Origin of the sequence: Cognatundibacterium curvum (genome assembly GCF_014284235.1) — a bacterium.
In the GTDB taxonomy this organism is placed as follows: domain Bacteria; phylum Pseudomonadota; class Gammaproteobacteria; order Burkholderiales; family Burkholderiaceae_D; genus Undibacterium; species Undibacterium curvum.
Genome location: NZ_JACOGD010000004.1, coordinates 1 through 230686, shown reverse-complemented (window position 1 = coordinate 230686; position 230686 = coordinate 1). Strand labels below are relative to the sequence as shown.

General features: G+C 51.7%; 203 protein-coding genes, 2 tRNA genes, 1 rRNA gene and 1 riboswitch (1 of these 207 cut by a window edge). Of the genes, 118 read left to right on the top strand and 88 right to left on the bottom strand.

Annotated features, from left to right (window positions below):
• Together H8K43_RS09220 and H8K43_RS09215 are read left to right on the top strand one after the other, a co-directional pair.
• Positions 1–201, top strand: the 3' portion of a protein-coding gene (locus H8K43_RS09220; RefSeq protein ID WP_186903560.1) for an ABC transporter ATP-binding protein. 951 nt of this gene lie to the left of the window's left edge; the window shows 201 of its 1152 coding nt (coding positions 952–1152); its start codon lies off the left edge, out of view; it ends in the stop codon at positions 199–201.
• Positions 201–1376, top strand: coding sequence for a heparan-alpha-glucosaminide N-acetyltransferase domain-containing protein (locus tag H8K43_RS09215; protein ID WP_186903559.1), 1176 nt, complete (start codon positions 201–203; stop codon positions 1374–1376). Before H8K43_RS09220 ends, H8K43_RS09215 begins: the two co-directional genes overlap by 1 nt.
• Positions 1377–1444: 68 nt before the next feature.
• On the opposite strand, the gene H8K43_RS09210 is transcribed toward H8K43_RS09215, so the two are convergent.
• Positions 1445–2755: an MFS transporter gene (locus H8K43_RS09210; RefSeq protein WP_186903558.1), complete on the bottom strand. Its 1311-nt coding sequence runs from the start codon at positions 2753–2755 to the stop codon at positions 1445–1447.
• A gap of 455 nt (positions 2756–3210) precedes the next feature.
• On the opposite strand from H8K43_RS09210, the gene H8K43_RS09205 reads away from it, so the two are divergent.
• Positions 3211–4287 carry an acyltransferase family protein gene (locus H8K43_RS09205; protein ID WP_186903557.1) on the top strand — a complete coding sequence of 359 codons (1077 nt, stop codon included), beginning with the start codon at positions 3211–3213 and terminating at the stop codon, positions 4285–4287.
• 26 nt (positions 4288–4313) lie between these two features.
• Here the strand turns inward: H8K43_RS09205 and H8K43_RS09200 are convergent, their stop codons facing one another.
• From H8K43_RS09200 to H8K43_RS09190, 3 genes are all read right to left on the bottom strand, one after another.
• Positions 4314–5150 (bottom strand): HDOD domain-containing protein, encoded by an 837-nt coding sequence (locus tag H8K43_RS09200; RefSeq protein WP_186903556.1) that lies wholly within the window; start codon positions 5148–5150, stop codon positions 4314–4316.
• Between the two features lie 142 nt (positions 5151–5292).
• Complete coding sequence (locus H8K43_RS09195) at positions 5293–5613, bottom strand: hypothetical protein (RefSeq protein ID WP_186903555.1); 321 nt, start codon at positions 5611–5613, stop codon at positions 5293–5295.
• A 251-nt stretch (positions 5614–5864) separates the two neighbouring features.
• Entirely contained in the window at positions 5865–8510 is a 2646-nt protein-coding gene (locus H8K43_RS09190; RefSeq protein ID WP_186903554.1) for a S9 family peptidase, read from the bottom strand.
• Between the two features lie 387 nt (positions 8511–8897).
• On the opposite strand from H8K43_RS09190, the gene H8K43_RS09185 reads away from it, so the two are divergent.
• From H8K43_RS09185 to H8K43_RS09170, 4 genes are read left to right on the top strand one after another with little or no spacing between them, the layout of a single operon-like run.
• The gene (locus tag H8K43_RS09185; protein ID WP_186903553.1) at positions 8898–9314 is read left to right on the top strand and encodes a GntR family transcriptional regulator; all 417 of its coding nucleotides are present in this window, start codon (positions 8898–8900) and stop codon (positions 9312–9314) included.
• Between the two features lie 2 nt (positions 9315–9316).
• Positions 9317–10174, top strand: coding sequence for an ABC transporter ATP-binding protein (locus H8K43_RS09180; RefSeq protein WP_186903552.1), 858 nt, complete (start codon positions 9317–9319; stop codon positions 10172–10174).
• Positions 10171–11127 carry a hypothetical protein gene (locus H8K43_RS09175; protein WP_186903551.1) on the top strand — a complete coding sequence of 319 codons (957 nt, stop codon included), beginning with the start codon at positions 10171–10173 and terminating at the stop codon, positions 11125–11127. The genes H8K43_RS09180 and H8K43_RS09175 overlap by 4 nt, the downstream gene beginning before the upstream one ends.
• Before the next feature lie 10 nt (positions 11128–11137).
• Positions 11138–12070, top strand: coding sequence for an ABC-2 transporter permease (locus H8K43_RS09170; RefSeq protein WP_186903550.1), 933 nt, complete (start codon positions 11138–11140; stop codon positions 12068–12070).
• Between the two features lie 69 nt (positions 12071–12139).
• Here H8K43_RS09170 and H8K43_RS09165 read toward each other — a convergent pair whose 3' ends face one another.
• The 3 genes from H8K43_RS09165 to xseA all read right to left on the bottom strand — a co-directional run bounded on the left by H8K43_RS09165 (position 12140) and on the right by xseA (position 15289).
• Positions 12140–13012: a DMT family transporter gene (locus tag H8K43_RS09165; RefSeq protein ID WP_186903549.1), complete on the bottom strand. Its 873-nt coding sequence runs from the start codon at positions 13010–13012 to the stop codon at positions 12140–12142.
• A gap of 155 nt (positions 13013–13167) precedes the next feature.
• Entirely contained in the window at positions 13168–13746 is a 579-nt protein-coding gene (gene sodB / locus H8K43_RS09160; protein ID WP_162021258.1) for a superoxide dismutase [Fe], read from the bottom strand.
• A gap of 175 nt (positions 13747–13921) precedes the next feature.
• A complete protein-coding gene (gene xseA / locus H8K43_RS09155; protein ID WP_186903548.1) occupies positions 13922–15289 on the bottom strand; it encodes an exodeoxyribonuclease VII large subunit in 1368 nt (455 codons plus the stop codon).
• A 1282-nt stretch (positions 15290–16571) separates the two neighbouring features.
• Here xseA and H8K43_RS09150 point away from each other — a divergent pair.
• The 14 genes from H8K43_RS09150 to H8K43_RS09085 all read left to right on the top strand — a co-directional run bounded on the left by H8K43_RS09150 (position 16572) and on the right by H8K43_RS09085 (position 28664).
• Positions 16572–17177, top strand: coding sequence for a MotA/TolQ/ExbB proton channel family protein (locus H8K43_RS09150; protein ID WP_162021256.1), 606 nt, complete (start codon positions 16572–16574; stop codon positions 17175–17177).
• Positions 17178–17179: 2 nt separating this feature from the next.
• Positions 17180–17629 (top strand): ExbD/TolR family protein, encoded by a 450-nt coding sequence (locus H8K43_RS09145; protein WP_162021287.1) that lies wholly within the window; start codon positions 17180–17182, stop codon positions 17627–17629.
• A gap of 147 nt (positions 17630–17776) precedes the next feature.
• Positions 17777–18820: a tetraacyldisaccharide 4'-kinase gene (gene lpxK, locus H8K43_RS09140; protein ID WP_186903547.1), complete on the top strand. Its 1044-nt coding sequence runs from the start codon at positions 17777–17779 to the stop codon at positions 18818–18820.
• Positions 18801–18986, top strand: a complete 186-nt coding sequence (locus H8K43_RS09135) for a Trm112 family protein (RefSeq protein WP_162021254.1) — start codon at positions 18801–18803, stop codon at positions 18984–18986. The genes lpxK and H8K43_RS09135 overlap by 20 nt, the downstream gene beginning before the upstream one ends.
• 10 nt (positions 18987–18996) lie before the next feature.
• On the top strand, positions 18997–19749 hold the full coding sequence (gene kdsB / locus H8K43_RS09130) for a 3-deoxy-manno-octulosonate cytidylyltransferase (RefSeq protein ID WP_186903546.1): 753 nt from the start codon (positions 18997–18999) through the stop codon (positions 19747–19749).
• 255 nt (positions 19750–20004) lie between these two features.
• Complete coding sequence (gene adk / locus H8K43_RS09125; RefSeq protein ID WP_162021252.1) at positions 20005–20661, top strand: adenylate kinase; 657 nt, start codon at positions 20005–20007, stop codon at positions 20659–20661.
• A 222-nt stretch (positions 20662–20883) separates the two neighbouring features.
• Positions 20884–21642, top strand: a complete 759-nt coding sequence (locus H8K43_RS09120) for a 3-hydroxyacyl-CoA dehydrogenase (protein WP_186903545.1) — start codon at positions 20884–20886, stop codon at positions 21640–21642.
• Positions 21643–21834: 192 nt separating this feature from the next.
• Positions 21835–23001: a patatin-like phospholipase family protein gene (locus tag H8K43_RS09115; RefSeq protein ID WP_186903544.1), complete on the top strand. Its 1167-nt coding sequence runs from the start codon at positions 21835–21837 to the stop codon at positions 22999–23001.
• Positions 23002–23095: 94 nt separating this feature from the next.
• Entirely contained in the window at positions 23096–23467 is a 372-nt protein-coding gene (locus H8K43_RS09110; protein ID WP_186903543.1) for a guanyl-specific ribonuclease, read from the top strand.
• A gap of 23 nt (positions 23468–23490) precedes the next feature.
• On the top strand, positions 23491–23898 hold the full coding sequence (locus H8K43_RS09105) for a barstar family protein (RefSeq protein ID WP_186903542.1): 408 nt from the start codon (positions 23491–23493) through the stop codon (positions 23896–23898).
• 95 nt (positions 23899–23993) lie between these two features.
• Positions 23994–24602: a phosphoribosylglycinamide formyltransferase gene (gene purN / locus H8K43_RS09100; RefSeq protein ID WP_186903541.1), complete on the top strand. Its 609-nt coding sequence runs from the start codon at positions 23994–23996 to the stop codon at positions 24600–24602.
• Positions 24603–24699: 97 nt separating this feature from the next.
• Entirely contained in the window at positions 24700–25959 is a 1260-nt protein-coding gene (locus H8K43_RS09095; RefSeq protein ID WP_186903540.1) for an RsmB/NOP family class I SAM-dependent RNA methyltransferase, read from the top strand.
• Positions 25960–26019: 60 nt separating this feature from the next.
• Positions 26020–27339, top strand: coding sequence for a mechanosensitive ion channel family protein (locus tag H8K43_RS09090; RefSeq protein ID WP_186903539.1), 1320 nt, complete (start codon positions 26020–26022; stop codon positions 27337–27339).
• 122 nt (positions 27340–27461) lie between these two features.
• Positions 27462–28664: a DesA family fatty acid desaturase gene (locus tag H8K43_RS09085; RefSeq protein WP_186903538.1), complete on the top strand. Its 1203-nt coding sequence runs from the start codon at positions 27462–27464 to the stop codon at positions 28662–28664.
• Positions 28665–28966: 302 nt separating this feature from the next.
• Here H8K43_RS09085 and rpmG read toward each other — a convergent pair whose 3' ends face one another.
• The 3 genes from rpmG to radC form a co-directional block, all read right to left on the bottom strand.
• Positions 28967–29134, bottom strand: coding sequence for a 50S ribosomal protein L33 (gene rpmG / locus H8K43_RS09080; RefSeq protein ID WP_110257750.1), 168 nt, complete (start codon positions 29132–29134; stop codon positions 28967–28969).
• A gap of 25 nt (positions 29135–29159) precedes the next feature.
• A complete protein-coding gene (rpmB, locus tag H8K43_RS09075; protein ID WP_162021243.1) occupies positions 29160–29396 on the bottom strand; it encodes a 50S ribosomal protein L28 in 237 nt (78 codons plus the stop codon).
• 126 nt (positions 29397–29522) lie between these two features.
• On the bottom strand, positions 29523–30197 hold the full coding sequence (gene radC / locus H8K43_RS09070) for a RadC family protein (RefSeq protein WP_186903537.1): 675 nt from the start codon (positions 30195–30197) through the stop codon (positions 29523–29525).
• An 87-nt stretch (positions 30198–30284) separates the two neighbouring features.
• Between radC and H8K43_RS09065 the strand changes: the two genes are divergently transcribed.
• From H8K43_RS09065 to H8K43_RS09040, 6 genes are all read left to right on the top strand, one after another.
• Positions 30285–30740, top strand: a complete 456-nt coding sequence (locus H8K43_RS09065; protein ID WP_186903536.1) for an FKBP-type peptidyl-prolyl cis-trans isomerase — start codon at positions 30285–30287, stop codon at positions 30738–30740.
• 1 nt (position 30741) lies between these two features.
• Entirely contained in the window at positions 30742–31683 is a 942-nt protein-coding gene (gene ispH / locus H8K43_RS09060; RefSeq protein WP_186903535.1) for a 4-hydroxy-3-methylbut-2-enyl diphosphate reductase, read from the top strand.
• A 505-nt stretch (positions 31684–32188) separates the two neighbouring features.
• Positions 32189–33118: a branched-chain amino acid ABC transporter permease gene (locus H8K43_RS09055; protein WP_162021239.1), complete on the top strand. Its 930-nt coding sequence runs from the start codon at positions 32189–32191 to the stop codon at positions 33116–33118.
• 11 nt (positions 33119–33129) lie between these two features.
• Positions 33130–34311, top strand: a complete 1182-nt coding sequence (locus H8K43_RS09050) for an ABC transporter permease subunit (protein ID WP_186903534.1) — start codon at positions 33130–33132, stop codon at positions 34309–34311.
• Between the two features lie 11 nt (positions 34312–34322).
• Complete coding sequence (locus H8K43_RS09045) at positions 34323–35093, top strand: ABC transporter ATP-binding protein (RefSeq protein ID WP_162021237.1); 771 nt, start codon at positions 34323–34325, stop codon at positions 35091–35093.
• Positions 35093–35818: an ABC transporter ATP-binding protein gene (locus H8K43_RS09040; protein ID WP_186903533.1), complete on the top strand. Its 726-nt coding sequence runs from the start codon at positions 35093–35095 to the stop codon at positions 35816–35818. The genes H8K43_RS09045 and H8K43_RS09040 overlap by 1 nt, the downstream gene beginning before the upstream one ends.
• Positions 35819–35888: 70 nt before the next feature.
• Here the strand turns inward: H8K43_RS09040 and H8K43_RS09035 are convergent, their stop codons facing one another.
• Positions 35889–36461: a phasin family protein gene (locus H8K43_RS09035; protein ID WP_186903532.1), complete on the bottom strand. Its 573-nt coding sequence runs from the start codon at positions 36459–36461 to the stop codon at positions 35889–35891.
• 264 nt (positions 36462–36725) lie between these two features.
• Between H8K43_RS09035 and H8K43_RS09030 the strand changes: the two genes are divergently transcribed.
• The 3 genes from H8K43_RS09030 (at position 36726) to pbpG (ending at position 39081) form a co-directional block, all read left to right on the top strand.
• Complete coding sequence (locus H8K43_RS09030) at positions 36726–37220, top strand: acyl-CoA thioesterase (RefSeq protein ID WP_186903531.1); 495 nt, start codon at positions 36726–36728, stop codon at positions 37218–37220.
• The gene (locus H8K43_RS09025; RefSeq protein ID WP_186903530.1) at positions 37207–37902 is read left to right on the top strand and encodes a nitroreductase; all 696 of its coding nucleotides are present in this window, start codon (positions 37207–37209) and stop codon (positions 37900–37902) included. Before H8K43_RS09030 ends, H8K43_RS09025 begins: the two co-directional genes overlap by 14 nt.
• Before the next feature lie 156 nt (positions 37903–38058).
• Positions 38059–39081, top strand: coding sequence for a D-alanyl-D-alanine endopeptidase (pbpG, locus tag H8K43_RS09020; RefSeq protein ID WP_186903730.1), 1023 nt, complete (start codon positions 38059–38061; stop codon positions 39079–39081).
• Between the two features lie 80 nt (positions 39082–39161).
• Here pbpG and glnE read toward each other — a convergent pair whose 3' ends face one another.
• Positions 39162–41888, bottom strand: coding sequence for a bifunctional [glutamate--ammonia ligase]-adenylyl-L-tyrosine phosphorylase/[glutamate--ammonia-ligase] adenylyltransferase (glnE, locus tag H8K43_RS09015; protein WP_186903529.1), 2727 nt, complete (start codon positions 41886–41888; stop codon positions 39162–39164).
• Positions 41889–42118: 230 nt separating this feature from the next.
• On the opposite strand from glnE, the gene H8K43_RS09010 reads away from it, so the two are divergent.
• The 11 genes from H8K43_RS09010 (at position 42119) to aroG (ending at position 62597) form a co-directional block, all read left to right on the top strand.
• Positions 42119–46309 (top strand): YhdP family protein, encoded by a 4191-nt coding sequence (locus tag H8K43_RS09010; RefSeq protein WP_186903528.1) that lies wholly within the window; start codon positions 42119–42121, stop codon positions 46307–46309.
• On the top strand, positions 46306–47103 hold the full coding sequence (locus tag H8K43_RS09005) for a carbon-nitrogen hydrolase family protein (protein ID WP_186903527.1): 798 nt from the start codon (positions 46306–46308) through the stop codon (positions 47101–47103). The genes H8K43_RS09010 and H8K43_RS09005 overlap by 4 nt, the downstream gene beginning before the upstream one ends.
• A 106-nt stretch (positions 47104–47209) precedes the next feature.
• Positions 47210–48670: a metalloprotease TldD gene (tldD, locus tag H8K43_RS09000; protein WP_186903526.1), complete on the top strand. Its 1461-nt coding sequence runs from the start codon at positions 47210–47212 to the stop codon at positions 48668–48670.
• 19 nt (positions 48671–48689) lie between these two features.
• On the top strand, positions 48690–49451 hold the full coding sequence (gene bcsQ, locus H8K43_RS08995; protein WP_186903525.1) for a cellulose biosynthesis protein BcsQ: 762 nt from the start codon (positions 48690–48692) through the stop codon (positions 49449–49451).
• 414 nt (positions 49452–49865) lie between these two features.
• A complete protein-coding gene (gene bcsD, locus H8K43_RS08990; RefSeq protein ID WP_186903524.1) occupies positions 49866–50357 on the top strand; it encodes a cellulose biosynthesis protein BcsD in 492 nt (163 codons plus the stop codon).
• Between the two features lie 24 nt (positions 50358–50381).
• Entirely contained in the window at positions 50382–50951 is a 570-nt protein-coding gene (gene bcsP, locus H8K43_RS08985; RefSeq protein WP_186903523.1) for a cellulose biosynthesis protein BcsP, read from the top strand.
• Entirely contained in the window at positions 50948–51715 is a 768-nt protein-coding gene (gene bcsQ, locus H8K43_RS08980; protein WP_186903522.1) for a cellulose biosynthesis protein BcsQ, read from the top strand. Before bcsP ends, bcsQ (H8K43_RS08980) begins: the two co-directional genes overlap by 4 nt.
• Positions 51715–56247 (top strand): UDP-forming cellulose synthase catalytic subunit, encoded by a 4533-nt coding sequence (gene bcsA / locus H8K43_RS19170; protein ID WP_186903521.1) that lies wholly within the window; start codon positions 51715–51717, stop codon positions 56245–56247. The genes bcsQ (H8K43_RS08980) and bcsA overlap by 1 nt, the downstream gene beginning before the upstream one ends.
• 109 nt (positions 56248–56356) lie before the next feature.
• On the top strand, positions 56357–60685 hold the full coding sequence (locus tag H8K43_RS08970) for a cellulose biosynthesis protein BcsC (RefSeq protein WP_186903520.1): 4329 nt from the start codon (positions 56357–56359) through the stop codon (positions 60683–60685).
• Position 60686: 1 nt separating this feature from the next.
• The gene (locus H8K43_RS08965) at positions 60687–61097 is read left to right on the top strand and encodes a tetratricopeptide repeat protein (protein ID WP_186903519.1); all 411 of its coding nucleotides are present in this window, start codon (positions 60687–60689) and stop codon (positions 61095–61097) included.
• A 438-nt stretch (positions 61098–61535) separates the two neighbouring features.
• Positions 61536–62597 (top strand): 3-deoxy-7-phosphoheptulonate synthase AroG, encoded by a 1062-nt coding sequence (gene aroG / locus H8K43_RS08960; RefSeq protein ID WP_186903518.1) that lies wholly within the window; start codon positions 61536–61538, stop codon positions 62595–62597.
• A 212-nt stretch (positions 62598–62809) separates the two neighbouring features.
• On the opposite strand, the gene H8K43_RS08955 is transcribed toward aroG, so the two are convergent.
• Together H8K43_RS08955 and H8K43_RS08950 are read right to left on the bottom strand one after the other, a co-directional pair.
• Positions 62810–63451 (bottom strand): retropepsin-like aspartic protease family protein, encoded by a 642-nt coding sequence (locus H8K43_RS08955; RefSeq protein WP_186903517.1) that lies wholly within the window; start codon positions 63449–63451, stop codon positions 62810–62812.
• A gap of 58 nt (positions 63452–63509) precedes the next feature.
• On the bottom strand, positions 63510–64001 hold the full coding sequence (locus H8K43_RS08950; RefSeq protein WP_162021219.1) for a YajQ family cyclic di-GMP-binding protein: 492 nt from the start codon (positions 63999–64001) through the stop codon (positions 63510–63512).
• A gap of 84 nt (positions 64002–64085) precedes the next feature.
• On the opposite strand from H8K43_RS08950, the gene murB reads away from it, so the two are divergent.
• The 3 genes from murB (at position 64086) to H8K43_RS08935 (ending at position 68503) form a co-directional block, all read left to right on the top strand.
• Positions 64086–65150: a UDP-N-acetylmuramate dehydrogenase gene (murB, locus tag H8K43_RS08945; protein ID WP_186903516.1), complete on the top strand. Its 1065-nt coding sequence runs from the start codon at positions 64086–64088 to the stop codon at positions 65148–65150.
• Between the two features lie 354 nt (positions 65151–65504).
• Complete coding sequence (locus H8K43_RS08940) at positions 65505–67205, top strand: HD-GYP domain-containing protein (RefSeq protein WP_186903515.1); 1701 nt, start codon at positions 65505–65507, stop codon at positions 67203–67205.
• Positions 67202–68503, top strand: coding sequence for a putative bifunctional diguanylate cyclase/phosphodiesterase (locus tag H8K43_RS08935; protein WP_186903514.1), 1302 nt, complete (start codon positions 67202–67204; stop codon positions 68501–68503). Before H8K43_RS08940 ends, H8K43_RS08935 begins: the two co-directional genes overlap by 4 nt.
• Before the next feature lie 29 nt (positions 68504–68532).
• Here the strand turns inward: H8K43_RS08935 and H8K43_RS08930 are convergent, their stop codons facing one another.
• Together H8K43_RS08930 and H8K43_RS08925 are read right to left on the bottom strand one after the other, a co-directional pair.
• A complete protein-coding gene (locus H8K43_RS08930; protein WP_186903513.1) occupies positions 68533–69153 on the bottom strand; it encodes a DUF4124 domain-containing protein in 621 nt (206 codons plus the stop codon).
• A 101-nt stretch (positions 69154–69254) separates the two neighbouring features.
• Complete coding sequence (locus H8K43_RS08925) at positions 69255–71168, bottom strand: ATP-binding cassette domain-containing protein (RefSeq protein ID WP_186903512.1); 1914 nt, start codon at positions 71166–71168, stop codon at positions 69255–69257.
• A gap of 188 nt (positions 71169–71356) precedes the next feature.
• Between H8K43_RS08925 and H8K43_RS08920 the strand changes: the two genes are divergently transcribed.
• Positions 71357–71431: transfer RNA gene (locus H8K43_RS08920), tRNA-Arg, on the top strand.
• 561 nt (positions 71432–71992) lie between these two features.
• Here the strand turns inward: H8K43_RS08920 and map are convergent.
• Together map and H8K43_RS08910 are read right to left on the bottom strand one after the other, a co-directional pair.
• On the bottom strand, positions 71993–72796 hold the full coding sequence (gene map / locus H8K43_RS08915; RefSeq protein ID WP_408058506.1) for a type I methionyl aminopeptidase: 804 nt from the start codon (positions 72794–72796) through the stop codon (positions 71993–71995).
• 94 nt (positions 72797–72890) lie between these two features.
• Positions 72891–73499: a fumarylacetoacetate hydrolase family protein gene (locus H8K43_RS08910; RefSeq protein WP_186903511.1), complete on the bottom strand. Its 609-nt coding sequence runs from the start codon at positions 73497–73499 to the stop codon at positions 72891–72893.
• Positions 73500–73760: 261 nt separating this feature from the next.
• On the opposite strand from H8K43_RS08910, the gene H8K43_RS08905 reads away from it, so the two are divergent.
• Complete coding sequence (locus H8K43_RS08905) at positions 73761–75503, top strand: amidohydrolase (protein ID WP_186903510.1); 1743 nt, start codon at positions 73761–73763, stop codon at positions 75501–75503.
• Positions 75504–75682: 179 nt separating this feature from the next.
• Here the strand turns inward: H8K43_RS08905 and H8K43_RS08900 are convergent, their stop codons facing one another.
• From H8K43_RS08900 to kynB, 4 genes are all read right to left on the bottom strand, one after another.
• Positions 75683–76309 (bottom strand): LysE family translocator, encoded by a 627-nt coding sequence (locus H8K43_RS08900; protein ID WP_186903509.1) that lies wholly within the window; start codon positions 76307–76309, stop codon positions 75683–75685.
• 96 nt (positions 76310–76405) lie between these two features.
• A complete protein-coding gene (gene kynA / locus H8K43_RS08895; protein ID WP_162021211.1) occupies positions 76406–77260 on the bottom strand; it encodes a tryptophan 2,3-dioxygenase in 855 nt (284 codons plus the stop codon).
• A 92-nt stretch (positions 77261–77352) separates the two neighbouring features.
• Entirely contained in the window at positions 77353–78615 is a 1263-nt protein-coding gene (kynU, locus tag H8K43_RS08890; RefSeq protein WP_186903508.1) for a kynureninase, read from the bottom strand.
• A 77-nt stretch (positions 78616–78692) separates the two neighbouring features.
• Positions 78693–79331 carry an arylformamidase gene (gene kynB / locus H8K43_RS08885; protein WP_186903507.1) on the bottom strand — a complete coding sequence of 213 codons (639 nt, stop codon included), beginning with the start codon at positions 79329–79331 and terminating at the stop codon, positions 78693–78695.
• A gap of 191 nt (positions 79332–79522) precedes the next feature.
• On the opposite strand from kynB, the gene H8K43_RS08880 reads away from it, so the two are divergent.
• Positions 79523–80002, top strand: a complete 480-nt coding sequence (locus H8K43_RS08880) for an Lrp/AsnC family transcriptional regulator (RefSeq protein ID WP_162021283.1) — start codon at positions 79523–79525, stop codon at positions 80000–80002.
• 126 nt (positions 80003–80128) lie between these two features.
• Positions 80129–80431 carry a cupin domain-containing protein gene (locus tag H8K43_RS08875; RefSeq protein ID WP_186903506.1) on the top strand — a complete coding sequence of 101 codons (303 nt, stop codon included), beginning with the start codon at positions 80129–80131 and terminating at the stop codon, positions 80429–80431.
• A gap of 38 nt (positions 80432–80469) precedes the next feature.
• Here H8K43_RS08875 and H8K43_RS08870 read toward each other — a convergent pair whose 3' ends face one another.
• Complete coding sequence (locus H8K43_RS08870) at positions 80470–81558, bottom strand: serine hydrolase domain-containing protein (RefSeq protein WP_186903505.1); 1089 nt, start codon at positions 81556–81558, stop codon at positions 80470–80472.
• 114 nt (positions 81559–81672) lie between these two features.
• On the opposite strand from H8K43_RS08870, the gene murJ reads away from it, so the two are divergent.
• The gene (gene murJ, locus H8K43_RS08865) at positions 81673–83226 is read left to right on the top strand and encodes a murein biosynthesis integral membrane protein MurJ (protein ID WP_186903504.1); all 1554 of its coding nucleotides are present in this window, start codon (positions 81673–81675) and stop codon (positions 83224–83226) included.
• Between the two features lie 178 nt (positions 83227–83404).
• Entirely contained in the window at positions 83405–83911 is a 507-nt protein-coding gene (locus tag H8K43_RS08860) for a hypothetical protein (protein ID WP_186903503.1), read from the top strand.
• A 91-nt stretch (positions 83912–84002) separates the two neighbouring features.
• On the opposite strand, the gene ppnP is transcribed toward H8K43_RS08860, so the two are convergent.
• The 3 genes from ppnP to argF form a co-directional block, all read right to left on the bottom strand.
• Complete coding sequence (ppnP, locus tag H8K43_RS08855) at positions 84003–84317, bottom strand: pyrimidine/purine nucleoside phosphorylase (RefSeq protein ID WP_162021204.1); 315 nt, start codon at positions 84315–84317, stop codon at positions 84003–84005.
• Positions 84318–84444: 127 nt separating this feature from the next.
• The gene (locus H8K43_RS08850) at positions 84445–85677 is read right to left on the bottom strand and encodes an argininosuccinate synthase (RefSeq protein ID WP_186903502.1); all 1233 of its coding nucleotides are present in this window, start codon (positions 85675–85677) and stop codon (positions 84445–84447) included.
• 175 nt (positions 85678–85852) lie between these two features.
• Positions 85853–86770 carry an ornithine carbamoyltransferase gene (gene argF / locus H8K43_RS08845; RefSeq protein WP_186903728.1) on the bottom strand — a complete coding sequence of 306 codons (918 nt, stop codon included), beginning with the start codon at positions 86768–86770 and terminating at the stop codon, positions 85853–85855.
• A gap of 436 nt (positions 86771–87206) precedes the next feature.
• On the opposite strand from argF, the gene H8K43_RS08840 reads away from it, so the two are divergent.
• The 4 genes from H8K43_RS08840 (at position 87207) to H8K43_RS08825 (ending at position 91232) form a co-directional block, all read left to right on the top strand.
• Positions 87207–87866 carry an SGNH/GDSL hydrolase family protein gene (locus H8K43_RS08840; RefSeq protein ID WP_162021202.1) on the top strand — a complete coding sequence of 220 codons (660 nt, stop codon included), beginning with the start codon at positions 87207–87209 and terminating at the stop codon, positions 87864–87866.
• A 136-nt stretch (positions 87867–88002) separates the two neighbouring features.
• The gene (locus H8K43_RS08835; protein WP_186903501.1) at positions 88003–88659 is read left to right on the top strand and encodes a DUF4397 domain-containing protein; all 657 of its coding nucleotides are present in this window, start codon (positions 88003–88005) and stop codon (positions 88657–88659) included.
• A 20-nt stretch (positions 88660–88679) separates the two neighbouring features.
• Complete coding sequence (locus tag H8K43_RS08830) at positions 88680–90077, top strand: MBOAT family O-acyltransferase (RefSeq protein ID WP_186903500.1); 1398 nt, start codon at positions 88680–88682, stop codon at positions 90075–90077.
• A gap of 9 nt (positions 90078–90086) precedes the next feature.
• Complete coding sequence (locus H8K43_RS08825; RefSeq protein WP_186903499.1) at positions 90087–91232, top strand: alginate O-acetyltransferase AlgX-related protein; 1146 nt, start codon at positions 90087–90089, stop codon at positions 91230–91232.
• Between the two features lie 114 nt (positions 91233–91346).
• On the opposite strand, the gene rsgA is transcribed toward H8K43_RS08825, so the two are convergent.
• From rsgA to H8K43_RS08810, 3 genes are read right to left on the bottom strand one after another with little or no spacing between them, the layout of a single operon-like run.
• The gene (rsgA, locus tag H8K43_RS08820; RefSeq protein ID WP_186903498.1) at positions 91347–92252 is read right to left on the bottom strand and encodes a ribosome small subunit-dependent GTPase A; all 906 of its coding nucleotides are present in this window, start codon (positions 92250–92252) and stop codon (positions 91347–91349) included.
• Positions 92252–92605, bottom strand: coding sequence for a 4a-hydroxytetrahydrobiopterin dehydratase (locus H8K43_RS08815; protein WP_408058505.1), 354 nt, complete (start codon positions 92603–92605; stop codon positions 92252–92254). Before H8K43_RS08815 ends, rsgA begins: the two co-directional genes overlap by 1 nt.
• A 28-nt stretch (positions 92606–92633) precedes the next feature.
• Positions 92634–93893 (bottom strand): M48 family metallopeptidase, encoded by a 1260-nt coding sequence (locus H8K43_RS08810; protein WP_186903497.1) that lies wholly within the window; start codon positions 93891–93893, stop codon positions 92634–92636.
• Between the two features lie 39 nt (positions 93894–93932).
• Here H8K43_RS08810 and orn point away from each other — a divergent pair, with 39 nt between their 5' ends.
• The gene (gene orn, locus H8K43_RS08805) at positions 93933–94520 is read left to right on the top strand and encodes an oligoribonuclease (protein WP_162021196.1); all 588 of its coding nucleotides are present in this window, start codon (positions 93933–93935) and stop codon (positions 94518–94520) included.
• Positions 94521–94948: 428 nt separating this feature from the next.
• Here the strand turns inward: orn and H8K43_RS08800 are convergent, their stop codons facing one another.
• Both H8K43_RS08800 and H8K43_RS08795 read right to left on the bottom strand, forming a co-directional pair.
• Entirely contained in the window at positions 94949–95578 is a 630-nt protein-coding gene (locus H8K43_RS08800; protein ID WP_186903496.1) for a hypothetical protein, read from the bottom strand.
• Between the two features lie 598 nt (positions 95579–96176).
• Positions 96177–96533: an FKBP-type peptidyl-prolyl cis-trans isomerase gene (locus H8K43_RS08795; RefSeq protein WP_162021193.1), complete on the bottom strand. Its 357-nt coding sequence runs from the start codon at positions 96531–96533 to the stop codon at positions 96177–96179.
• 269 nt (positions 96534–96802) lie between these two features.
• Here H8K43_RS08795 and H8K43_RS08790 point away from each other — a divergent pair, with 269 nt between their 5' ends.
• The 6 genes from H8K43_RS08790 to H8K43_RS08765 all read left to right on the top strand — a co-directional run bounded on the left by H8K43_RS08790 (position 96803) and on the right by H8K43_RS08765 (position 102735).
• The gene (locus H8K43_RS08790; protein WP_186903495.1) at positions 96803–97777 is read left to right on the top strand and encodes a YVTN family beta-propeller repeat protein; all 975 of its coding nucleotides are present in this window, start codon (positions 96803–96805) and stop codon (positions 97775–97777) included.
• Positions 97778–97817: 40 nt separating this feature from the next.
• On the top strand, positions 97818–98603 hold the full coding sequence (locus H8K43_RS08785) for a polysaccharide deacetylase family protein (RefSeq protein WP_230403793.1): 786 nt from the start codon (positions 97818–97820) through the stop codon (positions 98601–98603).
• Positions 98603–99583, top strand: a complete 981-nt coding sequence (locus tag H8K43_RS08780) for a sterol desaturase family protein (protein ID WP_186903493.1) — start codon at positions 98603–98605, stop codon at positions 99581–99583. Before H8K43_RS08785 ends, H8K43_RS08780 begins: the two co-directional genes overlap by 1 nt.
• Positions 99580–100485 carry an EI24 domain-containing protein gene (locus H8K43_RS08775; RefSeq protein WP_186903492.1) on the top strand — a complete coding sequence of 302 codons (906 nt, stop codon included), beginning with the start codon at positions 99580–99582 and terminating at the stop codon, positions 100483–100485. The genes H8K43_RS08780 and H8K43_RS08775 overlap by 4 nt, the downstream gene beginning before the upstream one ends.
• A 63-nt stretch (positions 100486–100548) precedes the next feature.
• On the top strand, positions 100549–101352 hold the full coding sequence (locus H8K43_RS08770; protein ID WP_186903491.1) for a competence/damage-inducible protein A: 804 nt from the start codon (positions 100549–100551) through the stop codon (positions 101350–101352).
• Between the two features lie 45 nt (positions 101353–101397).
• On the top strand, positions 101398–102735 hold the full coding sequence (locus H8K43_RS08765) for a TAXI family TRAP transporter solute-binding subunit (protein ID WP_186903490.1): 1338 nt from the start codon (positions 101398–101400) through the stop codon (positions 102733–102735).
• Positions 102736–102772: 37 nt separating this feature from the next.
• Here the strand turns inward: H8K43_RS08765 and H8K43_RS08760 are convergent, their stop codons facing one another.
• Positions 102773–103861 (bottom strand): threonine aldolase family protein, encoded by a 1089-nt coding sequence (locus H8K43_RS08760; RefSeq protein WP_186903489.1) that lies wholly within the window; start codon positions 103859–103861, stop codon positions 102773–102775.
• A gap of 144 nt (positions 103862–104005) precedes the next feature.
• Here H8K43_RS08760 and H8K43_RS08755 point away from each other — a divergent pair, with 144 nt between their 5' ends.
• On the top strand, positions 104006–105712 hold the full coding sequence (locus H8K43_RS08755) for a M14 family zinc carboxypeptidase (RefSeq protein ID WP_186903488.1): 1707 nt from the start codon (positions 104006–104008) through the stop codon (positions 105710–105712).
• Between the two features lie 86 nt (positions 105713–105798).
• Here the strand turns inward: H8K43_RS08755 and H8K43_RS08750 are convergent, their stop codons facing one another.
• Positions 105799–106368, bottom strand: a complete 570-nt coding sequence (locus H8K43_RS08750; protein WP_186903487.1) for a hypothetical protein — start codon at positions 106366–106368, stop codon at positions 105799–105801.
• 237 nt (positions 106369–106605) lie between these two features.
• Here H8K43_RS08750 and H8K43_RS08745 point away from each other — a divergent pair, with 237 nt between their 5' ends.
• Complete coding sequence (locus H8K43_RS08745) at positions 106606–106998, top strand: hypothetical protein (RefSeq protein ID WP_186903486.1); 393 nt, start codon at positions 106606–106608, stop codon at positions 106996–106998.
• Positions 106999–107165: 167 nt separating this feature from the next.
• Here H8K43_RS08745 and H8K43_RS08740 read toward each other — a convergent pair whose 3' ends face one another.
• The 4 genes from H8K43_RS08740 to hutC all read right to left on the bottom strand — a co-directional run bounded on the left by H8K43_RS08740 (position 107166) and on the right by hutC (position 109269).
• Entirely contained in the window at positions 107166–107408 is a 243-nt protein-coding gene (locus H8K43_RS08740) for a DUF3820 family protein (RefSeq protein ID WP_186903485.1), read from the bottom strand.
• Positions 107401–108048 carry a DUF2242 domain-containing protein gene (locus H8K43_RS08735; protein ID WP_186903484.1) on the bottom strand — a complete coding sequence of 216 codons (648 nt, stop codon included), beginning with the start codon at positions 108046–108048 and terminating at the stop codon, positions 107401–107403. The genes H8K43_RS08740 and H8K43_RS08735 overlap by 8 nt, the downstream gene beginning before the upstream one ends.
• Positions 108049–108161: 113 nt before the next feature.
• Positions 108162–108359: a hypothetical protein gene (locus H8K43_RS08730; protein WP_162021181.1), complete on the bottom strand. Its 198-nt coding sequence runs from the start codon at positions 108357–108359 to the stop codon at positions 108162–108164.
• A gap of 199 nt (positions 108360–108558) precedes the next feature.
• Complete coding sequence (gene hutC / locus H8K43_RS08725; protein WP_329604497.1) at positions 108559–109269, bottom strand: histidine utilization repressor; 711 nt, start codon at positions 109267–109269, stop codon at positions 108559–108561.
• Positions 109270–109505: 236 nt separating this feature from the next.
• Between hutC and hutU the strand changes: the two genes are divergently transcribed.
• From hutU to H8K43_RS08690, 7 genes are all read left to right on the top strand, one after another.
• Entirely contained in the window at positions 109506–111209 is a 1704-nt protein-coding gene (gene hutU / locus H8K43_RS08720; RefSeq protein ID WP_186903482.1) for a urocanate hydratase, read from the top strand.
• Positions 111210–111366: 157 nt separating this feature from the next.
• A complete protein-coding gene (hutH, locus tag H8K43_RS08715; protein WP_186903481.1) occupies positions 111367–112908 on the top strand; it encodes a histidine ammonia-lyase in 1542 nt (513 codons plus the stop codon).
• A gap of 94 nt (positions 112909–113002) precedes the next feature.
• Complete coding sequence (locus H8K43_RS08710; protein ID WP_186903480.1) at positions 113003–113614, top strand: HutD/Ves family protein; 612 nt, start codon at positions 113003–113005, stop codon at positions 113612–113614.
• Complete coding sequence (gene hutI, locus H8K43_RS08705; protein ID WP_222610998.1) at positions 113614–114819, top strand: imidazolonepropionase; 1206 nt, start codon at positions 113614–113616, stop codon at positions 114817–114819. The genes H8K43_RS08710 and hutI overlap by 1 nt, the downstream gene beginning before the upstream one ends.
• Before the next feature lie 320 nt (positions 114820–115139).
• The gene (locus H8K43_RS08700; RefSeq protein ID WP_186903479.1) at positions 115140–118802 is read left to right on the top strand and encodes a DUF748 domain-containing protein; all 3663 of its coding nucleotides are present in this window, start codon (positions 115140–115142) and stop codon (positions 118800–118802) included.
• A gap of 311 nt (positions 118803–119113) precedes the next feature.
• The gene (locus tag H8K43_RS08695; protein ID WP_186903478.1) at positions 119114–119506 is read left to right on the top strand and encodes a response regulator; all 393 of its coding nucleotides are present in this window, start codon (positions 119114–119116) and stop codon (positions 119504–119506) included.
• Positions 119507–121159: a GGDEF domain-containing response regulator gene (locus H8K43_RS08690; RefSeq protein WP_186903477.1), complete on the top strand. Its 1653-nt coding sequence runs from the start codon at positions 119507–119509 to the stop codon at positions 121157–121159.
• 83 nt (positions 121160–121242) lie between these two features.
• Here the strand turns inward: H8K43_RS08690 and parC are convergent, their stop codons facing one another.
• Both parC and H8K43_RS08680 read right to left on the bottom strand, forming a co-directional pair.
• Entirely contained in the window at positions 121243–123558 is a 2316-nt protein-coding gene (parC, locus tag H8K43_RS08685) for a DNA topoisomerase IV subunit A (RefSeq protein WP_186903476.1), read from the bottom strand.
• Positions 123559–123663: 105 nt separating this feature from the next.
• Entirely contained in the window at positions 123664–125655 is a 1992-nt protein-coding gene (locus tag H8K43_RS08680; protein ID WP_186903475.1) for a DNA topoisomerase IV subunit B, read from the bottom strand.
• Positions 125656–125789: 134 nt separating this feature from the next.
• On the opposite strand from H8K43_RS08680, the gene H8K43_RS08675 reads away from it, so the two are divergent.
• Entirely contained in the window at positions 125790–126617 is an 828-nt protein-coding gene (locus H8K43_RS08675) for a PleD family two-component system response regulator (protein ID WP_186903474.1), read from the top strand.
• A 113-nt stretch (positions 126618–126730) separates the two neighbouring features.
• Here H8K43_RS08675 and H8K43_RS08670 read toward each other — a convergent pair whose 3' ends face one another.
• Both H8K43_RS08670 and H8K43_RS08665 read right to left on the bottom strand, forming a co-directional pair.
• On the bottom strand, positions 126731–127900 hold the full coding sequence (locus tag H8K43_RS08670) for a vWA domain-containing protein (protein ID WP_186903473.1): 1170 nt from the start codon (positions 127898–127900) through the stop codon (positions 126731–126733).
• A 3-nt stretch (positions 127901–127903) separates the two neighbouring features.
• Positions 127904–128497, bottom strand: a complete 594-nt coding sequence (locus H8K43_RS08665) for a GNAT family N-acetyltransferase (RefSeq protein ID WP_186903472.1) — start codon at positions 128495–128497, stop codon at positions 127904–127906.
• On the opposite strand from H8K43_RS08665, the gene H8K43_RS08660 reads away from it, so the two are divergent.
• Both H8K43_RS08660 and rpsT read left to right on the top strand, forming a co-directional pair.
• A complete protein-coding gene (locus tag H8K43_RS08660) occupies positions 128496–128723 on the top strand; it encodes a hypothetical protein (protein ID WP_186903471.1) in 228 nt (75 codons plus the stop codon). The two genes, H8K43_RS08665 and H8K43_RS08660, sit on opposite strands and share 2 nt — an antisense overlap.
• A gap of 46 nt (positions 128724–128769) precedes the next feature.
• Entirely contained in the window at positions 128770–129033 is a 264-nt protein-coding gene (gene rpsT, locus H8K43_RS08655; protein WP_162021168.1) for a 30S ribosomal protein S20, read from the top strand.
• A gap of 169 nt (positions 129034–129202) precedes the next feature.
• On the opposite strand, the gene H8K43_RS08650 is transcribed toward rpsT, so the two are convergent.
• Both H8K43_RS08650 and H8K43_RS08645 read right to left on the bottom strand, forming a co-directional pair.
• A complete protein-coding gene (locus H8K43_RS08650) occupies positions 129203–129655 on the bottom strand; it encodes a DUF192 domain-containing protein (protein WP_329604496.1) in 453 nt (150 codons plus the stop codon).
• Between the two features lie 114 nt (positions 129656–129769).
• On the bottom strand, positions 129770–130318 hold the full coding sequence (locus H8K43_RS08645; RefSeq protein WP_186903469.1) for a pseudouridine synthase: 549 nt from the start codon (positions 130316–130318) through the stop codon (positions 129770–129772).
• Between the two features lie 182 nt (positions 130319–130500).
• On the opposite strand from H8K43_RS08645, the gene icd reads away from it, so the two are divergent.
• Entirely contained in the window at positions 130501–131754 is a 1254-nt protein-coding gene (gene icd / locus H8K43_RS08640) for an NADP-dependent isocitrate dehydrogenase (RefSeq protein WP_162021165.1), read from the top strand.
• Positions 131755–131866: 112 nt separating this feature from the next.
• Here icd and H8K43_RS08635 read toward each other — a convergent pair whose 3' ends face one another.
• The 3 genes from H8K43_RS08635 to H8K43_RS08625 all read right to left on the bottom strand — a co-directional run bounded on the left by H8K43_RS08635 (position 131867) and on the right by H8K43_RS08625 (position 134158).
• Positions 131867–132484 carry a response regulator gene (locus tag H8K43_RS08635; protein ID WP_186903468.1) on the bottom strand — a complete coding sequence of 206 codons (618 nt, stop codon included), beginning with the start codon at positions 132482–132484 and terminating at the stop codon, positions 131867–131869.
• Positions 132484–133842, bottom strand: coding sequence for a cache domain-containing protein (locus H8K43_RS08630; protein ID WP_186903467.1), 1359 nt, complete (start codon positions 133840–133842; stop codon positions 132484–132486). The genes H8K43_RS08635 and H8K43_RS08630 overlap by 1 nt, the downstream gene beginning before the upstream one ends.
• Before the next feature lie 112 nt (positions 133843–133954).
• Positions 133955–134158 carry a cold-shock protein gene (locus H8K43_RS08625; protein WP_162021162.1) on the bottom strand — a complete coding sequence of 68 codons (204 nt, stop codon included), beginning with the start codon at positions 134156–134158 and terminating at the stop codon, positions 133955–133957.
• Positions 134159–134551: 393 nt separating this feature from the next.
• On the opposite strand from H8K43_RS08625, the gene clpS reads away from it, so the two are divergent.
• The 3 genes from clpS (at position 134552) to H8K43_RS08610 (ending at position 137513) form a co-directional block, all read left to right on the top strand.
• Entirely contained in the window at positions 134552–134860 is a 309-nt protein-coding gene (gene clpS, locus H8K43_RS08620) for an ATP-dependent Clp protease adapter ClpS (protein WP_162021161.1), read from the top strand.
• Positions 134857–137157 (top strand): ATP-dependent Clp protease ATP-binding subunit ClpA, encoded by a 2301-nt coding sequence (gene clpA / locus H8K43_RS08615; RefSeq protein WP_186903466.1) that lies wholly within the window; start codon positions 134857–134859, stop codon positions 137155–137157. Before clpS ends, clpA begins: the two co-directional genes overlap by 4 nt.
• A gap of 77 nt (positions 137158–137234) precedes the next feature.
• The gene (locus tag H8K43_RS08610; protein ID WP_186903465.1) at positions 137235–137513 is read left to right on the top strand and encodes a hypothetical protein; all 279 of its coding nucleotides are present in this window, start codon (positions 137235–137237) and stop codon (positions 137511–137513) included.
• 148 nt (positions 137514–137661) lie between these two features.
• Here the strand turns inward: H8K43_RS08610 and H8K43_RS08605 are convergent, their stop codons facing one another.
• The 8 genes from H8K43_RS08605 to H8K43_RS08570 all read right to left on the bottom strand — a co-directional run bounded on the left by H8K43_RS08605 (position 137662) and on the right by H8K43_RS08570 (position 146356).
• Positions 137662–138318 (bottom strand): hypothetical protein, encoded by a 657-nt coding sequence (locus H8K43_RS08605; RefSeq protein ID WP_186903464.1) that lies wholly within the window; start codon positions 138316–138318, stop codon positions 137662–137664.
• Positions 138319–138402: 84 nt separating this feature from the next.
• On the bottom strand, positions 138403–138852 hold the full coding sequence (gene dut, locus H8K43_RS08600; protein ID WP_186903463.1) for a dUTP diphosphatase: 450 nt from the start codon (positions 138850–138852) through the stop codon (positions 138403–138405).
• A 72-nt stretch (positions 138853–138924) separates the two neighbouring features.
• Positions 138925–140127: a bifunctional phosphopantothenoylcysteine decarboxylase/phosphopantothenate--cysteine ligase CoaBC gene (gene coaBC / locus H8K43_RS08595; RefSeq protein WP_186903462.1), complete on the bottom strand. Its 1203-nt coding sequence runs from the start codon at positions 140125–140127 to the stop codon at positions 138925–138927.
• A 9-nt stretch (positions 140128–140136) separates the two neighbouring features.
• Positions 140137–140655, bottom strand: a complete 519-nt coding sequence (gene lspA / locus H8K43_RS08590; protein ID WP_186903461.1) for a signal peptidase II — start codon at positions 140653–140655, stop codon at positions 140137–140139.
• A gap of 123 nt (positions 140656–140778) precedes the next feature.
• Entirely contained in the window at positions 140779–143643 is a 2865-nt protein-coding gene (gene ileS / locus H8K43_RS08585) for an isoleucine--tRNA ligase (RefSeq protein WP_186903460.1), read from the bottom strand.
• Between the two features lie 115 nt (positions 143644–143758).
• Complete coding sequence (locus tag H8K43_RS08580; protein ID WP_186903459.1) at positions 143759–144739, bottom strand: bifunctional riboflavin kinase/FAD synthetase; 981 nt, start codon at positions 144737–144739, stop codon at positions 143759–143761.
• Between the two features lie 147 nt (positions 144740–144886).
• Positions 144887–145126 carry a hypothetical protein gene (locus H8K43_RS08575; protein ID WP_230403791.1) on the bottom strand — a complete coding sequence of 80 codons (240 nt, stop codon included), beginning with the start codon at positions 145124–145126 and terminating at the stop codon, positions 144887–144889.
• 69 nt (positions 145127–145195) lie between these two features.
• Positions 145196–146356 (bottom strand): methyltransferase, encoded by a 1161-nt coding sequence (locus tag H8K43_RS08570; protein ID WP_186903458.1) that lies wholly within the window; start codon positions 146354–146356, stop codon positions 145196–145198.
• 238 nt (positions 146357–146594) lie between these two features.
• Between H8K43_RS08570 and H8K43_RS08565 the strand changes: the two genes are divergently transcribed.
• A complete protein-coding gene (locus tag H8K43_RS08565) occupies positions 146595–148436 on the top strand; it encodes a DUF885 domain-containing protein (protein ID WP_186903457.1) in 1842 nt (613 codons plus the stop codon).
• Between the two features lie 7 nt (positions 148437–148443).
• Here H8K43_RS08565 and H8K43_RS08560 read toward each other — a convergent pair whose 3' ends face one another.
• On the bottom strand, positions 148444–149112 hold the full coding sequence (locus H8K43_RS08560; protein WP_186903456.1) for a hypothetical protein: 669 nt from the start codon (positions 149110–149112) through the stop codon (positions 148444–148446).
• Between the two features lie 771 nt (positions 149113–149883).
• Between H8K43_RS08560 and H8K43_RS08555 the strand changes: the two genes are divergently transcribed.
• Positions 149884–152679: an Ig-like domain-containing protein gene (locus H8K43_RS08555; RefSeq protein WP_186903455.1), complete on the top strand. Its 2796-nt coding sequence runs from the start codon at positions 149884–149886 to the stop codon at positions 152677–152679.
• Between the two features lie 94 nt (positions 152680–152773).
• Here H8K43_RS08555 and H8K43_RS08550 read toward each other — a convergent pair whose 3' ends face one another.
• From H8K43_RS08550 to speE, 7 genes are all read right to left on the bottom strand, one after another.
• The gene (locus tag H8K43_RS08550) at positions 152774–153175 is read right to left on the bottom strand and encodes a YidB family protein (RefSeq protein WP_230403789.1); all 402 of its coding nucleotides are present in this window, start codon (positions 153173–153175) and stop codon (positions 152774–152776) included.
• A 149-nt stretch (positions 153176–153324) separates the two neighbouring features.
• Positions 153325–154050, bottom strand: coding sequence for a 16S rRNA (uracil(1498)-N(3))-methyltransferase (locus tag H8K43_RS08545; protein WP_186903453.1), 726 nt, complete (start codon positions 154048–154050; stop codon positions 153325–153327).
• Between the two features lie 85 nt (positions 154051–154135).
• Positions 154136–156082 carry an alpha/beta hydrolase family protein gene (locus tag H8K43_RS08540; protein ID WP_186903452.1) on the bottom strand — a complete coding sequence of 649 codons (1947 nt, stop codon included), beginning with the start codon at positions 156080–156082 and terminating at the stop codon, positions 154136–154138.
• 279 nt (positions 156083–156361) lie between these two features.
• Complete coding sequence (locus tag H8K43_RS08535) at positions 156362–156769, bottom strand: DUF350 domain-containing protein (RefSeq protein WP_186903451.1); 408 nt, start codon at positions 156767–156769, stop codon at positions 156362–156364.
• 12 nt (positions 156770–156781) lie between these two features.
• Positions 156782–157912: a glutathionylspermidine synthase family protein gene (locus tag H8K43_RS08530; protein ID WP_186903450.1), complete on the bottom strand. Its 1131-nt coding sequence runs from the start codon at positions 157910–157912 to the stop codon at positions 156782–156784.
• Complete coding sequence (locus H8K43_RS08525) at positions 157912–158406, bottom strand: hypothetical protein (RefSeq protein ID WP_186903449.1); 495 nt, start codon at positions 158404–158406, stop codon at positions 157912–157914. Before H8K43_RS08525 ends, H8K43_RS08530 begins: the two co-directional genes overlap by 1 nt.
• Before the next feature lie 8 nt (positions 158407–158414).
• Positions 158415–159662 (bottom strand): polyamine aminopropyltransferase, encoded by a 1248-nt coding sequence (gene speE, locus H8K43_RS08520; RefSeq protein WP_268970742.1) that lies wholly within the window; start codon positions 159660–159662, stop codon positions 158415–158417.
• Positions 159663–159860: 198 nt separating this feature from the next.
• Here speE and tkt point away from each other — a divergent pair, with 198 nt between their 5' ends.
• From tkt to H8K43_RS08490, 6 genes are all read left to right on the top strand, one after another.
• On the top strand, positions 159861–161864 hold the full coding sequence (tkt, locus tag H8K43_RS08515) for a transketolase (RefSeq protein ID WP_186903447.1): 2004 nt from the start codon (positions 159861–159863) through the stop codon (positions 161862–161864).
• Positions 161865–161881: 17 nt separating this feature from the next.
• Positions 161882–162478, top strand: a complete 597-nt coding sequence (locus tag H8K43_RS08510; protein ID WP_230403787.1) for a GNAT family N-acetyltransferase — start codon at positions 161882–161884, stop codon at positions 162476–162478.
• A gap of 182 nt (positions 162479–162660) precedes the next feature.
• On the top strand, positions 162661–163674 hold the full coding sequence (gap, locus tag H8K43_RS08505) for a type I glyceraldehyde-3-phosphate dehydrogenase (RefSeq protein WP_162021140.1): 1014 nt from the start codon (positions 162661–162663) through the stop codon (positions 163672–163674).
• A gap of 146 nt (positions 163675–163820) precedes the next feature.
• Positions 163821–164504 (top strand): signal peptidase I, encoded by a 684-nt coding sequence (gene lepB / locus H8K43_RS08500; RefSeq protein WP_186903446.1) that lies wholly within the window; start codon positions 163821–163823, stop codon positions 164502–164504.
• Between the two features lie 45 nt (positions 164505–164549).
• Complete coding sequence (locus H8K43_RS08495; protein ID WP_186903445.1) at positions 164550–165038, top strand: hypothetical protein; 489 nt, start codon at positions 164550–164552, stop codon at positions 165036–165038.
• A 77-nt stretch (positions 165039–165115) separates the two neighbouring features.
• Complete coding sequence (locus tag H8K43_RS08490; RefSeq protein ID WP_186903444.1) at positions 165116–165652, top strand: DUF924 family protein; 537 nt, start codon at positions 165116–165118, stop codon at positions 165650–165652.
• Positions 165653–165927: 275 nt separating this feature from the next.
• Here the strand turns inward: H8K43_RS08490 and H8K43_RS08485 are convergent, their stop codons facing one another.
• The 7 genes from H8K43_RS08485 to H8K43_RS08455 form a co-directional block, all read right to left on the bottom strand.
• A complete protein-coding gene (locus H8K43_RS08485; RefSeq protein ID WP_186903443.1) occupies positions 165928–166473 on the bottom strand; it encodes a hypothetical protein in 546 nt (181 codons plus the stop codon).
• A 63-nt stretch (positions 166474–166536) separates the two neighbouring features.
• Positions 166537–167082, bottom strand: coding sequence for a hypothetical protein (locus H8K43_RS08480; protein WP_186903442.1), 546 nt, complete (start codon positions 167080–167082; stop codon positions 166537–166539).
• A 307-nt stretch (positions 167083–167389) separates the two neighbouring features.
• Positions 167390–167710 carry a hypothetical protein gene (locus tag H8K43_RS08475; protein ID WP_186903441.1) on the bottom strand — a complete coding sequence of 107 codons (321 nt, stop codon included), beginning with the start codon at positions 167708–167710 and terminating at the stop codon, positions 167390–167392.
• Positions 167711–168137: 427 nt separating this feature from the next.
• Positions 168138–168920, bottom strand: a complete 783-nt coding sequence (locus H8K43_RS08470; protein WP_186903440.1) for a hypothetical protein — start codon at positions 168918–168920, stop codon at positions 168138–168140.
• 412 nt (positions 168921–169332) lie between these two features.
• The gene (locus H8K43_RS08465; RefSeq protein ID WP_186903439.1) at positions 169333–169554 is read right to left on the bottom strand and encodes a hypothetical protein; all 222 of its coding nucleotides are present in this window, start codon (positions 169552–169554) and stop codon (positions 169333–169335) included.
• Positions 169555–169990: 436 nt separating this feature from the next.
• Complete coding sequence (locus tag H8K43_RS08460; RefSeq protein ID WP_186903438.1) at positions 169991–170752, bottom strand: hypothetical protein; 762 nt, start codon at positions 170750–170752, stop codon at positions 169991–169993.
• A gap of 180 nt (positions 170753–170932) precedes the next feature.
• A complete protein-coding gene (locus H8K43_RS08455) occupies positions 170933–172105 on the bottom strand; it encodes a DUF4062 domain-containing protein (protein WP_186903437.1) in 1173 nt (390 codons plus the stop codon).
• A gap of 267 nt (positions 172106–172372) precedes the next feature.
• Between H8K43_RS08455 and H8K43_RS08450 the strand changes: the two genes are divergently transcribed.
• A complete protein-coding gene (locus H8K43_RS08450; RefSeq protein WP_186903436.1) occupies positions 172373–172966 on the top strand; it encodes a hypothetical protein in 594 nt (197 codons plus the stop codon).
• A gap of 287 nt (positions 172967–173253) precedes the next feature.
• Complete coding sequence (locus H8K43_RS08445) at positions 173254–173637, top strand: TipAS antibiotic-recognition domain-containing protein (RefSeq protein ID WP_186903435.1); 384 nt, start codon at positions 173254–173256, stop codon at positions 173635–173637.
• A gap of 156 nt (positions 173638–173793) precedes the next feature.
• Here the strand turns inward: H8K43_RS08445 and H8K43_RS08440 are convergent, their stop codons facing one another.
• Positions 173794–174567 (bottom strand): IclR family transcriptional regulator, encoded by a 774-nt coding sequence (locus H8K43_RS08440; protein ID WP_162021130.1) that lies wholly within the window; start codon positions 174565–174567, stop codon positions 173794–173796.
• Positions 174568–174892: 325 nt separating this feature from the next.
• Between H8K43_RS08440 and H8K43_RS08435 the strand changes: the two genes are divergently transcribed.
• The 19 genes from H8K43_RS08435 to H8K43_RS08345 all read left to right on the top strand — a co-directional run bounded on the left by H8K43_RS08435 (position 174893) and on the right by H8K43_RS08345 (position 197627).
• Positions 174893–175291 carry a diacylglycerol kinase gene (locus H8K43_RS08435; RefSeq protein WP_186903434.1) on the top strand — a complete coding sequence of 133 codons (399 nt, stop codon included), beginning with the start codon at positions 174893–174895 and terminating at the stop codon, positions 175289–175291.
• Positions 175292–175293: 2 nt separating this feature from the next.
• Positions 175294–176322, top strand: coding sequence for a nicotinate-nucleotide--dimethylbenzimidazole phosphoribosyltransferase (cobT, locus tag H8K43_RS08430; protein WP_186903433.1), 1029 nt, complete (start codon positions 175294–175296; stop codon positions 176320–176322).
• Between the two features lie 3 nt (positions 176323–176325).
• Positions 176326–177129: an adenosylcobinamide-GDP ribazoletransferase gene (locus tag H8K43_RS08425; protein ID WP_186903432.1), complete on the top strand. Its 804-nt coding sequence runs from the start codon at positions 176326–176328 to the stop codon at positions 177127–177129.
• Complete coding sequence (locus tag H8K43_RS08420; RefSeq protein WP_186903431.1) at positions 177126–177668, top strand: histidine phosphatase family protein; 543 nt, start codon at positions 177126–177128, stop codon at positions 177666–177668. The genes H8K43_RS08425 and H8K43_RS08420 overlap by 4 nt, the downstream gene beginning before the upstream one ends.
• Positions 177669–177742: 74 nt before the next feature.
• Positions 177743–178096 carry a PilZ domain-containing protein gene (locus tag H8K43_RS08415; RefSeq protein WP_186903430.1) on the top strand — a complete coding sequence of 118 codons (354 nt, stop codon included), beginning with the start codon at positions 177743–177745 and terminating at the stop codon, positions 178094–178096.
• A gap of 88 nt (positions 178097–178184) precedes the next feature.
• A riboswitch (cobalamin riboswitch) is annotated at positions 178185–178422 on the top strand.
• 251 nt (positions 178423–178673) lie between these two features.
• Positions 178674–180443, top strand: a complete 1770-nt coding sequence (locus H8K43_RS08410) for a TonB-dependent receptor domain-containing protein (RefSeq protein ID WP_230403786.1) — start codon at positions 178674–178676, stop codon at positions 180441–180443.
• 222 nt (positions 180444–180665) lie between these two features.
• Positions 180666–181724: a FecCD family ABC transporter permease gene (locus H8K43_RS08405; protein WP_186903428.1), complete on the top strand. Its 1059-nt coding sequence runs from the start codon at positions 180666–180668 to the stop codon at positions 181722–181724.
• Positions 181724–182488, top strand: a complete 765-nt coding sequence (locus H8K43_RS08400; protein WP_186903427.1) for an ABC transporter ATP-binding protein — start codon at positions 181724–181726, stop codon at positions 182486–182488. Before H8K43_RS08405 ends, H8K43_RS08400 begins: the two co-directional genes overlap by 1 nt.
• Positions 182489–182492: 4 nt before the next feature.
• The gene (gene cobO / locus H8K43_RS08395) at positions 182493–183125 is read left to right on the top strand and encodes a cob(I)yrinic acid a,c-diamide adenosyltransferase (protein ID WP_186903426.1); all 633 of its coding nucleotides are present in this window, start codon (positions 182493–182495) and stop codon (positions 183123–183125) included.
• Positions 183119–184420, top strand: coding sequence for a cobyrinate a,c-diamide synthase (locus tag H8K43_RS08390; RefSeq protein WP_186903425.1), 1302 nt, complete (start codon positions 183119–183121; stop codon positions 184418–184420). Before cobO ends, H8K43_RS08390 begins: the two co-directional genes overlap by 7 nt.
• A complete protein-coding gene (gene cobU, locus H8K43_RS08385; RefSeq protein ID WP_186903424.1) occupies positions 184417–184995 on the top strand; it encodes a bifunctional adenosylcobinamide kinase/adenosylcobinamide-phosphate guanylyltransferase in 579 nt (192 codons plus the stop codon). Before H8K43_RS08390 ends, cobU begins: the two co-directional genes overlap by 4 nt.
• Entirely contained in the window at positions 184995–185948 is a 954-nt protein-coding gene (gene cbiB / locus H8K43_RS08380; RefSeq protein WP_186903724.1) for an adenosylcobinamide-phosphate synthase CbiB, read from the top strand. The genes cobU and cbiB overlap by 1 nt, the downstream gene beginning before the upstream one ends.
• Positions 185941–186960 carry a threonine-phosphate decarboxylase CobD gene (cobD, locus tag H8K43_RS08375; RefSeq protein ID WP_186903423.1) on the top strand — a complete coding sequence of 340 codons (1020 nt, stop codon included), beginning with the start codon at positions 185941–185943 and terminating at the stop codon, positions 186958–186960. Before cbiB ends, cobD begins: the two co-directional genes overlap by 8 nt.
• A complete protein-coding gene (locus H8K43_RS08370) occupies positions 186957–187943 on the top strand; it encodes a cobalamin-binding protein (RefSeq protein WP_186903422.1) in 987 nt (328 codons plus the stop codon). Before cobD ends, H8K43_RS08370 begins: the two co-directional genes overlap by 4 nt.
• Positions 187940–188743 (top strand): cobalamin-binding protein, encoded by an 804-nt coding sequence (locus H8K43_RS08365; RefSeq protein WP_186903421.1) that lies wholly within the window; start codon positions 187940–187942, stop codon positions 188741–188743. The genes H8K43_RS08370 and H8K43_RS08365 overlap by 4 nt, the downstream gene beginning before the upstream one ends.
• Before the next feature lie 24 nt (positions 188744–188767).
• Positions 188768–190219, top strand: coding sequence for a cobyric acid synthase (locus tag H8K43_RS08360; RefSeq protein WP_230403778.1), 1452 nt, complete (start codon positions 188768–188770; stop codon positions 190217–190219).
• Positions 190220–190837: 618 nt separating this feature from the next.
• Positions 190838–196576, top strand: coding sequence for a discoidin domain-containing protein (locus H8K43_RS08355; protein ID WP_186903420.1), 5739 nt, complete (start codon positions 190838–190840; stop codon positions 196574–196576).
• On the top strand, positions 196573–197052 hold the full coding sequence (locus H8K43_RS08350; RefSeq protein WP_230403776.1) for a hypothetical protein: 480 nt from the start codon (positions 196573–196575) through the stop codon (positions 197050–197052). Before H8K43_RS08355 ends, H8K43_RS08350 begins: the two co-directional genes overlap by 4 nt.
• Positions 197025–197627, top strand: coding sequence for an SCO family protein (locus H8K43_RS08345; RefSeq protein ID WP_186903419.1), 603 nt, complete (start codon positions 197025–197027; stop codon positions 197625–197627). The genes H8K43_RS08350 and H8K43_RS08345 overlap by 28 nt, the downstream gene beginning before the upstream one ends.
• 3 nt (positions 197628–197630) lie before the next feature.
• Here H8K43_RS08345 and H8K43_RS08340 read toward each other — a convergent pair whose 3' ends face one another.
• A complete protein-coding gene (locus H8K43_RS08340; protein WP_186903418.1) occupies positions 197631–198341 on the bottom strand; it encodes a tetratricopeptide repeat protein in 711 nt (236 codons plus the stop codon).
• Between the two features lie 316 nt (positions 198342–198657).
• Here H8K43_RS08340 and H8K43_RS08335 point away from each other — a divergent pair, with 316 nt between their 5' ends.
• Positions 198658–200283 (top strand): mechanosensitive ion channel family protein, encoded by a 1626-nt coding sequence (locus H8K43_RS08335; protein ID WP_186903417.1) that lies wholly within the window; start codon positions 198658–198660, stop codon positions 200281–200283.
• On the opposite strand, the gene H8K43_RS08330 is transcribed toward H8K43_RS08335, so the two are convergent.
• From H8K43_RS08330 to H8K43_RS08320, 3 genes are all read right to left on the bottom strand, one after another.
• Entirely contained in the window at positions 200275–200937 is a 663-nt protein-coding gene (locus tag H8K43_RS08330) for an SOS response-associated peptidase (protein WP_186903416.1), read from the bottom strand. The genes H8K43_RS08335 and H8K43_RS08330 overlap by 9 nt on opposite strands.
• A gap of 2 nt (positions 200938–200939) precedes the next feature.
• The gene (locus H8K43_RS08325; RefSeq protein ID WP_186903415.1) at positions 200940–201602 is read right to left on the bottom strand and encodes a DUF4272 domain-containing protein; all 663 of its coding nucleotides are present in this window, start codon (positions 201600–201602) and stop codon (positions 200940–200942) included.
• A gap of 152 nt (positions 201603–201754) precedes the next feature.
• Positions 201755–202102: a hypothetical protein gene (locus H8K43_RS08320; protein WP_186903414.1), complete on the bottom strand. Its 348-nt coding sequence runs from the start codon at positions 202100–202102 to the stop codon at positions 201755–201757.
• 229 nt (positions 202103–202331) lie between these two features.
• Between H8K43_RS08320 and H8K43_RS08315 the strand changes: the two genes are divergently transcribed.
• The 5 genes from H8K43_RS08315 (at position 202332) to H8K43_RS08295 (ending at position 208737) form a co-directional block, all read left to right on the top strand.
• Complete coding sequence (locus H8K43_RS08315) at positions 202332–202901, top strand: hypothetical protein (RefSeq protein WP_186903413.1); 570 nt, start codon at positions 202332–202334, stop codon at positions 202899–202901.
• Positions 202902–203476: 575 nt separating this feature from the next.
• The gene (locus H8K43_RS08310) at positions 203477–204031 is read left to right on the top strand and encodes a fimbrial protein (RefSeq protein WP_186903412.1); all 555 of its coding nucleotides are present in this window, start codon (positions 203477–203479) and stop codon (positions 204029–204031) included.
• A 188-nt stretch (positions 204032–204219) separates the two neighbouring features.
• Entirely contained in the window at positions 204220–204978 is a 759-nt protein-coding gene (locus tag H8K43_RS08305) for a fimbrial biogenesis chaperone (protein ID WP_230403775.1), read from the top strand.
• On the top strand, positions 204971–207661 hold the full coding sequence (locus tag H8K43_RS08300; RefSeq protein WP_186903411.1) for a fimbria/pilus outer membrane usher protein: 2691 nt from the start codon (positions 204971–204973) through the stop codon (positions 207659–207661). Before H8K43_RS08305 ends, H8K43_RS08300 begins: the two co-directional genes overlap by 8 nt.
• A 194-nt stretch (positions 207662–207855) precedes the next feature.
• Entirely contained in the window at positions 207856–208737 is an 882-nt protein-coding gene (locus H8K43_RS08295) for a fimbrial protein (protein WP_186903410.1), read from the top strand.
• 1161 nt (positions 208738–209898) lie between these two features.
• Here the strand turns inward: H8K43_RS08295 and H8K43_RS08290 are convergent.
• From H8K43_RS08290 to H8K43_RS08230, 13 genes are all read right to left on the bottom strand, one after another.
• Complete coding sequence (locus H8K43_RS08290; protein ID WP_186903409.1) at positions 209899–212844, bottom strand: DUF927 domain-containing protein; 2946 nt, start codon at positions 212842–212844, stop codon at positions 209899–209901.
• 142 nt (positions 212845–212986) lie between these two features.
• A complete protein-coding gene (locus H8K43_RS08285) occupies positions 212987–213355 on the bottom strand; it encodes a hypothetical protein (protein ID WP_186903408.1) in 369 nt (122 codons plus the stop codon).
• Positions 213352–213579 (bottom strand): hypothetical protein, encoded by a 228-nt coding sequence (locus H8K43_RS08280; RefSeq protein WP_186903407.1) that lies wholly within the window; start codon positions 213577–213579, stop codon positions 213352–213354. Before H8K43_RS08280 ends, H8K43_RS08285 begins: the two co-directional genes overlap by 4 nt.
• A complete protein-coding gene (locus tag H8K43_RS08275; RefSeq protein ID WP_186903406.1) occupies positions 213572–213808 on the bottom strand; it encodes a hypothetical protein in 237 nt (78 codons plus the stop codon). The genes H8K43_RS08280 and H8K43_RS08275 overlap by 8 nt, the downstream gene beginning before the upstream one ends.
• 279 nt (positions 213809–214087) lie before the next feature.
• Positions 214088–214762, bottom strand: a complete 675-nt coding sequence (locus H8K43_RS08270) for a hypothetical protein (protein WP_186903405.1) — start codon at positions 214760–214762, stop codon at positions 214088–214090.
• The gene (locus tag H8K43_RS08265) at positions 214759–214959 is read right to left on the bottom strand and encodes a helix-turn-helix transcriptional regulator (protein ID WP_186903404.1); all 201 of its coding nucleotides are present in this window, start codon (positions 214957–214959) and stop codon (positions 214759–214761) included. The genes H8K43_RS08270 and H8K43_RS08265 overlap by 4 nt, the downstream gene beginning before the upstream one ends.
• Positions 214960–215094: 135 nt before the next feature.
• The gene (locus H8K43_RS08260) at positions 215095–216069 is read right to left on the bottom strand and encodes a hypothetical protein (protein WP_186903403.1); all 975 of its coding nucleotides are present in this window, start codon (positions 216067–216069) and stop codon (positions 215095–215097) included.
• Between the two features lie 5 nt (positions 216070–216074).
• Positions 216075–216341 carry a Txe/YoeB family addiction module toxin gene (locus H8K43_RS08255; protein WP_186903402.1) on the bottom strand — a complete coding sequence of 89 codons (267 nt, stop codon included), beginning with the start codon at positions 216339–216341 and terminating at the stop codon, positions 216075–216077.
• Positions 216338–216595 carry a type II toxin-antitoxin system Phd/YefM family antitoxin gene (locus H8K43_RS08250; RefSeq protein ID WP_186903401.1) on the bottom strand — a complete coding sequence of 86 codons (258 nt, stop codon included), beginning with the start codon at positions 216593–216595 and terminating at the stop codon, positions 216338–216340. Before H8K43_RS08250 ends, H8K43_RS08255 begins: the two co-directional genes overlap by 4 nt.
• 452 nt (positions 216596–217047) lie before the next feature.
• Complete coding sequence (locus H8K43_RS08245) at positions 217048–218313, bottom strand: tyrosine-type recombinase/integrase (RefSeq protein ID WP_186903400.1); 1266 nt, start codon at positions 218311–218313, stop codon at positions 217048–217050.
• Between the two features lie 166 nt (positions 218314–218479).
• Positions 218480–218569: transfer RNA gene (locus H8K43_RS08240), tRNA-Ser, on the bottom strand.
• Between the two features lie 90 nt (positions 218570–218659).
• Positions 218660–219124 (bottom strand): rhodanese-like domain-containing protein, encoded by a 465-nt coding sequence (locus tag H8K43_RS08235; RefSeq protein WP_186903720.1) that lies wholly within the window; start codon positions 219122–219124, stop codon positions 218660–218662.
• 80 nt (positions 219125–219204) lie between these two features.
• Positions 219205–222090 carry a bifunctional diguanylate cyclase/phosphodiesterase gene (locus H8K43_RS08230; protein WP_186903399.1) on the bottom strand — a complete coding sequence of 962 codons (2886 nt, stop codon included), beginning with the start codon at positions 222088–222090 and terminating at the stop codon, positions 219205–219207.
• 629 nt (positions 222091–222719) lie between these two features.
• Here H8K43_RS08230 and glnA point away from each other — a divergent pair.
• From glnA to H8K43_RS08205, 5 genes are all read left to right on the top strand, one after another.
• Positions 222720–224135, top strand: a complete 1416-nt coding sequence (gene glnA, locus H8K43_RS08225) for a type I glutamate--ammonia ligase (RefSeq protein WP_162021101.1) — start codon at positions 222720–222722, stop codon at positions 224133–224135.
• Between the two features lie 133 nt (positions 224136–224268).
• Positions 224269–224757 carry a DUF4124 domain-containing protein gene (locus tag H8K43_RS08220; RefSeq protein ID WP_186903398.1) on the top strand — a complete coding sequence of 163 codons (489 nt, stop codon included), beginning with the start codon at positions 224269–224271 and terminating at the stop codon, positions 224755–224757.
• Positions 224758–224843: 86 nt separating this feature from the next.
• A complete protein-coding gene (gene glnL / locus H8K43_RS08215; RefSeq protein ID WP_408058502.1) occupies positions 224844–225911 on the top strand; it encodes a nitrogen regulation protein NR(II) in 1068 nt (355 codons plus the stop codon).
• Between the two features lie 56 nt (positions 225912–225967).
• A complete protein-coding gene (gene ntrC / locus H8K43_RS08210; protein ID WP_186903396.1) occupies positions 225968–227446 on the top strand; it encodes a nitrogen regulation protein NR(I) in 1479 nt (492 codons plus the stop codon).
• Positions 227447–227633: 187 nt separating this feature from the next.
• Positions 227634–228461 (top strand): HDOD domain-containing protein, encoded by an 828-nt coding sequence (locus tag H8K43_RS08205; protein WP_186903395.1) that lies wholly within the window; start codon positions 227634–227636, stop codon positions 228459–228461.
• Positions 228462–228537: 76 nt separating this feature from the next.
• Here the strand turns inward: H8K43_RS08205 and H8K43_RS08200 are convergent, their stop codons facing one another.
• The gene (locus tag H8K43_RS08200) at positions 228538–230142 is read right to left on the bottom strand and encodes an NAD(P)/FAD-dependent oxidoreductase (protein ID WP_186903394.1); all 1605 of its coding nucleotides are present in this window, start codon (positions 230140–230142) and stop codon (positions 228538–228540) included.
• 471 nt (positions 230143–230613) lie between these two features.
• On the opposite strand from H8K43_RS08200, the gene H8K43_RS08195 reads away from it, so the two are divergent.
• Positions 230614–230686, top strand: a 16S ribosomal RNA gene (locus tag H8K43_RS08195); the annotation flags it as partial.

Genomic DNA, 230686 nt, shown 5'->3' with positions numbered 1-230686 from the left:
GAGCAGCTGGGGGACAGCAATGTCTTATATCTGTCCGCTGCCGGCCAGGACGGTATGTTTGCGATGCGTGTATCCGCGGCTGCAGCCTTACCCACACCGGGCCAGAGCGTACAGGTCAGCCTGAATCTCGCACATTGCCATTTGTTTGATGCAGATGGACAGGCTGTACAGCGCAGCCAGTCAGTGCAGCCAGCCTGCTGATGGCGCAGTTAGCTATGCAGCGTCAGCAGACGGTTGACGTATTTCGCGCACTGACTATCGTGCTCATGATAGTGGTCAATGACCTGGCCGGAGTGACTGGTATACCGGGCTGGATGCAGCATGCTGCGGCAGATGCTGGCTACATGACTTTAGCGGATCTGGTGTTCCCGGCTTTCTTATACATCGTCGGTATGTCGGCTTATCTGAGCCAGTCAGTCAGTGCAGCGAAAAGCTCGCGCTGGCGGCGCACAGTGCAAACCACACGGCGTTCTGCGGTGCTGGTGCTGCTCGGCGTTTTAATGGTGAATGCCGACAGTGGCTACGATGCGAGTCTGATGTGGCTGCCCATCCATTTGTGGAACGTATTGCTGTATCTGGCGATCGCGGGTATCTGGCTGGACTGGCCAGCGCTGAGTGGCAGACCGCGTGTGCTCATGCGCAGCGCAGCCGTTTTACTGTTGCTGCTATTGTGTGCCAGCTATGTGGGGCAGGGCGGCAGCACGATCTTAAGGCCACAATGGTGGGGCATACTTGGGCTGATAGGATGGGCTGCGTGGCTCGCGAATCTGGCGCTGATCTGGCTGAGCCGGCGTGGACTTTATCTGGCACTGTTGGCGCTTATTTGCAGTGTGCTGTGGGCTATGCTCACAAGCTGGCTGCCGCTTGGATCTGCCGTACTGGAACAGGCGAACCTGCTCACGCATACCCAAATCGTGTTGATGGGCGCGGCCAGCGCAGCCTGGCTGATACGCTTGCCTGCAGCTGCAGCTGCAACTGCGCGTACGAAGGGTGCATTGACGTTGCAGGCAATCGCGCTTGTTTTGATGGTGATTATCACCTGCCACTATTTCCCGGTTTCTAAAATTCATGCCACGCCATCCTGGGGCTGGATATCGGTTGCAGCTTGCTGGCTGGCTTATCTGGGTCTGGAGCGCGCCATCAAGCTCGACTGGCTGGCCCGTCCTGTTGCTTTGCTTCTGCCTGCAGCGCGGCATTCGCTATTGCTGTATTTACTGCCTTACTTAGGCTTCCATTTGTTGCGTGCATTGGGTGGCGGCTGGCCGCAGTGGTGCCTGCAAGGCGAAGTGGCCATGCTGATCACGCTGGGATATATGACGCTGTTATTTGTGATCGTGGCACAGCTGGATAAACGTGGCTGGCAATTGCGGATCTGAATGGCACTTTGCCAGAACGCTGCTCAGCCTGTGTTAGCAAGCTGAGCAGGGTAGGAGGAAATGCAGGCTTATGCGGTGACTTGTTCAGCCGCGGCAGGTGCAGCTGGCTGTTCTTTTTCCTGCTCGGGAATACGTACAAAGCGGGTCAGTATCAGGACCGGGATAGCGGAGATCAGTACCCAGATAAAGAAGCTCTTATAGCCCAGCGCCATTTGTATGTCACCGCTGATCATCTTGAAAAATACCGCACCCAGCTGCATCACGCCGGTACCCAGCGCGTAATGCGCAGTCTGGTATTTGCCTACCGCCACCACTTGCATGATGAACAGGATCAGGCCGACAAAGCCAAAGCCATAACCAAACATTTCGAAACTCAGCGCCGTTGCGATCACCGCCATATTGTCCGGCATTTGCGAACTCAAAAAGAAAAACACCAGATTCGGCACATTCATAGCAATGATCAGCCACGGCAGCGCACGACGCAAGCCCAGCCAGGATGTGAAGTAGCCTCCCAATATGCTACCTGCCAAAAATGCGATGGTACCTGCGCTGCCATAGACCAGACCGACCTGATCGGTAGTCAGTCCCAGTCCACCCAGCTCTTTGCTGTCGCGCAGGAACAGCGGGCCTATGGTCTGTATCTGACCTTCACCGGCACGGAACAGAATAATGAAAGTGATGGCCAGCCAGATGCCAGGTTTTTTGAAAAAATCGATGATCACATCCACCAGTGTGCTGAATACGGTTTGCATGGATTCGCCAGTCTGTACATTGCGCGTGCCTGGCAAGGCCCAGCTGTGATAAATCCCGAGTGCAATCAGCATCACGCCGAGTATGCCAAAGATGATCATCCAGGCATTATGCGCACTCATTTGTTTTTCCAGATGCCCGGCCAGGATCACCAGACCACCGAGCGAGATGAATTTGGCTGCATTGAAAAAAGCACCTTGCCAGCCGGCGTAGGCGGCCTGTTGTTTGTGGCTCAGGGTTGAGATATACAGCCCGTCAGCCGCAATATCATGGGTGGCAGAGGCGATTGCGACGATCGCCAGCAAGGCGATACTGACCGCGAAATACATAGGTAACTGCAGCGATAAGGCCACCAGCACCAGACTGACGCCACCAATGCATTGAAACAGCACCACGATCAGCTTCTTGCTACTGGCGGCTTCCAGGAAGGGGCTCCATAAGCACTTAAAGACCCAGGCAAAACCGATCAGGCCAGTCCAGCGTGCAATCTGGTCATTCGGTACGCCCAGACTTTTATACATCAGGCCTGCGACCAGCGCCACCGCGTAATAGGGCAGACCTTCTGCCAGATAAAGCGTGGGCACCCAACGCATGGGATGGATAGATTTTGTCTCTGCTGTTGTTGTCATGGAGCTGTCTCTAAAAATAATCGGAACTCACGCTGCCCGGCGTCATGTCTGCTGGTCCGCTCATCTCAGTGAGCGTGGAATGAGGATGGAAATGCAGAACATACTAGTCAGTGCTGGACTGGTCAACTGGTTTTATATTTGCAATGCCACTTAAGTGCCAGTAGAATATTCCGCATCTCTTGATGCTGATCCCGAATTGTTGTCAGTGCCCCGAATTAATGCGTTATTGAGCGCACCGCCGGTTTTTTTGCGATCTTCTGCGGCGTGTTGCTAAGCTGCGAAAATCTGGGCGAAAACAGTAACTGGTATTAGCTGACATTATCCATTTTTTGCTCTTGTATTTTCGTTTTTTACTCTATTCGCCTGAAACATAATGGCAGGCCCTGTGTGCTGCCTGTGATGCCAGTGGCCCGATCCTAAGTGGTCTGCCTGTGAAATTAAGGATGTGAACCCAAATGACGCAACAATCTGTACGCTATTCTTCTATCGATGCACTGCGTGGCTGGACCGTCGCCGGGATGCTGCTGGTGAATAATGCGGGTGACTGGAATCATGTCTTGCCGTGGCTGGAGCATGCGCAGTGGAATGGATGTACACCGGCCGACCTGATTTTCCCGTTTTTTCTGTTCATTGTCGGCTTGTCACTGGAACTGGCATTCGCGCCGCAACTGGCTAAGGGTGTGATGCCTGAAGCCTTGCGCAGTCAGGCCTTACGCCGCGGAGTGCGCATGATACTGCTGGGTGTCGCCTTGCATGCATTCGCGTGCCTGACTATTGATGGACGTGCATTCCGGCTGATGGGGGTGCTGCAACGCATAGGCATCGTCTTTGTGCTGGCTGCCTTCATCATGCTGTATCTGCGCACCCAAAGCAGCCGCTGGATCGCTTTACTGGCGCTGATGGCGCTACACAGCTTGCTGTTGCTGAGTGGTGGCTCCTTGCTACCGCATGCTAATCTGTCGGACCGTATCGACAGCGTATTGCTGGGCCCGCTCGCGTATCAGTACGACGCACTGGCCCATATGGCGCAGGAGCCGGAAGGCATATTGTCCACGCTGGGCGCATTAAGCAGTGTGCTGTTTGGTATTCAGGCTGGCAGCTTGTTACGCAATCGCCAAATCAGGCAGCTGGTATGGCTGGCGCTGGCTTGCTTATGTGCTGGTCTGATCAGTGGCCTGGAACTGCCCTGGAATAAGCAAATGTGGACCGCGTCCTTTGTGCTATGGACCAGTGGCTGGGCGACTGCCTTGCTGTTGTTGGTGCATCAGCTGATCGATGTGCGCGGATATCCGGCCATAGGTCGCAGCTTCGGCATTAATGCGATTGCTGCTTATGCGGGTTCCTGGATCGCTACCTGTCTGCTGGCCTACACCGGTGCCGGCGACTGGATTTATCTGCACTGGTTTGCACCATATCTGCCTGCGCTGATTGGCGAAGCCTGGAGTTCTGCTGCCTTTGCACTTGCGTTTACCGCCGTGTTTGCTGCACTGACCTATGCAATGGCGCGTCGGAACTGGCGCATCGTGATCTGAGCGTGTTATCGTCCTGCGCTGCCGCTCTAGGCGAGCAGCGCATGACTCAGCGAGTGTATTTCCTCGTCTTTTTCCTGCAGAATTTCCTGTAAAGTCGAATCTTCAACTTCAAAATTCAGATGTGCAGTGTGCAACTGCATGGCCGGGCTCAGATGTTGATGCAGTGGCGAAGAAACGGGTGCAATGTCGTTCGCCAGAATCAGGGTATCGCCCAGACTTTCAGGCGGATAAGCGGCTAAACCCTTCCACATGAATTCGACGGCATCGATCACATGTTGTGGAATCTCGAGCTGCTGCAATACGCCGCGACCGATCAGCTTTTCTCCATATTCACTCCAGGCCTCATTTTCGCTGTCGAGTATGCCCGGATACTGTCCAGCACAAGAAATCATATAAAAGCCGCCAACCTCATGAATCAGACCGGCAAACGTTGCCGTATCCGGGTCGACCCGGGTGATATGTCTCGCAATCACCTGAGCCAGCGCCGCGACATGCGCCGTGTGCTCCCATAACTGACGCGCCTTGGCGATCAAAACCGGATCGCGCAATTGCTGGTTTAATTGCCGCACTATCAATGCCGTGACCAGGATCTTGGTTTGACTAAAGCCCAGCCGGCTGACAGCGGTGCGGATATTGCTGATGGAATTGCCGGAGCGGTTATAGGCTGATGAGTTAGCGACCGCCACGATGCGCGCTGAGAGTAGCGGATCGGTACTGATCAGTTTGCTGGCTGTCTCAGCATGGCAATCCGGATCATCCAGCATCTGCTTCAGTTTCAGCGTTTGTTCCAGATGCGTGGGGAAGACCAGCTGACCTTGTCTGGCCTGGTCAGCAATCATTTTGAACATGCTCAGCCCGTCCATGATGCCACTCCTTTAACGCACACCACATTGCAAAATAATGTTAAGCAGCGTTGCAAGTTCATCTTAGAGGCTGAGCAATAAAAAGCAAGAATTAATTTCTGTGTGGAAATTAATTCTTGCTGCCTTTCAGTCTTTTCAATGCTTACTGATCTTGTCGCGGCAAATAGCGCACAGTTACGGGCTCCTTTGCGGGCTCTGCCGAACCATAGCTGTTCGCGTTTGCTGGTTTGCGCTGCGCCGGACTGAGCAACCCCAAAAAAACGCGGAACACGAAGAAGGCAATAAACAGCGCGAGGATGAAAGGAATCAGGCTCAGCAATACCAGGATTGCCATCAGCACCAGCGCGATGCGGGGCAAGGGGGTACGCAGAGAAGCTTGTGCGCCGCGGGTAGCGAATTGCCGGAATTCCTGGCTGAGCTGGCGCAGAACAGAGTACAGATACTGGGTAAATGGCGTTTTCATAATTTGGGCCTGTTAAGTTTTAAATTACGTGTGCGAAAGGGGTAAAACAGTTGCAGGCCCTGGTCCTTAGGCATCAAGTTGCCTGACTGAATTTGTTTCCACGGAGGCAGGCGTTATTGTGGCGTAAGCGCAGGCCTCAGGCTACGGTAAAAATCAGCCGGAAATGCCGAAATGCAGAGATGCTCAACAAAAAGCCCCGCCGCGTATCACGGCAGGGCTCAAGTTAAGAATGACTGATACTGATATACGGCTTATTTCGCTGGCGTTGCTGCGCTTCCCAAATGTTGCAGGAAGAAGCTTTCGTATTTCTTATGCCAGGCCTTGGTCTTGACCGCACCACCCATGCTATGTTCGCCATCCGGATCGAGGAACAGATCGACTAACTGCTCCTTGCCGTTTTCCAGCAAAGCGCGATACACATTCACCGTGTCCTGATACAGCACATTCGGATCTTGCATGCCATGCACCAGCATCAGTGGTTTTTTCAGGCCTGCCGTCAGCGGCAATAAGGAATATTTACGCAGATTCGGTTTGCTGCGCTCAGTCTTACCGATAGTGCGGCCGCTATACCAGCTGTTATAGTTTTCCCACTCAGTCGGACCGGCACCGGCGATACCAGCTGCAAACGTATCCGGACTGGTGTACAGCGTGTATTGTGTCTGGAAGCCACCAAAGCTCCAGCCCGTCAGGCCGATACGCTGGCCATTGACGCCCAGATTTTGTTGCATGTATTTCGCCAGATCTTCCAGATCTTCAGTTTGTGGTTTGCCCACCTGTTCCCAGTTGGCATCGCTGAATTTGCGGCCATAGTTGGAATGGCCACGAGGATCAACGGCCACCGTCACATAACCATGTTTGGCTGCCATATACATACCAAACATATAGGCGGTAGGCTGGAAACTGTCTGTCTCAACAATGTGACGGTCATTCAACGGGCCACCATAGGTGTACACCACAGCAGGGCGCTGATCGGCCGCTTGCCAGCCAGCTGGTTTGAATACATAAGCCTGAATCGCATCGCCGTGGCGGTTGGTGAAGGCAAAGCGTTCCGGACGCAGTACCGCAATCGCATCCCATTGCTTGTCATGGCTCTGCGTCAGGGTATTCACCTTGCTGGATTTCACATCAATCACTTTCAGTTCAGGGCGGCTGGACCACTGACCGGCTACGCTGGCGATCTTCTCACCATTTTCGGCCGCATCGCTGGCACGATGGAAATCACCTGGCTGGCCGAGTGCCTTCATGTCGCCACTGGCGAGATCGGCTTTGAATACATTCATTGCCGCGAAATCGCCTTTGTTTGCCAACACAAACATGGCCTTACTGTCGGGCGTGAAACCGAGAATATTGTGCGCTTCAAAATCGCCTTTCAGGATCGCTTTCGCGCTGCCGTTGTCAGTATTGATCAGGTAGGGCTGACGATAGCCTTGTTCATCCAGGATCGCGATCAGTTGTTTGCTGTCCGGTGTGAATTGTGGATCGATAGCATTAACCACTTCATGACCAACATTGCCACGGCGTTCGAATACAATCTTCGGTTTCGCAGCTTCGTCTGCCTTGCCGACATAAATGCGCAGTAATTCCTTTTCACGTTCCCAGGTTGAGAAGGTGTAGCGGCTGCCATCTTTAGCCCAGCTGACTTTACTCATTTCAAACCAGACATCGCCCCCCTTATTGGTGAACACAGGTTCTGGCTGACGGGTATTGGCATCTGACACCCGGCGGATATACAAGGCAGTGGCAGATACTTTGCGCTTGTCATCTGAGACTTCGCGCGGTACTTTTTTTGCGCTTGCAAAACGTTCGCTGTAATCCATGATTTCGACCTGACGTCCCGAATTTGGATAAGGTTTGTCAGTCTCGGGATTTACTTCGTTCGCGTATCCGCGGATCGCCATCCAGGTTTTATCTTCACTTAATACAGTTTCGAAGATACTGTATTTTTTATCGGCGTCATCCGGGTGGATCAGTTCACGGTTTAACTGGCGGATTGCGCTGGAATCAAAGCTGGCGCTGTACAGGCACTTGTCATCCATGTAGATATAGCCCTTGTCATTGGCCTGATAAGCGACGATGCGTTCGGCTTTATCGGTCTGGGTCAGACGTTCGATTTTGCCGGAGCTGGCTTGAAGGCGGAACAGATCACCACGGTATTGGAAAATCAATTCGTTTTTCTTATTGGCCCAAACCAGCTGATCCACGCCAGGATATAAATCGCCCGCCTTGAGTTTATTCTTGTTGATTTTCTTTTTCAGCTCATCGCGCAATTCCCATAATTCTTTGGCTTTCTCGCTGTCGGCCTTATTGTCTTTCTTGTCGCTGCTGGCTTTGGCATCAGCTTTTCCGGACGCGGCTTTTTCCTGTGCTGCTTCAGCGTCTGCCTCTGCTTTTTTAGCGGCTTCTTTGGCTTTTTTATCAGCCAGATCTTTTTTCAATTCTTCCAGCGCGGCATTTTCCCATTGGAATAAATCGACTTTTTCACCACGCAGATAGGCTGCCTGTGCTTCTGCTTTGGCCTGGCGTTCTGCTTCTTCTTTCTCACGTTGCTGGAATTTTTTATCGAACTTATCCCAGACTTCCGGCGCATCGTAAACCTTCATGATGGCTGGTGAAGTGATGCGCTTAGTCTCGCCGGTTTGTGTGTCATGTACATACAAATCCGAACCCACTTCACCAAACGGATTCCAGACATAAGCCAGATAGCGCGCATCGTGGCTGAAGTGGATCAGACGTGCTGACTGTCCTGCATATGACTTACTACGGAAAACTTGTTCCAGTGTCAGATCAGCCGCCTTCACTTGAGGAATGGCAGGTGTATCGGCATGCACGGTCGCGGGATTGAGGCTGACCAGTGAACAGGCAAGCGCGACGCTCAGGGTAAGGAATTTAGGTGTCATGTTCATTTTCATTTATTCAGGATAAGAGGAAGACCGCTGGGGTACCGCATGGACTTATCCGCGTTTTCTAGGAATAGGCAGAACCAGGCTGAGATAGACAGAGATTGCGTGTTGCAGTTCCGCGTCAGGCACAGGAATGCGCTATAACGCGAGATTATTTGCTGAAAGCAATCAATGACCGATTTTAATTGCTGTTCATCGTCAGGCAGACGCCAACTTCCGGGCTGGAGGCTTGTTTTTGTCTGATTGCAGCTTAGATAAATGAATGAAATAAAAAAATAACTCTTTTGGAAATTTGGTGTTATAGTTAACTACAACACTAACTTATTGTTATTGCATCAAACGCTTTTGCCTACGCAAACAGCAACCGAGGATGAAGGAGCAAAAATGGGAACGGACTGGAATGACCAGACACCGATTTACCGGCAATTGAGAGAGCGGGTACAGACCATGATGCTGGACGGCTTATTGAACGAAGGGGACGCCCTTCCTTCAGTCAGACAGATAGCAGCGGATTATCAGATTAATCCGATCACGGTTTCAAAAGCTTATCAGGAGCTGGTGGATGCTGGCCTGGTGGAAAAACGCAGGGGATTAGGTATGTATGTCATGCAAGGTGCGCAGCAACGCCTGCTGCAAAGTGAAAAACAACGTTTTTTGTCCGAGGAATGGCCACGTATACGACAACGCATACAGCGCCTGGGACTGAGTCTGGACGAGTTAGACAGGGCGGCGTCGACAACAATGCGCACACCTGACACAGCTCAGACCGACGCAAATGCAGACAATCAGACGGGAGAATAAACATGACGAGTTGTATCAGTGTCAGAAATCTGCGCAAACAATATGGCCGCAAGCAGGTCTTGAAAGGCATGACTTTTGATATCGACAGCGGCCGCGTGCTTGGCCTGATCGGCCCTAACGGTGCTGGCAAAACCACGCTGATAAAAGCCTTGCTTGGGCTGACCCGCTGTGAGGGTGAGCTGACTGTCAGTGGCCTTGATCCCTGGCGCCAACGCGATCAACTGATGCAGGAAATTTCGTTTATCGCCGACGTAGCGATACTGCCGGGCTGGCTCAGCGTGCGCAATGCCATCAGTTTTGTTGAAGGGGTACACCCGCGTTTTCAGCGCGATAAGGCAGAGCGCTATCTGGCGAAAACAAAATTAGCACCGGAGTTGCTGGTCAGTGAAATGTCCAAAGGCATGGTGGCGCAGTTGCATCTGGCCCTGGTGATGGCTATCGATGCGAAATTGCTGGTGCTGGACGAGCCTACGCTGGGTCTGGATATCCTGTACCGCAAGCAGTTTTATCAGGATTTGCTGGAAGAATATTTTGATCAGCAAAAAACGATACTCATTTCCACTCATCAGGTCGAGGAAATTGAGCAAATTCTGACTGATGTGATGCTGATCCGTGATGGTCAGCTGGTCTTACAACAAGACCTGGAAGGCCTGCATGGACGCTTTGTTGAAGTGACGGTGAATCCAGACAGTATTGCGCAGGCGCGCCTGCTCAAGCCAGTTGCTGAGCGCAGTCTGTTTGGTCAGCAGCGCATGATGTTTGACAGCGTACCCACTACCGAACTGGCACAGCTCGGCACTTTGCACCGCGCTACGCTGAGTGATATTTACGTCGCTCTGATGCAGGGAGATCAGCCATGAAAGCCTGCTGGTGGTTATTGAAGCGTGAATTCTGGGAGCATCGCAGGGCCTTGTTGATCACGCTGGGTACGCTGCTGCTGGTTTGTATCGTGTTCAATGCCTGGGCGTTGAATGTGGATTTGCTTACCACACACATACAATCACGCGTACTTCCCCGCTTAGGTATAGATAAAACGACTGAAGAGTTTGTGGCTTATGCAGTTTTGCAGACTTGGTTGTACGCACAGCGTTTATTGTTTGAGGTAACGGGATTTATTTTCTGCTTTCGCTATTTTTTACTAACACTGGGCGCTGAACGAACAGAAAAAAATGTGATGTTCTGGCGGTCCTTGCCCGTGACTGATATGCAAACTGTTTTCGTTAAATTAGTTTTTGGCACTACAGTCATTCCTTTATTTTTTTTGCTCGCTAATTTATGCGCTACCTTGGTTTCCGTATTGCTGCATGCCGCATATTTTTCGAGGCAATTTAATTTAGAAATTTCAACCGCAGATTTTCTTGAATCTGGCATGACGCTCTATTCATCGTCGATGATTTCTTTTCCTGTCTTCATATTATGGGGTGGCTTGACCGGTGGATGGTTAATGCTCTGGTCTGCGCTCACTCCACGACTCGGAGGGCTGTTTGCAATCTTGATTCCTTTACTGGGCCTGGTAGTGGTGACACAAACGCATTTATCTTATCCTGATGCGGAATTCTGGCTGAAGCCGGTTGCGACTTTTCTGACTTCGCTTGATCTTAGTTTGCTGCCCGGCTCTTTGAATGCCAAGCTGCTCTGGTTTGAAGGCGGTTGGGATTGGGATAATTACCTGAGAGGCGTGATGATTCACCATGTACACCAACAGCCGGATTTGATCAAACAATTCATCAACCGGAACTTGTGGATCAGTGTCGTTGTGGGAAGCATATTCACGATTTGTGCCGCCCACTTGCGGCGCTTCAAAAGCGAATGAGGAGAGTGAAATGATTACTTTATTCTGGTTGATCAAGCGCGAATATTGGGAATACAAAAAGATGCTATCCCGTTTGCTGGCTGTCTTGATGGCGATCAGCATAGGGCTGAGCTGCATCGTAGCGTTCAAACATATCGCCAATCATATGGCAACTGCAAACTTCTTTTTCAGTACCGGCACTTATCAGCAAAGCCGGCGTGAATGGATTTTTTTCTTTTACTCGGGTAATAGGGCAGCGTTTTTTATCGCGCTGTTAGTCGTGCTCTGGATTTATTTTTCCCACACGCTGAGCAATGAGCGTGCCAATAAATCCTGCTATCTGTGGAAGTCACTGCCCGTCAGTGATGTGCAGACAGTGACGGCCAAATTACTGTTTGGTTTGCTGGTGATTCCTGTTTTTGCGCTAATCGCATTGGCGTTGACGCAGGCGATGGGTATGCTGGTCATGGCAGGTGCTGACTGGTGGACCGGTGCTTCTGGTTATGCAGAGTTTTTGAACAGTGATTTACACATGATTTTTGTGCAAACCATGCTGCAGGCATTTCCTGTTTATCTGCTGTGGGCGATGCCATCGGCTGGCTGGCTGTTATTGAATTCAGCACTGGCTAAACAAAGGGCGGGTTTGCATGCCTTATTGTTTCCATTGCTGATTGCGCTCGCTGGTCACTATACAGCCAGCGCTTATGGCAGCAGCCTAGGTTGGGCTGAACAGGTGCTGCATTGCGCATTCCGCCTGGTAGGCAGTCTGTTACCGACCTCATGGGCGCCTATGTTGGTCACGAATGAAAACGTACCCAAACTCGCCGTGATGATCACGCCGAATCGTAGTCTGATGAGTCTGGATATTTCCTCGCTGTATGTCACGCCTGATTTGTGGTGGGGCGTCGTGGCAGGTATCAGCATGATCTGGCTGGCAGCGTTTGTACGGCGCTGGCAGGAGTAGCGGCATGCACTCAGCCCGCAAATTCGGCGGGCTGAGTGCAGTTTGAGTGAAGCGCTGCGACCTGGTCTGTCAGCGTGCAGGGCGTACCACCAGTGCGACACCAGCCAGTGCGATGGCCATGCCGATGGCGGCAGTCAGGGTGAATTTTTCGTCGAACATCAGCCAGGCCATCACTGCAGTGACAGCAGGGACCAGGTACATATAGCTGGTGACTTTAGTCGCTTCGCCATGTCGTATCATGATGAACAGCACAGAAATACCCACTCCCGACAACACGAATACTGACCAGGCCAGTGCTGCAAAAAATTGTGGCGTCGGCTGTATGTGCTGCGTTTCCAGCAGCAGCGCAAACGGCAGGGTGATGAATAGCGAGGCAGCAAACTGTATCACCTGACCGGTGCGCACATCAAAGCTGGGGCAGGCTTTTTTTTGGTACAAGGTGCCAGTAGTCATCGTCAGTAAAGCCATCACCGCCAGCGCGACGCTGGACAGCGACAGCCCGACCGCAGAAATTTTATTGGCCACCACCAGTGCCACACCGGCTATGCCGAAAGCCAGGCCCAGCCATTGTTTTCCACGTATGCGCTCACCAATCAGCGGGCCCGCAACGGCGGTCAAGATGGGCTGGATATTCGCGATCAGTGCCGCCACGCCGGCAGGCATACCCAGTTTGACCGCACACCAGATCCCACCCAGATAACCGGCCTGCATCAGGATGCCGGCAATCGCAATCGGGCCCCAGTCCTTGCGTTGCGGCCACGGAGCGCGCATCGCTACCGCGAGTACCAGCATGAAGGCGACTACGCCCAGATAGCGCAGACACAGGAAGGTTAGCGGTTCTGCATACGGCAGACCATATTTGGCGACGACATAACCGGAGGCCCAGATGAAGATAAAGATGCCGGGCAGCGAGCGCAATAACAGAGAGGGAGAATTCGACATGCTCAAAGGTAGGGGGAGTCAATCAAGATGCTATGCATCTTCGCATAAAGCATGGCTGCTACAGATGAAAAAAAACCTGCGTATATTGGATATCGCAGGTTTTTTTCACGTGTATCGGTCAGCCGACCGGCACAGACGCAGCGTGTGCGCGTTGCTTAAGCCAGATTGGCTGCGGCAAAATTCCAGTTCACTAAGGACCAGAATGCTTCCATGTATTTAGGACGTACATTGCGGTAGTCGATGTAGTAAGCGTGTTCCCACAGGTCGCAAGTCAGCAGAGGCGTGTCTGTCGTGGTCAGTGGTGTGGCTGCGTTGGATGTGTTGACGATATCCAGTGTGCCGTCTGCTTTTTTAACCAGCCAGGTCCAGGAAGAACCGAAGTTACCAACAGCAGATTTAGTGAAGGCTTCTTTGAATGCATCGAAAGAACCCCACTTGGCGTTGATCGCATCAGCCAGAGCACCGGCAGGCGCGCCGCCACCGTTTGGTGTCAGGCTGTTCCAGTAGAAAGTATGGTTCCAGATCTGAGCAGCATTGTTGAATACGCCGCCGGAGGATTTTTTAACGATCTCTTCCAGAGTCAGTGTTTCAAACTCTGTACCTTTGATCAGGTTGTTGAGATTGGTGACATAAGTCTGGTGATGTTTACCGTAGTGGAATTCCAGTGTTTCTTGAGAGATGTGTGGCGCCAGAGCGTCCAGTGCATAGGGCAATGCCGGTAAGGTATGTTCCATGTCGCGTCCTTTAATTGACTGAGGTTTCCGTCGGTGAAACGGGATTAAGCTACGGTGAAAGTCAGCATTGTAAGCGTTTGCGCGCAAGCTTGCAGCCAGTGACGGCTAATTCCCTGCGTGATACAGGGTTTTTTTCAGGCTGAGCTGGCCAGCTGCGCACTCTACGCCGAGCACATCACTGCTCATCCAGGCTGGCTTGTACGCTGGCGATACCCAGTTGTGCACTGCCTTGTGCCAGTTGCACGCGCATTGAGCTGCCCGGTTGCAATTGTGAAGGTGAGCGCAGCGCGCGTCCTTTGCCATCGCTCAGGATGGCGTAGCCGCGTTCCAGCGTGCGCTGAGGATTCAGTAATTCCAGCTGGGCTTGCAGATGTGTCAGTGCCTGATGCTGTTGCTGCAGTCTGGACTGACTGGCATGGCTGAGACGTTGCTGCCATTGCTGAAGTTGCGCATGACGGCCAGCGGTATCGGGTGTCTGGTTGTGCAGGGCTTGCGCTAACTGACTGAGCGCATGACGCGAATGTTGCCATTGCTGGCGGGCCGCAAAGCGCAGGCTCTGGCTGGCTTGCTGCAATTGCTGGCGTCTGGCGGCAAATGCGGCGGCCGGGCTTTGCAGGCGCCTTGCCAGCCAGTCCAGGGTTTGTTGTTGCTCGTTGAGCAGACGGCTTTGCGCACGTTGCAGCTGTTGTGCCTGGCGCGCCAGTAAATCCAGCCATTCTGCGCGCGGCGTGGCGGCCAGTTCGGCGGCTGCGGTTGGGGTGGCTGCGCGCAGGTCGGCTGCGAAATCAGTGATGGTGAAGTCGGTTTCATGGCCTATGCCAGCGATCACCGGTATCTGACTATGTGCCACGGTGCGGGCCACAATTTCTTCATTAAACGCCCATAAGTCTTCCATGCTGCCGCCACCGCGACACACCAGCAGCAGATCACATTCTTCACGTGCATTGGCGGTGGCAATTGCTTGTGCAATTTTGGCGGCCGCGCCTTCACCTTGTACCGGTGTGGGATAGAGGGTGACCGCGATATGCGGTGCGCGCCGTTTGAGCGCTGTCAGGATATCGCGCAGCGCCGCTGCCTGCGGGCTGGTGATGATGCCGATACGGCGTACGAAGGGCGGAATGGGACGTTTTCTGGACGGGTCAAACAAGCCTTCCTGTTCCAGCTGCGCCTTCAGCCGCAGAAAAGCCTCATACAGATTGCCAACACCAGCGCGTCGTATCGCTTCCACACTCAGCTGGTAATCGCCACGCGGTGCATACAGGGTTACCAGCGCACGGACTTCCACTTTATCGCCTTCTCTGGGCTGGAAGTCGGCATATTGGGCGCGTCCACGGAACATCACGGCTCTGACCTGAGCCGCCTGATCCTTGAGTGTGAAATACCAATGTCCAGATGCGGCGCGGGTGAAATTGGAAATCTCGCCGGAAACCCAGGTCAGTGGCAGATTACGTTCCAATAACTGAGCAACCGCGTTGTTGAGCGCAGCAACACTGATCACGGATGGCTTGCTGACGGGGTTTGAAAATCTAGGTTCTGTATTCATGGGGCTGACAGCAGAAAAAGCTTTCCACAGAAGCGTGGTAAGCGCGTCAGCATGTCATTGTGCATTGCACTTGTCAAAGCAAATGAAAACGCCGAGTCTAAGTGATTGATTCTTCGGGAGTTTCTTTGTGCAAATTGTTTAGGCAAAATGAAAAATACCTTACAAATCAAGGACTTTGCTTGCCCTTACTATGCTTGTGCACATGCTTATCCACAGAAAAAGTGAATAAGCTGTGGGTATCTTTGCTTGAGCCTGGGAATATGTACATTTGCCTATTTCTTAAGCGACATACGTAAATTTATATAAATCAATGAGTTACCTTGCTTTTAGGCCGTTTTTCACACACTTATTCACAAAAAATGTGAAAAAGTAGCAGGTTTTCCACACCACCTTAGCCCAAACAAAACATTTCATCCGGTTCGGTCAAACCCTTGATTTCTGCTTAAAAAATGGGCATTGAAGAAATATTCAATTAAATCAAAGCGTTATCTGGATATCGCCATCTTTTTCACATGGTTGTCCACAAAATTTGTGTGAAAGGTCCGAATTGTTAAGCGAGTTGTGGATTTTTATTTACTACATGCGAAAAAAACATCTGATTTTCAAGTAAATAGCGGTGCTGCTTAAAATTTAAGCGCAATAATAAAATTGATGTAAATCAAAGACTTAAGACCTTGTCACGGGCTTCTGCACAAGCTTGTCCACAAATTATGTGCAGAAATTTCAGGAGTGATGGAAGTTACTGAATCTGCCTTAAAAGCAGGCAGAGTTTGCTTCTTTTTCTTGCTTTGCTTAAAAAATAAGCGGAATGGTAAAAATGATTAAAATCAATCGCTTAGATAAGATTTCAGGCATTGTGCACATACTTTTCCACAAAAAGTGTGCAGAAAAGCAGGGTTTTGTGGATGTGCTTTTGCAGCTTATACGGGGTTTTGACGCTGCTTAAAACTTAGGCATGGAAATAATTTTGTTTAAAATCAATGGCTTAATGTGATTGTATTATCTTGTCCACAGGCTTGCGCACAAAATTTGTGTAAAACACCTACAGGTTTACTGGGGCTGATGTTCACTGTCGCCGATGAGAGTGATGCTGTATCTGGCAGTTGCAGTCACTTAATGGATTAGATTTTGTTCTGAATTGCATTATTTGCACATTTTCAGAGGGGAAAGGGGCTCAGCAAAAAATGATGTACGAGGCAGGAAATTGGCAAATGGACTTGCCCGCCAGCACGCAACGCGCTACATTGCGGGCTTAGATTTCAGAACCTTCAAGGAGTCACTTTTGTTCGCTATTTTTCAAGCCGCTGGCTGGCCCATGTATTTGTTGCTTATTGCTTCTGTGATTGCAATGACACTCATCATAGAACGCACTTTCTCACTGCGCAGTAAAAAGATATTACCGCCTACATTGCTGGATGAAGTAGTGCGTGTTTATCAGTCGGGCAAAATCACGCCGGAAGTCGTGACTCAGCTTGCTGGCAATTCCCCTTTGGGTAAAGTGCTGGCAGCCGGTTTGCGCAATGTGCACGCACCGCGAGACATCATGAAAGAATCGATTGAAGAAGCCGGTAGTGGCGTGGCGCATGAGCTCGAACGCTTCCTGACCACGCTGGGCACTATCGCCTCGTTGGCGCCACTGATGGGCTTGTTCGGCACTATCGTGGGTATGATAGAAATTTTCGGTTCGCAAACTGCGACTGGCGCCAATCCGGCGCAGCTCGCGCATGGTATTTCTGTGGCTTTGTATAACACCGGTTTTGGTTTGTTAATCGCCATGCCTACCCTGGTGGCTTATCGTCATTTCCGTGCTTTGGTAGATGGCTTAGTGGTGGAAATGGAACAACAGGCGGTGAAGTTTGTTGATGTCGTTCACAGCGCCAGGAAGTAATGATGAATTTCCGTAAAGGCAAGGGCAGGGAAGAGCCGGAAATCAACCTGATTCCTTTCATTGACGTATTGCTGGTCATCCTGATTTTTCTGATGGTCACCACGACATACAGCCGCTTTACTGAATTGCAGATCACCTTACCGACTGCAGATGCAGAAAAAGCGCAGGACAAGCCACAGCAAATCGAGATCGGTATCGATGCGCAGGGTCGCTATAAGATCAACGAACAGCCTGTGTCATTTCTCGATACAGCAACGCTGGCCGAGGATTTAAAACGTGCCTCAGCCGCGATTGCAGAAGCCAGACCTGGTGCAGCAGTCGACCCGGTGGTGATTATCAATGCGGATCGTGCCGCGACACATCAGTCTGTGATTGATGTGCTGGAAGCAGCGCGTATTGCTGGTCTGGCGAAAGTCACATTTGCGGCGCAAACTGGCAGCCGTAGTAAATAAGGCTGTGGCTCAGGTCATTGCCAGAAGCGCTGCATCGTAAAATAGCAAGGCACCCGGCTGCTTAGCCTGAATCGCTAAGCAGCGGGTAGCTCAGCAAATAAAAAAGGGGAGTCAGTCGACTCCCCGAATTTTTTAATGGAGTAGAACATGCGTGCCTGGCTGGAAAAGCAAGTGATGGCAGCGTGGCAGCAACGCGGCTGGCTGGCGTATCTGTGCTGGCCGCTCGCGCAATTGTTTCGCGTGCTGATACAGTTCCGCATGGGTTTGTTTGTGATGGGTTACAAGGCGCAAACCCATTTGACCATCCCGGTGATCGTGGTCGGGAATATTTTTGTTGGTGGTACCGGTAAAACGCCCTTGGTGATCTGGCTGGTACAGCAATTGCAGGCGGCTGGCCTGCATCCAGCCGTGGTGTCACGCGGTTATGGTGCCGCTGCGCAGCAAGTGCTGGCGGTCGATGACAAGGCACAGGCGACACAAGTCGGCGACGAACCTCTGCTGATACGGCAACGTTGTGGCTGTCCCGTGATGGTAGGGCGCGACCGGGTCGCTGCGGCAAAGCAGCTATTGCTGAATCATCCCGAAGTTGATGTGCTGATTTCGGACGATGGCCTGCAGCATTACTATCTGGCACGTGATCTGGAAATTGTGTTGTTTGATCAGCGCGGTGCTGGCAATGGCTGGCTGATGCCGGCCGGGCCTTTGCGCGAACCGGTGTCCCGGCGTCGCGATTTCACCATTCTGAATGCGCCTGCTGCTGTACTGAGCAGCGAGGTACCTGGCATTCCTGCTGATGCAGTGCGTATGCAACTGCTTACACAACACGCGTGGCAACTAAGCGCACCGGAACAGCGCCGTGAGTTGACTTCTTTTGCCGGTCAGCGTGTTTGTGCGGCTGCCGGTATCGGACATCCCGAGCGTTTTTTTCAGACGCTGACTGCTGCCGGATGCAGCTTCGAACGTCTGCCCTTAGCTGACCATCAGGTGTTTGATGCATTCACTTTTAGTCAGACTCAGGCGGATTACATACTGATCACGGAAAAGGATGCAGTAAAATGTAGCCAAATTCCAGCGTTGCAAAACGATACCCGCATCTGGGTGCTGCCGGTTGAGGCGCAGCTCAGTGCCGGTTTTGCCGCTGACTTACTATCGATGATTCTGGAGAAAAAGCGTGGAAGCTCGCCTGCTTGATGTATTGATTTGCCCTGTATGCAAAGGTCCCCTGACCTATAAAAAAGAGAGTCAGGAACTGATCTGTTATGGCGATAAACTGGCTTTCCCGGTACGTGACGATATTCCCATTATGTGGGTAGAGGAAGCGCGCACACTCAGTGCCGAAGAAGTCGACGCGCGCTGAGGGCCAGCTGATGAGTTTTATTGCGATTATCCCGGCACGTCTGGCGTCGACCCGGTTACCGAATAAGCCCTTAGCAGATATCGGCGGCAAGCCCATGATAGTGCGGACTGCCGAACAGGCCCTGGCCTCCGGTGCCAGCCGCATCATGGTCGCTACCGATCACGCAGATATCGTCGCGGCCTGTGAGGCGTACCAGATTCCGGTTTGTATGACCCGTGCCGATCATCCGTCTGGCACAGATCGCATTGCCGAAGTCGCGGCCAGCATGGATTTGCCAGATGATGCAGTGATCGTCAATGTACAGGGCGATGAACCCCTGATCGCCCCGGAACTGATCGCAGCCACTGCCGCGCTGGTGAATGCGGCAGTACCGATGGCAACGGCGGCGCATCCTCTGCATTTGCCGGAAGAAGTATTCAATCCGAATGTGGTGAAAGTTGTACTCGATAAACAGGGCAAAGCCTTATATTTTTCGCGCGCCACCATCCCATGGCATCGCGATGGATTTGCGCAAGACCGTAACCAGTTGCCTGAGGGCTATCAGCCATTGCGGCATATCGGCCTGTATGCGTATCGCAACGATTTTTTGCAGAATTATCCTAAGCTTGCGATCTCACCACTGGAACAAATTGAAGCGCTGGAACAATTACGCGTGCTGTGGCATGGCTATGCGATTGCGGTTCATGTGACGGCCAGCAGCCCAGCCGCCGGTGTGGATACGGCGGAGGACTTGGAACGGGTTCGCGCCTTTTTCCGGAAATAAGCAAATTACGCAAAAAAAGCACTAAGTTTGCGCTGTTTTCATGGCAAAGCATCAAGAGTGCGGCAAATTGTGGTAAGTTTCGTGAAAAGATACTGTGTTATTACTGGTAAAAGAAAAAAATGAACAGAATTCATTTCCTCGCACAGAGTGAGATGCTTTCCAGGTAAAACACAAAAAAACAAAAGTAATTCGCGGAGCAGCATGCTGCTCTGTCCTCAAAAATTTCAATAAACTCAAACTCGTCTAGGAAATACTATGCGTCTTATTTTGTTGGGTGCGCCAGGAGCCGGTAAAGGTACTCAGGCCAATTACATCAAAGAAAAATTCAATATTCCTCAAATTTCAACCGGCGATATGCTGCGTGCAGCGATTGCAGCTGGAACTGAAATGGGCCTGGCTGCCAAGAAAGTGATGGACGCCGGTGGTCTGGTTTCTGATGACATCATCATTGGCCTGGTCAAAGACCGTCTGAAGCAGGCTGATTGCGCTAACGGCTATTTGTTTGATGGTTTTCCACGCACCATCCCTCAGGCTGACGCAATGAAAGAAGCGGGTGTCAGCATCGATTACGTACTGGAAATCGATGTGCCGGATGAGGCGATTGTGGATCGTATGAGCGGTCGTCGTGTGCATACCGCATCTGGCCGTACTTATCATGTGAAATTCAATCCACCTAAAACCGAAGGTAAAGATGATGTGACAGGTGAAGACCTGGTGCAGCGTCCGGATGATGCGGAAGAAACCGTTAAAAAACGTCTGCAGGTCTACCATGATCAGACCGAAGTTTTGCTCGGCTACTACGGTAATTGGGCCAAGACCGGTGAGCCGGGCGCGCCTAAGTATCGCAAGATTGCAGGTGTAGGCGCAGTTGAAGCGATCCGTGACAGCGCATTTGCTGCGCTGAGCGAGTAATTCGCAGTCAATAAATAAAAAAGCGGACTTTGGTCCGCTTTTTTTATGTCTGTTCGCAGAAACGGGTTTGGCTTTTCCGTGCCATTTTTTCTGTATTCGTGGCTGTTTTTAGTTACAATGTGCGGATATGACGTTTACGTAAACGTCAATGTTGAGGTGCCTGACCGTGCAGCTAGCCGGGTTAGGCTGACTGATTGAACCATAACGCAGAAAGAGACAACAATGCAAATTCAACATAATGTATTCATTATTACTGGCGGTGCTTCTGGTCTGGGTGCGGCAACCGCAAAAATGATCGTGGCGAACGGCGGTAAAGTCGTGTTGGCTGACGTGCAGGTCGAAGCAGGTGAAAAACTGGCGACTGAACTCGGCGGTCAATTTGTCAAATGTGATGTGACGTCGGAAGCGGACGGTCAGGCGGTGGTGGCTGCTGCCGTTGCAATGGGTACGCTGCGTGGCCTGATCAACTGCGCGGGTGTTGCTCCTGCAGTGAAAACGGTAGGCAAAGATGGCCCGCATCCGCTCGAGTTATTCCAGCGTGTGGTGAACATCAATCTGGTCGGCACCTTCAATATGTGTCGCCTGGCAGCGGATGCAATGGCTAAGACAGAAGCGGCTGAACATGGTGAGCGCGGCGTGATGATTAATACCGCTTCGGTCGCTGCGTTTGATGGCCAGATTGGTCAGGCGGCCTATGCGTCGTCTAAGGCTGCTGTTGCCGGTCTGACTTTGCCTATGGCACGTGATCTGTCGCGTAACGGTATCCGTGTCATGACTATCGCACCAGGTATCTTTGAAACACCGATGCTGCTGGGTATGCCTCAGGAAGTCCAGGATGCACTGGGCAAAATGGTACCGTTCCCACCACGTCTTGGTAAGCCGGATGAGTACGCGCATCTGGCGAAAACTATCATCGAAAATGTGATGATGAATGGTGAAACCATACGTCTGGACGGCGCGATCCGCATGCAGCCTAAGTAAGGCGTTGAGGTGAAATGTTGTTTTGAAGGTTGATTACTTAGATTCTATTGTCATGCAGCATGACAAGCAGCGGGTCTGACTAATACACTAGGGCAAACATAGTTTGCCCTTTTTTTTGCTTTTTCGTGACTGTCTTTCCCCTCGGTTGCTTGTAGTGCGGGGGAATGTTGCTATCAGAACCAAGAGATCACCATGCGCAATACAGCAACAACGGGATTGATATTAACTGGCGGCGGTGCGCGGGCGGCATATCAGGTCGGTGTACTCGATGCCATGCACAGAATTCTGCAGGATGCTGGCTGGCCGGCTCGCACCAATCCGTTTGGCATCATTTGTGGCACCTCTGCCGGTGCCATCAATGCCACCGCGCTGGCTTGCCGCGCCGACGATTTTGCCGCGTCTTTGTCTGCTGTCCTGCAAACCTGGGAAAATTTTGAAGCGGCGCAGGTGTACCGCGCTGATTCTTTAGGCGTGATACGCAGCGGTGCGCGCTGGCTGTCTTTGTGGTCGTTTGGCTGGTTACTCAATAAATGGAGAAAGTCGCCGCCGAATTCCTTGCTCGACAATTCACCCTTAGAAGATTTACTAAACCGTATGCTGGATTTGCCCAGGCTGGATGCGGCTTTGCAGAGCGGTGCGCTGCAAGCGCTGGCGGTCACGGCATCTTCGTATACCGCTGGACAGCATCTGACCTTTTACCAGACTTTGCAAAATATCGAACCCTGGGTACGCAGTCAACGGCTGGCGCAGCGCGACTTTATTTCTGTTGCCCATTTGATGGCCTCATCCGCGATTCCGTTTGTTTTTCCAGCGATTCCACTGAACTGGGGCGGGCGGCTGGAATATTGTGGTGATGGTTCCATGCGCCAGTTAGCGCCGATTTCACCGGCCATCCATCTGGGGGCCAGTAAGGTGATGATTATCGGTGCCGGCCGCCTGGCTGAACCACCGGCCACCCAGCTGGAAAGCCCGCGTTATCCCAGCCTGGCACAGATTGCCGGACATGCTTTATCCAGTATCTTTCTCGATAGTCTGGCGGTCGATATCGAGCGGGTTGAGCGCATTAACAAAACCCTGTCCATGTTGCCGCCTGAATTGCTGGAAAAAACACCCTTGCGCCCGGTACAGACCTTGGTGATCGCGCCCTCAGAACGGCTGGATGAAATTGCCAGCCGACATATTTCCAGTCTGCCTTTGCCAGTCAGAACCATGTTGGGTGGCATAGGTGCGACCGAAGTGCGCGGTTCAGCCCTGGCTTCTTACCTGTTGTTTGAATCCAGTTATACGCGTGAGCTGATTGCACTGGGACGTAGCGATACCAATGCGCGCAAACAGGATGTGCTGGATTTTTTTGCCTGACAGATACCGTATCCGGGACGGTGTGCAGACAGCGTGAGGCAGAAACCGGCAGATTCCCCTATACTTCGCACGCTGACATCAACCTTGCTGAACTATGAACTATTTTTCTTACTTTCGTCGCCTGCTGCTGCTTTGCGTACTGAGTTTGTGTGCCGGCCTGGCCACAGCCAAGGAGTTGCCGGGTGAGGTTTTGGTGCAGGATTTACCGAGAGAGGCGCAGTCTGTACTGCTGCTGATTAAGCAGGGCGGCCCTTTTCCATATGCCAAGGATGGCGTGGTATTCGGTAACTATGAGGGTATATTGCCCAGACAAAAGCGTGGTTACTACCATGAATATACAGTGAAGACGCCGGGTGCCAGAAATCGCGGAGCGCGTCGTATCGTGGCCGGTGGTGAGCCGGCCAGCTCGGGTGAATACTATTACACCGACGATCACTACCAAAGTTTTCGCCGTATCAAAGAATAATCAGAATCAAAACAGGACCCAGTATGAATATGCCTTCCACAGTCAGCCTGTCATTGAGTGCCTTACCGCTTGCCTCTGTATTGCCGTTACAGGCTAGTCAGGCTACGCACTGGCAGCAACAGGCCGCCAGCCATGAGCAGCTGTATTTTCATGTTGACCTGGCGCATGCTACTTCTAAAAAAGCAGTATTAAGTGCGATAGGTCAGGCCCTGCATTTTCCTTCGCATTACGGTGCGAACTTTGATGCACTTGCAGATAGTCTGAGCGAGCTGGATGCTGGTCAGGCAACAGGCATTGTCCTGGTCTTGGAAAATCTGCCTGTGCTGGCTGATTTTGATGCAGCGGCGACTGATATTTTGTTGCAAATGCTGCAAGATTCGGCGGAAGATTGGGCGCAAAGAAAAGTTGCTTTTAGGGTATTTTATTCCTGATTAAGCACTGAAAAAATCACCGTTTTCCAGAAGTTGCTCATGCCTGCTGGCATTTTTACTTGGGGCAAAGTGCCTGTCAGCGTTACAATGCGCCCATGAAAAAGATCGTTATCCTTATTTCCGGCCGTGGCAGTAATATGCAGGCGATTGTTGAAACCAGTATCGCCCAGCAATGGCCTGCGCAGATTGCTGCTGTGATCAGCAATAAAGCAGATGCCGCTGGTCTGGCCTTTGCCGCTTCCCATGGCATACCGACGGCAGTCGTCGTCAGTAAAGAGTTCAGCAGCAGAGAGGCATTCGACTCTGCCTTGCAGCAAAAGATAGATGAATTTGAACCTGATCTGGTCGTGCTGGCTGGCTTCATGCGTATTCTGACCCCGGCCTTCGTTGCGCACTATGCAGGGCGTATGCTGAATATACATCCTTCCCTGCTGCCTAGTTTTGTTGGCTTGCATACGCATCAGCAGGCCTTGGACGCGGGTGTGAAATTGCATGGCGCTACCGTGCATTTTGTGACCGCAGAACTCGATCATGGTCCTATCGTTGCACAGGCAGCGGTGGAAGTATTGAATAACGACACAGAAGACAGCCTGTCGCAGCGTGTGCTCAGGCAGGAACACATCATTTATCCACGGGCAGTACGTCAGTTCATCGAGGGGAAAATCTCGGTATCTGGCCATCATGTCACCATCGCTGACGCTTAAGTCGCCTGAAACCGGCGATTCCGGTCAGCAGTGTGTAAATGAGCCCTCATGTGACACAGACCAATCTGGTCAGAACAGAAATTGAGAAGGAAGCAGTATGAGATTACCTCCAGCCATCATCGGCCATACCGAAGAAGTATTACGTGAAATTTTACGTTTCACCGGCCCTGCAGATGGCACTTTATCCCGTTATTTCCGCGAACATCCAAGGCTGGGTGGGCGTGAGCGCGGCGTGATTGCCGAAGCGATTTACGGCTTGTTGCGTAATAAATCCGTCTACACCAGCTTTGCTGAATCCGGCACAGGCCCGGCTATGCGCCGTCTGACCCTGCTGGGTCTGGCAGATGCGGTCGGACTGGAGTCGCTGGGTGGCCTGAGTGAAGAAGAAACCGCATGGCTGGACCGCGTGATGCAAATAGACCGTAGCCACTTGCCGCTCAATATGAAGTCCAATCTGCCATCCTGGTTATGGGACAAATTAAGCACAAGCTTTGGTGAAGAGCAGGCCTTGGCGCTGGCAGAGTCCCTGAATACACCGGCTCCACTGGATTTGCGCGTCAACTCCATTAAAGGCAATCGTGAAACTGTCGTGGCACAGCTCGCGGAAGCCCCTATCATTGCCGAGCCTACGCCTTATTCGGCGACCGGTTTGCGTGTGAAGAAAAAACCTTCGCTGCAAAATCTGCCTTTATTCAAAGACGGTACGATAGAAGTGCAGGATGAAGGCAGTCAATTGCTGGCACAGTTAGTCGGTGCGCGCCGTGGCGAAATGGTGGCAGATTTCTGCGCCGGAGCCGGCGGCAAGACGCTGGCACTGGGCGCGATCATGCGCAATACCGGACGCTTGTATGCGTTCGATATTTCAGAGAAACGTCTGGCGAAACTGAAGCCACGTCTGGCCCGCAGCGGTTTGTCGAATGTACATCCGGTCGTGATCGCGCATGAGAAAGATGCCAAGATCAAGCGCCTGGCTGCCAAGCTGGACCGTGTGCTGGTGGATGCGCCTTGTAGTGGTCTGGGTACCCTGCGCCGTAATCCTGACGTGAAATGGCGTCAGACTGCAGAAGGCGTGGCTGAACTGAATGTGAAGCAGGCGTCCATCCTGGCCAGTGCAGCAAGAATGGTGAAGCCAGGCGGTCGTCTGGTGTATGCGACTTGCAGCATACTCGACGAAGAGAATGAGGGTATTGTGCAGGCCTTCCTGGCACAGCATCCTGACTTCACACTGCTTCCGGCATCAGCTGTGCTGGCTGAGCAAAAGGTAGAGCTGGAAATGGGTGATTACCTGAAGCTCTATCCTCATCTGCATCAGACTGATGGCTTCTTCGCGGCCATCATGGAACGCAAAAAAGTCTAAATCCCTAAATCTCCCGGCACAATCAATGCCGGGAGTTTTTTCTTTCTCTCCCCGAAAAAAATGAGTACTCCAGTGTTAACCAGCTTGTTGGCCGATCTGGCTGATGATTTCAGAGAGCCTCAGTTCCTTTGGCAAGTCGCCACCGTTGCGGTGTGTTTTGGACTGGCCTGGCTCAGTTCGCGCTACCTGAAGCGCCTGTTTGCCGGCGGTGATGCCAGCTCAGGCATGGTGCATATCGGTGTACAGAGTTTTTCCCGGGTGCTGATGCCCTTACTGACCGTGTTTTTCCTTGCCATCGCGAAGGAGGCGTTGGCACGCTGGCAGCATACCAACTTGCTGACCCTGCTGTTCCCTATCATGGGTTCACTCGCCATGATAAGGCTGGCGTTTTATATCTTGCGTAAGACTTTTGTGCGCGAGGGGCGTATAGGCAGTTTTTTAGCGGCATTCGAAAAACTGTTTGCCGGCTTGGTGTGGTTGGGCGTGGTACTGCATTACACCGGTTTATGGCCGGATCTGATTGATACGCTGGACAGCGTGGTACTGCCGGTCGGCAAGAACAAAATCTCCCTGCTGAGTATTATCCAGGCCACGATTTCTGTCATTTTCACCATGGTGATCGCCTTGTGGGCCAGTGCTGCGCTGGAAGCAAGGCTGATGGCTTTACCCAATGCCCACTCTTCATTCAAAGTGGTGATGTCCAGAGTCGGGCGTGCCTTGCTGATCTTGCTGGCCATTCTGATCAGCCTGACGCTGGTGGGCATCGATCTGACTGTGTTATCGGTGTTTGGCGGCGCTTTGGGCGTGGGGCTGGGCTTTGGCTTGCAAAAAATTGCGAGTAGCTATGTATCCGGTTTTATCATCCTGATCGACCGCAGTATGTCGATTGGCGACATGATTGCAGTCGATAAATTTAACGGTAAAGTTACGCAGATCAACACCCGCTACACCGTATTGCAGGGTTTAGATGGTGCTGAATCGGTGATTCCGAATGAAATGCTGGTATCGACTCCGGTACAGAATTACTCGCTGACCAATTCCAGCGTGGCGATGTGGACGGATCTGACCGTGACTTACGACACAGATCTGGATAGCTTGCTGCCTTTGCTGGCAGAGGCGGCCAGAGTAAGCGAACGGGTCTGTCAGGAGCCAGGGCCGTCTGCGTATCTGATGCGTTTTGGCGCCGATGGTCTGGAGTTGCGGGTAGGATTCTGGATAGCCGATCCGGAAAATGGACGCTCGAATGTCTTGTCTGCGGTGAACCGCGCGATTTGGAAAGTCATCCGTGAGCAGGGTGCTAATTTGCCATTTCCACAACGTGTTATTACGCTGGCGCAAAGTCCGGCAGAGTTAGTGCGGGAACTGGGTGCAAAAACTTGAAGTGCATTGGTGCAATTCCTCTAAAGCGCGTACAATTCGTGCGCACTAAAAATATATTTTGACGGCTGTTGCTTTTCAACATAAGCTGAGTAACACACAATAACACCGGAGTAATTGTCATTTTGAGTACATTTATTGAATCTCTCGTCGACTTCCTGTCCAATGGACTGACCCGCGCGAGCGGCTGGGAAGTGTTTATCTATACGATGGTGGTGACTCACATCACGATCGCCAGTGTGACGATCTTCCTGCATCGTTGCCAGGCTCACCGCGCATTGGAATTGCATGCGATACCCAGCCATTTCTTCCGTTTCTGGTTGTGGATGACAACGGGCCAGGTGACTAAGGAGTGGGCAGCTGTGCATCGTAAGCACCATGCCAAGTGTGAAACTGAAGAAGATCCGCATAGCCCGCAGACTCGCGGCATTAAGAAAGTGTTGCTGGAAGGCGCGGAACTGTATCGTACCGAATCCAAAAATCAGGAAACCCTGCAAAAGTACGGCCATGGTACGCCGGATGACTGGATGGAGCACAATGTCTACACCCGTTTCAGCTGGCAGGGTCTGGCATTGATGCTGATCATTAACTTCAGTCTGTTCGGCGTGATCGGTATTACCGTCTGGGCAGTACAGATGATGTGGATTCCTATCACAGCAGCGGGCATCATCAATGGTATCGGCCATTACTGGGGTTATCGTAACTACGATTGCGTTGATGCATCTACCAATATTTTCCCTATCGGCATCCTGATTGGTGGTGAAGAGTTGCACAACAATCACCATACATTCGGTACGTCTGCCAAGTTGTCTTCCAAATGGTATGAGTTCGATATTGGCTGGTTATATATCCGCACACTGGAAACCCTGGGTCTGGCTAAGGTGAAGAAAGTCGCACCGGAACCGAAATTCGTTGCCCAAAAAGCAGCGGTGGATATGGAAACGCTGCAGGCAGTGATCACTAACCGTTATGACGTGATGGCGAAATACGCGAAAACCTTGCGCCGTACCTGGCGTGATGAGGTGGCTTCCTTGCGTGAGAAAGCGCAGTTTGAAGCAGCGCGTCTGAAGGCAACTAAAGTACTGCTGCAACGTGAGCCTAGCAAGCTGGTCAGTGAGCAACAACAGGCTTTGTCTGAAGTGCTGGCGCATAGCAATGTACTCAAGACCATGCATGATATGCGCGTAGAATTGGGCCTGATCTGGGAGCGTTCCACCGTCAGCCGTGAGCAATTGGTGCATCAGTTGCAGGATTGGTGTACCCGTGCTGAAGCGTCCGGCATCAAGACTTTGCAAGAGTTCTCCTTGCGTCTGCGTACCTACGCATAAGTCTGGAGCTTATTCGCATAAAAAAAACGACGCTTAGGCGTCGTTTTTTTTCGTCATCAGAGTAGATCAGTGTTGGCAGTAGACACAAACGTGGCACTTTTACCTGTCATGTAGGCGGTCAGCCCGTAGTGCTGAGATCAAGCAGCCTGAGCACGACACCACACCACACTACACTACATGGGCGTACCAGCGACCAATGCTATATTTCAAATCAGATACCAAACCTGAACATCAAAGCTACTTTACAAAAAGAAAAAGCCCTGCAGGGCAGGGCTTTTCTGACGTTACAAGCGAAGCAAAAATTACTTGATTTTTGTTTCTTTGTAGATAACGTGCTTACGTGCTTTAGGATCAAACTTCATGATCTCCATTTTTTCAGGCATAGTGCGCTTGTTTTTGGAGGTTGTGTAGAAGTGACCAGTGCCGGCAGTAGATTCCAGCTTGATTTTGTCGCGACCAGATTTAGCCATGATTTTTTCCTAACAATAGTTTAGCTTAAACTTTTTCGCCGCGAGCACGCAGGTCAGCCAAAACGGCATCGATGCCGACTTTGTCAATGACGCGCAGACCAGCGTTAGACAAACGCAGAGAAACCCAACGGTTTTCTGATTCTACGAAAAAGCGACGGTTTTGCAGGTTAGGCAAAAAGCGACGTTTAGTTTTGTTGTTAGCGTGGGAAACGTTGTTGCCAACCATTGGCCCCTTCCCAGTCACTTGGCAGACACGTGCCATGATTAACTCCTTAATAGTTTCCGAAATTGGAAAAAATGAGAGTGTATACAAAAAATCGTGGAATATCAACGACTTGTGAAAAACAATTGTGTCTTTTGGATTTTTTAAATTTAACAATTTGAAAAATCACAGTAAACCGTGCTCTGCAAACGAGTAAACATGCGGGTTTGCGACGATAAAGTGGTCTAACACGCGGATATCAATTAACTGTAATGCCTGTTGCAATTTACTGGTCAGTTGCCGGTCTGCGCTGCTGGGTTCGCAAGAGCCCGAAGGATGGTTGTGTGCCAGTATCACCGCAGCAGCATTATGTTTCAGCGCAGATTTCAGTACTTCCCTGGGATAGACACTGGCTTGATCCAGGGTGCCGCGAAACAATTCTTCGCTGCTGATCAGACGGTTTTTGACATCCAAAAACAAAACGGCAAAGGATTCATAGGCGCGCCCTCCCAACATTAACTGCAGATATTGCCTGACGGCCTTGGGCGAATGCATCACGTCGGCCTGCCTGACTTCTTCGCAAATGGCTCTTTTCGCGAGTTCGAGAACAGCTTGTAATTGAGCGTATTTTGCAGCCCCTAAACCATGGATGCGCGAGAAGTCATTCATACCGGCACCAAACAGTTTGGATAAAGAGCCAAAATCCTGCAGCATGTCTCTGCCCAGATCCACCGCACTCTTACCCTTCACACCGGTGCGCAAAAAGACTGCCAACAGTTCTGCATCAGACAAAGCGCTGGCACCTGACTTAATCAGGCGTTCTCTGGGTCTGTCATCTTCAGGCCAGTCATGAATTGCCATTAGCTGGGCTCCTGCTTGTGTTTGAGAAAAACTTGTATCGCTGAAAGCTGGCTTACAATAGCGGCTTATTAGTGAAAGCCTGAAATCATGACGAATCCAGACCTACCTTTAGTCCAATCCGACTCCTACCTGACTTTGCATTACCGTCTTGCCAGCCTTGATGGTGAAAATATTATCAGTACATTTGAAGAAAGTCCCGCGACTTTGCAGATGGGTTTGGGGCAACTTGCCCCGGAATTAGAAAAAGCCTTACTAGGCTTGCCTGAAGGTTCGCACACTACGCGTGAGTTGTTGCCTGAACAGGCGTTTGGTCCGCGCAACCCAGAGCTGATACAACGCGTATCTGAGGCAACTTTGCGTGAGAATTCTGCGTTTGGCGAACAGTATGTCGTGGGTGATCTGGTCGAGTTCGCTGCACCGTCGGGTGGGCGCTTTGCCGGCATACTGAAAGCCAAAGATGAACACGGCTATATTTTTGATTTTAATCATCCGCTGGCAGGTCAAACCCTGCTGTTTGAAACCCGTATCATAGGAATTTTGTAAGATGGATAAGGAAATTTTACTGGCGCAACCGCGTGGTTTCTGTGCGGGAGTGGATCGTGCGATTGAAATTGTAGAGCGCGCTTTAAAGCAGTTTGGCGCGCCCATTTACGTCAGACATGAAATCGTGCATAACGCCTTTGTTGTGAATGATTTGCGTCAAAAGGGCGCTATTTTCATTGAAAATCTGGAAGATGTGCCAGCCGGAAATACCTTGATTTTCTCTGCACATGGCGTCTCGCAGGCGGTGCGCAAGGAGGCGGAGCAACGTGGCGTGACAGTGTTCGATGCTACCTGCCCATTGGTCACCAAAGTGCATATGGAAGTCATTAAAATGCGCAAGGAAGGCCGCGAAATCATCATGATAGGCCATGATGGTCATCCGGAAGTCGAAGGCACGATGGGGCAGACCGAAGGCGGTATGTATCTGGTTGAAACGGTGGCTGATGTGGCCAGCTTGCAAGTGGCTAATCCCGGGTTGCTGGCTTATGTATCGCAAACCACTTTATCTGTGGATGATACGGCTGACATTATCGCGGCACTTAAACAACGTTTCCCTGAGATCAGTGAGCCTAAGAAAGGCGATATCTGTTACGCCACGACGAATCGTCAACAGGCAGTCAAATTTATGGCACCTCAGGTTGAGCTGGTGATTGTGGTCGGTAGTCCGAACAGCTCCAACTCTAATCGTCTGCGCGAAGTGGCTGAGAAAATCGGTGCGGCCGCTTACATGGTCGACAATGCAGGTCAAATACAGCCCGCCTGGCTGGAAAATGTGCAACGTATTGGCGTCACCGCGGGGGCTTCAGCGCCTGAGGTACTGGTGCAGGAAGTGATTGCTCGACTGAAAGAATTGGGCGCCAGCAGTGTGCGTGCGCTGGACGGCGTAGAAGAAAACGTTACTTTTCCTATGCCTAAGGGTTTAAGCATCGCGCAAGAAGCCTGAGTCAGCCTGTTAGCATAGAAATTTGTAATTTGTTTTGATAAAAATCTGTTTTGTTCTGGTTTTCGATATTTTATTCAGTGAATTCGTGTTTAAGATGAGCCGGCAAATCAATTTGACTGTTTGTGAAATTGATAAAGGTGTATGCTTAAATGCCGGGTCTGTGGAAAATACGTAGGTAAGGGTGGTTTTTATACCACTGTCTTGAGAAGTTGCCTATGTATAATCGCGCCCACTTCATTGGCGTATATAAGAAGTCGAAATATTAGAAAAGCTTTTACCAAAAGTTGCAGAGGAGAGTTTTATCATGTGCATTACACGCAATATTGTTACTCCTGATATGAAGACACGCCTTTCCGGATAACGGAGTTGAAAGCGGCACACCGTATGACGGGTGCCGTTTTTTTGTTATCGGGAATGATTTTTCTGACTCGCTTGTTGTTCTTTACCGGATACAAACATCGGGCTCGGTTGAAATTTAGATTCGTTCATAGAAAGAGATACCAATATGGATACCTTTATCCAACAAATGATTAACGGGCTGGTTTTGGGAAGTATGTATGCCCTGGTCGCGCTTGGTTACACCATGGTGTACGGCGTTTTAAATCTGATTAACTTTGCGCACGGCGATGTGTTAATGGTCGGCGCAATGGCAGGACTCAGTATCATCAAGCTATTGCAGGTCGTTGCACCTGAGATGCATGGCATTCTGATGTTGCTGATCGCTATCATCGGAGCAATTCCGGTTTGTATTCTTGTTAATATACTGATAGAGCGGGTCGCTTATCGCCGTTTGCGTAATGCACCGCGGCTGGCTCCGCTGATTACTGCGATCGGCGTGTCTATTTTGGTACAGACATTTGCAATGATGATCTGGGGTCGCAGCCCAATTCCTTTCCCTTCCGTAATGCCTACGATACCGGTACAAATCGGTGGTGCTGTCATTTCGCAGACGCAAATTCTGTTGCTGATACTGGCTACCCTGGCTATGGTTGGCCTGGTGCTGCTGGTTGAAAAAACCAAAATGGGACGCGCCATGCGTGCAACGGCAGAAAATCCACGTGTTGCCGGTCTGATGGGTGTGAATTCCAACTATGTGATCGTGGCCACGTTTGCAATCGGCGCTGCACTGGCAGCGATTGCAGGTGTGATGTGGGCCGCGAATTACTCTTCCGCACAGTTTGCGATGGGCTTCGTACCTGGTCTGAAGGCATTTTCTGCTGCGGTATTAGGCGGTATCGGCAATATCTATGGCGCTATGGTGGGTGGCATTATCCTGGGTCTGATCGAGAGTCTGGGTGCGGGTTATATCGGTGATCTGACCGGTGGTGTACTGGGTAGTCATTACCAGGATATCTTCGCATTCGTTGTATTGATTATTGTGCTGACATTACGTCCATCCGGCATCATGGGTGAACGCGTCGCTGATCGCGCTTAAGGAGAAGATCAATGTCAACTATTTTTGATACAAAAGCCAATCCGAAAAAAGCCTATACCAGTTTCGCCATTATGGGGCTGGTGCTGGTGCTGTTCCCGTTTGTTGCTGCTAACTTTGGTAATTCATGGGTCCGGATTATCGACTTCGCCTTGCTCTACATTATGCTGGCGCTGGGTCTGAACATTGTGGTGGGCTTCGCCGGCTTGCTGGATCTCGGTTACATCGCGTTCTATGCTGTCGGTGCTTATCTCGCTGCGATTTTCGGATCACCCCAGTTTGCTGTGATACTTGAATCCTTTGTAGAAAACTACCCGGCACTTGGTAATGCTCTGGTTACTTTGTTCGGACCGGAAATTGCTCAAAAAGGCATACATCTGTCGGTCTGGATCATTATCCCGTTTGCTGCATTGATCGCTGGTTTATGTGGTGCTTTGCTCGGCGCGCCTACACTCAAACTGCGGGGTGACTATCTGGCGATCGTGACGCTGGGTTTTGGTGAAATTATCCGTATTTTCATGAATAACATGAATTCACCGATCAACTTCACAAATGGTCCGCAAGGGATCAATATGGTGGATCCGGTCAGCATCATGGGCGTGTCACTGCAAGGTGAGGCGGGTGTGGTGAGCTTCCTTGGCTTCAGTATGCCATCTGTGAATGCGTATTATTTCCTGTTCCTGACTCTGTGCATCCTTATCGTGATCATTTCCTTGCGCTTGCAAAACTCCCGTCTCGGACGTGCCTGGGTCGCCATCCGTGAAGATGAAATTGCAGCAAAAGCGATGGGTATCAATACCCGTAACGTCAAACTGCTGGCTTTCTCTATGGGGGCATCATTTGGTGGTATTTCCGGCGCGATGTTTGGCTCTTTCCAGGGTTTCGTTTCCCCGGAGTCCTTCTCGCTGATGGAATCGATCGTGATTCTGGCGATGGTGGTGCTGGGGGGTATTGGACATATTCCTGGCGTTATCCTGGGTGCCATATTGCTTGCAGCTTTACCTGAGGTGCTGCGTCACGTCGTTGAACCTGTACAGAATATGCTGTTCGGTAAAATCTGGATAGAAGCAGAAGTGTTACGTCAGTTGTTGTACGGTCTGACGATGGTGGTTGTCATGCTGAATCGCCCGGCCGGTTTGTGGCCTGCACCTAAGCATGAAGACAAGATTGGTAAAACCAATGACGCCACAGCGTAAGGACAAATGTGATGACTGAACAGACTATCTTAAAAATTGAAGGCGCTAACAAGCGCTTCGGCGGGCTGCAAGCCTTATCCAACGTCGGTATTCATATCAAAAAAGGCCAGATTTATGGCCTGATCGGACCGAATGGCGCGGGTAAAACAACTTTCTTTAACGTGATCACTGGTTTGTACCAGCCTGATACCGGTAGTTTTGAACTGGATGGCAAGCCGTATTCCCCTTCGGCACCGCATGAAGTGGCAAAAGCAGGTATTGCACGTACATTTCAGAATATCCGTTTATTTGGCGAAATGACCGCTCTGGAAAACGTCATGGTGGGGCGTCATGTGCGCACTCATCAGGGCGTGTTTGGTGCAGTTTTTCACCATGCTGCTGCGCGCAAGGAAGAGGCTGAAATCCGCCAGCGTGCCCAGGAATTGCTGGACTTTGTTGGTATCGGTCAGTTTGCCGACCGCACCTCTAAATTCCTGTCCTACGGCGATCAGCGTCGTCTGGAAATTGCACGCGCACTGGCGACCGATCCTAAGCTGCTGGCATTGGACGAGCCTGCAGCCGGTATGAATGCGACTGAAAAACTGGCGTTGCGTGAGCTCTTGGTCAAGATTAAGGCCGAAGGTAAAACGATCCTGCTGATCGAACATGATGTCAAACTGATGATGGGCTTGTGTGATCGCCTGACTGTACTCGATTACGGCAAACCAATTGCAGAAGGTGTTCCTGCAGATATTCAAAAAAATCCGGCTGTGATCGAAGCCTATTTGGGAGGTGGCCACTAATGGTTGAAAATGTATTGAAAGTCCAGCAGCTCAAGGTGGCTTATGGCGGAATTAAAGCAGTCAAGGGCATCGACCTGGAAGTCAATAAGGGTGAGCTGATCACCTTGATTGGTGCCAATGGTGCGGGTAAAACGACAACCCTGAAGGCCATTACTGGCACCTTGCCCAGCTGTAAGGTTGAGGGGGAAATCCTGTACATGGGGGCTTCTATCCGCAGTAAGAACTCCTTTGAACTGGTCACCGAACACCTGGCGATGGTACCTGAAGGCCGCGGCGTATTCACCCGTATGACCATTCATGAAAATTTGATGATGGGTGCTTATACTCGTAACGATAGTGCTGGCATTGCGGCTGATATCGATAAATGGTATTCCGTGTTCCCGCGTCTGAAGGAGCGTTCTGCACAGCTGGCCGGTACTTTGTCAGGCGGTGAACAGCAGATGCTGGCGATGGCGCGCGCACTGATGAGTCATCCCAAGCTGTTGTTACTGGATGAGCCCTCTATGGGTTTGTCACCTATCATGGTCGAGAAAATCTTTGAAGTGATTCGTAATGTCTCGGCACAAGGCGTGACTATCCTGCTGGTTGAGCAAAATGCAAAGCTGGCGTTGCAAGCTGCACATCGTGGCTATGTGATGGATTCCGGCTTGATTACCATGAGTGGAAATGCCAAAGATATGCTGGATGATCCTAAGGTTCAGGCAGCCTATCTGGGTGAAGGTTAAATCCCTGCACGCTTAGAAAGTAAAAAACCCGCTTAATTAAGCGGGTTTTTTTTGCCAAAAACCGGAAAATTTATTTTTTTGTGCTTAACTTGGCAGGGGCAGCTTTTTCGCCAGCTTGTACCAGTTGCGTTACAACTGTGTTCAGATTGGCTTCTAAAGCTTCTATGGTTTGTTTGCCTGTTTTGTTGATCTGCTCCAGACTCGCATGAGAATTGTTGATGGCAGATTTGATTGCAGTAACAATGTGCTCGGTTCCGGCTGGCGCATCTTTGGTCACTTCTTCCAGCAAAGTAACAACTTTACGTTTGTTCTCATTCAGTTGTACTTCAGCTGCGCGGGATAGTTCTGCCTGAGTTGTCGTTGCAATATTTCCCAGATGACGGCTGTATGCCAGAAATTTTTCCGCATTTGGCTGCAATTGTGCGCTGCTCAGCTGAATGAATTCCTGCGCATCTTTTGCGGACAATAACTGGCGGGTCGTCGCAGTGGCTTCTTCCATTGTACTTTTTACTGCATTCAAATTCAGTTCGGCCAGTTTTTCAACGCTTTCCAGTGTTTTTGCACTGATAGAGGAGAATAATGCGAATTGTGCATCCAGATTGGCTTTAGTTGCCGCTGAGAATTGTTCAGGTACTGAAAACATAGGGAACTCCTTGAAAAGGGTCGTGCATGAATGAAATCAGAGGGGATATTGCAAAGGATCTACACAAATTGTGCATTGCAATAAATTGATTATAATGAAATATTCTTGTTTGGCAACTCAAACATGAACAGTGGCTAAGGGAACTTGTCTCTATGGCTACAGAATGCGTTGCTCAGCAGATTGTGATCCGGCATTGTGACTGGACGATGAAAGAAGGGAGTGTGTTACACTTTTTGTTAGTGTTTCTTTCTGGAATTTCCATTCATGAATTCAAATGCACCTGTTCATCCTGTTAAACCTGTTACATCAGTCACAAACAGCATCAAAACCCGCAGGGATTTCAAGCGCTTCTATACACTGACAACCCGCTGGATGGATAATGATGTGTATGGGCATGTGAATAATGTCACCTACTACAGTTGGTTCGATACCGCAGTCAATCAGTATCTGATCAGTGAACAGGTGCTGGATGCGGAACATGGCCAGGTAATTGGTCTGGTCATCGAAACCCAATGCAATTACTTTGCACCCATCGCGTTTCCGGATGAGGTGACAGTCGGATTTGCGGTCAGCCGGCTGGGTAACACCAGCGTTCGTTATGAGTTAGGCATCTTCCGCAACGATGAGCAAGTCGCTTCTGCACAAGGGCATTTTATTCATGTCTACGTAGACAGAAATAGCCGGCGCCCCGTCCCGCTTCCCGGCGAGCTGAGGTCTGTATTAACTTTTATTCTGAGTGACTCTGATGACGCCAACTGAATTGCAGCAAGCTGTAGACCAGCTCATCACTGAACGCCATTCTGTGCGTGCTTTTTTGCCGGATCCTGTTCCTGCCGAGCTGCTGCAGGATTTGTTCAGGCTTGCGGCACGCGCACCTTCCGGAACCAATACCCAGCCCTGGAAAGTCTATGTGCTGACCGGGGAAAAGAAAAACCAGCTGTCGCAGAAAATCTTGCAAGCGCACGAACACCCAGATCCTGCCGCACCGCATACTGAGGAATATCACTACTATCCTTTGCAATGGACCAGCCCGTATCTGGACCGTCGCCGCAAAGTGGGCTGGGATTTATATGCTCTGCTGGGTTTGGGGCGTGACAACAAAGCAGGTATGCATGCCCAGCATGGTCGTAACTACACATTTTTTGATGCACCAGTCGGTTTGATGTTCACCATTGATCGCATCATGGAGCAGGGCTCCTGGCTGGACTATGGCATGTTTTTGCAAAACCTGATGCTGGCTGCAAAAGCGCGTGGACTGGATACCTGTCCGCAGGCTGCTTTTACCCAATATCACCGTATTATCAGCGAACATCTTTCCCTGCCAGATAGCGAGATGTTGGTTTGCGGCATGTCTTTGGGTTATGCTGATATGAGTAAGCCTGAAAACTCTTTGCAGACTGCGCGTGAGCCAGTTTCTGGATTTGTACGGTTTATGGAATAGCACTTCGCTATTCATTGCGGCCTGCACCCGTATAAAGTGAAATTAAATAAGAGTAAACTTCAATTGGAATCGCTAAGTCTTTAATTATCTTGCGATTTTTTTGAGATTTGCTACACTGCACTAAATTTTTTGGCATATTTTATGTAGGAGTTGTAGATAGTGAAATTTGCCCGTAAAGCAATTATTCTGAGCCTTGCTGCGCTTCTTCCTGCAGTTTCCCTCTCTGTACAAGCGACGGAATCCAAGCATCGTCATGTAAAAAAACACGTGGTACACAAAAAGTCTGCCAGGATCGCCGCCAATACAAAAGTGGTGAAGCGTTATGTGGTCGTGAACGGCAAACGTAAGCTGGTGACTGAGCATGTGGCTCTCGCCCCTGTCGTTGCAGAAAAACCCAGCGTAGGTGATATCGCAGGCTTAAAGCATGCTGATCCTTTGTCGCTACAGTCTAACGTAGCGTTTGTGGTGGACCAGACCAGCTCTAAAGTGCTGTTCGAAAAAAATTCGGATGTGTCTTTACCTATCGCGTCTATCACCAAACTGATGACCAGCCTGGTCGTGGTTGAGGCGCATCAGGATTTGAATGAGCAAATCGAAGTCACCACAGAAGACATCGACAAGGAAAAAGGAACCGGTTCACGCTTGAAAATTGGCGCTAAACTTACCCGTGCGGATATGTTGCATATCGCCTTAATGAGCTCGGAAAACCGTGCTGCTTCCGCGCTGGGTCGCAGTTATCCAGGAGGCTTGCCTGCTTTCGTGGCTGCCATGAATGCTAAAGCCAGACAATTGGGCATGAGCGACACCCATTATGTCGATTCCAGTGGTTTGTCCAGTCAGAACCGCGCCAGCGCGCGTGATCTGGTTAAGCTGGTCAACGCAGCGTATCAGCATCCTGTGATTCGTGAATATTCGACGGATTCAAAATATGTGGTCAATCCGGGCGGGCGTCCGCTGGAATACGGCACCTCAAATAAACTGGTCGCGAATCCTTCTTGGGAAATTGGTCTGCAGAAAACCGGCTATATTGCCGAAGCTGGGCGTTGTCTGGTGATGCAGGCGATGATAGAAGGGCGCGCGATTGTGATGGTGTTCCTGGATTCTAAAGGGAAGTATTCACGTCTGGCAGATGCCGGTCGCATCAAAAAATGGCTGGAATCGAATAAGCCACAAGCCTGACAAGTTTATTCTCATGTCGTTTACAAAAGCCGGTTTGCATTGCGCAGCCGGCTTTTTATTTGCTTAGCGCTAAGCCAGATTTACTCAGGAAATAAGCTCGCCCACAACTGCTGACTGGAATCGACTTCCCGACTGATTTTATCCAGTGCGACTCTGGCCCGGTCTTCACCCTGCAGCCGGATATTGTGCTGCAGTTTGCGCAAGCTGCGATAGGCCGATGCACTGCGTTGAGCCAGTTCAGTTGGAATCAGGCCCAGTTCGCCACAACGTTTCAGTAAGGCGATATTGCCGCTGTTTGCACTCAGTTCAGGATACTGATGTGCATGACGCAGCACCAGATACTGCACCATGAACTCCAGATCTATCATGCCGCCCGCATCATGTTTGAGGTCGAACAGTTCGCTGCGATTAGGGTGGGCATCGCGCATTTTTTTGCGCATTTGCAGCACTTCCTGACGTAAGCTGGCTTCATCTCTGGATTGACATAAGACTTGATGACGGATCGCTTCAAATTGCTGACCTATGCGCGCATCACCCGCACAATAGCGCGCGCGCGTGAGCGCCTGATGCTCCCATAACCAGGCTGATTTTTCCTGATATCGGGCGAAAGACTGTATCGATGAAACCAGTAAGCCACTGGCGCCGTCCGGGCGTAAGGCGATGTCTATATCAAACAAAATACCTGCCGGCGTATGGCTGGTCATCCAGGTAATGAAACGTTGAGCCAGTTTGGCGTAATTGGCTGGCGCGTCCTGTTCATCATCGTCATACAAGAAGATCAGGTCCAGATCCGATGCATAGCCCAGTTCCTTACCGCCCAGTTTGCCGTAGGCGATGACTGCAAACTGCGGGGTGTCACGATGGCGCGTCGCAATCGTCTGCCAGACAGCGGTTATCGTTGCTGCCACCATCAGATCTGCCAGTTGCGACAAGTCGTCGGCCAGATGTTCAACCGTGACTTGTCCTTCCAGATCCTGGGCCAGCAGACGGAATTGCATGGCGTGATGCATCTCGCGCAAAGTTTCTAATTGCCGTTCCGTGTCATCGCGATGTGCGAGTAATTCTTTCTCTAGCTCTTGCGAAAATAGCGCCCAGTCGGGGCGTGCCTGCAAGGCTGACTCATCCAGCAATTCGTCAAGTAACAGCGGATGGCGGGTCAGGAACTTGGCGGCCCAATCACTGGCATCCATCATACGGATAACGCGGGCCAGTGCATCCGGGTATTCGGTCAGCAGCGACAGGTAGGCTGAACGGCGCGCGATTGCCTCCATCAAGTCGAGAAAGCGGTGCCAGCAACTGAGTTGATTTTGAGCCTGCGTACCGATCAGGCGCATGGCCTGGTTAAACAAGGCCAGCAACTTCTGGCGACTGGCTTCGCTGAGTGTCTGTATCCGGCCTGAATGCCAGTGTGCATTCAAGCGGCGCGCCGCTTCATGTGCATCATGGAAGCCTGCCTCACCGAACTGAGAGATCAGTAAATCTTCATCTTCACTGCTGTTAAGATTGGCGATCAGCTGCGCTTCACCGGCTTCCGCTGCATCATCTGCTTTATCTTTGAAAATGGTATCAAACTGCGTTGCGACAAACTGCCGGTGGACTTGCAGCGCATCCAGCAATGGCGCTACTTGCGGATAGCCCATCATGTTGGCGATGCGCAGTTGGTCTTCTTCTTTCGAGGGGAAGGTATGAGTTTGCGCATCATCCAGATATTGCAGTCTATGCTCCAGGTTTCTCAGGAACACATAGGATTGCTGCAACTGTGTGACGATGTCGGCATCCAGAATATTTTTTTCACTCAAAATAGTCAGGGTGTTGCGGGTAGAGCGGTCACGCAGGCTGGCATCGCGCCCGCCACGTATCAGTTGAAAGACCTGAGCCAGAAATTCCACTTCGCGTATGCCACCACGCCCTAGTTTGACGTTGTTACTGCGCTCAGGATGGCGCGTCTCCTGACGTACTACTTCTGCACGGATTTGCGCATGCATAGAGCGCAGCGAATCAATCGCACCGAAATCCAGGTAGCGCCGGTACACAAAAGGACGGATGATTTTTTCCAGTTGCAGCAAGTCCTCAGGCTGACCACTCATGGCTCTGGCTTTAACCCAGGCATAGCGTTCCCATTCACGTCCTTGCACCATGAAATATTCTTCCAGCATGCCGAAGCTGGCGACCAGCGGGCCAGAATTACCATTGGGCCGCAAGGCCATATCGACACGGAAGCTGTAACCGTCTTCCGTCACCTCGGAAATCGCTGCGATCAGTTTCTTGCCTAAGCGACTGAAGTATTCATGGTTAGACAGGCTGCGCTGTGCAGCGTCATGACAGCGGGTCTCGCCATCTTCTGCATAACAAAAAATCAGATCGATATCGGATGAGACATTGAGTTCGTAACCACCCAGCTTACCCATGCCCAGCACGATCAGGGATTGTTCTGCGCCACTTTCTTCACCGACCGGGACGCCATATAGCGCGCGCATTTCCAGGTCGAGTGCGGCTAAGTGTTGTGCCACTACAAAGTCGGCAAACTCGCTGATAGTCGTGACCACTTCATGCATATCCGCTCGTCCGCTCAGATCGCGCTCGATCAGTGTAACGAGTACAAGGTTGCGCAAACGTCGCATTGCCTTGTTCAAACTGGCACCGGATGAAATTTCTTTTTGTAAAATCTGCGCAAAATCCGCTTTGCTAAAGGATAATCTGCTTATTTCCTGCAGCTGTGCGCCTCGTTCTGGTGCTCCCTGCAGCCAGCGTTGTAAAAAACGGGACAGTGCTGCGGCGTTGGTTGGGAAATTTTCCGTATGGCTCATAGGGGAGACTGGATGGGTTGTCGATCAGCAGGATAGCTGCTGGGAAGCAGGTTGGCTCTGATTGTAAGTGATTTCCCGCGCTTACAGAACCCGTACCTGCCATGTTCGCAGAGGAATCCGGTATCGTCCTGATTCGATATTTAATCAATGAAAAGCATGAGACGTAGTTTAAATAACCATGTGCCGGGTCACAGGTCTGACACCGGTGTGCAAAGAAGCGAATGTCTTGAATGACAAAAGAAGCTGCTTCACCTGCACCGACCCGTCGTAGCCGCCACTTGCTGTCTTCTCTGAGGATGCTGGTTGCCTTGCCCTGTCGCCATTTGTGGCGAGCGGGGGGACGTAGCCTGCGCGTTTTGTGTTGGGGGCTGCTGGGGCTGTATTTTATGTTTTGCCTGCTAGTGCTGGTGTTGCGCTATGTGCTGTTGCCCCAGGTTAGCAACTACCAGACTGAAGTCGAAACTGCGCTGGCCGCGTCGATAGGACGTCCGGTAAAAATTGCATCACTGGAGGCAAGCTGGCAAGGCTTACATCCCCAGTTTGCGCTGCACCAGGTGCAGCTGTTTGATCAGCGTGGCCAACTTGCGCTGGCCTTGCCTGAAGTCCGTACCACTTTGTCGTGGTGGAGTCTGGTACTGGCTGAGCTGCGTTTTCAACGTATAGAACTGCTGGCACCAGAACTGACCGTACAACGCGATGTACAAGGTCAGTTGAATATCGGTGGTTTTTTACTGGATACTCAGCGTAAGGGCGATGGCAAAGGACTGGACTGGGTATTGGCGCAGCAGCAAATACGCATAAAGGATGGCAGGCTGCATTGGATAGACCAGACGCGGGCAACGCCTGCGGCCGATCTGCTTGGTGTCAACTTTGATTTGCGTAATCATTGGCAGCAGCATCAATTCTCTTTGCAGGCGCAAATGAGTGGGGGATTGGCGCAGCCCATGGATGTCAGGGGTAATTTGCGCCATGCTTCATTTGCTAAGACCCTGCTGAACCGCTCAGTCTGGTCAGGTGAAATTTATGCCTTGCTGAGTCAGGCCGATTTGCCTGTCTTGCAGGCTTATTTGCCGATGAACAGCCAGTTGCAACAAGGAAAAGGCACGCTACGCGCCTGGATGCAGCTGGATGCCGGTAGGATGGCTGATCTGACGCTGGATGTCTTACTCAAGGACGTACAAGGCAAATTTGCGAAAGATCTGCCTGTGCTGGATATGCAAGAAATTCGTGGTCGCATTACGGCCAGTGAAAAAATATCTTTTGCAAAAAAATATTTGCCCTCGGTGTTTGGCCCTGCTGGGCACACTCTCGCGCTGACTGACTTTAGCATGACGGCCCGTGACGGGTTGCGTCTGCCCCCAACCTCGATTAAAGAAAGTTTTACGCCTGGTAGCGATGGTCAGCCAGAACGTGTCGAACTGTCTTCACCCATGCTGGATTTGCAGACTTTAGTCCAGTTTGCGGAGCACTTGCCCTTGCCTGCAGGGCAGCGCCAGATGCTGACTGATTTTGCGCCTAAAGGCGTACTGAAAAACCTGCATGCGCAATGGAGCGGCAGTTATCCGGAAATCGTCAGCTATCAGGTGCAGGGACAGTTTGAGAATTTATCCTTACGTGCACAAGTCGCCAGAGCCGCTCAGGCGGCGCGTGGCAAGCGACCGGCGACAGCGGCTGTTCCTGCCATTCCAGGCTTTGATAATTTATCCGGCAGTATCGAAGCCAATGAAAAAAACGGCAAGCTGGTACTGGATTCCAAAGCCTTAGCGCTGCATACCGCCAGTTACTTTGTCGATCCATCTCTGTATTTTGATCGCTTGTTTGTGCACGCCAACTGGAAGATCGCCAGCGATGATCAGCTCACGGTTCAGCTACAAAAATTCGATGCAGCACAAGGAAATATGCGCGCCAGCTTCAGTGGCAGACACAGCGTGTCGCTGCGTCCAGATAGAGACAATCCGGCCGGCAATCTGGATCTGAGCGGCCGTATCGACCGTTTCGATCTGAAAACCATCGATAAATACATACCTGCCAGCGCGCCGCAGGACTTGCGTCATTGGCTGACCCATGCCTTGCTGGATGGCTATGCTGATGAGGTAAAGCTCAAAGTGAAAGGGGATTTATCTCACTTTCCGTTTGCGGCTAACGATAGCCGTGCCGCACAGGCTGGCGAGTTCCGGGTTAAGGGTAGTCTGAGTGGCGCTAAACTGGATTTTACGGCAGGTGAACTGAGAGAGGGATCGAAGCAGGCACTTTGGCCAGTCATCGATCAGATACGTGGCAGCTTTGTGTTTGAGCGCGCACGCATGGAAATTTCCGGTGACACCGCGAAGACGCTTGGCGTAGATCTGAAAAAAGTGAAAGCCATCATCCCTGATTTGATGACGCATGGTGCCGTGTTGCAGATTGATGGGATAGCATCAGGGCCGCTGCAGCAAATGCTGGGCTATGTCGCTGCCAGTCCGGTGCAGACCTGGCTCGGTCATTTTCTGGATGAGACCAAGGCCAGTGGCTCGTCTTCATTAAATCTGAAACTGCAACTTCCGCTGCAACATCTGATCGACGCTAAGGTGAATGGCATTCTGCAGTTTCAAAATAATGATGTATCGCTGCAGCCGGGAATTCCTCAGGTCAGCGCGGCGAATGGCAAACTGGAGTTCAATGAAACCGGGTTGACAATCCCAGCACTGAAGGCGATGGCACTGGGTGGCCCGGTGGTCATCAGTGGCGGCAGCCAGAAAGACAATACGATACGGATCAGGCTTGATGGCACGGCCAGTGCACAAGGGTTGATCGCCTATTTGCCACCCGAGCACCGCAGAATCATGGATGGGCGGCTGTCTGGCTCCAGTCGTTATACTGCTGCAGTGAGTGTCAAAAAGCAGTTGCCAGAGATTGTGGTGGAATCCAGCCTGCAAGGCATGGCACTGCATTTTCCTGAACCGCTGCGCAAGGCCGCAACTGAAATCTTGCCATTGAAAGTGGAGTTAACGCCGCTGGCAAGCAATGAGAATATTCAGTTCCGCGATGAGTTAAAGCTGCAGTTGGGCGCTCTGGTACAAGCACGCTTTCAGCGGCAAAAGCAGCGCGACAGCGATAAAGGCTGGCGCGTGGTGCGTGGCGGAATAGGCGTAGGTCAGTCTGCACCTGAGTCTGAGCAGGGCATGGCCTGGCAAATTCAGCTGCCTCAGTTGAATGTCGATGAATGGTCGCAATGGCTGGATAGCATGTCAGCAAAGGCGAATGGAGCTGTGTCGCTGCCAGACACCGGGCTGGAATCGTATTTTTATCCGGCATCTGTGCAGTTGCGCGCAACGCGTCTTCAGTTGATGGGAAAACAGTTCGATGATATGCAACTCAGTTTGAATCAGCAAAAAGGGAACTGGAAAGCGAGCATGAAGTCCAGTCAGGTGGCGGGAACGCTTAGCTGGAATGAGGCAGCGCTGGCGCAAGCAAATTCCAATATCACAGGCCGCTTCGATTATCTGAAAATTCCAGCCTCAGCGGCCAGGGAAGTGACTGAGCTGTTAGATGGAAAAAAAACGCAGACACAGTTGCCCGGTCTCGACATTGTGGTGGATCAGTTTGAACTGGTGAATAAAAAAATGGGTCGCTTGGAACTGCAGGCCAGTAACCAGCTGGTCAACGGTCGCAGCGAGTGGCAACTGCGTAAAATCAATTTGAAAAATCCCGATGCAGAATTAAAAGCCACAGGTAAATGGCTGCAACAGGCAGATGCCGGGCAGACCCAGCTCGAATATGCGCTGGAAATTCAGAATGCGGGGCAATTGCTGAACCGGCTTGGTTTTGCCAATGTCTTACAAGGTGGTAAAGGTAAAATTGAAGGCAACTTGCGCTGGACTGGTCTGCCATTTGCGATGGATTTGCCCTCCATGACAGGAAAAATACAGCTTGATCTGGCTGCCGGTCAGTTTTTAAAAGTGGATCCGGGTGCCGCGAAGTTATTGGGTGTATTGAGTATGCAATCCTTGCCACGCCGCCTGACACTGGACTTCCGCGATGTGTTTTCTGAAGGCTTTGCATTTGATGGTATCAATGGCAATGCTGTGATCGAAAAAGGGCTGGCGCATACCGAGAATCTGAAAATGCGCGGCTTGAATGCGACCGTTCTGATGGCCGGTAAAGCTGACCTTGTGCATGAAACCCAGGACTTGCATGTGGTTGTGATTCCGGTGGTGAATGCAGGTGCTGCTTCGGTTGTGTACGGACTGGCAGTGAATCCTGTCATTGGACTTGGGACTTTTCTGGCGCAATTGTTTTTGCGTGAACCTTTGGCCAAGGCCTTTACATTTGAATATGGCGTGACCGGCTCCTGGACTGAGCCGGTCGTAAAAAAACTGGAGGGTGGCCTCAGCAACAGTGCTTCCTCAGCTGAAACCAGTAAAACGGGGAGACGTGAATGATGAGGGTTGCGGCAATACAGATGATTTCGTCTTCTGACTTGAATAACAATCTGGCGACAGCAGAGCGCCTGCTACGGCAGGCTGCAGCAGACGGAGCACAGCTGCTGCTCTTGCCCGAATACTGGCCCTTAATGGGACAGCAGGATACGGATAAATTATTGATTGCAGAAGAAGCCGGGAATGGCCGTATGCAGACGTTTTTATCTGCAATCGCGCGCGAACTAGGCGTCTGGCTGATAGGTGGAACCATACCCTTGAAGTCTGCTGAAGCGGATAAGGTACTGAATACGACCTTAGTCTATGGGCCGGATGGTGAATTGAAAGCGCGTTACGACAAAATGCATCTGTTTGGTTTTCAGAAGGGCAGTGAGTCTTATGAAGAGTCGCGCACCATCACAGCGGGTCATGAAGTTGTCAGTTTTGATTCTGAACTGGGCAGGATAGGACTGGCGATCTGTTATGACCTGCGCTTCCCTGAGTTGTTTCGCGCAATGGGGCCTTGCAACCTGATGATAGTGACCGCAGCTTTTACTCATACGACTGGAGAGGCACACTGGGAAATCCTGTTGCGCGCCAGAGCTGTTGAGAATCAATGTTATTTGCTGGCATGTGGTCAGGGTGGACTACACAGCAATGGTCGCCGAACCTGGGGGCATAGCATGTTGATTGATCCCTGGGGTAAGGTGCTGGCCTGCCAGGCTGAAGGTGAGGGCGTTGTAGCTGGCGAGATAGATCAGGCACAGATCGCGTCAGTCAGAGAGAGCCTGCCAGCCTTACGTCATCGCCGCATGTGATCCTGCTGTTCTGTCAGCCTGAATATTTGCGTTCCTTCTGTGTTGCAGGCGGCTTCTGAACTACAATGCCTGCATTACTGTTTTTTCTGCGTGAGCCTCTTAATCTATGACTTCCAGCGTACCGACTCCTAGCCATTTGACCATCGCTCGTGATGTGTTGCTTACTCCTTTTGGACTGGACGAAAATCAGTTAAATCAGGTTCTCGCCTCGATGTTTACGCATCGTGTTGATTACGCGGATCTGTACTTCCAATTTACCCGCAGCGAAGGCTGGAGTCTGGAAGAAGGTATCGTCAAGACCGGTAGTTTTTCTATCGATCAGGGTGTTGGTGTGCGTGCTGTGTCTGGCGATAAAACCGCATTTGCGTATTCCGATGAAATTTCTGCGAAAGCGCTGTCCGAAGCTGCGGTGGCAACCCGTACCATTGCGCGCCAGGGTGCCGGTAAAGTAAAAGTCGCTAAAACCATGGCTGAAGCGGTGGGACGCGATTTATATTTGCCGAACGACCCCTTACATTCTCTGGATGCGAATCAGAAAGTGCGCTTGCTGGAGCGGGTAGAGCGCATTGCGCGCGCGAAGGATCCACGCATTGTGCAGGTGATGGCTTCGCTGTCCGGTGAATACGATGTGGTGATGGTGGCGCGTAGCGATGGCGTGATGGCAGCGGATGTGCGACCGCTGGTGCGGGTATCGGTCACTGTCATCGCTGAACAGAATGGCCGGCGTGAAATGGGTTCCAGTGGCGGTGGTGGCCGCTACGACTATGCTTACTTTACAGATGCTTTGCTGGAGAAATTTGCCGATGAGGCGGTCAAGTCTGCGCTGGTGAATCTGGATGCACGTCCGGCACCGGCTGGACCGATGACAGTCGTATTGGGACCGGGCTGGCCTGGCGTATTGTTGCATGAGGCAGTCGGACATGGCCTCGAAGGTGATTTTAACCGTAAAGGTTCCAGCACTTTCTCAGGCCGCATCGGCGAACGGGTAGCTGCCAAAGGCGTGACAGTGGTGGATGATGGCACGATGCAAAACCGGCGCGGTTCCCTGAATATCGACGATGAAGGTAATCCTACCCAGTGCAATGTACTGATAGAAGACGGCATCCTGAAAGGCTATATGCAGGATACGATGAATGCGCGTCTGATGAAAATGGATATTACCGGTAATGCGCGCCGCGAGTCATTTGCACACTTGCCTATGCCGCGCATGACCAATACCTACATGCTGGCTGGCGACAAAGATCCGGAAGAGATACTGGCCTCTGTTAAGAATGGTCTGTACGCCGTCAATTTTGGTGGCGGGCAGGTGGATATCACGAATGGTAAATTCGTGTTTTCAGCCAGTGAGGCATACATGATAGAGAACGGAAAAATCAGCTATCCGGTCAAGGGCGCGACGCTGATCGGTAATGGACCAGAGGTGCTCAATCATGTGTCAATGATAGGCAATGATCTGCAACTGGATTCCGGTATTGGCGTGTGTGGTAAAGAAGGGCAAAGCCTGCCAGTCGGTGTAGGTCAGCCCAGCATGCGCATAGAGGGGCTGACTGTAGGCGGAACCGCTTAATACCGACAGGGCTATACCTATGTTTGTCATCGCTATCGTATCCGCTAAAGGCGGTGTTGGAAAAACAACGGTGTCGGCTAATCTTGCTGCAGGTTTCGCACAACGTGGGCGGCCAGTGGCTGTGATTGATCTGGATCCGCAAAATGCCATGCAATGGCATTTGGGGGGACTTGACCCGGATGTCGCTAAGGGCATCAGTTCGCTCAATGCCAGCAGGACGCGCTTGGCGGGTGTTATGCATCAAACTCCCTTTGATGTGGTGCTGGTTCCATATGGCAGTTGCAGCGAGCAACGCAGACAAAAATTTGAAGCGACGCTGGCAGCGCAGGATGACTGGCTGAAAACTAAGCTTGTGGCAGCAAAGTTGCCGGATCAGACGATAGTCATACTCGATACACCTCCCGGACCATCTGTGTATCTGAAACAAGCCATACGTGCGGCCGATTTTTTGCTGGCGGTAGTTCTGGCTGATGCGGCTTCTTACTCAACTTTACCGGAAATGGAAGCGCTGATTGCCAGCTATACCGCCGGATCAAAAGTCAAAATTGGGTCCGCCTACCTGATCAACCAAGGTACTCAACGTCAGTTGGCACAGGATGTGCTCTCTTTGTTTTCTGAAAAATTAGGACCGAGAATGCTGCCTTTCGTTGTGCCAGAAAGTGATGCTGTTGAAGAGGCATTGGCTTTTGAGCGCCCGGTCGTGGTACATCAACCTGAAAATGCTGCGGCCAAAAACATTTTTGAAATGACAGATTGGTTAATTCGCGGCTTACCACGTTAAGGCTAGTTAGCAGTGCGTTATGCATAGCAAGAGCGTTTTAACTGAAGTTACACACCATCTTACATGTAATTTATTAATGATATTTACATGTGAATAGAAATTTTCATACTTTTGTATATATTTTTGTATTTATTTTTCTGTTTTCAGGTCGTTATGCAAAAAGACCTATATGTGAAATGGCAGTTAAGTTGTGCTACTTTTATTTCGTAAAAATTGTTGCAAAAAAATATTTCTTTTAAATTAATCTTGCTCTTATTTTTAAATTAAGTGTCCTGCGTATAGATTGTTGACAATTGTATATGGTAACTCACTGGACTGCAGGTTGCGTCGGATGGTAGAGTTGTAAGTAGTTGTAAGCGGTTTCGGTAAATTTCCCGGGATTGTTATTGCAATCATTTTGTGGAAGTGTTCATTATGTCAAAAAACGATCTCCAGTATTACGAGTCTCAGCAATGTTCATTGCAATGGCGCGCTTTTTTGAATGCATTTTCAGCAGAATTCTCTACCAAGGGCGACTTAAAGGATTTGCGATTATTCATGCAGCAGTTGGGTCGCACTATGGCTGCCGGTCTTGGGTTTCAGGGCGGAGACAGCTTGCAGTTGCTTGAAGATAATATGAATGCAATTTGGGAGCGCATGCATTGGGGGTGGGTGGAAGTGAACGAAGAAGCTGAAGCCCTGGTGCTGCTACATCATGCAAGCCCACTCAAGGCGGCATTTGGTGAACAGTCACTGGTTTGGACCCCAGCCTTGCTGGAAGGTATTTATGCGAGCTGGTTTGAGGGGATGGGAATGGACCCTTCATTACGGTTGCAGCAAAAAACCAGTGATGTGGGTATAGCTCAGGTTTTGGTCTTTGAGCTCAAGAGACAGGTAGAGGAGTCGCCATTTTTCGGGCGTCGTTGAAATGCAGCGTAATGCTTTCGCTAAATGATGAAGACGGTGAATATTATGGATGACGATATTAAAAATCTGTTTCAGAAGTTTGGGCAGCCCGCCAGTGGTTATCGGGAAATTAATCGCGATGTAGATAGTGAACAGGCAAGGCAGCGTTGGCCTTTATTGCGTGATGTACGTGTGCATGCTGCCTCCTATGCCGAGGATGATGCAGACGAAGCTACGGAATTTTCTTTGTCAGCATTGACGCAGCAGAATCAGGATGCCTCACCATATCTGAATGTGGCAGTGCCCGATTCGCGTGCGTTACCAGCTCAGGCTGGGCAGCTATTTCGCTTTGACCAGTCTGCCCCTTCTGTTCAACCTGAAACTCAGCCCGAAACGCAGGTCCGGCAAGCTGCTGCCGCAAATGCTCCTCCTGTGCAGCGTGTACAGTCTTTGTTTAGTGGAGTAGCTGCAGCACCTGAGATTGTCCCAGGGGTAGGTCAAAACAAACAGCGTTCCGTCAGTGCAATACTTGATCGACTGGCAAAAAAGCCAGAACAAAGTAAGAGTATCGAGACACCTAATCAATCCTTCTTCAAAAAAATATTCAGGTCATGAGAGTTGTCGCTGTTATTTCTCCCAAAGGTGGCGTCGGAAAAACGACGGTAACAGCCAATCTGGCTGCCGCACTTTCGCAATTAGGGGAAAGGATAACAGTACTGGACCTTGATCCGCAAAATGCCTTACGTTTGCATTTTGGCATGTCCTATGAAGAAACTTCGGGTATAGCCAGACCTGAGGCTGCTGCCGGTGGTTGGCGTCCGTTTTTGCATGTCAGCCGTTTTGGGGTGGATTTTATTCCTTACGGTATTGTTAATGCTCAAGAGCGTGAACAATTTGAACACAGCGTTAAGTTCCAACAGGATTGGTTGTTTCAGCATTTGAATTCTCTCGGATTGCCGGAAAATGCCGTAGTGTTGATTGATACGCCACCCGGCCCCAGCATCTATTTGCAGCAAGTATTACAAGTGGCGCATGTAGGACTGGTAGTGTTAAGGCCGGATGCAGCTTCTTACTCTACTGTGCCGTCAATTGAAGCCTTGCTTGAGTTTTATACCGGTAAGCGTAAGGATTTTCTTGGTCATTGTTTCGTATTGAACCAAATGGATGCATCTAAGCAATTATGTCGGGATGTTTACGGCATGTTACGTGCGCAATTAGGGGGGCGGTTTGTACCAGCCGCGATCCATCGCGATGAAGGGGTCAGGGAGGCACTCGCCTGTCAGATGCCAGTTGCAGAATATGCGCGATTCTGCTCCGCTACGCAGGATGTGCAGCATCTGGCACAGTGGTTGCAAACTCACTTCGGGCTGATCGACTAATGCGCTCAATATTGAATTCCCGTTACATGTATGGCCGTCTCAATGAGTTTGGCCGCGCTATGGTGAACTGGAACGGATGGGAGGCGAAAGGCCCGCGTATTGTGGCACTGATCTTCGCTGCTTTACTATATTGGACTGCAATCAGTGTTCCTATGGATCTGCCTTTGCAGATACTGTTTTCTACCGTTGTTTTTTTGGCCGCGATGTATCTGCGCCGTTACACCGGTACTCTGATTTCGCTGATTATGGTGATGTTTTCGGTGAGTGCAACCAGTCGTTACATCTACTGGCGGATTGCTTACACCATTGACACAGAAAACCTTATCGATTTGTTTTTTGCACTGGTACTGATCATGGCCGAGGTCTATGCCTGGCTGGTTTTATTGCTGGGCTATCTGCAAACTGCCTGGCCACTGAAGCGTAAGCCAGTGATACTGCCCGCAGATACTTCCAGCTGGCCTACCGTTGATCTGTTTATCCCAAGCTATAACGAAGACTTAAGCGTGGTAAAGCCCACGGTGATGGCTGCGATGGGCATCGATTGGCCCAAAGATAAGCTCAATATCATCATTCTGGACGATGGTCGTCGTCCAGAGTTTGCAGAATTTGCCGCATCGATCGGTGTGCAATGCTTCACACGAGCAGATAACAATCACGCTAAAGCTGGCAATATTAATGCCGCGCTGAAGCGAACAAATGGAGAGTTTGTCGCCATTTTTGATTGCGATCACATGCCGACCCGTTCCTTTTTGCAGTACACCATGGGCTGGTTTCTGGTTGATCCAAAGTTGGCCATGGTTCAGACCCCCCACCATTTTTTATCGCCCGATCCATTTGAACGTAATCTGCAGACTTTCCGTAATGTTCCGAATGAAGGTGAGTTGTTTTATGGCCTGATTCAGGATGGGAATGACCTTTGGAATGCCACTTTTTTCTGTGGTTCCTGTGCCATTTTGCGCCGTACTTGTCTGGAAGAAGTCGGTGGAATTGCCGTTGAGACTGTGACTGAGGATGCGCACACCGCCCTGAAGATGCAGCGTTTAGGCTATAACACGGCCTATCTGGCTTTACCGCAGGCAGCCGGCCTGGCAACTGAAAGTTTGTCTGCGCACGTTGGTCAGCGTATCCGCTGGGCACGCGGTATGGCACAGATATTCCGGGTCGACAATCCATTGCTAGGCAAGGGTTTATCCTTTGGGCAGCGGCTTTGTTATAGCAATGCAATGCTGCATTTTTTCTATGGTTTGCCACGTATGGTGTTTTTGCTGGCGCCAATTTCCTATCTGTTTTTCGAAGTCCATATTATTAAAGCCTCTGCACTGACGATTGCAGCTTATTCTTTACCGCATCTGCTACATGCGAATCTGACGAATTCGCGGATACAAGGTGCGCATCGTCATTCATTCTGGGCTGAAGTGTATGAAGCCACGCTGGCCTGGTATATTTTCCGCCCAACTCTGGTCGCGCTGATCAATCCCAAACTCGGTAAATTTAACGTGACGGCTAAGGGGGGGCTGGTTGAAAAGGAACATTTTGACTGGGTCATCTCTAAACCATATCTGGTCATGCTGGGATTGAATATTCTGGGGTTCCTGATCGGCATAGGCCGTGCCTTGTGGTGGAATACCTTCGAATTAGACACAGTGATCCTGAATATGCTGTGGACTATCTATAACCTTGTGATATTGGGCGCGACACTGGCTGTGGCGACCGAAACCAAGCAGGTGCGCCGTACCCATCGTGTACGTGCTGTCCTCAATGCCAGCCTGCGGCTGCCAACTGGACACTCACTGGTTTGTCAGACCGAAGATTTTTCCATGGGCGGTATGTCTTTCCGGGTACCTGAAGCGTTTTTGATGGAAAAAGAAGCCGGATTGATGGTCTCGCTATATGGAACCAATGGTGAATCGGTATTTCCGGCTAAAGTGATTTTTTCCAAAAAAGGTTTGCTCAGCGTGCAGTTCCTCGAACTGGACATGAAGCAGCAGATGGAACTGATCAGTTGCACCATAGGTCGTGCCGACGTTTGGCTAAACTGGTCCAATGAGCGTGACGTGGATCATCCTCTCAATGGACTGAAAGAGATTGCCATGCATAGTGTGAGCGGGTTTGTACGATTCGGTGCCAGCATCAGACAATATTTGAGCAAAGATACAAGCGATATGGACACATCAACTACTAATGCAACGAATAAAGAGAAGAGATCGAAAATGAAAATGCCTTGGAAACGTACCGCGAAATCAACGCTGGCCATTGCGATCGCTTTAGGCTTGTCATTCTCCGTAACGGATGATGCTGCTGCCAAAACTAAAAAATCTAAAATGTCTGAGGCGGCAACGGAGGAAATAGAAAAGCCAGCGGCTGAGTCCACTACGCCACAGGCTGCGTCAGGACAAAAAGTCTACAACCTCAGCCTCAAGCAAATGGGGCAGGAAAACGGTATCGAATTGCGCGGCGTAGAAGGTGAGCGCTCATTCCCATTTACTGTGCGCAGTGACGAGGTCATCACTTCAGCGAAAGTGCGTTACGGTATTGCCTACTCACCAGCGTTGCTGCCTGAGCTGTCTCATATCAAAGTGTTGGTCAACAATGAACTGGTCAGCGTGGTTCCGCTGCCGAGAGAGACCAGTAAAGGTATTGTTCGTGAAGACAGTATTGATCCACGTTATTTTGCAGACTTCAATCAACTGAGTTTCAAACTGATCGGCCACTACACACGTGATTGCGAAGACCCGTTTCACTCGAGTTTGTGGGCCCGCCTGAGCAATACGACCTATCTGGAGCTGACTGTCAGTCCGATCGAACTGGCCAATGATTTGGCTCTGTTGCCAGCTCCTTTCTTCGACAAGCGAGACTCAAAACTGTTGGAGTTACCCTTTGTGTTACCTGCATCTCCGTCACTCGATGTACTGAAAAATGCAGGTACCGTTGCTTCGTGGTTTGGGCACCTGGCGTCTTACCGTGGTTCACGTTTTCCGATTGCAGCGAGCGGTTTGCCAAAAGGCAATGCCATCGTTTTCGCGACTGCGAAAGAAGCGCCGGCCGGGCTCCAGTTGCCTGCAATTAATGGCCCTACCCTGATGGTGGTACCGAATCCGGTTAGTCCGAAAACGAAGCTACTGCTGGTCATGGGACGTGACGCAGCTGAATTGAAAACAGCGGTCCAGGCGTTGACGCTGGGGCAGATAGCGATGTCCGGGCCATCTGCTGTGATTAAAAATCTGAAAGAGCCTAATCCACGCCTTGCCTATGACGCACCTAAGTGGCTGCCTACTCACAGACCTGTCAAGTTCGGCGAATTGGTGCCGAACGAAAATCTCCAAGTCAGTGGGATGGCGCCGGATTTGATTCGTGTGAATATACGAGTCGCTCCTGATTTGTTTACCTGGCAAAAAGAAGGAGTGCCCATTGATTTGCGCTACCGTTTTACACCACGCCCTAATGTAGATAAATCCACGCTCAATATTGGCATCAACGAAGATTTTGTTGGCGCATTGTCTTTATCCGGTGCCGAAATTGAAAAAGGCAAGATCAAAGAATCCGTGATGCTGTTCTTTAAAGACGGACATCGTTTTGCGCAAGAAGAAGTGCAGTTGCCTATTTTCCGTATTGGTGCTGAAAACCAATTGAAATTCCACTTCTTTTATGACTATCCAAAGCAGGGTGCATGTAAGGACGTTTATCTGGATAATGTGCGTTCGGCCATTGATCCGGATTCGACGATTGATTTTTCGCACATGCCGCATTACGCAACCTTCCCAAATCTGGCCTATGTCGCGAATGCTGGTTTCCCTTACACACGATTTGCTGATTTGTCTGAAACGGCAATCATCATGCCGGATCGGTCGACAATTCCCGAGATGGAAGTATTTTTAAACCTTATGGGACGTATGGGCGAATCGACAGGGTATCCTGTTACCAATGCTAGTCTGATACGGGGGGGCGACGTAGAAAAACACAGCAATAAAGAATTGCTGGTGATTGCAACAGCGGGTAATCAGCCTTTGTTGAAGCAGTGGGCGAAATACATGCCGTTGACCATGGACGAAACTGGTAATCGCTTGCAATTACCAACAGGATTTTTACGTGTACTGGCACGTTGGAATGGTAAGGATCTGGATGATATTGAACGCCGCTCAGGCGAAATGCTGGCAGCCACCGGAAATAACTTTGGGGCGATGATGCAGTTTCAGTCACCTTTATCCAGCGGTCGGAATGTTATCGTTCTGACTGCCGGTGATGGGCGCAGTTTGCTGGATCTGACGGAAGGATTGAACAAAGCCGATGTGAAGAGTAAGTATCAGGGTGATCTGGTGTTGTTAAAGGGGGATCGTGTGGCGAGTTTCCTGCTTGGCGATACGTATTACGCAGGTAACCTGCCGCTGTGGACCTGGATAAAATGGACCCTGTCCGGTCAGCCGGTGTTGTTGATACTGTTCCTGATGCTGGCATCATTGATCGCAGCGACATTGTTATTCCGCTTTTTGAAGCGCAAAGCAGCGACGCGTTTGCGCGATAGCAGCGACGAATAATTAAGGCAAACTAGGCGGGTAAATCAGGCCATGCTGCGCAATCTGCGTCGTATGGCCTCGATGCCATATCAGGCATAAATGATAGATAAATTAGGAATAGGGGAATTGCATGGTTTTGAAAAAAAAAGCGGTGGTACTCGCGCTGTTTGCGATCCAGGGTTGCTACATCCCCGCTTTTGCCAATTCCCCTTTGCATGAAAAACTCATAGAAACAGCACAGTTCTGGGAGCAACGCGGCAAAGAAGATAATGCAATGGATGCCTGGCGTAAGCTGCTCAAAATTGATCCCTCCAGTCCTCATGCTCTGGTCGCGGTCGGCGCGTATGAAGCAAGACGCGGGAATGCTGATCAGGCTAAGCAACATCTGAACAAACTACGTGAAGTCAATGCGAGTGCAGCGCAGATACGTACTTTGGAAGATGCGATACGAATGGGCGCTTCCGGCGCGCGCACTCAGATCGACGATGCACGTCGTCTGGCCAAGCAGGGTGATGCAGAGGCGGCGGTCGAAAGCTACCGCTTGCTGGGTGACCCGTCCAAACTCAAGGGCGATGCGGCTTCTGAGTATTACCAGACTTTGGCAGGCACCTTAAAAGGCTATGCTGAAGCTAAGCGTGGACTTGAAAAACTGGCGAAAGAACAGCCAGGTAACACCCGTTATGCACTGGCTTATGCGCAGGTGCTGACTTACCGCGAGGCGACCCGAACCGAGGGTATGGTACAGTTGGAGCAACTGACTGCAAAGCCGGATGTGGCAAAAGCAGCAAGAGACTCATGGCGACAAGCCCTGAGCTGGATGGGGCTGAAGACCAGCAATGCGCGTTACTTCCGTCATTATCTCGACAAATATCCTGACGATAAAACCATACAGGATAAGCTCGATAACATGAGCCGTCAGGCCAAGGCAGAAGTACGTGAAGAGCGGCGTCCGGCTAAGCCAAGAATAGAAAACCCTGTGATCAAGGGGCAGACCATAGGCTTCAAAGCACTGGACGACAATGATGTGGCGACCGCAGAAAAAGAATTCCAGTCCATCCTGAAGTCGCATCCTAAAGACCCGGTTGGCTACGCCGGCATGGGTTTTGTCAAGATGCGTCAGGAAGAGTTTATTGAGTCCAGAAAGTATCTGCTAAAAGCCATGCAGCTGTCTTCAGCTAAAGAAAAATTAAACTGGAAAAAAGCCTATGATGGCGTCCATTACTGGGCCCTCATAGAGGATGCTCGCAATACTTTCGAAGATGGCGACAGTAAAAAAGGGATAGCCCTGTTGCGGCAGGCGATCGCGCTCGACAACAAAGAACCCTCCGGTATTTTGCAGCTGGCTGATGCCTTGCAGGCTGAAAATGACATGGCAGGCGCGGAAGAGAATTTCAAGCGGGTCTTTAACGAAGATAAGACCAATATGCGCGCGCTCGATGGTCTGGTTGGTCTCTACTCTTTGCAAAAACGCGTGAAGGACATGGAGGCACTGAGTCCATATATGCTGCCACGTCAGCTCGCAATTTTGGCGAATTCTAAAGCCGAAGAGTTGTCAGAAAAAGCGAAAAAAGCGGAAGCTGCAGGTGATTTTGCGACGGCGCAAAGTGCACTCGAAGATGCAATTCTGATCAAGCCCGAAGATGCCTGGCTGCGTATGAGTCTGGCTAAGCTGTATCAGAAGCGCAATATGCCTGGACAGGCACGTGCTTTGCTCGATGCACTGACTAATGTGGAGAAACCCGATCCGGAAGCCCTGTACGTCAGCGCCTTACTGAGTGAAATGCAGGGGCTGTGGTGGGAAGGCATGATGACACTGGAGCGCGTGCCAGCCAATTCACGCAAGACGGAAATGTTTACCTTGCAGAAGCGGCTGTGGCTGAAGGTGCAGCTGGACCGTATCGATATTCTCAATAAAAAAGGCAGAACGGCCGAGGTGAAGGAAATTCTGGCGGCGGTCGACAGTACGGCCGCCAACGATCCTGAATTTGTCGGCACGGTTGCTTCGCTGTATATCAAGCTGGGTGACCGCGAACGTGGTTTTTCCATGATACGGCAACTGGTGCAAAACACGAAGCAACCGACAGCTGGCTTGTTACTGCAGTATGCCAGCACCCTGATGCAGTCCAATCAGGAAGCCGAGCTGGAAGCGGTTATGCGTAAAGTCGCTGCCATGCCTAAACTGAGCGAAGACGAGATACTGTCTTTCCGCCAGTTGCAAAAAGCACTTGCCATGCGCTACTCCGAACGCGCGCGCGAAGCAGGTGATTTCGCCGCTGCTTACACCTATATCCAGCCCATGCTGATAGAAACGCCGGAAGATAATGTGCTGTTGCTGACACTGGCACGTATTTACTCATCGGCCGGTGATCTGGAGCAGGCCAAAGACTTGTACAGCAAGGTATTGGAAACTGAACCGGACAATCCAGAAGTATTGCAGGGACTGGTGTTCGCTGCTATTAACATCAAAGACTTTAACGGTGCGGAACAACATCTGGATCGCCTGATGCGCTTACAGCCGGATAATCCGCGTTATATCGCCTTGGCAGGTAATGTCGCGAGGGCTAAAGGACAGAACGGTAAGGCACTCGGCTACTTCAAAAAAGCGCTGGCGCTGGAGCAGGCGCAGCGTCCGCTGTCCGGTAAGGGCGCGGACGGCTTACGCCTGGTAGAAACCATAGCACCGGCTGTTGCCGTGACCGATTTCAAGGTCAATCCTTTCGCCGCTAAAGAGGGACAGTTGCCGACGCAAACGCCGGTGGCTAAGCCAGTACCAGGACCGGTATTGCGTGAAGTGCCACAATTAGGACCGCAGCACGCCTTACCCGGTCTGAATCCTGGTGCTGCCAGCAGCATTAGCAAGCCCCAGACCCAGTCAGCACCTGCGAGCAGTAGCCCAGTCTCCAATGCTGTAGTTGCTCCAGCCAGTCCGCTCAGTGCAGCGGGTGCTGCGCCAACACCGGCGCTGGCGCGCGTCTCCGCCCAGCCCGCGGTGGTCAGCCCAGTCGTTAGCGGTATCAGCGGCAGCAGTGCTGGCAGCGTTACAACGTCCCAGGCTGCTGTGGCTGCGCCAGTTAAGGCTTATACCTCGGCGGGTTCGACTACTTACGCTGCTACGAATCCCCAGAGCCTGAATACCGGTAGTCAGTTGCCGGCAACGAATACCAAGCGTAAAGCCGCCAAAGACTTACAGGATGTGAGTCCGGAAGAAGCGGCGTTGATACGTGAAATTGAATCGTTGAATGACTTAAACCGTTCTGAAGTCACGATCGGTTTGTCCGCGCGTGCACGCAGCGGTCAGAGCGGCTTGTCGCAGTTAAAAGATGTGGAAATGCCGATAGAGGCAAAGTTGTCCACGCTCGGTTATGGCCAGTTTGGATTGAAAATTATTCCTGTCGTGATTGATGCCGGTACTTTGCAGCTTAACGACACAAACGTCGCAGGGCAGTTTGCTAAGAATGCGATACTGAATGAGCGTGCTAAGTTCTCAAAAACGCCGTTTACCGCGGTTGCACGGGAACAGGGACTGTCCAGTGCCAGCTCGATAGAACAAGTTGCTAAAGGTGTTGCATTGAATCTCAGTTATGACCTGGCGGAGGCTGGCTTAAAACTGGATGTGGGCTCCAGCCCAATCAACTTCCCGATCCGGAATGTGGTCGGTGGTGTTAAATGGAGTACCGCTGTTGACGGCCTGAACCTGAGTCTGGAGTTATCGCGCCGCTCGGTGACCGATAGTTATTTGTCGTATGCAGGTGCTAAAGACAGTCTGTTTGGTCTGAGCTGGGGCGGTGTAACGAAAAATGGTGCGCGCATCGACCTTTCCTATGACATGGAAGACGGTGGGCTCTATGGCGGTTTGGGCGCATATAGCCTGCAAGGCACACAGGTGGTGAAGAACACAGGTTTTGATTTTGGTGGCGGTGCTTACTGGCGTGTGTATAAAACCAAGGAGAATGTGGTGACAGCCGGCGTCGGTATGAACACCATGTTCTATAAAAAGAATTTGCGTTATTTCACTTACGGTCATGGCGGTTACTTCAGTCCGCAATCGTATCTGGCAGTGAATTTGCCAGTGGAGTGGAGTGGACGTAACGGCCGCCTTGCTTATCAGCTCGGCGCTGCGATTGGTATTCAGCACTTCCGTGAAGACAGCACTTTGGTTTATCCGTTGATAGCGGCTGATCAGGCTGGTCTGGAGTTGTTTGCAGCAGCGAATCCTTTGCTGAATATAACGACTAACTACGCCGGTCAAAGTCATACTGGTTTGCAGTATAAGCTGGCTGGTGGTCTGGAATATTTGCTGACGCCGCGCTTCTCTGTGGGGGGGCGGTTCTCAGTGGATAATTCGGGTGATTTCACCGATGCTGCCGGTATTGTTTATTTGCGCTACACCTTTGAGCCAAGAAAGACGCAAGTTGCTTTCCCGCCCGTCGTGCCGAAAACCTATTATCAGGGGAATTGAGATGTTAGTCCGTAGTGTCTTACTTTGCATATTGTTGATTCTGAGTCCGACGCTGTTTGCCGCCGATTTGCAGACCGAAGGCCGCCAGTTACTGTCTCAGGGCGATGCAGCTGCGGCCAGTAAAAAGTTTGCTGAAGCTGCCAGGGTGAATCCGTTTGATGCGTCGGCGCTCAATAATCAGGCAGTCGCCTTGTCGGCCCAGGGCGATTATGAAAAAGCACTGGGCTTGCTGGAACGCGCAGTCAGACTGGCGCCAGCGCGCGCTGACATTGCGACCAATCTCAACGAGATGCGTGCCTGGGTAGCGCGCCATGCACCGCAAATCAAGCTCAAGGAAGCGCCGCCACCAATCATGAATGTATATCCCGATGCAGATATACCGCCTGAGCCACCGGCCTTATGGAAAAAATAAAAAATCTGCGGGTTTTACGCTTGCCATTTGCTAAAATATGATGCAATATCAGTTTTCGAATTTGTGCTGGCAAGTGGCAGACTGCGATGTCGCCCGCATAAATGCAGATAATTAACGGGTCAAAACGCACACAAATTTTGTATGAAACGCGTCTACTTCTTTTTCTTTTTTTACTTTAGCTATTCCCAGCCACAGGCGGTAGGAAGAAGGTAAGCGCACAAAGAAAAAGAGCCCAACCAGAATTCTAGAAAACCGCCAGTGATGGCGGTTTTTTTTTACCTCTTGCTTTATCAATATTGTGTGCCTGACAAAGGCCGTCTGAACCAAGTGCCGTATCCGGCCAGATCAGACCAATAGGCAGAAATGCGCAGATAGCGGTGGGTAAGCCCTAGGAATAAGTTGACGAATTTAAACCATTGAACATTTTCAGGAGAAACCATGCAACGTACTGACGACTTACGCATACGCGAGATGAAAGAGCTGGTCCCGCCATCCCATCTGATCCGCGAATTCGCGTGCTCGGAAATCGCATCTGAAACAGCCGCCAATGCACGCACCGCATTGCACCGTATTTTGCACGGTCAGGATGACAGACTGATGGTGGTGATTGGACCTTGCTCTATTCACGATACCAAAGCCGCCATGGAATATGCCCACAAACTGGCCGCAGAACGCCAGCGTTTTCTGGGGGAGCTGGAAATCGTGATGCGCGTGTATTTTGAAAAACCACGCACCACAGTCGGCTGGAAAGGCTTGATTAACGATCCTTACATGGATAACAGTTTCCGCATCAACGATGGCTTGCGTCTCGCGCGTGAGCTGCTATTGAATATCAATGAACTGGGTTTGCCAGCCGGTACCGAATACCTGGATGTGATCAGTCCTCAGTATATTGCTGACCTGATCAGCTGGGGTGCGATCGGTGCCCGTACTACAGAATCCCAGGTACACCGTGAACTGGCGTCGGGTTTATCCTGCCCGGTCGGCTTTAAAAACGGTACTGATGGTAATGTCAAAATCGCGGTCGATGCGATCAAGGCATCCTCGCAGCCACATCACTTTTTATCGGTGACCAAGGGCGGGCATTCTGCCATCGTCTCAACCAATGGTAATGAAGATTGCCACATCATCCTGCGCGGCGGTAAGACCCCGAATTATGATGCTGTCAGCGTCGATGCCGCCTGTAAGGATATTGCCAATGCCGGGCTGGCATCGCGTCTGATGATCGATGCCTCGCATGCCAACAGTTCTAAAAACCCAGCCAATCAAATCCCGGTTTGCGCCGATATCGCAGGCCAGATCGCAGCCGGTGATACACGTATAGTTGGCGTCATGGTGGAATCACATCTGGTCGCAGGGCGTCAGGATCTGGTGCCGGGCAAGGAACTGGTCTACGGTCAGTCCGTGACGGATGGATGTATTGATTGGGAGTCCAGTGTGCAAGTGCTGGAAGGGCTGGCCGCAGCCGTCAAGCAGCGTCGTTTGTCGCATTCTGAATAAACCGGATACGCCAACCGTGACAGCGATCAGCGTGGAAAAACTCAGCTGATCGCTACAATAGCCAGTGAATGACTATGCGGATTTCGTTAATTTGGGATTTGGATGGTCACCCTGGTGGCCAATATTGATAATGACAATATCCAAATTGGATATTTATGCTGTGCTGAATGCCGCATTTGGGACTGCTGCGTGCATTAGCGTGACGCTGGGATTCAGAAGCGCTTAGTCAGCGTCATCTGTTCACCTTCACGCCGCATTTCCATGCGATTCAGGAAGGACATGCCGAGCAGCGGCATGCTGAGTCCGGCTTCGATGACTGAGGCATCGACCTGGAATAATTCGATATCGCCGATCTTGATACTGTCGAGTTTGATCAGATAGGTATTGACCACACCGCCTGCGGTATTGGCGCGGCCTGGGCGGCCAGCTTTGTAATTGATGCCTATACGTCTGGCCTCACTGGCGGGCAGCGCGATCAGGCTGGCACCGGTATCCACCATCATGCTGAGCGCAACACCATTAATGCTGGCTGGTGCCATGAAATGCCCGTGGTCGCCCGCTTTCAGCACCACCTGGTTGGATTTTCCACCGCCTGTTTTGAAATCGGTTTGTCCCAGCCGCAGTACCTGTCGCTTGCCATTGGTGCTGATGGTGGCATTGTCGCCATCGACCGCAAGCAGACGCGTTTCGCTATTGAGCATGGCGCCCACTTCGTAAGTCTTGGGCGCTGCCCCATCGATCACCAGTATTGCCTTACCGGACAGGATGGCGACCACACCGATATCGGCCGCGGCCGCCAGCCCGCTACAGCATGCGCTGATTAACAATATTGAGAACAGTGCTGACAGTTTCATACTGGTGGACCCGGCGGGTTGGAAAGGGCGGTGCTAAGGTGCTGGCTTAAGCGTCGTATCAGTCGCGGAAGTTATTAAAATCCAGCGGCAGATCTTTCATTTCTTTGCGCAGCAAGGCCATCGCAGCTTGCAGGTCATCACGCTTAGCGCCTTGAATCCGCACTGCATCGCCCTGGATGCTGGCCTGAACTTTCATCTTACTGTCTTTGATGATTTTGACGATTTTCTTGGCATCGTCAGATTCAATGCCGTTTTTGACTTTGATGACTTGTTTGACCTTGTCGCCACCAATTTTTTCGGGCTTACCCATGTCCAGGAAGCGTACATCAACTTTGCGCTTGCCCATGGTCTGGGTGACTTCGATGAGGATCTGATCCAGGTGGAATTCGGAATCGCCGTAGATAATGACTTCGCGTTCTTTATCTTTGAGTTCAACTTTCGCGCTGGTGCCTTTCAGGTCAAAGCGGTTAGTGATCACCTTATTCGACTGGGTGATCGCATTTTTCACTTCTTCCATGTTGGCTTCGGAGACGGTATCAAACGATGGCATAAAACTTTCCTGATGAATTGTAAACGTAGCGCATTTTATCAAATGTGCGACTGGCACAGAGTCCAAACGTTATAATTTCGCCTTATGACAAATCATCCTACCCATTCGAACCCGCTGGCTGTTTCCACTGAGTTCTCTTTGCGTCAGCACAATACCTTTGGTATCGCTGCGATTGCCAGCCATTTTGCCGAGATCCGCAGCGTAGCGGATTTGCAGTCTGTTCGTCTGAATCCACAACTGATGTCTATGCCCAGGCTGATACTGGGTGGCGGCAGCAATCTGGTGCTGTCTGATCGCATCGATGCGCTGGTCTTGCATATGTGCGTACAGGGTAAGCAAATCGTCGGCAGCGATGCGGATAGCGTGTATGTGCAGGTAGCAGCCGGAGAAAACTGGCATCAGCTGGTGCTGTGGACCTTGGCACAAGGTTTAGGCGGACTGGAAAATATGGCTCTGATACCGGGCACAGTCGGTGCGGCACCCGTGCAAAACATCGGTGCTTACGGCCTGGAGCTCAAGGATGTATTCCATAGTCTGGATGCGTTTGACTGGGAGAGCGGTGAGCTGCTTACGCTCGATAAGGCAGCCTGCCAGTTTGCCTACCGCGACAGTATCTTCAAGCAGGCCTTCAAGGGAAGAATGACGATCTTGCAGGTCACGCTGGCCTTGCCAAGGCTCTGGCAGCCGCGTCTGGGCTATGCCGATGTACAGCGCTTTCTGGATCAGGCCGGTATAACAGCACCGACTGCGCAAGACGTTTGCAATGCGGTGATCGCGATACGCCAATCCAAATTGCCCGATCCTGCGCAAATTGGAAATGCAGGCAGTTTCTTTAAAAATCCTATCGTCAGTGCGGCACAACGCACGCAACTGCTGACACAATTTCCCGAACTGGTCAGCTATGCACTGGAAGATGGCCGCTACAAGCTGGCGGCAGGCTGGCTGATAGAGAAAGCCGGCTGGAAGGGCAGGCAGTTGGGCCGCGCTGGCGTCTATGAAAAGCAGGCGCTGGTGCTGGTCAATCGTGGTCAGGCAACCGGCGCGGATATCCGTGCGCTGGCTGCGGCGATAGAGCACGATGTCAGTGCCTTATTTCAGGTCAGTCTGGAAGCAGAGCCAGTATTTACAGATTCTGTTCAGGCAATGTGATGCTTTGTTAAATCAGGCACATGCGTAGACCTGCAGCCGCTGTCTTTGTTTATTCTGTATCCATCTTTAACGTTTAATTTGTCTTTAGTTTGTCTATAGAGAAAGTCTTCAGCGTATCATTTCACATGTTTCCATGTGGAAATTATTGTTGACAGGCAAGTGGATGGTGACTGTGTTTATGTTGCAGATCAAGTTTGAGATAGCGGCATTTCTGTATGCTGAATCTGGTACATAATTGCAATTGCTGCAAGTTGTGCTAAGGTATTGAGCGATCACCACAAGTGGTTTATTACTGCTTCATCAGTATCTTTACTCTTTCAATGACTGAACCCCAACAAAAGCAGCTTACCTCACATGCGTGAAAAGAGAAAATTACGTCACAGTCTGGTTATCAGTATCGCGGACCTGCGCACGGGCATGTTTGTGGCGGAACTGGACCGTCCCTGGGAAAAAACGGATTTTCTGATTCAGGGCTTTTTGCTGACCGAACTGATCGACTTACAAACGCTGCAAGGTATGGTGAATCAGCTCACCATTGACCCCAGCCGCAGCGACCCTGGCGCATTATTGCATCTGCCCTGGGACAGCTTTCATGAAGAGAATCCGGATATCGCGGCTGATTTGCATCCGGGTGACAGTACTGTGCGCGTCACTTATACCGCGCCGCCTGCCGCTGAGCAGTCAGTGTTGGCGAAAGTCCAGCATGGGGTCAGACAATTGTTTGAAAAACCGACCGCATCTGCTTATTTGCATGCGCGTCGTATGGCGCAGCAACCCAGAGCCACTCAGCCTGAGCCTTATTATCTGCGCTTTAACCATCAGGTTGTCGTGCAGAACAGCGTTTCGCAGGCTGAACTCAGTTCCAAACTGGTACCGCCATCGACCCCGGTATTCAGCCATTTTATTGAAACCCTGTATCCACGCGATGTGATTTATGCGCCGCTGAACTGGATGGAACGTGCGCAAGAGTGGGTGATTGAATGGAATAAGGCCAAACCCGTTGCTGATACCCGTAAGCGTCAGCATTTTCCAAAGCGCAGGCAGCATCCTGAGCATGTTCCCCAGACCCTGAATCTGGTGATTTATCAGGATCGGGCGCCGATGCAGGAAGAGCTGGGCCATGCCAGCGTCGCCGTCGAGCGCACTCAGGAATTCCTGAGCCGTATGTCAGATGACATTAAAAATGGTAAAGAGCTGGAGGTGGAGCAGGTCAAGCCCGCCGTTATGCTGCTGACCGAAAGTATCATTGCCAATCCCTCTGCCTTGATGTGGCTGATCCGTATGCAATCTGAGGATACCGAGACCTATAACCACGGTATCAAAGTCGCCGTGTATCTGATGGTGCTCGGGCGTCATCTGGGATTTGCGCGTCCGCAGCTGAATGAGTTAGGCCTGATCGGCTTGCTGCTGGATGTAGGCAAGCTGAGTCTGCCCGAAGAGTTGTTAAAAAAGCCGGGTAAGCTGGAAGACGACGAGAGCGAAATGATGCGTACTCATGTCGATTTCAGTCTGCGTAAATTACAAAGCAATGGCCCGCTGTCGCACAATGTGTATCTGGGGATCAGCCAGCATCATGAACGCCTTGATGGCAGCGGTTATCCGGCTGGACTCAAGGGCAAGGAAATCAGTATCTTCGGTCGCATGGCGGCGATTGCCGACAGTTTTGCTGCCATGACCTCGCAGCGCTCCTATGATTCGACACGCTCGGCATTTGATGCGATGAAAGAGTTATTCCGCGAAGCCGATACCCAATTACATGCGCCGCTGGTGGAAGACTTTGTACAGGCGATCGGTATTTTTCCTATCGGCAGTCTGATTGAATTATCGAGCGGTGAGGCCGCCATCGTGTTGGAGCATAATAAATTACGTCGCCTGGAACCCAAAATTCTGATATTGACTGACCGCGATAAAAATCAGCTGGAACAACCCTATGTCTTCAGCCTGATGCATCAGGATAAATCCGAAGGAAAGACCCAGGTCCGCATCCTGCGTGGCTTACCTGACGGCGCTTATGGCATAGACAGCAGGCGTTTTTATCAGGCGAAATCATCATGAATCTTACTAACTCCAGTGCGCAGCGCCTGAACTCTTGCGCCGAATTTTCTATACAACTGCAGCAACAAATCAACAGTTGTGAAGCGGGCACTACCCTGGCGGTGCTGATCCTGCAGTTACAACGCAGCGACCGCATTACTGCCCTGATCTCCAGCAGCTATGCACAGGAAGTGCAGGCTCGCTTGTGGCAGCGTATACAGCCTGGTCTGCGGCCGCAGGACAGTGCTGTGTTTGTCGGCGACAATGAATGCTGGTTTATCTTGCCTGGCCTGGCCGCGCAGGAGCTGGCCTTGCTGGCGGTACACCGCCTGCTCGGCGTGTTGGAGGCACCGTTGATGCTCGATAGTCACAGCATCCATTTTTATCCCAGCATAGGTGTGGCTCTGGCGCCCATGGAAGGCGTGAATGCAGCGTCTATGCTGCGTATGGCCGATCAGGCTCAAAAGGGCGCATTACTTGAGCATCAGCGTTATGCGCTGGCGGAAAGGGATATAAAAAGCAGTCTGATGCCCGATAATCTGCCCAAGCTGATTGCCGATGTGATCGAGGCCAATGAGTTGCGGGTGGTGTACCAGCCTAAGGTGGATATCCGTAGTAATCGCATGGTATCGGTCGAGGCGCTGGTGCGCTGGCCGTCTGATCATCCGCAGTTTGTGCCGGTCAATGTACTGATCGATACTGTTGAGCGTTGCGGCCTGGTCGAAGCGCTGACGCTGCAGGTACTCAGCACCGTATTGCGTGAAACCTCAGGATGGAAAACGGCCGGTCTGGATGTCACCGTCTGGGTGAATTTGTCAGCCCGCCTGCTGAGTCAACCCGATTTGCCGCGCACACTGGCGCACAAAATGGAGGTCTGGTTTGCCGAACCCGGCAGCATAGGACTGGAAATCACCGAGAGTGCGCTGATACGCGATTTAGATAAAACCGTTGAAGTGTTGACTGAACTGAAGCGACTGGGTTTTCCGCTCGCGATTGATGATTTTGGTACCGGCTATTCCTCATTTGCTTATCTGCGCCGCTTCCCAATAGATGAACTCAAAATCGACCGTGTGTTTGTCGATAATATGACGGAATCGCTGCAGGATAAGCAAATCGTACAGAGTATTATCGACCTAGCGCACAACTTTGGTTTGCCAGTGGTGGCAGAAGGGGTGGAGCGCCTGGAAACCCTGCAAGCGCTGGCCGCGATGGAATGCGAGCAGATTCAGGGCTATTACTTCGCCAAGCCTATGCCAGCGCAAGAATTACTGATTTGGTGCGCCGACTTTCACCGCAATGTATCTGCGCAGCCAGACTGAGTACAGACTTCCTGCGTCTCTGACTTCACTTAGTTTTTATCGCAACCCAGCGCCTTGATCTGCTGACTCAGGTCTGGCGCACCCTTACCCAGGCCTTCAGCTGGTGTGCGCTTAATGATTTCTTGGAGCTGGCTGCACAACTGCTTTTGTGCCGCTTGCTGAGCCGCAGGGCTGGCTGGTGCAGCCGGAGTCGCTGGTGCTGCTGGAGCCGCGGGGGAGGCGGGCGCAGCAGGGGCAGCAGGAGCGGCCGGTAGCGGCATACGCCGCAGTTTCTCCTGCATACAGTCTTTTTCTATCGCGCTGCGCACATCGCTGGAATTACCACGCTGCGCATAAATATCGCTGATCAGCTTGCGTCTTTCCTCAGTTTTCGCGTCCGCCAGCAAGGCATCCTGGGTGGCGCCGCCTTCGCGCATCCAGATGATTTTTTTCGCATCTTCACCGCGCCGTGTACATTCCCCATCCAGTATTGCGCGCGGATTTCCGCTGTTGCCATTGCCAGGCAAGGTGCCTATGATCTGGGATTTCTGACCCGGATCGCAGGGTTTATCCTGATAGCTGTTACCGCAGCGGTAAAGATTCTGCGCCATCAGCAGCGGCGTGGCAGCGCTCAGCAGCATAGCGACGAAAAAACGGGATGAAACTGACATACACGACTCCTTGCTCAGTTGAGCTCCAACGATGCCGAATAAAGAAAGGGGCATGGCGATCATGCCCCCGTACAGGCTTGTGCTGACGACGCTGATTGCGCTTAAGCCTTGGATTTAGCTTCTATGTTTTCCCACTTTTCCAGCGCTTCCAGCAATTGCTCATCAATTTCTGCAAAGCGTGCATTCAACTGATTGGCCTGATCCGGCCCGTTTTTATACAAGTCAGCATCACTGAGTTTTGCGGTAATCGCGGCCTGTTCCTGCTCCAGTTGCGCGATCAGTTTAGGCAATTCTTCCAGCTCACGCTGTTCTTTATAGCTGAGTTTTTTGCCCTTGGCGGCGGGTGCTGCACTGGCTGCGGTCGCAGCATTGGCTTTGGTATCTGCTTTGGCTTCCTGTTTCGCTGGCTTACTGCTGACGGTATCGCGGTAACGTTCCCAGTCGGTATAACCACCGATGAATTCACGCCACTGGCCTTCGCCTTCAGACACGATTACTTGCGTGACCACGTTGTCGAGGAAGGTGCGGTCATGGCTGACCAGGAAGACAGTGCCGTTATAGTCCTCCAGTAATTCTTCCAGCAATTCCAGAGTATCGATATCCAGATCATTGGTCGGTTCATCCAGTACCAGCACATTGGCTGGTTTCGCGAACAGGCGCGCCAGCAATAAGCGGTTGCGCTCACCACCGGACAGCGATTTCACTGGCGAACGCGCGCGTTCCGGTGCGAACAGGAAGTCACCCAGATACGACATCACATGCTTGCGCTGACCATTGACCTCAACCCAGTCACTGCCCGGCGAAATAGTATCGGCCAGGCTGGTGTCTTCATTCAGCTGTGCGCGCATCTGGTCAAAATAAGCGACCTGCAGTTTGCTACCCTGTTTGATCATGCCGCTGTCAGGCTGATCTTCACCTAGTATCAGTTTCAATAAGGTGGTTTTACCTGCGCCGTTCTGGCCGATCAGGCCGACTTTGTCACCACGCAGGATAATGCTGGAGAAGTCTTTGACGATGACTTTGTCGCCGAAGGATTTGCATACATTTTCCAGTTCCGCCACAATTTTGCCTGAGCGTTCACCGGTCGTGATGTCGAGCTTGACCTGACCTTGCTGGTCGCGTCTGGCGCTACGTTGCAGACGCAGATCTTCCAGCCGGCGTACCCGTCCTTCATCGCGGCAGCGGCGCGCTTTCACGCCTTTGCGTATCCAGACTTCTTCCTGTGCCAGCAGCTTATCGAACTTGGCATTTTCAGTTTCCTCGATTTCCAGCTGTTCTTCTTTACGCGTCTGGTAAGTGCTGAAATTGCCCGGGAAAGAAGTCAGCTTGCCGCGATCCAGTTCCACGATACGGGTCGCCACGTTATCCAGGAAAGAGCGGTCATGCGTGATAAATAACACGCTGCCTTTGAAGTCTTTGAGCAAACCTTCCAGCCATTTGATCGACGAAAAATCCAGATGGTTAGTCGGTTCATCGAGCAGCAGCACGTCCGGCGCGCCGACCAGGGCGCAGGCCAGAGCCACCCGTTTTTTCATCCCGCCTGACAAAGTGCCCATGATGGAATCACGGCGCAGATTCAGTTTGTCCAGCGTCGTTTCGACTTTGTTGTTCAGGCTCCAGGCGTCAGCCGCATCCAGTATCACCTGTATGTCATGCATGCGCTCCATTAGCGCATCGTCATTGTCACCGCCAAACTGACCGGTCAGGCTTTCATATTCCTGCAACAGCGCAGGCAGCTCACCCAGGCCGGAAGCGACCGCGTCAAACACGCTGATCTCGGCAGAGAATTGCGGCTCCTGTTCCACATAGGCGATTTTCAGACCTTGCTGCATGACCAGCAAACCGTCATCTATCTTGGACGTGCGGGCGATAATTTTGAGCAGGGAAGACTTGCCCGTGCCATTGCGGCCGATCAGACCGACACGTTCGCCGGTTTCCAGGGAAAACTCTGCATGATCGAGCAAAGCTACGTGACCGAATGCCAGTTGGGCATCGCTTAATGAAATAACAGCCATAAATTCCTGAGGGAAGTGCGCAGCCCGGGGTGCCGCACAGCATTGAAAAAAACCGTATTGTACGCGAGACCGCAGCAGCTTCCACCATCCGCGCCACATCCTGTATGCAAGCGTGAATTGATTGTTGTTGTCCAGTCAGGTAAGATGGCGGGCTTGCTGAAGCGCCGTCATGGCGTTTCACACCGTGTCTCGCCGTAGTTCAATGGATAGAACGTATGCCTCCTAAGCGTAAGATACAGGTTCGATTCCTGTCGGCGGGACCAGTTCCCACACTCTGCACCTCCACAATCGTGTTGTAGTGCCAGTCTGTATCAGCTTGCAAGCGCGGTTTTTGCTTAGAATCTTATCAGTCTTATATTTCATTTCAACTCAAGCCAACTCAAACCTGTTTTATAAGCCGGTTAGGTTCATACCTGGGCAGCGTTTTCAGTGTCGCAATGCTGATATATTTTCTCTAAAATCGTTACATTAATCGTTACATAAAATAGCCTGTTTATCTGGTTTTATGTTGATTGAATGCGGTGTGCACTTTTTAGAATCGTTACATCACGATGTTATCTCGCGTCATCGACATGTCGTGCTGTAAACGGTAGCTGGGGAATTTTCTGTGGCGGCGAAAAATCGACGCTTTCAGTTTGGTGGCAGTATACTGACGCAGCCGAACACTTTGACCGCACAGGCGTTTTTGCCCGACCAGCGATGCGCGCATCAGTGCGGCTTTTCGTCAAATTTGTGCGCAAAATGCGGCACATATTGCGACAGCCACAAGCAGTGTGGGCTGAGCAGTTTCGCACTGCGCCCACACCACCACGACCAATCAGGAATTAAGCAAACACATCCGGATAAGCCGGATCGGCTTCAGGCCAGGCAGTCAGTACTTCGCAGCCGGTTTCTGTGACGACCACCATATGTTCCCATTGCGCAGACCAGGAGCCATCGCGGGTTTCCACGGTCCAGCCATCGGCCAACTGGCGGGTCGCGGCTTTACCGGCATTGATCATCGGTTCTATGGTGAAGATCATGCCCGGTTGCAGTACCACGCCTTCACCACGGCGGCCATAGTGGCGCACTTCCGGCTCATCATGGTAAATCTTGCCTATGCCATGACCACAGTAATCCCGGACCACGCTGTAACCGGCTTTTTCTGCGACTTGTTGTATCGCATAGCCGACATCGCCCAGCGTATTGCCGGGACGGACCTGACGGATACCGGCACACAGCGAGTCATAGGTAGTGCGCACCAGCTGTTGCGCTTCGGCGCTGACTGTGCCGACCAGATACATACGGCTGGTATCGCCGTACCAGCCATCTTTGATCACGGCGACGTCGATGTTGAGGATGTCGCCCTCATTCAGTACCAGGCCGGATGGAATGCCGTGGCAAATCACCTGATTCACAGAGGCGCAAATGGTCTTGGGAAAACCGTGGTAGCCGATATTGGCGGGTATCGCTTTTTGTACATTGACGATGTAGTCGTGGCAGATCTGATCCAGCTGTTCAGTGCTGACACCAGCTTTGACATGCGGTGTGATCATATGCAGCACATCGGCCGCCAGTTGTGCCGCGATCCGCGATTTTTCTATATTGGCCGCGCTGTGGAATGGGATTTTACTTCTGTGCTTCATCATTATTCTCAGTGGTGTCAGTGTGTTGCTACCGCCTGACAGCGGCGCTGCAACACGCTGGTGTTGGTGTATTTAATGCCCGGTGTTCGTGCTCAGTTCAGATGGCGATCCAGCTGTGTTCCACCAGCAGGCTGTCACCGGCATAAATCCGGCCGCAAAAGCTGGCACCCTGGCGTACCGGGCCCACACCTTCCGGCGTGCCGGTCATGAGGATGTCGCCATCATTGAGACTCATAAAGCTTTGTATCGATGCGAGCAATTGCGCCGGTTTGAACAGCATCAGCGGCGTGCCGCCTTGTTGCGCCAGCTGACCGTCTATCCATAATTCCAGTCTTAATTCTTCAGGATTGCCATCAAAACGCACGAAGCGGCTGAACACGGCCGAGCCATCAAAGGCCTTGGCGCGTTCCCACGGCAAGCCCTGTTTTTTCAGGCTGGTTTGCACCGCTCGGCGGGTCAGATCGAGGCCGAAACCGACAGCGTCCAGCTCGCCATTCTTGAGCAAAAAGCTGATTTCGCCTTCGTAATGGATGTCATCGCCATCGGCGCGCAGTTGTTCTGACAGCGCAGAATTCGGCTTCAGGAAAATCACAGGTTCAGCCGGTACCTCATAACCGAGTTCGGCGATATGGGCGACATAATTTCTGCCAGCGCAGACGATTTTAGATGGCACGATGGTCTGGTCTTCGCGTGTCACGGTATGCATGCTTACTCCTGAATAGACGGCGGCAAAGGTGACAGTTTAACTGATGCAGCGAATTTTCTCAGAAAGCCGGGCAGACTACCGACACATCCGGCGCAGACAAAATCTGTTTGTGGGCAGCATCGCTTTGATGCATGATGTCATTTGAACAGCTGCCTGACCAGCAACTGGCGATGCTGCGTCCCTGCGCTTGTAGCGGGCAATGCGGCAAATGACTGAATGAAGCAAAGATTCACAAAGATTCATCTAACTGAGGAGCATGCGATGTGGCGTAATCTGGCAGTGGGTTTGGGATGGATGGCGATGGGCAGTATCGCCATGGCGGCGGATGCCGATAAGATTTATATCAATGCGCAAATCGTCACTATGAATGAGGCGCAACCCAGCGCGCAGGCGCTGGCGATCAAGGATGGCATACTGATCGCGGTGGGGGATCAGCAAAGCGTGCTGGCGCACAAGTCGGCGACGACGAAGGTGATTGACTTGAAAGGCAAGACGCTGTTGCCTGGTTTTGTGGATGCGCATGGTCATGTGTCTATGACCGGTTTGCAAGCGGTGTCGGCTAACTTGTTACCAGCGCCGGATGGCAAAGGTAACAGCATCGCAGCCCTGCAGCAGATACTGAAAGAGTATGCAGCGACCCCGCTGGCGCGCAGCAAGGGCATCATCATCGGCTTTGGTTATGACGATGCACAGTTAAAAGAGCGGCGCGCGCCGACCCGGCAGGAACTTGATGCGGTCTCGCGCGATAAACCGGTGCTGGTGATTCATCAATCGGGTCATCTGGGCGTACTTAATACCAAGGCTTTGCAAATGGTCGGCCTGAACGCTGATTCCAAGGACCCGGAAGGCGGTCAGATACAGCGTGAAGCCGATGGTAAAACGCCCAATGGCGTGTTGGAAGAAACCGCCTGGTTTGCATCCGGCATGAAGCTGATCCAGCCATCGCCCACGGACTACGCGGCGATGCTGCTCGCGGGCCAGCAATTGTATGCGCGCTTTGGTTTCACCACCGGTCAGGATGGGCGCTCTGACGAAAACAGTAACAAGACCTGGGCCGCGCTGGCGCAGGGGAATAAGATGCTGATCGACGTGGTGTCTTATCCTGATCTGGCCATGCCCTTCACCGAAGAATTTATGCGCTCCGTCTGGAATCAGCGCGCCTATCGCGGCCATTTCCGGGTCGGTGGTGTGAAGCTGAGTCTGGATGGCTCGCCGCAAGGTAAGACTGCGTTTCTGAGTCATCCTTACCATGTGCCACCCAAAGGCAAACCGGCCGATTATCGTGGTTATCCGACTTTCCGCGATGACGAAGCTGAGCGCCTGATCGATAAGGCCTATGCCAATAACTGGCAATTGCTGGTACATGCCAATGGCGATGCGGCGGCGGATCAGATGTTGAGCGGCGTGGGCAAGGCGGTGGCGAAGTACGGCTTGCTGGACCGGCGCAATGTGATGATCCATGCGCAAACCGTGCGCGAAGAACAGCTCGATGCGATGCAAAGGCTGGGTATCGTGCCTTCGTTTTTTGGCATGCATGCGTATTACTGGGGCGACTGGCATCGCGATGAAACGCTGGGCCCGCAACGTGCAGACCGGATTTCACCTGCCATGTCGGCGCTGCGCCGTGGCATGAAATTCACCCAGCATCATGATGCACCGGTGGCCTTTCCGGATGCGATTGCGATTCTGGATGCGGTGGTTAACCGCCGTACCCGCAGCCGCGACATCCTGGGCCCGGATCAGCGTTTGCCGATCGCAGTCGCACTCAAGAGCATCACGCTGTGGGCCGCCTGGCAGCATTTTGAAGATGGCAGCAAGGGCTCGATAGAACCCGGCAAACTGGCCGATCTGGTGGTCTTATCCGCCAATCCAATGACGATAGATCCTGAGCAGTTACGCAGCATCCAGATCTTGGAAACCATCAAGGAAGGCAATACGATTTATCAGGCTAAAGCGCCTGCTTCAGTGAAAGCCGCTAAAGCAGCTAAAGCAGCGGCCAAATAAGTTGGCGCTAATATTAAAAAAATCTGCCCCGGTCGCACCTGGGGCAGATTTTTTTACTTCTAGACCAGTCAGGCACACATCAAAATAAGCAAGACCCAATACTGCTGCGCCTGTTGGCGGCAAAATGGCTGGACAGGCTTATTTGATGCGGACTTTGTGTTTTACAGATGGTCCCTGATTTAGCGTTGTGAGAACGCGAGCTTGGCTGCCAGACCGGCAAACACCAGCGCCGCGCTGCGGTTGAGCCAACGCTGGGCACTGGCCGAGCTGCGCAAACGCTGACCGGCACTGGCGGCAAACCAGGCGATGCTGCCGAAGGCGAGCAGGGTAGCCAGGATGAAGATGCCGCCGAGCTGGAAAAACTGCGGCGCAATCGCACCCCGTTCGGCCGACACAAATTGCGGCAGAAAAGCCAGGAAAAACAGCACGACTTTAGGATTGGTCAGATTCATGACTATGCCGCGCAGATACAGCTGGCGGCCAGACAAGGCCGGTGGACGCTGCTCGTCGGCTGTGCTGACCGGTGCGCGGTAAGCGCCATAGGCCAGATATAGCAAATACGCAGCACCGATCAGCTTCATGATGGTAAAGGCCATGGCGGACGCGGCAAACACGGCAGCCAGCCCCATCGCGATGGCGGTGGTGTGTACCACCAGGCCGGTACACAGACCCAGCACCACCAGCATACCGGCGCGCCGCCCTTGCATCACCGACTGCATGAGGACGAACACATTATCCGGGCCGGGACTGAGCCCGAGTAAAATCGAGATGCCTAAAAAACTGATAGCGGTTTCCAAACTCAGCATGGGCTGCCTTTCTGTGATCTGCCCGGGGAAACACCGCCCCGGCTGCGGTCCTGGTCAGACACAGACGTGTTCGTCTCCTTGTTGCCAGTGCTGCGATTATAAAGCGGTACGCAGCGCAAACAGCTCGGGGAACAGCACAACATCCAGCATTTTGCGCAGATAGCTGACACCAGCGGTGCCGCCGGTACCGGTTTTGAAGCCGATAATGCGTTCGACTGTCGTCACATGGCGGAAGCGCCAGATGCGGAATGCGGTCTCCATATCGACCAGTTTCTCAGCCAGTTCATACAGGCTCCAGTGTTGTTCCGGTGCCTGATATACCTGTAGCCAGGCCGCTTTCACCGATTCATTCATGGTCACTGGCTGGGTCCAGTCGCGTTCCAGACGGTCAGCATCTATCGTCAGACCCTGGCGTGCCATCAGGCGGATCGCTTCGTCGTAAATCGATGGCGTGCGCAGTGCATCATCAAGTGTCGCATGCACTTCCGGTTTGCTTTCGTGGACCGCCATCAGGGTGGCGTTCTTATTACCGAGCAGGTATTCGAGTTCGCGGTACTGATGCGACTGGAAACCGGATGAGGCACCGAGGTAAGGGCGGATCGCGGTGTATTCACTCGGTGTCATGGTCGCCAGGACATCCCAGGCATGTACCAGCTGGTCCATGATACGGGCGACCCGCGACAGCATTTTAAAAGCCGGCGGCAAATCATTGTCGCGAATCTGACGGCGCACCGCATGCAATTCATGCAGCATCAGTTTGATCCAGAGTTCGCTGGTCTGGTGCTGAATGATGAACAGCATTTCATTATGATTGGGCGACAGCGGATGCTGTGCACTCAGTACCTGATCCAGACCCAGGTAATCGCCATAACTCATGGATGAAGAGAAGTCGAGTTGGGCGCCATGCCAGGCCATAGGGCATTTGCCAGCGGATTCGTTGTGAGAGCTCATACTATTTTTCCTTAATTTGGGGCGGCATCGTGGCGCTGCAACTGAGGTGCGGCTGCTCACGATGCGGATTTGAATGAGTGGTCGCAGTGAACTCAGGTCACTGCATTCCTTTGTAAGTTCGTGTCGTAATCGCGCTGATCGAGGATGTCGCGCAAAGCTTCCACGGCATCCCAGACATCGGCAAAGCCAACATATAAAGGCGTGAAACCAAAACGCATGATGCCGGGTTCGCGGTAATCACCGACCACGCCGCGAGCAATCAAGGCCTGTATCACGGCATAGGCATGCGGATGTTCAAAGCTGGCCTGGCTGCCACGCTGTGCATGCGCGCGTGGTGTGACCAGTTTCAATGGATGGGATGCGCAGCGGCTTTCTGTCAGGGCGATAAACAGATCGGTCAATGCCAGTGATTTAGTGCGCAAAGCCTGCATCGAGGTTTTGCCGAACACATCCAGACCGCAGCCGACCAGGGCCAGCGAAATCATAGGCTGGGTGCCACACAGCGCGCGTCGTATGCCGGGGGTAGGGCTGAAATGCGGGTCCATCGCAAATGGGCTCGCATGTCCCCACCAGCCAGACAGCGGATGATGAAACTGCGCATGATGCTTGTGCGGCACCCAGATAAAGGCGGGCGCACCGGGGCCGCCATTCAGATATTTATAGGTGCAGCCAACAGCAAAGTCGGCGTTCGCCTCTTGCAGCTGCACTGGTACCGCACCGGCCGAGTGCGCCAGATCCCACAGTGCCAGTGCACCGTGCTGATGGACGAGTGCTGTCACTGCCTTCATATCGTGCAGATAGCCGGTGCGGTAGTTCACATGCGTGAGCATCACCAGTGCGGTTTTTTCATCGATCACACTGGCTAATTCTTCCGGATGATCGATCAATACAATCTGATAACCGCGATCCAGCCAGCGCGTGATGCCTTCTGCCATGTAGATATCGGTAGGGAAGTTGCTGCGCTCGGTAATGATGGTTTTGCGTTCTGTGTGTGCAGACTGCATGTGCAAGGCTGCGGCAATCGCTTTAAACAGATTGGCAGAGGTCGTGTCGGTCACCACGACTTCGCCTTTGTCGGCACCGATCAGCGGTGCCAGCTGATCACCGAGGGTCGAGGGTAAATCGAACCAGCCTGCTTTGTTCCAGCTGGTGATCAGGTCCTGGCCCCATTCCTGTTCTATGACCTGACGTGCACGTTCCAGCGAAGCTTTGGGACGCGCACCGAGTGAATTCCCATCCAGATAAATCATCCCTTCCGGTAGTAAAAAATCCTCGCGCAATGCGGCCAGTGCATCGCTGGCATCCATGCGCTCGCAATCGGCGCGGGTCAGTACGGTGTTGACTACGGTGCTCATGCTGCCTCCTGTTTCTATCGTTTCTATCAATTGTTCAGTGGTGGATGGTGAAAATATGGATGAATGATGTCTGGTCTTCAGCGCCGCAAAATCGCACGCACCGGACTGGCATCCAGACCGTGCAGCTTGAGTGGCAGGCATATCAGTTCATAGTCGCCAGCCTCGACCTGATCGAGCACGATGCCTTCCAGGATCGCCATCTGATGTGCCTTGATGCAGTGATGTGCATCCAGTGTTTTGGAATCCTGAGGATCGAGTGAAGGGCTGTCTATGCCTATCAGTTTGACGCCGTGCTGCGCGAGTAAGGCGATGGTGCTGGCGGCCACGCTGGGGAAGTTGCTGTCCCAGCTGCTTTGCGGTGCCTGGCTATAGCAGCGGAACAGCACGCGCGCCGGGATTGCGTTCAGATAGGGCTGCACATGCTCCGGCAGTACCTGAGCCGCGCCCTGGCAATCAATCACGCGACATGCCCCGAGGTAGGTGTGCAATGCCACTTCATCGATTGCGGCACCGTGGATATCGTAATGTGAGGGCGCATCGCAGTGTGCGCCGGTATGGGTAGACAGCGTGATTTTGCTGACCTTGACCGGGCAGCCATCGGCGATTTGCCAGATGGTTTCGGCCTGATAGGCGGTATCGCCCGGCCATACCGGTATGCCGGTTTTGATGGCGGGACTGATGTCCCAGATCTGGCTGCTATGCGTTGCGGTGGACATAAAAACTCCTGCAATTGAGTAGCAGTGATTTTATGCCGGATTACGTGACAATTTCTTGCAAATTGCACGGTGTAATTGAGATGCAGTCGAATATACTGCCAGATATAAACAATATTTGAAATTTTCCGCTAAATTTGTTTGCTGTGATGCAGCAAATGCAGTTTGAACCGGACCCGGATGAAAGCGAATACATGCAACTGGATGCGACCGACCTGAAAATTTTGCAGCAATTACAAACCGACGGACGTATCAGTAATCAGGAATTGGCAGATAAGGTGTTTTTATCCCCATCTTCGTGCCTGCGCAGAGTGAGAGCGCTCGAAGATGCAGGCATTATTCACCACTATTGTGCGGTGATTGATGCCACCAAAGTCGGGATAGAAGTAGAGGCATTTGTGCAGGTGACGATGCGGCGCGATGTGGAAGACTGGCACGAAAATTTCTCTAGGGCACTGCAGCAATGGCCGGAAGTCGTGGCGACTTACATCATCACCGGTGATGCGAATTACCTGCTGAAAGTACGTGCCAGGAATTTGAAACACTACTCTGGCTTTGTGCTGGAGCGTTTGTATAAAACCGCAGGTGTGCTCGATATACGCTCCAATATCGTATTGCAGACTTTAAAAGATACCCATCAGATTGCAGCAGAACTGATGCAAGACCAAGGCTGACAGCATGTGTAGATTTGGTGGTATCGAATTTGCTTAGTTGATTTGGTCAGCAAATGCTGGCCGCAAATAGAATGACGCTTGTGCTGTTCCTGTTCAATAGCTGTAATTAGTGATTGTGATTGAATTATGCCGCTGACTCATGTTAAATCCCGCGCCGCTGCGCTCCCTGATGCCTGGCAGAGTACCGTGCTGGGTAAAGCTGCCGGCGCCAGTCTGAAAGTATTGCGTATGGATGCCACTGGCTATCCTGAGCAAATGCATGATTTTGATCAGGGCTTGTTTGTGCTGGATGGACAATTGAATCTGGAATTGGATGGCAAGGTGATTTCGGTCAGGGCGGGGGAATTATTCATTGTCCCCGCCAGTAAAACCCATGCCGTCGCCAGAGGCAGCTTCGGCACTTTAATGATGATAGATAACGCTGCCTGATTGTAGTTATGTCCGGCAGCGAGTTATGCAGCAAGAACTCACTTCGCTTTAATCAAAGCACTCAGTAAGGCAACGGCCGGGCCTTGATTGGCCCAGGTCTGGGTCAGATCCAGATCACCATTGGTGCTGACCAGTATCAGTACATTACCGCTCGCAGTATCGACCAGATTCAAGATTCTTATTCCCGCTATCCAGCCCTGACGTTCAACGATCACCGTTGGCTTAGCCGCATCTGCGCCGCCGAACGGATAGACCCAGACGCCCAGCGCACCACCGGTGGCATTTGGCTTGAGCATCTCGCTGCGGGCTGCCGCAGACATCAGCTTGCCCTGTATGAAAGCGCGGTTCATTGCCAGCAAATCCTGCAGCGTGCCATAGCTGGAGCCCGCTGCGCCATAACTGGCGAAATTGACTTCCGGCTCGGGCTGGCCATTCAAGATGCCGTGTACGTGGCTGCGATTGTCTGGCATGGCTGCGTTATAGAGCCCGGATTGCTTCATGCCTGCGGGTTGGAAGATTCTTTTTTTGAGCAGTTGCGCAAAGCTCTGTTTATTCATGCGCTCCAGCAGCGCACCCAATACCATGTAGTCACAGTTATTGTAATCAAAGCTGCTGCCCGGGCTGGCCTTGAGTGGCTGGGCGCACACGCCGGTCGCAAATTCCTGCATATTGTCACCGCGTGCGGCCGAGGTCATGTGGAAGTCAGGAATCGCATTTTCATTGTAGAGCCCGGAATAATGCGTGAGCAGCTGACGCAGCGTGATAGCACGCGCATCCGCATTTGGATAATCCGGCCAATAGCTGCCTAAACTGGCATCCAGTTTGAGTTTGCCGGCATCCACTTCCTGCATCACCAATATTGCCGTCATTTGTTTGGTGATAGAAGCGAAGCGGAAGGTCTGATTCAGCTCGCCGAACTGCCCCATACTTTTTTGCAGTAAGACCTGATCGCCACGCGCGGCCAATACCGCGCCTTGAAAACCGGACTGGGCCAGCGCACTCGCTGCTTTTTCCAGGCCGCTGTTGTCGATAGCGTTGGCTGGCAGACAGAAGCTGGCGCTCAGCAGCAGGGCAGTCAGGAGACCCGGCAACTGCAGGGCACGGCGGTAGCGTGAAAAGACGGACATAAATGGACTCCGGAAGAACACTGCGGAAAAGAGCACTGCGGCTCGGCTGCCAGAGTGTACCAAATCAGGGGAAAAACGGAAGATTGTGCAGTGCAGAGGCTATAATGCTGGCCTATGAATTTACTAAAGACCCTCGTTTCTATCAGCGGCATGACCATGCTTTCCCGTATCACGGGGCTGGCACGCGACGTATTGATCACCACAAAATTTGGCGCAGACGGCATGACCGATGCGTTTAATACCGCCTTCCGCATTCCTAATTTGCTGCGCCGGCTGTTCGCTGAAGGCGCATTTGCGCAGGCCTTCGTGCCGATATTGGCGGAATATAAAACCCAGCAGGGTGAGCAAAAGACCAAAGAGCTGATCGATCATGTGGCGACCTTGCTGGTCTGGGCCTTAGTGCTGACCTGCGCGCTGGGCGTGGCAGGTGCACCGGCCATTATGTATGCGGCAGCCAGCGGTTTTATCGACCGGCCAGATGATTTTGCGGCCAGTGTGGTGATGACCCGCATTATGTTCCCTTACATAGGTTTTATGTCCATGGTGGCGCTGGCTGGCGGCATTCTCAATACTTGGCGTGAATTCAAGATCCCGGCCTTTACACCGGTGCTGTATAACCTGACGTCGATTGCGGCTTCGTTGTGGCTGGCTCAGCATTTGGAAACGCCGATTTACGCACTCGCGATTGCAGTCTTTGTCGGTGGTTTGCTGCAGCTATCGATACAGATACCGGCCTTGATACGGGTAGGGATGTTGCCACGTATAGGCTGGCGCTTAGGCACCGCCTGGCAGGATGCCGGCGTGCGCCGCATACTCAAAAATATGGCGCCTGCCGTGCTGGCGGTGTCTGCTTCACAAATCAGTATTCTGATCAATACCAATATTGCCACGTCTATGGTGCCGGGCAGTGTGAGCTGGCTGGCCAGCGCCGACCGTCTGATGGAATTCCCGACCGCGATACTAGGCGTGGCACTGGGTACGATACTGTTACCAGGGCTGTCTAAAGCGAATACTGATGGCGATAAAGAAGAATACTCGGCTTTGCTGGACTGGGGCTTGCGTCTGACCTTTTTGCTGGCGATGCCAGCCGCAGTGGCGCTCGCAATTATCCCGGAAGCGCTGACTGCGACCTTATTCCATCAGGGTAAATTCAGTGATCATGCAGTGCATATGACGGCTAATGCCTTGCTTTCGTATGGCATCGGTCTGATCGGTCTGATCCTGGTGAAGATACTGGCACCCGGCTTTTATGCGCAACAGAATATCCGCACGCCGGTCAAAATCGCCCTGTCAGTGATGGTCGCCACCCAATTGATGAACCTGATTTTCGTGCCCTGGTTCGCGCATGCCGGGCTGGCACTGTCGGTCGGTCTGGGCGCCTGTGTGAATGCGGGTTTGCTGTACACCGGTTTGCGCCGTCGCGGCATTTATCAGCCACGCGCTGGCTGGCTGCCCTTCTTCATCAAACTCGCTGCAGCCTTGCTGATCATGGCCGCCACCTGTTCCTGGATTTCAGATCAGTTCCCATGGCTGGAAATGAAATCCACGCCGTATCTGCGCGCGATGATTATGTGTGGCCTGGTACTGATTTCGGCCGGTGTGTATTTTGCGGCACTCGGTATCATGGGTTTCCGCTTCAAAGATTTCCGCAAAACGTCCAAAGCCTGATCCGGCACAATTACCAGGATCGCATACATCTGCTTACAAATGCTTGCGATCCTGCGGTCATCCGCTTTCATCCGGGCGGCGTTAACTCTGAACTCATGCTGAACTCACGCTGCACTCAAGCAGCACTCTTGTAGCATGTGAGCTGCATAACAGCGCAACCCGGACAAGGACAGAAATCATGAAAGCGTCTGCATTCTTCATCGCCTTATCGCTGGCCGCAGCCAGTCTTTCAGGCACTTCCCCCGCCCAGGCCAGCGATATCGGCGTCTCGGTAGCTGTCGGCGATCCTGGCTTTTACGGCCGGCTGGACATAGGCAATACCATGCGCCCACAACTGGTGTATGAACGTCCGCTGCTGGTCAGCCGGCCTCCTGTGTATATCGAACAACCACTGTATCTGCGCGTACCACCCGGCCATATCCATCAATGGTCTCACCATTGTTATCGCTACGATGCCTGCGGCCGCCAGGTCTATTTTGTGCAGGATAACTGGTACCAGACTGTGTATGCGCCGTCCTATCGGCGTTATGCACCGGCACCCGTTTATGGCTGGGACCGCTATGAGGACAGGCGCTACCGCGATGATCATCGACGCTGGGAGCATGAACGCAGGGAAGAACGGCGTGAATGGCGCCGGGAAGAACATGGCCGTGAACACGGCCACGGGCACCGGCGTGATGACTAAGGCATATGCCTAAGCTGTTTGAGATTCAAGCTGAAGCGGATGCACGCTATCCGGCTTCAGCCTGAAATTAGCAGTCGCGTTATTTGCTGCTTCAAATGAAATGACACACGTAGTCCAGGGTTTCCAGCGTTTCTATCTCAAAGCTGGAATTCGCCGCTACCTGAAATTGCTGGCCGGCCTGATATTCCTGCCAGTCCTGACTGCCTTGCAGACGTATGCGGCATTTACCGGCATTCAGTTCCATGATTTCTGCTGCTGCGGTGTTAAACACTAAGGTGGATGGGAAAATCACACCCAGGGTTTTTTTACTGCCGTCTGCGAACAGCACGGTGTGGGAAACGCATTTGCCATCAAAGTAGAGATTGGCTTTTTTAACGATACTGACCTGATCAAACTGTGTGCTCATGACTAGTCCTGAAAAAAAATGTTCAGCGCAAAGTGAAAGCGCCGGTAATTGAAAGACGAAATAACAGACAAAAAAATGCCCGCATCAGGCAAAGATGCGGGCATTTTCATATCGCATAATGTAGTGCTTACTGACCGCGTTTTGCACGCGCGTTGGCGGCGATACGCATACGCAGTGCATTGAGCTTGATAAAGCCGCCAGCATCAGCCTGATTGTAGGCGCCGCCGTCTTCATCAAATGTCGCGATATTCATGTCAAACAGCGAGTCGGTTTTCGAATCGCGTGCCACGGTAATCACATTGCCTTTATACAGCTTGATACGTACCCAGCCATTGACGGTTTGTTGGGTATGGTCGATCAGCGTTTGCAGTGCAACGCGTTCCGGTGCCCACCAGTAGCCGTTATAAATCAGGCTGGCGTAACGTGGCATCAGGTCATCTTTCAGATGCGCGACTTCACGGTCCAGTGTGATGGATTCAATCGCACGGTGCGCGCGTAGCATGATGGTGCCGCCTGGCGTTTCATAGCAGCCACGGGATTTCATACCGACATAACGGTTTTCGACCAGATCCAGGCGACCGATGCCGTGTTTGCCGCCCAGGCGGTTCAGTTCGGTCAGCACAGTGGCAGGGGACATGCGTACGCCGTTCAGGGCTACGATGTCGCCGCGTTCAAATTCGATGTCCAGGTATTCCGGTGCATCCGGTGCCTGTTCCGGGCTGACGGTCCAGCGCCACATGCTTTCTTCGGCTTCGGCACTTGGGTTTTCCAGATGACGGCCTTCGAAGCTGATGTGCAGCAGGTTGGCATCCATGGAGTAAGGTGCACCGCCGTTTTTGTGTTTCATGTCGATATCGATGCCTGCGTCTTCTGCATATTTGAGCAGTTTTTCACGCGACAGCAAATCCCATTCACGCCAAGGCGCGATGATTTTCACTCCAGGCATCAGCGCATAGGCACCGAGTTCAAAACGTACCTGATCATTGCCTTTGCCTGTCGCACCGTGCGAGATCGCATCCGCACCGGTTTCTTTCGCGATTTCGATCAGGCGTTTTGCGATCAGCGGACGCGCGATGGAGGTACCCAGCAGGTATTCACCTTCATAAATGGTATTGGCGCGGAACATAGGGAAAACAAAGTCACGCACGAATTCTTCGCGTACATCGTCGATGTAGATGTTTTCCGGCTTGATGCCGAATTTCAGGGCCTTGGCACGGGCCGGTTCCAGCTCTTCGCCCTGACCCAGATCCGCAGTGAAGGTCACGATTTCACATTGGTAATTGTCTTGCAGCCATTTCAGAATAACGGAGGTATCCAGACCGCCGGAATAGGCGAGGACGACTTTCTTAATATCGCTCATGTTGTACTTTCTGTTAATAGTGTTATGCCAAGCGAAAAACCTCTCAACACAGAGGCACGGAGACTAGGAGAAAAACAGGAGAACGGCAAATGCATTTCCAATTGAATCCTAAGCTTTTCTCTGTGCTTCCTCTGAGTCTCTGTGTCTCCGTGCTGAGAGGTTTTCGTAAATTTTTTTATCCTTCGATCTTGCCCACCACCAGATATTCGAGCAGCGCTTTTTGCACGTGCAGGCGGTTTTCTGCTTCATCCCACACTACAGATTGCGGGCCGTCGATCACACCGGCAGATACTTCTTCGCCTCGGTGCGCAGGCAGACAGTGCATGAACAGGGCATCCGGATTCGCGCGTGCCATCTTGGCCTCATCCACGATCCAGCCGTCAAAGGCTTTCAGGCGAGCTTCGTTTTCGGCTTCATAGCCCATGCTGGTCCAGACATCGGTATTCACCAGATCCACGCCGGCACAGGCATCGGACGGATTGTCAAACAGGGTGTAATGCGCAGTATCTGTACCCACCAGCGACATATCCATCTCATAGCCTTTCGGTGTCGAGACATGCAGGTGGAAACCGAACACCTGTGCTGCCTGCAGCCAGGAGTACAGCATATTATTGGCGTCACCGATCCAGGCCACTTTTTTGCCTTCGATAGAGCCACGGTGTTCTATATACGTGAACACATCTGCCAGGATCTGGCAGGGATGATGCTGATTGGTCAGGCCGTTAATCACGGGTACACGCGAATTGGCGGCGAATTTTTCTATCATTTCCTGCTCGAAGGTGCGGATCATGATGATGTCGCACATGCGCGACATAACCTGACCTGCATCTTCCACCGGCTCTCCACGGCCGAGCTGACTGTCACGCGTATTCAGATAAATCGCAGCACCACCAAGCTGATGCATGCCAGCCTCAAACGACAAGCGGGTACGGGTAGAGTTTTTTTCGAACACCATCACCAGCGTACGGTCGACCAGCGGATGATAGGTCTGATAAGCCTTGAAGCGCTGCTTGATAATGCGCGCACGCTGCATCACATATTCAAATTCTGAGCGGGTGAAATCGGAGAATTGCAGGAAGTGTTTGATAGCCATAAATAAAACGGGCAGCATGGGGCATGCCGCCGCCTGTCATAACTGCTTAATTATAAGGGATTAAATTCTCTTTCCCATACGAAATTCAGGAAAAAGCAATTTAAGACGTAATAGTGCCGTGAATATGAATTATTTACGAATTATTCATGCGTATTGCACGAATTATTCACGGACTATTATGACTTGGTCAGTATATTTGCGTACCGGAGCAACTTACTCCAGATTGTCAATTCTAGTCAATTGGTAAAAAAACTTAATTCAATATGGAAATGTTGCCTGTTTGCCAGTAGCAAATGAGCGCATCATATTTATAATTGTGCGCAATTCCCGAAATGTTTGTTCCATGCCGAAATAAAGTGTAATTCGCTGGCGGCCGGTTCAACATGAGGTCGGGAATACATCAGATTAATCAGCACCACTTTTTTGAGTCGATACTATGAGCGCACTGTTAGCCGGACTGACCGTCCTGATCATTGGCGATAGCCACATGTCCACCCCTGATTATCTGATCACGACTTTGCATGATGATCTGATGAGCAAAGGCGCGGTGGTGTATTCCTTCGGCGCCTGCGGTGTGGCGGCCGGTGACTGGATGGTGAAAAGCCAGTCCTCCTGCGGCGGTGCGGTACGTCTGAAAGATGGCCCGGTCGAGGTCAAAACCGGTCAGGATGCCATGACACGTCCTTTCAATGAACTGGTTAAAACCTATAAACCCAATCTGGTGGTGGTCGTCAACGGTGACACCATGGCTGGTTATACCCAGCCTGAGCTGCAGAAAACCTGGATCTGGCAACAGGTATCACGTCTGACTAAGGGCGTCAAAAATAATGGCGTGGCCTGCGTCTGGGTAGGTCCGGCCTGGGGTACAGAAGGCGGCAAATTCAACAAGACTTATGCGCGCGCCAAAGAAATGTCCGGCTACTTGTCTGAAATCGTCGCACCATGCACCTATGTGGATTCGCTCAAGCTGTCCCAGCCTGGGGAGTGGGGCTCAATCGATGGCCAGCATTTTGATAATGCGGGCTATAAATCCTGGGGCACAGCGATCGGTAATGCGATCAGCACACCAGCGATTATCAATACCATCAAGCGTTAAACCGTCTTTCGGACGCAATGCCAGCCAGTCCTGCGTGATGCATGGACTGGTTGCATAACAAAAAGAAGCTAGCAAGCTGACATCAGCCGAATACATCTGCTGGCAACCGGAATGCCACCGAACCCTGAACCTTATCATGAAAAAATTTGCCCTCAGCTGCATCACACTGGCGCTTTCTCTCAATGCCTATGCGGATAATCCTTTATATGAGACCGGTCCCGGTCAGGATTCTTCATTTGTGCGCTTTCTGAATGCCGCCAGCGACAAAGCCAGTGTAGTCAATGGCAGTGCCAAAGTGGCGCTGGGTGCACAGACTGATAACCGGGTATCGCGTTTTTATCCGGTCAAAGCCGGTGATAAGCTGAGCGCGACGGTACAGGTCGGCAATCACAAAACAGCGATTGATGTCGTTGCCAAGCCCGGTGAATTCATCACTATCGCCATCGTCAATAAAGGCAATGCTCTCGACAGCCTGATCGTGCGCGAGTCGCCTACTGATTTCAATGCCAATCGCGCTTCCATTTCCTTGCTCAATGCCGATCCTGCCTGTCCTGCTGCTGGCCTGAACGGTGGTGCTAAAGGTGCTTCGGTGTTCGAGAATGTGGCGACAGGTACTACCCAGCGTCGTCTGGTGAATGCAGTCAAACTCAGCGTGCAGGCACAATGCAATAAGGCCGATACCGGTGCTGCCGTGGACATGGGCCAGTTGCAGGCGGGAGAACGTTACAGCGTGATCGTGATTCCGTCTAAAAAAGCGCAGCAAGTCTTCTTCGTGCGCGACAGCACATCCTGATCTGACACCGGACCGCAGCTATGGTATTTGCCTCGCTTGAGTTTCTGACTCTGTTTTTGCCCTTGTTCTTTGCCCTGTACCTGGTCACACCGCAGAACTACCGCAACCATACGCTGCTGGTCGGCAGCTGGATTTTTTATGCCTGGTGGACGCCTAAGTTCCTGATCCTGATCATCGCGCTGACCCTGTTGGCCTGGGGCGCAGCGATCCTGATCGACAAAACCCAGGATGAAAAATGGAAGACACGCTGGATGGCCTGGGCTATCGTGCTCAACCTGGCCTCGCTGGTCTGGTACAAGTACACCAATATGCTGGTGTCCACGCTCAATGAATTCCTGACCGGACGCCAGATGGAAGCACTGCCGTGGGAGCATGTGATGCTGCCCATCGCCTTGTCATTCACGGTGTTGCACGCGATTTCCTATGTGGTGGATGTGCGGCGCAAGGTGGTACCGGCGCAGTATGATGTACTGGCGTTTTCTGCGTATATGGCGATGTTCCCGCATCTGATAGCCGGGCCTATCGTACGTTACAAAGTCATCGATAAGGAATTGCGCGAACGCGTATTTTCGATGGAGAAGTTCTCGCTTGGTGTGCGTCGCTTCATGATAGGTTTTTCCATGAAGGTGCTGATTGCCGATACGCTGGCACCGGTGGTGGCGCTGTGTTTCGGCCTCAAACATCCCGGCTTCTGGGATGCCTGGATAGGCTGCATCGCCTATACCTTCCAGCTGTATTTTGATTTTGCCGGTTACAGTGCGATGGCCATCGGGCTGGGCCTGATGCTGGGCTTTCATTTCGAAGAGAATTTCAATAACCCATATCTGGCGGTATCGATACAGGACTTCTGGCGCCGCTGGCATCAGACTTTGTCGTCCTGGTTAAGGGACTACCTGTACATCAGTCTGGGTGGTAACCGTCAGGGACCTTTACGCACTTATGTCAATCTGATGCTGACCATGGCAATCGGTGGTTTATGGCATGGTGGCGATAACTGGAATTATCTGATCTGGGGCATTATTCAGGGCACGGCCTTGTGCTGTGACCGTGCGTTTACCCAGCGTGGTTACTCTATGCCGGATTATGCCTCGCGTGCACTGACTATGCTGACCGTGATGTTCGCCTGGACTATCTTCCGCGCCAGTGGTTTTGACAGTGCACTCGGCATGTGGGCCGGTCAGCTTGGCTTACACGGTTTCGGCATACAGGATGAAGTGATCCTGGCGCTGCGTCCTATGATTATCCTGACCTTCCTGATTGGTTTGCTGTGCGTGGTCTATCCGGCCACACCGATTGCGAAACGTGGTGGCCTTGGCGTGATGAGCTGGAGCATGCTGTGGCCAGTGCTGACTTTCAGCTATGGCGTGATCGTGCTGGCGGGTCAGAAGGCCGTTCCCTTCCTGTATTTTCAGTTTTAAGAGGCTGATATGAGTGAAGCATTTATCTATCGCCCTGAACGTGCCGGACTCTGGAAATACCTGCCGGCGGCTGCGTTTGCGGCCATCACGCTGGGTGGTTTTGCTGTTGGTATTCAGACCCTGCGTGCGATTCCGGCTGACAAATGGAGTGAGATGGCCGACTGGAAAAAAATCGCACAAGGCGAATCCACACGCATCCTGACATCGCAACTGAACGAAAAATTCATCTTCAGCAAAGCCTTTGCGGCGACCGAACGCGCGGTTAGCTGGAACCTGGCGCGTGATACCGGCGCTCAGATCAGGCCCGGATGTACCGGCTGGTTTTTTCTGACCGATGAATTGACCAGTTTCGATGGCGCGGCCCAGAACGCCAAAGCACGTGCCTGGATGGTAGGGCAGGTGGCAACACTGCTCAAAGCGCAAGGCATACCGCTGGTAGTGGCCGTGGTGCCGGACAAGGCGCGCATGGAAAGCAGCCATACTTGTGGCATGTATCGTCCGGCTGCTTTTGGTACGCGTATGGATCAGTGGATAGGTGAATTACAGCAGGCGCAGGTGCCCGTGTTGGATTTGCGCTTGCCGCTGCAGGCTGTGAGCGGTGAGCGTTATTACCGCACCGATTCGCACTGGAATGAAGCCGGTGCCAACGCGGTCGCCGCTTATATTGCGACCCAGTTACGCCAGAAACAGTGGATCAGCTCAGACGCCGCACCGCTCAATGCAGACAGCGTGAAGAGCCGTCAGGGCGAACGCATGGGCGATTTGTATAAAGTCTCCAGCCTGGAAGATCTGCCAGCCTGGGCCAGACCAGCGACTGAAATCACTACCCTCAGCGAAGTTGCACCGGTGGTGGTGAATAGCGATGATTTGTTTGGTGACAGCGGTTTACCCGCCTTGTCGCTGATCGGTACTTCGTTCAGCCTGCGTGGTAATTTTGTGCCTTTCCTGAGCCGTCATGTCGGTGCGCCGGTTGCAAATCTGGCGAAAGATGGTGGTGCTTTCCACGGCGCTGCGCAAGCCTACTTCCATAGCAAGGAATTCAGTCAGGAAGCCCCTAAGCTGGTACTGTGGGAAATCCCGGAGCGCATGATACAGCGCCCGTTCGAACCCAAAGAACGCGCCTGGTTTGAACGTCTGCGTCAGGGTAAACTCTGATGTTGACTTTGACTCTGCATTAAGCACGGTGCGGAGTTTCATGGAAAAAACGGCAGCCAGACTCAGTCTGCTGCCGTTTTTTTCAGAAACGCTGACTCGCGCCAGCTAAACGCCTCAATACCCTATGGTTTGCTTAGATTCATGCACCAGTTGTTCGAACAATTCGTGGCGCATGCTGCTGATCTCGCCATCGCTGATCGCGGCCAGGATGGCGCAGCCAGGTTCAGTGTGGTGATGGCAGTTATAGAAGCGGCACTTACCCAGATGCGGTACAAATTCCGGAAAGGCGCGTTCCAGCATGCCTTCGCTCAGATGATGCAGACCAAACTCCTGAAAACCCGGTGAATCGATCACATAGGACTGTGCATCGAGCTGATACAGACGGGTGAAGGTAGTAGTGTGTTTGCCTGTATCCAGCGCAGCTGAAATTTCACGGGTGGCGATATCGGCGTCCGGTATCAGCAGATTAATCAGCGAAGATTTACCCATGCCGGATTGACCGATCAGGATGGTGCTTTGACCGCGTGTCAGCGTTTCCAGCAACACGCGGGTTGCTTCAGGCTGCTCTTTGGCTGACACTTCATGCACAGGATAGCCGAGTCCCGCGTACAGTCCGGCGCGCTCTCTGGCCTTATCGAGGGAAGCGGTGACGTCGGTTTTATTCAGTATCAGCACAGGTTGTATGCCTGCCGATTCGGCGGCCACCAGGGCGCGCGATACCAGGTCATCGCTAAAGCTGGGCTCAGTCGCGATCACGATCAGCAATTGCGTCAGATTGGCCGCCAGCATTTTTGATTTGTACTGATCCGAGCGATACAACAGGGTTTTGCGGGTGGTGATGGCTTCGATCACGCCCTGATTTTTCGAGGTCAGCGCAAACTCGACCACATCGCCGACTGACACATCACTCTTTTTGCCACGCGTGACGCAGTGCAGTTTATGCTGCTCGCCATCCAGTTCCGCCTGTATCAGGTAATGCCGGCCATGCGCGGCGATCACCAGTCCTTGTAAGTGTGCCATCAGGAAAAGCTTTGCTCGAAAATCGCGTCGACCTTGGCCGCGCAAATAAAGTCATTGACTGAAATGCCGCCTTTGCCGTCGTTCACGGTATGGGTGTCGAAGCGGATCAGGCAGCGGTTATAGGTGACCACCAGTTCAGGATGGTGATCTTCAGCGTGGATCACATAGGCGATCGCATTGATGAAGGCCAGGGTTTCATAATAATTTTTGAACTGATAGGTCTTCACGATACGCGGGCCATCCTGGCTCCAGCCCGGCGTCGCCGCAAAATAAGCGCTGAGTTCCGCATCCGCCAGTCCGGTTTCTGTATGCTGGGATTTGAGTGCGAGTAAGTCGGCAGTTTTCATCATCATTCCTTCAAAGTAGTCTCAGGGCTGCGCTTCACTGTGCGGCCAGCAAATGCTGGATGCGGATCGCGGCCGGTGGGTGGGAGTCATAGAATGCAGAGTGTAAAGGGTCGGGCGTCAGCGTCGATGCGTTATCGTCATACATTTTGACCAGCGCCGCAATCAGATCCTGCGCACTCGCATGTTTAGCGGCAAAGGCATCGGCTTCAAATTCATGCTTGCGCGAGCTGATCGCTGCCAATGGCGACAGCAGGAAAGTAAATACCGGCAGCACCAGCATAAACAGCAACAGCGCCATCGCATCATTTTGCGCCAGTAACAGCGGATCAACGCCCAGGCCGGTATAGAACCATACCTGCTGCTTCAGATAACCGAGCAAAGCCAGAAAACCCAGTGAAAAAACAAACATCACGCTGATACGCTTGACGATGTGGCGCAGTTTGAAATGCCCCAGTTCATGCGCCAGCACGGCTTCGATTTCAGCCGGACTCAGCTTTTCGATCAGGGTATCGAAAAACACGATGCGCTTTGCTGCACCGAAGCCAGAGAAATAGGCATTGCCATGTGCGCTGCGCTTAGAGCCATCCATCACAAACAAACCCTTAGAGGCAAAACCGACTCTGGCCATCAAGCCTTCAATACGGCTGCGCAAGCTGTCATCTTTCAGCGGCGTGAAGCGATTGAACAGCGGTGCGATGAACGTTGGGTAGATCAGCATCATCAGGAACTGAAAGCCAGTCCAGACCAGCCAGGTGTACAGCCACCACAGCTCACCGGCCGAGGCCATCAGCGTCAGCACCAGCCACAACAGCGGCGCACCTATCGCTGCGCCCAGCAGGCTGCTTTTGATCAGGTCACGCACAAACAGCGAGCGTGTCATTTTATTAAAGCCGAATTTTTCTTCGACCACAAACTGCGAATAGTAAGCAAATGGCAAGTCCAGCACGCCCGTGATCAGCGCAAATGCGGCAAACAGGCTGAGCTGGTACAACATGCCTGGCCCGGTGATGCCCGCGATGGTGACCGACAGCCATTGCAGCCCGCCAAACAGCGTGAAGCCCAATAACACCGGCACATTCAGCATCAGCATCAGCAAGCCCAGCTTGGTCTTGGTCACAGTGTAGTCGGCCGCTTTCTGATGCGCGGCCAGACTGATTTTTTCGGCGAATTGCGCTGGCACGCTATCGCGCTTGCTCAGGATGTGGCGGATATGGCGTGCGCTGAGCCAGAACTGCAAGCACACAGAAATCAGCAAAAAGCCGATGAAGAAAACCGAAAAGCTGACAGAATTCATGGGAAAATGTGACATTCGTAAAAAAGCTAAGGAAGAATTATGTCACAAGCGACCGATATGCAAGCAAACAACGCAGCAGCAGCGCGCGCCAATGAGCTCAATCTGATCTGGGTAGACATGGAAATGACTGGTCTGGACCCGGACAATGACAGAATTATCGAAGTCGCCGTCGTGGTCACCGACTCAGAACTCAATGTACTGGCAGAAGGCCCGGTGTTTGCGATTCATCAGTCTGATGAAACCCTCGATAAAATGGATGCCTGGAACAAAGGCACGCACGGCCGCTCCGGTTTGATCGACCGCGTTAAAGCCTCCACAGTCAGCGAAGCCGATGCCGAGCAAGCCCTGATCGACTTCCTCAAAGTCTGGGTACCGGCCGGCAAATCGCCAATGTGCGGCAACTCCATCTGCCAGGACCGCCGCTTCATGGCGCGCGGCATGCCTAAGCTGGAAGCCTTCTTCCACTACCGCAATCTGGATGTATCCACCCTCAAAGAATTATGCCGCCGCTGGAAACCAGAGCTGCTGGCCGGATTCAAAAAACACCAGAAACACACCGCGCTGGCCGACATCGTGGAATCCATAGAAGAACTCAAGTACTACCGCCAGCATTTCATTAAGGAGTAAGCCAGCGGCTGTTTTCAGCGTTGGCCTGCACTGCAGCTATCGTATGTTGCGGGTGTGATCGCAGCGTAGTGGCGATAAAAAAGCTACCCGGTTTTATGGGGTAGCTTTTTTGTTGGGTGTTAGTTTTGTGGCAGCTACAAATTGTTCTCAGTTGCCTTTGATTTGAGTTGCCCTTGACTATCTCCATGTGTATGAATTTTATTGGAGAGTAAACATCGCTTACACCTAGGTATGGATGGTAATGAAAATTGTCTTATTGCAATTAAAATGTCGCAGCGAATATTTAATACTTCAGAAGTACCTGTTGATTAAACCTAAGCACGCTAATTTTAGAAGAAAGCACAAGGAGCACTTTAAGGAAATTTAATGTTATTTTTTCTTCGTAAATCACAATGCACGTAAACAGAATTTCAAGCTAGTTAGATTTCTCATGTGTCTTTGTGATCGTGAATTAGTCCTTGCCAAAAAAAATTTAACTCTTTTGCAAGCAATGAAAAAGTCACTTTTATTTCTTTTAGGTCATGTATGTGAAGACGCGATTTGCAATATGGTAACTGGGGGTTTCCAATAAATAATTTGCGTTTTTCGTTAGCTGATTCCCGTCCATAAAATACGGTGTTATGAGCTAGCTGATTCCTGCAACGAGAATGTCTTATAGTTTTTTCGCGTAATGTATTCCAGTTATCGTGGAGTTCTTTGTCTGATTGCTTTGAGCTTTTTACTAAAGCATCAACCAAATCTAACTTCGCACGAAAGCCCGTAGTCGAATAAAAAACAGATGCTGCTGCTTCATACGTTGGTGATTGCAATAAGAAAATAAATATGCTGAGCAAATTAATTTCTACATTCGACCACGCGGAAAAGCACTCACCATACGCAGTATAGAATTGCTCATAATCCTGACGCTCAGGGAATGATGTAATTGGAACTTCACGATCTGACGTGGGGCCAATCGGCGTAAAGTACATTTGTGCTTCCATTTGCATAGATAGTTCTATATTAAAAGAGTAAAGTTGATATTTTAGTTTTGGAATAATAGGACTGTTTGCACTACCCAATCAATCTGCTGCCGAGCCCCGATTCCGGCTTACCTACAGCTGACTGTCTTATGCTCGACCTGTTTTAACCAAGCGACTTTACCGATCAGCAAATTGGGCTCTTTCTTCCAACTCTCAGTCGTCTCTATGCAGCCATTTTTTTCTTTGGTTAGGTAGGAGCGCGGATACCCGTCGGGTGGCGTGTCGCCTACTGCGAGTAAGCTGTCGTTGGGGGAGGCGTAGTAGTTCGTGGTGGTAGAAGTGCAGGCAGTTGCAGAGCATGCGGCGATACTCAGGACAACTGTTTTTAGCAAGAAGGTGTGCAGCCAGGAGGCTTGATTTGACGCGCGAAGTGTAGGCATAGTGGCTTTCCAAGTGTGCTTGAATCCAGTCTGAGTTATCCGGGAAGGATGTTCAGGATCTTTACGATGTGTCAAGCTGGTTAATTTAGCATGTTTGTGCAAAAAATAACAATATTTCCCCGCCACCACACAAACCCCACACCAAAAAAAACGTCTGCCAGTTGCGCACAACGGGCAGACGTTTTATAGGCTGAGTTGCTGGCTCTACGCTGTTAGCTGGGCCAGCAGCGTCAGGGCTTAGCGAACAGGCCAGAGGCTTATACGCCCAGCAGTTCTACTTCAAAAATCAAAGTGGCATTTGGAGGGATCACGCCGCCTGCGCCGCGTGGACCGTAGCCCAGGCTGGAAGGGATAGTCAGGATGCGGGTGCCGCCGATTTTCATGCCTTGTACGCCTTCATCCCAGCCCTTGATCACATGTCCTGCGCCCAGTGGGAAAGAGAATGGATCGTTGCGGTCTTTGCTGGAATCGAATTTTTTGCCAGCAGAGCCGTCCGGGTTTTGCAACCAGCCGGTGTAGTGCACCACGACGTGGTTACCAGCTTGCGCTTCTGCGCCTTCGCCGACAACTTTGTCTTCATATTGCAAACCGCTGACGGTAGTAATAGTGCTCATGGTTTCTCCTCAATCTAAAAAATGTGGCGCAATTGTAGATCAAAAGTCCGCAGCAGATGGCGCGTGCAGGCCGAAATGTCGCCAGCAGCCAGTATTTATGCGGGGTTTTGAAAACTAATTTTTGTGAAATAGCGTAAATTTATCGGGATAAGCGCTTGATTTTGCTCAAGTTAGCGGCAAAAGCAGAAAAACCATGTACAGAAACAAAAACTATGTCGTCTTTGCACGGTAAAATGCGGACTTGATTCTTTTATTTGCGGTCTTCTTTCATGCGTAGTCGTTCCTTGCTGGCGTCTTTACTGGTTGCTTTCCTCGTTCCATTTGCTGCTCCTGCAGTGCATGCCAATGTGGTGGTGGTACTTAACTCCCGTGATGCCACGGTCAGTTTGCTGGATCAGCAAACGTATAAAGAAATCAGTACCTTCCCTATCGGTAAAGAACCGCATCATCTGATGGCGACGCCGGACAACAAGTCGTTGATCGTGGCCAATGCCGTTGGTGATGAACTGGTGTTCCTCGATCCTAAGACCGGTCAGATTCAACGTCGTATCAGCGATATCGCCGATCCGTATCAGATTGGTTTTTCACCGGATCAAAAATGGTTTGTGTCGAATTCCCTGCGCCTCGATCGCGTCGACTTTTACCGCTATGACGGCAAAGATCTGAAACTGAGCAGCCGCGTGCCGCTCGCAAAATTGCCTAGCCATATGGCCTTTGATGCGGCCAGCACTACGGTGTTCATCACCCAGCAGGGCAGCGATCAGGTGTCGGCGATTGATCTGGCGACCCAAAAAGTGAAATGGACACTCCCGGTTGGCAAGCTGCCAGCGGGTATCGTGATGACACCGGATGATAAATATCTGTTGGTTGGCATCATGGGTAAGGATTATGTGGAAGTGATCGACTGGCGCGCGCAGAAAACGGTGAAGCGTATCAAGGCCGGTGTCGGTACGCATAACTTCCGTGCGCTGGGCGATAAGCGTCATATTTTTGTGTCTAACCGCACTTCGAATGAAATTAACATCCTGGATCAGCAAACCCTGGAAATGGTAGGCTCAATTCCGGTTCCGGGTGGCCCTGATTGTATGGAAGTCAGTCAAGACGGCAAAACCCTGTGGGCGACGCTGCGCTGGATTAAAAAAGTCGCCGTGGTCGATATCCCCAGCCGCAAAGTGATCAAGCTGATCCCGGTTGGCCGTTCACCGCATGGTGTGTATTTTGCGAACCGTGCCGGCAATATGTAAGGCAAAGTGTAAGGCAAAGGCAGGGCTGGCCGCAGCCCTGTTGTGTTTCAGCGCCGCCGCTCTGGCGGCTGATGCGCAGTTGCCAGGCACTGCCACCGCTAATGTCGCCAACGCGGCTAGCAAGGCCTGTCGCGGCACCATCTATCTGACTTTCGATACCGGCAGCCAGTCGCAAGCCGAATTCATCGCCAGCACCCTCAGAAAATACCGTATCAAAGCCAGTTTTTTTCTGGCCAATGAAAAGACCACACGCGGTGATTATTCACTGTCGCCGGAATGGGCTGGCTATTGGAAGCAACTGGTGGCCGATGGCCATGCTTTTGGCAGTCACACCTTTGATCACGTCTATGTGCAGTCGGATGCGCCAGATGGCCGCATACGGCTGAAGCCCCAGTTCGGCGCTCAGGCTGGGCAGAGTCTGCTATGGACCCCGGCACAATACTGCGAAGAGCTGAAGCGGGTAGACCAGCGTTTCCTGCAACTCACAGGTCAGCATCTGGACCCATACTGGCGCGCGCCCGGCGGCAAGCTGACACCTGGTCTGAGTGCAGCCGGTGCAGCCTGTGGCTATGCGCATGTGGGCTGGGCACCAGCCGGGTTTTCCGGGGATGAGTTATCGAGTGAGAAATTCAGTAATGCCAGCCTGTTACAGCGCATGCTGAGAGACCTTAAAGATGGTGACATCGTGATGGCCCATCTGGGCATTTGGTCACGTCGCGATCCCTGGGCACCGGCCAATCTGGAACCATTAATTCAGGGCTTGCAGCAGAAATCCTTTTGTTTTGCTACGCTACGCGAGCATCCACTTTATCGTTTGAAAAAATAATGAATGTCTCTGATTTGCTGACCAATAGTCAGGCTTGGATTTTCGAAACCATGGTACAGCCCGCCATGTTTTTTCTGGGCCTGGGTGAATTTGTAGAAGATGCCTTTGAAGGCGTGGAATGGTTTGTACTCGGCGTGCTGCAACTGATCGTGCTCTACCTGGTATTGCGCCCGCTGGAAGCCTGGATACCGGTGCATACGATCACCGACCGGCGCGCGCGCTGGAATGATTTCATTTACACCGCATTACACAGACTGGGTGCGTTTTCGATTGCGGTGTTTTTCATCCTTGATCCGGTGCTGGACCATATCACCGCGCTGCTGCATCTGCAGGGGGTGAATCCGCTGCATCTGGAGCATCTGTGGCCGGGCTTTTTACAGTACCCGGCGCTGCTGTTCCTGGCTTACCTGGTGGTGCTGGACTTTTTTGACTACTGGTACCACCGCGCCGAGCATCATTTCAATTGGTGGTGGGGGCTGCACAGCCTGCATCATAGTCAGCGCAATATGAATCTGTGGAGCGATAACCGCAATCACTTGCTGGATGACTTTATCCGCGATATCTACATGGGTGTGATTGCGATTGTGATCGGCGTCGAGCCGCGTCAGTACGTGATGCTGGTGATGGCGTCGCAAATGCTGCAAAGCCTGCAGCATGCCAATGTACGTATCCATTTCGGAAAAATCGGTGAATACCTGCTGGTGTCGCCACGCTTTCATCGCCTGCACCATGCGATAGGCTTAGGTCATGAAAGTGAAGGTAAGGGCACGCTGGGCGGACATAATTTTGCGGTCTTGTTCCCGGTCTGGGATGTGCTGTTTGGTACCGCCTTATTCCAGAAAGAGTTTGTCGTGACTGGCATCCGGGATCAGTTACCGGCGCCGGAAGGCAGCGCCAGAAACTATGGGCAGGGTTTCTGGTCTCAGCAATACCTGGGCATCAAACGTATGCTGGGATTGGAAAAGGAAAACCACTCATGAATATCGCTGCAGTCGGTCTGGCCTGGGGGCGCGCAGTCGCCGCCCAGCTGCACTATCGTATGCTATTGCTCACGCTGCTGCCGTTTCTGGCTGCACTGGTGATCTGGGGCTGCGTGATTGGTTTTGGGCTGCAGGCGCTGATCGATTTTGTGCAGCAATGGTTAGGCAGCCATAACAGTTTTCAGACTGCCGGTGAAATACTGACGGCGCTCGGACTGCTGAGCTTTAAGGCGCTGGTGGTGCCTTTACTGGCAATGTGGTTGCTGCTGCCTTTGATGGTATTTACCGCGCTGAGTTGTATCGCCCTGTTCGCGATGCCTGCGATAGGTCGCCATGTCAGCAGCCGCCATTATCCTGCGCTGGAACTCAGACATGGTGGATCTTTGCTGGGTAGCATCGCCCACTCCATGAGCTCATTTGTGATTTTTCTGCTGCTGTGGTTGCTGAGCCTGCCGCTGATGTTTCTGCCGCCGCTGAACCTGGTGCTGCAGCCGCTGCTTTGGGGTTGGCTGACTTACCGTGTGATGAGCTATGATGCGCTGGCGGATTTTGCTGATGCCGATGAGCGCCGTGCACTGGTGCGCGAGCATCGCTGGTCGTTGATACTGATCGGTACCATCGCCGGTTTGTTTGGCGCAGCGCCTGGTCTGTTATGGCTGGGCGGGGTCTTGTCCTTCCTGTTATTGCCACTGATTGCGGGCGTCGCGGTGTGGTTATATGTGTTTGTGTTTGTCTTCACCGGACTCTGGTTTCAGCATTACTGCCTGGCTGCTTTGCAGGCTTACCGGCGTAAGCAGGAACCGGTGCTCGATACCAGGCTGGATAGCCGCAAGCCAGACACAGGCGACGAGGCCACCAACGGTCCGGCCAGCAAACCAGCGTTTCCGGCTATCCGCAATTAAGAGATTGACTGCTTAACTGACCGATTGAATAACTGATTGAATAACTGACAGGGCGGAGACAATATGGGCTTTGGTGTAATTATCATCGGCGATGAAATCTTATCCGGCAAACGGCAGGACAAACATTTAAGCCGCGTGATCGCAAGCCTGCAGCAACGCGGTCTGCAACTCGACTGGGCGGAATATGTGGGCGATCAGCCTGAGCGCATCATCGCGACTCTGCGGCGTAGTTTCGCCTCGGGTGACATTGTGTTTTCGACTGGCGGCATCGGTGCCACGCCGGATGACCATACCCGTCAATGTGCAGCGGCTGCGCTGGATTTGCCTATTGTTCTGCATCCTGAGGCTAAAGTCTGCATACAGCAACGCATACAGAGCATGGCGGCCGAGGCCGGACAGACTGTGGATCTGGACAGCCCGGACAATTTGCAGCGGCTGAAGATGGGCGAATTCCCGCAGGGCGCGGCGCTGATTCCTAACCCTTACAACAATATCCCCGGCTTTGCGATTCAACACCATTACTTCGTGCCCGGCTTTCCGGTGATGGCCTGGCCGATGATAGACTGGGTGCTGGATACCCATTATCCGCACCTGTTCCATCAACAGCCAAAAGCAGAAAAAGCGGTGCTGGTGTACGACGCCATCGAATCTGTACTGACACCGCTGATGGAACAGCTGGAGCAGGATTTTCCTTTGATAAAAATCTTCAGTCTGCCCAGCGTGGCGACCGCGACAGAACGCCGTCATATCGAGCTGGGCGTGAAGGGCGATCCACAACAAGTGGATGCGGCTTTTCAGGTGATGTTAAGCGGCCTCGATGCGCTGCAGTCTGAATATGTGCCAGCGCCTTTGCAGGCTAAAGACTGATCAGGCTGATCAGACTGTGCGCACCACATAAACTGATCTGGACTGATGCAGAAAATTAAATTCACCCTGTTTTCGCTGCGCGCCTTATTGCTGGCGGCTTTGCCCTTCATTCTGACAGCAGTCGTGGTGTGCGGCCTCGCTTACTGGCTGGTGGACCCGGCACCACCGCGTGTGATCGATATGTCGACCGGCCCGGCCAACAGCGCCTATGCACGCTTTGCGCAGTTGTATGCGCAGGAGCTGGCAAAAAATAAGATCACTTTGCGGCTGCAGACTTCAGAAGGTTCACAGGAAAATTTTGACCGCATCCGCAGTCCGGATTCGCAAATCGAAGTCGGCTTCGTGCGTAGCGGTTCCACCGATCCTGACAGTGCACAGGAGCAGGGCCTGATCTCTTTGGGCAGTCTGTTTTACGAACCAATCTGGGTGTTTTACCGTTCGCGTCAGGAACTCAGCAATCTCAGTCAGTTTAAAGGCAAGCGCATCAATCTGGGCGCGGAGGGCAATGGCATAGGGCGTATTTTCAGCCAGATACTGGCGGCCAATCATTTGCAGGAAGCCGATGTGCAGATACAGCGCTCACCCGATCAGGATGCGGCTGAGGCCTTGCTACGCGGTGACACCGATGTGCTGGTACTCAGCGCAGGCAGCGATTCGCCGCTGGTGCTAAGGCTGATGCAAAGCAGCGGCATACGCCTGTTTGATTTCGTGCAGGCCGAAGCCTATACCCGCCGTTTTCCCTATCTGTCCCAGGTCACGCTGGCGCGCGGCATGATTGATATCGGCAAAGATATTCCGGCGCGCGATTATCATCTGATCTCGCCGACGGTGACCCTGGTTGCGCATGAAAGCCTGCATCCGGCGCTGATCGCCTTGCTGCTGCAAGCCGCACAGAAAATCCATAGCCGCGCCGACTGGCTCAGCCATCGCGCTGAATTCCCTTCAGATCGTTATACCGAAATTCCGGTCTCGGCGGATGCCGAAAAATTCTATCAGCATGGCATACCGGTACTGCAGCGTTATCTGCCTTTCTGGATTGCGAATTTCATCGAGCGTATGTGGTTTGTGATCGTGGCGCTTGGTGCCTTGTTATTGCCACTGTCGAAAATTATTCCGCCGCTGTATGTGTGGCGTATCCGTTCGCGTGTGTACCGCTGGTATGGCCAGTTACGTCTGGTGGAGCAGGTGATGGACGAGTTGCCGCCGACTGGACGTACTCAGCTGCTGCAACAGCAACTGAGCCGGCTGGATGAGATCGAGGATAAGGTCAACCGCATCAGCATTCCCTTATCCTACGCCGAAGAGCTATACGGCTTGCGCAGTCATATCGACTTCGTGCGCAAACGCGTACTCAGTCTGATAGCAGAGCCGCCACCGGCCTGATGTCTGTAAAACTGTGCAGGCTGGCCACCTCTGCTATCTATGTCAACTGAGCCAGCAACTGCAAAGCCTGCGCTAACTGCGCATCCGGCAAATTCAGCAACTGGTCGCCGACAACCCATTCAAACATGCATTGCTGTGGCAGTGCCGTGTGTACCGCCTGATTGAACAGCCAGATACCGTGTTCCGCTGCGACCTGATTGCGCCAGGCAATAGCGCGCTCTCTGTCCACCGGCAAGTACAGATGCAGCATATTTACTTGCGGCTGCGCCGGATTGCAGATCAGCGTTGGATAGGCTTGCAGCATCGCATATAACTGCCGGGTTCGGTGCAGGCAGGCCGGCATCGCAGCCAGTCTGGCATCGAATTGCATGGCAGCCGCCACCACATACGGGGTGCGGCGGAATACATTGCCGCCCTGACGGTGCATCCAGACTTTTGCTTTCGCCAAAAAATCCGGGCGGCCTAACAACATGGCGCCCGCCATACCACCTATGCCCTTGTAAAACGATACGTAGACGCTGTCAAAACCAGCCGCAATTTCGTGCAATGGACGCGCATAGCCCGCCGCCGCTTCCCACAGCCGCGCACCGTCCATATGCAGATGGATATCCTGTTTCCGGCAATACGCCTTGACCGCGTTCAGTGCTTCCCAGTCAGGTAACTGGCCGCCAATTTCACGCATAGGCAATTCATATTGAGCCGCCGAAATCTGTTCGGCATGCGCCTGCAAATCCGCCACGCCCCAGGGTCGGTAAGGATTGCCGGTGTGGAGCGCGGTGAAGTGCTGCAGGGTTTGAAAATTGGCGCGTTCATGCACCAGAATGTGCGAGCTCGGGTGTAGCGCAACCAGTGGGCTGCCGCGTTCTTCACAGGCCAGGCGCAAGGCCGTCACTTGCGCCATGGTGCCGCTGATGCAGAATAAACCAGCTTCCATGCCCAGCAGGTCAGCGATTTTCTGTTCGAAAGACTGGATCAGTTCACCTTCACCATACACATCATGGCTGATCTGATGCTGTTCACACCAGGCGGCCATGTCTGCAAAACTTTGTGCGGGTGAGGGCAGGGCGTGGCCGGGTAATATCGTGTGGCAGCTGGCTTTTAATTGCTGTAATTTGGCATCGGTCATGCGGCAGTCTCCGTGGTCAGATTTTTTTTTGCGCTCAGTATGCCACGCCTGTTCCGGCCTGCGCAGACTTTCCTGTTTCAATCCCTTGAGGCTTGCCGATCTGGGCTAGAATCTGGGTTTTCTGCCTCTTGCGAACTTACCATCATGAGCAATAATCATACCGCGCATCCTGACTGGATCACCCCGTACGAAGCGGGCAACCGCAACCAGACGACACAGTGGGAAGACTGCATCGCCTTTTATCAAAGACTGGCGCAGCAATTCCCGCAGGCGCTGCATTTTTTTGAAATCGGTCAGTCTGATTCCGGCCGTCCTATTCACGCCGGTGTGGTCACTGCAGATGGCGTGTTCGACCGCGCGCAGTTAAAGGCAGCGGGCCGCACAGTTTTTTTCAATAATAACGGCATCCATCCGGGTGAGCCGGAAGGTGTTGATGGCTGTATGGCGCTGGTGCGCGATTTTTGTACCGATGCCACCCGCCGCGCTGCGCTTGGTTCTACAGTATTTTTGTTCATCCCTATGTATAACGTGGATGGCAGTAAAAACCGTCAGAATACCTCGCGTGTGAATCAGGATGGGCCTGAGAGTTTTGGCTTCCGTGGCAATAGCCTGCATCTGGATCTGAACCGCGATTTCATCAAATGCGACAGCCTGAATGCCCAGGTATTCAACCGCTTTTTCAGCGCCTGGAGCCCGGATGTGATGGTGGATACCCATACTTCGAATGGCGCGGATTATGCATACACCATGACGCTGATACAAACTCAGGCCGATAAACTCGGTTATGGCCTCGGCCCTTTCCTGAGCCAGACTATGCTGCCAGCGATTTATGCCGATATGACGCAGCGTGGCTGGCCGACTTGCCCGTATGTGAATCCGGTCAAAGATATTCCGGATCACGGTATCGAGGATTTTCTGGAAACGCCGCGCTTTTCGACTGGCTATGCCGCCTTGCATCACACTATAGGCTTCATGCCGGAAACGCATATGCTCAAGCCCTACGCCGATCGTTATGAATCCATGCGCGCGCTGGTCGACAGTGTGCTGGCTTTCACGGTCAGCCATGGCAGCGAAATTCAGCGTCTGCGCCGCGAAGCACGGGCAGCGGCTGCCAGCCAGCCACAGGTGGCAGTCAAATGGCGTGCAGATCATACCCAGCCAGCGAGCTTTTTATTCAGTGGCTACCAGGCCGTGTACAGCCCCAGCGTAATCGGCAATTACACGCGCCTGTCGTATGACCGCAATCAGCCCTGGCAAAAGCCTATCCCATATTTCAACCGCTTCGTGGCCGATGTCGTGGTGCAGCGTCCACGCGCTTATCTGATTCCGCAAGCCTGGCGTCATGTGATCGAGCGTCTGCAATGGAATGGCGTGCAGGTTGAACGACTCAGCGCTGATCAGGAAATGTCAGTGCAGGTATATCGCATACAAAGCGTACAAACCCGTGCACATGCGTATGAGGGACATATGTTCCACGATCAGCTGGAACTGCGCAGCAGCATGGAAACCCTGCATGCCGAAGCCGGTGATTATCTGGTGCATCTGCATCAGGATCAGGCGCGCTATGTGATGGAAACGCTGGAACCGCAAGCGCATGACAGCCTGTTCCGCTGGGGCTTTTTCAACAGCGTGCTGGAGAAAAAAGAAGCGTATTCGGATTATGTGTTTGAAGACAGCGCCGCAGAAATTCTGCGCGATGAGCCGGAAACCCGCGCCGCATTTGAGGCCTGGAAGAGTGCCCATCCTGAGCTGTTAAATAATCAGGAAGCGGTGCTGGATTTCATCTTTACCCATTGCCAGCGTTACCGTGAACCGGAGTGGAACCGCTATCCGGTGTATCGCGTGTTGTAATTATTTTTTTGAATTTAATACTGTTCGCAAGTATGTGATTATCGGGGAGTGATTCGGCCAGATTTGGTTGCTCTCCGATTGAAAATTTATAGCTTTGGCTGTAGTTTTTTGCAATTGCCCCTAAACTCATCAACAATAAAATAGGTTTGTGTGTTCGAGTGTATTTCTTTGTTTATTAATTTGGCGTCTGTACGACTATGTACAGAATAGTCTTCATCATTGACGCTTAAATTGATGCGGTCTAATGAAATGAATCGGTCACCAAGGACTGAATTTGGTTTGTCTAAATATTTTTTAAAGAATGTGCTGGAACTTGGATCCAAATCTTTTTCATTTAACCAGTCGATAATGAATTGTTGTTTATTGGTAATTTTGCAGTTGTATGCAAACTGGTAATGACTCGTATTGGCTTTGCATAAATTGAGCGTCATGTCTTTGGTCGCGCCATCGATTGGGATTTTGATATAGTCCCGACCGATCAGATACCGTTGGGTAATTTTTTCTTCACTTGGTATAAATATATCTTTTGGGGCATTTATCCCGCGACCTTTAATAGTGCCAGTACATTCAATTACAGTTTCTTCATGAGCACTAACGAATGTTGGAGTTAGTAACAATGGAACTAAAATTCCTCTCAGCAAAACTAACCTATTCATCGTATTCTCCAGACATTTTCATTTGTGCTAAAAATATCACAACGCACCTAGAAGAGTTGGCAATTTCGTTCTCATAAACACAAAAAGAAGGCTGACGTAAATAATTAAATTTCCGTACGGAAATGCTATTTATTTTTTCGTTCTGATTGCAAATCTGTGCTTTGCATTTACAAATCTCTTCATTAGAATTAGTTGCTTCAAGCAAAATAGTTTTGCTTATTCGTTGAAGGGGACGTCATGAAAAAATTCTTGAAACTGGCAGTGGCAGGTTTGTTGATCGCAGGTGGTACATCGGTCGCTGTGGCCGAAGGTGTGGATGTGTCGGTGGATGGTATTTTCACCGCATTGAGCAGCAGCACCAATCTGCAGGCAACGGTAGATAATCTGGTCGCCAGTGGTGCTAACCCACAAGCTATCGTATCTGTCGCAGCAGCAGCTGGTATTCCTTTGAATACCGTCAAAGAACTGCAAGTCTGCAAAAACTCTGCATCCGCAGATGCGAACGTACTCGGTGCTTCCTGCATGCGTCAATCCAGCATCACGACTGCGTATGCAGCCGGTGCGAATGACCCGATGAAATTCCTGCCAGCGTCTGCTGCAGGTAAAGTCAAAAAACAAGAAACTAAGTAATTCAGCGATCCGGCGCGACGGGCAGCCTGGTAGGCTAACTGCCTAGCCCGTACGCGCTTACCGCTCAGGTCAACAAAAAATCCTGCGTCCAGTCTTCTGGTGCAGGATTTTTTGTTTATGGCGGGGATGGTGCGCTGAACGCGAGTGCCAGCCTCAGATGTCAGGCTTCAGGAATGGCGCAGCGGCCTGAGCAGTTCGCGCAAATCGTTGTGGTCGATTTCGTACATCAGTTCCAGCAAGCGTCCAAGCTCGCCTTTCGGGAAGCCCTGACGCGCGAACCAGCCCAGATAATGGCCGGGTAAATCGGCGAGTACACGACCCTGGTATTTTCCATACGGCATAGCCATGCTGACCAGGCGTTGTAAATCATCGGCCTGACGTGGCCGTGCGAATGGCAAGCCCTCAGTCATCGCCGTGATTTTCTGCTTCAGCGGAACCAGCAGATGCAGCGCCGGGTTTGCTGTCGGAGCCTGCTTCTTTTTTCTCAGCTTCTTTCTTTTCAGGCTCAGGCTCGTTGGGATAGGTTTTCGCATCCAGATAGCGTTCTACCAGATCAAAGAACTGGTTATAGAACTGACCGGTAGGGATGGTTTCACTGGCGACCTTGACCAGCGCATCATCGGTAGAGCCAAACGGCAAAGACACCGAGCCCAAGGCACTCACGCCTATGCTGGCCGAGGTATTGCTTTTCTTGAGCGAATAGCGATCCCGCACTGCATTGGCAAATACGGTGGTGCTGTTACTGCCTTTGCTATCCGCGACGCAGACCACATTGAATTCGATTTCAGCATGGACTTCTGCATCATGCTGGTATTTGCGACGGCCTTTGATGATGGCCGGTTTCCAGTCGCTGATCACATAACCCTGACTGAGCAGGGCGCGTCTGGCAGCTTCGCAGGCGCTTTGTTCGGTGCCGGGGAAGCTGCGGGTAAATACGCCGGACTCACCAAATTCTTCGTGCTGCAAGGCGGCGTTCTTACTGGCTGTGCTACATGCGCCCAGCATCAGGCTGAGGCATAGCGAGGATAAAACTAAAATTCGACGACTCATTTTCATCTGAACCAATATTAAAAAATATGACGAAAGCGCGGCGCAGAATGGTACTGCCTATGCGGGACGTGTCAGCTCAACGCGGGCCAGCGCGATCCCGTTGACTGCGATGTTCAGGCTAAGGCTTCCTGCGCTGCCTGTTCCGGAGTCAGGCCATCAAAATACAGATCGGTGAACCATTCTATCTGTTCTTCAATATGGTCCTGCGCCTGAGCGCGGGTCGCACCACCGGCGATCAGATGGGTTTCCACTTCTATGCACCAGGCGATCAGCGCTTGTTCTTCCGGATCGAGATCCTGTTTCTTTGCCATGGTGTGGCCTTTCTGATTTTCTTTAACTGTTTTAGGACTTTACTTGCATTACTTCAGCGCTTTACTGCGGCGCTTTCTCCTGCATTTTTCAACTCCTGCAGCCCGTATTGTAACTTGCTCTGGCAGTCAAGGTTGTTACGGTGCTGTTACCATGCGCTGAACAAACAGGCAGGCTTGGTGCAAATTCACGTGCGCGGCTTCAGAAGCTGCCGGTGAACTGGTATTGTTTGCCCGGATGCCACATGGTCACGCTGGTTGCGATTTTTCCTTGCGAGCGGGTTTTTCTATGTAATACCAGGCTCGCTTCCTTGGTCGAAATATGCAGCATGTCAGCGATTTGGCGCGGTGGCAGCACTGCCTCGATGCGGTAATCCACACCCTGCAAAGGGGCGACTGCGACCAGATATTCATTCGGCGTCATACTGCTGAAATCCTGCTGCAGATATTCCGGCGTCACACTGGAATTGACCCAGCGGTCTTCGACCTGTATCGCGGCTTCATTTTCAAAATGCACAATCACCGAATGAAACAGCCGGTGTCCGGGCTTCACCAAAAATTCAGCCGCTAACTGTTCGTTGGCGGGACTTTCGCTGAGCTCATGCAATTCGCTGCGATGCACATGTCCGCGCGAACGGATTTCTTCGGCGATACTTTTAATTTCTACCAGCGTGGCCTGATATTTTTGTTGCGCGACATAGGTACCCGAGCCCTGTATCCGGTTCAAAATCTGCTCGCTGGTCAGCTCGCGCACGGCACGGTTGACGGTCATGCGCGACACAGAAAACTGCGCGGCCAGCATGGCTTCCGAGGGGATGGCCTGGCCTTCTTTCCAGGTGCCGGACTGAATTTCCCGCAATAAGTAATCTTTGATCGCCTGAAAGGCGGGGGCGCTGGCTTGAGTGCTGGACACGTGCTTCCTGTTAAAAAGTGGTGGACTCAGGTCAATACGTGCTGATCGCTGTGAATCACACTTGTAGTGTGTGAGTCCGGGCTGGTCGTTAAGTTCCTGCATTGTCGCATGTAAATTCCGCTTGCAAAAGTTGTATATACAACTTAAACTGAGTTTGTGTAAGACGATGGCTGCAGTCTGTGTTGTGATCGCGCATGACTGAGTCCCGGAAAAACCACCCTCACAGGAGACAATTCATGACGACGCATTTAGATAATGATCCACGCTGGGATGCCAGCCGTGTTATTCACGCACCGCATGGTGCAGAGAAGGTTTGTAAAACCTGGGTGGCTGAAGCAGCCTATCGCATGATACAAAACAACCTGGACCCGGCCGTCGCTGAAAATCCTAAGCATCTGGTGGTGTATGGCGGCATAGGCCGCGCTGCGCGTAACTGGGAGTGCTACGACCAGATTCTGGCTTCACTCAAGGCGCTGGAAGCCAATGAAACCCTGTTGATACAGTCAGGCAAACCGGTAGGCGTATTCCAGACGCATGAAGATGCACCACGCGTACTGATCGCGAACTCCAATCTGGTCCCAAAGTGGGCCAACTGGGAACACTTCAATGAACTCGACCGCAAAGGCCTGTTCATGTATGGCCAGATGACCGCAGGCAGCTGGATTTACATCGGTACCCAGGGCATCGTGCAGGGGACTTATGAAACCTTCGCCGAAGCCGGACGCCAGCATTACAACGGCGACTGGGGTGGGCGCTGGATACTGACCGCTGGCCTCGGTGGCATGGGCGGCGCGCAACCATTGGCAGCCAGCTTTGCCGGCGCAGTGTCATTGAATATCGAATGCCAGCAAAGCAGCATCGACTTCCGTCTGCGTACCCGCTATGTCGATAAACAAGCGAAAGACCTGGACGATGCGCTGGCACTGATACAGCAGCATTGCGAACGTAAAGAAGCGGTTTCCATCGCCTTGCTCGGCAATGCAGCTGAAATTTTGCCTGAGCTGGTCAAGCGCGCCAAAGCGGGCGGCATGAAACCGGATCTGGTAACTGACCAGACTTCGGCTCATGATCTGATCAATGGCTATCTGCCTATAGGCTGGAGCGTGGAACAGTGGAAGGCTGCCCAGCACGATTCGACACAACATGCAAAGCTGACGGCGGATGCGGCTCAGGCTTGTGCGGTGCATGTACAGGCAATGCTGGACTTCCATGCGATGGGTATCCCTACTGTCGACTATGGCAATAATATTCGCCAGGTCGCATTCGATACCGGCGTAAAAAATGCCTTCGATTTCCCGGGCTTCGTACCGGCCTATATCCGTCCGCTGTTCTGCGACGGTAAAGGTCCGTTCCGCTGGGTGGCTTTGTCGGGTGATCCGGAAGATATCCGCAAGACCGATGCCAAAATCAAGGAATTATTCCCACACAATAAAGGCGTGCACAAATGGCTGGACATGGCGGGTGAACGTATCGCCTTCCAGGGCTTACCGGCACGTATTTGCTGGTTGGGTCTGGGCGAGCGTCATATCGCCGGACTCGCATTCAATGAAATGGTCAAAAACGGTGAGCTCAAAGCACCGGTCGTGATCGGTCGCGATCATCTCGATACCGGCTCAGTATCCAGTCCGAATCGCGAAACCGAGGGCATGCGTGATGGTACCGATGCCGTTTCTGACTGGCCTTTGCTGAATGCCTTGCTGAATACCGCCGGTGGCGCCAGCTGGGTCTCTTTGCATCATGGCGGCGGTGTAGGCATGGGCTATTCCCAGCATTCCGGTATGGTGATTGTGGCCGATGGCACTGAAGCTGCTGCTAAGCGTCTGGCACGCGTACTGGTCAACGATTGCGGTTCCGGTGTGATGCGTCATGCTGATGCTGGCTATGAACAGGCAGTCGCCTGCGCCAAGCGCGAAGGCTTGAATTTGCCTATGATTAAATAAGCTGAATTACGCATCATCGTCCCGGCCCGCTTGCTGCCTGCATTGCTGAGCCGGGACAAATTTTTGTCGCTTGAAAAGATAAACCAGCTGTTACTCTGATGCCGGATGCCGCTGTAGTTCAGCGCCTGACCAGAGCAGATAAAAGAGAGAGAAAACCATGACTACCTGTTTCGAAATTCAACCTGGCCAATTCAGCCTGTCCGATTTGCGCGCGATCTGGAGCAAGCCGCAAACCATGAAATTGACGCCGTCTGCCTATGCAGCGATTAATGCGTCCGCCGATACCATCAGCCAGATCGTCGCCAAAGGCGATGCGGCTTACGGTATCAATACCGGCTTTGGTAAACTGGCCAAGACCCGCATACCGGATGAGCAGCTGGAACTGCTGCAGCGTAATCTGATCCTGTCGCATTCCGTTGGTTCCGGCGAACTGATTTCCGATGAAGTGGTGCGCCTGATCCTGGCCATGAAAATCGCCAGCCTGGCACGTGGCGTGTCCGGCATCCGTGCCTCGGTGATCGACAGCATGATCGCGATGGTTAACGCTGACATTATGCCGGCCATACCGGTCAAGGGCTCGGTCGGTGCTTCAGGCGATCTGGCACCATTGTCGCATATGACGCTGGCGCTGCTGGGTGAGGGTGAAGTCCGCGTTAAGGGACAATTGCAGCCTGCGCGTGAAGCGCTGGCCGCAGCTGGCATTACACCGGTGGTGCTGGCCGCAAAAGAAGGTCTGGCGCTGATTAACGGTACCCAGGTATCGACCGCACTGGCCTTACATGGTCTGTTTTTGGCAGAGCGTTTGCTGGAAGCAGCCACCATTACCGGCGCTTTGTCTGTCGATGCCGCTAAAGGCAGCGATGCACCGTTTGATGCACGTATTCATAGCAGCCGTGGTCAGCCTGGACAGATCGCGACTGCAGCGATTTACCGTTCGCTGTTGACCGGCAGTGAAATCCGCCAGTCCCATCTGGTCAATGACGAGCGCGTGCAAGACCCATACTGCCTGCGCTGCCAGCCTCAGGTCATGGGTGCCTGCCTGGATATCATCAATAACGCGGCGCGTACTTTGCTGATTGAAGCGAATGCCGTGACCGATAATCCTCTGGTGTTTGTTGAAACCGGCGAAGTCATTTCCGGTGGTAATTTCCACGCTGAGCCAGTCGCGTTTGCGGCCGATACACTGGCACTCGCGATTGCGGAAATTGGTTCGATTTCTGAACGCCGTATCGCATTGTTGATCGACGCCTCTATCTCTGGTTTGCCACCTTTCCTGGTGCCGTCTTCGGGTCTGAATTCCGGCTTCATGATTGCGCATGTGACCGCTGCTGCGCTGGCTTCCGAAAACAAATCCCATGCTCATCCATCCAGTGTCGATACGATTCCAACTTCGGCGAATCAGGAAGACCATGTGAGTATGGCGACCTATGGCGCACGCCGCCTGCATGAAATGGCGCATAACACAGCGACTATCGTCGGCATTGAATTGCTGGCAGCGGCGCAGGGCGTGGATTTCCACGCACCACTGAAAACCTCGGACACCCTGAGCCAGGTACATGCATTGCTGCGTGCTAAGGTCAGCTTCTACGACAAAGACCGCTACTTTGCACCGGATATCGAAGCAGCGAAAGCGCTGGTGATTTCGGGCAGCCTGAGTGCACAATGTCAGGACCTGTATCAGTCACTGTATTTGAACTAAGCTGAATGAAGTTGAGGACACGAAGGGCTGAACTGCAGCACAGGGTTTGGCCCGGCCTGTCACATCTCATTGCGTATTTTTTGCGGAAACCTTTATGCGTCACTGGACTTTGCACGATTATCACACCATGCCCTGGAAGAATGGCGGCGGTTCAACCACAGAACTTGCGGTATTTCCTGAGCAGGCTGGTCTCGATCAGTTTATCTGGCGTCTGAGCACAGCCAGCGTCAGCAGTGCCGGTCCGTTTTCTCATTTTGCGCGCATAGACCGTACGCTGGCTGTGTTATCCGGTCAGGGTCTGATCATGCAATGCGATAGTGAGAGCCAGCATGCGGCCAGTGTCACGCTGACCCGTGACAGCCAGCCTTACCGCTTTGCCGGTGAAATGCCGGTGTTTGCTGAGCTGCTGGATGGCGAGACGGTGCTGGATTTGAATATGATGACACGGCGTGACACCTGCACCCACCATATGCAAAGGCTGGGCGCTGGTCAGCATGTGATCTCGGCACAGGATGCACAGCAGGTCTTGCTGTTTTGTGCGCGCGGCGAAGCCAGACTGGACAATGGCAGTCTGTTGCAGGCCAGTGATTTGTGCCTGTTCGAAGAAGGTACGGAACATGCAGGTATACGCTTCACGATTGAAGCGGCAGAACAGGCGGAACTGTATCTGATCCGCATACATTTTCTAGTGACAGGATTAAGCTGATGCAATGGGATAGCTGCTGGCTGAATGTGCATCTGGCCACGATGCGCGATGGATATGGTGAAATCTGCGATGCTGCGATTGCAGTCAAAGATGGTCGTATTGCCTGGCTGGGACCACAGGCCGATTTGCCGTCTGACTGGCAAGCCAGCACCGTGCAGGATGCGGGTGGTGCCTGGATGACACCGGGGCTGATCGATAGCCATACCCATCTGGTGTATGCAGGAAATCGCAGCAATGAATTTGAGGCGCGCCTGAATGGTGTTGCCTATGAAGACATCGCGCGCCAGGGTGGCGGCATTGTTGCTACCGTGCGCGCTACCCGTGCTGCCAGCGAAGAAGAGTTATTGGCAGCCACCTTGCCACGTCTGCACAGCTTGCTCAAAGAAGGCGTGACCACGCTGGAAATTAAATCGGGCTATGGTCTGGATCTGGCATCCGAGGCGCGCATACTGCGCGTCGCCAGACGGATAGCTGCCACGTATCCGGTGCGGGTCAGCACCACGTTTCTGGGGGCGCATGCGGTGCCGCCGGAATTTGCCGGACGCAGCGATGACTATCTGCGCGTGGTATGCGAAGAAATGATGCCGGCGCTGGCCGCCGAAGGCTTGATCGATGCAGTCGATGCGTTTTGCGAAAAAATCGGATTTTCTGCGGCCCAGACTGAGCGCGTATTTCAGGCTGCGCAAGCATTGGGCTTACCGGTCAAACTGCATGCTGAACAATTATCTGACCAGCAGGGTGCGGCATTGACGGCGCGTTATCAAGGCTTATCTGCCGACCATCTGGAGTATCTGTCGCAACAGGGGATAGCCGCGATGGCCAGTGCCGGTACGGTTGCTGTATTACTGCCAGGCGCGTTTTACTTTTTACGGGAAACCCAGTTGCCACCGGTCGCTGCCTTGCGTGCTGCCGGGGTGCCAATCGCGCTGGCGACCGATTGCAATCCGGGCACCTCGCCCATGACCTCGCTGTTACTGACCATGAATATGGCCTGCACCTTATTCCGCATGACACCACTGGAAGCCTTGCAAGGCGTGACTTGCCATGCGGCACGCGCACTGGGTCTGGCGCAGGAAACCGGACGGCTGGAAGTCGGCCTGTCAGCCGATTTTGCCATCTGGGATATCGCACGACCGGCTGATCTGGCTTACTTTATAGGTGGAAATTTCCTTCGGGAAAAAGTTTTTCGTGGTCAGTTACAATAATTTCCTTAAGACACATTTTTTTAACCCCGCTACGGCGGGGTTTGTTTTTGTTCAACGTATAATGATGTCCTGAAGACTCAAGAGTGCCATTGTCTTTAAATGAAGTGTGCCGCGCCCATCCTGTTTGCTCCTGATAGCTGTATTGATGACGGTTTTGATCACATACTTGCGCTTGCTGTTTTTGTCTGAGATATCAGGTCTGGATGTTTTGTGTCCTGCCAAAGCAGCACGACATCATGACCGCGCTCTTTATCCCGTTTCATCGTCCCATACCAGTGCGTCGGAGCACGCACTGATCTGTACTCAAAAAGGTTGATAACATGTTTCAGTTTCGCAAATTTTTCACACGTGAAAAAACAGGGCGCTGGATAAGCGGCCTGGCTGCCTTACTGCTACTGAGTATGGTGCTTAGCTGGCTGTTGGTGCCAGGCTGGCTCAAAACGCTGCTGATAGAACAAACCCAGCAACACACAGGACGTAAGCTGGAACTTGATCAACTCAGCTTTTCCCCTTTGCAGTTAGCCGTAACGGCAGAGGGGGTCAGATTATTTGAGGCGGACCAGAAGAGCACCGCGCTGAGTCTGCGCAAGGTAAAACTGAACCTGTCTGTCACTTCCTTATTTCATCGTGCAGCAGTGATCGATGAAATCCTGCTCGAGCAACCGGAAATTTTTCTGGTACGCGAGAGCGCCGGTGAAGCGGGTGTCTACAATTTTTCCGATATTCTTAATAAACTCGCGGCTCAGCCTAAAAGCGATGCAGAGACACGTTTTGCGATCAGCAATATACAGATCCAGGGTGGCCGCATACAGCTCAATGATCGCGTACTGAGCAAGCAATTTGTACTCAGCGATATCGCTATCGGTGTGCCCTTTGTGTCGAATTTTCCAAAAGCGATAGACAGCTTTGTAGAACCAAAATTCCAGGCAAAACTGAATGGGGCGCCAATAGACCTGAAAGCGCGCGCCAAGCCATTTACCAAAGATCTGGATACCAGCCTCGCTATCGATTTGCATGCACTGGATCTGGCACAGCTCGTCCCTTATCTGCCGGTGGCACTGCCGGTGCAACTGAACTCTGCTTTACTCGATACCCGGCTGGATCTGAGTTTCAAACAACAGGCGCATGCGCAAATCCTGTTATCCGGCGAGCTGGGCCTGCGTCAGCTCAAATTACAGGATAAGGCGGGTGCTGATTTATTACAGCTGGAAGCGGTAAACACTGAAATCCGTCAGTTCGATCTGCAAAAAATGTCGGCAGACATCATCAGGCTGCAACTGAAAGGTCCGCAAGTCTGGCTGACGATGGATAAAAAGCAGGGCTTAAACTGGGCCAATCTGACGCAGAGCGGTGCCGCAACGCTGTCTGCACAGAAGTCTACAACTAAGTCTGCAACTAAGTCTGCAAAATCAGATGCTGTAGCATCTCAGCCCACCTCGCTGCCAGCGATCGTATTGCATCAACTCGCGATAGACGAAGGCCAGCTACATATTCGCGACAGTCTGCACAGCACGACTGAGCAGGCATTGGATTTCAGTCAGATCAGCTTGCAGGCTCAGGGCTTATCCACACACAAAGATGCGGCAGCGGCGAAGGTCAATCTGCAGCTGAAAGGCAGTAGCGGTGAGAGCCTGCAGCTGGAGGCGCAATTGCAGCCTTTAAGCGCCGCATTGAACGGCAAGCTCAGCGTCGATCAACTGGCGCTGGAACACTATCAGGGTTTCATCAGCCCCTATCTGAAAGCCACAGTACGGGGCGAACTCAAGGCCCAGACTCAGGTCGCATGGCAACAAGGCGTATTGTCTTTATCGGCGATGGATGCCGAACTCAGCCGTTTTCAGATCGCGGGTAAAAAAGAAGATGGCAGCATCGCTTTGCAGTCCTTGCGCCTGGAACAGCTTGCGCTCGATACTGGCAAGCGTGAACTGAGCGTGGATGCGATACGTTTGCAAGCTTTGAATACAGATCTGCGCCGCAGCAAAGAGCTCGCCAGTGGATTTCAAAACTGGCTGGTGCCGTCACAGGCAGAGGGCAATACTACGCAAAGCAGCGCTGCACCTGCCGCAGCCTGGAAGCTGGCAGCGGGCCGGATACAGCTGGAAAACGCTGCTTTGCAATTCCAGGATAGCTCGGTGAGCCCTGCGGTTAAACTCACGACAGAAAATCTCAATCTGCAAGTGCAGGGCTGGCGCAGCGATTTAGCCAATGCCATGCAATTTCAGTTGCAATCCCGGCTGAACCGCAAGGGTAGCCTGAAACTGAATGGCAACAGCACAGCGCAACTGGCGCAGATCAAGCTGGAGCTGGAGGCGCAGGGCTTGCCAGTGGCAGGTTTGTATCCATATTTCTCTTCATTGCTGAATGTGGAAATCACACAAGGGGTGGCCAGTGCCAAGGGTAAGCTGCAGCTGGCGCGGGTGCTGGAACCGCAAACGGAAATTCATTATCAGGGCAGACTGGGATTCAGCGATTTCCAGATTGTTGAGAATGGTTCGGATCAGGATTTCCTGGACTGGAAAACGATTATGTTTGATGGCTTGAGTGTGAGCCTGACGCCGGACAAGCAGATCGTCGATATGAAGCAACTCAGCCTGAAAGATTTCTACGCCAGAGCGGTTTTGTCGGAGCAGGGTAAGCTGAATTTGCAGAATATCGTGGTGCAGAAAACCGCTCCACCCTCAGCAGAAGGCGTTACGCCAGTGGTAGCTGCTGCAGCCAGCGTCGCTGCACCGACACAGCTTCCAACAGTTGCCGCTCAGCCCGCAAAAGCCGCGGCTAAGTCCACAGTCAAGCCAGTGATACGGATAGGGCAAATTGCGATACGCGGCGGGAATGTCAATTTTACCGATAACTTCATCAAGCCGAATTACAAAGCCAATCTGACTGGCATTTCCGGCAATATCGGTGCGCTGGCATCCGATAATCCGCAGGCTGCCACGGTGGAGTTAAATGGCAAGGTCGATGATGATGCGCCGCTACTGATTTCCGGCACGCTTAATCCCTTGTCTGAGCCGGTATTCCTCGATATTAAAGGCAGCGCCAATGGGATAGAACTGACCCGCCTGACCCCGTATGCCGCTAAGTATGCGGGTTATGTGATCGACAAAGGCAAGCTGTCTATGCAAGTCAGCTATCGCATAGAAAACCAGCAATTGAAAGCGGATAATGGGGTCACGCTGGATCAGCTGACTTTTGGTGAACGTGTCGAGAGCCCCAGTGCCACTCGCTTACCTGTGATGCTGGCAGTCGCCTTATTGCGTGACAATGATGGCCGTATCGCGATTAATCTGCCGATTTCCGGCTCTTTATCTGATCCGCAGTTCTCGGTCGGCAGCATTATCATGAAGGTGTTTGTTAATGTGCTCACCAAAGCCGTGACGTCACCATTTGCATTGCTCGGTTCTATGTTTGGCGGCGGGGAAGAACTCGCTTATGTGGAATTTGAGGCAGGTGCGGCACAGCTGACACCAACGATGACAGCGAAGCTGGACCAGCTGGCCAAAGCGCTCATGAACCGCCAGGCACTCAAGCTGGACATCATAGGCCGGATCGATCCTGAAACTGATGCCGCCGGTGTGCGCAGCCGTAAGCTGGCAGCACGCCTGCAAGAAGCAAAGTGGCGCGATGGATTGAAAAAAGATAAGTCCGTTAAACTCAGTGAAGTCAGTCTGGATACAGCCGAGCGTCAGCGCTATCTGCAGGCTTTGTATGAGGCAGCCAAATTCGCAAAGCCGAAGAATGTGCTGGGCCTGAATAAAGCGCTGCCTGCCGCAGAGATGGAAGCGATGCTGATACGCCATACAGCGATAGACGAAGAGGATATGCGTGAACTGGCACAAAAACGTGCCGATCTGGTACGTGATTACCTGGAAGATGTTGCCGGGGTACCACGCGAACGCCTGTTCCTGATCGCCCCTAAACTCAAGGCGGATGATCTTAAGGATAAGGGCACAGCGGCACGGGTCGATTTTTCGCTCAAATAGCCGGCTGAGGCTATGCTGCCGGCCGCAGGGATTTCTTGCGTTTAGATAAGAGGCTTTATTCCTGCGCCGGACTGTGCTGGCGCAAAGATTGTGCGGTACACCTTATTTAAAATGAGCGCCACACAAAATGACTTTGTGTGCAGTGTGGATACTCCAAGTCCGTCCGCGTAGTTTAATGCGGACAGTGCCAGCTCTGATGAAACGTAATCAGGAAATTTAATTGTTTTAGCCACAATCTTGAATTATCCTGAACCGATCAAACCGAAGTAATCAACCGAACCAATCAACTGAAGTATTCAACAGGAGTGACAATGACAGCAGTAAGCCTTCATCATATTTTGTATGTAGAAGACGATCCGGATATTCAGACGGTTGCACAGATATCTCTGGAGGTAGTAGGTGGTTTCGCCTTGAAAACCTGCAGTTCCGGCGCGCTGGCGCTCACTGTTGTGAGAGATGGGTATACCCCCGATTTATTGTTGCTGGATGTGATGATGCCAAACATGGATGGCCCCACTACCTTGACCGAATTGCGCAAAATTCCAGCGACTGCTAATACGCCTGTGGTTTTTATGACGGCTAAAGTGCAGTCTTCTGAGCTGGAGTTTTACCGCTCTCTGGGTGCGATAGGTGTGATTGCCAAGCCCTTTGATCCTATGGAACTGTCGGCTCAAGTGAATAAGTTGTGGCTTGAAAGAGTGTAAATGAATAGTAAAAATGACAGCTTGCTGGAAAAGTTACGTGCTTTAGAAGCTGTATTCCTGCAAAAATTGCCAGGTAAATGTGAAGAAATCATCGCTGCACTCAATGATTTTGCTGCGCATCCTGATAACAAAGATGCCCTGATCGTATTGCACCGGCATTTGCATACTATGGCCGGATCGGCCGGGACCTTTGGTTTTTCTGAACTGGGTTTGCAGGCCAGAGCCTTTGAGTCCCGCATCAAACCCTGGCTTGCGAATCCTGGCTGGACTACAGAGGAAGTGCAGGGCCTGGCAACCGAGTTACGCCACTATTTCACACATGCGGTAGATGGTTTGAAGCAGGCACCTGATCATGAGAGTGAGCTCATGGCGGAACTGACACCTGCGGAAGATGCCTTGAACGAAACCCGTCTGATTTACCTGGTGGATGAAGATGAGGCACAGCAAGAAGCCATCACTTTTCAGCTTGAGCATTTTGGCTATGAAGTCAAACGTATCCCGCATTTGAAGGATCTGGCACTGGCAATCGCGACGCGACGTCCGGACGTGATCGTCATCGAACTCAGCTTCCCGGAAGGAAAGAATGCCGGTGTCGATGAAATCAAGCGTATCGAGCAATTGCAGCGCTTGCGCATCCCGACTATTTTTGTCTCTAAAAACAGCAGTTTTGAGTCGCGCTTACTGGCCGTGCGCGCCAAGGGCGACGGTTACTTTACTAAGCCGGTTGATGTTGTGGCGCTGACCGAGCGCATCGATACCATTTCCCAGCGTGATCAGAGCAATGGTTATCGCGTATTGATCATTGATGACGATGTCGTTACTGCCAAATTTTACGGCGCCATATTGCGTGACGCCGGCATGAATGTGCGTTTGCTCAATGATCCGACGCAGGTACTTGCCGTGATGACGGACTTCCGTCCCGAGCTATTACTGCTGGACGTGTATATGCCGGTCTGCAGCGGCGTTGAGCTGTCGCGTCTGATACGTCAGGATAATTCATATGTCGATGTGCCTATCGTATTTTTATCGAGCGAAGCCGATGTGAACAAGCAGCTTGATGCCGTTAAGGCAGGTGCCGATGATTTCATCACTAAACCGGTACCTCCTGAATATCTGGTCTCGTCCTTGGCTACCCGCGCTGAGCGTTATCGTTCGCTACGTGCTCTCATCATGCGCGACGGTTTAACTGGCTTGCTGAACCATACTGCGATTAAAGAGCAGCTGGAAGCTGAGGTATTGCAGGCACACAGAAATGGCGCGCCGCTGGCGCTGGCCATGATAGATCTGGATAATTTTAAGAAGATTAATGACAGCTACGGTCATGCCACCGGTGATCAGGTCTTACGCACACTGGCCAGGATACTGCGTCAGCGCTTGCGTCGTACTGACATTGTTGGACGCTATGGTGGCGAGGAATTCGCCGTGATTTTCCCTGATACCACGGCCAGTACCGCCAGACGCGTGCTGGATCAGGTCAGACTGGCATTTTCCAAAGTCAGCCAACATTCAGAAGAAGTGGAGTTTTCTGTCACTTTCTCTGCCGGTGTGGCAGATATGGAAAAAGCGACCGATCCCGATCAGTTATTTGATGTGGCGGATACCGCCATGTATGTGTCTAAACAGGAAGGTCGCAACCGTATTACGCTGGCATAAAGCAGATGCTTAAAGGCAAAAGCCCGGAATCTTCAACTGGTTCCGGGCTTTTTTACTTCAGTGCCAGATACGTAATTCAGGCCTTAGCTGATGCGTTGCAGGCTAAGCGGCTTGATTTTCGATTCCAGCACTTTGCCTTTACGGGCACGCTTATTGATGTGCACCAGCAAAGCATTCGCACTCAGGCTGACTTCCTGCGCTTTACCGCCGCGTCCGGTACCGCTGACTTTGAGGCCTTTCTGACTGATGACCTGAACTGCACTCAGACTCTCCTTGTCTTCCAGCTCCATCAGGATCACGCCACGGCCACCGCTGGACAATTGCTTGATTTCAGCCAGACCAAAGACCAGCAGTCTGCCATTGGCGGACAAGCAGGCAATCGCGCTGGCATCTTCACTGACAGGGCCGGGCGGCATTGGAACATCGCCGTCTTCCAGCGTCATAAAGGCTTTACCTGCCTTCATTCTGCCCACCATGTCGCCGACTTTGGCGGTGAAACCATAGCCTGCACTGGATGCCATCAATAGCACCTGTTCATTATTGCCTGCAAAATAGTGCAGAATTTTGCTGCCTGGCGCCAGATCGATCAGGGTGGTGACCGGTACGCCATCCCCACGTGCGCCGGGCAGGGCGGACACAGCGACCGAATACACACGGCCATTGGAGCCAAATACCAGCATATTGTCCACAGTGCGGCATTCAAAGGTGCCATACAGACTGTCACCTGCTTTGAAGCTGAATTGGGCAGTGTCATGGCCATGACCGGTACGCGCACGTACCCAGCCTTTTTCAGAAATGACGACGGTGACCGGTTCATCCACGACTTTTTGTTCGACCGAGGCTTTGGCTGCTTCTTCGATCAGGGTGCGGCGCGCATCGCCAAACTGTTTGGCATCGCTTTCGATTTCCTTGATCAGCATTTTTTTCATGGACGCCGGATTGTCCAGCAAGTCGTGCAGCGTCGCTTTTTCTTTACGCAGCTCAGCCAGCTCTTGCTGAATTTTGATGGCTTCCAAACGCGCCAACTGACGCAGACGGATTTCCAGGATGTCTTCGGCCTGACGCTCAGACAGGCGGAAAGCCTGAATCAGCGCGGGTTTGGGCTCATCCGATTCGCGGATGATGCGGATTACCTCATCGATATTCAGCAGAACAGCTTCGCGTCCTTCCAGGATATGAATGCGGTCGTCGACTTTTTTCAGGCGATACTGGGTGCGGCGGGTCACAGTGGTGAAGCGGAACGCGATCCATTCATTCAGGATGTCGATCAGTCCCTTCTGACGCGGACGGCCATCGCCGCCTATCATCACCAGATTCATCGATGCCGAGGTTTCCAGCGAGGTATGCGCCAGCAGCATTTGCATGAACTCGGTCTGATCCTGATTCTTGGATTTCGGTTCAAACACCAGCCGCACCGGCGCATCTTTGCCTGATTCATCGCGCACAGTATCGAGTACCGACAGGATGACTTGTTTGAGCGAGACCTGTTCCGGCGACAAAGTCTTTTTACCGGTTTTGATTTTTGGATTGGTGAGTTCTTCTATTTCTTCCAATACTTTCTGCGATGAGGTGCCAGGTGGCAGCTCCGTCACGACCGCCTGCCATTGGCCGCGCGCCATGTCTTCGATTTTCCAGCGTGCCCTGACTTTCATGCTGCCACGACCGCTGGCATACATTTCTGCGATGCTGGCTGCTGGCGTGATGATTTGCCCGCCACCAGGGAAGTCCGGGCCGGGTATGAACTCCATCAGTTCCGCATGTTGCATGCCAGGATTGCGGATCAGCGCCACCGCGACTTTGGCGACTTCGCTCAGATTATGCGAAGGGATTTCGGTCGCCAGACCGACTGCAATACCGGAAGCGCCATTGAGCAGCACAAAGGGCAGACGCGCTGGCAGTAACTTAGGTTCTTGCGTAGTTCCATCGTAGTTAGGCTGAAAGTCAACGGTACCTTCATCTATCTCATCCATCAGCAGGCGGGAAATCGGCGTCAGACGGGCTTCGGTATAACGCATCGCCGCTGCACCGTCGCCATCGCGCGAACCGAAGTTACCCTGACCATCAATCAGGGGGTAGCGCAGCGAAAAGTCTTGCGCCATACGCACCAGTGCGTCATACACCGACTGATCACCGTGCGGATGCAGCTTACCCAGTACATCGCCGACCACGGCTGCCGACTTGCGAGGTTTGGCACTGGCGTTCAATCCCAGTTCATTCATTGCGTACAGGATGCGGCGCTGTACCGGTTTCTGGCCATCACAGACATCCGGTAAGGCGCGGCCTTTGACGACGGAAATCGCATAGTCCAGATAGGCGCGTTCGGCGAAAGTCGCCAGCGTCAGTGCATCACCATCCGCAGGGGGAGGGGCTTGTTCAAATAAATTTGCTTGTTCGCTCATAGCTGCTTATAGGCTGATTTTGCTTATTAGTTGTTAGCCTGGCCTGAGAGCAGGCCGGGCATGTGACATGCTTGTGTTCGGGAGAGATTTCAGCTTCAGTCTGGATCAGATATCGGCTTCCACTGCATTGCCATGCTCTTCTATCCAGGCGCGGCGCGCAGCGGCTTCACCTTTACCCATCAGCATATTGAAACGGGCTTCAGAAAAATCCTGATCAAACTCACCCAGCGCTACCGGTAACAGACGGCGGGTGTCCGGATTCATGGTGGTTTCCCACAATTGTTCTGCGTTCATTTCACCCAGACCTTTAAAGCGCGAGATGCTCCAGGCACCGTCTTTCACGCCGTCTTTGCGCAATTTGTCTTCGATTGCGGTCAGTTCACCTTCGTCCAGCGCATAGATTTTCTGTGCCGGTTTTTTGCCACGTGCAGGTGCATCAACGCGGAACAGCGGTGGCCGGGCGACACAGATGTGACCACGTGCTATCAGTTGCGGGAAGTGTTTGAAGAACAGCGTCAGTAACAGCACCTGGATGTGCGAACCATCGACGTCCGCATCGGACAGAATACAGATTTTGCCGTAACGCAGATTGGACAGATCAGGCTGATCATTTGGGCCATGCGGATCAACGCCTATCGCAACCGCGATATCGTGAATCTCATTATTGGCAAACAGGCGGTCACGTTCCGATTCCCAGGAGTTCAAGACCTTACCGCGCAGCGGCAAGATGGCCTGAAACTCTTTATCGCGTCCCATTTTGGCGGAACCACCAGCTGAGTCACCTTCCACCAGGAAGATTTCATTACGGGTGATATCGTTGGATTCGCAGTCAGTCAGCTTGCCCGGCAACACAGCAACACCGGAAGATTTTTTCTTTTCGACTTTTTGTGCCGAACGCAGGCGCGACTGTGCCTGTTTAATGACCAGCTCAGCCAGTTTTTTGCCGTATTCCACATGGGAATTCAGCCAGAGTTCCAGCGGTGGCTTGGTGAACGAAGAGACCAGCCGCACCGCATCGCGCGAATTAAGACGTTCTTTAATCTGCCCCTGGAATTGAGGGTCCAGCACTTTGGCGGACAGCACGAAGGAAACCCGTGCGAACACGTCTTCCGGCAGCAATTTAACGCCTTTTGGCAGCAGGGAATGCATTTCGGCAAAGCTCTTCACTGCACCGAACAAGCCATCGCGCAAACCGGATTCATGCGTGCCACCTGCCGGGGTAGGGATCAGATTGACGTAGGATTCGCGCACCACATTGCCTTCTTCTGTCCATGCCACGACCCAGGATGCGCCTTCGCCTTCTGCAAAGCCTTCATTGTCTGAGCCGGCAAATTGTTCGCCTTCGAACAGCGGGATCAGCGGTTCTCCATGCGAGGATTGCGCCAATGCTTCGGTCAGGTATCCGCGTAAGCCCTGATCATATTGCCAGACCAGGGATTCACCGGTTTTGGCATTCGTCAGCGTGACTTTGACGCCCGGCAGCAATACCGCCTTGGAGCGCAACAGACGCTGCAATTCACCGAGCGGGATATTGGCAGAATCGAAGTATTTCGCATCTGGCCAGATCGAGACGCGGGTACCGTTTTTCTTGTCACCGCGCGGGATAGGCTGGCTGCGCAGTGGCTCAATCACATCGCCATCGGCAAACGTCAGCTGATGCAATCCAGCCTCGCGCCAGACGGTGATTTCCAGCCGTTTAGACAGCGCATTGGTGACTGACACGCCGACACCATGCAGACCTCCCGAAAAAGCGTAGGCGCCGCCTGAGCCCTTATCGAATTTGCCACCTGCATGCAAACGGGTAAATACGATTTCTACGGTAGGCACCCCTTCTTCCGGATGCAGGCCGACCGGAATGCCGCGGCCATCGTCTTCCACGCTGATGCTGCCGTCTGCATTGAGGGTCACCTGAATATTTTTGCAATGACCGCCCAGAGCTTCATCGGAAGCATTGTCGATCACTTCCTGGATGATGTGCAGCGGATTTTCGGTCCGCGTGTACATACCCGGACGTTGTTTGACCGGCTCCAGTCCTTTCAGGACCCGGATCGATGATTCGCTATAGTCAGTGCTTGCTGTATTTTTTTTGGTTGCCATGCGAAGTAAAAACTGTTGTTTTGGTTAAATGGTGGATGGTAATTTGCAATTTTTTTGTTTGCAGTACACATTTCGATGTATTCTTGCACAGGTTTTGGCAGCTATTGTAGCTGTATTGAGTAGATGGATAAACGATGTCACTAAAAACTCCAACGATTGCCATCCGCTTGCTTGGGTTTTCTGCAAAGGAGGAAGAGACCTTTTCCACCGTGCTGGCGGTAGCACGCGAGAAGGGCTATCGCTATTCCTGTCTGAAACCTGGCTGTATCCAGGATCCGGACATGTACATCGTCAATTCCAGCGAATTGAAAGCCATCGCTGATTTATCTGACCTGCATCCGGGCGAGGCGCAACCGGTGCTGCTGATCGGAAAAACCGATATCGACCTGCCTTATCAGGTCATGCCTAAGCCTATACGCTGGCGAAAAATTTTCGATATTCTGGATGCGATGATAGATAAGCGTGAGCTGTTATTAACCACGCTGAGTGCTCATAGCGCGATGTCTGTTCACGAAAGGCGCCGGCATAAACGGCTGGATCTGGATCTGACCGAGCCCGCTGTCTACGAGCGCATGCGCCAGCAACCGATGGCGAAGGGTGGGATACTGATCGTCGATAAAGACATGCATTTCCGCGAATATGTCGCTGGTATCATGGATGCTTACGGCGTGCCGGTCACACTTGCTTCCGACGAGCGCAGTGCATTGCTGTTGGATGGAAATAATCAGCATGCGCTCACCATGATCAATACTTCGACACCCAATGTGGATCCCTATCGTTTATGCGAAGGCTTGAAGCGACAAAATAGCGGGCTGAAAACCGCGGTGATCTTGCTGGTCGACCGTCACTTTGAATACAAGTTAGGTTTAGGGCACAAAGTACGCTGCGAGGGGTTTCTGGTGAAGCCGCTATCACGCCGCCTGGTATTGAAAACAATCAGAAAGTTCATGCAACTCGATTAATGAGGCGATACTCGCCGACGCCCGCCGATATTCGCATGTGATGATGATGTAGTTGTCGTTGAACGAAAAAAAACCGCAGCCTGCATGCTGCGGTTTTTTTATGGATGGCGCGCTCATTTGCTGAGTAAGCGCATCGCACGCGCAAGTCCGTCTAAGGTCACAGGAAACATGCGGTCACTGATCAGCTGGCGCATGATGGCGATAGACTGCCGATACTGCCACAGACCTTCCGGTTCCGGATTCAGCCATACGGTTTTCGGGAAGGTATGGGTAAAACGCTGTATCCAGGCCGCACCGGCTTCTTCATTGTTGTACTCCACCGAGCCACCGGGCTGCAGGATTTCATAGGGGCTCATGGTGGCGTCACCGACAAAAATAACTTTCGTATCCGGCGGATATTTACGCAGCACGTCCCAGGTCGGGAATTTCTCGGCATGACGGCGCCGGTTGTTTTTCCACAGATAGTCGTAGACGCAATTATGGAAATAGAAAAACTCCATATTTTTGAATTCGGTTTTTGCAGCGGAAAATAATTCTTCGGTTTGCGCTATGTGGTCGTCCATGGTGCCGCCGACGTCCAACAGCATAAGGACTTTGATATTGTTCTTGCGCTCAGGCTGCATTCGTATGTCCAGATAGCCTGCATTGTTCGCGGTGGCGCGTATGGTGGCGTCGAGTGCCAGTTCTTCCTCAGCGCCGTGCCGTGCAAACTTACGCAGTCTGCGCAAGGCTACCTTGATGTTGCGGGTGCCGAGTTCACGCTGCTCATCATAGTCTTTAAAGCTACGCGCTTCCCAGACTTTAACTGCGCTGCGGTTGCCGCCTTTACCGCCTATGCGTATGCCTTCCGGATTGGTGCCACCATTGCCGAATGGGGAGGTGCCGCCGGTGCCTATCCAGCGGTTACCGCCTTCATGTCTTTCTTTTTGTTCTTTCAGTAGCTCTTTGAGCCTGTCCATCAGCTTATCGTAGCCAAACTTTTCTATGGCTGCGCGTTGCTCATCGCTGAGTTCGCGCTGCATGCGTTTTTGCAGCCAGTCCAGCGGGATCTCAGGATATTTCTCAAACAGGGTATCTATCCCTTTGAAATATTTGCCGAAAGCCTGATCAAACTTGTCGTAATGCGCTTCATCCTTAACCAGGATGGTGCGAGATAAAAAATAGAAATCATCCAGCGACAGACTGATCAGGCCTTTTTCCAACGCTTCCAGCAGTACCAGAAATTCCTTGATCGAAACCGGAACTTTGGCGTCTTTGAGCGTAAAGAAAAAATCGATTAACACGTATCACTCTCCATATTGTTGTCGCATGTATTGCAGATTCTGACTGACTCCCGGCCATTCATTGCGCAGGATGCTATACACCACGGTATCACGAATCCGGCCATCCGGCAGTATCATGTGATTGCGCAGAACGCCGTCACGCTTTGCTCCCAGTCTTTCTATCGCAGCCTGAGAACGGCGGTTAAACCAGTCGGTACGGAATTCTACGGCGATGCACTGCCAGACTTCAAATGCATGCCTGAGCAGCAGTTGCTTGCATTCGGTATTGACGCCGCTGCGCTGGGCTGAGCGCGCGTACCAGGTATAGCCGATTTCCACCCTTTGATGCACATGCTCGATATTGCAGTAGCGGGTAGAGCCTATGATTTTCCCGCTTAGGTTATCGCGCACGGCAAATGGCAGTGCGCGTTGTTGCTGCTGCATTTCCAGTGCAGTGGCCAACCACTGCGAGACCTGGTCTGGGCGTGGCACCGAGGTAAAAAACAGTTTCCACAGTTCGCCATCTGCAGCAGCGACGCGAATGTCACTCAGATGTGATTCGTTCAATGGTTCCAGACTGATGTGCTGACCTTGCAGATAAATCGGATTGAGATCCATGTTTGCTATTCCGGGCAGGGGGATGGGAAGTAGTATTTTGTATAAACCTCGCTATGATCAGGCAATCATCTTATTTTGTCATGCACAGAAAGTGAGAAATCAGATGAAAACAGTCAGGAAAAAGTTTATAATCACCAATTCACTCAAAACCACAGCGATGCTTGCTAACGAAAAAAAAACGCGTTATACTGCAAAGCTGTATAGAATTTTGCGGCGTGGCATTTGATCAACTTGCTTTGACCTCGTCGCTTTGACCACGTTTAGGAAATCTCATGGCAAATACCGCACAAGCACGCAAACGTGCTCGTCAAGCAGTAAAACAAAACGCGCATAACTCCAGCCAACGTTCTGCATTGCGTACTGCAATCAAGGCTGTTCGTAAAGCAATCGAAGCTGGCGATAAAGCTGCTGCTGCGACAATCTTCCAGGCATCTGTTTCTAAAATCGACAGTATCGCTGACAAGAAGATCATCCACAAAAACAAGGCAGCTCGTCATAAGAGCCGTCTGGCATCCGCTCTGAAAGCACTGGCTTAATACCCAGCTGTTTTTCCTGCACATTGCAGGAACGGAAGAAAAAAACCGCAAATTTATTTGCGGTTTTTTGTTTTTTTAAATTAAATTGTCTACCTGCAGTCAGGCATGTGCTTTGTTGCAGGCGTACCCGGGGCAAGGAAAAGTCTGACTTTCCCTTGCCTGAGCCGATTTACTTCAGTGGCAAACCGTCGATCTTGGTGCCAGGTTTAATATTTCTTTGTTTAAACCAGCCCTGATTCATTTCCAGTGCGTAATGCACGACTTTCTTGGCGCAATGGGATTCCAGCGTCTGCGGTTTCATATCCTCGATATTCACTATCGTTCCTTCTGCGTCAATAAAGGCGACAGACAGCGGGATCAGTGTGTTCTTCATCCACATACATACACCGGCCGGTGCGCCGAAGTCAAAAATCATGCCTTCGTTGGTGCCCATCTTTGTCCTGAGCATCAGGCCCTGTTGACGATCTGCATCGTTTGCTGCGACTTCTGCCTGGATCAGGTGCATGCCCGCAGACAGCTGCTTCACTGGCAGTTTTGTCTGTGCATATGCCGCGTGGCCAGAGAAAAATAAGCCTGCCAGGATGAGGCTAAACGATTTTGCAAAACGAAAAGTTGTATTCATTGTCTTGGTCTGCATAAAAATTTGAAACGTAATCCTACCGCAAAAAAATCAGGAAAGTTCAATTCCTGCATCATCTGCGGTAGCGGGCTGCATGTTGTGGGTATTTGCGCGGCATCAGGTGAGTTTGACTTCCTGCCATTCGCCCGGCAACAGCGGGTGAGATTCTAAGGAGAAGCCCGCGATGCCGGTACGTATCAGACGCAGGGTAGGCAGTCCCACGGCGGCTGTCATACGTCGCACCTGGCGGTTTTTACCCTCGGACAGGATCAGGCATAGCCAACTGGTCGGGATCTGGGCGCGCTGCCGGATAGGCGGCTGGCGTGGCCATAGCCAATCCGGTTCATGGATGTGCTTGACGGTGCACGGCTGGGTAATAAAGTCACCCAGGTCCAGCGGTTGCCGCAGTTGTTCCAGTTGCTCACGGCTGGGGCTACCCTCAACCTGTACCAGATAGGTCTTGGGTAGCTTGTGTGCAGGGTGGCTGATGCGGTTTTGCAGTTTTCCGTCATCGGTGAGTAAAATTAATCCCTCACTATCTGCATCTAAACGACCTGCAGGATATATATTGGGAATGTCCACATAGGCCGCCAGCGTAGGGCGGTCAGGGTGATGTGAGAACTGGCACATCACGTTAAAGGGCTTGTTGAGTAATATCAGTTTCATGGCAATATGGTAACCGCAATTCAGTAAACTGATGGCATCCAGTAAAATACTAGTGCATAATACGAAATGAAAGTCTTCTGTCTTATATAAGAGTTAATGTGAATAGCGGTATTTTTATATATAGGCAAGGCATATTGTGAAAAAAGCGCATGTCGCTTGATCGCCTAACTACGGAGAAAACAATGTATCAACATATTCAAGTTCCTGCAGAAGGTAAAAAAATTACCGTCAACGCGGATTTCTCACTGACCGTTCCTGACAATCCTATCATTCCTTTCATCGAGGGTGATGGTACCGGCGTTGATATCAGCCCGGTCATGATCAAAGTTGTCGACGCTGCTGTAGCAAAAGCTTACGGTGGCAAGCGTAAGATCAGCTGGATGGAAATCTATGCTGGTGAAAAATCAACAAAAGTGTATGGTCCTGACGTTTGGTTGCCTGAAGAAACTCTGAAAGTGCTGAAAGACTACGTTGTTTCTATCAAAGGTCCTTTGACAACTCCGGTAGGCGGCGGTATCCGTTCCCTGAACGTTGCACTGCGTCAAGAGCTGGATCTGTACGTTTGTTTGCGTCCAGTCCGTTATTTCAAAGGCGTGCCATCCCCAGTACGTGAGCCAGAAAAAACCGACATGGTTATCTTCCGTGAAAACTCTGAAGATATCTACGCTGGTATCGAATTCGCAGAAGGCTCTGACCAGGTTAAAAAACTGATCAAGTTCCTGCAAGACGAAATGGGCGTTAAGAAAATCCGTTTCCCTGAATCTTCCGGTATCGGCGTGAAGCCAGTTTCCCGTGAAGGTACAGAGCGTCTGGTACGTAAAGCAATCCAGTACGCAATCGACAATGACAAGCCATCTGTGACCATCGTTCACAAAGGCAACATCATGAAATACACCGAAGGCGGCTTCCGTGACTGGGCATATGCTCTGGCACAAAAAGAATTCGGCGCAGAATTGATTGATGGCGGCCCATGGTGCAAATTCAAGAATCCTAAGACAGGCAAAGACATCGTTGTTAAGGATTCTATCGCTGATGCGTTCCTGCAACAGATTCTGTTGCGTCCAGCAGAATACAGCGTTATCGCGACACTGAACCTGAACGGCGACTATATCTCTGACGCGCTGGCTGCACAGGTAGGTGGTATCGGTATCGCTCCAGGTGCTAACCTGTCTGATTCCGTTGCGATGTTCGAAGCGACTCACGGTACAGCGCCTAAGTATGCAGGTAAAGATTATGTGAACCCAGGTTCCCTGATCTTGTCCGCTGAAATGATGCTGCGTCACATGGGCTGGACTGAAGCTGCTGATCTGTTGATTTCCTCGACAGAAAAAGCGATCACTTCCAAGAAAGTGACTTACGATTTCGCACGTCTGATGGAAGGTGCTACTCAGGTATCCTGCTCCGGTTTCGGCGACGTCATGATCGAAAACATGTAATAAGCTGCTCCGTCCTGCATCCGCTCCGGGTGCAGGAGATAGCCAGTGATAAAAAAACCAGCACTTGTTGCTGGTTTTTTTATTGTGGATGCAAAGGATGCAGAGCGGGCATTCAGTCCGTGTGGCTTAGTGCATAACGGATCAGATCAGCCTGACCTTCGATGTTCAGTTTTCGTTTGATATTGAGTCTGTGGGTTTCTACGGTACGCACGCTGAGTCCCAGGTCTTGCGCGATATGTTTATTGGATTTGCCGGTCGCTATGCTCTTGAGTATGCAGAGTTCGCGCTGAGTCAGTAACTGATTTGCACCGTTTTCATCAGATTTACGCAGCCCGGCACTAAAATAGGTGCCACCTGCAGTCACACTTTCTATCGCATTGATGATGTCTTCAGCCGGTGCATCTTTGAGCACATAGGCCTTTGCGCCTGCCTGTATGGATTGCGTCACGTACTCGGCCTTATCATGCATAGACAACATGATAATGGCGATATGTGGGTATTCCTGAGTAAAGCGGGATGTCAGGCTGATGCCATTGGCGGTGCCCAGATTGATGTCCATTAACACCAGATCGGTTTTGGCTCTGCCTGCAATGGCCAGCGCATCCTGCGCATTTGCGGCCTCACCAACAATATAGAAATGGGAAACCGTCTCCAGTCTCGCTCTCAGGCCATCTCTGACTAGCGGATGATCATCCACGAGTAATAAGTTGATGGTTGCTCTTGGATGCATTAAAAATCTCCATTCGGTATCTGAGCAATGACGCGTGTTCCCGTTGTATCTGACTCTATGCTGAGGTGTCCGCCAACGGTTGCCAGACGCTCGCGCATATTGCTGATGCCTATGCCGCGTTTGGGGTGGTTGGTGATGCCTTGCAAATCAAACCCGTTGCCATTATCGGCAATTTTAAGCCTTACATAATGTTTATCAGCTGTCAATTCCATTTCAACAGAATTAACTTTTTGTGCGTGTTTGTGTATGTTAGTCAGTGCTTCCTGCGCAACCCGGAACAGACTGGTATTGCTGATCTCCGATAAGTTCTGCATATCACCGCTGAAGTGGCAGTGCACAGGCAGCCCTGTCGCATTTTCGAACTCCTCACACAGATGTTCAAATGCCGCAATCAGTCCCAGATCATCGAGTAAAGCCGGGCGCAGATCGTGGGAGATACGCCTGACTTCGCTCAATGCCTCGTTCAGCTGGCTGACCGCCCGTTCGAGTGAGACTTCGGCGGTCTGGCCTGCGCTGGAGCCTGTCTTGATTTTGGCGATGCCTGACTCGACCTGTAATTTAGTCGACACCAGCAATTGACTCAAGCCATCATGTAAGTCACGTGACAAGCGCGCACGTTCGTCTTCCTGGGAGCGTACTACGCTGTGCGCCAGCACTTTCAGTTTGGCCTCCGCTACCCTTGATTCATTGATGTTGATAGCCAGGCCAAATAAGGCAGCCAGTATGGAAAAAAACAGTGCGATTGCCGCGATAGCAAGCAAGGTGGTATGGATATTTTTTTCAACCTGCACATCAATGTTATGTAGCGCGTCTTCCACATCATCAAGGTAGATGCCTGTGCCCAGCATCCATCCCCATTTTTCTAAAGGAATCACATAGCCCAGTTTGGGCACCATCTGATCTGTAGAAGGCTTTTTCCACAAGTAGCGTACAGGTCCGCCACCTTGCTTGGCGGCGCTAATCAGATTGCGTATGGTGTAATTACCATCAGAATCAGCCAGATCCCATAGATTCTGCCCAACCAGCTCTGGCTGCCTGGGGTGCATCAGATTCCGGCCTTGCATATCGTAGATGTAAAAGTAACCGTCTTTCCCGAATTCCAATGTCTTCAGGATGCGCTTGGCGTCGTCCTGAGCATGGGGTGCATTGCTGTCGTAGAGCTGGCGTATCGCCGCTCTTCCTAAATTCACGTAATGGTTTAGTTCGGCTTCTTTACTGTGCATATAAGCCTGCTCCACCGTTTGTCTTTGCTGTTTCGCTAACGCAGTGGCGTGATACAACACAGTGACTGCCATGCCCGCCAGTGAGAGCAGCAGTGGAATGATGGCCAACAGTATGAATTTGTGCCTGAGCTTCATCGTTCTGTATCAGTGTTTCTCAGTTAAAAAAACGGATTGCAGATGGTTTGCTGTAGTCTGGAATAAAAAAAACCCCGCAAAGCGGGGTTTTTTAAAAAATCTTAATCAGAGATTAAGGATTTTGAATGTTAGAAGCTTGCTTGCCTTTAGGGCCTTGCGTGACTTCGAACGTTACTTTTTGACCTTCTTTCAGTGTCTTGAAGCCGTTCATTTGGATTGCGGAAAAGTGGGCGAACAAATCCTCACCACCGTCGTCCGGAGTGATAAAGCCGAAGCCTTTGGAATCATTGAACCACTTGACGGTACCTGTTGCCATAATGCATCTTTCAAATAGAAACTAATCACACGAGCCGTAAAAGCAAGAAACCTGACGGAATGTCAGCCCTCCCTAAACTTGCCCACTTCATGTTGACTAAATATAACTAATGTTGCCAACAATTGTCATTCTTGGCGGAAAAAAACTAAAGTCAAGAAACTTTTAAGGAGGATGTTGTATTGTTGTATTTTTAATTTAATTTGTCTGTAAAACGCTCAGCTGACTGTGGATTTTTATCGAAAAACATTCATTAAGCTGAGCTTGATCTCTGGGATTTGATCACCATCTGTGAAAAGCTCAGAAAGCAGGTAACATTTGATCAGCGTTGAAATAAGCGCGATATACTCGTTTATTATTTGCATCGAGATTGAATCAACGTACTAGAATAGACGTATGGGAAATAAGCATGATAACAGTACGATATTGGAGCGACAGGCACAACAGCTCAAGCCGCCCTCTATGTACCAGGTGATATTGTTGAATGATGACTACACTCCTATGGAGTTTGTAGTGGCTATTGTTCAGGAATACTTTAATAAGGACCGGGAAACTGCGATGCAGATCATGCTCAAAGTCCACCGCGATGGAAAAGGGATTTGTGGCGTTTATTCTAAGGATATTGCGCTGACCAAGGTGGAACTCGTTTTGACGCACGCTCGTAAGGCAGGGCATCCCCTGCAATGTGTGATGGAGGAAGTATGATTGCGCAAGAATTAGAAGTCAGTTTGCATATGGCCTTTGTAGAGGCGCGGCAGGCACGGTATGAGTTCATCACGGTCGAGCATCTGCTGTTGGCCTTGCTGGACAACCCATCGGCTGCTGAAGTCATGCGTGCCTGCGCCGTGAATATCGACGATTTACGCAAAACGCTGACCAATTTCATCACCGATAACACGCCTACAGTACCAGGTAGCAATGAGGTCGATACCCAGCCTACGCTGGGCTTTCAGCGTGTGATACAGCGCGCGATTATGCACGTGCAATCCTCGTCGAATGGTAAGAAAGAAGTCAATGGCGCCAATGTACTGGTCGCGATTTTTGGTGAAAAAGACTCCCATGCCGTGTATTACTTGCATCAGCAAGGAGTGACGCGACTGGATGTGGTCAACTTTATTTCGCATGGAGTACGTAAAGACAGTCCGGCTGAACCACAGAAATCCCATGAAGGTGGTGAAGAGGGGCAGGCAGATGCGCAGGCCAAAGAAAATCCACTTGATCAGTTCACACAAAATCTGAATCGTCATGCGGCCGAAGGCAAAATCGATCCGCTGATAGGCCGTGACAGTGAAGTGGAGCGTGTGATCCAGATACTGTGCCGTCGCCGCAAAAATAATCCTTTACTGGTGGGTGAAGCAGGCGTAGGTAAAACCGCGATCGCTGAAGGTCTGGCATTGCGTATCACGCAAAGTGATGTGCCGGAGATTTTGCAGAACGCTGTCGTCTATTCGCTCGATATGGGGGCCTTGCTGGCCGGTACCAAGTATCGCGGTGACTTTGAGTTGCGCCTGAAGGGTGTGCTCAAGCAGTTAAAAGAAACACCGAATGGCATACTGTTCATCGACGAAATCCACACGATTATCGGCGCTGGCTCTGCTTCCGGCGGTACGCTTGATGCGTCTAATTTGCTCAAGCCAGCTTTGTCCAGCGGTCAGCTCAAATGTATCGGCGCGACCACATATACCGAGTATCGTGGTGTGTTTGAAAAAGACCATGCCTTGTCACGTCGCTTCCAGAAAATTGATGTGAATGAGCCTACGGTAGAGCAAACTGTGCAGATTCTGCGTGGCTTGAAATCTAAGTTTGAAGAACATCACAACGTTAAATACTCGGCCTCTGCACTGACTACAGCCGCTGAGTTGTCTGCACGCTTTATCAATGACCGCCATCTGCCGGACAAGGCAATCGACGTGATTGATGAGGCAGGTGCTGCGCAGCGTGTGCTGCCTAAGTCTAAGCAGAAAAAGACCATAGGTAAGGCGGATATCGAAGACATCATCGCGAAAATAGCGCGGATTCCGCCACAGACTGTGAACCAGGATGATCGTGCTAAGTTACAGACCATAGACCGCGATTTGAAAAACGTGGTGTTTGGTCAGGACCCGGCAATTGAAGCGCTGGCTTCCAGTATCAAAATGGCACGTGCCGGTTTGGGTAAAACTGATAAGCCGATTGGTGCTTTCCTGTTCTCCGGTCCTACCGGCGTGGGTAAAACCGAGGTTGCCAAACAACTTGCGTTTACGTTGGGTATAGAGCTGATACGCTTCGATATGTCCGAATACATGGAGCGTCATGCGGTCAGTCGTCTGATCGGTGCGCCGCCTGGTTATGTAGGATTCGATCAGGGCGGATTGCTGACAGAAGCGATTACCAAAAAGCCGCATGCTGTTTTGCTGCTGGATGAGATAGAAAAAGCCCATCCCGATGTGTTCAACATCCTGTTGCAGGTGATGGATCATGGCACGCTGACCGACAATAATGGCCGCAAAGCAGATTTCCGCAACGTGATCATTATCATGACGACCAATGCCGGTGCTGAAAGCCTGCAGAAGCGTTCTATCGGCTTTAACGACAGCCGCGAAGCGGGTGACGAGATGGCGGATATCAAGCGTATGTTTACGCCTGAATTCCGTAATCGCCTGGATTCCATTATCAGCTTCCGTGCCCTGGATGAAGAAATTATCCTGCGCGTGGTCGATAAATTCCTCATGCAGCTGGAAGAGCAATTGCACGAGAAAAAAGTGGAAGCCAGCTTTACTGATGGCTTGCGTAAGTTCCTGGGCAAAAAAGGCTTTGATCCGTTGATGGGAGCGCGTCCTATGGCGCGCCTGATTCAGGATATGATCCGTAAAGCCCTGGCGGACGAATTGTTGTTTGGGCGTCTGGTCAGCGGTGGCCGGGTCGTTGTCGATCTGGATGATAAGGATCAGATCAAGCTGGAATTCTCTGAGGGTGATGCCACGCCACCGGAGGCGTCCCAGGAAGCAGTCGAAGTTGAATAAATTTTTGTTCTTGTTTCGGCGCGGATAAGCACTAGACTGCAAAGTCTGGGTAAAGAAAAAAAGAAATGGAGCGGACGATGGGCATACCGAAACCACCACTTTATGTGCTGGAATACACGACAAAAACAATAGACTCCGTGCTGTCAGCGGCTGCTTTGGATGGTAATAATGTCGAAGTCGATGTGTATGACCGGCGTGATGTGAGTAAAAAGCACGTTGCTACCGGGCGCAGGGTGAAAGGCGAAGACGATAGTTTTCTGGTCAGCGTGGATACCGGTAACGGCATCCATGAAGATGAGTGGAACTACACCATCCTGCGCGAGTCCGCCGGCAGAAGTAAAAAAGTAAAGAGGTAAGAAAAAAGCCAGATGCAAAATCTGGCTTTTTTTTGTTCAACCGTTTGTGCAGCAGGGATGAATCTGCGCTTCATTGCACCTTGCATTGTGCCGCAAGAGCTCAGTGTAAGTGCTCTGAGGAAGTGTGTGTGCCTCAGGCGTGACTGGATTAGCGATAGGACAGGCGGGCGTTGATTGCCGTCGGTGAAAAGCTTAAAACTAATATTTCGCGCTTCCCTGCATATTCGATAGGAATTCGCAGCTCAAGATTGGGTGTTAGCGAATTATCTAGGTAGTAAAGTTCATTCTCATCCAGCCTGATATTAAAGATCTTCTTACTTGGGAAAACACCGGAATAATCGGGCGACATGGCAATCGTACTTGTTTGATGGGCATCCAGGACTAATACGGGCGCCATTTTTGTCCGCCCTTTAACGACAGGGTCTGAGCTCACTGCATTGCCTGCGTTGCCAGCAATGACAGAACTATATACGGACAATTTACTTCCACTGGTTTGGAACGGACTAACGAGCTCTGCCTCATCAAAGCGAAACTTTACTTGTCCGTTTGATTTATTGTTAAGACTGAAGCGCAAAAAATCAGAGTTGACACTGAAATCCGCGCGCAACAAAGGGCCATCGTAAACCAAGTCGGAGTAAGGCGATAGTTTTTGCGGATTTTTTAAAGATTTTGAAAGCGGTTTGCTCTCGATGATCTCAGCAGAGGGAGTTTGTATGCGCAGCGTTCCATCAAGATCGAAGTCAGCTACCCGGGCTCGCATCGTGTCGCAGGCAGTTAAGCACAGCAAAATAAATATAACGAACACATATCTCATTGAAGACCTTTAATGCGTAAAGGGGACAATCAGCCGCAAACCGTGTGCGCCCGCAAAACATGCGGGCTTTGCTGTTTAGTGCTTACCTGTGCTGCCGAAGCCGCCTTCACCACGCTCGCTGTCGCCGAATTCTTCCACGATTTCAAAGCCTACTTGTACCACCGGTACGATGATCAGTTGAGCCAGGCGCTCCATAGGATTGAGCGTGAATGCGCTTTGTCCGCGATTCCAGGTCGAGACCATTAATTGTCCCTGATAATCGGAGTCAATCAGACCCACCAGATTCCCCAGTACGATACCGTGCTTATGTCCCATCCCGCTGCGCGGTAAGATCATCGCGGCATAGCCAGGATCGGCGATGTGGATGGCTAAGCCGGTAGGGATCAATACGGTTTCGCCTGCTTGTATGGTTATTGGCGCATCAATACAGGCACGCAGGTCGAGACCAGCGCTGCCAGGGGTACCGTAGCTTGGTAAGTTATCCTTCATACGGGCATCGAGGATTTTCAGGGCAACATTTTTCATCGTAAGCTATCTTGGTTATTTCTCATTGAATGAACAGAGACGGTACCGGACTATGCCCGTACCGCCGTAACATCAGGCGCTCAGGCGTTTTGCCAGTTCCTGTATCAGCGCAATGGCCAATGTTTGTTTATCTGCGCGTGGCAGCTGGGTTGTACCTTGGGCATCGAATAAGACCAGTTCATTGTCATCCTGACCGAAAGTCTGGTGTCCTATATTCCCGACCAGCAGAGGAATATTTTTTCTAATCCGTTTGGCGGCCGCATATTCCAGTAAATTTTCAGATTCTGCCGCAAAGCCGACACAGTAGGGCGCATCCGGCAGCGCGGCAACGGTGGCGAGAATATCGGGATTCTGCGCAAATTGCAGTACCGGCGTATCGTGCTCGCCAGTTTTTTTGAGCTTTTGTGTGCTCGCATTGGCGACCCGCCAGTCGGCGACCGCGGCGACCGCGATAAAGGCTTGCTGGGTTTGCTGCTTCAGCGCCGCCATCACCGCATCATGCATTTGCTGTGCGGTTTGTACCTGCACCCGTTTCACGCCGTGAGGTGTGGCCAGGGCAGTCGGGCCGGAAATCAGGGTGACCAGCGCACCAGCTTCCCAGGCTGCCTGAGCAATCGCATAGCCCATTTTTCCTGAAGACAGATTGGTGATGCCGCGTACCGGATCGATGGGCTCAAACGTAGGTCCGGCGGTGATCAGCAGATGCTGACCGGCCAGGGATTTAGTCTGGAAGGAGGCAATAATTTCGGTCAGCAACTGATCTGGTTCCAGCATACGACCCATACCGGTCTCACCACAGGCTTGCTCACCTGCCGCAGGCCCCATGATGTGTATGCCATCCTTGCGGCACAGCGCGACGTTTCTTTGGGTTGCAGGGTTTTGCCACATTTCCACATTCATCGCCGGTGCCACCAGCAAGGGGATGTGGGCCGGACGGGCTATACACAATGTGGATAACAGATCGTCGCAGGCACCGTGCGCAAGCTTGAACAGGAAATCGGTACTGCAAGGCGCAATCACGATAGCATCAGCATCGCGGGTCAGATCAATATGCGGCATATTATTTCCTATGCGCGCATCCCATTGATCGGTGAAAACGGTATTGCCAGACAGGGCTTGCATCGTCACTGGCGTGATGAACTGGCAGGCAGCCTGTGTCATCACGACCTGCACCTGTGCGCCTGCTTTGCCGAGTGCACGGGTCAGTTCGGCGACTTTGTAGCAGGCGATACCACCGGTCAGCCCGAGTACGATTTTTTTACCAGCCAGACGCATAGCAACTCCTTATTTTTTTACCCGACGCAATTCGTCCAGAATAAATAAAGCAGCACCCAGACAAATTGCGCTGTCAGCCAGATTGAAGGCCGGGAAATGATAGGTTTCCAGATAATGGAAATCCAGAAAATCTATCACATGACCATACAGCAGACGATCAATCACATTGCCCAGCGCGCCGCCCATAATCAGTGCCAGCGCCGTGCAAAACAATTTTTGGGTCGAATGCTGGCGCATTAAGTAAATGATGTAAGCCGAAGCAATCAGACCCAGCGCTGTGAAGAAATAGCGTTGCCAGCCGGATTCCTGTGCCAGGAAGCTGAATGCCGCGCCCTTGTTATACACCAGTGTCAGATTGAAGAAAGAAGTCACTGCCAGTGTTTCCGCATAAGCGAACAGTCTGGTGATCGTGATCTTGCTAACCTGATCGAGCAGAATGATGATGGTCGCCAGTCCCAGCCAGGGGATCAGGCTATTACCGGAGCTGGAGCTGCGCACTACAGGTTTAGGAGATTTTTTACTTGCCATGAAAGATGGAGTCCATTAACTGTTAACTGGTCAGGGGAAGACTGAACGTGTGCTGAAAACGAGGTTCAATACAGCGTATGCGGCTGAGTGTCGTCTGAGCGACGACACCCAGCTTAACGCGTTTTAGGCAAAGCGGCGCGATTCACCACTGCCAAACAAATTGCTGTGGCAACGTCCGCACAGACCAGGATGCTCAGCATGCGAACCTACGTCTGCACGATAGTGCCAGCAGCGCTCGCATTTTTCATACTTAGAAGGCGTGACTACTACGGTTTCTTCCGCTTCGCTGGCGACTTGTTCTACGCTGGCTGCAGAGGTAATCAGGGTAAATTTCAAATCATCTGCAAAGCTGTTCAGCACGGCAAACTTATCACCACTGGCTTTGATCACGACCTCAGCCTGCAATGAAGAACCGATACCACCAGCGACCCGCACTTCTTCCAGCTGCTTGGTCACATCGGCACGTACCGTACGCAAGCTGGCAAAGCGAGCCTGCAATTCTTCTGCGCCTGCTACCGCTGGCAACTGATAATAAGTCTGGGTAAAGATGGTTTCGCTACTGTCCTGATAGGCCTCTGCGGTCGCAAAGAACTGCCAGGCTTCTTCGGCTGTAAACGACAGCGTAGGCGCCATCAGACGCAACAGCGCCTGGGTGATGTGCCAGATGGCCGTTTGCGCAGAGCGGCGTGCTGCTGAGTTGACGCCGCTGGTGTACAAGCGGTCTTTCAGAATATCCAGGTAGAAGCCACCCAGATCTTCAGAGCAGTAAGACTGCAGCTTGGCGATCACAGGATGGAATTCAAAACGCTCATAATGCGCCAGGATGTCTTGCTGCAGGCGTGCCATATCAGCGATCGCATAGCGGTCTATATCCAGCATGGCGTCGACCGGCACGGCATCTTTGCTGAAGTCAAAATCAGAAGTGTTCGCAAGCAGGAAGCGCAGGGTGTTGCGGATACGGCGATAGGCTTCGGTGACCCGTTTCAGGATTTCATCGGAGATCGACAATTCACCGGAATAATCGGTCGATGCCACCCACAGACGCAGGATGTCTGCACCCAGCGTATCGGAGATTTTTTGCGGCGCCACCACATTGCCCTTGGACTTGGACATTTTTTTGCCTTCGCCATCCACCACGAAACCATGTGTGAGCAAGGCTTTGTAAGGTGCGTGGCCATCCAGCATAGAGGCGGTCAGCAGGGAAGAGTGGAACCAGCCGCGATGCTGGTCTGAACCTTCCAGATACAAATCGGCCGGATAGGCAGACTGCGCCTTGTGCGAGCCGCGCAATACCGTGAAATGCGTCGTACCGGAATCGAACCACACATCCAGCGTATCGCGGTTTTTCACATACATGTCAGCTTCATCGCCCAGCAGATCAGCGACTTCTATATGTTGCCAGGCTTCGATGCCTTCTTTTTCTACGCGCTGAGCGATTTGCTCCAGCAATTCCGGTGTGCGTGGATGTAACTGACCAGTTTCTTTATGCAGGAAGAATGCCATAGGCACGCCCCACTGACGCTGACGCGACAGGGTCCAGTCCGGACGATTCGCGATCATGCCATGCAGGCGCGCCTTACCCCAGCTTGGGAAGAATGCGGTTTCGTCGATGGCCTTGAGCGCAGTTTCACGCAATGAAGCGCCACCGTCTTTCGGTGTGTTATCCATACTCGCGAACCATTGCGAGGTGGCGCGATAAATGATCGGTGTTTTATGACGCCAGCAGTGCATATAGCTGTGGTCAAACATTTTCAGCGAGAACAGCGCACCGGCTTCGCGCAATTTATCGCAGATAGGCTTGGAGGCTTCCCAGATGGTCATGCCAGCAAAGAAAGGCAGGCTGGACGCGTAGCGGCCATCACCCATGACAGGCGCGATGATCTCGTCATCTTTCATGCCGTGCGCTTTGCAGGACTGGAAATCCTCGATACCGTAAGCGGGTGCCGAGTGCACTACACCGGTACCGCTGTCCAGCGTCACATAATCGCCCAGATAGACTGGCGAATAACGGTCATAGCCTTCATGCAGCGAAGACAGCGGATGTTTGAAGCGGATTTCCGCCAGATCAGCACCGCTACAGGTAGCGATGACTTTGCCTTCGAGTTCATATTTCGCGAGGCTGGATTCCACCAGTTCCTGCGCCAGGATCAGCAACAGCGGCGCGCCCTCACGTACCGTTTCCACCAGCGCGTAACTGATTTCCGGGTGCATGTTCAAAGCCTGATTGGATGGAATGGTCCACGGTGTGGTGGTCCAGATCACGCAGTAACCCTGGTCGTGCGGCAGTTTGTCCAGCTTAAAGGCTTGCGCCAGTTTGTCATGCTCGGCAAACGGGAACCCAACGTCGATAGACGGATCACGTTTGTTTTCGTATTCAACTTCGGCTTCGGCCAGCGCAGAGCCGCAGTCAAAACACCAGTTCACCGGTTTCAGACCGCGATAAACATAGCCCTTATCGAGCAGCTGACCCAGCGCGCGGATTTCGTCCGCTTCATTGCTGAAGTTCATGGTCTTGTAAGGATTATCCCATTCGCCCAATACACCCAGACGGATGAAGTCGGCTTTCTGACGTGCGATCTGCTCTTCGGCATAAGCGCGCGCTTTGGACTGCACTTCATTCACAGGCAGATTTTTGCCATGCAGTTTTTCGATCTGGATTTCGATAGGCATGCCATGGCAATCCCAGCCCGGCACATAAGGCGCATCAAAGCCAGCCATGCTGCGCGCTTTGATGATCATGTCCTTGAGGATTTTATTGACTGCATGGCCGATATGGATATCGCCATTCGCATACGGTGGACCGTCATGCAGAATGAACTTAGGACGCCCAGCCGATGCGGCACGCACGCGTTCGTAGATTTTTTTATCCTGCCATTCCTTGACCCATTTCGGTTCGCGTTTGGCCAGATCGCCACGCATAGGGAAAGGTGTTTCTGTCATATTGACAGGATATTTATTGGCAGCTTTTGCTGGTTTTTGATCGGACATGGTGATTTTCTTTGTATGTTTTAATTTGGTCTAAGCATCTGCCGTCGAATCTAAGCGACAGATACAGCGCAGCTGATGTCACAGTGGTTGGTTTGACACTGAGTCGGGCAGAGCTTCAAATTCGGTCGGTCGCACTGCTGGCCGGGATGCGTGAGGCTGCATCAAAATAAGCGCGCGCCTGTTCCGCATCACGGTTGATGGCGGCGGTCAGCGTGGCGAGGTCATGGTACTTTTCTTCTTCGCGCAGTTTTTTCAGGAATTCGATTTGCACGATCTTGCCATAGGCATGACCGGCGTAATCGAAGACATGCGTCTCAAGTAAGACCCGGCCGCTGTCATCGACGGTCGGGCGTATGCCCAGACTCGCTACGCCCGCTAAGGGCTGCTCTGCCAGGCCATGCACCTTGACGATAAAAATGCCGCTAGTGGCAGGGCGGTGATGCGCAATGCGCAGGTTCAGGGTAGGGAACCCGATCGTGCGTCCCAGTTTCTGACCATGGATCACATGGCCGGAAATCCGGTAAGGATGGCCCAGCAATTCGCTGGCTTCCGCGAAATCGCCCTGTGCCAGCGCATCGCGCACAGCGGAAGACGAAATTCTGACGCCCTTATTCTGGACTGCAGGCAGGGTCTGGACTTCAAAACCATAGCGTTTGCCTGCTTCTTCCAGGGTGGCGATATTACCGGCCCGGCGCGCGCCGAAACAGAAATCTTCGCCCACCATCAGCCATTTCACATGCAGGCCGTCCACCAGGACTTTGCGTATGAAGTCTTCCGGCGATAAGGAGGCGAACAGGGTGTTGAAGTGCTCAACAATCACGCGGTCTACGCCAGCTTTTTCCAGCGAGCTCATATTGTCACGCAGGTTGGCGATGCGGGTCGGTGCCTTGGATAAGTCACCGGCCAGTCGTGCAAAGAAGGCGCGTGGGTGCGGCTCAAAGGTCATCACGGCAGATTCCAGCCCCAGACGGTCGGCTGCCTGACGCAAATGGGCGAGCAAAGTCTGATGGCCGCGATGCACGCCATCGAAATTGCCTATCGCCAGTGCGCAAGGCGCACGGGAGGCTGCATTGGGAAGTCCGCGAAATACCTTCATTGTTTCCAGAAAAACTGCTGCAAAGCGGTAGATTATAAATGCTTTCCCCGAACTTTCTTGTTCCGGGGTGCTGAAAATGCGCTAAATGCCCGCAAACCAGCTCTTTAAACCTGTTTCGGTGGCGATAACAGGGCACACAGCAAGTTGTTAATGGTGATGTGACCAGGTAACCGCATCGGAACTCAGATACGAGGCGACTGCTTCTTTGTTACCTGTTGCATGTTTCATCACAGTGCCGCAGGTGCAGATGCCCTGATAAGGCGAAATATGGGCGCAGGCCGAGACTTTTTGCAGGAATACCTGTACAGATTTGCCACAGCTTTTGCATTTAAAGGTCAGGATACGGGCTGGTTTGTTGAGCATGGTGAATTCAGTCGTTTTGGTCATCAATATGAAATCGGGATCAGTGCAGCAAGGCTGGCAGCAAGCAGTGTCCTGCTGCACAGCCTGCGCTGCTTACTGCAAAGTCAGTCGCCACAGCGACGTGACTTCTTTGGCGCGCGCGGCATGTAAGGGATCGCTGACATCGACGGATTTTCCATGGCGTGGCTTGATATCCATTTTACCGGCGACTTTCAGTCCTGCCGCTTCTATCCAGCCCCAGAACTCATCTGGCTTGCGCAAGCCCAGATGTTCCGCCAGATCGGACATGATCAGCCATGCCTCGCCCTGTGCTGTGAGATGGGCGGCCACACCTGCCAGAAAGCCACGCAGCATGCGGCTGTCGGGGTCGTACACGGCGTATTCTATGGCTGAGCTGGGCTTGGCCGGCAGCCAGGGCGGATTGCAGACGATGAGTCCGGCTTTACCGGGCGGGAACAGATCGGTTTGCAGTAATTCAACTTGTGTCGCCAGTCCCAGATTGTGCAAATTTTCGGCCGCACAAGCCAGTGCGCGCGGGTCCTGATCGGTGGCGATGATTTTTTGTACGCCGCGTTTCGCCAGTACCGCCGATAACACGCCGCTGCCTGTACCGATATCAAATGCCAGATCCATCACCGGCAGACGTGCTTTGGCGACTAAGTCCACATACTCGCCGCGTATCGGTGAGAACACACCATAGTAGGGATGTATCTTGCCACCCAGTGCAGGAATGTCTACGCCATTTCTGCGCCATTCATAGGCGCCGATGATGCCCAGTAATTCACGCAGTGAGAGTGCAAACGCTGTGCCAGTTGTCGCGCCAGCCTGTTCCAGCGCAAGACGTACCTCGGGTGCGCGCCGCAATGGGACGCTCAGTTCTGCCGTGACCGGCACCAGCACCATGCCCAGGATGCGCGCGCGCTGCGCCTGCGCCTGGCGATGCTGATGAAAGCTTAGTGTGATATCGGTGGTGGCGGCGGGCGTGGCGGCAGTTTTTGTATTTTTGCGTACAGCTTTACGCTCCATACGCCGCCCCAGTGCCTGCAGCATTTGCCTGGCCTGGTGGTAATCACCCTGCCATAACAAGGCCGTGCCTTCGCAGGCAAGCCGGTAGGCAGTATCGGCCGACATGCGGTCATCCGCCAGTACGACTTTCTTTGGTGCCGGGCTGCCATTCTCTGAGCGCCACAGGCAAGACTGAGGCTGGCCCTCAAATTCCCAATGCAGTTGGGAGGCGGGTGATGCAGACGTCATAACTCATTCCATAAATACCGCATTTTGCGATGAGGGCGTAGTGTAACAAATTCGGGCACCATTCCCGGCTTTTGTATGCATTGACAGCCCGCACAAAGCGCCTGACTCACCCTGGCATCGTGCAGACCGTGTATCTTGGCAGCGGGTCAGGATAAATCTGTTTGATCTTCAGGAACTTATTCCGGCTTTACCTACCCAAGGTGCTGGGATAAAAAATAAATATATTAAGGAGGGGAAGATGTCTAATTATCGTGCGGTCGCTTTCAGTGTCTTATTGGCAGGACTGAGTGGCAGCCTGAGTTTGCCGGTACACGCAACAAAACAGGCCAAACAACAGGACGCAAAACAGGACGCAAAACAGGACGCAAAACAGGACGCAAAACAGGATGCAAAGCAGCAGGCTAGTGCAGTCAGGGCTGGGCAATTTGCAACCATGCGCGCGCAGTTTTTAAAGGAGTTCTGGCAACAAGACCCGGAAAGCGCGATGGCGGCCGGACGTTTTGAGCTGGGGGGCAAACTGAGCTTGCCAGATGAGGCAGGCCGCAATGACTATCTGCGCTTTTGCGAACGCTGGCTGGCGAACTTAGCGAAGGTCGCTGCAGATCAGCTTACTGCGAATGATCAGACCGATCTGGCGCTGATCCGTAACACGCTGGAGGCGAATCGCTGGTATCTGCAGACTTACCGCGAATTCGCCTGGAATCCTTCTCAGCACAATGTGGCGGGTGGTTTTGATAATTTGCTCAACACCGATTTTGCGTCTAAAGAGCGTCGCTTGCGTCTGATTAGTGAGCGTCTCAAAGCGGTTCCTGCGTATTATCAGGCGGCTCAGCAAAGCATAGACCAGCCTACGCTGGAACATACCCAGCTGGCACTGGCACAAATGAGCGGCACCCGCTCGGTGTTCGCGCAGATTCAGCAAGAGGCGCAGACTTCGTCCTTGAATAAAGCGGAGAAAACGGAACTGCAGACGCGTTTGCAGTCGGCTGGCAAAGCGCTGGATGGCTATGCGGCTTTCCTGCAAACGCTGATTGCGCATCCGCCTGAGCAGGGCTGGCGTTCTTTTCGCATAGGTGCCGACTTATATGCTGCTAAGTTCAAGGCTGATATTCAGTCACCACTGAGTGCGCAAGAAATGTATCAAAAAGCCTTGGCTGCTAAAGCGGAATCGCATCAGCGCATGGCAGAGCTGGCCGATCAGTTGTGGCCGCGCGTGATGGGCGAGGCTGCCCGTCCGGCTGATGCTACGCAGCGTATCAAGCTGGTCATCGATAAGCTGTCTGAGCAACATGTGCAGCCGGATCAATTGTTTGCTGAAATCCGTCGCCAGTTACCGCAGCTGGAAGCCTGGATACAGCAGCATGATTTGCTCAGCCTCGATACCCGTAAGCCGCTGGTGGTACGTGAAACACCTGAGTATGAACGTGGCGTGTCGGTTGCCTCGATAGAAGCACCGGGCATATTCCGGCCGCATGATAAGACCTATTACAACGTCACCCCGCTGACCGGCAAGAGTGCTGAGCAGATAGAAAGCACGCTGCGCGAATACAATCACTGGGTGCTGCAGATTTTGAATATCCACGAAGCGATACCCGGCCATTACACGCAACTGCAACACGCGAACCAGTCACCTTCCGTCATTAAAGCCTTATTCGGCAATGGCGCAATGATAGAAGGCTGGGCGGTTTACAGCGAGCGCATGATGCTGGAGTCCGGCTATGGTGGCAACACGCCTGAAATGTGGCTCATGTATTACAAATGGAATTTGCGTGCCATCTGTAACACTATTCTGGATTACCAGGTGCATGTAATGGGCATGAGTGAGCAGGAGGCCAAGCATTTCCTGACTCAGCAAGCGTTTCAGACGCAGGCCGAAGCGGATGGCAAGTGGAAGCGTGTGCAATATACCTCGGTGCAGCTGACCAGTTATTTCAGTGGTTATGCTGACATTATGGCTTTGCGTGAAGAGTTGAAACAGCAACGTGGAGCTCAGTTCAGACTCAAGCCCTTCCATGAGCAATTTCTGAGTTATGGCAGTGCACCGGTAGGCATGATACGGCAACTGATGTTGAAGCCCTGAGCTGGTTTTAGCTAAGGCTAGGTGACTGCTGACTTTGCATGAATGTTTCAATTTGCCGGGTCAGCAGTTGTAGTAGCGCTGCCGATTGCTGTCTGAAATAGGCTGCATTAGTTTGTTCGTAATTCTGCAGCAGCCGGGTACAGAGCGGATCTTTCCAGCGCCATCCCTGGGTGCGTCCGATAACAGACGGATGCTGCAAAAAACGGTCAGGAATCGGGTAGTTGAGTGCATCTGCGCGCTGCCACAGGTAGTTTGTTTCTGCGATATGGGTATCCGGAACTCTGAGCAACTGCGCGATTTGCCTGTCATAGCGGCTGGTAAAGTCGATGTATTCGAGGTGAGAGGAGCCATCCTCATGCTGCTGGCATTCTATCCAGCAATGGTAGCTTTGGACATCGGCCAGTTTTTTTGCGTTTCTTCTCTCGCGCCGCGAAGGGGAGATCAATTCAAACTGACCATCGCCAAAGTCCACGATTTGAGATCCTGCCACCGCAAAATAAGGGCGCTTACTGAGTGTGCAGAGTAAGCGCGCGCCCAGTATCGCGTATTCAGCGCACTTTAAGGCCGCGCCGTGTGTTTTGTGTTGATAGGTGTGGTGCATTAAGGCAGCAATCGCGGCATCAATTTGATCCTTCATCCACGGATCGAAAACCACGCTATCGTCAATATTATTCATTTGAGACTTAAATGCAGCGTACATCAGATAAATGAAGGCTGGGTGCAATGTAACATAATGTATCTTAATATATCTGCATAAATCTGTGTGATGTTTTTTTAGAATAGCTGCCAAGTGCCGGTTTGGGGGAGATCAGTGCATCCAACAGCGCGCAGGTTAACTGTTATCCGTGCAATACGTATTAATCACAGCTTGTATCGTTGAATTCGCTACAAATTTTTTAAATGCAAACTTCTGCTCGTGACTTTGGCAAAAATTGTTGTGAAAAATCGCTTATCCAACGGCGATCCCGCATTTTTTCTCTTCAAAGGCGCTTATATGCCCCTACATTTTTTCTCGATATAGAAAGTAAGAACTGATCATTTTTATTTCGTGAAATCCAGAAATGTCTCAAAAACAGCACAGTTTGTTTAAATTTTTACATCGTTATTGATAGAAATTGCACCTGTGAAATTGCAGGTAATAAATTTGACATAAGCCAATGTTAATCTGTGAAACGTTTGCGCAAACGATTGCTGATTGAAATTGTCGACAATTTAGATGGGCGTCGTTGGTGCTGACATTTTTTAGTTATAAAAATAAATTTCTGCTGCAACAGACTGCAGATCACAAATAAAAGCTTAAACAACGCCTGAGGGTATTGGGGGAGATGGTGCTGCCTGTTTGCCAGGTGGCAGGGCCACTTTTTGCCTGAAATTTCCTGAGTCCTGTTGCGTTTGCCAGCTTTGCGTGTGAGCTGCTTAACATTCAACAGCTATCAGGGAGTTTTTCATGCCGTCCATCGTTCCAGCCTTGCGATTCAAGCATATCGCGACGCAAGTCAGCCTGGCCCTTATCCTGGGTACAGGCGTGGCGCTTACCGCTTCGGCCTCAGTCGCCGATCATCATGAGTTTGAAGCCACATTGCACGTACCATTCAAAGCCGATGCCAGTTTGCGCGCCGGTGCAGAAGCGCGTTATTTCACCCTCGAATTTGACTATCCACATTTAAAAAAAGAGCAGGCTGTCAGCTGGCGTGTCGAGCTGCTGGCCGCTGATGGACGCGTGCTGGATCGCTGGTATGGCATAGAGAAAATTTTCAACAAAGCTGTCAGCAATAAAATTCTGTGGACGGGTAAAACCTCCAAAGGCGAAGTCATCCGCGATGGCCTGTACCAGGTAAAACTGACTGCAGTGGCTGCCGATGTCGTTGCAGCGGGATCTGCTAACGCGGCTGTCAATACCCTGGTTGAGCGCAGCCTGCAAGCCAATAAGGCAGGACAGGAAGTACAAAGCTGGCCTATGCAGGTTGGCAAAGTAGCGGCTCCGGCGATGCCAGGATTTGCTGCACTGAATACACGCAAAACCACCCCGGCACCTAAGGCCGGCATCGCCAATAAAATGGCTGTCGCCAGCCTGACAGCGGCGGGTAGCTCGCTGCCTTACACCATTTACTACGGAAATTTACATAGCCAGACCAATCACAGCGATGGTGGCGGTGAGTTGAGTTCCTGTACCGGTGCACAGAATCCCCAGTCGGCCGCTTATGGGCCGACAGATGCGTATCAGTATGCATTGAATAAGGGCCTGGATTTCCTGATGACTTCTGAGCACAACCATATGTACGATGGTTCAGACAGTACCAATGCCTCAGCCAATCCGGCGACCGCAAAAAACCTCTACCAGTCCGGTTTGAGCGCGGCGGCGAGTTTCAATTCATCGCACAGTAATTTCCTGGCGATCTATGGCATGGAATGGGGTGTCATCAACAATGGAGGACATCTGAATATCTTTAACGCGACTGAGTTGCTGGGCTGGGAGTACAACAGCAGCAATCAGCTGATCGGCGATACCTTTGTTGCAAAAGGTGACTATGCGGGTTTATATACATTGATGCGTCAGCGTGGCTGGATAGGTCAGTTTAACCATCCGTCCAGCAGCGGTCAGTTCGCCGCCAATGGCGTCGCGCTTGGTTATACCGCTGATGGTGATCAGGCTATGGTTTTGTGTGAAGTCTTAAATACTTCCGCATTCTCCACCAACACCACAGAAACCGAGACTGGCCGCAGCACCTATGAAGGCGCATGTAATAAAGCCCTGGAAGCCGGTTTCCATATCGCCTTCAGTACCAATCAGGATAATCACTGTGCTAACTGGGGCGCGTCTTTTACCAACCGCACCGGTGTGTTGATACCGAATGGTGTACCGCTCACCAATGCGAATTTCATTGATGCACTCAAGGCACGCCGCGTGTTTGCGACCATGGATAAGAATTCGCAAATCATCCTGACGGCAAACAACCACATCATGGGCGAACGCTTCAGCAATAGCGGGCCACTGACACTGACGGCTAATTTTGCCTCCACCACTGGCCGCACTGTGTCCAGCGTCGTGATTTATGAAGGGGTGCCAGGTCGTAATGGTACGGTCAGCCAGCTGGTCAACACTGCAACGGCAACCATCACACCAGCCGTGGGCGAGCATTTCTATTATGCGAAAATCACTCAGGACGACGGCAATATCTTGTGGTCTGCACCGGTCTGGGTTACCCAAACCAGCGGCGGCAATACCGATACCACCGCGCCTACGGTCAGTGCTTCTGAAACCGGTAGCAGCGGTAACATCAGTTTGTCTGCCAATGCCAGCGATAACGTGGGCGTGACGAAAGTTGAATTTTATGTGGATGGCGTGTTGAAAGGCAGTAGCACCGCTGCACCTTACAGCCTGAGTCTGAATTCGACTACGCTGACTAACGCGATGCACACTTTGGTCGCTAAGGCATATGACGCGGCCAATAACGTCGGAACTTCTTCCAGCGTGAACTTCAGCATCAATAATCCGGTCGCCGATACCACGCCGCCAACCGTCAGTGCGTCCGAAACCGGCAATAGCGGCAATATCAGTTTGTCCGCCAATGCCAGTGACAATGTGGGCGTGACGAAAGTTGAATTCTATGTGGATGGCGTGTTGAAAGGCAGCAGCACCACAGCTCCCTACAGCCTGAGCCTGAATTCCACCACGCTCAGCAATGGCACGCATAGCTTGCAGGCTAAGGCGTATGACGCAGCTAATAACATCGGAACCTCGGCCAGTGTGAGTTTCAGTGTGAATAATGCGGTCAGCACGCAACTCATCGCCAATAGCAGTTTTGAGAGTGGTGCTGCGTCCTGGACCGCGAGTTCCGGTGTGATTTCAAACAGCTCAGGTCAGGCTGCCCGTACCGGTAGTTACAAGGCATGGCTGAATGGCTATGGCAGTACGCACACTGACACGCTGTCTCAGCAAGTGACGATACCGTCGACCGCAACTTCAGCGACACTCAGTTTCTGGTTGAAAGTCGTGTCCGATGAAACCACCACGACGCAGGCCTATGACACGCTCAAAGTGCAGGTGCAGAACAGCAGTGGTACGGTACTGGCAACGCTGGCGACTTATTCCAATCTGGATAAGGGCAGCAGCTACCTGAATAAGACCTTCAATCTGTCGGCTTATAAAGGACAGACTATCCGCATCGTATTCACCGGCGTGGAAGGCAGCGTGACAGCAACTGCATTTCTGGTTGATGACGTGACGCTGGTCGCCCAGTAATCACAGCAGATCCATCCATAAAAAATCCCGCACAGCTTTTGGCTGTTGCGGGATTTTTTCCGCTGTGCTGATTACATCAGCTAAGGGCAAATGATTATTTGCTGAATAAAGAGCTCAGACCTTGCAATACGCTGGATGCATCGAACTTACCAGCTTCCGGTACTTCACCGTTAGGCGTCAGATGATCAATCAGACCTGGCAGCATGCTGGCGAGCTGACCGGCAATACCATCGTGCGGGATACCGGCAGATTCAGCTAACTGTGCAAGCTGACCATTGCCCAGTACTTGTTGGATTTGTTCGGCAGAAATCGGCAAATTCTGACCGGTACCGACCCAGCTGGCGACGACATCGCCCAGGCCTGCCTGTTGAAACTGAGACAGCAGACCTTGCAGTCCGCCAGTCTCTCCTTGACCGCCTTGATTCAGCAAGCCAAGTGCTGCCTGTATCAGAGCAGACTGACCGCCACCTTCAGCAGAATTAGCGTTGCCTAACATGGATAATGCTGTATCGAATAAGCCCATTTTTCCCACCTGTGTTTGACTGAAGTTTGAGAGAGTGTGCACCTGCGGTGCGTTTGAAACCCGCAGAGTGTAAATGGGAAATACTGGCTGCTTTGTTAAATCTGTATGAAATTGACTTTTTTCTACATTCCACCCCAGGCCGCATTCAGGATAGCGATTGCGGCCAGGCCGGCTGTTTCTGTCCGCAGTATGCGTGGCCCCATAGACAGTGACAGCACACCCTGACGCGTTGCCAGTGTTTCTTCTTCCGCGCTTAATCCGCCTTCCGGGCCGATCAGCAGACTGACAGCCTGCGGCGGATGATGTCTGGCCCAGTCAGCCAGCGAGCTGTCTGCGCGTGGCGACAGCATGATGCGCTGGTGCATATCAGTTTGGGTCAGCCACTGTGTGATGTCTTGTGGCTCATGTAATTGCGCAAGGCGGTTGCGTCCCGATTGTTCAGAGGCGGCGATGATCACGCCTTGCCAGTGCTGCATTTTCTTTTCTGCGCGTTCAGCACTGAGTTTAACCACAGAGCGCCTGGCCGCCAGCGGCTGTATCGAGCTGGCTCCCAGCTCTACCGCTTTTTCTATAATCCAGTCCATCTTGCTCCCCTCAGGCAAAGCCTGCGCCAGATTCAGCGCGTAGGGCAATTCGACTTCTTCCGGCAAAAATAATTTGACCTCGGCGCTGGCACGCTTTTTTTCTATCTGGGTCAGGGTCGCGATATAACTGCCACCTTCACCATTCATCAGTTCTATGTTGTCACCATTCTGCAGACGTAACACAAACACATGGTGCGCGACATCAGTGGGAAGATCTATCATGGCGCCGATAGCAAGCGGCAGCGGGCAGTAAAAGCGTGGCATGGCAAGACAAGGCGCGAGGGCCGGTAAGCTGAAGTTAGGCGGGATTATAAGGCAGGGGATGCCGGGCGACATCCCCTTTAAAGGATTATTGACCGAGATGCTTGGCCAGGAACTGTTCCAGTCTTTCGTAGAACTCTTTCAGATTTTTAGTCGCGTAAAATCCGTGACCTTCATTCTTAGCGAGCATCCATTCATATGGTTTGTTTGCGCTATTCAATGCATTGCGCATAGAGTTGGCTTGGGTCGCAGGCGCAATAGCGTCTGCGTCACCGTGTGCAATAAAGACGGGTACGGAAATCTTGTTTGCCTGGTAGCTTGGAGATATCTTTTTTAATTCCTCCAGATCGTTTCCTACATGTTTTAACAGTATTCGACGCATTTTTTCATTGTCTTCGCCGGTATTGCCTGTATAGGCGAGAGGCAAATCGTAAAAGCCGGCATATCCAATTGCGCACTTAAACATATCAGGTTCGATCATCGTAACCATCATTGATGCATATGCCCCATAGCCTTTACCGAAGGAACAAACTTTATCTCCGTCAATGCCAGGTTGCTTAATCGCCCATTTTACGCCATCAATTAAGTCGTATTGCATTTTGTCGCCCCAATGCTTGTAACCAGACTGTTCAAATGCAATACCTCGTCCACCTGAGCCTCTAAAGTTGACTTGGAGTACAGCGTAGCCCCGATTGGCAAGGAATTGAGCATTGTGATCGAAAAACCAATCATTTGAATAATTAGGACCGCCGTGTGGCAGCAAAATCAAAGGCCGTTTTTTTCCATCTGAGACAGGATGCATAGTCAGGTAACCATGTAATTTGAGCCCGTCCCTCGCTTCGAATTGAATGGGCTCTCTGGTGGCCATATTGTCTGGTTCAAGATGATCCGCTGCAATGAATAAAATATCCGCTTTTTTGGTGTTTTTATCAAATAGGTAGTAAGTTCCTGGGTCTTTGTCATTCCTGACTTTGAAAAGGACGTGACGCCGGTCTTGAGTTGTGCTCAAGAGGCTTACAAACTCGCCAGGGAATTGCTTGGAAATCGCCTGATGAAGTTGAGCGTCTTCAGAGTCCAAGTCGATATAGTGAGTTACCGGTTTTCCGATACCGGTTGAATATGAGAAAATTTTCTTTTGAGTATTATCGTGCTCCCATTCAATGATACTGCTTTCAATATTGTCGGTAACTACTTTCCTTTGTTTTGTCAGTAGATTCTGGCGGACGATTTTTGCAGGTTCCCCATTTTGACTAAATAGCGCAAAAAACTCGCTATTGTCTAACGTGAACATCAATGGCGAGAATCTGAGTCCTAACTCTATATCCGTTATTTTTATCCACTGATTTTGTACTTTTTGGAATAAAACCGGTTTGAAATCTTTGTCTGTCCCGTGTGCAAAAACGGGGATTCCATCGTTGTTAAAAGTAAAACGTAATCCACTTTGCGGAATATCTGCAATTAATTTTCTGGAAGCATTATTGGCATTGATCTCGTAAAGACTTGTATATTCCCGGTCCCAGTATTGAGCACCTACGTAAAATTTCCCGTCACTATTGTTTGGTATATATTCTATATAGCCAAAACTATAGTCATTTTGATATTTATTGCCTTTTGATGACTGCTTAAACATTCTGTAGCCATAAAGGTATTCTTGTTTTCCGCCATCAAGATCAAAAGCCAGGATTTCACCGGTCCACTCTGGTCCTTCTTGTGAGCCTCTTTCATCAGCTTTTTCCACCAGGATGCGCTGATTGTTGAGCCATACAAAATTCCCGGGTACTTCGAAAGCCGACATGCGCACCATGCTTTTTAATTTAAATCCCGGCAGTTCAAACACCGACATGACTGGAACCAAACGCTCTTCGTTTTGTACATTTAGTATCAAAGCAATGTGTTTGCCATCAGGCGAAATGCGAGGTTGAGAAAACTTGTCAAATTTAATGAAATTCTCAAGAGATATTTTTTCTATGGCTTGAGTGGCGGAACAAAAATTAAAGCTGAGAAGTGCTGCAATCAGCAGACGATACAACTTCATAAACGGCCTCATAATTCAATTTTTGTCTGCAATTGGATTTTCTTTGAATATCGCAGAGCCGAGGGAATCATTCTTAGAATGATGATCTAAGAAAAATATTTTTCTTTTTTAGTATTAAAATTTAATTATATTAAATAATATGATGAGTAATCTTATTATTTTTGTATAAATAACGAAAAAATGAGCGCGCGAATACAAGGTATTTGATTTCCTTGTGTTTGGTGAACGCAAGCAGAGGCTACCTAACGGTAATTGAAGTTAAGTAACCCAGCTCCGCTCTCAGTAAGTCATACAAGCTGCATTCAGCAAACCCAGTGCGAAACTGGCAGCACCCAGGAAAATACCGGAAGCGGTTTTGTTTTGCGGGATGTCGGACACGATATCCGGCAGCATGATGCGGGTGAGTAAAAACGCGAGCAATTGCACCACCAGCGCGATCGAGCCCCAGGTCAGCATGTCGAATAAGCTGATGCTGTTGGCAATGGCGGAAGCCAGTGCTATCGCAAATCCCAACATGGAGCCGGATAAGCTGATGGCTGCTGCGACATTGCCAGCGCGTATCAGCGTGATTTCCTTGTACGGTGTAATGCGTACATAAATCGCGATGAACAGCGCGAGCAGTAACATGGCGATCAGGAAGTGGCTGAAAAATGCACTCAGGCCGCTGTTGAAAAAATGAGAACTCATACGCAGACTTTCTTATTCAAAATAGTGGGGGACAAAACGGCTGGTATTCTTGGTAATCAGGGTTGCATCCTCACGTATGCCTATGCCGGCCGCCTGATCGCCGATGACCCAGGAGCCTATCGAGGTGTATGCCGGTGTGATGCCATCGTCAAAAAAAGCCTGTGGTGCAAATGCCTGATATACATAGCCCTCTGCGCCATATTCGCCATCGGTATGGATCACCTCGCTGCCACGATAAATCGAGATATTTTCACCTTCACGTGAATACAAGGGTTTTTTCACATAATCGCCTTGTATGCGCCAGCGGTCGAAAAAGGCGGGCAAGAGATTCGGATGGCCGGGGAATAATTCCCACAGTACCGGCAGGATCGCCTTGTTCGATAAAATCATTTTCCAGGCCGGTTCTATGATGCGCGTGTCTGGCTGTTCCAGGTGTGTTGAAAACGCTTCGCGGCTCAGCCATTCCCAGGGATAGAGTTTGAACAGATTATCGATGACCAGGTCGACGTCATCAACCAGACGTGCACGTTGCGCATCCCAGCCTATTTGTTCTACACACAGCTGGCGTGTGGTCAGTCCGGCCTGAATCGCGGTATCTCGGAGATAAGACAGATTGCCCTCATCCTCTTCGTTCTGCATGATGCAGGCGAAATGCAGCATGCCCTTATGCGGGAAGCGCTGCCATTGTGCGATCAGTTTTTCATGGATGGAGTTGAACTGATCCGCGTCCGGAAATACATCCTGCAACCAATACCATTGCGCCACGCTGGATTCGACCAGGCCGGTCGGTGTGTCGGCATTGTATTGCAGCATTTTCGGTGCACCCTGACCATTCCAGCTCAGATCAAAACGGCCGTACAGTGAGAACTCGCGCTCACGCCAGCTTTGTTCCACGCGTTGCCAGAAATTGGGTGGAATGCTGAAGCGTTCCTGCATGCCGTGACGCAGTACATGATCGACGGCTTGCAGGCACATCTGATGCAGGTCTTCAGTCGCTTGTTCCAATACGTCGATTTGCTGTTCGGTAAAGCGGTAGGCATAACGCTCATCCCAGTACAGGCCGTCGATAGAGTGGTAGCTGAAGCCCAGTTGTTCGAATTGTTGTTGCCAGCCGCTGCGCGGCTGTAAGCTGATGCGTTCCATTAACCACCTCCTGAATGACTATGGGCCGAGCCGCCAAAACCGCCACGGCTGACCGCGCCGCGTCCGCCCGGGCTACGGCTCACACTATGGCCACTCGCATGATCGGACTGGGAGTTACGCAAGCCCATACTTTGACGGCTGGCTTCGCGTTCCCCGGCAATATAGCTGGGGCCCAGATAATGGCCGCCACCACCGTAGTAGCCGTGCGAGCCCGAGCTGGTATAGCTACTGGTGCCGGAAGTAGTGGTGCTGGACGCTGGCGCCAGTGCCGCTTCCTGCAAATTGCTGCCTGGCTGCAGTTCGCAGGCCGGGCCTTCGCCCCAGTCTTTGCGGCAATCTTCTATGTTTTGATATTCATCCCGGATCTGGGTCAGTTCCTGCACCGGCTGCTCGCTGCAGGCAACCAGGCTGGCACTGCCCGCCAGCAGCAAGGGCAATGCCTTGCTGGCGCGTCGCCTGCTGGACTGAGCGTCCTTACACGCATGTTTCTTCACGATCATTCCTATATTTTTTGGTCTGGCATCAGGTCACGCAGGTAATTGGGTATCGCAAACAGCGCCTGATGAGTTTGCTCATTGTAATAATTGCAGTTTTGCAAGCCACGGTGTTCGATACGTTTCTTTACCGTTGATCCTGTCAGTGCAATGGGATCGGCAGCCAGGCTGGCGACCGCCATGCCCCATTCTGCGCCGTATAAAGGGATGAATACAGAGTAGGGCCTTATCAGTGGGAAGGCCGCAGCCAGTTTGTGCAAGGTGTCACGATAGCGTTGTGGGTGGTAGAAAGGACTGCCCAAATGCATGACCAGCATGCCTTGCGTTGTGAGTCTGGCGCAACATTGGCGGAAAAAATCCTCTGTCATGCAAGTCGCTGCGAGACTGCTGCCGTCGGGACTCAGTGGGTCGGTCAGGTCCAGCAAGATCAGATCAAACTGTTCATCCGAGTTTTGCACATAGGCAAAACCATCCGTATACACATGTTCCACCTTGGCATCGTTCAGCGCACCCTGATGGATGGAAGGCAGATACTCACGGGCGATGCTGACCACTTCTTCATCGATTTCACACAATACTATGCGTTCTATGCTTGGATGCTTGAGTAACTGACGGCTGGAGCCACCGTCGCCACCGCCGATAATCAGTGCGGTTTTTGGTTCGGGATGGGTGATGGCGGCCGGATGCACCAGATTTTCATGGTAAAAGAATTCATCTTTTTCCGACGTCATCATGGCCTGATCGATGCGCATGATGCGGCCGAAATCGCGGGTGTCGGCGATTTCTATCTGCTGAAACTGGCTTTGCGTTTGCATGATGCGCTGTTGCACTTGTGTGCGGTAATGGGTGGCTGTGCTCAGTTGTTCTGTCGCCAGACCTGGTTGCGGGCTGCCGCGCTGTAACTCCTGACGGGTGCAGCGGGCCGGGTCAAAGCGCTGTATCAGCAATTCCAGCAACTGACGCGCCTTGACGCTGTTGTCTTGCGTGAAATTACAGACATACACATCCAGTGTGACCGCCTTCAGTTCCGGCCAGGTATGCAGCGCCACATGGGATTCCGCCAATAGCGCAGTGCCGGTGACGCCCGCCGGGCTCTGGTCGGGATTGCTAAACGAGACATATTTTTCGCCGACCAGTGTCAGGCCGGTATCTTTTACACAAGATGCAACAAAGGCGGACAACAGGTCGGCCTCCAGGAAAAGCGACATTTCTGCCGTGCAGTCAAAACAATCTGCGGTTAAATGCAAGCCATCCATGGTGATTAGGTCTGATCAAAAGCCGCAATTGTATTCTGAGCGTCTGGCTCTGGTAAAATATCGGGCTTTACAATGTGCAATCATAGTTATCACTTACAGACAGCATGTATCTTAACTGTTGTCGCTATACGGAAACGTCGCTCAGGTTTGACGTGAATTGCTTCATTTACCAGTTTCTTCAAAACATCATCTATTGCCATGATCTCAACTCTCCAGCCAGCAACACTTACCACTATGGCAAACGCCGTGCGCGTTTTGTCTATGGATGCCGTTCAAAAAGCCAATTCCGGTCACCCGGGTGCGCCTATGGGCATGGCAGACATCGCTGTGGCATTGTGGAAGGGCCATTATCGTCATAACCCAGCGCATCCTCAGTGGATTAACCGCGACCGTTTTGTTTTGTCGAATGGCCATGGCTCTATGCTGCATTACTCCTTGCTGCATCTGACTGGCTATGATCTGTCGATGGATGAAATCCGCAATTTCCGTCAACTGCATTCCAAAACTGCAGGACATCCGGAAGTGCACATCACACCGGGCGTAGAAACCACCACCGGCCCTCTGGGTCAGGGCATCACCAATGCGGTGGGTATGGCGCTGGCGGAAAAACTGCTGGCAGCGGAATTCAATCAGGATGGTTTGCCGGTGATCGATCACCACACCTATGTTTTCATGGGTGACGGCTGCCTGATGGAAGGCATTTCCCACGAAGCCTGCTCGCTGGCTGGCACGCTGCAATTGAATAAACTGATCGCATTCTGGGATGACAATGGCATCTCGATTGATGGTCATGTCGAAGGCTGGTTCACTGACGATACCCCAAAACGCTTCGAAGCCTATGGCTGGAACGTGATCCGCGCTGTTGACGGTCATGATGCGAAAGCAGTCGACGCAGCGATCACAGCGGCAAAAACGTCTGACAAACCGACCCTGATCTGCTGCAAAACCGTGATCGGTAAAGGCTCTCCTAACATGGAAGGCACGCACAACGTACACGGTGCAGCATTGGGTGAAAAAGAAGTCGCTGCAGTCCGTGCACATCTGGGCTGGAACCACGCGCCATTTGAAATCCCGGCTGAAGTCTACAGCGCCTGGGATGCGAAAGCAGAAGGCGCAGCAAATGAAGCCGCCTGGAATACCCTGTTTGCGACTTACAGCGCCCAGTTCCCGCAAAAAGCGGCTGAACTGACACGCCGTATGAAAGGTGATTTGCCTGCGAATTTTGATGAAGTCGTCGCAAATGCCATCGCTGCCTGCGTAGAGAAAAAAGAAAACATCGCAACCCGTAAAGCCAGCCAGAATGCGATTCAGGCCTTTGCGCCATCGCTGCCTGAATTCCTCGGCGGTTCTGCCGATCTGACCGGTTCTAATCTGACTAACTGGAAAGAGTGCGTCGCGGTACGTGGCAATCAGGCCGGTAACCACATCAATTACGGTGTGCGTGAATTCGGTATGAGCGCGATCATGAACGGTATCGCTTTGCATGGCGGCTACATTCCTTTCGGCGCGACTTTCCTGACTTTCTCTGACTACAGCCGCAATGCCATTCGCATGGCAGCGCTGATGAAAATCCGCAGCCTGTTCGTCTTCACGCATGACTCTATCGGTCTGGGCGAAGATGGTCCTACCCATCAGTCAGTGGAACACATTTCCAGCATGCGCCTGATCCCGAATCTGGATAACTGGCGTCCATGCGACACCGTGGAATCTGCAGCGGCCTGGGCCCATGCGGTGAAACGCAATGATGGTCCATCCACCTTGATTTTCTCGCGTCAAAATCTGCCTTACCAGGAACGTAGCGCGCAGCAGATCGCTGATATCCAGCGTGGTGGCTATGTGTTGCAGGACGCAGCAGAAGCGAAAGCCGTGCTGATCGCAACCGGTTCTGAAATCGAACTGGCCGTGAAATCCGCAGCTGCATTGGCAGAGCAGGGCATCGCAGTACGCGTGGTCTCCATGCCGTCTACTGATGTGTTTGACCGTCAGGATGCCGCTTACAAGGCTGCAGTATTGGGCAAAGGCTTGCCACGCATCGCAATCGAAGCCGGCGTCACCAGCTTCTGGTACAAGTATGTCGGTCTGGAAGGCGCAGTCGTTGGTATCGACACCTTTGGTGAATCTGCACCGGCTGGCGTTTTGTTTAAACATTTCGGCTTCACCGTAGACAACGTCGTCGCTCAGGTTAAAGCAACGCTGGCATGATGGAAGTCAGGAACACTATGTCGGAAATGATGAGCAGTATCAAGGAAGTCAGCCTGCGTCGTGCTACAGTCGCCGACGCAGAAGCCATCGCCGCAGTCCGGGTGGAAAGCTGGCAGACTACCTACCGTGGCATGATTCCAGATTCCTATCTGGATGAAATGCGCATAGAGGACAGCTTCCTGCACTGGAAAACAGTGCTGGAAGCCTTGCCTACAGCGGGTGACCGCGCCTGTGTGTATGTCGCGGAAAGTGAAGGGCATATTATCGGCTTCGCTTCCGGCATGTTGCTTGAGCGCGCCAAACATGGCTTCACTGCTGAACTGAGCGCGGTGTATCTGCGTCCGGCCTGGCAGCGCTCCGGTATCGGTCGCCGTATGGTGCAGAAGGTTGCGCGTACTTTGCAGGCGCAAGGTGCGCAGAATCTGTTAGTGTGGCTGATCTCCGGAAATAATGTAGCGCGCAATTTTTACGAAGAGTTGGGTGCGGAATTTATTCTGGAGCAGGAATTCAGCTGGGATGGCGTGGATCTGAAAGAAAGCGGCTATGGCTGGCGCGATCTGGCAGTGCTGCTGGCCTCTGTGCAGGCAATGCCGACGTCTGCAGCAATTCATTAACAGGATGATGTATGCGGTCCCGGCATGACCGGGACGCAGTGGTACCAGACTTGTAGCAGAACTTGTAGCAGAATCTGCAGCAGCAAATTCAGCAGCAAATTCAGCAGAACCTGCAGCCGCATCAGACTAGACGATTTTTGTTGTTTATTGATAGTTGTAAATAGTCCTTTGGAGATAAAACCATGACGATTCGCGTCGCAATTAACGGCTACGGCCGTATCGGCCGTAACATCCTTCGCGCTCACTACGAAGGTGGTAAATTCAAAAATGAGATCCAGATCGTAGCGATCAACGACCTCGGCAATGCAGAGTCCAACGCGCACCTGACACGCTATGACACAGCCCACGGCAAGTTCCCTGGCACCGTCAGCGTTGAAGGCGATACCATGATCGTCAACGGCGATAAAATCAAAGTATTCGCAGAACGCAATCCAGCCAACATCCCTTGGGGTGAACTGAATGTAGACGTCGTGCTGGAATGCACAGGCTTCTTCACGACCAAAGAAAAAGCATCTGCCCATCTGGCTGGCGGCGCGAAAAAAGTCATCATCTCCGCTCCAGGCGGTAAAGATGTCGACGCGACTGTTGTGTACGGCGTCAACCACGGCGTTCTGAAAGCAACTGATACTGTGATCTCCAACGCATCCTGCACCACTAACTGCCTGGCTCCGTTGGCAAAACCGCTGCACGACGCGATCGGCATCGAAAGTGGTCTGATGACGACTATCCATGCTTACACCAATGATCAGGTGCTGACAGACGTGATGCACGAAGACCTGCGTCGCGCCCGTTCCGCTACCATGAGCATGATCCCGACCAAAACCGGTGCAGCTGCAGCGGTTGGCCTGGTTCTGCCAGAACTGAACGGCAAACTGGATGGCTACGCAATGCGCGTTCCAACCATCAACGTTTCCGTGGTTGATCTGACTTTCATCGCTTCCCGCGACACTACTGTTGAAGAAATCAACAAAGTGTTGAAAGATGCGTCCGAAGGCGCCCTGAAAGGCATCCTGGACTACAACAAAGCACCTCTGGTGTCTGTTGACTTCAACCACAACCCAGCTTCTTCCACCTACGACGAAACACTGACTAAAGTGAATGGCCGTCTGGTCAAAGTATCCAGCTGGTACGACAACGAGTGGGGCTTCTCCAACCGTATGCTCGACACTACAGTGGCATTGATGAACGCAAAATAATTCTGCGTTTCAGATGAATAAAAAATACCCCGAACTTTCGGGGTATTTTTTTGTCTGTATGCAGCAGGGCCAATTCGTGTATTCGTGTAAATGTCTGGAAACACGGGCTGGCCGCTGCCTCATTCAACGCCTGCAGGAGTCCTCTTATGCTGAAACTCAAAAAACTGATTGCCGATAACAAGGGCTTTATCGCCTTCATGCTGGGCATGGTGCTGGTGCGCAGTGCGCTGGCTGACTATTATCTGGTGCCGTCCAGCTCTATGTATCCGACCTTGCTTGAGGGCGACCGCGTGATTTGCGACCGCACCGCCTATGACCTGAAACTGCCATTCACCGACGTCATCCTCAAACCCCTGGCTGATCCGCAGCGTGGTGATATCGTGACCTTTTCCTCGCCCGAAGACGGCACCCGCCTGGTCAAGCGCCTGGTCGCTATTCCCGGCGATGTAGTGGAAATGCGCGATGAGCGCCTGTTCATCAACGGCCAGTCTGCCAGCTATGAAGCACAGTCTGCCACCAGCCCCGATCACCTCACGCCTAAGCGCGAATACGCAGGCGAACAGCAGGTCTTCCGCGAACAGCTGAGCAGCCTGAATCACTCCATCATCGTCATGCCTGAGCGTCCCGCCATGCGCAGCTTTGGTCCGGTCACCGTACCGCAGGGACAGTATCTGATGTTGGGCGATAATCGCGATAACAGCCGCGATTCACGCTATATTGGTCTGGTAAAACGCGAACTGATCACCGGCCAGGTCAAGCGCCTGATGTTTTCCCTGAATGGCGATCACTATTATTTGCCGCGACTGGAACGCTTCGGCGCGGCACTGTAAAGCTGACGGCGCACCACTGCGCTGTCAGCCCTGAAAGGAAACTGTATGAAATTCCCCGCGCTCTTCGCTGTGATCGCAGTGTTCGCACTGCCAGCACTGAGTCTGCCCAGTTCTGCACAGGCACAGCAGCAGACTGCGCTCTGCAGCTATGTGATGGGCACGCCGGACGCGGGCGCCAACTGGCAGCTTAGCCAGGGCAGGGCGCTGATACAACGCGATGGCAACCGCATCACTGCCAGCTTGCTGAACGGCGTGGAAGACAATGCAGCCCCCGCCAACTACTTCGTCGGTACCGTCTCATCCAGCCATGTGCAAGGCGTGTTGAAAGATGCGCAGCAAAGCCTGATCGCGACTTCCTTAATCGGCAAATACCGGCGCCAGGCTACGCGCGGCACAGCAGCGGCAGCTGCACAAAATGAAGTGAACAATGAGGTGAAAAATGAGGTGCAGGAATCACTGACCGCCAGCAATGGTCAGGCCTTCTTCAGCCTCGCTTGCGCCGGGCCACAAGGCCAGCTCAGCCAGTTCCGTTAAGCCGCACTCAGCCAGCTCTGGCCCACCAGTACGGTCAACATCAACAAACATCAATAAACATCAACAGGACTAACACCATGTGGCAACAGATACTGAACTTTTGGTTTGAACAATTACAGCCTGCCGACTGGTGGAAAGTCGATGCCGCACTGGATCAGCGCATCGCGCAGGAATTTGGCGCAGTATGGCAAGCTGCCAGCCGCGCAGAATATGCGTCCTGGCGTGAACATGCACAGGGACGACTGGCAGAAATCATCGTACTCGATCAGTTTTCCAGAAACATCCATCGCGGCACCCCGCTGGCCTTTAGTCAGGATGGCATGGCACTGGTGCTGGCGCAGGAAATGCAGCGCAACGGCATGACACAGGAACTGAGTCCGGTGCAACGCAGCTTCGCCTACCTGCCTTACATGCACAGCGAATCCGCGCTCGTGCATCAGGACGCCGAAGTCCTGTATCGCGAACTGGCTTTTGGTAACACCTATCAGTTCGAACTACGCCACAAAGCCATCATCGACCAGTTCGGCCGCTACCCTCACCGCAACGCCATCCTGGACCGCACATCCACCGAAGCAGAACTCAGCTTCCTGCAGCAACCGGGGTCGTCGTTTTGAGTTGTGCGGGTTAGTTCCCTGCATCGTTAAGGAACGAAGCGGAGTAGGGGGGGGAGCGAGGCACTAAGCGCATGCTGCTGTGTCACGGTGGGAAGCTTCACCAGCGTCCACAATCAGTGTGGTGGAGTCACGTGTTGGGCGACATCTTCAGGCATTCCAGCTTTGTAGCTCACCGGTGTTGCGATATTGAGGGATTTGAGGTGCGCAGGTTTGCAGAAACATATTCTTTATGTGAGGTCAAACGTTTAACGTACCTCTCGAGGGAATTGCTAGTCTCAGGTACGCCAATACACAGTAATGCCGCTGGATGTAGCAATCACCAGCGATTTGCCTGTGTAAGAAAAGCCAAACGCCCTTAGCTCGGATTCTCTGGCAATTTTCCTGAACTTTGCTTGCTTGCCGTAGAGCGAATCGTAGATGCTTGAGAATGGCTCTACTAGCAGAACATCATGCTCCGGCCAATCAAGTGTGACTACTTCAAGTGCCCAGCCATCTTGTGTGTTGTTTGGCAGCCCTCCCCCAATTACTCCTGCCACGCGAATAATTTTTCCTTCAAGTGACCCGATGCCTTTGGCCTCTAAAAACTCTTCTCCGTCATAATACTCAGCATCATCCCGGGCAATTTTTGTGCAGTTAGTGCAATCAATGATGCCACGACCAGCACTCGATACGACCAATAAAAGCTCAGAGTTTCTACCGAAGCCGATAGTGCGTAAGCCGCCGACAGCAATCACCCCCACTTTTTGCCATGGCCTCTTAGGGGCATCAACTTCCAGTGCTCTGACTTCTCGTCGAACAGGATCAAGATGAGGTGTAGTCATATGGCAAACTTTTGAAATAAGGGGCGTGCTTTAGCGCGTCCCGCTTGATGAATGAGTTAGAGTTTATGGTCTGCAAGAATACTTACCAACACTAATAATCTCGTAATCATATACCCATGAGCCTTCCTGACAGTTGTCCGCTTTAACGTCATGTACAAATTTGATTCTCATTTTAGCGTTAGCCTTGAGCTCTCCTGATTTACAAGCCTTCGCTAACTTTGATGGGTATTTTATTGCGGCTAAACTCTTTTCATCCGAGCCGCCGCCAAAGCTAAAGTGGCCATTTTTTGTATCGAAAGCATAAGTGTCATTAGGACCTTCTGGATACGAGATAACTCCATCAAAAATTTTATTGCTCGTATAATAAGCGCTGCTTGTATATTCGTCAGGAGCCTGTGCGGCGAGAAGTTTTAATCCACTTAACTTAAATCGCTTCAGGTCCTGAATCTCATTTCCACATTGATAACCTTTCAAATTTAAGTGCTCATATTTCTTAACGAAAGGTGCAGCTTTTTTACATTCTTTACTTAAGGTTAATTCGCTGTCGGCATTTGCCGAAAGTGAAATTATGGATGGTAAAAGTAATATTGCTTTTGATAAATAACCCATTTTCCCACCTTGGACTTTAACGATTGAATTCAGCAGGCACCGCACGCAATCAGCAGAAATGATGTTTTAGGCTGGTTGTTGAGCAATGACACATAACGCACTGCCCCCGATAACAAATGATAGCTGATTGTAAAGCGGGGTAATGGGATTGGCAATAATGAAACAAACATGAGCAGATTGCTTGGGTTGAAAGTGCAGATGAACCTAGTGGAAAATTTTCGGAAAGTGCTTTGACTGGTGGCCTGAAAACTCACTCAATCATTGCAATGCCTAAGGTATACCTGAGGTGCGTCCCATGAGCCTGGGCTTAGGTATTCGCACGCACAATAACCGCGAGGCATAGCGAGATAAGAAATGCTGCTGACGTGAGAAACATTGTTAATGCCCACCCCTTCCTGACTTTAGCGAGAGGTTGCTCAGGAAGATTGGCTAACGATAGCAGAGCACTGGCTACAGGATTTGCAGAGGGCTGCTGGGTCTTTGTTTTGATTCTGACGATGATGGCAAAGATGGCGGCACAAATAGCTGCGACCGCAGACAAGGGTGCGAGCCACGGCGGCGGCAGAAGGCAGACGGCCACACTACCAGCAATGGTCGCGATAAAAATAGATATAACGAGGCGGTTCATCTTTATATGCCTAACGTAGAGCTAACTGGCGCTGCGCAGCATAATGGCGCAGCGTCCGGTTGAGCTGCAGGGTTAGCGCTTTTTTTGATATGCACTAGCCTTGGGTTCGGTAAAGAACTGTACTGCATTGATTGCATTTGTGAATTCTTCGATTATCGGATCTCACTTTCCAACCGTAATGTCTCGTGCTTCTTGACCCGCAGTTGTAGCACTTAACTCCATTGTTTGTGCGGCATTCAGGATGCCGCGACCAGTACTGTTCAAGCGTAGGCCAGGAAAGCCAGTTTTGATGTGGCTTAATCCATCCGAAATAGACAAGTAAGCCAATGATAACGATGACACTTAGACCTTCCAATTTTTCCTCCTCGGTGATGGCGCAAACGTTTGAATTAAGGGACGCCGTTAGGTATCCCGCTTGAATGATGGGTTATACCCCACCACGCAATTTTGAATATAGCGAAACTGCTTTGTTAAGTAATTTCATGTATGGCACGGAGCCAAAAATCACTTCCTTAGCATCCTTGTAAGAAGCAAGAGCCTCGTGAAAGTCTCTCTTTTGCTCGGCCATGGATAAAGAAAAGAACATTGCACCAGTAGATGTGGCGCGGGGTGTTTCTGGTGGGATTTTCTCGCTCTTTGATTGCAAGTCATCCATGATGACCTGCTGCATTTCGCTTTGCATGCGGGATTTTAGGAGTTGAGTTATTGAGTAGATTTCTTGATAGATTAGCTCTCCGAAATCTATTACTTCTTCTGGCGTTGGTATGTAGCCTTGATGGATTACCTTGTTCCTTAATTCTGGAATCCTCTTGCTGAGCGCGTAGTTGCTACCAAAAGTTATTAGATGAAGAAAAAGAAAGCCCCCAATCTGGCGCTCGGACTGTTTTGACACTTGCTTAAATGTTTCGTCAAGAGCCTGCTTGGTGATTGCGTTCTTTTTACAAAAGACATTAATCGAAAACTCAAAAAACCTTTCGTAAGCTGCCGAGAGGCTTGACGCTGCCTCAATCGTATAGCCCTCAAGAAGTGCGTTTGCGGCCGACTCAAGTAGGATTTCGAATTTTTGGCTTTGCAGCAGAACTGCAGATTTATGCCCTCTGGAGCACTCTATATAAGCCACTGCTCCTTCATAGTAATCTGCAAATATCGGCTCGAATGACGGATGTCCTAGTTCTTTTTGGCATTCCATGCACGGCGCGACAATTTTCATTCTGCTCTTTCCCTAGGGGTATAACGTTTGAGTTCAGTGGGCGCCGCAGGCGATCCGCTGCAACGGTTCGTTAGGCTGGTAGTTGAGCGTTGAGACATAACGCACGCTGACCCTGATAAAAATGATGACTGATTGTAAAGTGGGGATGTGGAATTGGCAATAAAGAAACAGGGTATCAGTAGTTTGCTTAGGTTAAGAACGAAGCGGAATCGGGTATAAAAAATTCCTGGCAGTGTTTTGACTAATAGCCCGAAAACTCACGCAATCAATGTGATGCCTAACACCCAGCTTAACCAGCGCCAATCGTATCCATAGCATGCGGCGTATCAGCATCCGCATTGAACCTGCATTAGGCAAGGGAGAGATGATTCCATTATCGACACCCACACAATGCGGTGTTTGATGTGTCAGTCTATTCGCCTTGCTTTGCTGATTTTTTCCGGCGGTAGAATCCAAGTACAGACAGGATGCTTGCGGGAAACAGAATCAACATAGGCGTGAGAAGTTTTCTTGTATCTGGATTGAGCGCAGTTGACCAGGATTCGAAAATACCAAATAGTTTTGCTCCCGATAAGCAAGTGAGGATCGCCAGAGCGGCGGCTACGAGAACAATAATCAGCCAGCTTGCCTTCATAAAAATTCCATAAGGTGTGATTCAGAGCGAAGGTTTATCGGGGGCAACGAGCAAAGCAAGCAGCATCTGCTTGACCGTCTAGATAGGCGTGTGGGCAGGGCCATATTTGTCGATAGTATGATGCTTTTGCTGCTCACGGTACCACCTTTTTGCGAGTGCGAATGCTTTATGACGAATGGTCTGGGCATTGCTCTTGTTTGCCGAGACAGCCTCAAGGGCACTAACGAGTTCCTCATTAAGAGGTACGCCTTGCTCAATCCACATTAAAGCAACATCCATCCGTCAGTTGGCCATGAAAGTGCAGCAAGAATTACCAGTTTTGGATCGAATGTCGATGTATCAAGCTCAGTAAGCGGCATGATCAACTTTGATACGAGTTCACTTTGGCTGTTCATTTTGTGTGCCAACGTTTGAGTTCATCGGGCTGCTATGCCGATTAAAACGGCCTTGATAGAGCATCTTCAAGCTTGTTTGTTGTAAATAACAACTCTTCAGCCAACTGTTTGATATTGTCAATTAGCTCCAAAACTTCATTTTCGGCAAAAACAATGGGCGTTCCGTCTTTATCATGCCCCGCTCGGTGTACACAATGATGCCGTTTGGCGACAGCCTTGAACAGCCAAGAAATATCACCAAAATCATGACCAAGAACAACTTTGTACATTGGCTTGATTTTCTTTAAGTCGTGGAATATGAGGTCGTGAAGATACTTTGCGACTGTGTCCTTGATTTGCTCTCGTTCTTTAAAAAGCTGAGAGAGTGTGAACTTCATATCTGAAAATTTAGGATCTGTCTCAACTAGCTTTCGTATTAGCTCTTCGTGGCCGACAGTTGTTCTGATGAACATTGAAGATAAAAAGCCTTCCGCTGCTGCTACGACATGGCCGTAAATCATTACATTTAGGCTGAATCTGTTTTTTTCATTGACTTCAACTTTTAAAAGTTCTGATGCGCTGTCTAGGTGGTCATTAAGGATTCTGTAGTACTCAGGCGATTCGCTTTTCCAGTAAAACTCTTCGTCGTTATCATCTTCTGTGTAGTACGGGCCACTGTTTTGGACGTTTATCTCCCCGTTATTTACGTACACATCTGCCCCGCCAAACGAATTCATTATGGTTACGTTGTAATTTGTTCCGCAGCTTTCACAATAAGCTGATTCATAGTTTTCGGAATAGCTGTCTTTGTTTCTTTCTGCCATAAAGTTAGGCTCAGGGCAGGGAAAAGTTTCCGAAATTCTTTGGCCGCAATTGCAAGTAAATGAAATGTCAATCTTCATATTTGGTGAAACTCAAAGGCATAACGTTGGACATAACCGGCGCCGGAGCGCAGTGGAGGACACCCAAAAGCGCAGCTTTTGGGCATTCGGTTGATTGACTTGTTAGACAACTGCGGTCGGATCTGCTTCATCATTTGAGAATCTAAGTTCTTGGCCGTGCTTGATGAGATATTCCTCCAACTGCTGAGGAACATAGCGAACATATCGGTTTGATGGAGATGCACGCATTTCATTGAGAGCGTCGAAAATAATTGCTCGCACTTCCGACTCAAGGCGGGTCAAGGCATCCCAGTCCATACTTAAATCGGCAACACGTAAGGGAAAACGAGTTTCATAAAAAGTGCCATCGCCCTTAACAAGGAAATGCATTGGGCGTGGTCCGTATGCCCTCACGTCCCGCAATCCTTCCGCTTCCCGTACTTCAACAACATCGAGATGTTTGAGAAATTCAGCCCAAGAATGCGTCTCCGTCAATACGAATGCATAATCAGGGATGTCGAATCCCCGCAAGAAGTCAAAAAGTCGCCTAAATCTCACGACCCCACGTGCCACTTCACGTTCATTTTTGCTTCCAATGGTAGTAAGGATAGCTGCCCTCAGGTCTTCAAACTGCTCTGTTAAAGCGTCGATTCGACGCAATTCGACTTGCTTGTTACGTTGTTCAGAAAGTAATCTCTGAAATAAGCCGGACCACTGTTTTCTCAGAGCGTCTTCAATGTCTTGATATTTAGCGTAGTTTGTTACGCTGTTGTTGATTGAACGATGGCGCAGAAAATTTATAAATTCAAAGATGAATTTCGCCGTTTCCGGCTTCTCAATCGATGAGAATTCAAAGCTATCAATGAATGGTTTGTTTTTGTTCTTTTCGTAATCAAGATGGTTTTGTGATACGCGATCATCAACGAAGGCAAAAACAGGAATTGATTTCTCAATAGCCTTAAGGACTTCGAGCTGTGTAATGGAGATGCTCTCCTGGTGTTTTAATGTTTCAATGCTCTTCGATGCGGTCATCAAGGAATCAATATCAACGCTTGCAAGAGCTTGCGGAACTACTTTTCCGCCGAATCGAGAGCCGATGATTACAACGACCACATCGCAGGAAGAGACCTCATCTATGCAACTGGTGTGAGTATGTGCCCGAGGGTCATAAACCACATCGTTGTAGTCACTCATGACGGGTTCGTAGCCAATACTCTCGATGAAATTCCGAAGTTGACCACGAACGACAGAAAGGTCGTAGCAAGTTGAAGATATAAATACCCGTAGATTTGCCATGGTTGATTTTTATTCTGTATGGTGGTGAGTGACGGTTCAAAAGGCCTGACGTTTACTATACATCCGCACAGGTGTATATCCTATTTGCAATAGGTGTATATTAAATGTTAATACTCTACAAATCAATGCTGCTATATCACTCGCTTTGTTCGGTTTGATTCAATGTTGCTGCAAGCCTGTGCCTTTGAGTAGATAGCTGTTTGGTTGTTGAAAATATATTGATGTGTTAGTTTAGTTTTCCCACATTAAAGCAATCAGGCGATAAACATGCCCGCACTCAGCGTAGCTATTGATCAGCAACTTCTTGCGACCGTATCGATGGATGGGTACGACGTAATCAACGTCCGTGTTGGCGGAACTCGCATAGACGGTCAACTGCCTAGTGTTGATTTATTTGGGGGGAGATACCCGGCAGTTGGCGAGTCTTGCCACCTCACATGGATCAGTGAGTATCCCATTCAGGCGGGGCAAGTGATAACCGTCACTTTTCTTGAAACAGCATCCACCAGTCATGCGGGTAAAACTATAGAAGAACTGTTTCCTGACAAACCCGCTGCTACAGAAGCTGATTTTAAATCAGAGGCCGAGATTTTTGCGGCACTTAGGGCTGCGCCTGTGCTGCGAGATAAGTACAGCTTCAGGCTCGAGTCTTCGGCGGGGACTCAATTTTACGGTGAAACAGCGCACGATGATCACGGATTTGGCTACTCTGTCCTCTGGAATTCTTACTGTCCTGAGCGGGTCAGAGTATCACTCCGCAGTTACACGCTGAATACTCTCGAAGCTCGCCTACCAGGGCGCAGCCATGTTGAGGAAACGCTTAACACTGGCGGATGGGTCAGCTTGGAACTGATCGCCTGAGCTGCCAGGCATTCCTTTTTCAAGACCTTGAATTGTCGATAGACTTGGCAGATGGAATTGGCCTGCCGTCGGCTGGCGAAATGTCGCATCCAGTATGCGTCCTTTAACATGATGGAAGCATGTTGCTGAAATTGTATTAAGATATTGCTTTTCAAATATTGCAACAATCCAGGCTATTGCAGGAGAGGCGGCATGAAATCAAGGATGCAGTTGCAGTTCAGCTTTCATGGCAGCATTTAAAAAATCTTAGCGCTACACGCGCATCTACATTGGAAACTACCTATTTTATGACCCCTCAACATCCGACCCCGGAATATCTGGAACGCTGCCGTGTAGCGATGGCGGCTGAGCAAACGAAATCGCTGGCAGAGACAAACAACTGGTCGCATGTCGATAAGCATCAGGTTCATCTGGACTGGGATGCCTTATACAAAGAACTGGCGCCGCTGCTGGATGGTGCGCAGCCATCGTCATCGGAAATTCAAACCCTGATCGCGCGTCATTACTCCATCGCCTCCAGGTTTTACCCGCCTTCCCGCGAAGCTTATATCGGTATGGCGCTGTTCTATCAAGACAATCCGGATATGAAGACCTTCCATAATGCCTATCATCCAAAGATGGTGGATTTTCTGAATGAAGCGATTTTTACGTATGCGCAAAACCAGCTGTAGGCGGCTGTCACGCTGCGCACCGCACCAGGTGTGAATTGCAGCCTGTCATTTGGGTGATTGTTGTATTGGCTTCGACTAGAGAGTACTTTTATCCGATAAGCTGCACCCGCCTGCAAACCCGGATGCAGCCTGAAGCCAGGTAATCAGCTTCGATCATTAGCCACGATAGCCCAGCGCGCGTGAGATTTCGGTGGCGGTGTCGGTCAGGTTGCTGAGCCAGTCTTCTTGCAGGCGGTCGGCGGGGGCGGAGATGGACAGGCCGGCGATCATTTTGCCGCTGTCGTCGTGGATGCCGGCGGCCATGCAGCGTACGCCGAGTTCCAGTTCTTCATTGTCGCGCGCGAAGCCATTGCTGCGCACTTCAGCCAGTTCGCGTTCCAGCTTGGCGAGATCGGTAATCGAATTTTTATTATGTCCGGCCAGACCGGTGCGCGTCGCATAGGCGCGTATGGCTTTGGGTTCGTCCAGCGACAGGAATAATTTTCCGGTGGAGGTCAGATGCAGCGGAGCGCGGCCACCGATGGCGCGTACTACCTGCATGCCTGAACGTTCTGAGTAAGCGCGGTCGATATAGACGATTTCATCGCCCTGACGCACCGACAGATTAATGGTCTGATTGGTCTGGCGGTGCAGGGTACGCATGAATTCCAGCGCGGCTTCACGCACATTGAGGCGGCTTTTGACGATATTCCCCAGCTCCAGCAGACGCATACCGAGTTGGTAGTAGCCGGTTTCGGCACGGTCGACAAAGCGGGTGGTGACCAGATCATTCAAAATCCGGTGCGCGGTGGATGGGTGCAGGCCGGTGACGATGGCGAGTTCTTTGAGGCTGACCGGGTCCTGATAGCGCGAGAGCGCATCAAGCAGAGCAACCATACGTTCTATCACTTGGATAGAAGTCTTTTCTGAAGCAGGAGCGTCGTTTTTCATAGTATCCGTGGTGCAGTGCAATATGTATTGTTATACCACAATGTGAAAAGACCGTCATGCTTCCGTGGTCAAAATGCAGCAGTCTCAGCCTGGATTAAAGTGAATGCTCCAAATACGGCATGACGGCGGCTGCATACAAAAACATGCTGGCGGACACGTAAAAGCCTGAAGGTATGGCAGTTTTGTCAGGTAAAATTCGGCGGGGTTGGAAATCCGCAGTGCCTGCTGACTTGGAATCAAGCCAGTGTTCAGGTCTGCAGCAAACTCTGCAGGCGCAATGATGTGCCTGACCAGCAAACCTTCATGGTAAATACAAGGAAGCCTTATGTCAGATCAGGAACCGGCAGTCAGTGAGTTCAAAAGTAAAAGCGGGCTGCGCCGGATTTTTTCCGCGTTTTTTTATTCGGTTGATGGGTTTCGCGCCGCCTGGCGCAATGAGCATGCGTTTCGTCAGGAGCTGGTGCTGGTCATCATCGGCATCATCATCGCCTTGCTATTGCCGGTGTCGGCTTTTGAAAAGCTGATGATGATCGCCGTGCTGCTGCAGATATTGGTGGTCGAGCTGATTAACTCTGCGATAGAGGCGGTGGTGGACCGGGTCTCGCTGGAGCGTCATCGCTTATCCAAAAATGCCAAAGACTTTGGCAGTGCAGCCGTCTTGCTGACACTGATAATGGCCATCGCTACCTGGGCGGTGGTCTTGATTAACCGATTTTACTACTGAGCATGCAAACTTTACCGAGCACGCAGAACGCAGCACTGGCCGCGCAATTAGAATTCGCCATTAATGATAAAACCAAGCCGCCCGGCAGTCTGGGACGGCTGGAACAACTGGCTTTACAAATCGGTCTGATCCAGCAAACCACCACACCTGAACTGGTGGCTCCGGCCATGATCATTTTTGCCGGTGACCACGGCGTGGTGGCCGAGGGCGTGTCTGCATTTCCGCAGGATGTGACCTGGCAAATGGTAGAGAATTTTCTGGCTGGTGGTGCGGCGATCAATGTGTTTGCGCGCCAGAATGGCATCGCATTGCATATCGCGGATACCGGCGTGAACCATGATTTTGGTGTGCGTCCGGGTTTGTGGAATACCAAGATCGCACCGGGCACCCGCAATTTTGCCAAGGTCGCTGCGATGAGTGCGCAACAATGCGAAACCGCGATCCAGAATGGCCGTGCTTTAATCGCCGATATCACCGGTAATGTGATTGGCTTTGGTGAAATGGGCATAGGCAATACCACCTCAGCCGCTGCCATCATGCATAAGCTGACCGGCATTCTGGTTGCAGATTGCGTCGGCGCCGGTACCGGCTTGTCGGCGCAAGGTATTTCGCATAAACAAAGCGTGATCGAGGCGGCTGTCGCACTGCACTCGCATGTGCAGCAACCGCTGGATGTGCTGGCGCATTTTGGTGGTTTTGAGATTGCGACCATGGTCGGCGCGATGCTGGAAGCGGCGCAACGGCGTATGGTCTTGCTGATTGACGGCTTCATCGTGAGCAGCGCCTTGCTGGTCGCGGCCAGACTGCAACCGGCGATACTGGATTACTGCGTGTTCTCACATCAGTCCGACGAGAGTGGACATGCGCGTATGTTGGCGGCCTTGCAGGTGCAGCCGGTATTGAAGCTGGATCTGCGTCTGGGTGAGGGTACCGGTGCGGCACTGGTTTATCCTATGGTGCAGGCGGCGGTGAATTTCCTGAATCAGATGGCGACATTCAGTTCGGCTCAGGTTAGCGAAAAGAGTCAGTAAGCCATGACGACCCTGCGCATACAGCTGCTGCATCAGTTGCGTCTGTTTTTCATCGCTCTGCAATTTTTTACCCGCATTCCGATTCCGGCCTGGGTGGGATTTGACGCATCCTGGCTACATCAGGCCTCGCGCTATTTTCCTGCGGTCGGTTGGGTAGTCGGTGCGGTGAGCGCCAGCGTGTATATCGCGGCTGCGCAGTGGTGGCCGAATGCGATTGCGATTTTGTTGTCTATGATCGCTGGCATCCTGCTGACCGGCGCTTTTCATGAAGACGGTTTTGCCGATGTCTGCGATGGCTTTGGCGGCGGCATGACAGCGCAGCGTACGCTGGACATCATGAAGGATTCGCGGGTCGGCGCTTATGGTGCGATCGGTATCTTCCTGATGTTGCTGAGTAAATTTGCCTTGTTGTTCAGCTTGCCGCTGGTGCTGGTGGTGCCGGCTTTGCTGATCGCTCATCCTTTATCGCGCTTGCTGTCTTGCAGCCTGATCTGGTTGCTCAGTTATGCGCGTGATGAGGGCAAAGCCAAGCCGCTGGCGCAGCATATGAGTTCCAATGAGTTCGGGCTGGCTTGCCTGACGGTGATTATTCCCGCCGGTGCTATCCTGTTGTGGCAGCCGGTCGTAGTGGAGCGCCTGCTGCCTGCCCTGATTCTGATGCTGCTGGCGGCCTTTTGGATGGCGCGCATGTTTGTACGCAAAATCGGCGGCTATACCGGTGATTGTCTGGGCGCGGTACAGCAGGTCACTGAAGTCGCGTTTTACCTGGGCTTGCTCGCGCATCCGGTCGCCTCTGCAGCGGCATGAAGCTGATCGCGATCCGTCATCTGGCACCTCTGCAGGCCGAGGGACTGTGCTATGGACATAGCGATCTGGCGGTTGATGCGCAGGCCAATGCGCAGGCGGCGGCCAGTCTGCGTGCCAGCTTGCCATCTTTTCCCGTTTATAGCAGTCCTTTGCAGCGCTGCCTGTCGCTGGCCAGCTTGCTGGCCCGGCCTGTGCAGACCGATGACCGTTTGCGTGAATTGAATTTCGGCGACTGGGAAATGCAGCCCTGGGATTGCATAGACCGCGCTGATATTGATGCCTGGGCCGCCGATACCGTGCATTACCAGCCCGGCGGAGCCGAATCCTTAATGCAAATGACTATCCGTGTCAGTGCTTTTCTGCGTACTTTACAGGTGCAAAACCTGGACGGAGTGATACTGGTGACCCATGCCGGGGTCTTGAAAATTCTGAGCCATTGGGATGCAGCCGCCAGCGATGTCGACATTGCACAACGGGTTGCTGCCCGCGACAGGCGCTTTTCTTATGGTTCTTGCACGCATTTTGATTTCTTGATGTAGCATTAATTAATGCCAATAACAGGTACGCACCATCGATATGGGCGTGCCAGGCACTCACGGAAAGCTTGCTCAACATGGTGGAATTAAGACGTGCTCCGCGTATCAATGTGACCTGGCGCTGCGGCATCAAGCTCAGCGATGGGCGCTTGCTGATGTGCCGCGCCATTAATATCTCAGCAGAGGGCATATTGCTGATCAGCGAAGAAAATCTGACTCCTTCCCGTAGTTACCCCATGCTGGTAGAAATTCCTAGTATCAAAGATCCCAAAGAAATTTTTCGGGTGAGTTGCAAAGGCAATGTGCGCCATGTTGTTTTGTCGGACGGCAATTATCGTGCCGGTATTCATCTGAGCGATATGAGCGAGGTGCATAAAGAGTTGGTCAGTGCCTGGGTTTCCATGGCAGAAAAGAAATTCTCTTCAGGATAAACCTTTGCCCGGCGTTATTCAGAGCCTGCTATTTACCTCGCATTGGTCCGTCACGGGCTTCTTTCCTTGCTGTCGTCACCCGCAACCGATAGAATGGCGGGGTTTTGGTGCTTGCGGACATATTCATGTCTGCAGTTAAACGGGAAACACGATGCGCTTCGTTTGAAACGTGAAAGTGTGCTGCCCCCGCAACGGTGTACAAATTGCAGTGTGCATTATTTGATGTCACTGCCAGCCATTGCTCTATACCACTGTGCAAATTTGCATGGGAAGGTCAGATGGTGATATTTGTCAGCCCGGATACCGGCCAGACATTCGTGAAGTGATACGGACGGGGGATTTCGTCAACAATTTGCTGTGTCAGCGCCTGAACGCATGCGCTGCCTTCGTTGTTTCTTGCAGAAACCAGTCTGCACATCTCTCATCCTGTCATTTTGTTCTGCGCGGCCCACGGGGACTTAGGTCGCAAAACAATTTTTCCCGGTTCATCATGAAATCTGTACGTCAACCTCTCGCTATGGCATTAGCTATAGCTGCTGCATTCCCTGCAGCGCAAACTTTCGCCCAATCTCAATCTATGACGACCGCTGCCAGCGTGATCGTTACCGCAGGCCGCCTGGAGCAAGCCGCTAAAGACGTATTGGCAGACAATGTCGTCATCAGCGCAGAAGACATCGCTAAATCCGGCGCAGCGACTATCGTCGATTTATTGCAGCAACAACGCGGTATAGAAATTGCGCGCAATGGCGGCGCGGGTTCTAACGCTTCCGTGTTTATCCGTGGTGGTAATAACAGCCAGAACGTAGTGTTAGTCGATGGCGTACGCATCGGTTCTGCGACTACCGGTGGCGCAACCTGGGCCACGATTCCGCTGCAACTGATCGATCATATCGAAATCGTCTACGGTCCTTTGTCCAGCCTGTATGGCGCGGATGCGATGGGTGGCGTGATTCAGATTTTCACTAAAAAAACCGCAGGTGCACTGGCACCAACCGCATCGCTGGGTGTGGGCAGCTATGGCGCGCGCCAGCTGCAAACCGGCATTTCCGGTTCTATCAGCGACAAACTGAGCTTCTCTCTGAACGCTGCACACACTGAGGCAGAAGGCTTTTCTGTGACCAAACCGGCAGCAGGTATCTATTCCTATAATGCCGATAAAGACGGTCACAAAATGGACAGTCTGCATGCCAAGGTCAATCTGGAAGTGGCGAAAGGCTATGATGTCGGCGCCAGCATTATGCAAAGCCGCCTGAATGCAATGTTCGATGCGGGTCCTTCTTACGACGACCGCAATGTGCAGACTCTGGAAACTCTGGCGCTGTATGGTAAGGGAAAAATTTCGGATGTCTGGACTTCTTCTGTGCAGATTTCCCAGTCCGGTGATCAGGGCTATACCGATGCATCCTATGGCAAAAGCCAGATCGATACCCGCCAGGAACTGATCAGCTTCCAGAATAATTTTGCGATTGGCAAAGATGTGCTGCAAGTGATTGCAGAACGTCGCGAAGAAAAAGTCTATGCTACGACTAAAGTCCTGAACGGCAAGCGTAAGACTGACTCGCTGGCGGGTTCTTACATTTTTAAACAGGATGCCCATCTGGCCAGCGCCAGCCTGCGTTACGATCACAGCTCGATTTACGGTAATAACACCACTGGCAGTATCGCTTACGGTTACAAACTGAGCGATGCTTTGCGCGTGAACGGCAGCTACGGCACCAGCTTCCGTGCACCGACTTTCAATGAGTTGTATTACCCAGGTTACGGCATCGCCAGCAACAAGCCGGAAAAAGCCAAGAATGCTGAAATCGGTCTCTATTATGAGCAAGGCGATAACCAGCTGAGCGCTGTGTACTACCGCAATAAGGCAACTGATCTGCTGGTCAGCACCAATGTCTGCCCGGTTGAGCAAAGCACACATCCTTACGGTTGCGCCTATAACGTGAATCAGGCAACCATGTTTGGCCTGACTATCGGTGGCAGCACTGTAGTGGCAGGTGTGACGCTGCGTGGCTCGGTCGATATTCAAAATCCGAAAGATAACACCACCGGTTTGCAACTGGCACGCCGCGCTAAAAAGCATGGCAGCCTGGCCGCAGAATACAGCATAGAAAAAGCTAAATTTGGCGTGGAAACCGTGTTGTCCGGTCAGCGCTTTGATGATGTCGCCAACAAGAAAGTCTTGCCAGGTTATGGTTTACTGAACCTGTATGGCAGCTATCAATTGAGCAAAGACTTGCAAGTGCTGGCACGTTGGAACAACGCCCTGAACAAGGATTACGAAACGGCGAAAAATTATGCTACCGCTGGCTCTACGCTGTTTTTGGGTGTGAACTACGGCTTTAAATAACAGGCTAGCCTTTATAGCCTTTAATCGGACACGGCAAGCGGCAGGTTGATTGCCGCTTTCAATGAAGCGGGTATCGCCTGAGCTTGTCGCTGTCTTGTTACGGTATCCTTAATAAGTTTGAACTAGCTGCATGTGCTGCCTGAGGGCAGCACACCAGACGCAGGCCCGGGCCGGGCTCAGTTGTTTGACTCAGGACTGCGTCACCTAATTTCGGGTCGTTTCATGACTACACGCCTTACGAACAGCATTGCCACATCAACGCGCACCTTGCACTGGTCGCGTCGTCCGGCCTTGCTGCTTCCCGCCTTAATCACGATCGCTGTATGCAGCATCGTTTTCGCCTGTGTGATTGGTTCCGTGCCGCTGAGTTTGTCCGAACTGGGGCAGGCCGTGATGGCGATGGTACAGGGACAGGACAATACAACGCTGGCCTCCAGCCTGCTGGATCTGCGCCTGAGTCGCGCGATGACCGGTTTTGTGACCGGTGCCACCTTGGCCTTGTCCGGCGTGATGATGCAAGCCTTATTGCGCAATCCGCTGGCCGATCCTTATGTGCTGGGTATTTCCGGCGGTGCCTCGGTGGCAGCTCTGGCCATGATTTTATTTTACGGCAGCCTGTGGATGATCGATCTGGCTGCGTTTTGCGGTGCACTGGCAGTAGCCTTGCTGCTGTTCGCGCTGGCTTATCGCGACTTTAAAGGGAATGGCAGCAGCGATGGCAGCGCGCCCTTGTTATTACTGACCGGTGTGATCGTCGCGGCGGGCTGCGGTGCGCTGATCACGCTGATGTTATCGGTGGCGCCGGACAGTCGTTTGCGCGGCATGGTGTTTTGGATGATAGGCGATTTGTCCGCATCGCAATCGCGCTGGATGCCGTGGCTGGTATGGGGTACGGTACTGACATTGGCGATGCGTTATGCACGTTCCATCAATATCGCTGCCATGCATGCTGACACGGCCCATACGCTGGGTGTGAATGTGGGACGTTTGCGTCAATTCTTATTTCTTGGCGCGGCTTTGCTGACGGCCAGTGCGGTCTCTACCGCAGGCAGTATTGGCTTTGTTGGCCTGATCATGCCGCATGCCTGTCGCTTTGCACTGGGGCCCGATCATCGTTTGCTGATCCCGGCTTCAACCCTGGCGGGCGGCAGTTTCTTAGTGTTTGCCGACACCATCGCACGTACCGTGGTGGCACCTCAGCAATTGCCGGTCGGTGTGATTACGGCACTGATCGGTGTACCGGTATTTTTAATGCAGTTGCATCAGTTGCGGAGGCATTGATGGAAGTCCGCTATCTGAACTTACATATAGGCCAGCGTCGTCTGCTCGATAAGCTGCACTGGCAGGTACAGCCGGGTGAATGCTGGTGCATCATCGGCCGCAATGGTGCGGGCAAAAGTACGCTGTTACGCACCCTGAGCGGTATGCGTGAGATTGAAGCCGATGGCGAGGTCTTGTTCGAAGGGCGTGATATCCGCGACTGGCGGCTGGCCGATCTGGCCAAAATCCGCGCCTATCTGACACAAAGCCGGCACGATGCATTTGGCTACAGCGCATTAGATACCGTGCTCAGTGCCAGACACCCGTTTCAGGATGCGCACTACTGGGATGCCGGTGATGATGTTGCGCTCGCCTTGCGTGCCTTGCAGGCGCTGGATGTCGCTGATCTGGCTGAACGCGATGTGCGCAGCCTGTCCGGCGGTGAGCGTCAGCGCGTCGCAATCGCTGCTTTGCTGGCGCAGGATGCGCAATGCATGTTACTGGATGAGCCAGCCAATGCACTCGATCTGGCGCATCAGGTCAGCGTGATGCAATTATTTTCTGAGCTCTGTCAGCAACAACAAAAATCGGTGGTGATGGTCAGCCATGACCTCAATCTGGCGCACCGTATTGCCACCCATGCGCTGTTACTGATGGGTGACGGGCGCTGGCTCAGTGGCAGCCGCGATCAGATGTTCACCGTCCCTCTGCTCAGCGAATGTCTGGGTCATCCTATCCAGAGCTTTCAGCATAACGGACAAACCCTGTTCTTACCTCAAACCTGACATCATGACTAACACTGCAAATGGCGATAGCAGCGCCGACAATATCAATACCCGTCACCAGCGCCGCATGGAGCGCAAAAAAGCGCTGATGGATGAACGCATACAACAGGCCCAGCGTGAGACTGGCGTCTTGCTGGTTCATACCGGCAATGGCAAGGGTAAGAGCTCCAGTGCCTTCGGCATGGTGATGCGTGCACTGGGACATGGCATGCAGGTTGGTGTGGTGCAGTTCATTAAGGGCGCGATGTCGACCGGCGAAGAAATTTTCCTGCGCCGCTTCCCGGATGAAGTGCAGTTCCATGCCATGGGTGAAGGCTATACCTGGGAAACCCAAAACCGTGAACGCGATATAGAAAAAGCCCTGCTGGCCTGGGAACAGGCTAAGCGATTTATGCAAGATCCGGCGATAGGGCTGGTGGTGCTGGATGAACTGAATATCGCACTCAAGTATCATTATCTGGATGTGCAACAGGTGATCGCTGATATCGATGCCCGTCCTGAAATGCAGCACGTGGTGGTGACCGGGCGCGGTGCTTTGCCGGAATTGATAGAAGTGGCCGATACCGTGACTGAAATGCAGATCGTCAAGCATGCATTTAAAGACGGCATCGTGGCGCAGGCAGGTGTGGAATGGTGAGCCATCAGGCCAAGGTGGTGCTGGTGTCGGCCATCGCTTCGGGGCAAGGCAAGACCACCACCACCGCAGCGCTGGCACGCAAACTCGTGCGCGCCGGTCAGCGGGTAAGGGTATTTAAAACGGGGCCGGATTTCATCGATCCTATGCTGCTGGAACGCGCCTGCAGTCATGCTGTACTGTCGCTGGATTTATGGATGGTCGGTCATGCCGCATCTCAAGCTTTGCTGGCGCAGGCTGCGATGGAAGCCGATGTGATCCTGATCGAAGGCGTGATGGGGCTGTATGATGGCCAGCCTTCATCGGCGGATTTAGCCCGTGCATTCGGTGTGCCGGTGTTAGCGGTGCTGGATGCGTCGGCCATGGCGCAGACCGTGGGGGCGCTGGCATTGGGCTTACGCGATTACGGGCCGGTGCACTTAGCCGGAGTGATTGCCAACCGCATCGCATCGGCTGGACACGCGCAGATGGTGGCAGAAGCGATGCGTGATATTCCGCTGATCGGTACCCTGAGTCGTCAGGAGCAGACCTTGCCGGAGCGCCATCTGGGTCTGGTGTTGCCGGATGAAGTCAGCCAACTCGATACCATCCTGGATCAGCTGGCAGAACAGTTACAGCTCGATATGCAGGCTTTTGCAGCCTTACCGCTGACGACTTTTTCCATACCTGAGACTGTAATTGAAAACTCAACTCCGCTGGCTGGAAAAACCATCGCGATAGCACGCGATGCCGCTTTTGCGTTTATTTATCCAGCCAATTTGCTGTGCCTGCAGCAGGCTGGCGCCAGCCTGGTATTTTTCTCGCCACTCGCAGATCAGGCCGTGCCTGACTCGGCTGACGCGGTGTATCTGCCTGGCGGTTATCCTGAATTACATGCTGAACGCTTGTCGCAGGCATCGACCTGGAAAACATCGATACTCGCGCATCATGCAGCAGGCAAGCCAGTCTACGCAGAGTGCGGCGGCATGATGGCGCTCACAGAAACGGTATGCGATCAGCAGGGTCTGAGCTGGCCTATGGCGGGTCTGTTACCCGGCACCGTGACGATGCAAAAGCGGCTGACCGCGCTGGGGCCACAGTATCTGTCCACCAGTGATGGTGAATTACGCGGCCATACTTTTCACTTCTCGAGTTTCAACACCAGCCTGACCGCTGCCACCCATGCGGTGAAACAGCGTGATGCACAGCAGGGCGAAGCGGTGTACCAGGTCGGCAATTTACGCGCCTCGTATTTTCATGCGTATTTCCCTTCGCATCCGGCGGCGATGGCACGCTTACTGCTGGGTGAGGCGCTATGAGCTGCACGCTGGTATTCGGTGCTGCGCGTTCTGGCAAAAGCCGTTATGCCGAGCAGCTGGCCGTACAGGCTGAGCAGGCTGAGCAGGCTGGAAAGCGCGTCGTCTATGTCGCCACGGCCGGCAGTCAGGATGACGAAATGCAGCAGCGTATCGCCATGCACCGGGCACAGCGCCCGGCACATTGGCTCACGGTGGAGCAGCCCATCGCACTGGCGGAAGTACTCGCTCACTATGCCGCACCGGATTGCGTGATTCTGGTCGATTGCCTCACGGTGTGGCTGTCGAATTGTTTGTTCGCCCAACAGCAGGAATTCCCTGACGTCGGGCAAATCACTTTACCGGCGACCTGGCTCACCCAACGCGCTGCACTGCTGGCGCAATTGGAACGACAGCCGGGGCAGGTGATTCTGGTATCGAATGAGGTCGGCATGGGCATCGTGCCTATGGGTGCGATTTCGCGTTGCTTCGTCGATGAGTCCGGTCGTATGAATCAGGCGGTAGCGGCAATCGCAGAACAGGTGGTGTGGGTCGCAGCCGGATTACCCATGTACCTGAAAGGGAGCCGTCCATGCTGATGCTGACTGGCCTCACACTATGCTGTGCATTGCTGCTGGGCGTGTTACTCGATTGTCTGCTGGGTGAGACCAGACGCTGGCATCCGCTGATTGGCTTCGGCAAGCTGGCCAGCCTTATCGAACGATGGCTGAATCATGCGAATGTCAGCCGCTACAAAGGCGGTTTGGCTTGGGCTGTCTGCGTATTGCCTATCGTCTTGCTGGTGCAGGCAATCCTGTATGCGGCCGCTTACACCAGTCTCTGGCTGGCACCCTTACTGCATGCGGCCTTGTTGTATGTTTGCCTGGGTTTGCGCAGTTTGCGTGAGCATAATTTACCGATACAGCAGGCACTGGATGCAGGCGATCTGGAGCAGGCCAGACAACTGACTGGACGCATCGTCAGCCGTGATACCGCTGAGGCGGACGCCGCGTATTTGTCGAAAGCCAGCGTCGAGTCGGTGCTGGAAAATGGTTGCGATGCGGTGTTTGGTACCTTGTTCTGGTTCCTGTTACTCGGCGGTGCGGGTGCAGTGTTGTACCGATTGTCGAATACCCTGGATGCGATGTGGGGCTACCGCAGTCCGCGTTTTTTACGTTTTGGCTGTGTGGCGGCACGGGTGGATGATGTGCTCAATCTGATTCCGGCACGCTTGACTGCACTCAGTTACGCCTTACTCGGCAATACCCGGCTGGCCTTGCATTGCTGGCGCACCCAGACTGCGGCCTGGCCCAGTCCGAATGCGGGACCCGTGATGGCTGCCGGTGCCGGTGCGCTGGGCGTACAACTGGGTGGCAGCGCCCGTTATGATGGTCAGGACGAACAGCGTCCACCTTTAGGCGCAGGACGCAGTGCTGCGCCGTCGGATATTCTGGCTGCATGGCACCTGGTCTGGCATAGCACGCTGCTGTGGCTGGGTATCGCCGTGTTACTCACACTGGGCTTGGGACAGGGCGGAATATTCTATGCTTGAACATGGTGGCAATTTGCGCGATGCTGTCGCGCGTTATGGGCGGCCATTGGCGGACTGGGTCGATTTATCGACCGGCATCAATCCTGATTTTTATCCTGTACCTGCGCTCAGCAGTAATGCCTGGCACCGCTTGCCAGAAATATCGGATGCGCTGAATGCTGCAGCATCAGCCTATTATCAGGCCCCGGCTTTACTGGCGGTGGCAGGCAGTCAGGCTGCGATTCAGGCCTTGCCGCGTTTGCGTGCGGCCAGCCGCGTGGTGGTGTCCGCTCCTTCGTATGCCGAGCACGCGCATCAATGGCGGCAGGCTGGCCATCAAGTCAGCGAATGTCCTTTTTCTGAACTGGCACAGCAGCTCGCTGAGTGCGATGTGATGGTGATCTGCCAGCCGAATAATCCTACCGGTGCCTGGATTGCACCAGCAGAGTTGCTGCAATGGGCGCAGCGCCTGCATCAGCGCGGTGGCTGGCTGATTGTGGATGAAGCCTTTGGTGATACCTTGCCTGAGATCAGCCTGGCTGCGCATACTGAACATGCGCAGCATGCCGGTCTGATCGTATTGCGCTCAGTCGGTAAATTTTTTGGACTGGCCGGACTACGCCTGGGCTTTGTGGCAGCCGCACCGGAATTGCTGACCCGCCTGGCCGACTGGCTGGGCCCCTGGGCTGTCAGTGGTCCGGCACAGGAAGTGGCGCTGCGCGCACTCAGTGATCTGGACTGGCAACAGCAGACCCGTGCGCGTTTGCAGCTGCAAGGCCAGCGTTTGCGCGAATTGCTGCAGGCTCAGCGCTTGCCCAGTAGCGGCACTGACCTATTTCAATGGGTTTCTGCACAAGACTTGCAGGGGCAGACCGAAACCTTATGGGAATGGCTGGCGCAGCGCGGCATCTGGACCCGCTATTTCGCACCGGGCCTGCAACGACCACATGGCATACGCTTTGGCCTGCCTGCTTCTGAGGCAGCCTGGCAGCGCTTAGAACTGGCTTTACAAGAATGGACGAAACAAGGATGAATACCACTTTATGGCGGCAACTCGCTTGGGTTGCGATATTGGGCAGCAGTTTGCCATTGCCGGTTTCTGCTGCATCTGCATCGGCAGCAATAGCGGCCCCAGCGGCGCAATTGACGGTGACCGATGATCTGGGGCGTCAGGTCACTTTAAGCAAACCGGCGCAACGCGTGATCAGTCTGGCACCGCATGTGACTGAGCTGATTTTTGCTGCGGGTGCTGGCGATAAAATCGTCGCCACCGTCAGCTATAGCGACTTTCCGGAAGCGGCTAAAGTGATACCGCGTATCGGTGATTTACGTCAGCTGGATATGGAACGCATTCTGGCAGCCAAGCCGGATTTGATCGTAGTCTGGATGCATGGCGCATTTGATCGTCAGCTGGAATTGCTGAAGCAATCCGGCGTGCCTTTCTTTTTCAGCGAACCGCATCAGATGGAGCATATCCCCGAGACCCTGAGTAAGCTGGGACTACTGATGGGGACCAGCAAAAAAGCGGAGCTGGCGGCAGCGGATTTTCGCTTGCAATGGCAGCAGATTGCCAGCCGCTATGCGCAAAAACCGGTAGTGCGCACTTTCTATCAGGTCTGGAATAAGCCGCTGTACACGCTCAATGAAAAACACATTATCAATGACGTATTGCGCAGCTGCGGTGGTGAAAATATCTACGGCAAGCTCACCACCACAGCACCGGTGGTCAGCATAGAATCCGTATTGCAGGAAAATCCGGAACTGATACTGGCAGCCGAAAACAAAAAGCGTATTAGCCTTATGCTGGAACAGTGGAAGAGCTTCCCGACTTTGCTGGCCAACAAAAATCAGAATCTGGTGGCGATTGATGGCGATTTGATGAACCGCCCTGGCCCCCGCATGATTGAAGGCGCACGCGCCATGTGCGAAGCACTGGAGCAGGCCAGACTACACCGTCAAACCGGTGCGCAGTCAGGAACACAGTCAGCCACAGCAGTACAGAAAGTGAAGTCATGAGTTTATATCAGCGTATCGCCTGCTTATCGACTGAGGCAGTTGAAGTCATGTATGCGATAGGTGCCGAAGATCTGGTGGCCGGGATTTCCGGCTACACGGTCAGACCGGCGCGTGCACGTGAAGAGAAGCCTAAGATCAGTGGATTTTCTTCGGCCAAAGTAGAAAAGATACTGGCCGTCAGACCCGATTTGGTAGTCGCCTATTCGAATATGCAGGCAGAACTGAGCCGCGAACTGATCAGTGCCGGGGTAGAGGTGCATGCCTTTAATCAGCGTGATGTGGCGGGCATCCTGCATATGATACAAGTGCTGGCTATGCTGGCTGGCCGGGCAGAAGCTGGCCTTGCGCTGGTGGCTGAGCTCGAGCAGCAGATCGCGGCCTGTAGGCGCGACACGACAGCATGGACACAGCGTCCCAAAGTGTATTTCGAAGAGTGGAATGAGCCGCTGATGTCGGGTATAGGCTGGGTATCGGAATTAATCGAGATCGCTGGTGGTGAGGATGTATTTGCAGATAGGGCTGTTTTCTATAGCGCGAAAGACCGCATTATTGCCGATCCCGACGAAGTGATACGGCGCGCGCCGGATATCATCATCGCTTCCTGGTGCGGTAAAAAATTCCGGCCTGAACAATTGATGGCGCGACCTGGCTGGGAGCAAATTCCTGCGGTCAGACATGGACGGGTATTTGAAATTAAATCCCCCGATATTCTGTCGCCTGGCCCGGCTGCGATCCAGCACGGGCTGCTACAAATCCATGTGCTGATCGCTGACTGGCAAGCCGCACAGGCCATGCTGTAACTGAACTGCATAGAAAACAAATAGATGAAACTGACGACACTGATGGTGCAGGGCACGACTTCTGATGCCGGGAAAAGTACCGTGGTCGCGGCCTTATGCCGCCTGTTGCAACGCCAGGGCGTGCGTGTGGCTCCAATGAAGCCGCAGAATATGGCGCTGAACAGCGCGGTGACGGTGGATGGCGGTGAAATCGGGCGCGCTCAGGCTTTGCAGGCGCAGGCCGCTGGCATACTGCCGCATACCGATATGAATCCGGTATTGCTGAAACCTTCATCGGATACTGGCGCGCAAATTATTATCCACGGCAAAGTGCGTGCTGACATGCATGCGCGTGACTATGACCAATACAAGACGGTTGCGATGGGGGCGGTGCTGGAGTCTTATCAGCGCCTGCAACAGCAATATCAGGTGATCGTGGTGGAGGGTGCGGGCAGCCCGGCTGAAGTCAATCTGCGCGAACGCGATATCGCGAATATGGGCTTTGCCGAAGCGGTCGATTGCCCTGTGATTCTGGTGGCGGATATTGACCGTGGCGGCGTGTTCGCCCATTTTCTGGGGACGCTGGCTTGTTTGTCTGCGTCCGAGCAAAACCGCATTATCGGCTTTGTGATTAACCGCTTTCGCGGCGATATCAGCCTGCTGGAACCGGGTCTGCGCTGGCTGGAGGAAAAAACCGGTAAGCCGGTGCTGGCGGTGCTGCCGTATCTGCACGGATTGCAGCTTGATGCCGAGGATGCGATTCAATCCAGTCAGCATGGCAGTGGCCGCTTCCGCATTATCGTGCCTGCCATTCCACGCATTTCCAACCACACCGATTTCGATGCCTTGCGCGCGCATCCTGACGTGGATTTGCAATTCATCGGCCCGGATCAGGCCATCCCTGCGGCAGATTTAATTATTTTGCCCGGCAGTAAAAACACCCGTTCGGATCTGGAGTTTTTGCGCCAGCAGGGTTGGGAAACCGTGTTGCGTAAGCATTTACGCTATGGCGGCAAGCTGATCGGCATCTGCGGCGGTTATCAGATGCTGGGCCAGCAGATCAGCGATATGCATGGTGTGGAAAGCGCGCCAGGCATCACGGCGGGCTTCGCATTGCTCGATACGGTTACCGAATTGACCCGCGAAAAAAGGCTGCAGCAAGTCACAGGTGTGTGTGCGTTTGCACCTGATCCTGATGAGGCACGCGTCAGTGGCTACGAAATCCACATGGGGGTGACGTATGTCAGCAAACTGTCACCGGCGTTCAGGCTGGATGGGCAGGCTGAAGGTGAGGGCGCAGTTTCAGCCGATGGCCAGATACTGGGCAGCTATTTGCATGGCATGTTCGATCATCCTGAAGCTTGTCAGGCTTTGTTGCACTGGGCCGGCTTACGCAGTGAGCACAAAGTTGATTTGGCTGCATTACGTGAACTCAGTATAGATCGCATCGCCGATGCGGCTGCGCCTATACTCGATGCGCTGGCGCGGCTGGACTGACAGTAAATGACTGTAAGCATGAGTCATTTAGCATCGTTTTTGAGTGAATTTTGAGCAAAATTGGTAGCAGCAATTGAACCAGATACGGGGATTTTGTAATAAATCCCCACTTTTCACGTCATTTAAAAATGATTCACAAATAAAATAATTAAATTAACAATCATTTTCAATTTCCACGGGTAACTGTTTTTCGAAGGAATTTCAGGCTTATTGAGCGTAGAGAACATTGCTTATTTTTGCATAGTCTACTAGAGGCAACATTCCTGAAAGCATGATGAACATTGCGTCTCAGCATGATTGCCTGGATTTTTAGTGATGTGCAGAAAATGTATTTCAGCACAATTGCTTCGAGCTAAGGAAAACTCAGTTCAGGCAAAGACAAGCAAGAAAAATAGAGAATTCCTTCAAGAAAAATTAACGTAGAGAAATGTAATTTCTTTTTGACAATTGTAACTATTGGTAACTGAATTTAGCATAGCGAACTTCTTGAGTTAACTATCGAAATCAGGTACCGGAATGCGCTATCAATTTTCAGAAATGCAAGCTGTACGGGCTGTGTTGGCTGCGCCAAATGTGAAAACTGTAACATATGTAACGCGAGTTACAGTTTTGCCCGTATTGAGCAGTATCTTGATGTTGTCGCTGGCGGCTTGTGGCGGAAATCAGTCTGCGCCTCAAGCTTCTGCTGAGCAAAGTGGCAGCAATCTGAGCCTGGCTTTCGATAGTTTGCGTGCTGCGCCTGCAGCGCCTTCTTCATGGTCGGCACCTATCCCGCTGTCGCTGGTGCCTGCAGCGGCCTCCAATTTGCCGGATGGACATGTCTTGTTCTGGTCTGCTAATGACCGCTTCTCGTTTGGCGCAGGCGGGCAGACTTATTTCTCGAATTTTGATCCCCTCACCAATAAAGCGACAGAAACGCTGATCAGCGCTACCGGGCATGACATGTTTTGTCCGGGTACGGCCTTGCTCAGTGACGGCCGCTTGCTGGTGAATGGCGGCATCGATAGCGGCAAAACCAGTATCTACAACCCGGCCAATGCAAGCTGGAGTTCAGCGGCCAACATGAACATCACCCGTGGTTACAACGCCTCGACCACCTTGGCAGATGGCTCGGTGTTCACACTGGGTGGTTCCTGGTCTGGCGGTGCCGGCAACAAGCATGGCGAAATCTGGGATAACGCCAATGGCTGGCGGCGCCTGAGTGGAGTCTCGGTCGCCAATATGCTGACCAATGACGCCGGTGGTGTGTACCGTGGTGATAATCATATGTGGCTGATCCCAACCGGCAATGGCAAAGTCTTGCACGCGGGGCCAAGTCGCAATATGAACTGGATAGATACGCGCGGCAATGGCTCGGTGTCACCGGCTGGACAACGTGCAGACGACGCTGATTCCATGAATGGAAACACCGTCATGTACGACGCCGGAAAGATACTCAAAGTTGGTGGTGCTAAAGATTATCAGGACGCCGATGCGAGCAATTCCGTTTACCTGATCAACACCAATGGCAGCCTGTCAGTACGCAAACTCGCTTCCATGAGTTACGCGCGCGCTTATTCCAATCTGGTAGTTCTGCCGGATGGCAAGGTGATGGTGATAGGTGGACAGACCCGTCCCGTACCGTTCTCCGATAACACCGCAGTATTGGCGCCCGAATTATGGGACCCGGTGACAGAAACTTTCACGACTTTGCCTGCCATGTCGGTACCGCGTGTGTATCACTCCGTCGCCTTGCTGATGCATGACGGACGCGTATTGTCCGCAGGTGGCGGCCTGTGTGGCAATGGCTGTGCGGCGAACCATCAGGATATACAAGTCTATACGCCATCTTATTTGTTGAACGCAGATGGTACAGCGGCCAATCGTCCGGTCTTGACGACGGTACCGGCAACGGCTGGTTACGGCAGTAATATCAATGTCAGCGCGACTGACGGTATCGCTGCGTTTGCCTTAATACGCCTGTCGGCCACGACCCATACGGTCAACAACGATCAGCGCCGTATCGCACTCAGCTTTACGCGCAGCGCGGCAGGGCAATACACGCTGAATATACCGGGCAATCCAGGGATCTTATTGCCTGGTAATTACATGCTGTTCGGTTTGGATGCCAAAGGTGTGCCTTCAATTGCGAAGACGATTAATATTCACGGCAACAATGCGCCTAAACTGCAGGCGCCTGACGACCAGTTTTCTAATACTGGTAGCAATGTTTCCTTAAATATTACGGCGACCGTAGCTGCACCCGGTGCGGTGAGTTTTCGTGCCAGCGGATTACCGCCAGGTCTGAGCATCAATGCGCAAAGCGGTGTGATTTCCGGTGTGGTGACACAGGCAGGCAGCTATTCTGTCACTGTGTTTGCGCAGAGTAGCGGCGCGTATGTCAGCAGCGATTTTGTGTGGAATGTCGCTGCTGCGGGCAGCACCCGTTTTGTGAAGCTGGTCCAGATGTCTGAGGTAGGCGGTAATCCCTGGGCCTCGATGGCGGAATTCAATTTGTTGGATCAGGATGGCAATTTGCTGCCACGCGCGGGTTGGAAGGTCAGTGCAGACAGTGCTGAAGCGCAGGCTGGTAATCATGGCCCGGCCAATGCCATAGACGGTGATCCGAATACGATTTGGCATACTGCCTGGACTGCCAACGCCACAGCTGCACCACATTCCTTTGTGGTCGACCTGGGCAAAGCGATGCAGCTGAGCGCTTTCCGCTATTTACCAAGGCCAGGCGGCGGTAACGGTACCATCGCCAGATTTTATTTTTACACCAGTGCCGATGGCGTGAACTGGGGCAATCCTGTCGCGGAAGGAAATCTGGCTGATTTCCAGAACAACGCGGCAGAGAAAACGATATATCTGAACAATCTGGCGCGTGGAAAAGCGACTTCACAGTCATCCATGTATCAGAATTTTGACAGCGCACGCGCAGTCGATGGCATCAGTGATGGCAATCTCGCCAATGGCAGTGTTACCCATACCGCAGGAACAGCCGCCAATGACTGGTGGCAGGTCGATCTCGGCAGTGTGCAAGAATTGAGCCGGGTGCGCATCTGGAATCGCAGCGATTGCTGTGCCGAACGTCTGGGCAATTTCTATGTATTGGCGTCGGCGCAGGACATGAGTGGCCGCAGCCTGAACAGTTTGCTGGCTGATACCGCTGTTACTAAGTCCTATTACGCCGGAGTCGCTCCATCCAATCTGTTACTGGACCTGAAAGCCAGTGGCCGTTACGTCAAAGTACAACTGGCTGGCACAAACTTCCTGCAGCTCGCAGAAGTGCAGGTGTATGGTCGTCCCGCAAACCGTGCGCCGACCTTGAATATGCCGACCTTCACCGGTGTGCAGCTCGGGCAGACCGTGAATCTCAACTTGCAGGCGAATGATCCTGATGGCGATACCCTGAGTTTTACTGCATCTGGTTTGCCGCCCGGTTTGACCCTGAATGCCGCGACCGGTCTGATCAGCGGCACCACGACCCGCGACGGCAGTTTCATGGTCAGTGCCAGTGTCAGCGATGGTCGTGGTGGCGTCGCATCCCAAAGCTTCGTGATGAATGTGACGCTGCCTGCGGCGGTGATTTCACCGGTCAATGTACAAGCGCAAATCAACGGATCGACGGTCAGTTATCAGGTGAATGCAACCGGCAGTGGTCTGACTTTTGCCTGGGACTTTGGCGATGGCAGCGCTAATTCCAACACGTTCAGTGCCAGCGCGACGACGACGCATCAATACACTCAGCCCGGGCTGTACCGTGTTACTGCGACAGTAAAAAACCTGTCCGGCATTATCTCCACCTATAGTTTTTATCAGGCGGTGACGACCCCTGCGATTGCGGGGCAGGCGCGCGCATCGACCGCGCTGTTGACGGAAAAACGCACTGGCGGTGACCGTATTTGGGTGGTGAATCCGGACAATGACAGCGTAACGGTGATGGATGCGCAAAATCTGCAGAAACTGGCTGAGATTGCGGTAGGTAAAGGGCCGCGCCAATTGGCGCTGACGACAGATGGCAAAGTGTGGGTCAGCAATCGCGATGCGGCCAGTCTGAGTGTGATCGATAGCACGACACTGAAAGTCAGCAATACCGTGGCCTTGCCTGTGGGTAGCCAGCCGTTCGGCATCGTCGCGGCGGCTAATGAAGCGCGCCTGTATGTCGCGCTGGAAGCGCTGGGCCAGGTGTGGCAAATCGACAGCGCGACTGGCAAGCAGATGGCGAGTCTCAGTGTCGGTGCCACGCCGCGTTATCTGAGTTTGCATCAGGACAGTGATCGTCTGCTGGTATCACGCTTTATTACGCCAGCTTTGCCTGGTGAAGGTACAGCCAAGGTGCAAACGACGGTCAATGGCGTCAATTATGGCGGTATTGTGGTGGTAGCAAATACGCATCCTCTGCGCCTGCAAAGCTCAGTGATCCTGCAGCATAGTGATAAACAGGATGCACAAACTCAGGGACGCGGCATACCCAATTATCTGGCCGCCGCTGCGATTGCACCGGATGGCGTTTCAGCCTGGATACCATCCAAACAGGACAATATACTGCGCGGTAGTCTGCGCGATGGAAAAAATCTCGACTTTCAGAACACGGTCAGAGCGATCAGCTCGCGCATTAATCTCAACAGCATGAAAGAGGATTACGCTGCCCGAGTTGATATCAATAGCACCGGTCTGGTCAGTGCGGCAGCGTTTCATCCGGGTGGTGCGTATCTGTTCCTCGCATTGGAAAACACCAGGCAGATCGCGGTGCTTGATCCGGTTGGTGCACGCGAAATGTTCCGCTTTGATGCAGGGCGCGCACCACAGGGACTGAGTTTTTCCAGCGATGGCAATGTGCTGTTCGTTAATAATTTTATGGACCGCACGGTCAGTCGTTTCGATCTGACAGCTATGCTGCAGCGTGGGCAAATGCAGGTGGGTGCAGTACAAGTGGCATCCACCATCGCGGCTGAGAAACTCAGTGCACAGGTTTTAATCGGGAAACAGCATTTCTATGATGCGCGTGATCCACGTCTGGCGCGTGGCGGCTGGCTCAGCTGTACCGCTTGCCACAGCGAGGCTGGAACCGATGGCCGTACCTGGGACTTTACCGGTTTAGGCGAGGGCTTACGCAATACCATCAGCCTGCGTGGCCGCGCCGGTGGCCAGATGAATCTGCATTGGTCAGGAAATTTTGACGAGCTACAGGATTTTGAATCCCAGATCCGCAGCTTTGCCCAAGGCACAGGATTGATGAAGGATGCGGATTACAATGCCGGCACCCGCAATCAGCCCTTAGGCGATAAAAAGGCGGGCCTCAGCGCTGATCTGGATGCATTGGCGGCTTACATGGCATCCTTGCGCCAGGTTGATGCCAGCCCTTATCGGAATCCGGATAACTCGCTGACAGTGGATGGCAAGGCGGGACGCGGTCTGTTTAATACTTACTGCGCATCTTGTCACACTGGGGTGAACTTTACGGTCAGTGGTACGGCCTTGGGTAAGTTGTATAACATCGGCACCCTCAAAGCCAGCAGCGGCCAGCGTCAGGGCACGCCTTTGACGGGTCTGGATGTGCCGACTTTACGCGATGTCTGGGCCACTGCGCCTTATTTGCATGATGGCTCTGCTGCGACGGTACAGCAGGCGATTGCAGCGCATAATCCGGCGACCATCAATGCGGCCAATCCCCCATTACTGGGTGCCGGTGCGCAAAAAATGCGCTCCTTTACGGATGCTGAGCTCAATCAGTTAGCAGCTTTTGTCAATCAGATCGGCAATGCAGAACTGACAGGTGGCGCGGTCCGTTATGTGAAGCTGGAGCAACTGGGCGAGGTGAATAACAATGCCTGGGGTTCGATGGCGGAATTTAATCTGGTCAATGAGCAGGGGGCTTTGCTGGCGCGTAGCAATTGGAAAGCCAGCGCAGACAGCGCAGAACTGCAAGGCGAGAACGGTGCTGCTGCGAATGCGATTGACGGAAACAAAGATACGATCTGGCATACCCAGTGGCAAACGGCCAATCCACGCCCGCCACATTGGTTCCAGGTCGATCTGGGCGGAGCGCAAGAGCTTGCTGGCTTCCGTTACCTGCCACGTGTGGGTGGTGGTAATGGCACCATGAGTCTGGTCAATTTCTATGTCAGCAGCGACGGCGTGAATTGGGGTGACCCGGTCTGGGAGGGCGATTTCCGGCAAATTAATGCAGATAACGCGGCTGAGAAATCCGTGCTGTTTGCGAATGTCAGCAATCCAGCGGCAGGTGTGCAGGCGAAGACAGCAATGCTGGCGGATAGCCCTGTGGCACAGTTGCAGCAATTGGCGAGTCAGGCATGGTCCAATGTGCAGCAGCAATGGAGTCGCTTGCTAGATTGGATTAGCGCACGATGAGCCAGCGCTTCACACCGCTCAAACGACGGCTGTTGGCTGCGCTGTGCGCACCGCTGCTGTTAGTGGCAACGGGCAGCGATGCGAACCAGAGTGCGACTGACTTGGGTAGAAAACTGTATACGGGTCAGCTTCCAGTTAGTGCACAACTCAGAGGGCAGGATATCGCATTGCCATCCATGGCCAGCCGCTGCGTGAATTGCCACAGCAATGCTTCCAGCCAGGCGTCCGGCAAAGCCAATGCGACCACTGACAAGCTGGCGCAGAATTTTGCTCCGGCCTTAGAAGCAGGCGTGCTGCGTAACAGGCAGTCACGCCGTGGCGGCCCGGCCTCCAGCTATGAGTTGGGTAGTTTTTGTCGGGTACTCAGAACCGGTATCGATCCCGCGCATATACTGATTTCCAGGAATATGCCGGTTTTTCAAATCAATGATGAACAGTGTTCAGCGCTATGGCAATTCCTGAATCAGACGCGCTGACCGGACGGCGTCAGTTTGTGTTGCAGGCCGCAGCACTGTGTCTGCCCGCCTGGGTGCAGGCTGCACCGCCTGCGCATGATCCATTTGGCTTTATCCGGCCGCCACGTCGTTTACATGAGATCAGCGTATTGAATAGCGCAAACCAGCGCATCGCTTTGCAGCGGCTGTTAGCAGGGAAAGTCACGGCTGTGCAGCTCATGTTCACCGGGTGTAGTGCGATTTGTCCGCTGCAGGGTGCTTTGTTTGCTGCGGTTGCAGCGAAGATATCCAGTCAGGATAAAGACCTGCAGCTGATTTCCCTGAGCATAGACCCTTTGACGGATACGGCAGCGGCGATGCGGCAATGGCGTGAGCAATTTGCTGCCCATCCTTTGTGGCAGGTATTGGCACCGCGTGAACAGGACTTGTCAGCGATACTGGCTTTATTAAAAGGGCCGATAGTGGGGAATGAGCGGCATTCAGGAAATATTTTTTTGTTCGACCGCCAGGCGCAGCTAGTCTACAAAACGGCAGAAATGCCGCCAGCATCCCATGTGCTGGAGATGCTGCATGCTTTTGCCGGGCGCAAAACCTGAGTATTAAGAATTGTTTTCCTGACTGGCTTTCCATTCTTCCGCCAGTGCAGCGGCTTTTTCCAGGTCTGCGGCGGACATGGATTGCTGAGCGAATTCGCGGAACACGGCAGCATCGCTATAGTCGCCAGCGAGTTCCAGCCATTTATAGCCTTCCACCTGATTCACTTCCATGCCCTTGCCTTTGAAGTACATCAGACCCAGCTGATACTGTGCGCTGGCATTGCCCTGATCGGCGGCTTTCTGGAATAAATCTCGGGCTTTGTTGTAGTCGAGTGGCACGCCATTGCCAGTCACATATAACACGCCCAGGCTGTATTGCGCATCCGGATAATTCTGTTCAGCTGCCTTATTGAACCAGGTGACAGCGGCATCGTAGTCAGGACGCACACCTTTGCCTTTGGCATACATACGCGCCAGATTGGTTTGGGCACGTGGATTATTCTGTTCGGCTGATTTAGCGAACCAGGCAAATGCTTGCTCGTAATCTTCGTCCACGCCTTCTGCATTCAGATACATCAGGCCCAGGTTGAACTGGGCATCCGCATTGCCTTCCTCTGCTGCCTCCAGAAAGGCTGTTGCTGCCTCTGGGAAATCCTGCTCTTCATACAGCGCAACACCATCGTCAAAGCTGTACGCATGGGCGAGGTGCAGGGAAAAACCTGCTGCACACAGTGCGGCAGCGAGGAGTATTGGTTTCAATGTGAGCTTGTTCATGATGTGCCAGCCAGAAGTCAAACTGAGATAAGTCATTGTAGTGTGTAAGAGTAATATGGAGAAGAAAATAAATAGTGATCTAAGGCAATATTTTGTTAAATGTACTGACTCTTGAGGAGATTCACTGCTATCCAGTTAAGTGTGGAAAGCGTCTGTGTTGAAAGCCGCAAAAAGCTGCGGCAGGTGGCAGATTGCTATTCATAGTGGCAATTGTCTTGTTATTATCAGCATGCTGTGCGGCACATCAATAAACAGGCTGCATGGTTTTGCAGGCGGTCATGCTTGCAGTTATTGCTGATCATGAAATGGGAACGCTATGTTTTTATCCATCCGGCGCAGCTTGGGGCCACTGTTAGGTTTGATGTTCTTATGTCTGACGTTTGTTGTGTGCGCTGCAGAGGATGCGGGCAAAAGCGGCATCCCGCATCCGGCCGAAGTCAGACTGCAGATATTTAACCGCCAGATAATGACGCTCAGAGCCAGCGTACTTGGCATGACGCCGGAAGACAGGATGCAGCGCGCCCGCGCAAGAATTGAACAACAGCTGGAAAAACCTGGACGCCATGAAGTCGGTCTCAGTCATGTATCACCCGGAGTTTTGGTGCAGATAGACGGCAGCGGCAGCTTTTATATCGCGCCGGAAGATGTTGATCCTTTTCAGCAGGAAACACTGGACAGCGTAAGCCGGCAGGCGCAGCAGGCCCTGCAACTGGCGATCAGCGAATACGAGGAAAGCCGCAATCTGCGCAGTATGCTGCATGCAGCGCTATATGCGCTGGTGGCGACGCTGTCTTTTGCTGGCTTATTGTGGGTGGTCTGGAAGTTGCGCCGCATTGTGATGCGCCGCAGCCTGATCTTTGCTAACGCAAAACTGGCGGAACTGCAGGACGTTGGTTCTGCATTGATTAAACGTGAGCGTTTGCATTGGCTGATACTGAAAGCCAGCCAGATACTGAGTTGGGGTCTCAGTTTCTTGCTCAGCTATCAGTGGCTGGGTGTGCTGATGTCGCTGTTTCCTTTCACCCGCCCTTGGGGCGAGCAGTTGAATGCCTATCTGTTTGGGTTGGTGCTGACACTGGGGGGCGCCATACTCAAAGCGATCCCGGACTTATTTGTTGCAGTAGTGATTTTTGGATTGGCAAAACTGTTCACGCATGCGATGGGACGGTTTTTTGACCTGGTGAAGAACCGTCAAATTGAGGTGGATTGGCTGGACGCTGATTTGGTGGGACCAACGCGTAAAATCGCGACCATCGCAGTCTGGCTGTTTGCATTGACGATGGCTTATCCGTATTTGCCAGGTTCAGGTACCGAGGCATTTAAAGGGGTGTCAGTGTTAGTTGGTCTGATGATTTCACTCGGCGCCTCCAGCCTGGTCGGGCAGGCTGCCAGTGGCCTGATCCTGACTTACTCGCGGGTTTATCGTAAAGGTGAGTTTATCCGCGTGGCCGAGCATGAAGGCACCATCACCGATCTGGGTATGTTCACGACCCGCATCCGCAATGGCATGGGCGTAGAACTGACACTGCCGAATTCTTTTGTGCTGAATAATGTGACCAAAAATTATTCGCGCGTAGTCGGTGGCGATGGCTTTGTGATTGATACCAAAGTCACGATAGGCTACGACACACCATGGCGTCAGGTGGAAGCAATGTTGATAGAGGCCGCCAGTCGTACGCAAGGTGTGCAAACCCATCCTGCACCTAAAGTTTTTCAGACTGCCTTGTCCGATTTTTATCCTGAGTATCTGCTGATTTGTCACGCCATCCCGACCGAGCCGCGACCACGGGCCGAGGTCATCAATCTGCTGCATGCCAATATCCAGGATGTCTTCAATAGCTATGGCGTACAGATTATGTCACCGCATTATCTGGGCGATCCCGGACATGAAAAAGTAGTGCCTAAGCAGGATTGGTTTAAGGCGCCGGCCAGCTCAGAATAAACTGGCTTGCGCTGGTGGGTTGGTATCAACCGGCCGGCCCCACATCTTATCTGCCGGGTAAAGCTGCAGCATGTCGCGGGCCTGTTCCAGGTCACGGCAATGCAGCCATGCATCGATGTTTTCAGCGGGCAGTATCACCAGTGAGCGCTTCTCTTCGCCCGGCTGATGAAAGCGCTTCATTAATGGATGTTGATCTGCATTGATGGTGATTTGAGTGAATGAATAGCTGAGCAACTTATCCACGCTTTCCCAGGCCTGAAACAGACCTGCCACTAAGAAATTATCTTGCCCCTGCACCCCGATATGCCAGCGCTGCGCTTTACCGGACTCATAATTAGGTTCAAAAAAATTCTGCATAGGCACGACGCAACGTTGACCATGCTGCCAGGCAGACCGATAGGATTTCAGGCTGGCGATGGTTTCAGCACGTGCGTTCATGGTGCTGTAGCGTTTGCTGCCGGGCGCGAACTGATGCTTGGGCAACATGCCATAACTGGCTGAAATGCAGATTCGTCCCGCACTGGCATCAGCAATGATGACTGGGGCGGCATCATCTTGCCAGACTTCGTTTTTCCAATCGCAGGATGCCGGCGGCTGTACAGAAAATGCAGTGTTGAGCTGATCCTTGCGGCTAGGTGTGAAGTTGACACACATGCTCAGCCTCCGGTTTCGGTACTGACCTGATCCCAGTCGTCTTCATTGTCGTAAGCGATCAGCCAGTTAGCTGCTTGATGCCAGGCCAGTACGCTGGCTGCATGCAGTCTGCCGGGTGTGGGTTTGTTAGTGATGTGGGCGTGCCGCACGGACCAGTGCAAACGATAAAGTAAATCAGCCCAGTCCAGCAATTCAGATTTGCTGCGCAGGCGTAGCGCCGCAGGGGCCGAAGCTGGACTGTTCGTCGTCTCGAATAAATGGTGAGTCAGGCTCAGATCGGCTAAGCGCTCAGCCCGGTCAGGCATACCTGGTGCGGGCTGCAGGCCGGTTGCCCATTGCAGAAAGTGCAGCGCATAGTGGCAATGCATGGCGAAGTCAGGCAGCGCGGCGGGCTGCTGTTGGTGGGTTATCCAGGCTTGCTCCTGTGCCGACAGGATGTGCTGCAGGTTATGCTTAGTGATCAGATTGTTCAGATCCGCTTGCTGCTCAGGCTGGGCAGCCAGGCAGCACAGATGGAGCGCCAGCAAACGATCGCGCAATTGTTCCCAGCTGCGCAGCGTGATCTCGTCTTCGCTTTCTATCAGCGGTAATTGCAGATTGATGCGTATGCCACGTTTATGCAGTGTGAGTTCTGAGAGTTCTTTGCGGAGTTCCGGAGATTTCATGGTCATGCAGGAGAAAATGGGTGCGGAATTGTACCAGTCTCTGCCTGCATGAATGATGGGAGTGCTGCTGATTTTCTGACTGTGTCGCTCAGGCTGACAACTGATTTGCCAGCTTAGCTGACCTATGAGCTGCGCTCTGTACTTCGCTCAGTTCAGGACACGGTTTTGCGGCGTGACATCAGCATGATCAGCCCAGCCAGGATCAGGAAGGGCAGTAACAAGGGAGCCAGTGCAAAACAGACTGCCAGTACAACTGCGGCAAATACCAGCACCATGACTGCTGACAGACTGGCAAAGACCAAGCCGGTAATCAGTAAGGCAAAAAAACTCGCGCCTAAACCTATCAGTATGCCAAAAAAGCCCAAGCCCCAGCCGACGACACCACCGACTTCTTCATCATCCCAGACGACATGAGTTTCTGGCGATAGTTGAAAAATTAAGGCCAGGATGGCTGCGCAAGTCAGGATGCCAAATGCAATATAAGTTTTTTTCGTTTTCATGATTTTGCTCCTTGTGCTGAGTGTGGATGAACAGGCGTTGTTTTTTGGTTGATGCAGGCATGTTATTCCTCGCTATTTATTCGTTCAATTTCCTTGCGACAGAATGCAAAAATGAAGGGATAGATGGGTAAAAAGCATGATTCATAACAGCAATACTATGTTCCCGTGATCCTTATGGTAAGGATCTTGATAAAAGTTATAAGCGATGTTTGCGTATCATTAAAACGGCGTGGTTTTTCTTTCTCAAAGCTGGAACTTGATTGAAATTTCCTATTGGAAATTTCCACTTGGAAAAACTACTATTCCCATATGGAAACTAAATGACAGCTTAAAGAGCGGGTTAAGTGCTCGGGCGACATTTGATTTTTCTTCTTTTTCATCCGGGACTAAAAGGCAGACCATTATGAAAAACCAGACCGTTGGCGTTATCTTAGCCGCCTTGAGTATGCTGGCTGCTGCGGGGCAGGCGTCAGCCCATGACGGACGTATCGCTTTCAGTGGAGCGGTCACTACTGCGACATGTAATGTGCAGGCGGCAGACAATCGTCAGGCCGTTTCCTATAACCAGTGCCATTCCTCCATAACGCAAGTCAGAACTACCGCAGAAGTATTGCCGTCTGAGACGCAGACTGCGACAGCTGGAAGCTTGAGCAAACTAAGTAACGAAGCAGCTCAGCTGATTGTGCGTTCTCAGCTTTCTTTGCAGCGGGGGCAGGCGCAATGGTCAAATGTCGCAGAAATGCTGGATAAATATCCGGGCTTGCAAGCGAATATTTTGGTGACGACTGAATACCAATAATTTTGATGACTTTCTCAAGGATTGATCAATTAATTATACGAAATCGCCACTTTTAATTTCGTTGTACAAGCTTAGGCGGATACAGGCCGGTCATGCAAATTTGCTGACCGGCCTTTTTGCTTTGTAGTGTGTGTTAAGAGCGCCACATTCAAAATTTCTGCTGGTTTGCACCAGGTTCAACGCTGGCCGCACCAGATTGATGAAATAAAGGAAAGTAAAATTCTTCATGGAAAATATTTAATTTCCATTGTGAAATTTTTAACAACAGCTAACATTTCCAGTGCAGCTATTTAACATTTGATGACATATCCTGCTTTCTTGACAACCTATACTTTGCCCGCGGACTTCAAAAGTATGGTGTAGAAAAATCACCGCCAAGCTTGCCGTATTAGTGGGGTAAGGAAAATACAGGATTTTTGTTAATTCCTCCTTTGCATACGAATTGAAAAATATGGCATGTCAGGCTGCAGGTAATCATGCCAATTCACCGGATTAGCATCCCGTGTTTTACATACTTCTGATTTCGTGACTTTGTTTTTTTGTGTGACATCCACTGAATGAAAGGTATGACTGATATGAAAATCAAATCTACGTTATTGCCGGTAATGACTGCCGCAACGGTCAGTATGCTGGCGTTGTTGCCTGGTACCGCATCCGCGATCGATGGCACGATTAATATCACCGGTAAGGTGACTGCATCGACGTGTAATCTGAATGGTGCCACTGCTCCAGTGACGATTAATGTTGCGCTGCCTACGGTTTCTACTGCTGCGCTGGCAACTGCTGGCAGCGTCGCCGGACGAACACCTTTTACCATCGCGCTCACAAATTGCTCAGCATCGATGACAAAAGCACAGACCTATTTTGAGCCTGGCCCTACCATCAATGCAGCCAGTAATAACCTGATCCTGCAAGGCGCGGGCGTAGCAGCCAATGTTGAGCTGCAACTGTTGAACGCTGATGCCAGCAAAATTTTGCTGGGCAATCCGCTGGCAACTCAAAACAGCCAGATCGGTAATGTGACATCGGGCTCAGGTACTCTGAACTACTTTGCGCAATACATCGCGACCGGCGCATCAGGAGCCGGTTCGGCCAATAGCAGTGTGACTTTCACGATGATTTATCAGTGATTCCACTGATACGGGCGAAGGCTGTTGTCTGAGTCTTTGGCCCGTGCACGGAAGGCTGCGGTGCATAGTGCCGCAGTCGGTTCCAGCAGTTTGGTCGCTGAGTCGCCGGGTATGCTCAGCCACGCATGTACACAGATGAAAGCCGTGAATCTGAGGTACATATTTCAGCTCATCCACAGTTAGTCATCATGAAAATTTCTCTCTTTCGTTCTTCTGCTCAGTTGATGTTGTTCGTGTTGGGCTTGCAGGTTTTATCAGCAGCTCATGCCGGCGTAGTGGTTGGCGCTACGCGTGTGATTTTTCGCGAATCAGATCAGGAGGCAACGGTCAGACTCAGCAATGAAGGCGAGTATCCGGCTCTGGTGGAAGCCTGGATGGATAATGGCGATGCCAGTGTGACGCCAGATAAAGTGACGACCCCGTTCACGCTGACTCCGCCACTGTTCCGCATGGAGCCCCATCGTGGTCAGACTCTGCGTATGCTGTATTCACGTGAGCCCTTGCCACAGGATAGGGAATCGGTGTTCTGGCTGAACGTGCTGGAAATTCCACCGGCACCGAAGCAAGCTGAAGGTGACGCAAAGAATATGCTGCAATTCGCGTTTCGGTCACGTATCAAAGTTTTTTTCCGCCCTAAGTCACTCACATCCAGTGTGGTGAAGGCCCCCGAACAATTACGTTGGAAATTTGTGCCTGACCGTGCCAGCAGCGTTTGCATGTTGGAAGCGGATAATCCTACTGCATTTCACATCACGCTCAATGTCTTGGAGCTAACGGTGGACAGCCATCGTATACAGGCCGATACCGGCATGATTGCTCCCTATTCCAAGATGCGTTTTGCGATGAAGGGATTGACTTTATGTAAGTCAGCTAAAGCTGATATTAGCTTTAGCATCATCAACGATTATGGCGGTACGACTGCTTATTCCGGGGTTGCCCATGAATAGTTTCATCCGCCATTCGTTCAGACAGCCTCAACATACCTGTCGCCCCTTAACCTATGTTTGCAGAATGCTGGCGCTGGGGGCTGGGCTTGCCCTGATTCAGTGCCCGGTGTGGGCTGATACGTCACCAGCTACCGATGCTGCCTCAGCAGCTGGTAACTCCGAAATGAAGCGAGCCGGGCGCAATGCAGGAGAAACCTTTAACCCTGCATTCTTGACTGGTAATAGCGGCATATTTGATCTGAGCCGCTTTGAGCGTGGTAATGTCGTCTTGCCTGGAACTTATCGGGTTGATGTGTTTATCAATGAGCGATGGATGGGCGTCATGACGGTTGTGTTTCGCAGTAATGACCCAGGCACGAATGCACATGCCTGTCTTTCGAGAGAATTGTTGTTACGGGGTGAGGTCAATTTTGAGAAGTTACAAACGCAAGCTTTAAGGGAGCTGGCTTTGCCATCTTCCTGCGTCAGTTTGCAGAGCCTGCTGCCAGATGCCACTGAGCGTTTTGACAGCGCTGATCAGCGCCTTGATATCAGCATTCCTCAGGCTGCGCAAAACCGGGTCCCCAGAGGCTATGTAAATCCTGCATTTTGGGATTTGGGAGTGACGGCTGCCAGTCTGAACTACACGCTCAATAGTTATCGTACCGAAGTGCAGGGCGTTTCGCAGAGCAATCATTTCCTGGGTTTGGAGGCAGGCTTTAATTGGGATCGTTGGCGTTTTCGCCAGAATTCTGCCCTGAGCTGGCAAAGTGGTGGCCCAAATGGCTCGCGCCATGCATGGCAGCATATGGCTAGTTATGTTCAAACCAGCTTGCAGGATTGGAATGCACAAGTCACCATAGGTGATAGTTATACGTCTAATGACTTGTTTGATGTAATTTCTATCCGTGGTGTGCAAGTGGGGTCAGATGACCGAATGCTACCCGGTTCTATGCGCGGCTTTGCACCTGTGGTCAGGGGTGTAGCTGAAAGCAATGCCAAAGTTACTGTGCGGCAGCGTGGCAATCTGATTTATGAAACTACTGTTTCTGCGGGGCCATTTGAAATTAGGGATTTGTACGCGACTGGATACGGCGGTGATTTGCAAGTCACCGTCACGGAAGCTGATGGCAGGCAGCGTAACTTCAGTGTGCCATACGCGAATGTGGCTCAGTTACTGCGACCCGGTGTCAGTCGTTTCAATGTTGCGGCAGGACGCTTGCAACTGGCGGGTCTGGTGGAGTCGGTCAATCTGGTGCAGGCGACTGTGCAGCACGGACTCAGTAATCAATGGACTGCGTATGGCGGCATTGCCGCTACACCAGCTTATCGTTCTGTACTTGGTGGCGTTGCCGTTAATACAGAATCCGGCGCATTGGGCGTCGATCTGACACATTCTGAAGCAGAGTTGCCAGCAGCAAACACTCAAAGTGGCAGCAGCCTGCGTCTTTCGTATAACCTGAGTTTGCCAACGGTGGATACTAATCTGGCGATTGCAGCTTATCGCTACTCGACCAATGGTTTTTTGAATCTGACCGATGCGTCTTTGTTGCGCGATAGTCTGTTGCGTGGCTTGCCACCTTCATTGGATCGTAGCCGTAACCGTTTCAGCATCTCGCTGAATCAGCGTTTGGGTAGTCAGTTTGGCACCTTGTATATCATGGGAACGACGCAAAGTTACTGGAATCGTTCTGGTAACGATACTCAGTTTCAGCTCGGCTATAACAATCACATCGGTCGGCTGAATTACAATCTGTCGGTCACACGTAGCAAAGACGTGTTTTCAAATAGTTACATTAATCAGTTTTATGCAGGATTATCACTGCCGCTGGACGATGAACATGGCCACGCTAAGAATGTGAGCGCCAGCCTGACATCCAGTCAGCCGGGTGGTAGTACTGCGCTCGCCAGCTTTAACGCAACGGCAGGGCCACAGAATGAGTTCACTTACGGTGCCAGTGTGTCAAATGACCGTAATGCCGGAACCGCTGTGAACGCCACCGGCGAATACCGTGGACCGTATGCGCGCCTGGCAGTCAGTGCCGGTAAGGGTGGTAATTACTCACAGCAATCTTTAACTGCTGCCGGTTCTATGGTCCTACATGAGGGTGGTTTGCTGTTGGGGCAAAGCCTGGGCGAGACTATAGGCATCGTTGAGGCACCGGGCGCTGCGGGTGCGGAAATCAGCAATGCCAATGGTGTCCGTCTGAACCAGCAGGGATTTGCTATCGTACCGTATATGACGCCGTTTGTGAGTAATACCATTGAAGTGAGTCCTAAAGGCTTGCCGCTGGATGTGCAGTTCGAGGCAACTACGCAAGAGATAGCGCCTTATGCAGGCGCTATCGTTAAAATGCGCTTCAAAACCAGTCATCAGCGTATGGCGATTATCCAGTCTGCCTTGCCTGATGGTACGCCCATACCTTTTGGTGCACAGGTCACTGATCAATCGCAGCAAGCTGTCGGCATTGTCAGTCAGGGGGGGCGCATATTTGCACATCTGCCCTCAGCGCGCGGCCAACTTCAGGTTAGTTGGATCAGAGATGACCTGGCGGATAGCTGCACCTTGCAATACCAGGTGGCAGAACAAAATAAAGCTATTAATCCTGGTGCAGCCTATGAATTGATCCGAACTACCTGTTTGCCTAAGGATTTTGCTTACGCACAAGTAGCAGATAGTAAATCAGCGGGAGTAAAGCCGTGAACATTTGCTCATTTCAAGCCTTCCCAGGCTGCGTTGATACGCAAAACCGGGCTTGCCAATCAAGATCGCTGGCTGATTCGCAGATGCGGCGCATTTACTTCCAACTATTTTTCTTTCTGCTGTTAAGTAGCTTCAGTCTGGTGACGCATGCGTACACAAGCTGCTCTATCGTATCTGCACCGCCTAGTTTCACTATGCCTGCTACGATAACGGTTCCCCGGGATGCACCGGTGGGAACGCTGATCGGTGCGCCTGTTTCTCAGAATTACACTTTTACCTGTAGCACCAATGATAATTTTTATCCTGGCAATCCACGCCAGGCATTTATTCAATTCCGGACGGCTAATCCAGCGGCGTGGACTGCACGCAATGGTGGCGGAATTATCATTCCGACCAATCTTCCTGGCGTAGGTTTGCTGCTCAATGACACCTTGGGAATTACTGCGCCAATGGGAAATGACTTCGCATTTGTGACAGCCTCCGGTGCCGTCGTGACCAATACGATGACTTTTCAGTTCATTAAAACTGGGGCCATTACGCCTGGAACTGTGGCGGCGAAATCCAACTTGTTCCATTTTCAGTGGGTGGTATTGGGTTTGAATAACAGCACCAACTTTGCATCCGATGTGTATGTCAGCCTGAATGGCGGAACGAACGTCAATGTGACCGCTTGCAGCGTTTCTGCAGGCTCCGCCAATATGACGGTAAGTATGCCAGCCATACCCACGTCCGCCTTGACTGGTCAGGGATCGACGACCGGAGGCACACCGTTTTCCTTGAATCTTAATTGTCAGTCTGGTTCTACGGTAAAGATAACGCTGAATACAGCGAATGCATCCGGGACTTATCCGGGGGTGGTGCAACCAGCTAGCGGCGCAGGCTTTGCCGCCGGAGTCGGCGTCCAAATCCGTGATGGTGGTGGAACTCCGGTAAGTTTTGGGGCTAAAACTGTTGTCGGCCTTTCTCCGGATGGTGTGCTGTCTGTTCCATACAGTGCCCGATATTTTCAGACTGGAACTGCAGTCACTGCGGGAAATGTCGCTGCTACAGTCACATTTACCATGAATTACGAATAGCTAATTGCAGGAAAGTTGCGGCTTACTTGCCGCAACTCGCTTGTGCGTATACGAATGATCAACAAATAAAAACGCCCTTGATTTCTCAAGGGCGTTTTTTAATCCTGGCGGAAGGGGGAAGTCGAATCATCTTCGGAAACCCGCATAAATAAAGGATTTTCTATTTTTCAAAATTATTTATGGATGCACCCATGGATGCAAAAATATTTTCTTACTTTGCTTGTTGTAATTAATGCATGTTCCATCCAAACCCCCGGGGGGTAGTTTTTGGGTTCCATAAATACTTGGTTAAGCTAACGGTTTCCGCTAATGGTTTTCTAGACTTTTGACCCGCCCCTACCACGTCCAAGCTTATACCCCCCTTGTACACACGCAAACTAGGCACAATTCGGGGTCATGGCACCCGCGTTTCTATAACGTGAAAAGGACCCGAGATTTTAAGGTACGGGGCTTCACCAGTTGAACCTGCTGCCGCTTAACTTAACTAAGCTTGGAAGTGTGTGTCTAAGTCTCAGGCGGGGCTTGAACTATCCCCATCATGAAACGGTTAGCAAGGAACCGTTCACGCCATCTAATCAATGGTGCAGCATGGCAAGTTAGAAAAGGAAGGAAGTGTACGGGAAGCAAACATCTGGGAAAAATTCGGGGTCTTCGCGCCCGCAGTCTTTAAGGCTAAAAAAGAACCTAAGAATTCTTTACTTCCGTTTGGAGAATAGTCATCGTGCTCACAGGCGTATGACAACCGCAAGCCTGATACAACCCGTCCGCTGTATCACAGATGCAGTACTGGCGCAGCTTGCAAGCCGTTTTTGCCTTGAAACCTATATCTGGTGCAGCTTCATTAAAATTCCAGAAAACAGGTGCTTTCTCGAAATGAAGTAGGAATGTACCTTTAAACAGGTGTACCGGTGTGCCAAGGCGAGGAAACAGGCCGCAAACCCGCATGGATATTAGGTTTGCGTGGTACACGTTAGAGGTGTACCACGCCTTTTCTGAGGTGTACCGGTGTACCAAACAACCAGATTTACGGGTTGAAATATTGCTTATAAGGTAATTTATTGCCCTATCTTGGCATTTTTATGTATGGCAAAGGCCATTTTGCAGCGCGAAGGGAATTCCCACGCCACCACCACAGGCCGCGCCGCCGGTTCGCCAAACTGATCAGGCAATGAGTGAGTACAGTTTATCGCTTGGTATTTTGTAGTATCTGGCTTTGATTCCGGCGAATCGTTCAAGGATGCTGCACTTACCCTCCTTGTCTTTTTCAAATACGCCTAGCTCTGACATCTTGGCCGCTACCAGTCTGGCATCAAAACCTTTACATACTTCCTCTTTAAATACTTTGGGTAGCAGGAAATAGTCAATGCTTGCGCCTTCGGCTTCATCAGGATGTATCTTGTCGCCGTATTCCTTGTGCCAGTCCGTATTATTCCTGATAGGGTTTCCTGCCTTGCTTACTATGCGTTTAAAACCGGCTTGGTTAATAGTTTTAGGTGCGTGGTCATCCATCGCTCTGTGCGCCCATGCAAAGCGAGAATCTCCATTAACTTGAATGAAGTCGGGCAACAGCGCCAGCATACGATCTTGCTCAATATCCCCCGCTGTGCCACGACTTGATAACCAGTCGTTAAAGCAGGTTGTGGCCGCTTCGGTGGCTTCACCATCTGCCCAACCTGTCACGCCTGCTGCGGTCGCTAACTCACCACCAGCAGCCACCAACGAGAAGAACTCAGACACGCGCTTTACTTGGCCGTGCGCATTGGCTGGACAGAGTTTGCCCGCCGTGCTGCCTATTGCCTGTCGCAGCATATCTGGTAATAGCCCTACATTGCTGACCAGCCATTCGATAAACGTCAGGCCAGCCGCGCCGTGATATTGCTGTGCCATACTGACCAAGTGACGGGACATAGCCGCACCATCAGCAAAGCTGTGCACAGTATCAAAAACGCCCAAGCCTTTGCCAGCATCAGCATGAATGTGTGCCATGCGCACATCTTGGCCGCCTTTGGTCGCTTTGCCTGCTTCGGCCATTTTGGCCTCTAAAGACAATTCCCCATCACTGATAAATATCAGCCGCCATGTGGCGATCTTCTTTGCTGTCGCGTTCTGTGTAGCGCGGCCTTTGCCTTTTTCATTACTGAGCATATAGGCGATATTGCCCACCATCTTAGGGTCGGCCTGCCCAAGTTCATCCAATACCAGTAAGGCGTCGGAATGCTTTTGCGCGGTCGCTTCTAACGAATTGTCGGTCACGTGCCAGCTTTGCGCATAATCAGCGCCACCAAACACCGAGGCCGCCACTTTCATGGCTGTACTTTTACCGGTGGAACTACTGCCCATCAGATGCAAGCCAAAGCTCTGCACTTTCGCGTGATTGAGTAATACCGACGCAAAACCCGTCGATACAAAAAACAATAGCCGCGAATTACCCCGACAATAGGCAGATATATGGGTTTGCCACTCTGCCAGCGTTCCCTTTTGTTTAAACTGTGACGTAGTACTGCCATTCGCCTGAAACAGCACTGTTTCTGCTCCTTGTCCTATACTGCGATCTGGCAGCACATACACATCATCATGCCAGCCTGTACGTTCAACACACCGCACACGGTCAGGCACGTCAGCCGTTTGTATGTAGGTGGTCAGCAAGTTTTTAACCTTCAGGCCAGGTTCAATCATCAAGCCCAGCGAAAGCAAATCAGCTCGATATTGCGTGCCATCACCAGACAACATGCGGGACGACATCGGCCAGCGTTTGATATTGTCGTCAGGGTCGTTTAATTCCAAGAGATAACCCCATTCACTGCTGGCCGCATCCCGCGTTCTGGCGATCACATACAAGGGCGAACAGATTTTAAGAGCGGGTAAGGCTTCGCCTTCATGGAAGGCGTGATAAAACACACCTTCATCACTCACAGTAAAAAACGGCTTACTCGATTGGCCAGCGCCAACAGGTTTGCTGCCTCGATTCTGGCGCGGTGCATTGGCGGGCTTTTGGGGCGTTTTTTGTACGCTGACCTTATCGGACTTTGCCGCGTCAACGTCATGCGCCTGTGCCGTGATCTGGCTCACTTCCTGCCCGTTTATTGGCACTGCACTGGCTGGCGCTGTTCCGTTGATTGTGGCCTCGATCTGGCTTTTGACTTCGGCCAGTCCACGCGCCACCGCAAGATCATTAAAATCATTACCACCTTCAGGTAAATTCAGCGGCTTACACCACGTGCCGCCAGTTGCGGTGGCAGCTTCTTTGGCTGCGATCACACCTGTATTTTTTCCGGTGTTCTGTTCTGTCTCGCTATCGTCATCAGCGCACAGCAACAGGCGCTTATCTGGATACCGCTGCTGCATCAGGGCTGCGATATGCTTCAGATTGCTGGCGCTGAAGGCAATCGCCACAGGGTAGCCAGTCGCTTCAAATAAGGCCGCGCCGGTAGCGTATCCCTCTGCAATTAATAGCCAGATAGCAGCGCCAGCATCACCGATTAAATGAAAGCCGCCCGACACTTTGCCACCGGTATAAAAACGTTTATCGCCATTGGCAAAAACACGCTGAATATTGCAAAGCTGGCCGCTGGTATCGATGACAGGAATCAGCAACGTATCGCCTTTGCTATGACGGGCAAACCGTACACCATGCCCAGCAATCCCTTTTTTTTGCAGATAGTCTGAATGACCTTGTTCGCTGGCGCTGTTCCACTGCTTTTGTGCCATGCTGGCAGCGGCTGCCTGTTTGCGTTCTGTCTCTGCCTGTTCTTCGGATAACTTGGCGGCTCTTTCCTGCGCCATGCTGGCCGCCTGTTCTGCACTCAGTGGCGCTGCGGGTGCATGGTCTTTGATATTAAACCCGCGTTGTTTTGCTTCATACAGCAATGTGCCGATGCCGATCTTGCCGCCCGCTTTAAAACTGCGCCAGCTTGTTTTTGCGGCCTCCGCATCATAGTTGCTGCCGCTCTGACTCCAAGAGTCAAACAGGTCAAAACCCGCGTCACCTAACTCCTGCTTAATGCCCATACCGATCTTTAACCATAACTGCCGGTCATCGGGCGGAATAAAGCTTAGTGCCGCTTGTATGGCTTCTGGTGTAGGTCGCTCAATTGGTTTTCTGCTCATCGCCATTCCTTATCCTTTGCTCCTTTGTTTTCATCATCAGACGGGAACACACGTTGAGATGAAAAATGTACACGCGTATGCACACCCAGCGCATTGACGAATCAATGCGACTCTTTAACTGTTTTGGGGTCATATCTGCCTTTTAGTGCATCGCGGCAGCGTGGCGCTGGCGCGATGGAGGCGGTCGCATCAGGCGTAATTCCTGCTGAATGCGGCCAAGATAACCGGCGCAAAAAGCATCACGGCTAGCCTGTTCATGTTGCTGCCAAACCGCTTCCACTGGGTCCAGCAAGATGCAAGCTTGCCGCACCAGTTGTAAATAATGGTGTAGGCAGGCTGGCAGATGCTTGTGCAAACTGACTGCTTCATCCTCGTTAAGAAACGCTTGTGCAGCACGTATGCCGCAATCGACGGCGCTTTGGTAGTGCGCGTCTATAGTTAACTCAACGGGCGGCAAATGCATACCCACAATGGCGGGCAAAATTGCACGAGGGGTAATCGGCTTATTCATACATTCCCCCTTTGTTGATTGAAGGATTGAACAAGGCTTAGCGCTGGTTTTTTACCTACCGTTTTTGTCATGTGTGCAATGGCGCGGTACATGATTACTTGGAACGAGTCCTGCAAACTGCGGTAATTTAAAACTAGTTGAATTTCTTCCTGAGTGAATGTTTCGATTATGGCGTTATCGTTTTTTTGATTGCGTGCAACCACGGCGGTGAGTTTGTTAGACATGGCGACCCCCTTCAACAGCAACGCCGACAAGAACAAGACACGGCTTGATGGCATAGCGTTGCGCGGTGGCGGCAATTGACTTTTGCAGACCTGCTCTTAAATCGCAGGGAAATGCTCGCAGGTGCAGCAGAGTTTGAATTTCGTTCTCGCTGATTGTGCCAAGCAAAGATGCAGCGTTATTTTCACTGCTCAAACGGATGGGGGAGATTAGGGGGTTTTTATCATTCATGGCAGGCTCTTTGGTGTGTGGTTACACTGCGCCCGTCGCCAAACGGGTGGGCAGCACATGACGGGGTTGGCGAACCGGACACCAAAGGAACCGGCATACCCGAAGGTATCCCCGCCACTGCCGCCCATAAAGAGGATGCAATGACATACGCACATGAAAAAGCCGCATAGCGCGGCTTGTGCGCTTTGGTGTGATTCGAGTCGCCAAACTCGTTCCCTTTTTTCTCAGGGACGCGCACAGCATACTGCTTGTGTGGCCTGATGGCAAGGGGGTGATGTTTCATACTATCCCCTCGATAATCACACCATTGTGTGGCTCTCCGTCAGCAAAACGAATGCTGATGATTTTGGTTCTTTCACAATCGCTCAAGCCTGCATCGTATGAGCGCGTAAAGTCATCGTCAATTTGGTAGATAAATTGATGTCCACGAAACGAAAACTTACCCTCTTTATGGTTGCCGCCGGTCGTTTGTCGATACCAGTAAAGTGACGTAGCACATTCAAGTAAATCATACGGTTTGTGCGCTTTTTCACACCAATCCTCTGTCTGGCTGATAGCACCTAAATGTACCGTTGCAGCCATGTAAAGCGGCGGTTGATCCGGCCGTAACGGGTCGCAAAACTCAATCTCAGCATACAGTACATCTTGCGGCGAACGTGACGCCATTCCTACGGTAGCAAGCTGCTTAAATTCGTTAAACGATTCACTGCTTTCACTGCGCGACATATCATATTTCAATTGCAGGACAGGCTTTGCGCCAAGCCATGGCGCATTGAATACTACGCTTTGACCTTGGATATCAAGCAAATTACCTATCTCATCCCCAAAGCCGCCACGTTCGTTAAGTACTTCCGCCGTATCAATGCAAGCGTAATGTGCTGGGGTGGCGTTGCTCTCTTGCTGCGAAGCGGTAATAGCAATTGCCTTGTTCATGTTGTGATTGATGGAATTCATTTTGCCGACTCCTGCGCCAGCTTTTGAATGTATTGCTCGATATCTGACTCCAGCCAAGCAACGGAACGCAAACCCAGCCGAACAGGAGCAGGGAAGGTTCCCGCTTTTATGCGGCGATAAGTCTCTGATTTACTGAATGGAACGCGCCCTAAGACGCTGGGAAGTCGCAATAATCTTGCGGGGGACGGTGTTTGCATATTCGCCTTTCTGGTTATTTGCCGCACCACTTGGTAAGTAATGGCACTTCAGCAAGGCGAATTTTTTCAGGTAACGGATATAACAAAAATTCCTGATAACCAGATAAACAGGTGGTTTATGAGGTGAGCAGTATATTATTTTCCTTTTTTTGGTCGCCCACCGACAAGGTTTACATTCGGCATTGCTTCCTTGTACCATTTTTTAATTATCTCAATTGAATAATTGTTGGTCAGCGGCCAGTCATCGAACGGCCATTTCTCAAGTTCGGCAGAGTTTTTTATAACGTGGTTTTTTTCTTTGAAATAGGCAATCAACACTTGCTTATCTATCTGGTCTTGGCGATTTAAATATCCGGTTTTAATTTTTTTTAATTGTTGATCTAATTCAATAGCCATTTCGGCGCGTTTATTTGATTCAACAACCATTTCAGCGAGTTTTCCAGAACGTTCTTCTTCGTTCATTTCAGTCCAACGCACCAATAAGTGCAATAGTTGCGCTCCAAAATCTGGGGATGCCATGATAGCGTCCACCTCAGAATGATTGTCTTCCTTTATTGCCCTGTAAAGGTCTGCGGCCATGACCAATAGGCGTAACGGCTCATATATCTGTTTACTTGCATCATCTAAATGTTTCTGAATATTTGCCATTGACAACTGAAGAATTTTTTGAGGCGCTTCCATCGCAGTCTTTAATTGGTTTCCAATCTCCGCCATAGCAGATTGAAGCTGCGCATGACTCTCAATAAACGGCTTTTGTGCGGCCTCACGCGCTAACGCAATCTCGCTTAAATTATTCCCTATAGCTTTGCGATCTGCGGCGAACTGCTGCATACCATTTTCTATGGCTTTGCGATCTGCGGCGAACTGTTGCATACCATTTTCTATGGCTTTGCGATCTGCGGCGAACTGCTGCATACCATTTTCTATGGCTTTGCGATCTGCGGCGAACTGCTGCATACCATTTTCTATGGCTTTGCGAGTTGTGGCGGACTGCTCAATACCATTCTCAAGAGCGTTGCGGTCTAATGCTGATTTTTCCATGGCCTTAGCAATTTCGGATTGCTGTAGTATTGCGTTCGTCATGCTAAACGAATCCTCATTTTTCTTCATGACAACTAATCCCCATAGTGATATCGGCAAGCCAGTACCGTCAATGCCTCATCGTCCACCGCATAGACAAGCCGGTGGCGCTCATCTATGCGCCTAGACCAGAAGCCAGACATATCCCCTAATAGCGCCTCTGGCTTACCTATGCCTGTAAACGGTTCACGGCTGGATGCTTCAATCAGGGTATTAATACGCTTCAGGGTCTTTTTGTCTTGCCCTTGCCAGTAGAGATAATCATCCCATCCATGCGAGGTAAAGCAGATTGATCGACTCATTCTGCCGTCACCAATGTGCGCTTTACTGTTTTGCCTGCACGATATTGCTTTATGGACTCGGCCAGCCTTTGCGCATTCGCAGGTGCTGACAGTAGATGCAAAGTCTCTGCCATTTGCTGGTAATGATCTAGCGACATAACAACTGCATCCCCACCATCGCGCCTGTTAATCACGGTGATGTCAGCATCGTCAATAACGCTATCAATGACGGATTTCAAAGAATTACGGGCTTCTGAGTAGCTGATAACGCGCATGATAACCCCTATATATGTACAGATAATTGTCCAAGTATAGCGCAAAGATTCTACCAATCACTCGCCGCTGGGCGGTTTGCGCAACAAAATTCCCCTTGCGCGATATTCCAGAAGGTGTGGGCAGGTATCAAAACAATACATTTTCAAGCAAAAGCCATAGCTGGTGCAGCCTTTCACCGCTTTTGCCTTGTAAACCTGCATGAAATGGAAGGCAGTTTTTAGCTGGTACACATTTGGTACACCTTTGGTACACCTATTTATATATATTGTGTTCCATGAAAAGCTAAGGCTGGCGCTGGTTTCCGCTGTTTGGTACACCGGTACACCTGTTTTTGCTGAGATAAGGCTACTATTTTTTGTGGCTTTGATGGTGGGCGTAAAAAAAGCCGCACACAGAGGCTGTATTTCATGCGGGTTTGCGAGGAAAAAATGCTGGTAAGCTGCGCCAGTACTCAGGCCTGTTTGAATGTAGCGTGAATGACGTTGCTGGAAGCCTTCACGCCGTCCAAGTAATCCGCCCAGTGCTGCATCATCTTTTTGCGTTCATCCAAGAATTGAGCCCGATCATAGGCGCTGGCAATTTTGTCTTTCTGAGCGTGGGCAAGCTGGCGATCTACTGTTTCATGTCGGTAGCCTAGCTTTTCCTTGAGTGTGGTCATCGCTAAGGCGCGGAAACCGTGCGTCGTCATTTTTCCTTCATAGCCCATGCGGTTTAAGGCCATGCGGATAGCATCGCCGGACATGGGTTTGCTGTGGTCGCGTTGGTTCGGGAATAGGTAAGTGCTACCGCCTGTGTAGCCGTGCAGTTCTTTCAGTAGCTCCAGTCCTTGGCGAGACAGACAAACGTGGTGATCTGTCTGATCTGGGTTAATGGTCAGCTTGCCGCGTTTCATGCGCTGCCATGGGATTACCCACTCACCGGTTTCTAAATTGATTTCGCTCCATGGTGTGGTGCGTAGCTCACTGCTGCGAACGAAAATCAGCAACATCAGCCGCAGGGCAATACGGGTTGGCGCATATAGTCTGGCATCGTTTTTATTAATGGATTCCAGAAAAGCAGGTAGTTCGTCTGGTGAAATGGCGGCAAAGTGTCCGGCCTTCACTGGTTTAAGTACGTCTTTCAAGTCGGCGGCAGGGTTGCGGTTCTCAATGCCATGCTGATTCGCATAGCTAAAGACTCGGGCGCATGTCGCCTTCAAGCGGTGCGCGACTTCACCAGCGCCACGCTCTTCAATCTTGCGCAAGGCCGCAATCATTTGCTTATGCGTTATTTCGCTGATAGGGAGTTTCCCTATTTCTGGAAAGATATCCTTTTCTAGTCGGTTAATGGTGTCTTTGGCGGTGGCCGCACTCCACGCACTCAAGCGGGTGTTATGCCATTCGCGGGCGATTTTTTCAAAAGTATGGGCGGCTGATTCAGCGGCAAGCTGCTTCTTTTCGTCGCGTTCGGCGGCAGGGTCAATGCCTTCCTTGAGTAGCTTGGCTGCGGCCAGACACTTAGCCCTTGCCTCGGCCAGACCAATCAGTGGGTAGTCGCCAAAGCTCAGGCGATTGTTTTTCTTTGTGACTGGTCGCCGGTAAGCCATGCGCCAGCTTTTTTTTCCGGCTGGGTTGATTTCCAGATACAGGCCATTGCCATCAGCCAGCGTCCATGTCTTCTCTTTTGGTTTGCTGTTTTTAACCTGTATATCAGTCAGCGGGGTAGCGAGTTTCGGCATTTTGCATCCATGGCTTTTAGGTGGGTTTATCCATGGATGCAAGCATGGATGCAAAAAAGTGGGATGTCAATGCATTATCTGGCACGTCCTGAAACGAAAAACCCGCGCACTCACTGGGAGATACGCGGGCTTTTGGTGTTTCTTGGAACTGCTTGAAACTTAATTCTGGCGGAGAAGGGGGGATTCGAACCCCCGGTAGGGATTAACCTACGCACGCTTTCCAGGCGTGTGACTTAAACCACTCATCCACCTCTCCAACATGCTTTTGCATTTCTGCATCAGCGAAGTCCGCTATTCTAGCAAAGACTTATAAAAGATGGAAGCCCCTTTCGGCGAATACATGAATTTAAGCGCCGACCCAGGGTAATCCGTGCTGACACCAGCCGCCGACGCTCTTGCGATGGCCTTGGGTATCTTTGTCGCCTTCAAATCCTTCCAGAATGTCAAAGCAGTGTGTGTAGCCGTGTTCTGTTGCCAGCTTGGCAGCATGGCGCGAACGTACCCCTGAGCGGCAAAGAAACAGCAGCGGGGTCGCCTTATCCGGACAAATGTCCGCTAGCTGGGTCAGAAAGTCCGGGTTGGGTGTACCTCCCGGGTACAGACTCCATTGCACAGCATGGTGCTGTGCTTCAGCGAGCACCACCCGCCCAACCCAGTCGCGCTCTGCATTGGTTCTGACATCGATCAGGATGGCCTGATCATGCTGCTGGAGCAGGGTGTAAGCTTCTGTCGGAGTCAGCGTTCCCGCATAAGGAAAGCTGTTTTCAATGGCGCGCTGTTTAGCCAGCGCGATCAGATTCGTTTCTGACATCATCGTTTCCATTCATGAATAAGATACTGATCTGACATGAGCACTGTTATTGAGTCCTGAGTTGCCCTCAGGCAGTGCAATCAGACAGCAAGCGGTGTTTTGTGTGGAATATCGAGTGTAGCAGATGGCTTTCCGAATAAATATCCCTGGAAGGCATGACAATCCTGACTTTGCAAAAATGTACGCTGCGCTTCGGTTTCCACACCCTCGGCAATTACAGCCAGCCCCAGACTTTTTCCAAGCCCAATAATGGTGCGGGTGATCGCAGCATCGTTAGGATTGATCAGAATATCGCGCACAAAAGACTGGTCTATTTTTAGCTGATCCAGAGGTAACTTCTTTAAGTAGGTCAGAGAGGAATAGCCAGTGCCGAAGTCATCCAGCGAAAAGCAAACGCCATGTGATTTCAATAGTTGCATTTTTGCGATGATCTCTTCTACATTATCGACCAGCACTGACTCTGTGAGTTCGATTTTGAGTTTTCTTGGGTCGGCACCGCTGGAATCGAGCGCGCTCAGAACAAGATCCACAAAATCAGCCTGTCTGAATTGCTTGGCGCTAACGTTAACTGCCAGCGTCAGATGCGCACTGGCTGCGTGCTCTGACCAGGATTTCAATTGTAAGCAAGCCTCTTGAATCACCCAGTTTCCGAGTGGGATAATTAAACCTGATTCTTCTGCTAACGGAATAAACTCCGCCGGAGAAATCATGCCTTTTTCTGGATGGCGCCACCGTATCAAGGCTTCCGCACCTATCCATTTTCCAGCGCTGTTGACTTGTGGTTGATAAAATAAGGTAAATTGCCGCTCATTGATACCGATACGTATATTGTTTTCCATGGCGGCCCGGGCTGCAATGATGTCTAACATATCCGGATTAAAGAAACAGATATGATCGCCGCCTTCCGCTTTGGCTTCATACATGGCAACTTCCACTTGTTTCAGCATGTTTTCAGCGCAGGTTTCGCTGGTCCCAAACAGGTCTATACCTATGCTCGCCGTTGTATGGAAGGGGTGACCATCGAGATCAAAAGGGTGTTTGATGTCTTCCAGGATAGCAGAGGCAAATGACCTGACTTCAATTGCCGTATCGCGCAGATTCTCACTGAGGTCTTCCAAAATGATGATGAATTCATCACCGCCTATGCGGGCCAGGGTATCGCCTTTTCCTGTGCGGACTTGCAGTCGCTTCGCAATTTGCTGCAGCAGTAAATCGCCTTTTCCATGGCCCGAAGTATCATTAATCGTTTTGAAATTATCCAGATCTAAAAACAGGATTGCGCCGTAACGATGGCTGCGTGCATTGCTGACTAGCGCATGTTGAAGTCTGTCCAGTAGCAGGCGACGGTTGGCGAGACCTGTCAGCGGATCGTGGTAGGCCAGATGTTCCAGTTTGGCTTCAGTCGCTTTTCTTTGAGTAATGTCTAGCATGGTGCCAACATAATTGACGATGGCACCGTCCGCGGCGCGTATAGCGGTGATCGTCAGCCATTCCGGATAAATTTCACCATTCTTGCGCCGGTTCCATATTTCCCCTTGCCACAACCCCTGCGTTTCTAATTGCTGCGCCATATCGGCATAGTAAGCAGAGCCATGTATGCCTGATTTCAATAAGCTGGTGGTTTTTCCCAGTACCTCGTCCCGTTCGTAACCAGTAATCCGGGTGAAGGCTTGATTGATGCGCAAGATGTTTCTGTGCTGATCGGTGATGACGATGCCTTCCTGTCCTTCAAAGGCGATCGCAGCGATCCTTAAGTCATTTTCAATTTTTTTGCGCTCGGTGATATCCTGAACAGTCCCTATGCAGCGCATTACAGCCGTGACCGGATCGTGATCGTGTTCAATCTGAGAATGCACCCATTTGAGTTGATCGCCTATCTGTAATCTGTATTCGACGGACGCGGCATGGCCTTGTCTGGCTTGCTGCCAACCGGCAAGTGCGATAGCACGGTCGTCGGGATGTATCTGTGTCAGGACAGAGTCGCAGGAAATTGTGGTTCTCTGACCTAGTCCCCAAATGCGAAAGGCTTGCTCCGTGCCACGGATTTCCATGGTGCTCAGGTCGGCAATCCAGCTACCGGTTTGCGATATGGATTGCGCACGTTGTAAATCTTTTTCCCGTGCCACCAACTCGCCTGTGCGCAAACTCACCAGTTTGCGCAAGCCTTTTTTTTGTTCACGTGCTGATAGCAGTAAATGTGTCATGACAGCCAGCATTGCGCTGAGTAGCAGTGCTATTCCAAATTTTAAAGGAGGAGCAGTGGCAAACCCAGTAACGCTGCTTATGTTGACGTCTAAGATCCAGGTGGTATTCGGTAAGCTAAAGCTATGACGCACACTATTCAAGTCAGAAAAGTGTGCACTTTGATCAATGATCTGTTTTTTACCTGTCTCCGGATGTATGCGCCAAAGTTCATATTGATGTCCGCGTTTAGCCAGCTCCGGAAGTTCTGCGTCGTTCAAAATTTTTGGTAGAGATATAACCACAGAGACGATACCCCAAAGCGTTTCCTTCCCGCTTGCATCCTCCAGGTAAACTGGCAATCTGCCGATGACACCAGCTCCGCCACGTTTTAGCTCTAAGGGGCCAGCCAGGCTCAGTTGCTTACTTTGGACAGCCAGCATAGCCTCTGTTTTACGCGTAGTGTCGTGCATGAGGTCTATGCCTAAACCCACGCTACTCAGGCTGACTGGTACGACAAACTGTGTAATTCCGCCAGGTGCCAGGTAAATCGCATTAATGCTGGGATGGTATTCCAGCAGCTGTTCAGCAAATTGGGTAAAGCCTTCCGTTTTCCCTTGATTTTGCTGAATAAAAGCACCGACGGCATAGCTGGCAGACAGCGCATGGGCGAGTTTGTGCTCCAATGAGTGGGCTTGCATTAATGCGAGCTCTGAAGCCTGGTTGTGCTGCTCGCTTTGCGCAGCCTGATCGAGCTTGCCGATGATCGTTGTACTGAATGTCATCGCCACACAGAATGCCAATACCACCCAGATTCTGGAGTTGATTCGCTTGATTTGGGAGGAGATGGGCATTGTGTTGAAACGCTCTGTTAAGGAAAGTAAATTATTTCTTTGAGGAAAGTATATGCGACAAATGAAGTTCGATGTAATTTTTGCAGCGCGTTTGAGAAAATGAGACTCAATCTTATTTGCAAGTCGATCACTGCTGTGTGATGCAAATCAAGCAGAATCGCGTTGCATGCACTATTCTGAGCACGACTTTGAATAAAGATAATCGAGCGCCAAGAAGTTGCACCACAAAGATGCTTCAAATTGGACGCGCTTATTCTTTGCGCTAATTTAGTGCAAAATATTTTTTTTGCTGTGTTTTGGTGCGCTGCTGATTTTGCGCTATATTGGTTTTCTACGAATGCTTATGCAAAAAATCATTAAAAACAGTTGTTTAGGTAGTTGTTGCGTGATGCCGGGGTTTTTAAGTGGGGTGGCATAGATTCTGCTAATAAGACGTATGAGTTTAAGCGTCGCAGTTTGAATACGTAAGTCAAGAAGATAGTTTGGCGGGTTTTCTGCTGTGCACAGTCAGGACACTCGGCAATTTCCGAATTTTTTTTGCTCTATTTGAGGAGTTTCACATGGCAATGACAGCAGCAGAAGTCTTGAAAATGGCGAAAGACAACGAAGTAAAGTTCGTTGACTTCCGTTTTGCTGACACACGAGGCAAAGAACAGCACGTGACTGTTCCAGTTTCCCAGTTTGATATGGATAAGTTCGAGTCTGGTCACGCATTTGACGGCTCATCCATCGCAGGTTGGAAAGGTATTGAAGCTTCTGACATGTTGTTGATGCCTGATCCAAACACAGCAAACATCGATCCTTTCATGGAAGAAACCACATTGTTCATGCAATGTGACGTCATCGAGCCTTCCGACGGTAAGGGTTATGACCGCGATCCGCGTTCTATCGCCAAGCGCGCAGAAGCTTATCTGAAATCTTCTGGCATCGGTGATACAGCGTACTTTGGTCCTGAGCCAGAATTCTTTATTTTTGATGGCGTACGCTGGAACGTTGATATGTCCGGCTGCTTCGTGAAGATTGATTCCGAAGAAGCTTCCTGGTCAACTGGTGCCAAGCTCGAAGGCGGCAACTCCGGCCACCGTCCTGCAGTTAAAGGCGGCTATTTCCCGGTTCCTCCGGTCGACAGCTTCCAGGATATGCGCTCTGAAATGTGCCTGATCCTCGAATCTCTGGGTATTCCTGTAGAAGTGCATCACCACGAAGTGGCTGGCGCTGGTCAGAACGAGATCGGCACCAAGTTCTCTACACTGGTGGAGCGTGCTGACTGGACACAAAATCTGAAATACGTCGTCTGGAACGTGGCTCACACTTACGGCAAAACAGCGACATTTATGCCTAAGCCTATCGTTGGTGACAACGGTTCCGGTATGCACGTACATCAATCTATCTGGAAAGATGGCAAGAATCTGTTTGCTGGCGACGGTTATGCAGGCCTGTCTGATTTTGCGCTGTACTACATCGGCGGTATCATCAAGCATGCAAAAGCGCTCAACGCGATCACCAATCCGGGTACTAACTCCTACAAACGTCTGGTTCCAGGCTTTGAAGCTCCGGTAAAACTGGCTTACTCTGCGCGTAACCGCTCTGCTTCTATCCGTATTCCTTACGTGGCAAATCCAAAAGGCCGTCGCGTGGAAGCACGTTTCCCTGATCCACTGGCGAACCCATATCTGTGCTTCTCCGCACTGATGATGGCGGGTCTGGATGGTGTTCAGAACAAGATACACCCAGGTGAAGCAGCGACTAAAGATCTGTACCATCTGCCACCTGAGGAAGATGCACTGATACCTACAGTTTGCTCTTCTTTGGAAGAAGCGTTGGATGCACTGAACAAAGATCGTGAATTCCTGACACGTGGTGGCGTATTCAGCGACAGCATGATCGATGCCTACATCGATCTGAAAATGCAGGAAGTTCAGCGCTTCCGCATGACTACCCATCCGGTAGAGTTCGATATGTACTATTCCCTGTAATCATCAGGGCGAAAAAAGCGGGGCTAGCCCCGCTTTTTTCTTTGTTACGACTGGTAACGGCTGGTAACGTCTGATTGTGCACTGCCCCTGCTTCGCATACACTAAGAGCCTGTTTTTTGACTTTTGAATGATTATGAAGCGACTTTTGATTGGTTTGATCTCTACGATTGCCTTCCATGGGCTGGCCCTTGCGCAGACCGAGGTATTCCTGTGTGTGGATGAGAACGGCAAGAAAGAGTACAAGAATACCGGGGCAACTAAGGGTTGTAAGAAAGTAGAGTTACCTGGTATTACTATGGTGCCTGCACCTGTTTTGCCGCCTGCGCCGAAAAAAGCACAGGCTAAATCCGCTTCCAGTCCGGCTGACTTCCCTAAAGTGGATGAGGGTACACAGAAAAGCCGTGATGCAGACAGAAAGCAGATACTCAGCGATGAATTGAAAACTGAAGAGCAGAAGCTGGCAGACTTGAAAAAAGAGTTTAATAACGGCGAGCCCGAACGGCGTGGCGATGAGCGTAATTACGCCAAATATCTGGAGCGCACTGCGATGATGAAAGATAACATCGCACGTACAGAAAAAAATGTCGAAGCATTGCGTCGTGAGATTGCTAACCTCAAGTAATGAGGGGGGCGACTGGCCTGCATGCGGGCATGATGTTTGCGTAAGAAGGTCGCGGTAGGCGACCTTTTTTTATGGATACTGGTTTGATGACACCTTCTTTTTTTTCCGGTCTGGATTTACTGACTTCCGCGGTCATTGTGCTGGATGACGCGTGTGCCGTGGTGTACGCAAATGCCGCTGCTGAAAACTTACTGGAAAGCTCGGCGCGATCGCTCGTCAATCAAAAGCTCAGCGATTTGTTTTTGAATGCGGATGATTTACTTCAGGTGTTTCATCAGGCGGTCGAGCATCAGTTTGCAGACAAGCGTCAGGACTTGACGCTGCAGCGCTCCGGGCGCGAACCATTGCATGTGCACAGTATTGTGACCGCACTGGATAACCCAGACATGCCAGTGCTGATCGAGTTAAGAGAAAATGTGCAGCAACTCAAGCTGGATCGTGAAGAGCGCATGCTGGATCAAAGTCAGGCTAATAAAGAACTGATTCGTAATCTGGCACATGAAATCAAAAATCCACTCGGTGGAATTCGTGGCGCAGCCCAGCTGCTGGAGCTTGAGCTGCCTGAGCGGCAATTGCGTGAATTGCGGGAATATACCCAGGTCATCATCAAAGAGGCAGACCGCCTGCAGACTTTGGTCGATCGCTTATTGGCACCTCACCGCCATCCTCACATCGTTGGCGATGTGAATATTCATGAAGTATGTGAGCGGGTGCGCAGTCTGATTGTGGCTGAGTTCCCGCAAGGACTGTCGATACAGCGCGATTACGATTTATCGATTCCTGAGTTCCGTGGCGATAAGGAGCAATTGATACAGTCTGTGCTGAATATTGCGCATAACGCGGCGCAAGCCCTGTCAGACCGGATTATTCAGGGCGATGCTGTACTGACTTTTAAAACTCGCGTTGTGCGTCAAATCACGTTAGCCAAGGTGCGTTACAGGCTGGCATTAGATTTGCATATCATTGATAACGGCCCCGGTATTCCCGCTGAAATACGTAACCGGATTTTTTATCCGCTGGTCTCTGGCAGAGAGGGTGGCAGCGGCTTGGGGCTAACGCTGGCGCAGACTTTTGTGGCTCAGCATATGGGTACGATTGAATGCGAGAGTCGTCCAGGTTGTACGGATTTCAGAATACTGATTCCCTTACCCTGATGAGTAATACTTACGCCACGCTGTGTTAAACCGAACATAAAACTGAAAAGAAAAATATGAAGCCAATCTGGATAGTGGATGATGATGAGTCGATTCGTTGGGTACTGGAAAAGGCGCTGGCCCGCGAAAGCCTGAGCACGCGTAGCTTTACCAATGCGCGCGATGCGATGACTGCCTTACAAACTGAGGCGCCGCAGGTGTTGGTATCCGATATCCGTATGCACGGCGCATCGGGTCTGGAGTTGCTGCAGGTGGTCAAGGCTAAGCATCCGGGTTTGCCGGTGATTATCATGACCGCTTTCTCAGATCTTGATTCGGCGGTGGCAGCATTTCAAGGTGGCGCATTTGAATATCTGGCTAAGCCATTTGATCTGGATAAAGCGGTTGAATTGATACGCCGTGCACTTGATGAAAGTCTGCGTGAATCCAGCGTCGAGCAGACCATTTCCGAAACCCCGGAAATTCTGGGCCAGGCGCCTGCAATGCAGGATGTTTTCCGTGCGATAGGGCGCTTGTCTCAATCCAATGTAACAGTCTTGATTACCGGTGAATCGGGTAGTGGTAAAGAACTGGTTGCGCGGGCATTACATAAACATAGTCCACGCGCATCCCAGCCATTTATTGCGCTAAATACGGCAGCGATACCAAAAGATTTGCTGGAGTCCGAATTGTTTGGGCATGAAAGAGGTGCCTTCACAGGAGCACAAACCACGCGGCGCGGTCGTTTTGAGCAGGCAGAAGGGGGCACTTTATTCCTCGATGAAATCGGAGATATGCCTTTCGATTTGCAGACGCGTCTGCTGCGGGTTTTATCGGACGGGCATTTTTACCGTGTCGGCGGACATCAGCCGCTAAAAGCGAACGTCAGGGTAATCGCAGCTACGCATCAGAATCTTGAGACGCGCGTCAAAGAGGGATTGTTTCGTGAAGACCTCTATCATCGTCTGAACGTCATCCGGCTCAGGCTGCCTAGTTTGCGTGAGCGACGCGAGGATATTCCCTTGCTCGCAAAATTTTTTCTGGCACAAAGCGCCAAGCAACTTGGTGTGGATGTGAAGCGCTTATCTGAACCGGCTGTGCATTACTTGTCTACGCTGGATTTCCCTGGCAATGTGCGTCAGTTGGAAAATCTGTGTAACTGGATTACAGTGATGGCGCCAGGACAGACTGTGGAAATTCCGGATTTGCCGCAGGATCTGACATCTACGGCTCAGGTAAGCGTTTCAGCGCCATTCAATGGCGAAGCGCGGCTTGCGAATGAAGTCATAGGCAATTCAATAGCCGCGGCTGTAACTGAGTCAGCTCCTCAAAACTGGCATGATTTGCTTGAGACAGAAGCTGCCTCCTTGCTGGCGGCGGCTGAGCCAGAAGTAATCGTCAAGCTCGGCAAAGAGTTTGAGGCGATTGTCATTCGTGCTGCACTCAAATACACGCATGGTCGCAAAAATGATGCGGCAGTCAGGTTGGGTATAGGGCGCAATACGATTACCCGGAAAATTCAGGAATTGGGTATCGTTGGAGCGAAAGAAGACTAGATATTTTCTTTGGGGAATTGAAAAGATCGTTGTTTCGCAGAGAAAATAGTTTTCTTTAGCGCAAATATCAGAGTATGATTTTTGATAGCGAGTAGCGCTATTTGTCAGAAAAGGCGATTTGTCATGTGAAATGACGATCAAGATGCAGGTCTAGGCAACACGGCCGCCAACATCCCAGGAGATGCCCATGAAACTCGATGCTCTGTTTCAGCAACAAAATGCCTTACCCTCCATTCCCAAAGTTGTCCAGGAAGTGATAGACAGCTTTAACAATGACAGTGTCTCGATTGATGAGATCGCCCGTAAGCTGTCTGCTGATCAGGTACTCAGTGCCAAACTGCTGCGCCTGGCAAATTCCTCCTACTACCATGCATCACGTACTGTAGGAAGTGTCGATGATGCGGTGCTTATGCTAGGGTTTATGACGGTACGCACATTGGTCGTCAGCTCAGGCCTGACCGGTGGATTTAAGGCGATGCCGGGTGTTGATTTGAAGCAGTTTTGGCGTTACAGCCTGAATACTGCCGTTGCTGCGAAATGGATAGCCAAGCAGGCACATGGGAATTCAGATTTTGCTTTTACCGTGGGGTTGATGCATGCAATTGGACAGTTGGTGATGCATGCAGGTATGCCAGAGCAGACTTTGCAGATTGATAAAATCGCAGGCCCGCTGGATGCGCGCCGCACCGATGTCGAGATGAATTCCTTCGGCTATGATTTTTATGATGTGGGCGCAGAGCTTGCCAAGCGCTGGCGTTTTCCGGAAACCTTTGCGATTGCGATTAAGGCCTGCGCCGAACCTTTGCAGCATGAGCCATTTGAACCGGTTGCCGCCATCGTGCATCTGGCTGCATGGCGTGCGCGTGCAGACGAGGCTAAGTTTTCTGCGGACGAGCTGGCGGCGACTTTCCCTGCCGCTGTTGCAAAAAAACTGGGCTTAAAAGAAGAGTTGTTTCTTGAAGAGATGCCTCCTATCTCAGAGTTGAGTGAGGGCTTGCAGGATTTGATTGCTTAGCCAACTCTGCTGCAGGATTCTTTTTTAGGTATGCATAAAAAAACGAGTGTCAGCCAACACTCGTTTTTTATTTTTCTTATTTGCCTTCGATATGAAGAGCAACTGCTTCCGCCACGCGTATGCCATCTACGCCAGCAGACAAAATGCCCCCGGCATAGCCAGCCCCTTCGCCAGCCGGATACAGACCCTTGGTATTTAAGCTGCACAGACTGTGATCGTCACGTTTGATGCGTATAGGGGAGGAGGTTCGCGTTTCGACGCCAGTCAGCAAGCCATCTCGCATCGCAAAACCTTTAATTTTTTTATCGAATGCCGGAATCGCTTCGCGCATGGCCGTGATCGCAAATTCTGGTAATGCCAGATGCAGATCACCCAATTCTATACCTGGTTTGTAGGAGGGGACGACTGAGCCCAATGCGGTGGACGGCTTGCCTGCAATGAAGTCGCCGATCAATTGACCTGGTGCGCTGTAATTGCTGCCGCCAAGTTCAAATGCTCTTGATTCCAGCTGACGCTGAAAGTCTATGCCTGCCAGCGGGTGTCCAGGATAATCTGCAGGCGTAATGCCAACCACAATCGCGCTATTAGCATTGCGTTCATTGCGTGAGTATTGACTCATGCCATTGGTTACAACGCGACCCGGTTCCGAGGTTGCTGCTACCACGGTGCCGCCAGGGCACATACAGAAACTATAGACGGAGCGTCCATTTTTCGCATGATGAACTAACTTATAGTCCGCTGCACCCAGGATTTTATTGCCTGCATTCGAACCAAAGCGCGCCTGGTCAATCACCGATTGCGGGTGTTCAATTCGGAAGCCGACTGAAAAAGGTTTGGCCTCAACGTAGACGCCACGGTCGTAAATCATCTGGAAGGTATCGCGCGCACTATGTCCAATTGCGAGTACCACGTGTCTGGTTGGCAGGTATTCATTATCATTAATATGCAGGCCGCGAACTTCGTGGTTCTGGATGTCGATATCGGTCACGCGTTGCTGGAATCGGATTTCGCCACCCAGCTCCTCAATGCGATGGCGCATCTGCTCTATCATTTTTACCAGACGAAAGGTGCCTATGTGTGGTTTGCTCACATACAGAATCTCTTCAGGCGCGCCAGCTTTGACGAATTCAGTCAACACCTTGCGGCCATAATGCTTGGGATCTTTAATTTGGCTATATAGCTTTCCATCAGAGAATGTGCCGGCGCCACCTTCGCCAAACTGGACATTCGATTCGGGTTGCAATTCACGTTTTCTCCATAAGCCCCAGGTATCTTTCGTGCGCTCACGAACCGTCTTGCCGCGCTCCAGAACGATAGGGCGATAGCCCATTTCTGCCAGAATGAATGCAGCAAATAAGCCGCATGGGCCGAAGCCGATAACTACCGGTCTTTCAAACGATGTTTTTCCTGCGTGCGCCACAAACTGATAGCTGGTGTCGGGCGTTGCTGAAATCTTTGGATGGTCTTTGCAGCGGTTCAGCACAGCCTTGTTATCGACCGTCTCAACATCAATTGTATATATCAGTAAGATGGACGTTTTTTTTCTCGCGTCGTAACTGCGTTTAAAAATGTTGTAACTAGTCATCTCACTCGAAGAGATTTTTAACTGCGCCAATATCGCATTAGTTAAGTCAGCTTCGGTGTGATCAAGTGGGAGCGATAGGTCGGTAATGCGTAACATAGTGGTGATCCAAAAAGCTTCCGTGCAGGACGGAAGTGGAAAATCTGAAAAGCAGTATTCTACCGTTTGGTAGCGTGCTTGAGGGAAATGCACATAGCCACCGCCTATATTGGAGCGGGCGAGCTTTTCGGTTTATGCAAATTATTTGAACGAAGGGCTTGCAAAGAGTCAGCGAGTCCTTCATAATCTCGTTTCTCTGCTGCTGACGAACAAAACGATTCGAAGCAAACGCCGCAAGGCAGGCAAGAAAAGAATTCAATATTCTGTGATCTTTAACAATTAACAGTCAATAAATGTGAGCACTTGATGAAAGCGCACCGCTTAGTTTTTAACTGAGCGGCAAGCTTAAAAAATATCAAATGCTTCACAAGAAATAAAACAAGACGATTTTCAGAGTTGGTAACAATTCAGAGAATTGAACTGTCAGTATTTTGAGTGAGCGACAGACAGAAATGTCTTTAAACAGAGATTAAACTGAAGAGTTTGATCCTGGCTCAGATTGAACGCTGGCGGCATGCCTTACACATGCAAGTCGAACGGCAGC

Coding starts and splice junctions, on each gene's coding strand:
- H8K43_RS09215 (WP_186903559.1), top strand. CDS start 201: ATGGCGCAGTTAGCTATGCAGCGTCAGCAGACGGTTGACGTATTTCGC.
- H8K43_RS09210 (WP_186903558.1), bottom strand. CDS start 2,755: ATGACAACAACAGCAGAGACAAAATCTATCCATCCCATGCGTTGGGTG.
- H8K43_RS09205 (WP_186903557.1), top strand. CDS start 3,211: ATGACGCAACAATCTGTACGCTATTCTTCTATCGATGCACTGCGTGGC.
- H8K43_RS09200 (WP_186903556.1), bottom strand. CDS start 5,150: ATGGACGGGCTGAGCATGTTCAAAATGATTGCTGACCAGGCCAGACAA.
- H8K43_RS09195 (WP_186903555.1), bottom strand. CDS start 5,613: ATGAAAACGCCATTTACCCAGTATCTGTACTCTGTTCTGCGCCAGCTC.
- H8K43_RS09190 (WP_186903554.1), bottom strand. CDS start 8,510: ATGACACCTAAATTCCTTACCCTGAGCGTCGCGCTTGCCTGTTCACTG.
- H8K43_RS09185 (WP_186903553.1), top strand. CDS start 8,898: ATGGGAACGGACTGGAATGACCAGACACCGATTTACCGGCAATTGAGA.
- H8K43_RS09180 (WP_186903552.1), top strand. CDS start 9,317: ATGACGAGTTGTATCAGTGTCAGAAATCTGCGCAAACAATATGGCCGC.
- H8K43_RS09175 (WP_186903551.1), top strand. CDS start 10,171: ATGAAAGCCTGCTGGTGGTTATTGAAGCGTGAATTCTGGGAGCATCGC.
- H8K43_RS09170 (WP_186903550.1), top strand. CDS start 11,138: ATGATTACTTTATTCTGGTTGATCAAGCGCGAATATTGGGAATACAAA.
- H8K43_RS09165 (WP_186903549.1), bottom strand. CDS start 13,012: ATGTCGAATTCTCCCTCTCTGTTATTGCGCTCGCTGCCCGGCATCTTT.
- sodB (WP_162021258.1), bottom strand. CDS start 13,746: ATGGAACATACCTTACCGGCATTGCCCTATGCACTGGACGCTCTGGCG.
- xseA (WP_186903548.1), bottom strand. CDS start 15,289: ATGAATACAGAACCTAGATTTTCAAACCCCGTCAGCAAGCCATCCGTG.
- H8K43_RS09145 (WP_162021287.1), top strand. CDS start 17,180: ATGAATTTCCGTAAAGGCAAGGGCAGGGAAGAGCCGGAAATCAACCTG.
- lpxK (WP_186903547.1), top strand. CDS start 17,777: ATGCGTGCCTGGCTGGAAAAGCAAGTGATGGCAGCGTGGCAGCAACGC.
- kdsB (WP_186903546.1), top strand. CDS start 18,997: ATGAGTTTTATTGCGATTATCCCGGCACGTCTGGCGTCGACCCGGTTA.
- adk (WP_162021252.1), top strand. CDS start 20,005: ATGCGTCTTATTTTGTTGGGTGCGCCAGGAGCCGGTAAAGGTACTCAG.
- H8K43_RS09120 (WP_186903545.1), top strand. CDS start 20,884: ATGCAAATTCAACATAATGTATTCATTATTACTGGCGGTGCTTCTGGT.
- H8K43_RS09115 (WP_186903544.1), top strand. CDS start 21,835: ATGCGCAATACAGCAACAACGGGATTGATATTAACTGGCGGCGGTGCG.
- H8K43_RS09110 (WP_186903543.1), top strand. CDS start 23,096: ATGAACTATTTTTCTTACTTTCGTCGCCTGCTGCTGCTTTGCGTACTG.
- H8K43_RS09105 (WP_186903542.1), top strand. CDS start 23,491: ATGAATATGCCTTCCACAGTCAGCCTGTCATTGAGTGCCTTACCGCTT.
- purN (WP_186903541.1), top strand. CDS start 23,994: ATGAAAAAGATCGTTATCCTTATTTCCGGCCGTGGCAGTAATATGCAG.
- H8K43_RS09095 (WP_186903540.1), top strand. CDS start 24,700: ATGAGATTACCTCCAGCCATCATCGGCCATACCGAAGAAGTATTACGT.
- H8K43_RS09090 (WP_186903539.1), top strand. CDS start 26,020: ATGAGTACTCCAGTGTTAACCAGCTTGTTGGCCGATCTGGCTGATGAT.
- rpmG (WP_110257750.1), bottom strand. CDS start 29,134: ATGGCTAAATCTGGTCGCGACAAAATCAAGCTGGAATCTACTGCCGGC.
- rpmB (WP_162021243.1), bottom strand. CDS start 29,396: ATGGCACGTGTCTGCCAAGTGACTGGGAAGGGGCCAATGGTTGGCAAC.
- radC (WP_186903537.1), bottom strand. CDS start 30,197: ATGGCAATTCATGACTGGCCTGAAGATGACAGACCCAGAGAACGCCTG.
- H8K43_RS09065 (WP_186903536.1), top strand. CDS start 30,285: ATGACGAATCCAGACCTACCTTTAGTCCAATCCGACTCCTACCTGACT.
- ispH (WP_186903535.1), top strand. CDS start 30,742: ATGGATAAGGAAATTTTACTGGCGCAACCGCGTGGTTTCTGTGCGGGA.
- H8K43_RS09055 (WP_162021239.1), top strand. CDS start 32,189: ATGGATACCTTTATCCAACAAATGATTAACGGGCTGGTTTTGGGAAGT.
- H8K43_RS09050 (WP_186903534.1), top strand. CDS start 33,130: ATGTCAACTATTTTTGATACAAAAGCCAATCCGAAAAAAGCCTATACC.
- H8K43_RS09045 (WP_162021237.1), top strand. CDS start 34,323: ATGACTGAACAGACTATCTTAAAAATTGAAGGCGCTAACAAGCGCTTC.
- H8K43_RS09040 (WP_186903533.1), top strand. CDS start 35,093: ATGGTTGAAAATGTATTGAAAGTCCAGCAGCTCAAGGTGGCTTATGGC.
- H8K43_RS09035 (WP_186903532.1), bottom strand. CDS start 36,461: ATGTTTTCAGTACCTGAACAATTCTCAGCGGCAACTAAAGCCAATCTG.
- H8K43_RS09030 (WP_186903531.1), top strand. CDS start 36,726: ATGAATTCAAATGCACCTGTTCATCCTGTTAAACCTGTTACATCAGTC.
- H8K43_RS09025 (WP_186903530.1), top strand. CDS start 37,207: ATGACGCCAACTGAATTGCAGCAAGCTGTAGACCAGCTCATCACTGAA.
- glnE (WP_186903529.1), bottom strand. CDS start 41,888: ATGAGCCATACGGAAAATTTCCCAACCAACGCCGCAGCACTGTCCCGT.
- H8K43_RS09010 (WP_186903528.1), top strand. CDS start 42,119: ATGACAAAAGAAGCTGCTTCACCTGCACCGACCCGTCGTAGCCGCCAC.
- H8K43_RS09005 (WP_186903527.1), top strand. CDS start 46,306: ATGATGAGGGTTGCGGCAATACAGATGATTTCGTCTTCTGACTTGAAT.
- tldD (WP_186903526.1), top strand. CDS start 47,210: ATGACTTCCAGCGTACCGACTCCTAGCCATTTGACCATCGCTCGTGAT.
- bcsQ (WP_186903525.1), top strand. CDS start 48,690: ATGTTTGTCATCGCTATCGTATCCGCTAAAGGCGGTGTTGGAAAAACA.
- bcsD (WP_186903524.1), top strand. CDS start 49,866: ATGTCAAAAAACGATCTCCAGTATTACGAGTCTCAGCAATGTTCATTG.
- bcsP (WP_186903523.1), top strand. CDS start 50,382: ATGATGAAGACGGTGAATATTATGGATGACGATATTAAAAATCTGTTT.
- bcsQ (WP_186903522.1), top strand. CDS start 50,948: ATGAGAGTTGTCGCTGTTATTTCTCCCAAAGGTGGCGTCGGAAAAACG.
- bcsA (WP_186903521.1), top strand. CDS start 51,715: ATGCGCTCAATATTGAATTCCCGTTACATGTATGGCCGTCTCAATGAG.
- H8K43_RS08970 (WP_186903520.1), top strand. CDS start 56,357: ATGGTTTTGAAAAAAAAAGCGGTGGTACTCGCGCTGTTTGCGATCCAG.
- H8K43_RS08965 (WP_186903519.1), top strand. CDS start 60,687: ATGTTAGTCCGTAGTGTCTTACTTTGCATATTGTTGATTCTGAGTCCG.
- aroG (WP_186903518.1), top strand. CDS start 61,536: ATGCAACGTACTGACGACTTACGCATACGCGAGATGAAAGAGCTGGTC.
- H8K43_RS08955 (WP_186903517.1), bottom strand. CDS start 63,451: ATGAAACTGTCAGCACTGTTCTCAATATTGTTAATCAGCGCATGCTGT.
- H8K43_RS08950 (WP_162021219.1), bottom strand. CDS start 64,001: ATGCCATCGTTTGATACCGTCTCCGAAGCCAACATGGAAGAAGTGAAA.
- murB (WP_186903516.1), top strand. CDS start 64,086: ATGACAAATCATCCTACCCATTCGAACCCGCTGGCTGTTTCCACTGAG.
- H8K43_RS08940 (WP_186903515.1), top strand. CDS start 65,505: ATGCGTGAAAAGAGAAAATTACGTCACAGTCTGGTTATCAGTATCGCG.
- H8K43_RS08935 (WP_186903514.1), top strand. CDS start 67,202: ATGAATCTTACTAACTCCAGTGCGCAGCGCCTGAACTCTTGCGCCGAA.
- H8K43_RS08930 (WP_186903513.1), bottom strand. CDS start 69,153: ATGTCAGTTTCATCCCGTTTTTTCGTCGCTATGCTGCTGAGCGCTGCC.
- H8K43_RS08925 (WP_186903512.1), bottom strand. CDS start 71,168: ATGGCTGTTATTTCATTAAGCGATGCCCAACTGGCATTCGGTCACGTA.
- map (WP_408058506.1), bottom strand. CDS start 72,796: ATGATGAAGCACAGAAGTAAAATCCCATTCCACAGCGCGGCCAATATA.
- H8K43_RS08910 (WP_186903511.1), bottom strand. CDS start 73,499: ATGCATACCGTGACACGCGAAGACCAGACCATCGTGCCATCTAAAATC.
- H8K43_RS08905 (WP_186903510.1), top strand. CDS start 73,761: ATGTGGCGTAATCTGGCAGTGGGTTTGGGATGGATGGCGATGGGCAGT.
- H8K43_RS08900 (WP_186903509.1), bottom strand. CDS start 76,309: ATGCTGAGTTTGGAAACCGCTATCAGTTTTTTAGGCATCTCGATTTTA.
- kynA (WP_162021211.1), bottom strand. CDS start 77,260: ATGAGCTCTCACAACGAATCCGCTGGCAAATGCCCTATGGCCTGGCAT.
- kynU (WP_186903508.1), bottom strand. CDS start 78,615: ATGAGCACCGTAGTCAACACCGTACTGACCCGCGCCGATTGCGAGCGC.
- kynB (WP_186903507.1), bottom strand. CDS start 79,331: ATGTCCACCGCAACGCATAGCAGCCAGATCTGGGACATCAGTCCCGCC.
- H8K43_RS08880 (WP_162021283.1), top strand. CDS start 79,523: ATGCAACTGGATGCGACCGACCTGAAAATTTTGCAGCAATTACAAACC.
- H8K43_RS08875 (WP_186903506.1), top strand. CDS start 80,129: ATGCCGCTGACTCATGTTAAATCCCGCGCCGCTGCGCTCCCTGATGCC.
- H8K43_RS08870 (WP_186903505.1), bottom strand. CDS start 81,558: ATGTCCGTCTTTTCACGCTACCGCCGTGCCCTGCAGTTGCCGGGTCTC.
- murJ (WP_186903504.1), top strand. CDS start 81,673: ATGAATTTACTAAAGACCCTCGTTTCTATCAGCGGCATGACCATGCTT.
- H8K43_RS08860 (WP_186903503.1), top strand. CDS start 83,405: ATGAAAGCGTCTGCATTCTTCATCGCCTTATCGCTGGCCGCAGCCAGT.
- ppnP (WP_162021204.1), bottom strand. CDS start 84,317: ATGAGCACACAGTTTGATCAGGTCAGTATCGTTAAAAAAGCCAATCTC.
- H8K43_RS08850 (WP_186903502.1), bottom strand. CDS start 85,677: ATGAGCGATATTAAGAAAGTCGTCCTCGCCTATTCCGGCGGTCTGGAT.
- argF (WP_186903728.1), bottom strand. CDS start 86,770: ATGGCTATCAAACACTTCCTGCAATTCTCCGATTTCACCCGCTCAGAA.
- H8K43_RS08840 (WP_162021202.1), top strand. CDS start 87,207: ATGAGCGCACTGTTAGCCGGACTGACCGTCCTGATCATTGGCGATAGC.
- H8K43_RS08835 (WP_186903501.1), top strand. CDS start 88,003: ATGAAAAAATTTGCCCTCAGCTGCATCACACTGGCGCTTTCTCTCAAT.
- H8K43_RS08830 (WP_186903500.1), top strand. CDS start 88,680: ATGGTATTTGCCTCGCTTGAGTTTCTGACTCTGTTTTTGCCCTTGTTC.
- H8K43_RS08825 (WP_186903499.1), top strand. CDS start 90,087: ATGAGTGAAGCATTTATCTATCGCCCTGAACGTGCCGGACTCTGGAAA.
- rsgA (WP_186903498.1), bottom strand. CDS start 92,252: ATGGCACACTTACAAGGACTGGTGATCGCCGCGCATGGCCGGCATTAC.
- H8K43_RS08815 (WP_408058505.1), bottom strand. CDS start 92,605: ATGATGATGAAAACTGCCGACTTACTCGCACTCAAATCCCAGCATACA.
- H8K43_RS08810 (WP_186903497.1), bottom strand. CDS start 93,893: ATGAATTCTGTCAGCTTTTCGGTTTTCTTCATCGGCTTTTTGCTGATT.
- orn (WP_162021196.1), top strand. CDS start 93,933: ATGTCACAAGCGACCGATATGCAAGCAAACAACGCAGCAGCAGCGCGC.
- H8K43_RS08795 (WP_162021193.1), bottom strand. CDS start 96,533: ATGAGCACTATTACTACCGTCAGCGGTTTGCAATATGAAGACAAAGTT.
- H8K43_RS08790 (WP_186903495.1), top strand. CDS start 96,803: ATGCGTAGTCGTTCCTTGCTGGCGTCTTTACTGGTTGCTTTCCTCGTT.
- H8K43_RS08780 (WP_186903493.1), top strand. CDS start 98,603: ATGAATGTCTCTGATTTGCTGACCAATAGTCAGGCTTGGATTTTCGAA.
- H8K43_RS08775 (WP_186903492.1), top strand. CDS start 99,580: ATGAATATCGCTGCAGTCGGTCTGGCCTGGGGGCGCGCAGTCGCCGCC.
- H8K43_RS08770 (WP_186903491.1), top strand. CDS start 100,549: ATGGGCTTTGGTGTAATTATCATCGGCGATGAAATCTTATCCGGCAAA.
- H8K43_RS08765 (WP_186903490.1), top strand. CDS start 101,398: ATGCAGAAAATTAAATTCACCCTGTTTTCGCTGCGCGCCTTATTGCTG.
- H8K43_RS08760 (WP_186903489.1), bottom strand. CDS start 103,861: ATGACCGATGCCAAATTACAGCAATTAAAAGCCAGCTGCCACACGATA.
- H8K43_RS08755 (WP_186903488.1), top strand. CDS start 104,006: ATGAGCAATAATCATACCGCGCATCCTGACTGGATCACCCCGTACGAA.
- H8K43_RS08750 (WP_186903487.1), bottom strand. CDS start 106,368: ATGAATAGGTTAGTTTTGCTGAGAGGAATTTTAGTTCCATTGTTACTA.
- H8K43_RS08745 (WP_186903486.1), top strand. CDS start 106,606: ATGAAAAAATTCTTGAAACTGGCAGTGGCAGGTTTGTTGATCGCAGGT.
- H8K43_RS08740 (WP_186903485.1), bottom strand. CDS start 107,408: ATGACTGAGGGCTTGCCATTCGCACGGCCACGTCAGGCCGATGATTTA.
- H8K43_RS08735 (WP_186903484.1), bottom strand. CDS start 108,048: ATGAGTCGTCGAATTTTAGTTTTATCCTCGCTATGCCTCAGCCTGATG.
- H8K43_RS08730 (WP_162021181.1), bottom strand. CDS start 108,359: ATGGCAAAGAAACAGGATCTCGATCCGGAAGAACAAGCGCTGATCGCC.
- hutU (WP_186903482.1), top strand. CDS start 109,506: ATGACGACGCATTTAGATAATGATCCACGCTGGGATGCCAGCCGTGTT.
- hutH (WP_186903481.1), top strand. CDS start 111,367: ATGACTACCTGTTTCGAAATTCAACCTGGCCAATTCAGCCTGTCCGAT.
- H8K43_RS08710 (WP_186903480.1), top strand. CDS start 113,003: ATGCGTCACTGGACTTTGCACGATTATCACACCATGCCCTGGAAGAAT.
- hutI (WP_222610998.1), top strand. CDS start 113,614: ATGCAATGGGATAGCTGCTGGCTGAATGTGCATCTGGCCACGATGCGC.
- H8K43_RS08700 (WP_186903479.1), top strand. CDS start 115,140: ATGTTTCAGTTTCGCAAATTTTTCACACGTGAAAAAACAGGGCGCTGG.
- H8K43_RS08695 (WP_186903478.1), top strand. CDS start 119,114: ATGACAGCAGTAAGCCTTCATCATATTTTGTATGTAGAAGACGATCCG.
- H8K43_RS08690 (WP_186903477.1), top strand. CDS start 119,507: ATGAATAGTAAAAATGACAGCTTGCTGGAAAAGTTACGTGCTTTAGAA.
- parC (WP_186903476.1), bottom strand. CDS start 123,558: ATGAGCGAACAAGCAAATTTATTTGAACAAGCCCCTCCCCCTGCGGAT.
- H8K43_RS08680 (WP_186903475.1), bottom strand. CDS start 125,655: ATGGCAACCAAAAAAAATACAGCAAGCACTGACTATAGCGAATCATCG.
- H8K43_RS08675 (WP_186903474.1), top strand. CDS start 125,790: ATGTCACTAAAAACTCCAACGATTGCCATCCGCTTGCTTGGGTTTTCT.
- H8K43_RS08660 (WP_186903471.1), top strand. CDS start 128,496: ATGTTTGCTATTCCGGGCAGGGGGATGGGAAGTAGTATTTTGTATAAA.
- H8K43_RS08665 (WP_186903472.1), bottom strand. CDS start 128,497: ATGGATCTCAATCCGATTTATCTGCAAGGTCAGCACATCAGTCTGGAA.
- rpsT (WP_162021168.1), top strand. CDS start 128,770: ATGGCAAATACCGCACAAGCACGCAAACGTGCTCGTCAAGCAGTAAAA.
- H8K43_RS08650 (WP_329604496.1), bottom strand. CDS start 129,655: ATGAATACAACTTTTCGTTTTGCAAAATCGTTTAGCCTCATCCTGGCA.
- H8K43_RS08645 (WP_186903469.1), bottom strand. CDS start 130,318: ATGAAACTGATATTACTCAACAAGCCCTTTAACGTGATGTGCCAGTTC.
- icd (WP_162021165.1), top strand. CDS start 130,501: ATGTATCAACATATTCAAGTTCCTGCAGAAGGTAAAAAAATTACCGTC.
- H8K43_RS08635 (WP_186903468.1), bottom strand. CDS start 132,484: ATGCATCCAAGAGCAACCATCAACTTATTACTCGTGGATGATCATCCG.
- H8K43_RS08630 (WP_186903467.1), bottom strand. CDS start 133,842: ATGAAGCTCAGGCACAAATTCATACTGTTGGCCATCATTCCACTGCTG.
- H8K43_RS08625 (WP_162021162.1), bottom strand. CDS start 134,158: ATGGCAACAGGTACCGTCAAGTGGTTCAATGATTCCAAAGGCTTCGGC.
- clpS (WP_162021161.1), top strand. CDS start 134,552: ATGGGAAATAAGCATGATAACAGTACGATATTGGAGCGACAGGCACAA.
- clpA (WP_186903466.1), top strand. CDS start 134,857: ATGATTGCGCAAGAATTAGAAGTCAGTTTGCATATGGCCTTTGTAGAG.
- H8K43_RS08610 (WP_186903465.1), top strand. CDS start 137,235: ATGGGCATACCGAAACCACCACTTTATGTGCTGGAATACACGACAAAA.
- dut (WP_186903463.1), bottom strand. CDS start 138,852: ATGAAAAATGTTGCCCTGAAAATCCTCGATGCCCGTATGAAGGATAAC.
- coaBC (WP_186903462.1), bottom strand. CDS start 140,127: ATGCGTCTGGCTGGTAAAAAAATCGTACTCGGGCTGACCGGTGGTATC.
- lspA (WP_186903461.1), bottom strand. CDS start 140,655: ATGGCAAGTAAAAAATCTCCTAAACCTGTAGTGCGCAGCTCCAGCTCC.
- ileS (WP_186903460.1), bottom strand. CDS start 143,643: ATGTCCGATCAAAAACCAGCAAAAGCTGCCAATAAATATCCTGTCAAT.
- H8K43_RS08580 (WP_186903459.1), bottom strand. CDS start 144,739: ATGAAGGTATTTCGCGGACTTCCCAATGCAGCCTCCCGTGCGCCTTGC.
- H8K43_RS08575 (WP_230403791.1), bottom strand. CDS start 145,126: ATGACCAAAACGACTGAATTCACCATGCTCAACAAACCAGCCCGTATC.
- H8K43_RS08570 (WP_186903458.1), bottom strand. CDS start 146,356: ATGACGTCTGCATCACCCGCCTCCCAACTGCATTGGGAATTTGAGGGC.
- H8K43_RS08565 (WP_186903457.1), top strand. CDS start 146,595: ATGTCTAATTATCGTGCGGTCGCTTTCAGTGTCTTATTGGCAGGACTG.
- H8K43_RS08560 (WP_186903456.1), bottom strand. CDS start 149,112: ATGAATAATATTGACGATAGCGTGGTTTTCGATCCGTGGATGAAGGAT.
- H8K43_RS08555 (WP_186903455.1), top strand. CDS start 149,884: ATGCCGTCCATCGTTCCAGCCTTGCGATTCAAGCATATCGCGACGCAA.
- H8K43_RS08550 (WP_230403789.1), bottom strand. CDS start 153,175: ATGTTAGGCAACGCTAATTCTGCTGAAGGTGGCGGTCAGTCTGCTCTG.
- H8K43_RS08545 (WP_186903453.1), bottom strand. CDS start 154,050: ATGCCACGCTTTTACTGCCCGCTGCCGCTTGCTATCGGCGCCATGATA.
- H8K43_RS08540 (WP_186903452.1), bottom strand. CDS start 156,082: ATGAAGTTGTATCGTCTGCTGATTGCAGCACTTCTCAGCTTTAATTTT.
- H8K43_RS08535 (WP_186903451.1), bottom strand. CDS start 156,769: ATGAGTTCTCATTTTTTCAACAGCGGCCTGAGTGCATTTTTCAGCCAC.
- H8K43_RS08530 (WP_186903450.1), bottom strand. CDS start 157,912: ATGGAACGCATCAGCTTACAGCCGCGCAGCGGCTGGCAACAACAATTC.
- speE (WP_268970742.1), bottom strand. CDS start 159,662: ATGGATGGCTTGCATTTAACCGCAGATTGTTTTGACTGCACGGCAGAA.
- tkt (WP_186903447.1), top strand. CDS start 159,861: ATGATCTCAACTCTCCAGCCAGCAACACTTACCACTATGGCAAACGCC.
- H8K43_RS08510 (WP_230403787.1), top strand. CDS start 161,882: ATGTCGGAAATGATGAGCAGTATCAAGGAAGTCAGCCTGCGTCGTGCT.
- gap (WP_162021140.1), top strand. CDS start 162,661: ATGACGATTCGCGTCGCAATTAACGGCTACGGCCGTATCGGCCGTAAC.
- lepB (WP_186903446.1), top strand. CDS start 163,821: ATGCTGAAACTCAAAAAACTGATTGCCGATAACAAGGGCTTTATCGCC.
- H8K43_RS08495 (WP_186903445.1), top strand. CDS start 164,550: ATGAAATTCCCCGCGCTCTTCGCTGTGATCGCAGTGTTCGCACTGCCA.
- H8K43_RS08490 (WP_186903444.1), top strand. CDS start 165,116: ATGTGGCAACAGATACTGAACTTTTGGTTTGAACAATTACAGCCTGCC.
- H8K43_RS08485 (WP_186903443.1), bottom strand. CDS start 166,473: ATGACTACACCTCATCTTGATCCTGTTCGACGAGAAGTCAGAGCACTG.
- H8K43_RS08480 (WP_186903442.1), bottom strand. CDS start 167,082: ATGGGTTATTTATCAAAAGCAATATTACTTTTACCATCCATAATTTCA.
- H8K43_RS08475 (WP_186903441.1), bottom strand. CDS start 167,710: ATGAACCGCCTCGTTATATCTATTTTTATCGCGACCATTGCTGGTAGT.
- H8K43_RS08470 (WP_186903440.1), bottom strand. CDS start 168,920: ATGAAAATTGTCGCGCCGTGCATGGAATGCCAAAAAGAACTAGGACAT.
- H8K43_RS08465 (WP_186903439.1), bottom strand. CDS start 169,554: ATGAAGGCAAGCTGGCTGATTATTGTTCTCGTAGCCGCCGCTCTGGCG.
- H8K43_RS08460 (WP_186903438.1), bottom strand. CDS start 170,752: ATGGCAGAAAGAAACAAAGACAGCTATTCCGAAAACTATGAATCAGCT.
- H8K43_RS08455 (WP_186903437.1), bottom strand. CDS start 172,105: ATGGCAAATCTACGGGTATTTATATCTTCAACTTGCTACGACCTTTCT.
- H8K43_RS08450 (WP_186903436.1), top strand. CDS start 172,373: ATGCCCGCACTCAGCGTAGCTATTGATCAGCAACTTCTTGCGACCGTA.
- H8K43_RS08445 (WP_186903435.1), top strand. CDS start 173,254: ATGACCCCTCAACATCCGACCCCGGAATATCTGGAACGCTGCCGTGTA.
- H8K43_RS08440 (WP_162021130.1), bottom strand. CDS start 174,567: ATGAAAAACGACGCTCCTGCTTCAGAAAAGACTTCTATCCAAGTGATA.
- H8K43_RS08435 (WP_186903434.1), top strand. CDS start 174,893: ATGTCAGATCAGGAACCGGCAGTCAGTGAGTTCAAAAGTAAAAGCGGG.
- cobT (WP_186903433.1), top strand. CDS start 175,294: ATGCAAACTTTACCGAGCACGCAGAACGCAGCACTGGCCGCGCAATTA.
- H8K43_RS08425 (WP_186903432.1), top strand. CDS start 176,326: ATGACGACCCTGCGCATACAGCTGCTGCATCAGTTGCGTCTGTTTTTC.
- H8K43_RS08420 (WP_186903431.1), top strand. CDS start 177,126: ATGAAGCTGATCGCGATCCGTCATCTGGCACCTCTGCAGGCCGAGGGA.
- H8K43_RS08415 (WP_186903430.1), top strand. CDS start 177,743: ATGGTGGAATTAAGACGTGCTCCGCGTATCAATGTGACCTGGCGCTGC.
- H8K43_RS08410 (WP_230403786.1), top strand. CDS start 178,674: ATGACGACCGCTGCCAGCGTGATCGTTACCGCAGGCCGCCTGGAGCAA.
- H8K43_RS08405 (WP_186903428.1), top strand. CDS start 180,666: ATGACTACACGCCTTACGAACAGCATTGCCACATCAACGCGCACCTTG.
- H8K43_RS08400 (WP_186903427.1), top strand. CDS start 181,724: ATGGAAGTCCGCTATCTGAACTTACATATAGGCCAGCGTCGTCTGCTC.
- cobO (WP_186903426.1), top strand. CDS start 182,493: ATGACTAACACTGCAAATGGCGATAGCAGCGCCGACAATATCAATACC.
- H8K43_RS08390 (WP_186903425.1), top strand. CDS start 183,119: ATGGTGAGCCATCAGGCCAAGGTGGTGCTGGTGTCGGCCATCGCTTCG.
- cobU (WP_186903424.1), top strand. CDS start 184,417: ATGAGCTGCACGCTGGTATTCGGTGCTGCGCGTTCTGGCAAAAGCCGT.
- cbiB (WP_186903724.1), top strand. CDS start 184,995: ATGCTGACTGGCCTCACACTATGCTGTGCATTGCTGCTGGGCGTGTTA.
- cobD (WP_186903423.1), top strand. CDS start 185,941: ATGCTTGAACATGGTGGCAATTTGCGCGATGCTGTCGCGCGTTATGGG.
- H8K43_RS08370 (WP_186903422.1), top strand. CDS start 186,957: ATGAATACCACTTTATGGCGGCAACTCGCTTGGGTTGCGATATTGGGC.
- H8K43_RS08365 (WP_186903421.1), top strand. CDS start 187,940: ATGAGTTTATATCAGCGTATCGCCTGCTTATCGACTGAGGCAGTTGAA.
- H8K43_RS08360 (WP_230403778.1), top strand. CDS start 188,768: ATGAAACTGACGACACTGATGGTGCAGGGCACGACTTCTGATGCCGGG.
- H8K43_RS08350 (WP_230403776.1), top strand. CDS start 196,573: ATGAGCCAGCGCTTCACACCGCTCAAACGACGGCTGTTGGCTGCGCTG.
- H8K43_RS08345 (WP_186903419.1), top strand. CDS start 197,025: ATGGCAATTCCTGAATCAGACGCGCTGACCGGACGGCGTCAGTTTGTG.
- H8K43_RS08340 (WP_186903418.1), bottom strand. CDS start 198,341: ATGAACAAGCTCACATTGAAACCAATACTCCTCGCTGCCGCACTGTGT.
- H8K43_RS08335 (WP_186903417.1), top strand. CDS start 198,658: ATGTTTTTATCCATCCGGCGCAGCTTGGGGCCACTGTTAGGTTTGATG.
- H8K43_RS08330 (WP_186903416.1), bottom strand. CDS start 200,937: ATGTGTGTCAACTTCACACCTAGCCGCAAGGATCAGCTCAACACTGCA.
- H8K43_RS08325 (WP_186903415.1), bottom strand. CDS start 201,602: ATGAAATCTCCGGAACTCCGCAAAGAACTCTCAGAACTCACACTGCAT.
- H8K43_RS08320 (WP_186903414.1), bottom strand. CDS start 202,102: ATGAAAACGAAAAAAACTTATATTGCATTTGGCATCCTGACTTGCGCA.
- H8K43_RS08310 (WP_186903412.1), top strand. CDS start 203,477: ATGAAAATCAAATCTACGTTATTGCCGGTAATGACTGCCGCAACGGTC.
- H8K43_RS08305 (WP_230403775.1), top strand. CDS start 204,220: ATGAAAATTTCTCTCTTTCGTTCTTCTGCTCAGTTGATGTTGTTCGTG.
- H8K43_RS08300 (WP_186903411.1), top strand. CDS start 204,971: ATGAATAGTTTCATCCGCCATTCGTTCAGACAGCCTCAACATACCTGT.
- H8K43_RS08295 (WP_186903410.1), top strand. CDS start 207,856: ATGCCTGCTACGATAACGGTTCCCCGGGATGCACCGGTGGGAACGCTG.
- H8K43_RS08290 (WP_186903409.1), bottom strand. CDS start 212,844: ATGAGCAGAAAACCAATTGAGCGACCTACACCAGAAGCCATACAAGCG.
- H8K43_RS08285 (WP_186903408.1), bottom strand. CDS start 213,355: ATGAATAAGCCGATTACCCCTCGTGCAATTTTGCCCGCCATTGTGGGT.
- H8K43_RS08280 (WP_186903407.1), bottom strand. CDS start 213,579: ATGTCTAACAAACTCACCGCCGTGGTTGCACGCAATCAAAAAAACGAT.
- H8K43_RS08275 (WP_186903406.1), bottom strand. CDS start 213,808: ATGAATGATAAAAACCCCCTAATCTCCCCCATCCGTTTGAGCAGTGAA.
- H8K43_RS08270 (WP_186903405.1), bottom strand. CDS start 214,762: ATGAATTCCATCAATCACAACATGAACAAGGCAATTGCTATTACCGCT.
- H8K43_RS08265 (WP_186903404.1), bottom strand. CDS start 214,959: ATGCAAACACCGTCCCCCGCAAGATTATTGCGACTTCCCAGCGTCTTA.
- H8K43_RS08260 (WP_186903403.1), bottom strand. CDS start 216,069: ATGAAGAAAAATGAGGATTCGTTTAGCATGACGAACGCAATACTACAG.
- H8K43_RS08255 (WP_186903402.1), bottom strand. CDS start 216,341: ATGAGTCGATCAATCTGCTTTACCTCGCATGGATGGGATGATTATCTC.
- H8K43_RS08250 (WP_186903401.1), bottom strand. CDS start 216,595: ATGCGCGTTATCAGCTACTCAGAAGCCCGTAATTCTTTGAAATCCGTC.
- H8K43_RS08245 (WP_186903400.1), bottom strand. CDS start 218,313: ATGCCGAAACTCGCTACCCCGCTGACTGATATACAGGTTAAAAACAGC.
- H8K43_RS08235 (WP_186903720.1), bottom strand. CDS start 219,124: ATGTCAGAAACGAATCTGATCGCGCTGGCTAAACAGCGCGCCATTGAA.
- H8K43_RS08230 (WP_186903399.1), bottom strand. CDS start 222,090: ATGACATTCAGTACAACGATCATCGGCAAGCTCGATCAGGCTGCGCAA.
- glnA (WP_162021101.1), top strand. CDS start 222,720: ATGGCAATGACAGCAGCAGAAGTCTTGAAAATGGCGAAAGACAACGAA.
- H8K43_RS08220 (WP_186903398.1), top strand. CDS start 224,269: ATGAAGCGACTTTTGATTGGTTTGATCTCTACGATTGCCTTCCATGGG.
- glnL (WP_408058502.1), top strand. CDS start 224,844: ATGACACCTTCTTTTTTTTCCGGTCTGGATTTACTGACTTCCGCGGTC.
- ntrC (WP_186903396.1), top strand. CDS start 225,968: ATGAAGCCAATCTGGATAGTGGATGATGATGAGTCGATTCGTTGGGTA.
- H8K43_RS08205 (WP_186903395.1), top strand. CDS start 227,634: ATGAAACTCGATGCTCTGTTTCAGCAACAAAATGCCTTACCCTCCATT.
- H8K43_RS08200 (WP_186903394.1), bottom strand. CDS start 230,142: ATGTTACGCATTACCGACCTATCGCTCCCACTTGATCACACCGAAGCT.